219 protein-coding genes, 6 tRNA genes, 2 pseudogenes and 1 other annotated feature (2 of these 228 only partly in view) are annotated in these 225,913 nt (G+C 58.8%); of the genes and pseudogenes, 130 read left to right on the forward strand and 97 right to left on the reverse strand.

Annotation, left to right across the window (positions count from 1 at the left end; translation table 11 throughout):
• From fabG to gmk, 6 genes are all read left to right on the forward strand, one after another.
• Positions 1–232 carry the 3' portion of a 3-oxoacyl-[acyl-carrier-protein] reductase gene (gene fabG / locus CRO62_RS23095; protein ID WP_097102127.1) on the forward strand. 506 nt of this gene lie to the left of the window's left edge, so only the last 232 of its 738 coding nucleotides appear in the window; the start codon falls outside the window, past its left edge; it ends in the stop codon at positions 230–232.
• 350 nt (positions 233–582) lie between these two features.
• Entirely contained in the window at positions 583–819 is a 237-nt protein-coding gene (locus CRO62_RS23100) for an acyl carrier protein (protein ID WP_003502080.1), read from the forward strand.
• A gap of 246 nt (positions 820–1,065) precedes the next feature.
• Positions 1,066–2,328 (forward strand): beta-ketoacyl-ACP synthase II, encoded by a 1,263-nt coding sequence (gene fabF / locus CRO62_RS23105; protein WP_065661575.1) that lies wholly within the window; start codon positions 1,066–1,068, stop codon positions 2,326–2,328.
• A gap of 366 nt (positions 2,329–2,694) precedes the next feature.
• Positions 2,695–3,915 carry an endolytic transglycosylase MltG gene (gene mltG / locus CRO62_RS23115; protein WP_003512383.1) on the forward strand — a complete coding sequence of 407 codons (1,221 nt, stop codon included), beginning with the start codon at positions 2,695–2,697 and terminating at the stop codon, positions 3,913–3,915.
• 68 nt (positions 3,916–3,983) lie between these two features.
• Positions 3,984–4,871, forward strand: coding sequence for a YicC/YloC family endoribonuclease (locus tag CRO62_RS23120; protein ID WP_097102129.1), 888 nt, complete (start codon positions 3,984–3,986; stop codon positions 4,869–4,871).
• 4 nt (positions 4,872–4,875) lie between these two features.
• The gene (gene gmk / locus CRO62_RS23125) at positions 4,876–5,538 is read left to right on the forward strand and encodes a guanylate kinase (RefSeq protein ID WP_003512388.1); all 663 of its coding nucleotides are present in this window, start codon (positions 4,876–4,878) and stop codon (positions 5,536–5,538) included.
• 27 nt (positions 5,539–5,565) lie between these two features.
• On the opposite strand, the pseudogene CRO62_RS23130 reads toward gmk, so the two are convergent.
• The 7 genes and pseudogenes from CRO62_RS23130 to CRO62_RS23160 form a co-directional block, all read right to left on the reverse strand.
• Positions 5,566–6,179 (reverse strand): annotated as a pseudogene (locus tag CRO62_RS23130) (alpha/beta hydrolase).
• A 56-nt stretch (positions 6,180–6,235) separates the two neighbouring features.
• The gene (gene rsmA, locus CRO62_RS23135; protein WP_013635841.1) at positions 6,236–7,066 is read right to left on the reverse strand and encodes a 16S rRNA (adenine(1518)-N(6)/adenine(1519)-N(6))-dimethyltransferase RsmA; all 831 of its coding nucleotides are present in this window, start codon (positions 7,064–7,066) and stop codon (positions 6,236–6,238) included.
• Positions 7,066–8,088 (reverse strand): 4-hydroxythreonine-4-phosphate dehydrogenase PdxA, encoded by a 1,023-nt coding sequence (gene pdxA, locus CRO62_RS23140; protein ID WP_097102131.1) that lies wholly within the window; start codon positions 8,086–8,088, stop codon positions 7,066–7,068. The genes rsmA and pdxA overlap by 1 nt, the downstream gene beginning before the upstream one ends.
• Positions 8,089–8,107: 19 nt before the next feature.
• A complete protein-coding gene (locus tag CRO62_RS23145; RefSeq protein WP_097102133.1) occupies positions 8,108–9,055 on the reverse strand; it encodes a SurA N-terminal domain-containing protein in 948 nt (315 codons plus the stop codon).
• A gap of 297 nt (positions 9,056–9,352) precedes the next feature.
• Positions 9,353–11,734, reverse strand: a complete 2,382-nt coding sequence (locus CRO62_RS23150) for an LPS-assembly protein LptD (protein WP_097102136.1) — start codon at positions 11,732–11,734, stop codon at positions 9,353–9,355.
• Entirely contained in the window at positions 11,734–12,822 is a 1,089-nt protein-coding gene (gene lptG / locus CRO62_RS23155; protein ID WP_097102138.1) for an LPS export ABC transporter permease LptG, read from the reverse strand. The genes CRO62_RS23150 and lptG overlap by 1 nt, the downstream gene beginning before the upstream one ends.
• Positions 12,819–13,988 (reverse strand): LptF/LptG family permease, encoded by a 1,170-nt coding sequence (locus CRO62_RS23160; RefSeq protein WP_097102140.1) that lies wholly within the window; start codon positions 13,986–13,988, stop codon positions 12,819–12,821. The genes lptG and CRO62_RS23160 overlap by 4 nt, the downstream gene beginning before the upstream one ends.
• Positions 13,989–14,301: 313 nt before the next feature.
• On the opposite strand from CRO62_RS23160, the gene CRO62_RS23165 reads away from it, so the two are divergent.
• The 3 genes from CRO62_RS23165 to CRO62_RS23175 all read left to right on the forward strand — a co-directional run bounded on the left by CRO62_RS23165 (position 14,302) and on the right by CRO62_RS23175 (position 17,456).
• On the forward strand, positions 14,302–15,795 hold the full coding sequence (locus CRO62_RS23165) for a leucyl aminopeptidase (RefSeq protein ID WP_097102142.1): 1,494 nt from the start codon (positions 14,302–14,304) through the stop codon (positions 15,793–15,795).
• A 25-nt stretch (positions 15,796–15,820) separates the two neighbouring features.
• A complete protein-coding gene (locus CRO62_RS23170; protein ID WP_097102144.1) occupies positions 15,821–16,270 on the forward strand; it encodes a DNA polymerase III subunit chi in 450 nt (149 codons plus the stop codon).
• A 157-nt stretch (positions 16,271–16,427) separates the two neighbouring features.
• Positions 16,428–17,456 carry a sensor domain-containing diguanylate cyclase gene (locus CRO62_RS23175; RefSeq protein ID WP_097103253.1) on the forward strand — a complete coding sequence of 343 codons (1,029 nt, stop codon included), beginning with the start codon at positions 16,428–16,430 and terminating at the stop codon, positions 17,454–17,456.
• A 42-nt stretch (positions 17,457–17,498) separates the two neighbouring features.
• Here the strand turns inward: CRO62_RS23175 and CRO62_RS23180 are convergent, their stop codons facing one another.
• Positions 17,499–18,425: a Gfo/Idh/MocA family protein gene (locus tag CRO62_RS23180; protein ID WP_097102146.1), complete on the reverse strand. Its 927-nt coding sequence runs from the start codon at positions 18,423–18,425 to the stop codon at positions 17,499–17,501.
• A gap of 749 nt (positions 18,426–19,174) precedes the next feature.
• Between CRO62_RS23180 and CRO62_RS23185 the strand changes: the two genes are divergently transcribed.
• Entirely contained in the window at positions 19,175–21,112 is a 1,938-nt protein-coding gene (locus CRO62_RS23185; RefSeq protein ID WP_097103255.1) for a GGDEF domain-containing phosphodiesterase, read from the forward strand.
• Positions 21,113–21,136: 24 nt separating this feature from the next.
• On the opposite strand, the gene abc-f is transcribed toward CRO62_RS23185, so the two are convergent.
• Positions 21,137–23,020 carry a ribosomal protection-like ABC-F family protein gene (gene abc-f / locus CRO62_RS23190; protein WP_097102148.1) on the reverse strand — a complete coding sequence of 628 codons (1,884 nt, stop codon included), beginning with the start codon at positions 23,018–23,020 and terminating at the stop codon, positions 21,137–21,139.
• A gap of 70 nt (positions 23,021–23,090) precedes the next feature.
• On the reverse strand, positions 23,091–24,137 hold the full coding sequence (locus CRO62_RS23195) for a GGDEF domain-containing protein (RefSeq protein ID WP_179784606.1): 1,047 nt from the start codon (positions 24,135–24,137) through the stop codon (positions 23,091–23,093).
• 256 nt (positions 24,138–24,393) lie between these two features.
• Between CRO62_RS23195 and CRO62_RS23200 the strand changes: the two genes are divergently transcribed.
• Positions 24,394–25,089 carry a glutathione S-transferase family protein gene (locus CRO62_RS23200; RefSeq protein ID WP_097102150.1) on the forward strand — a complete coding sequence of 232 codons (696 nt, stop codon included), beginning with the start codon at positions 24,394–24,396 and terminating at the stop codon, positions 25,087–25,089.
• A 103-nt stretch (positions 25,090–25,192) separates the two neighbouring features.
• The gene (gene ndk / locus CRO62_RS23205; protein ID WP_003502118.1) at positions 25,193–25,615 is read left to right on the forward strand and encodes a nucleoside-diphosphate kinase; all 423 of its coding nucleotides are present in this window, start codon (positions 25,193–25,195) and stop codon (positions 25,613–25,615) included.
• Positions 25,616–25,794: 179 nt separating this feature from the next.
• Here the strand turns inward: ndk and CRO62_RS23210 are convergent, their stop codons facing one another.
• A complete protein-coding gene (locus CRO62_RS23210; RefSeq protein WP_097102153.1) occupies positions 25,795–26,307 on the reverse strand; it encodes a hypothetical protein in 513 nt (170 codons plus the stop codon).
• Entirely contained in the window at positions 26,304–26,855 is a 552-nt protein-coding gene (locus CRO62_RS23215; RefSeq protein WP_097102155.1) for a CGNR zinc finger domain-containing protein, read from the reverse strand. Before CRO62_RS23215 ends, CRO62_RS23210 begins: the two co-directional genes overlap by 4 nt.
• A gap of 59 nt (positions 26,856–26,914) precedes the next feature.
• On the opposite strand from CRO62_RS23215, the gene CRO62_RS23220 reads away from it, so the two are divergent.
• Positions 26,915–27,811 (forward strand): branched-chain amino acid ABC transporter permease, encoded by an 897-nt coding sequence (locus CRO62_RS23220; protein WP_097102157.1) that lies wholly within the window; start codon positions 26,915–26,917, stop codon positions 27,809–27,811.
• 60 nt (positions 27,812–27,871) lie between these two features.
• Here CRO62_RS23220 and CRO62_RS23225 read toward each other — a convergent pair whose 3' ends face one another.
• From CRO62_RS23225 to CRO62_RS23245, 5 genes are all read right to left on the reverse strand, one after another.
• Positions 27,872–28,327, reverse strand: a complete 456-nt coding sequence (locus CRO62_RS23225; RefSeq protein WP_097102159.1) for a molybdenum cofactor biosynthesis protein MoaE — start codon at positions 28,325–28,327, stop codon at positions 27,872–27,874.
• A 4-nt stretch (positions 28,328–28,331) separates the two neighbouring features.
• A complete protein-coding gene (gene moaD, locus CRO62_RS23230; protein ID WP_019565410.1) occupies positions 28,332–28,586 on the reverse strand; it encodes a molybdopterin converting factor subunit 1 in 255 nt (84 codons plus the stop codon).
• Positions 28,586–29,173, reverse strand: coding sequence for a CDP-diacylglycerol--glycerol-3-phosphate 3-phosphatidyltransferase (gene pgsA, locus CRO62_RS23235; protein WP_003512433.1), 588 nt, complete (start codon positions 29,171–29,173; stop codon positions 28,586–28,588). Before pgsA ends, moaD begins: the two co-directional genes overlap by 1 nt.
• A 102-nt stretch (positions 29,174–29,275) precedes the next feature.
• Complete coding sequence (gene uvrC / locus CRO62_RS23240) at positions 29,276–31,327, reverse strand: excinuclease ABC subunit UvrC (RefSeq protein ID WP_179784607.1); 2,052 nt, start codon at positions 31,325–31,327, stop codon at positions 29,276–29,278.
• A complete protein-coding gene (locus CRO62_RS23245; protein ID WP_003512437.1) occupies positions 31,324–32,112 on the reverse strand; it encodes an SDR family oxidoreductase in 789 nt (262 codons plus the stop codon). Before CRO62_RS23245 ends, uvrC begins: the two co-directional genes overlap by 4 nt.
• 347 nt (positions 32,113–32,459) lie before the next feature.
• Between CRO62_RS23245 and CRO62_RS23250 the strand changes: the two genes are divergently transcribed.
• On the forward strand, positions 32,460–33,116 hold the full coding sequence (locus tag CRO62_RS23250) for an outer membrane protein (protein WP_003512439.1): 657 nt from the start codon (positions 32,460–32,462) through the stop codon (positions 33,114–33,116).
• Between the two features lie 117 nt (positions 33,117–33,233).
• Here CRO62_RS23250 and CRO62_RS23255 read toward each other — a convergent pair whose 3' ends face one another.
• Together CRO62_RS23255 and CRO62_RS23260 are read right to left on the reverse strand one after the other, a co-directional pair.
• Positions 33,234–33,830 (reverse strand): glutathione S-transferase, encoded by a 597-nt coding sequence (locus tag CRO62_RS23255; RefSeq protein WP_097102161.1) that lies wholly within the window; start codon positions 33,828–33,830, stop codon positions 33,234–33,236.
• Between the two features lie 33 nt (positions 33,831–33,863).
• Positions 33,864–34,637, reverse strand: coding sequence for a ribonuclease T2 family protein (locus CRO62_RS23260; protein ID WP_097102164.1), 774 nt, complete (start codon positions 34,635–34,637; stop codon positions 33,864–33,866).
• Positions 34,638–34,836: 199 nt separating this feature from the next.
• On the opposite strand from CRO62_RS23260, the gene CRO62_RS23265 reads away from it, so the two are divergent.
• Positions 34,837–35,772, forward strand: a complete 936-nt coding sequence (locus CRO62_RS23265; protein WP_019565412.1) for a lysylphosphatidylglycerol synthase domain-containing protein — start codon at positions 34,837–34,839, stop codon at positions 35,770–35,772.
• Between the two features lie 9 nt (positions 35,773–35,781).
• Here the strand turns inward: CRO62_RS23265 and CRO62_RS23270 are convergent, their stop codons facing one another.
• Positions 35,782–36,645, reverse strand: coding sequence for a 23S rRNA (adenine(2030)-N(6))-methyltransferase RlmJ (locus CRO62_RS23270; protein WP_003512446.1), 864 nt, complete (start codon positions 36,643–36,645; stop codon positions 35,782–35,784).
• Positions 36,646–36,674: 29 nt separating this feature from the next.
• On the opposite strand from CRO62_RS23270, the gene CRO62_RS23275 reads away from it, so the two are divergent.
• Both CRO62_RS23275 and CRO62_RS23280 read left to right on the forward strand, forming a co-directional pair.
• On the forward strand, positions 36,675–38,894 hold the full coding sequence (locus tag CRO62_RS23275) for a molybdopterin-dependent oxidoreductase (RefSeq protein ID WP_179784608.1): 2,220 nt from the start codon (positions 36,675–36,677) through the stop codon (positions 38,892–38,894).
• Between the two features lie 66 nt (positions 38,895–38,960).
• Positions 38,961–39,587, forward strand: coding sequence for an NUDIX domain-containing protein (locus tag CRO62_RS23280; protein ID WP_097102166.1), 627 nt, complete (start codon positions 38,961–38,963; stop codon positions 39,585–39,587).
• A gap of 55 nt (positions 39,588–39,642) precedes the next feature.
• Here CRO62_RS23280 and CRO62_RS27715 read toward each other — a convergent pair whose 3' ends face one another.
• The 4 genes from CRO62_RS27715 to purM form a co-directional block, all read right to left on the reverse strand.
• On the reverse strand, positions 39,643–39,780 hold the full coding sequence (locus CRO62_RS27715; RefSeq protein WP_323455514.1) for a hypothetical protein: 138 nt from the start codon (positions 39,778–39,780) through the stop codon (positions 39,643–39,645).
• 392 nt (positions 39,781–40,172) lie between these two features.
• The gene (locus CRO62_RS23295; protein WP_097102168.1) at positions 40,173–41,108 is read right to left on the reverse strand and encodes an omptin family outer membrane protease; all 936 of its coding nucleotides are present in this window, start codon (positions 41,106–41,108) and stop codon (positions 40,173–40,175) included.
• 132 nt (positions 41,109–41,240) lie between these two features.
• Positions 41,241–41,915, reverse strand: coding sequence for a phosphoribosylglycinamide formyltransferase (purN, locus tag CRO62_RS23300; protein ID WP_097102170.1), 675 nt, complete (start codon positions 41,913–41,915; stop codon positions 41,241–41,243).
• The gene (gene purM, locus CRO62_RS23305) at positions 41,912–42,985 is read right to left on the reverse strand and encodes a phosphoribosylformylglycinamidine cyclo-ligase (protein WP_097102172.1); all 1,074 of its coding nucleotides are present in this window, start codon (positions 42,983–42,985) and stop codon (positions 41,912–41,914) included. Before purM ends, purN begins: the two co-directional genes overlap by 4 nt.
• A gap of 296 nt (positions 42,986–43,281) precedes the next feature.
• On the opposite strand from purM, the gene CRO62_RS23310 reads away from it, so the two are divergent.
• The 4 genes from CRO62_RS23310 to ppx all read left to right on the forward strand — a co-directional run bounded on the left by CRO62_RS23310 (position 43,282) and on the right by ppx (position 48,969).
• Complete coding sequence (locus CRO62_RS23310; protein WP_080798846.1) at positions 43,282–44,421, forward strand: AI-2E family transporter; 1,140 nt, start codon at positions 43,282–43,284, stop codon at positions 44,419–44,421.
• A gap of 2 nt (positions 44,422–44,423) precedes the next feature.
• Positions 44,424–45,152: a DnaA regulatory inactivator HdaA gene (hdaA, locus tag CRO62_RS23315; RefSeq protein WP_013635869.1), complete on the forward strand. Its 729-nt coding sequence runs from the start codon at positions 44,424–44,426 to the stop codon at positions 45,150–45,152.
• 98 nt (positions 45,153–45,250) lie between these two features.
• Entirely contained in the window at positions 45,251–47,449 is a 2,199-nt protein-coding gene (locus tag CRO62_RS23320) for an RNA degradosome polyphosphate kinase (protein WP_097103263.1), read from the forward strand.
• Positions 47,446–48,969 (forward strand): exopolyphosphatase, encoded by a 1,524-nt coding sequence (ppx, locus tag CRO62_RS23325; protein ID WP_097102174.1) that lies wholly within the window; start codon positions 47,446–47,448, stop codon positions 48,967–48,969. The genes CRO62_RS23320 and ppx overlap by 4 nt, the downstream gene beginning before the upstream one ends.
• A gap of 47 nt (positions 48,970–49,016) precedes the next feature.
• Here the strand turns inward: ppx and CRO62_RS23330 are convergent, their stop codons facing one another.
• From CRO62_RS23330 to CRO62_RS23365, 8 genes are all read right to left on the reverse strand, one after another.
• Positions 49,017–49,649: a DapH/DapD/GlmU-related protein gene (locus CRO62_RS23330; RefSeq protein ID WP_097102176.1), complete on the reverse strand. Its 633-nt coding sequence runs from the start codon at positions 49,647–49,649 to the stop codon at positions 49,017–49,019.
• A gap of 187 nt (positions 49,650–49,836) precedes the next feature.
• Positions 49,837–50,151, reverse strand: coding sequence for a hypothetical protein (locus CRO62_RS23335; RefSeq protein ID WP_097102178.1), 315 nt, complete (start codon positions 50,149–50,151; stop codon positions 49,837–49,839).
• A 176-nt stretch (positions 50,152–50,327) separates the two neighbouring features.
• Positions 50,328–50,675 carry a hypothetical protein gene (locus CRO62_RS23340; RefSeq protein WP_097102180.1) on the reverse strand — a complete coding sequence of 116 codons (348 nt, stop codon included), beginning with the start codon at positions 50,673–50,675 and terminating at the stop codon, positions 50,328–50,330.
• 159 nt (positions 50,676–50,834) lie between these two features.
• The gene (locus CRO62_RS23345; RefSeq protein ID WP_097102182.1) at positions 50,835–52,190 is read right to left on the reverse strand and encodes an esterase-like activity of phytase family protein; all 1,356 of its coding nucleotides are present in this window, start codon (positions 52,188–52,190) and stop codon (positions 50,835–50,837) included.
• A 150-nt stretch (positions 52,191–52,340) separates the two neighbouring features.
• A complete protein-coding gene (locus CRO62_RS23350) occupies positions 52,341–53,369 on the reverse strand; it encodes an adenylate/guanylate cyclase domain-containing protein (protein ID WP_003512469.1) in 1,029 nt (342 codons plus the stop codon).
• A 185-nt stretch (positions 53,370–53,554) separates the two neighbouring features.
• On the reverse strand, positions 53,555–54,169 hold the full coding sequence (locus CRO62_RS23355) for a hypothetical protein (RefSeq protein WP_179784610.1): 615 nt from the start codon (positions 54,167–54,169) through the stop codon (positions 53,555–53,557).
• A gap of 137 nt (positions 54,170–54,306) precedes the next feature.
• Complete coding sequence (gene rnd / locus CRO62_RS23360; RefSeq protein WP_097102184.1) at positions 54,307–55,467, reverse strand: ribonuclease D; 1,161 nt, start codon at positions 55,465–55,467, stop codon at positions 54,307–54,309.
• 82 nt (positions 55,468–55,549) lie between these two features.
• The gene (locus tag CRO62_RS23365) at positions 55,550–56,821 is read right to left on the reverse strand and encodes an MFS transporter (RefSeq protein WP_097102188.1); all 1,272 of its coding nucleotides are present in this window, start codon (positions 56,819–56,821) and stop codon (positions 55,550–55,552) included.
• Positions 56,822–57,001: 180 nt separating this feature from the next.
• Between CRO62_RS23365 and aspS the strand changes: the two genes are divergently transcribed.
• From aspS to CRO62_RS23380, 3 genes are all read left to right on the forward strand, one after another.
• The gene (gene aspS / locus CRO62_RS23370; protein ID WP_003512477.1) at positions 57,002–58,789 is read left to right on the forward strand and encodes an aspartate--tRNA ligase; all 1,788 of its coding nucleotides are present in this window, start codon (positions 57,002–57,004) and stop codon (positions 58,787–58,789) included.
• A gap of 256 nt (positions 58,790–59,045) precedes the next feature.
• Entirely contained in the window at positions 59,046–60,500 is a 1,455-nt protein-coding gene (gene creD, locus CRO62_RS23375) for a cell envelope integrity protein CreD (protein ID WP_097102190.1), read from the forward strand.
• 77 nt (positions 60,501–60,577) lie between these two features.
• Positions 60,578–60,633, forward strand: a sequence feature (sul1 is cis-regulatory element that is thought to sense ions involved in sulfur or methionine metabolism; They are found in Alphaproteobacteria).
• A 74-nt stretch (positions 60,634–60,707) separates the two neighbouring features.
• Positions 60,708–62,189, forward strand: a complete 1,482-nt coding sequence (locus CRO62_RS23380) for a SulP family inorganic anion transporter (protein WP_097102192.1) — start codon at positions 60,708–60,710, stop codon at positions 62,187–62,189.
• A 44-nt stretch (positions 62,190–62,233) separates the two neighbouring features.
• On the opposite strand, the gene CRO62_RS23385 is transcribed toward CRO62_RS23380, so the two are convergent.
• Complete coding sequence (locus CRO62_RS23385) at positions 62,234–63,424, reverse strand: hypothetical protein (RefSeq protein ID WP_097102194.1); 1,191 nt, start codon at positions 63,422–63,424, stop codon at positions 62,234–62,236.
• A gap of 230 nt (positions 63,425–63,654) precedes the next feature.
• Here CRO62_RS23385 and parC point away from each other — a divergent pair, with 230 nt between their 5' ends.
• Positions 63,655–65,907, forward strand: coding sequence for a DNA topoisomerase IV subunit A (gene parC, locus CRO62_RS23390; protein ID WP_013635880.1), 2,253 nt, complete (start codon positions 63,655–63,657; stop codon positions 65,905–65,907).
• Between the two features lie 64 nt (positions 65,908–65,971).
• Here parC and CRO62_RS23395 read toward each other — a convergent pair whose 3' ends face one another.
• The 5 genes from CRO62_RS23395 to hemB all read right to left on the reverse strand — a co-directional run bounded on the left by CRO62_RS23395 (position 65,972) and on the right by hemB (position 69,201).
• Entirely contained in the window at positions 65,972–66,361 is a 390-nt protein-coding gene (locus tag CRO62_RS23395) for a type II toxin-antitoxin system death-on-curing family toxin (RefSeq protein ID WP_097102196.1), read from the reverse strand.
• A complete protein-coding gene (locus tag CRO62_RS23400) occupies positions 66,358–66,579 on the reverse strand; it encodes an AbrB/MazE/SpoVT family DNA-binding domain-containing protein (protein WP_059752528.1) in 222 nt (73 codons plus the stop codon). The genes CRO62_RS23395 and CRO62_RS23400 overlap by 4 nt, the downstream gene beginning before the upstream one ends.
• Positions 66,580–66,678: 99 nt before the next feature.
• Positions 66,679–67,437 (reverse strand): arginyltransferase, encoded by a 759-nt coding sequence (locus tag CRO62_RS23405; RefSeq protein ID WP_097102198.1) that lies wholly within the window; start codon positions 67,435–67,437, stop codon positions 66,679–66,681.
• 176 nt (positions 67,438–67,613) lie between these two features.
• A complete protein-coding gene (locus tag CRO62_RS23410) occupies positions 67,614–68,072 on the reverse strand; it encodes an RDD family protein (RefSeq protein WP_097102200.1) in 459 nt (152 codons plus the stop codon).
• 115 nt (positions 68,073–68,187) lie between these two features.
• Positions 68,188–69,201 (reverse strand): porphobilinogen synthase, encoded by a 1,014-nt coding sequence (hemB, locus tag CRO62_RS23415; protein ID WP_003512495.1) that lies wholly within the window; start codon positions 69,199–69,201, stop codon positions 68,188–68,190.
• Between the two features lie 181 nt (positions 69,202–69,382).
• Between hemB and CRO62_RS23420 the strand changes: the two genes are divergently transcribed.
• The 12 genes from CRO62_RS23420 (at position 69,383) to CRO62_RS23475 (ending at position 81,603) form a co-directional block, all read left to right on the forward strand.
• Positions 69,383–69,820 (forward strand): DUF6163 family protein, encoded by a 438-nt coding sequence (locus CRO62_RS23420; RefSeq protein WP_179784611.1) that lies wholly within the window; start codon positions 69,383–69,385, stop codon positions 69,818–69,820.
• Positions 69,821–70,054: 234 nt separating this feature from the next.
• A complete protein-coding gene (gene ldtR, locus CRO62_RS23425) occupies positions 70,055–70,564 on the forward strand; it encodes a transcriptional regulator LdtR (RefSeq protein ID WP_025593036.1) in 510 nt (169 codons plus the stop codon).
• A 376-nt stretch (positions 70,565–70,940) separates the two neighbouring features.
• Positions 70,941–72,272: a L,D-transpeptidase family protein gene (locus CRO62_RS23430; RefSeq protein ID WP_003512501.1), complete on the forward strand. Its 1,332-nt coding sequence runs from the start codon at positions 70,941–70,943 to the stop codon at positions 72,270–72,272.
• Positions 72,273–72,482: 210 nt separating this feature from the next.
• Positions 72,483–73,772, forward strand: coding sequence for a serine hydroxymethyltransferase (gene glyA / locus CRO62_RS23435; RefSeq protein ID WP_097102204.1), 1,290 nt, complete (start codon positions 72,483–72,485; stop codon positions 73,770–73,772).
• Positions 73,773–73,784: 12 nt separating this feature from the next.
• Positions 73,785–74,264 (forward strand): transcriptional regulator NrdR, encoded by a 480-nt coding sequence (gene nrdR / locus CRO62_RS23440; RefSeq protein ID WP_003512508.1) that lies wholly within the window; start codon positions 73,785–73,787, stop codon positions 74,262–74,264.
• 2 nt (positions 74,265–74,266) lie between these two features.
• Positions 74,267–75,403 carry a bifunctional diaminohydroxyphosphoribosylaminopyrimidine deaminase/5-amino-6-(5-phosphoribosylamino)uracil reductase RibD gene (gene ribD / locus CRO62_RS23445; RefSeq protein WP_097102206.1) on the forward strand — a complete coding sequence of 379 codons (1,137 nt, stop codon included), beginning with the start codon at positions 74,267–74,269 and terminating at the stop codon, positions 75,401–75,403.
• The gene (locus CRO62_RS23450) at positions 75,403–76,014 is read left to right on the forward strand and encodes a riboflavin synthase (RefSeq protein ID WP_003512512.1); all 612 of its coding nucleotides are present in this window, start codon (positions 75,403–75,405) and stop codon (positions 76,012–76,014) included. The genes ribD and CRO62_RS23450 overlap by 1 nt, the downstream gene beginning before the upstream one ends.
• A 240-nt stretch (positions 76,015–76,254) precedes the next feature.
• Positions 76,255–76,887: a LysE family translocator gene (locus CRO62_RS23455; protein WP_065658050.1), complete on the forward strand. Its 633-nt coding sequence runs from the start codon at positions 76,255–76,257 to the stop codon at positions 76,885–76,887.
• A 164-nt stretch (positions 76,888–77,051) separates the two neighbouring features.
• Positions 77,052–77,498: a 6,7-dimethyl-8-ribityllumazine synthase gene (gene ribH, locus CRO62_RS23460; protein ID WP_013635886.1), complete on the forward strand. Its 447-nt coding sequence runs from the start codon at positions 77,052–77,054 to the stop codon at positions 77,496–77,498.
• 4 nt (positions 77,499–77,502) lie between these two features.
• Positions 77,503–78,000: a transcription antitermination factor NusB gene (gene nusB / locus CRO62_RS23465; protein WP_013635887.1), complete on the forward strand. Its 498-nt coding sequence runs from the start codon at positions 77,503–77,505 to the stop codon at positions 77,998–78,000.
• Positions 78,001–78,021: 21 nt separating this feature from the next.
• On the forward strand, positions 78,022–79,245 hold the full coding sequence (locus tag CRO62_RS23470; RefSeq protein ID WP_097102208.1) for an MFS transporter: 1,224 nt from the start codon (positions 78,022–78,024) through the stop codon (positions 79,243–79,245).
• Between the two features lie 219 nt (positions 79,246–79,464).
• A complete protein-coding gene (locus CRO62_RS23475; RefSeq protein ID WP_097102210.1) occupies positions 79,465–81,603 on the forward strand; it encodes a sodium-translocating pyrophosphatase in 2,139 nt (712 codons plus the stop codon).
• A 75-nt stretch (positions 81,604–81,678) separates the two neighbouring features.
• Here CRO62_RS23475 and CRO62_RS23480 read toward each other — a convergent pair whose 3' ends face one another.
• Complete coding sequence (locus CRO62_RS23480) at positions 81,679–82,209, reverse strand: outer membrane protein assembly factor BamE (RefSeq protein ID WP_097102212.1); 531 nt, start codon at positions 82,207–82,209, stop codon at positions 81,679–81,681.
• A gap of 271 nt (positions 82,210–82,480) precedes the next feature.
• Here CRO62_RS23480 and CRO62_RS23485 point away from each other — a divergent pair, with 271 nt between their 5' ends.
• The 16 genes from CRO62_RS23485 (at position 82,481) to CRO62_RS23560 (ending at position 98,353) form a co-directional block, all read left to right on the forward strand.
• Positions 82,481–83,020, forward strand: coding sequence for a ubiquinol-cytochrome C chaperone family protein (locus CRO62_RS23485; protein ID WP_097102214.1), 540 nt, complete (start codon positions 82,481–82,483; stop codon positions 83,018–83,020).
• 8 nt (positions 83,021–83,028) lie between these two features.
• Positions 83,029–83,592 carry a YceD family protein gene (locus CRO62_RS23490; RefSeq protein WP_097102216.1) on the forward strand — a complete coding sequence of 188 codons (564 nt, stop codon included), beginning with the start codon at positions 83,029–83,031 and terminating at the stop codon, positions 83,590–83,592.
• Between the two features lie 99 nt (positions 83,593–83,691).
• Entirely contained in the window at positions 83,692–84,753 is a 1,062-nt protein-coding gene (gene plsX, locus CRO62_RS23495) for a phosphate acyltransferase PlsX (RefSeq protein ID WP_003512528.1), read from the forward strand.
• Between the two features lie 4 nt (positions 84,754–84,757).
• A complete protein-coding gene (locus CRO62_RS23500; protein ID WP_003512529.1) occupies positions 84,758–85,729 on the forward strand; it encodes a beta-ketoacyl-ACP synthase III in 972 nt (323 codons plus the stop codon).
• Positions 85,730–85,972: 243 nt separating this feature from the next.
• The gene (locus CRO62_RS23505) at positions 85,973–86,311 is read left to right on the forward strand and encodes an integration host factor subunit alpha (protein WP_003512530.1); all 339 of its coding nucleotides are present in this window, start codon (positions 85,973–85,975) and stop codon (positions 86,309–86,311) included.
• A gap of 275 nt (positions 86,312–86,586) precedes the next feature.
• Positions 86,587–87,120, forward strand: a complete 534-nt coding sequence (locus CRO62_RS23510; RefSeq protein WP_097102218.1) for a MerR family transcriptional regulator — start codon at positions 86,587–86,589, stop codon at positions 87,118–87,120.
• Positions 87,121–87,236: 116 nt separating this feature from the next.
• Positions 87,237–87,965, forward strand: coding sequence for a nuclease (locus CRO62_RS23515; RefSeq protein WP_097102220.1), 729 nt, complete (start codon positions 87,237–87,239; stop codon positions 87,963–87,965).
• Between the two features lie 139 nt (positions 87,966–88,104).
• A tRNA-Leu gene (locus CRO62_RS23520) sits at positions 88,105–88,190 on the forward strand.
• 247 nt (positions 88,191–88,437) lie between these two features.
• Positions 88,438–90,942 carry a heavy metal translocating P-type ATPase gene (locus CRO62_RS23525; protein WP_179784661.1) on the forward strand — a complete coding sequence of 835 codons (2,505 nt, stop codon included), beginning with the start codon at positions 88,438–88,440 and terminating at the stop codon, positions 90,940–90,942.
• A gap of 13 nt (positions 90,943–90,955) precedes the next feature.
• Entirely contained in the window at positions 90,956–91,978 is a 1,023-nt protein-coding gene (locus tag CRO62_RS23530; RefSeq protein ID WP_097102224.1) for a 2Fe-2S iron-sulfur cluster-binding protein, read from the forward strand.
• Positions 91,979–91,989: 11 nt separating this feature from the next.
• Positions 91,990–92,478 carry a Cu(I)-responsive transcriptional regulator gene (gene cueR, locus CRO62_RS23535; protein ID WP_013635893.1) on the forward strand — a complete coding sequence of 163 codons (489 nt, stop codon included), beginning with the start codon at positions 91,990–91,992 and terminating at the stop codon, positions 92,476–92,478.
• A 72-nt stretch (positions 92,479–92,550) separates the two neighbouring features.
• Positions 92,551–93,495: an ABC transporter permease gene (locus CRO62_RS23540; protein ID WP_003512536.1), complete on the forward strand. Its 945-nt coding sequence runs from the start codon at positions 92,551–92,553 to the stop codon at positions 93,493–93,495.
• Entirely contained in the window at positions 93,485–94,390 is a 906-nt protein-coding gene (locus CRO62_RS23545; RefSeq protein WP_046205511.1) for an ABC transporter permease, read from the forward strand. The genes CRO62_RS23540 and CRO62_RS23545 overlap by 11 nt, the downstream gene beginning before the upstream one ends.
• Before the next feature lie 141 nt (positions 94,391–94,531).
• A complete protein-coding gene (locus tag CRO62_RS23550) occupies positions 94,532–95,596 on the forward strand; it encodes an ABC transporter ATP-binding protein (RefSeq protein ID WP_097102226.1) in 1,065 nt (354 codons plus the stop codon).
• Between the two features lie 12 nt (positions 95,597–95,608).
• The gene (locus CRO62_RS23555) at positions 95,609–96,619 is read left to right on the forward strand and encodes an ABC transporter ATP-binding protein (RefSeq protein ID WP_097102228.1); all 1,011 of its coding nucleotides are present in this window, start codon (positions 95,609–95,611) and stop codon (positions 96,617–96,619) included.
• Positions 96,620–96,859: 240 nt separating this feature from the next.
• Positions 96,860–98,353: an ABC transporter substrate-binding protein gene (locus CRO62_RS23560; protein WP_097102230.1), complete on the forward strand. Its 1,494-nt coding sequence runs from the start codon at positions 96,860–96,862 to the stop codon at positions 98,351–98,353.
• Between the two features lie 280 nt (positions 98,354–98,633).
• Here the strand turns inward: CRO62_RS23560 and CRO62_RS23565 are convergent, their stop codons facing one another.
• Together CRO62_RS23565 and CRO62_RS23570 are read right to left on the reverse strand one after the other, a co-directional pair.
• Entirely contained in the window at positions 98,634–98,888 is a 255-nt protein-coding gene (locus CRO62_RS23565) for a heavy-metal-associated domain-containing protein (RefSeq protein WP_003496638.1), read from the reverse strand.
• Positions 98,889–98,995: 107 nt separating this feature from the next.
• Complete coding sequence (locus CRO62_RS23570; protein ID WP_174001658.1) at positions 98,996–100,453, reverse strand: TrkH family potassium uptake protein; 1,458 nt, start codon at positions 100,451–100,453, stop codon at positions 98,996–98,998.
• 79 nt (positions 100,454–100,532) lie between these two features.
• Between CRO62_RS23570 and ilvA the strand changes: the two genes are divergently transcribed.
• The 3 genes from ilvA (at position 100,533) to CRO62_RS23585 (ending at position 103,575) form a co-directional block, all read left to right on the forward strand.
• Positions 100,533–101,807 (forward strand): threonine ammonia-lyase, encoded by a 1,275-nt coding sequence (gene ilvA, locus CRO62_RS23575; protein ID WP_029658759.1) that lies wholly within the window; start codon positions 100,533–100,535, stop codon positions 101,805–101,807.
• A gap of 76 nt (positions 101,808–101,883) precedes the next feature.
• Positions 101,884–102,192, forward strand: a complete 309-nt coding sequence (locus CRO62_RS23580; RefSeq protein ID WP_097102232.1) for an HlyU family transcriptional regulator — start codon at positions 101,884–101,886, stop codon at positions 102,190–102,192.
• 117 nt (positions 102,193–102,309) lie between these two features.
• Positions 102,310–103,575, forward strand: a complete 1,266-nt coding sequence (locus CRO62_RS23585; RefSeq protein ID WP_097102234.1) for a sensor domain-containing diguanylate cyclase — start codon at positions 102,310–102,312, stop codon at positions 103,573–103,575.
• 42 nt (positions 103,576–103,617) lie between these two features.
• Here CRO62_RS23585 and CRO62_RS23590 read toward each other — a convergent pair.
• Positions 103,618–104,236 (reverse strand): annotated as a pseudogene (locus tag CRO62_RS23590) (FMN-dependent NADH-azoreductase).
• A gap of 149 nt (positions 104,237–104,385) precedes the next feature.
• On the opposite strand from CRO62_RS23590, the gene CRO62_RS23595 reads away from it, so the two are divergent.
• Both CRO62_RS23595 and CRO62_RS23600 read left to right on the forward strand, forming a co-directional pair.
• Positions 104,386–105,354: a LysR family transcriptional regulator gene (locus CRO62_RS23595; protein ID WP_013635904.1), complete on the forward strand. Its 969-nt coding sequence runs from the start codon at positions 104,386–104,388 to the stop codon at positions 105,352–105,354.
• 200 nt (positions 105,355–105,554) lie between these two features.
• Positions 105,555–106,106, forward strand: a complete 552-nt coding sequence (locus CRO62_RS23600) for a DUF2087 domain-containing protein (protein ID WP_097102237.1) — start codon at positions 105,555–105,557, stop codon at positions 106,104–106,106.
• Positions 106,107–106,151: 45 nt separating this feature from the next.
• Here the strand turns inward: CRO62_RS23600 and CRO62_RS23605 are convergent, their stop codons facing one another.
• The 3 genes from CRO62_RS23605 to CRO62_RS23615 form a co-directional block, all read right to left on the reverse strand.
• Positions 106,152–108,140 carry a bifunctional 2',3'-cyclic-nucleotide 2'-phosphodiesterase/3'-nucleotidase gene (locus CRO62_RS23605; RefSeq protein WP_097102239.1) on the reverse strand — a complete coding sequence of 663 codons (1,989 nt, stop codon included), beginning with the start codon at positions 108,138–108,140 and terminating at the stop codon, positions 106,152–106,154.
• Between the two features lie 214 nt (positions 108,141–108,354).
• Complete coding sequence (locus CRO62_RS23610) at positions 108,355–108,690, reverse strand: PilZ domain-containing protein (RefSeq protein ID WP_097102241.1); 336 nt, start codon at positions 108,688–108,690, stop codon at positions 108,355–108,357.
• Positions 108,691–108,788: 98 nt separating this feature from the next.
• On the reverse strand, positions 108,789–109,256 hold the full coding sequence (locus CRO62_RS23615) for a DUF1203 domain-containing protein (protein WP_097102243.1): 468 nt from the start codon (positions 109,254–109,256) through the stop codon (positions 108,789–108,791).
• Between the two features lie 162 nt (positions 109,257–109,418).
• Between CRO62_RS23615 and CRO62_RS23620 the strand changes: the two genes are divergently transcribed.
• Together CRO62_RS23620 and CRO62_RS23625 are read left to right on the forward strand one after the other, a co-directional pair.
• Complete coding sequence (locus CRO62_RS23620) at positions 109,419–110,303, forward strand: DUF4344 domain-containing metallopeptidase (RefSeq protein WP_097102245.1); 885 nt, start codon at positions 109,419–109,421, stop codon at positions 110,301–110,303.
• A 54-nt stretch (positions 110,304–110,357) separates the two neighbouring features.
• A complete protein-coding gene (locus CRO62_RS23625) occupies positions 110,358–111,002 on the forward strand; it encodes a dihydrofolate reductase family protein (protein WP_097102248.1) in 645 nt (214 codons plus the stop codon).
• Between the two features lie 244 nt (positions 111,003–111,246).
• On the opposite strand, the gene sseA is transcribed toward CRO62_RS23625, so the two are convergent.
• The 4 genes from sseA to CRO62_RS23650 all read right to left on the reverse strand — a co-directional run bounded on the left by sseA (position 111,247) and on the right by CRO62_RS23650 (position 116,034).
• A complete protein-coding gene (gene sseA / locus CRO62_RS23635) occupies positions 111,247–112,668 on the reverse strand; it encodes a 3-mercaptopyruvate sulfurtransferase (protein WP_097102253.1) in 1,422 nt (473 codons plus the stop codon).
• Between the two features lie 16 nt (positions 112,669–112,684).
• Positions 112,685–113,422, reverse strand: a complete 738-nt coding sequence (locus tag CRO62_RS23640; RefSeq protein WP_097102255.1) for an alanyl-tRNA editing protein — start codon at positions 113,420–113,422, stop codon at positions 112,685–112,687.
• A 12-nt stretch (positions 113,423–113,434) separates the two neighbouring features.
• The gene (locus tag CRO62_RS23645; protein ID WP_003512558.1) at positions 113,435–114,472 is read right to left on the reverse strand and encodes a cysteine synthase A; all 1,038 of its coding nucleotides are present in this window, start codon (positions 114,470–114,472) and stop codon (positions 113,435–113,437) included.
• A 122-nt stretch (positions 114,473–114,594) separates the two neighbouring features.
• The gene (locus CRO62_RS23650) at positions 114,595–116,034 is read right to left on the reverse strand and encodes a cryptochrome/photolyase family protein (protein WP_097102257.1); all 1,440 of its coding nucleotides are present in this window, start codon (positions 116,032–116,034) and stop codon (positions 114,595–114,597) included.
• Between the two features lie 189 nt (positions 116,035–116,223).
• Between CRO62_RS23650 and CRO62_RS23655 the strand changes: the two genes are divergently transcribed.
• The 3 genes from CRO62_RS23655 to CRO62_RS23665 all read left to right on the forward strand — a co-directional run bounded on the left by CRO62_RS23655 (position 116,224) and on the right by CRO62_RS23665 (position 117,757).
• Complete coding sequence (locus CRO62_RS23655; protein WP_174002329.1) at positions 116,224–116,511, forward strand: DUF982 domain-containing protein; 288 nt, start codon at positions 116,224–116,226, stop codon at positions 116,509–116,511.
• 131 nt (positions 116,512–116,642) lie between these two features.
• Positions 116,643–117,200, forward strand: coding sequence for a methylated-DNA--[protein]-cysteine S-methyltransferase (locus CRO62_RS23660; RefSeq protein ID WP_097103268.1), 558 nt, complete (start codon positions 116,643–116,645; stop codon positions 117,198–117,200).
• A 113-nt stretch (positions 117,201–117,313) separates the two neighbouring features.
• A complete protein-coding gene (locus CRO62_RS23665; RefSeq protein WP_025593218.1) occupies positions 117,314–117,757 on the forward strand; it encodes a TIGR02594 family protein in 444 nt (147 codons plus the stop codon).
• Between the two features lie 68 nt (positions 117,758–117,825).
• Here the strand turns inward: CRO62_RS23665 and CRO62_RS23670 are convergent, their stop codons facing one another.
• Positions 117,826–118,065 carry a hypothetical protein gene (locus tag CRO62_RS23670; RefSeq protein WP_097102260.1) on the reverse strand — a complete coding sequence of 80 codons (240 nt, stop codon included), beginning with the start codon at positions 118,063–118,065 and terminating at the stop codon, positions 117,826–117,828.
• 169 nt (positions 118,066–118,234) lie between these two features.
• On the opposite strand from CRO62_RS23670, the gene CRO62_RS23675 reads away from it, so the two are divergent.
• Positions 118,235–118,627 (forward strand): DUF2934 domain-containing protein, encoded by a 393-nt coding sequence (locus CRO62_RS23675; RefSeq protein ID WP_097102262.1) that lies wholly within the window; start codon positions 118,235–118,237, stop codon positions 118,625–118,627.
• 91 nt (positions 118,628–118,718) lie between these two features.
• Here the strand turns inward: CRO62_RS23675 and CRO62_RS23680 are convergent.
• Positions 118,719–118,793, reverse strand: a tRNA-Asn gene (locus tag CRO62_RS23680).
• Between the two features lie 176 nt (positions 118,794–118,969).
• Between CRO62_RS23680 and CRO62_RS23685 the strand changes: the two genes are divergently transcribed.
• Positions 118,970–119,248 carry a hypothetical protein gene (locus CRO62_RS23685; protein ID WP_013635921.1) on the forward strand — a complete coding sequence of 93 codons (279 nt, stop codon included), beginning with the start codon at positions 118,970–118,972 and terminating at the stop codon, positions 119,246–119,248.
• Between the two features lie 3 nt (positions 119,249–119,251).
• Here the strand turns inward: CRO62_RS23685 and CRO62_RS23690 are convergent, their stop codons facing one another.
• Positions 119,252–119,896, reverse strand: a complete 645-nt coding sequence (locus tag CRO62_RS23690; protein WP_003512591.1) for an exopolysaccharide biosynthesis protein — start codon at positions 119,894–119,896, stop codon at positions 119,252–119,254.
• A gap of 515 nt (positions 119,897–120,411) precedes the next feature.
• On the opposite strand from CRO62_RS23690, the gene CRO62_RS23695 reads away from it, so the two are divergent.
• From CRO62_RS23695 to CRO62_RS23725, 7 genes are all read left to right on the forward strand, one after another.
• Positions 120,412–120,999, forward strand: coding sequence for a YqaA family protein (locus CRO62_RS23695; protein ID WP_097102264.1), 588 nt, complete (start codon positions 120,412–120,414; stop codon positions 120,997–120,999).
• 138 nt (positions 121,000–121,137) lie between these two features.
• The gene (locus CRO62_RS23700) at positions 121,138–121,692 is read left to right on the forward strand and encodes a dual specificity protein phosphatase family protein (protein ID WP_179784612.1); all 555 of its coding nucleotides are present in this window, start codon (positions 121,138–121,140) and stop codon (positions 121,690–121,692) included.
• A gap of 303 nt (positions 121,693–121,995) precedes the next feature.
• A complete protein-coding gene (locus CRO62_RS23705; RefSeq protein ID WP_097102268.1) occupies positions 121,996–123,090 on the forward strand; it encodes an ABC transporter substrate-binding protein in 1,095 nt (364 codons plus the stop codon).
• 120 nt (positions 123,091–123,210) lie between these two features.
• Positions 123,211–124,263 (forward strand): FecCD family ABC transporter permease, encoded by a 1,053-nt coding sequence (locus tag CRO62_RS23710; protein WP_097103271.1) that lies wholly within the window; start codon positions 123,211–123,213, stop codon positions 124,261–124,263.
• Complete coding sequence (locus CRO62_RS23715) at positions 124,260–125,081, forward strand: ABC transporter ATP-binding protein (RefSeq protein ID WP_097102270.1); 822 nt, start codon at positions 124,260–124,262, stop codon at positions 125,079–125,081. The genes CRO62_RS23710 and CRO62_RS23715 overlap by 4 nt, the downstream gene beginning before the upstream one ends.
• Positions 125,078–125,533 (forward strand): pseudoazurin, encoded by a 456-nt coding sequence (locus CRO62_RS23720; protein ID WP_097102272.1) that lies wholly within the window; start codon positions 125,078–125,080, stop codon positions 125,531–125,533. Before CRO62_RS23715 ends, CRO62_RS23720 begins: the two co-directional genes overlap by 4 nt.
• A gap of 116 nt (positions 125,534–125,649) precedes the next feature.
• Positions 125,650–126,147, forward strand: coding sequence for a ferritin (locus CRO62_RS23725; RefSeq protein WP_003512602.1), 498 nt, complete (start codon positions 125,650–125,652; stop codon positions 126,145–126,147).
• Positions 126,148–126,206: 59 nt separating this feature from the next.
• Here the strand turns inward: CRO62_RS23725 and CRO62_RS23730 are convergent, their stop codons facing one another.
• The 3 genes from CRO62_RS23730 to CRO62_RS23740 form a co-directional block, all read right to left on the reverse strand.
• On the reverse strand, positions 126,207–126,410 hold the full coding sequence (locus CRO62_RS23730) for a hypothetical protein (RefSeq protein WP_013635930.1): 204 nt from the start codon (positions 126,408–126,410) through the stop codon (positions 126,207–126,209).
• Between the two features lie 170 nt (positions 126,411–126,580).
• Positions 126,581–126,841 carry a hypothetical protein gene (locus CRO62_RS23735; RefSeq protein WP_003512603.1) on the reverse strand — a complete coding sequence of 87 codons (261 nt, stop codon included), beginning with the start codon at positions 126,839–126,841 and terminating at the stop codon, positions 126,581–126,583.
• 138 nt (positions 126,842–126,979) lie between these two features.
• Positions 126,980–127,056, reverse strand: a tRNA-Pro gene (locus tag CRO62_RS23740).
• Between the two features lie 219 nt (positions 127,057–127,275).
• Here CRO62_RS23740 and CRO62_RS23745 point away from each other — a divergent pair.
• Positions 127,276–127,812: a DUF1269 domain-containing protein gene (locus CRO62_RS23745; protein ID WP_097102276.1), complete on the forward strand. Its 537-nt coding sequence runs from the start codon at positions 127,276–127,278 to the stop codon at positions 127,810–127,812.
• Positions 127,813–127,908: 96 nt separating this feature from the next.
• On the opposite strand, the gene CRO62_RS23750 is transcribed toward CRO62_RS23745, so the two are convergent.
• The 6 genes from CRO62_RS23750 to uppC form a co-directional block, all read right to left on the reverse strand.
• The gene (locus CRO62_RS23750; protein WP_097102278.1) at positions 127,909–128,589 is read right to left on the reverse strand and encodes a hypothetical protein; all 681 of its coding nucleotides are present in this window, start codon (positions 128,587–128,589) and stop codon (positions 127,909–127,911) included.
• A 229-nt stretch (positions 128,590–128,818) separates the two neighbouring features.
• Positions 128,819–128,968, reverse strand: a complete 150-nt coding sequence (locus tag CRO62_RS23755) for a hypothetical protein (protein ID WP_003512607.1) — start codon at positions 128,966–128,968, stop codon at positions 128,819–128,821.
• Positions 128,969–129,046: 78 nt separating this feature from the next.
• Positions 129,047–130,288 (reverse strand): polysaccharide biosynthesis O-antigen ligase family protein UppF, encoded by a 1,242-nt coding sequence (gene uppF / locus CRO62_RS23760; RefSeq protein WP_097102280.1) that lies wholly within the window; start codon positions 130,286–130,288, stop codon positions 129,047–129,049.
• Positions 130,285–131,838, reverse strand: a complete 1,554-nt coding sequence (gene uppE / locus CRO62_RS23765) for a polysaccharide biosynthesis glycosyltransferase UppE (protein WP_097102282.1) — start codon at positions 131,836–131,838, stop codon at positions 130,285–130,287. The genes uppF and uppE overlap by 4 nt, the downstream gene beginning before the upstream one ends.
• 221 nt (positions 131,839–132,059) lie before the next feature.
• Positions 132,060–133,202 (reverse strand): polysaccharide biosynthesis type 4 glycosyltransferase UppD, encoded by a 1,143-nt coding sequence (uppD, locus tag CRO62_RS23770; protein ID WP_097102284.1) that lies wholly within the window; start codon positions 133,200–133,202, stop codon positions 132,060–132,062.
• Positions 133,203–133,219: 17 nt separating this feature from the next.
• Positions 133,220–133,792, reverse strand: coding sequence for a polysaccharide export protein UppC (uppC, locus tag CRO62_RS23775; protein ID WP_003512614.1), 573 nt, complete (start codon positions 133,790–133,792; stop codon positions 133,220–133,222).
• 210 nt (positions 133,793–134,002) lie between these two features.
• Here uppC and uppB point away from each other — a divergent pair, with 210 nt between their 5' ends.
• Positions 134,003–136,267 carry a polysaccharide biosynthesis protein UppB gene (uppB, locus tag CRO62_RS23780; RefSeq protein ID WP_097102286.1) on the forward strand — a complete coding sequence of 755 codons (2,265 nt, stop codon included), beginning with the start codon at positions 134,003–134,005 and terminating at the stop codon, positions 136,265–136,267.
• Positions 136,268–136,288: 21 nt separating this feature from the next.
• On the opposite strand, the gene uppA is transcribed toward uppB, so the two are convergent.
• The gene (gene uppA / locus CRO62_RS23785) at positions 136,289–137,521 is read right to left on the reverse strand and encodes a polysaccharide biosynthesis GNAT family N-acetyltransferase UppA (RefSeq protein ID WP_097102288.1); all 1,233 of its coding nucleotides are present in this window, start codon (positions 137,519–137,521) and stop codon (positions 136,289–136,291) included.
• Positions 137,522–137,619: 98 nt separating this feature from the next.
• Positions 137,620–137,832, reverse strand: coding sequence for a DUF2842 domain-containing protein (locus CRO62_RS23790; RefSeq protein ID WP_045018742.1), 213 nt, complete (start codon positions 137,830–137,832; stop codon positions 137,620–137,622).
• Between the two features lie 227 nt (positions 137,833–138,059).
• Here CRO62_RS23790 and CRO62_RS23795 point away from each other — a divergent pair, with 227 nt between their 5' ends.
• Entirely contained in the window at positions 138,060–139,178 is a 1,119-nt protein-coding gene (locus tag CRO62_RS23795; protein ID WP_097102290.1) for a COX15/CtaA family protein, read from the forward strand.
• Positions 139,179–139,184: 6 nt separating this feature from the next.
• On the opposite strand, the gene CRO62_RS23800 is transcribed toward CRO62_RS23795, so the two are convergent.
• The 6 genes from CRO62_RS23800 to CRO62_RS23825 form a co-directional block, all read right to left on the reverse strand.
• On the reverse strand, positions 139,185–140,030 hold the full coding sequence (locus CRO62_RS23800) for an aminoglycoside phosphotransferase family protein (protein WP_097102292.1): 846 nt from the start codon (positions 140,028–140,030) through the stop codon (positions 139,185–139,187).
• Between the two features lie 10 nt (positions 140,031–140,040).
• The gene (gene argC / locus CRO62_RS23805; protein WP_019565461.1) at positions 140,041–140,973 is read right to left on the reverse strand and encodes an N-acetyl-gamma-glutamyl-phosphate reductase; all 933 of its coding nucleotides are present in this window, start codon (positions 140,971–140,973) and stop codon (positions 140,041–140,043) included.
• 71 nt (positions 140,974–141,044) lie between these two features.
• A complete protein-coding gene (speB, locus tag CRO62_RS23810; RefSeq protein WP_097102294.1) occupies positions 141,045–141,998 on the reverse strand; it encodes an agmatinase in 954 nt (317 codons plus the stop codon).
• 130 nt (positions 141,999–142,128) lie between these two features.
• Complete coding sequence (gene rpsI / locus CRO62_RS23815; RefSeq protein WP_003512631.1) at positions 142,129–142,596, reverse strand: 30S ribosomal protein S9; 468 nt, start codon at positions 142,594–142,596, stop codon at positions 142,129–142,131.
• A 2-nt stretch (positions 142,597–142,598) separates the two neighbouring features.
• Positions 142,599–143,063 carry a 50S ribosomal protein L13 gene (rplM, locus tag CRO62_RS23820; RefSeq protein ID WP_038490710.1) on the reverse strand — a complete coding sequence of 155 codons (465 nt, stop codon included), beginning with the start codon at positions 143,061–143,063 and terminating at the stop codon, positions 142,599–142,601.
• Between the two features lie 251 nt (positions 143,064–143,314).
• Positions 143,315–144,151 carry an EamA family transporter gene (locus CRO62_RS23825; RefSeq protein ID WP_097102296.1) on the reverse strand — a complete coding sequence of 279 codons (837 nt, stop codon included), beginning with the start codon at positions 144,149–144,151 and terminating at the stop codon, positions 143,315–143,317.
• An 884-nt stretch (positions 144,152–145,035) separates the two neighbouring features.
• Between CRO62_RS23825 and CRO62_RS23830 the strand changes: the two genes are divergently transcribed.
• The 3 genes from CRO62_RS23830 to CRO62_RS23840 all read left to right on the forward strand — a co-directional run bounded on the left by CRO62_RS23830 (position 145,036) and on the right by CRO62_RS23840 (position 147,211).
• A complete protein-coding gene (locus tag CRO62_RS23830; RefSeq protein WP_097102298.1) occupies positions 145,036–145,470 on the forward strand; it encodes a CoA-binding protein in 435 nt (144 codons plus the stop codon).
• Between the two features lie 73 nt (positions 145,471–145,543).
• On the forward strand, positions 145,544–146,827 hold the full coding sequence (locus tag CRO62_RS23835; protein ID WP_097102300.1) for an O-acetylhomoserine aminocarboxypropyltransferase: 1,284 nt from the start codon (positions 145,544–145,546) through the stop codon (positions 146,825–146,827).
• Positions 146,828–146,842: 15 nt separating this feature from the next.
• Positions 146,843–147,211: a cupin domain-containing protein gene (locus CRO62_RS23840; RefSeq protein ID WP_038490713.1), complete on the forward strand. Its 369-nt coding sequence runs from the start codon at positions 146,843–146,845 to the stop codon at positions 147,209–147,211.
• 58 nt (positions 147,212–147,269) lie between these two features.
• On the opposite strand, the gene CRO62_RS23845 is transcribed toward CRO62_RS23840, so the two are convergent.
• Together CRO62_RS23845 and CRO62_RS23850 are read right to left on the reverse strand one after the other, a co-directional pair.
• Entirely contained in the window at positions 147,270–148,523 is a 1,254-nt protein-coding gene (locus tag CRO62_RS23845; RefSeq protein WP_179784613.1) for a cytochrome P450, read from the reverse strand.
• An 85-nt stretch (positions 148,524–148,608) separates the two neighbouring features.
• Positions 148,609–149,856 (reverse strand): sensor domain-containing diguanylate cyclase, encoded by a 1,248-nt coding sequence (locus tag CRO62_RS23850; protein WP_097102302.1) that lies wholly within the window; start codon positions 149,854–149,856, stop codon positions 148,609–148,611.
• 457 nt (positions 149,857–150,313) lie between these two features.
• On the opposite strand from CRO62_RS23850, the gene clpP reads away from it, so the two are divergent.
• The 5 genes from clpP (at position 150,314) to CRO62_RS23880 (ending at position 158,467) form a co-directional block, all read left to right on the forward strand.
• Positions 150,314–150,946: an ATP-dependent Clp endopeptidase proteolytic subunit ClpP gene (gene clpP / locus CRO62_RS23855; RefSeq protein WP_003496491.1), complete on the forward strand. Its 633-nt coding sequence runs from the start codon at positions 150,314–150,316 to the stop codon at positions 150,944–150,946.
• 291 nt (positions 150,947–151,237) lie between these two features.
• Positions 151,238–152,515: an ATP-dependent Clp protease ATP-binding subunit ClpX gene (gene clpX, locus CRO62_RS23860; RefSeq protein ID WP_003512644.1), complete on the forward strand. Its 1,278-nt coding sequence runs from the start codon at positions 151,238–151,240 to the stop codon at positions 152,513–152,515.
• A gap of 412 nt (positions 152,516–152,927) precedes the next feature.
• The gene (lon, locus tag CRO62_RS23870; RefSeq protein ID WP_003512645.1) at positions 152,928–155,345 is read left to right on the forward strand and encodes an endopeptidase La; all 2,418 of its coding nucleotides are present in this window, start codon (positions 152,928–152,930) and stop codon (positions 155,343–155,345) included.
• Between the two features lie 288 nt (positions 155,346–155,633).
• Positions 155,634–155,909, forward strand: coding sequence for a DNA-binding protein HupB (hupB, locus tag CRO62_RS23875; RefSeq protein WP_003496481.1), 276 nt, complete (start codon positions 155,634–155,636; stop codon positions 155,907–155,909).
• A 359-nt stretch (positions 155,910–156,268) separates the two neighbouring features.
• Complete coding sequence (locus CRO62_RS23880; protein ID WP_097102304.1) at positions 156,269–158,467, forward strand: esterase-like activity of phytase family protein; 2,199 nt, start codon at positions 156,269–156,271, stop codon at positions 158,465–158,467.
• 205 nt (positions 158,468–158,672) lie between these two features.
• On the opposite strand, the gene CRO62_RS27270 is transcribed toward CRO62_RS23880, so the two are convergent.
• Entirely contained in the window at positions 158,673–158,813 is a 141-nt protein-coding gene (locus CRO62_RS27270; RefSeq protein WP_003512649.1) for a hypothetical protein, read from the reverse strand.
• A gap of 311 nt (positions 158,814–159,124) precedes the next feature.
• Positions 159,125–159,200, reverse strand: a tRNA-Val gene (locus tag CRO62_RS23885).
• A 109-nt stretch (positions 159,201–159,309) separates the two neighbouring features.
• Here CRO62_RS23885 and CRO62_RS23890 point away from each other — a divergent pair.
• From CRO62_RS23890 to dnaE, 26 genes are all read left to right on the forward strand, one after another.
• Positions 159,310–159,558 carry a hypothetical protein gene (locus CRO62_RS23890; RefSeq protein WP_143539407.1) on the forward strand — a complete coding sequence of 83 codons (249 nt, stop codon included), beginning with the start codon at positions 159,310–159,312 and terminating at the stop codon, positions 159,556–159,558.
• 89 nt (positions 159,559–159,647) lie between these two features.
• A tRNA-Asp gene (locus tag CRO62_RS23895) sits at positions 159,648–159,724 on the forward strand.
• 41 nt (positions 159,725–159,765) lie between these two features.
• Positions 159,766–159,842 (forward strand) — tRNA-Asp (locus tag CRO62_RS23900).
• Between the two features lie 435 nt (positions 159,843–160,277).
• The gene (locus CRO62_RS23905) at positions 160,278–160,643 is read left to right on the forward strand and encodes an NADH-quinone oxidoreductase subunit A (RefSeq protein WP_003512653.1); all 366 of its coding nucleotides are present in this window, start codon (positions 160,278–160,280) and stop codon (positions 160,641–160,643) included.
• The gene (locus CRO62_RS23910) at positions 160,634–161,218 is read left to right on the forward strand and encodes a NuoB/complex I 20 kDa subunit family protein (RefSeq protein WP_097102308.1); all 585 of its coding nucleotides are present in this window, start codon (positions 160,634–160,636) and stop codon (positions 161,216–161,218) included. Before CRO62_RS23905 ends, CRO62_RS23910 begins: the two co-directional genes overlap by 10 nt.
• Positions 161,219–161,239: 21 nt before the next feature.
• Positions 161,240–161,842 carry an NADH-quinone oxidoreductase subunit C gene (locus CRO62_RS23915; RefSeq protein WP_003512657.1) on the forward strand — a complete coding sequence of 201 codons (603 nt, stop codon included), beginning with the start codon at positions 161,240–161,242 and terminating at the stop codon, positions 161,840–161,842.
• Positions 161,839–162,267 (forward strand): GFA family protein, encoded by a 429-nt coding sequence (locus CRO62_RS23920; RefSeq protein ID WP_097102310.1) that lies wholly within the window; start codon positions 161,839–161,841, stop codon positions 162,265–162,267. The genes CRO62_RS23915 and CRO62_RS23920 overlap by 4 nt, the downstream gene beginning before the upstream one ends.
• A 1-nt stretch (position 162,268) precedes the next feature.
• Positions 162,269–163,459: an NADH-quinone oxidoreductase subunit D gene (locus CRO62_RS23925; RefSeq protein WP_003512668.1), complete on the forward strand. Its 1,191-nt coding sequence runs from the start codon at positions 162,269–162,271 to the stop codon at positions 163,457–163,459.
• Complete coding sequence (locus CRO62_RS23930; RefSeq protein WP_097102312.1) at positions 163,459–163,719, forward strand: hypothetical protein; 261 nt, start codon at positions 163,459–163,461, stop codon at positions 163,717–163,719. The genes CRO62_RS23925 and CRO62_RS23930 overlap by 1 nt, the downstream gene beginning before the upstream one ends.
• A gap of 16 nt (positions 163,720–163,735) precedes the next feature.
• Positions 163,736–164,845 carry an NADH-quinone oxidoreductase subunit E gene (locus CRO62_RS23935; protein WP_097102314.1) on the forward strand — a complete coding sequence of 370 codons (1,110 nt, stop codon included), beginning with the start codon at positions 163,736–163,738 and terminating at the stop codon, positions 164,843–164,845.
• A 10-nt stretch (positions 164,846–164,855) separates the two neighbouring features.
• Positions 164,856–166,160 carry an NADH-quinone oxidoreductase subunit NuoF gene (nuoF, locus tag CRO62_RS23940; protein WP_003512673.1) on the forward strand — a complete coding sequence of 435 codons (1,305 nt, stop codon included), beginning with the start codon at positions 164,856–164,858 and terminating at the stop codon, positions 166,158–166,160.
• Between the two features lie 156 nt (positions 166,161–166,316).
• The gene (gene nuoG, locus CRO62_RS23945) at positions 166,317–168,398 is read left to right on the forward strand and encodes an NADH-quinone oxidoreductase subunit NuoG (RefSeq protein ID WP_097102316.1); all 2,082 of its coding nucleotides are present in this window, start codon (positions 166,317–166,319) and stop codon (positions 168,396–168,398) included.
• A 12-nt stretch (positions 168,399–168,410) separates the two neighbouring features.
• Positions 168,411–169,457 carry an NADH-quinone oxidoreductase subunit NuoH gene (nuoH, locus tag CRO62_RS23950; protein ID WP_097102318.1) on the forward strand — a complete coding sequence of 349 codons (1,047 nt, stop codon included), beginning with the start codon at positions 168,411–168,413 and terminating at the stop codon, positions 169,455–169,457.
• Between the two features lie 36 nt (positions 169,458–169,493).
• A complete protein-coding gene (gene nuoI, locus CRO62_RS23955; RefSeq protein ID WP_003512679.1) occupies positions 169,494–169,985 on the forward strand; it encodes an NADH-quinone oxidoreductase subunit NuoI in 492 nt (163 codons plus the stop codon).
• A 141-nt stretch (positions 169,986–170,126) separates the two neighbouring features.
• Entirely contained in the window at positions 170,127–170,741 is a 615-nt protein-coding gene (locus CRO62_RS23960; protein ID WP_003512680.1) for an NADH-quinone oxidoreductase subunit J, read from the forward strand.
• A 29-nt stretch (positions 170,742–170,770) separates the two neighbouring features.
• Entirely contained in the window at positions 170,771–171,079 is a 309-nt protein-coding gene (gene nuoK / locus CRO62_RS23965; RefSeq protein ID WP_003496445.1) for an NADH-quinone oxidoreductase subunit NuoK, read from the forward strand.
• 7 nt (positions 171,080–171,086) lie between these two features.
• On the forward strand, positions 171,087–173,084 hold the full coding sequence (gene nuoL / locus CRO62_RS23970; RefSeq protein ID WP_097102320.1) for an NADH-quinone oxidoreductase subunit L: 1,998 nt from the start codon (positions 171,087–171,089) through the stop codon (positions 173,082–173,084).
• Positions 173,084–174,595, forward strand: a complete 1,512-nt coding sequence (locus CRO62_RS23975) for an NADH-quinone oxidoreductase subunit M (protein WP_013635953.1) — start codon at positions 173,084–173,086, stop codon at positions 174,593–174,595. The genes nuoL and CRO62_RS23975 overlap by 1 nt, the downstream gene beginning before the upstream one ends.
• An 18-nt stretch (positions 174,596–174,613) precedes the next feature.
• Positions 174,614–176,056: an NADH-quinone oxidoreductase subunit NuoN gene (nuoN, locus tag CRO62_RS23980; RefSeq protein ID WP_097103275.1), complete on the forward strand. Its 1,443-nt coding sequence runs from the start codon at positions 174,614–174,616 to the stop codon at positions 176,054–176,056.
• Positions 176,057–176,082: 26 nt separating this feature from the next.
• Positions 176,083–176,823: a biotin--[acetyl-CoA-carboxylase] ligase gene (locus CRO62_RS23985; RefSeq protein WP_013635955.1), complete on the forward strand. Its 741-nt coding sequence runs from the start codon at positions 176,083–176,085 to the stop codon at positions 176,821–176,823.
• Positions 176,824–177,030: 207 nt separating this feature from the next.
• Positions 177,031–178,698: a ribonuclease J gene (locus CRO62_RS23990; protein WP_097102322.1), complete on the forward strand. Its 1,668-nt coding sequence runs from the start codon at positions 177,031–177,033 to the stop codon at positions 178,696–178,698.
• 148 nt (positions 178,699–178,846) lie between these two features.
• A complete protein-coding gene (locus tag CRO62_RS23995) occupies positions 178,847–179,152 on the forward strand; it encodes a DUF1467 family protein (protein WP_162692009.1) in 306 nt (101 codons plus the stop codon).
• A 686-nt stretch (positions 179,153–179,838) separates the two neighbouring features.
• Complete coding sequence (gene proS, locus CRO62_RS24000; RefSeq protein WP_019565481.1) at positions 179,839–181,161, forward strand: proline--tRNA ligase; 1,323 nt, start codon at positions 179,839–179,841, stop codon at positions 181,159–181,161.
• A 122-nt stretch (positions 181,162–181,283) separates the two neighbouring features.
• Entirely contained in the window at positions 181,284–182,591 is a 1,308-nt protein-coding gene (locus tag CRO62_RS24005) for a lipoprotein-releasing ABC transporter permease subunit (protein ID WP_003512696.1), read from the forward strand.
• A 15-nt stretch (positions 182,592–182,606) separates the two neighbouring features.
• Positions 182,607–183,290, forward strand: a complete 684-nt coding sequence (locus CRO62_RS24010; protein WP_013635957.1) for an ABC transporter ATP-binding protein — start codon at positions 182,607–182,609, stop codon at positions 183,288–183,290.
• Between the two features lie 469 nt (positions 183,291–183,759).
• Complete coding sequence (gene dnaE, locus CRO62_RS24020; protein ID WP_097102325.1) at positions 183,760–187,260, forward strand: DNA polymerase III subunit alpha; 3,501 nt, start codon at positions 183,760–183,762, stop codon at positions 187,258–187,260.
• A 12-nt stretch (positions 187,261–187,272) separates the two neighbouring features.
• Here the strand turns inward: dnaE and CRO62_RS24025 are convergent, their stop codons facing one another.
• The 3 genes from CRO62_RS24025 to CRO62_RS24035 form a co-directional block, all read right to left on the reverse strand.
• The gene (locus tag CRO62_RS24025) at positions 187,273–188,511 is read right to left on the reverse strand and encodes a L,D-transpeptidase family protein (protein WP_097102327.1); all 1,239 of its coding nucleotides are present in this window, start codon (positions 188,509–188,511) and stop codon (positions 187,273–187,275) included.
• Positions 188,512–188,675: 164 nt separating this feature from the next.
• Complete coding sequence (locus tag CRO62_RS24030) at positions 188,676–189,959, reverse strand: DNA polymerase IV (protein ID WP_097102329.1); 1,284 nt, start codon at positions 189,957–189,959, stop codon at positions 188,676–188,678.
• 69 nt (positions 189,960–190,028) lie between these two features.
• Positions 190,029–190,337, reverse strand: a complete 309-nt coding sequence (locus CRO62_RS24035; protein ID WP_097102331.1) for a DUF3572 domain-containing protein — start codon at positions 190,335–190,337, stop codon at positions 190,029–190,031.
• 131 nt (positions 190,338–190,468) lie between these two features.
• Between CRO62_RS24035 and CRO62_RS24040 the strand changes: the two genes are divergently transcribed.
• Together CRO62_RS24040 and CRO62_RS24045 are read left to right on the forward strand one after the other, a co-directional pair.
• The gene (locus CRO62_RS24040; protein ID WP_003496409.1) at positions 190,469–190,840 is read left to right on the forward strand and encodes a response regulator; all 372 of its coding nucleotides are present in this window, start codon (positions 190,469–190,471) and stop codon (positions 190,838–190,840) included.
• An 18-nt stretch (positions 190,841–190,858) separates the two neighbouring features.
• Positions 190,859–192,229 carry a PleD family two-component system response regulator gene (locus CRO62_RS24045; protein WP_097102333.1) on the forward strand — a complete coding sequence of 457 codons (1,371 nt, stop codon included), beginning with the start codon at positions 190,859–190,861 and terminating at the stop codon, positions 192,227–192,229.
• Between the two features lie 895 nt (positions 192,230–193,124).
• On the opposite strand, the gene rpmG is transcribed toward CRO62_RS24045, so the two are convergent.
• From rpmG to topA, 6 genes are all read right to left on the reverse strand, one after another.
• Complete coding sequence (gene rpmG / locus CRO62_RS24050) at positions 193,125–193,292, reverse strand: 50S ribosomal protein L33 (protein WP_003496403.1); 168 nt, start codon at positions 193,290–193,292, stop codon at positions 193,125–193,127.
• A gap of 89 nt (positions 193,293–193,381) precedes the next feature.
• A complete protein-coding gene (locus CRO62_RS24055) occupies positions 193,382–194,545 on the reverse strand; it encodes an MFS transporter (RefSeq protein WP_019565488.1) in 1,164 nt (387 codons plus the stop codon).
• Positions 194,546–194,562: 17 nt separating this feature from the next.
• Positions 194,563–195,231: an NUDIX domain-containing protein gene (locus tag CRO62_RS24060; protein WP_097103280.1), complete on the reverse strand. Its 669-nt coding sequence runs from the start codon at positions 195,229–195,231 to the stop codon at positions 194,563–194,565.
• Positions 195,232–195,251: 20 nt separating this feature from the next.
• The gene (locus CRO62_RS24065; RefSeq protein WP_003512717.1) at positions 195,252–195,695 is read right to left on the reverse strand and encodes a DUF983 domain-containing protein; all 444 of its coding nucleotides are present in this window, start codon (positions 195,693–195,695) and stop codon (positions 195,252–195,254) included.
• A 46-nt stretch (positions 195,696–195,741) separates the two neighbouring features.
• Complete coding sequence (gene rnr, locus CRO62_RS24070; RefSeq protein WP_097102336.1) at positions 195,742–198,096, reverse strand: ribonuclease R; 2,355 nt, start codon at positions 198,094–198,096, stop codon at positions 195,742–195,744.
• Positions 198,093–200,777 carry a type I DNA topoisomerase gene (gene topA / locus CRO62_RS24075; protein WP_097102338.1) on the reverse strand — a complete coding sequence of 895 codons (2,685 nt, stop codon included), beginning with the start codon at positions 200,775–200,777 and terminating at the stop codon, positions 198,093–198,095. Before topA ends, rnr begins: the two co-directional genes overlap by 4 nt.
• A gap of 258 nt (positions 200,778–201,035) precedes the next feature.
• On the opposite strand from topA, the gene CRO62_RS24080 reads away from it, so the two are divergent.
• Positions 201,036–201,266, forward strand: a complete 231-nt coding sequence (locus CRO62_RS24080) for a hypothetical protein (RefSeq protein WP_097102339.1) — start codon at positions 201,036–201,038, stop codon at positions 201,264–201,266.
• Here CRO62_RS24080 and dprA read toward each other — a convergent pair.
• The 4 genes from dprA to CRO62_RS24100 are packed head-to-tail and all read right to left on the reverse strand — an operon-like array spanning position 201,222 to position 205,279.
• Positions 201,222–202,361, reverse strand: coding sequence for a DNA-processing protein DprA (gene dprA, locus CRO62_RS24085; protein WP_097102341.1), 1,140 nt, complete (start codon positions 202,359–202,361; stop codon positions 201,222–201,224). The two genes, CRO62_RS24080 and dprA, sit on opposite strands and share 45 nt — an antisense overlap.
• Before the next feature lie 21 nt (positions 202,362–202,382).
• Entirely contained in the window at positions 202,383–203,000 is a 618-nt protein-coding gene (plsY, locus tag CRO62_RS24090) for a glycerol-3-phosphate 1-O-acyltransferase PlsY (RefSeq protein ID WP_174001697.1), read from the reverse strand.
• Positions 203,001–203,048: 48 nt separating this feature from the next.
• The gene (locus tag CRO62_RS24095) at positions 203,049–204,341 is read right to left on the reverse strand and encodes a dihydroorotase (protein WP_097102343.1); all 1,293 of its coding nucleotides are present in this window, start codon (positions 204,339–204,341) and stop codon (positions 203,049–203,051) included.
• Positions 204,338–205,279 carry an aspartate carbamoyltransferase catalytic subunit gene (locus CRO62_RS24100; RefSeq protein ID WP_003512724.1) on the reverse strand — a complete coding sequence of 314 codons (942 nt, stop codon included), beginning with the start codon at positions 205,277–205,279 and terminating at the stop codon, positions 204,338–204,340. The genes CRO62_RS24095 and CRO62_RS24100 overlap by 4 nt, the downstream gene beginning before the upstream one ends.
• A gap of 129 nt (positions 205,280–205,408) precedes the next feature.
• Between CRO62_RS24100 and CRO62_RS24105 the strand changes: the two genes are divergently transcribed.
• The 5 genes from CRO62_RS24105 to CRO62_RS24120 all read left to right on the forward strand — a co-directional run bounded on the left by CRO62_RS24105 (position 205,409) and on the right by CRO62_RS24120 (position 209,325).
• Complete coding sequence (locus tag CRO62_RS24105) at positions 205,409–207,061, forward strand: acyl-CoA dehydrogenase family protein (RefSeq protein ID WP_097102345.1); 1,653 nt, start codon at positions 205,409–205,411, stop codon at positions 207,059–207,061.
• Between the two features lie 139 nt (positions 207,062–207,200).
• Positions 207,201–207,812 (forward strand): GNAT family N-acetyltransferase, encoded by a 612-nt coding sequence (locus tag CRO62_RS24110; RefSeq protein WP_003512727.1) that lies wholly within the window; start codon positions 207,201–207,203, stop codon positions 207,810–207,812.
• Between the two features lie 135 nt (positions 207,813–207,947).
• Positions 207,948–208,592, forward strand: coding sequence for a TetR/AcrR family transcriptional regulator (locus CRO62_RS24115; protein ID WP_003512728.1), 645 nt, complete (start codon positions 207,948–207,950; stop codon positions 208,590–208,592).
• Between the two features lie 257 nt (positions 208,593–208,849).
• A complete protein-coding gene (locus CRO62_RS27275) occupies positions 208,850–209,011 on the forward strand; it encodes a hypothetical protein (protein WP_013635969.1) in 162 nt (53 codons plus the stop codon).
• Entirely contained in the window at positions 209,008–209,325 is a 318-nt protein-coding gene (locus CRO62_RS24120; protein WP_097102346.1) for a DUF6105 family protein, read from the forward strand. Before CRO62_RS27275 ends, CRO62_RS24120 begins: the two co-directional genes overlap by 4 nt.
• Here the strand turns inward: CRO62_RS24120 and ruvX are convergent.
• Positions 209,277–209,756: a Holliday junction resolvase RuvX gene (ruvX, locus tag CRO62_RS24125; RefSeq protein WP_003512731.1), complete on the reverse strand. Its 480-nt coding sequence runs from the start codon at positions 209,754–209,756 to the stop codon at positions 209,277–209,279. The genes CRO62_RS24120 and ruvX overlap by 49 nt on opposite strands.
• Before the next feature lie 15 nt (positions 209,757–209,771).
• On the reverse strand, positions 209,772–210,074 hold the full coding sequence (locus CRO62_RS27280) for an alkylphosphonate utilization protein (RefSeq protein ID WP_025593281.1): 303 nt from the start codon (positions 210,072–210,074) through the stop codon (positions 209,772–209,774).
• Between the two features lie 84 nt (positions 210,075–210,158).
• Between CRO62_RS27280 and CRO62_RS27285 the strand changes: the two genes are divergently transcribed.
• The 3 genes from CRO62_RS27285 to gatA all read left to right on the forward strand — a co-directional run bounded on the left by CRO62_RS27285 (position 210,159) and on the right by gatA (position 212,814).
• On the forward strand, positions 210,159–210,863 hold the full coding sequence (locus CRO62_RS27285; protein WP_003512733.1) for a metal-dependent hydrolase: 705 nt from the start codon (positions 210,159–210,161) through the stop codon (positions 210,861–210,863).
• 125 nt (positions 210,864–210,988) lie between these two features.
• Positions 210,989–211,276 carry an Asp-tRNA(Asn)/Glu-tRNA(Gln) amidotransferase subunit GatC gene (gene gatC, locus CRO62_RS24135; protein WP_003512734.1) on the forward strand — a complete coding sequence of 96 codons (288 nt, stop codon included), beginning with the start codon at positions 210,989–210,991 and terminating at the stop codon, positions 211,274–211,276.
• A 56-nt stretch (positions 211,277–211,332) separates the two neighbouring features.
• Positions 211,333–212,814 (forward strand): Asp-tRNA(Asn)/Glu-tRNA(Gln) amidotransferase subunit GatA, encoded by a 1,482-nt coding sequence (gene gatA, locus CRO62_RS24140; protein ID WP_003512742.1) that lies wholly within the window; start codon positions 211,333–211,335, stop codon positions 212,812–212,814.
• A 58-nt stretch (positions 212,815–212,872) separates the two neighbouring features.
• Here gatA and CRO62_RS24145 read toward each other — a convergent pair whose 3' ends face one another.
• Positions 212,873–213,130, reverse strand: coding sequence for a YjhX family toxin (locus CRO62_RS24145; protein ID WP_097102350.1), 258 nt, complete (start codon positions 213,128–213,130; stop codon positions 212,873–212,875).
• Between the two features lie 299 nt (positions 213,131–213,429).
• Between CRO62_RS24145 and CRO62_RS24150 the strand changes: the two genes are divergently transcribed.
• Complete coding sequence (locus CRO62_RS24150) at positions 213,430–213,939, forward strand: GNAT family N-acetyltransferase (RefSeq protein ID WP_097102352.1); 510 nt, start codon at positions 213,430–213,432, stop codon at positions 213,937–213,939.
• Here CRO62_RS24150 and CRO62_RS24155 read toward each other — a convergent pair.
• Positions 213,921–214,253 carry a DUF1294 domain-containing protein gene (locus CRO62_RS24155; RefSeq protein ID WP_179784614.1) on the reverse strand — a complete coding sequence of 111 codons (333 nt, stop codon included), beginning with the start codon at positions 214,251–214,253 and terminating at the stop codon, positions 213,921–213,923. The genes CRO62_RS24150 and CRO62_RS24155 overlap by 19 nt on opposite strands.
• A gap of 151 nt (positions 214,254–214,404) precedes the next feature.
• Between CRO62_RS24155 and gatB the strand changes: the two genes are divergently transcribed.
• From gatB to CRO62_RS24180, 5 genes are all read left to right on the forward strand, one after another.
• The gene (gene gatB, locus CRO62_RS24160; protein ID WP_097102356.1) at positions 214,405–215,910 is read left to right on the forward strand and encodes an Asp-tRNA(Asn)/Glu-tRNA(Gln) amidotransferase subunit GatB; all 1,506 of its coding nucleotides are present in this window, start codon (positions 214,405–214,407) and stop codon (positions 215,908–215,910) included.
• Positions 215,911–216,127: 217 nt separating this feature from the next.
• Positions 216,128–216,625: a GNAT family N-acetyltransferase gene (locus CRO62_RS24165; protein ID WP_097102358.1), complete on the forward strand. Its 498-nt coding sequence runs from the start codon at positions 216,128–216,130 to the stop codon at positions 216,623–216,625.
• Entirely contained in the window at positions 216,622–217,095 is a 474-nt protein-coding gene (locus CRO62_RS24170; RefSeq protein WP_097102359.1) for a GNAT family N-acetyltransferase, read from the forward strand. The genes CRO62_RS24165 and CRO62_RS24170 overlap by 4 nt, the downstream gene beginning before the upstream one ends.
• Before the next feature lie 109 nt (positions 217,096–217,204).
• Positions 217,205–217,603 (forward strand): NADH:ubiquinone oxidoreductase subunit NDUFA12, encoded by a 399-nt coding sequence (locus CRO62_RS24175; RefSeq protein WP_013635978.1) that lies wholly within the window; start codon positions 217,205–217,207, stop codon positions 217,601–217,603.
• Positions 217,604–217,748: 145 nt separating this feature from the next.
• Entirely contained in the window at positions 217,749–218,186 is a 438-nt protein-coding gene (locus CRO62_RS24180) for a DUF2155 domain-containing protein (protein WP_013635979.1), read from the forward strand.
• Between the two features lie 16 nt (positions 218,187–218,202).
• Here CRO62_RS24180 and aat read toward each other — a convergent pair whose 3' ends face one another.
• The 5 genes from aat to CRO62_RS24205 form a co-directional block, all read right to left on the reverse strand.
• On the reverse strand, positions 218,203–218,817 hold the full coding sequence (aat, locus tag CRO62_RS24185) for a leucyl/phenylalanyl-tRNA--protein transferase (protein WP_003512757.1): 615 nt from the start codon (positions 218,815–218,817) through the stop codon (positions 218,203–218,205).
• 5 nt (positions 218,818–218,822) lie between these two features.
• Entirely contained in the window at positions 218,823–220,169 is a 1,347-nt protein-coding gene (accC, locus tag CRO62_RS24190; protein WP_013635980.1) for an acetyl-CoA carboxylase biotin carboxylase subunit, read from the reverse strand.
• A 12-nt stretch (positions 220,170–220,181) separates the two neighbouring features.
• Entirely contained in the window at positions 220,182–220,661 is a 480-nt protein-coding gene (gene accB / locus CRO62_RS24195; protein WP_097102362.1) for an acetyl-CoA carboxylase biotin carboxyl carrier protein, read from the reverse strand.
• Positions 220,662–220,686: 25 nt separating this feature from the next.
• Complete coding sequence (aroQ, locus tag CRO62_RS24200; protein ID WP_097102364.1) at positions 220,687–221,124, reverse strand: type II 3-dehydroquinate dehydratase; 438 nt, start codon at positions 221,122–221,124, stop codon at positions 220,687–220,689.
• Positions 221,125–221,248: 124 nt separating this feature from the next.
• A complete protein-coding gene (locus CRO62_RS24205) occupies positions 221,249–222,016 on the reverse strand; it encodes a DsbA family protein (protein ID WP_003512760.1) in 768 nt (255 codons plus the stop codon).
• Between the two features lie 171 nt (positions 222,017–222,187).
• Here CRO62_RS24205 and CRO62_RS24210 point away from each other — a divergent pair, with 171 nt between their 5' ends.
• Positions 222,188–223,345 carry a pyridoxal phosphate-dependent aminotransferase gene (locus tag CRO62_RS24210; RefSeq protein ID WP_025593298.1) on the forward strand — a complete coding sequence of 386 codons (1,158 nt, stop codon included), beginning with the start codon at positions 222,188–222,190 and terminating at the stop codon, positions 223,343–223,345.
• A gap of 31 nt (positions 223,346–223,376) precedes the next feature.
• On the opposite strand, the gene CRO62_RS24215 is transcribed toward CRO62_RS24210, so the two are convergent.
• Positions 223,377–224,060, reverse strand: coding sequence for an ArsR/SmtB family transcription factor (locus CRO62_RS24215; RefSeq protein WP_097102366.1), 684 nt, complete (start codon positions 224,058–224,060; stop codon positions 223,377–223,379).
• 74 nt (positions 224,061–224,134) lie between these two features.
• Between CRO62_RS24215 and CRO62_RS24220 the strand changes: the two genes are divergently transcribed.
• The 3 genes from CRO62_RS24220 (at position 224,135) to CRO62_RS24230 (ending at position 225,675) form a co-directional block, all read left to right on the forward strand.
• Positions 224,135–224,461 carry an NIPSNAP family protein gene (locus CRO62_RS24220; RefSeq protein WP_097102368.1) on the forward strand — a complete coding sequence of 109 codons (327 nt, stop codon included), beginning with the start codon at positions 224,135–224,137 and terminating at the stop codon, positions 224,459–224,461.
• Positions 224,458–224,823 carry an antibiotic biosynthesis monooxygenase family protein gene (locus tag CRO62_RS24225; RefSeq protein ID WP_097102370.1) on the forward strand — a complete coding sequence of 122 codons (366 nt, stop codon included), beginning with the start codon at positions 224,458–224,460 and terminating at the stop codon, positions 224,821–224,823. The genes CRO62_RS24220 and CRO62_RS24225 overlap by 4 nt, the downstream gene beginning before the upstream one ends.
• A 147-nt stretch (positions 224,824–224,970) precedes the next feature.
• A complete protein-coding gene (locus CRO62_RS24230; RefSeq protein ID WP_097102372.1) occupies positions 224,971–225,675 on the forward strand; it encodes an SDR family oxidoreductase in 705 nt (234 codons plus the stop codon).
• Positions 225,676–225,880: 205 nt separating this feature from the next.
• Here CRO62_RS24230 and CRO62_RS24235 read toward each other — a convergent pair whose 3' ends face one another.
• On the reverse strand, positions 225,881–225,913 hold the 3' portion of the coding sequence (locus CRO62_RS24235) for an Rne/Rng family ribonuclease (protein WP_097102374.1). It continues 2,925 nt past the right edge of the window; only the last 33 of its 2,958 coding nucleotides appear in the window; the start codon falls outside the window, past its right edge — the gene reads right to left on this strand; its stop codon occupies positions 225,881–225,883.

The raw sequence follows: 225,913 nt of genomic DNA on the forward strand, positions 1-225,913 counted from the left end.
AATCGCCACCCGAAACGTCACCGTCAACTGCGTGGCACCTGGCTTCATCGAAAGCGCGATGACCGGCAAGCTGAACGACAAGCAGAAAGACGCCATCATGGGTGCCATTCCCATGAAGCGCATGGGAACGGGCGCCGAAGTCGCTTCGGCCGTACTTTATCTGGCTTCCAATGAAGCTGCCTACATGACCGGCCAGACCTTGCACGTCAATGGCGGCATGGCGATGATCTGACGCCACCTGAAAGGCGTCTTGAAACGATTGCGGCGCTGTTTCTGCACCTTGTTTGGTGTCGGGCGCTGCAAGACCCCCCATGCCGGTTTCCGGCGAAATTGCCTGTCATACGTTGTGCTTAGCGCGTTTTCAGGCTTTTCGACCGGTTGAAACCGTGTTAATCGGGCCAAGACTGTGAACAGTCGTCCCGGAGAGACAGGAAGCCGTTGCGATTTTGCGCGACGATGTCTAGCTTGGACCGGGTTGAACGGGTTTGCCAGCAGTGCCGGATTTGAACGGCGCATGAGGGCTTCTAACAGGGCAGGGTGCCGTAAGGCATTCCCTTCAAAATAAAGGTCGAGGAAACCGACATGAGCGATATCGCAGAACGCGTAAAGAAAATTGTAATTGATCATCTGGGCGTCGACGCCGACAAAGTTGTTGAAGGCGCAAGCTTCATTGACGATCTGGGCGCTGATTCGCTCGATACCGTTGAACTGGTCATGGCTTTCGAAGAAGAATTCGGCGTCGAGATCCCCGACGACGCAGCTGACTCGATCCTGACTGTTGGCGACGCTGTCAAGTTCATCGAGAAGGCCCAGGCCTGATCGACCTGTATTGGGGAGGTGTAACAACCTCCCGTCTTGGCCCGGCTTGTCCGGGCCAATATTTTATCGTGAAACAGAACGCGCCCGAAAGACGTGCGTCCTGACGAATGCATAGGTTTCCGAACCGGCTCTGGCCTGCGGAAGATTATGCGGACATTCAAAATGGTGCAGCGCCTGTTCCCGCCATTCCATGGTGTGTGGCGTTGCAAAAAGACCGATGATTTGGATAAGGGCGGAGCGTTGGCGATGAGGCGTGTCGTTATCACCGGTACCGGCATGGTATCTCCTCTTGGATGCGGAACGGAAATCACCTGGGAACGGCTGCTTGCCGGCCAGAACGGTGCCCGTCTCGTGACTGAGTTCGAAGTCGAAGACTTGCCCGCAAAGATTGCCTGTCGCATTCCCGTCGGCGATGGCTCCAACGGCACATTCAATGCCGATGACTGGATGGAACTCAAAGAGCAGCGCAAGATCGATCCGTTCATCCTTTACGGTGTGGCCGCCGCCGACATGGCGCTTGCGGACGCCGGCTGGCATCCCGAAACGGACGAGGACCAGATCGCCACGGGCGTTCTGATCGGCTCCGGCATTGGCGGTCTGGAAGGTATTGTCGAGGCGGGCTATACGCTGCGCGACAAGGGCCCCCGCCGCATTTCTCCATTTTTCATTCCCGGCCGTCTGATCAACCTGGTTTCCGGCCACGTTTCCATCCGTCACAAGCTGCGCGGTCCGAACCACGCCGTAGTGACGGCTTGCTCGACCGGTGCGCATGCCATCGGCGATGCTGCCCGGATGATCGCGTTCGGCGATGCCGAGGTCATGGTCGCAGGTGGTGCCGAATCGCCGGTCTGCCGCATCGCGCTTGCCGGCTTTGCCGCCTGCAAGGCGCTTTCCACCCAGCATAACGACGATCCGCAGAAGGCATCCCGTCCCTATGATCGCGACCGTGACGGTTTCGTCATGGGCGAAGGTGCCGGCATCGTCGTTCTGGAGGAGCTGGAACATGCCAAGGCGCGCGGCGCAAAGATTTATGCCGAAGTCGTCGGTTACGGCCTTTCCGGTGACGCTTACCACATCACCGCACCGTCTGAAGATGGCGATGGCGCGTACCGCTGCATGGCGATGGCGTTGAAGCGCGCCGGCCTGACGCCTGACGATATCGACTACATCAACGCCCACGGCACCTCCACCATGGCCGATACGATCGAGCTTGGCGCGGTCGAGCGGCTGGTTGGTGACGCGGCGTCGAAGATTTCCATGTCTTCCACAAAGTCGGCCACCGGCCATCTTCTCGGAGCAGCTGGCGCTATCGAGGCGATTTTCGCCACGCTTGCGATCCGTGACAACATCGTTCCGCCGACGCTGAACCTCGACAATCCCGACGTGGAGACGAAGATCGATCTGGTGCCGCACAAGGCGCGCAAGAGGCAGGTCAACGTCGCCTTGTCGAACTCCTTCGGGTTTGGCGGCACCAACGCCTCCCTCGTACTGCGTCGCTACGAAGCATAAATCACGACGAAAACCCGGCGCCGCAAACCGCCTAAAGCGGGTGCGGCTCCCTCCCGCCGGGTGCCTGAGAGCGCTCTTCTTTGAAGAACGCATTGCGGCTTGCGAAAGCCATTTCGATTTTCGCGCCGATATTGTAGTCGTTTACGGAAGACGGTTTGCCGGTTTCGGAATGATTTCCTGCTGCGGGTGAATTTCCTGCCGCAGATGGCTTTCCTTGACCGGCTTTGCCGGAAACGACGATTCGTGAAGGAGGACAATGAGGTCTTCACGATGTCTCTATGTGGTGCAGGAAGGCATTCCGAACCTGTTTTTGCCGCATTACCTGCGCAAAAAGCGCTGACAACGCCGAACTGAAAAGGACCGACGGTGAGCGACACGAACCAGAACAGCCAGGGACCATACGGACGAGACGGCGCGGGTGAGGGCAATCGCGGCCCGATCATCCCGAAATCCCCGACCGAAGCGCTTCGGCCGGAAAAGGTGCCGGCTCCACCGAAGCGCTCCCGCAAGGCCCATGGCCAGCTGGTGATCTTCCTGAATTTTCTGATGACGCTTGCGGTTGCCGTCTGTGTGCTTGCTGTCGCGGCCTTCTATTACATGATCAATGCGTTCCAGGAGCCCGGTCCGCTTCAGACGAACACACATTTCACGGTGCGCAACGGCGCAGGCCTCATCGAGATCGCCAATAATCTCGAGCGCAATGACGTCGTATCCAATGCCCGTGTTTTCCGCCTGATGACGGGCAGCTACCTGCAAAAGGACCAGACGCTGAAGGCGGGCGAATACGAAATCAAGGCCGGCGCATCGATGAAGGATATCATGATGCTCTTGGAGTCCGGCAAATCGATCCTTTATTCCGTGTCGTTGCCGGAAGGTCTGACCGTCAAGCAGATGTTCGCGCGGCTTGCCGCCGACGAGGTGCTGGATGGCGAATTGCCCGCCACCCTGCCGCCGGAAGGCAGCCTTCGTCCCGATACCTATCGCTTTACCCGTGGTACGAAGCGTGAGGAAATCATCAACCAGATGAGTGCAGCGCAGGAGAAGCTGATCGACATGATCTGGGAACGCCGCGACCCCGACCTGCCGATCAAGACGGTCGAGGAATTCGTGACGCTCGCCTCGATCGTGGAGAAGGAAACCGGCAAGGACGACGAGCGCGCCCATGTCGCTTCGGTGTTCTACAACCGCCTGAAGAAGGGCATGCGCCTGCAATCCGACCCGACGATCATCTACGGTCTCTTTGGCGGCGACGGCAAACCGTCTGACCGTCCGATCTACCAGTCGGACCTGCAAAAGCAGACGCCGTTCAACACCTATGTCATCAAGGGCCTGCCACCGTCTCCCATCGCCAATCCGGGCCGGGCCGCACTCGAGGCGGTTGCCAACCCGTGGCGCACCGATGACATCTACTTTGTTGCCGATGGCACCGGCGGCCATGTGTTTGCGAAGACGCTGGACGAACATAACGCCAATGTGCGCCGCTGGCGCAAGATCGAGGCCGAAAAAGCGGCTTCCGGCGCCAATCCCGATGTTGTCGTGGATGGTCAGCCCGGCGGCACCGAGGCGGAAAAACCGGCCAATAACTGATAGTTCTGACCGGGCCTTGTCATTGCAAGGCCCGGTTTTTTGCACGGCTTGATGGGGGCTTTCTGAATATGACATTGCAATCGATGACCGGGTTCGCGCGCAGCGAAGGAACCTCCGGCCGTTACCGCTGGGCGTGGGAATTGCGCTCGGTGAACGGCAAGGGGCTCGACGTGCGCCTGCGCCTGCCAAACGGTCTGGAAGCGCTGGAAACGGGCCTGCGGGAAATCGCGGCACAGCATCTTTCCCGCGGCAATGTTCAGGCGGGATTGACGCTGGCGATTGCGGAAAACCGGCTGGAGGCGGTGATCAACCGCGATGCTCTTGCCGCAGTTCTCGCTCTCAAGAAAGAACTGGGCGACGTCGTCGACGACAAGCCGCTGAGCTTCGATACGCTGCTGTCGCTGCGCGGGCTGGTCGATTTTCGCGAGGCGGAAGATGACGCCGAGGCGCAGGCCGCGCGCAACGCCGACGTGCTTGCGGGCTTTGCCGCTGCCGTCGAGAAGCTGAAGGACATGCGCGAGCGGGAGGGGGCTTCCCTGTTTGCCATCCTGTCCGGGCAGATCGACAGGATCGAGCAACTCGTGAACCTCATCGAAAACGATCCTTCCCGCCAGCCGGAACAGATCGCGGCAAGGCTTGCCCAGCAGATTGCCCTGATTGGCGATGGCATGCACGGGCTCGATCGCGACCGTCTGCACGCCGAGGCCGCACTGATCGCTACCAAGGCGGATCTGCGCGAAGAGGTCGACCGGCTACACGCACATGTCCAGGCATCGCGCGAACTTTTGGCTCATGGCGGCCCAGTTGGCCGCAAGCTCGATTTTCTTGCACAGGAATTTAACCGCGAGTCGAATACAATCTGTTCCAAATCGAACGCCAGTGCGGTAACCGCAGCAGGCATAGAGCTGAAAGTGGTTATCGACCAGTTCCGCGAGCAGGTCCAAAATCTGGAGTAGACCCATGGTTCCGGTGAACAATTCCCCTGTTACGATTGCCCGCAGAGGGCTGATGCTGGTGATTTCATCGCCATCGGGCGCTGGTAAATCCACGATTGCGCGCAACCTGCTCGACAAGGACAAGAACATCAGCCTGTCCGTCAGCGTGACGACGCGCCCGCGCCGCCAGAGCGAGATTGAAGGCATCCACTACCACTTCATCTCCAAGCGCGACTTCGAGCGCCTGCGTGACAGCGATGAGCTTCTGGAATGGGCAGAGGTTCACGGCAATTTCTACGGCACGCCGCGCGAGCCGGTGGAAGTGGCGATGGCGGCCGGACGCGACATGCTGTTCGACATCGACTGGCAGGGCGCCGAGCAGCTTCAGGACAAGATGAAGGCCGACGTCGTGTCGATCTTCATCCTGCCGCCAACCATGACCGAGCTGCAATCGCGCCTGCACCGCCGCGCCGAAGACACCGAAGCGGTGATCCAGACCCGGCTTCTCAATTCCCGCGCCGAGATCGAGCACTGGCGCGATTACGACTACGTCATCCTCAACGACGACCTGCAGGCGGCCTTCGAGGCCGTAGAAGCGATAGTCAAGGCTGAACGTGTGCGCCGCGACCGCCGCCATGGCATGTTCGATTTCGTGCGCGGACTGCTTGCGGAAGAACCGCAGCTCTGATTTGGCGGTTAAAGCGGCGTGTTATCTCTAACGCTGAAGTAGCCATTGCCGGGACAGCCGCTCGTCTGCCGCGTCTGCTGCCCAGCCATGGCCTGTGTCGAGTGTCTCCAGTACCACATCCGCGCCCGCAGTCGAAAATTGATCGGCCAAATGGGGCGCATCATCGCGATGCCGCCGCTCATCATGTGCACCTGCCAGCAGGAGCGCAGGATATCCGGTGAGCTTCGGAAAATGCTCGTTATTGCGGGGGATAGTGGCCGAAGCAGAATGGCACCCCTCGACAGATGACGATTCTGGCAGATCGTTTCAGCTGCGATGATCGCACCGTTTGAATATCCCACGAGAAAGGGTCTTTGCCCCGTCTGCTGAAATACGAATTCGATAAACCGGCAAAGCCCGCCGGCTTGATGTTTCAGGTCGTCAATATCGAGTTGTCTGTCGGGCTTTCTGCGAAAAAACGCAAAGCCATTTTCCCATGGCACAACGCCTCTCGGAGCATAGAGAATGCCGTTGGGAAAAACGGCACGGCCAAACGAAGCGAGATCTTCCTCCGTTCTTCCCGAACCGTGTAGCAACACGACCGCGCAATCAGGCGATCCGACGGGAATGTGGAGCTTGTAGTGAAAACCGGCACTCTCCACGCGCTTGTCCCCTAATTCTGTCACCCGGGTTAGAAGTGCCGAAACGTCGCCTTCAATTACAGGCAGTTCGCCAGCGTCACAAATTCCTCGACCGACAGCGTTTCCGCTCGCCGTGTCGCGTCAATGCCTGCCTTTTCCAGCAGAACTTCACCGCCAAGGCTTTTCACGCTCTGGCGCAGCATCTTGCGGCGTTGGCCGAAGGCGGCTTCCGTTACCTTTTCGAGCTTTGCGACATCGCAGGGCAGCGGCTTTTCCTTTGGCAGCAGATGCACGACCGTCGAGGTAACCTTAGGCGGTGGGCTGAAGGCCTGCGGCGGGACGTCGAAGGCCATTTCCGAAACCGTGCGCCAGCCGGCGAGAACGCCAAGGCGGCCGTAATGGTTGTCGCCTTCTTCCGCCACGATGCGCTGGCCGACTTCCTTCTGGAACATCAGGGTCATGGAGAGCCAGAAAGGCGGCCATTCTTTCGGCAGCAGCCAGTTGACCAGCAATTGCGTGCCGACATTGTAAGGCAGGTTGGCAATGATCCGCACCGGTTCGCCGGCGGGAACCAAAGCCTCGAAATCGGTCTTCAGCGCATCGCCCTCGATGACCTCAAGACGTCCGGGATAATGCGCTTCGATCTCCGCAAGTGCCGGCAGGCAGCGGCTGTCCCGCTCGATGGCGATAACCTTTTTGGCACCGAGCGATAGAATGGCCCGGGTGAGGCCGCCAGGCCCGGGGCCAACCTCGATGACCGTCACGCCGTCAAGCGGCCCAGCGGTTCGGGCGATCTTCTGGGTGAGATTGAGATCGAACAGGAAGTTCTGCCCGAGCGACTTCTTAGCGTCTAGCCCATGGCGCTGAATGACATCGCGTAGCGGCGGCAATCCGTCAATGGCGGCCATTATGCGCCGACCCGGCTGCGAAGAGAAATCTCCGCCGCCATCTTCAGCGCTGCGACAAGGCTCGTTTCGCTGGCAATGCCCTGGCCGGCGATGCCGAAGGCGGTGCCGTGGTCGGGCGAGGTGCGGATGAAGGGCAGGCCGAGCGTGACATTGACGGAATCGTCAAAGCCAAGCGCCTTGGCCGGGATAAGGGCCTGATCGTGATACATGCAGACGGCGACATCATAGCGCCTGCGAGCGGCATCGTGGAACATCGTATCGGCTGGCAGGGGGCCGAAAGCGTCGATCCCGTCTTTCCGCAACCGTATGGTCGCAGGGTGAACCACATCGCGGTCCTCCGTGCCCAATGCCCCATCTTCACCCGCGTGCGGATTGAGACCGGCGACCGCCAGTCGTGGTGCCTCGATGCCGAACTTCTGCCGCAGATCGGCATCGATAATGCGGCAAGTGGTGACGATGAGGTCTTCCGTCAGCGCCGAAGGCACGTCTTTTACGGGGATATGGATTGTTACCGGCACGACGCGGACCTTGGGTCCGGCAATCATCATCACCGGCATCACCTGTTTGCCGGTCAGGCGCAAAGCCAGATCGGCGAGAAATTCCGTGTGACCGGGAAAACCGAAGCCTGCTTCGTAAAGCACGGATTTCGCAATCGGATTGGTGACGACGGCGGAAGCCTTGCCCTCGACCGTCAAGGCAACGGCGAGCTCGATCGCCTTGATCGTCGCATGAGCGGCGCCGACATGCGGCTGGCCGGCCTGAACCTCGAAACCGACGGGAAGAAAAAGAACGGGAAAAGCACGGTCGAACACGCCGACGGCATCCGGCGCTTCGCAGGTCTCGATATTGACCGGTATACCAAGCAGCGCCGCACGGCTCGCCACCACATCGGGATCGCCGATGAAGATGAAGGGCGCTACGCCGTTCTCCCGGCGCTTGGCCCAGGCGGCAATGGCGATATCAGGGCCGATACCGGCTGGATCTCCCTGTGTCAGGGCAAGCGGCAGGGATGCATGTGTCACGGAAAGGCCGGCTCTCGTATCAGGTGTTGACGATCTGCGCCTTCTTGCGCAGCTCATCCATATATTTCTTCTCGTTCGGGTTTTCGCCACCCTTGGCCTTCATCAGGTCTTCGGACTTGAACACCATTTCCGCTGCGTAATCGTCGGAAACCTGACGCTGCTTGCAGATTGCCAGATATTCGACACCCTTTTCGGTCACGCGTGTTCCTGTGGTGCCGCCTTCCTTGGTCTTTTCCACCAGAGGCTTCCACTCTTCCGGCAGTTCGGGCGCCAGAATCCGTCCGAGATCCTTGATCGCCACGTCCCGCATGGTGGCCGCGAAAGTCATGGCCTGGTCGCAGCCGGGATAACGCTTGCGCGAGGCTTCAGCCTCAGCCTTGCGCTTGCCGGTGATGGCATTGCGCTTCGATTCCGGAACGACAAAGATCACCTGTTGCAGGAAATATTCCGTTGTTACCGGCTTGTCGCCGCGTTCCCTAAGGCGGGTGACGAGGTCCTGGTTAGACATCTTGCCACGCGCACCATAACGGGCGTTCACAAGGCGCGGCCAGCTCATCTGCACGGCGATGAAGGATTTGAAATGGTCAGCACCGACACCGGCCTTGGCGAGGATCTGCGTCAGCTGTTGCGGGTTCATCTTGTTGTTGGCAGCAAAGCGCGCAAAAGCCGCATCGACCTCTTGGGTGCTGACGGACATTTTCACGCGACCGATTTCTTCGCGCTTCAGCGCCTCATCAACCAGCTGCTCGCGCGCCTTTTCGGCGAGATTGCCGGATTGACGCTGCAACTTCAGAAAGGCGACACGCTTGGCAATATCGTCATTGGTGATGGGCGTCTTGTTGACGACGATCTTGACCGTGCTGTCGGCGAAGGCCTGGCTGGCAAAGGGCGCAACGGCCATGGGAACGGCGAATATCGCAAAGGCGAAAGCAGCGCCACGCAAAGCCGTCTTTCCGAAATTCATCATATCCTTCTCCCTTTCGTCGGGCGGGGTTCTGTTTCCCCGTCCCGCCAATCTGTTCTGTCTGCCAATGGGGAATATTCCTTACCCCGGCTTTTCAGATCTGCACCTGTGCATCCGCACCGCGAATTTGCCACGTATATATCATCGCGATCTGCAAGACGGCAATGTGTCGGTTTGTTGAAAGAAACCCGATGGTCCTATACCGGACAGACCCTGGCGCGTTGTTGCGGCAAAACCGTGACTTTTACTGGCTGGATGGCAAAAAGGCAGGCCACGATGCTGTATGGCCTGCCTTTAAACTCAGTAATTGTTCGGTTTCCAGCCGATATCCATATCGGCCCAGTCCTCGTTTGCGGAGCCAATGCTGACATCGCCGAGCGTGCGGAACGCCAGACGGGCATTGATCGACCAGTCATTGGCGGCCTGCCGGCTGGACGTGATATTGCCCTCGTCGGAGTAGCTGACCGTCAAGATCGTGCATTCATCCTGATAGGCAATGCCAATACGGCGCTCGGCGGCAAATTTTCCGTTCAGATCGTAGTTGATCGAGCCGAACAGCGACCAGTTGTCGTCCATGCGCAGCGTACCGGAGGCCTGAACGATATCGCGGTCTTCATTGTAGCCGTACTGCGGCTGCGCCTTGACCTGCGTATAGCTGAGCTTGCCGGTGAGGCGGCGGTCCGAATAGCTGACGCCTGTCTCGGAACGGTTGATCTCGAGATTGTCCTTGTCGAAGCGCAGGCTCGACGACAGCGATAGGCCGATCGGCGCATCGAAGGCTGCCATGGCGACGTAGTCAGACCGGTCAGATTCGAGACCGGAATTGGCACCAACATTGAGCAGATCGTAAGAGGCGAAGGAATTGTCGCCCGCCAGATGGAAAGACTGGCCGGCAATGGCGCGAATGCCGTAGCCATTGTCAAACGTGCCGTTGTAGCGGAGGCCGATGTTTGCGCGCGTGCCGCCTTCGATCCGGTCGAAACCGGAGAACTTGTCACGTTCGAACAGGTTGGTCGCGTCGAACACGAAAGCCTGGGCATCTTCATTGGGGAAGCGACCGGCATATTGTTCGTTCGGACGCACGAAAATCTGCGCAATCGGCTCGATCACGTGGTTGCTGTTAAGCGCCGTGAACAGCCAGGGGTAACGCACTTCCAGACCGCCGGTGACCATGCCGCGCAATGCCGCATCGTCCTGCATCATGCCCTGATAGGCATAGGACGTGCCACCCGATGTAAAGCTTGCCGCCGACATATCCGTCCACAGCGCATCGCCACGGGCGGCAAGGATCGGCGTGATCTGCAGGCCGCTATCCATCGTGAAGGTGCGCTTCCATTCGGCTTCGGTGGAAAGACGCGTATAGTTGCCTTCAAGCCCGTTGAACCGCGAATAGCCTCCAAGCGCGTAGGCATCCTGTTTCTGGCGGGTGATGCTGGTCAGGTTGGTGGTCAGCGAAAGTTCGCCGCCATAGATCGGATCCGGTACGAAATAACGGTAGTCGACAACCGGATGAACGATGGCCTGCTTGCGTTCGTTGGACTCGTTGTTGTCCGTATCCTGAACGTTGAAATAATAGCCGCGGGCATCGAAGCTGTTCCGCTCGCCTGTGCCAGCCAAATAGATCTGATTGGTCTGGACGTCGTTCTTGTAACCCTTCAGCCCATAGGTGCGCGAAAAGTTGTTGTCGGTCTGCACCATGGCATCCCAACCGAATGCCCAGCGCGGATTGATGGAGAAGTTACCCTTGCTGGCAATCATGCCGCGATTGTCGTTGAGGGCGTCACTGGTTCCGGCAGTAAATGTATCGGACTTCAGCTGGCTGATGCCGGCGACGGTCACGGTGTGCATGCCGGTTTCGAAACGCTGGCGCAGTTCCGCCTGCAGAAGCAGACCCTGCGTCGTGTAATAGGTCGGGGTAACGGTCACATCCGAGGTGTCGGACAGAACCTGAAAATAGGGCACGCCGATGCCGAAACCGAGGTTGTCGGTAATGCTCATTTGCGGGAACAGGAAACCCGACTTCCGCTTCACCGTATTGTCCGGAACCGTCAGGAACGGCACATAGGCGATCGAATGGCCGAAAAGCTGCAAACGGGCTTTTTCCAGCCGGATCGTATGGGTCTTGCCGTCCTGAATGACGCGTTCAGCCTTGACCTGCCACAGCGGCGCCTTTTCGGGCCGTTCGGCGCAGGGCAAACAGGCGGTATAGACGCCGTTATTGAGGACCATGCGGTCGCCTTCGAGCCGTTCGGCGCTTTCACCCGCGATGCGGGTATTGTCCGGGGTCTCGACGCGCAGCGCATTGACGAAGCCCTGACCGAAATCGTCAGTGACATCCATCTCGTCGGCATAGATCTTGTTGCCGCCGGGCTCGATCAGCTCGATGTTGCCGTGCGCAATCACGCGGCCCGTCTGCTGATTATATTCCACTTGCTGGGCCACCATACGGTAGCCCGAATAATGCATGCGAACCACACCCTTCGCGATGACCCGCTGGGAATCGCGATTATAGGTCAGTTCATTTGCCGTAAGCAGGAGTTTCGAATCGTCTTGGCTTCCGGGCGCAAGCAAACCACCCTGGCCGAAAGCGACCGGGCTGGATGCCAAATATGCGCACACAGCGGCACCTGTCAGAAGGGCCGTCCAAAGCCGCCTGATATTCCCGCGGTCATATACCGCCACTAGCCGTCCTCCTGATGAAGCAGAATGGTTGCCCCCAAAGCCAACGCCACGATGACTGGAACCCAGACCGCGACGGTGGGAGGGACAACGCCACCACTCCCGAATGCCCTTACGAGCACGGTTACTACATAAAGCACGAAGCCGGAAACGATTCCACCCAGAATCACGGAGCGCGACTGGGCGAAGCGGCTGAACTTTAATGAAACTGTCGCGGCGATCAAGGTCATCGCAACCAGAAGCAGGGGCGTCGATAGCAGGAAATGATACTGCGTCTCAAGCGCTTTTGACGACAGTCCAAAAGACTTTGCAACTTCGATCTTGTGAGAAAGATCAAATAAAGCAACGGTTTCCGTCTGTGTCATGCGTTCCTGAACGAATTCCCGTCTCAGATTGGTACTGATCCGCGTGCTCTCTTGCCGAACTGGCACATGTCCCGCGCGGGTTTCCGCGACGCCGTTAAGAAGCCAGTAACCATCTTCCAACTTTGCCGACTTGGCGTCCTGCCGGGAGACAATGTTTCCGTCCTTGTCGAGGTGGATCAGAACCACATCGAGAAGCATGGTTCCGTTGTCTTCGAAGCTCTTGGCGCCGATGATCGTATCCTGGCCGCCACTCGACTGGCGCATCCAGGGAATGATGTCCTGCTGGCGACCGCCGCTGCCTTCGTTACGCCAGCCCGCCTCCATCGACAGCGAGCGGTTCTGGCCCCATGCAGCGATTGGGTTGAGGACGAGGACGGACAGGATTCCAAGAAAGACCGCGCCAAGAACGAAAGGAAGAATGAATTGCCAGGCGGAGACCCCCGCCGCACGCGTGACGACGAGCTCGTAACGCCGGTTGAGCGAGATCAGCGTCGTCATGCCGACGAAGAGTGCGATGAAAGGAATAGTCTGCTGCAGGATCAGCGGCAGGCGAAGCGCGGTGAGGCCAAGTGCGCCCGGAACCGAATAGCCCGGCACGCTGGACATGCGCCGCGCCGTTTCGCTGAAATCGGCAAGATAGATGATTGCCGATACGCCGAGCAGGAACCAGATGGCCGTGATCAGATACCGTTTGAGGAAGTACCGGGCGAGGGTGCTGAAAATCATGCGTTGCCGCTCCCCGAGCTTCGCGCCAGCCGGCTGGAGAAAAGACGGCGCAGACGGCTGGCCGTATCCGCGACGATCTTCGGCATTTTCGGCTTGCGACCCGTGATGAGAATAAAGGCGGCGGCGGCGCCGCTGAGACCCGGCACGGCATAGACCAGCGGAATGAAAGCCGCGCTCTGCTTGACCTGGTTGGTGACGTAAAAACCGAGCCAGCGCAGCATGAAGGCCGTTACCAGCGCAGCGACCATCGGATGCATGCGCGCTTCACGATGCGAGCGCGCATCGGCGGCGATGACCAGCGATATCAGTGCGAAGGCGAAGGCGAACATCCAGTCCGACAGGCGCTTGTGCAGCTCACTGCGGAAGCTTTCGGGAGACCGCTTGTAACTCGCGTTGTTCTCGTCTGGCGAGAGAAGGAAACCGAGGCTCGCATCGCCCGGAGAAAGCGACGGTTCGGAAGTCTGCTTTTCCGACATGGTCGAAAGGTCGAAGGCATAGGACAGGAACTTGACGATGGAGACCTTGCCATCAGGTGTCTTCTGCTGGACTTCGCCGTCGCGCATCGTCAGCGACGTGCCGCTTTCATCGATCATGCCTTCCTTGGCGTAATAGATAAGATCGAAATTCGGATCGCGGCGGTCGGCGACGAACAGGCCCTTGAGGATACGGCCTTGACGCTGGGCGATCTGCACATAGAGGCCGTCCTGAACAGCGCGGAAGGTCTTTTCCTCGATCACCGACGAGAGGAGGTCGGCATAGGCAGCCGCCACCATCTGCCTGGCCGAATTTCGGGCAGGCGGCTCGATGAAGTTGGTGATGGTGAAGGAAAGCGCACTTAGAACGGCAGCCAGAATGATAACCGGGCGAAACATCACAGAGCGCGACGATCCTGCCGCATCGATGATGGCAAGCTCGGAATCGTTGTTCATCGCCGTGAATGTCTGGGTGATGCCGATGACGAGGGCGAAAGGCAACACGACGGGGATCAGCGTCGGCAGGATCATCGTCGCCAGCGCCATGAAGGAACCCATCGACTGGCCGGTATCGGTGACGAGGTTGATTCTCTGGAGAACCTGGATGGTCCAGATGATGGCCAGCACCGGCAGCAGCGCGACCAGAAACATCTGCGTTGTCCGTCGCAGGATATAGTTCTCGAGAAGCTTCATACTGCCCTTGTCGACATTGTTTTTCTGCGCGATCGCTCGCCGGATTTCCGCCTATCTAATCGCATCGTTTGCAATTGGCTATTCCGGCACGCTCACAAATATGTTTTGCACGATGATTTTTCCACCGCCTGTGTCTTTTTGTGGAACAAGCTGTCGGTTTCATGACGCGATCGGCCATTCCACAAAAATGCCTTTCCTTTAGCGAATGTCGGCCTTTAAAGAATGTGAGCCTTTAAAAATGCAGGGTTGCGCCGGGGGCCGAAAAGGCCATGATCGGGCGCACACGCAAGTTATCCACGAAGAGCAGGAAAACATGTCCGCCAAATTCGATATTTCTTTCGCCAATTCCGCCTCGCTTGAAAATACCCTTGCCGTTGTGCTGCAAGCCTCGGGTGAGGCGCAGGCAGCTGCCGGCGCATCGGAGGCCGATCCGGGCGGCGTGCTTGAACGGGCGGCAAAGATCTCGGGCTTTTCCGCAAAGTCCATGACGACACTCGACGTGATTGCGCCGCAGGGCTCGAATGCCGACCGGCTTCTCGTCATTGGCCTCGGCAAGCCGGCGAAACTTGTCGCCCATGACTGGCTGCGTGCCGGCGGCACTGCTGCCGCCAATTTCAGGAAGGCGGACAAGGTCGCCATTTATCTCGATGCCCCGGGCGTCGATGTCGGTGCGCAGGCGGCTGCGGATTTTGCGCTTGGCCTGCTGCTGCGCGCCTATAGCTTCGATGCCTATAAGACCAAGAAGAAATCCGATGATGAGAAGTCGCCGAAGAAAGTAGAAATCGTCATCGTGACGGCAGTCCATCAGGAGGCGGAAAAGGCCTTTGCCGTGTCGGAGGCCGTCGCGGGCGGCGTTGTCCTGGCGCGTGACCTCGTCAACCTGCCGCCGAATGTTCTCGGTCCTGTCGAGTTCGCTGAAAAGGCGGAAGAGTTGAAGAAGCTCGGTGTCGAGGTCGAAATTCTCGGCGAGAAGGAGCTGAAGAAGCTTGGCATGAACGCGCTTCTCGGTGTGGCGCAGGGTTCGGCGCGTCCGCCCCGGCTTGCGGTCATGCAGTGGAACGGCGGCTCCAAGAAGGACGAGCCTATCGCCTTCGTCGGCAAGGGCGTCGTGTTCGATACCGGCGGTATCTCGCTGAAGCCCGGCCTTAACATGGAAGACATGAAGGGCGACATGGGTGGCGCTGCCGCCGTGACTGGCCTCATGCACACGCTTGCGGCCCGCAAGGCGAAAGCCAATGTGATCGGCGTCATCGGTCTGGTGGAGAACATGCCCGATGGTAACGCCCAGCGTCCCGGCGATATCGTCACCTCCATGTCCGGCCAGACCATCGAGATCATCAATACCGACGCCGAAGGCCGGCTGGTTCTGGCTGATGCACTCTGGTACACCAAGGAGCGTTTCAGCCCGAAATTCATGATCAACCTCGCCACCTTGACGGGAGCGATCACGGTTGCACTCGGCAATCTTCAGGCTGGCCTTTTCTCGAATGACGACGAGTTGGCTGCACGTCTTTCGCAGGCGGGTGATGTTACGGCGGAAAAGCTGTGGCGCATGCCGCTCGGCAAGGATTACGACAAGATTATTGATTCCAAATTCGCCGACATGAAGAACAGCTCCGGCCGTCTGGCGGGCTCTGTCACCGCCGCTCAGTTCCTCAAGCGTTTCGTGGGCGAAACACCCTGGGCGCATCTCGATATCGCCGGCACCGCCATGGGTTCGCCTATGACCGAGATCAACCAGTCCTGGGGATCTGGCTACGGTGTGCGGCTGCTGAACGAACTCGTTCGCGCCCACTACGAAGATTGATGCGACCGGAGCTGCAAGTCCGCAGATGACTGAAATCCTGTTCTACCATCTGACGGAATCGAAGCTGGAGGATGCATTGCCGCCCTTGCTCGAAAAATCGCTGGAACGCGGCTGGAAGGTCGCGATCCAGACGGTGGACGAGGAGCGCCGCGATTTCCTCGACACGCATCTGTGGACCTTTCGTGACGACAGTTTTCTGCCGCACGCAACGGATACCTCTGCCGTGCCGCAAAACCAGCCGATTCTTTTGACGGCGTCGGATGCGAACGGTAACGAGGCGAGTGTCCGCTTTCTGGTCGACGGTGCCGCCCCGCCGGCGGTGGAGGGCTATGAGCGGATAGTGTTCATTTTCGACGGATACGATGCCTACCAGCTGGAAATGGCGCGGAATCACTGGAAAAGGCTGAAGACCGAAGGTCATGCGCTGACCTATTGGCAGCAATCGCCGGAAGGCCGCTGGCAGAAGAAGGCCTGATCACAGTTCCCCACACAAAAAGACTGGCAAAAATTCGCATGTGGCGCCGCCTGTCGGTTTTCGCATTATGAGCCGAATCGGACATAGCTGTCTGATCCGGCCGACAGGTGACGGAACGTGGCGGCTGCCACAGACGAAACAGCAGAAGGACATCATCATGGGACAGGCGATTTCACGGCCCGACGGGGAAATAGAGCGTCTGGTCGCGGTGCGGTCAATCATGTCCGTCAAGAATGCCGAGATGCCGGAACTGGAAGTGCTGTCTCGATTGGGGCAGGGCGTCTTTGACGTCCCGCGTGCGGCCGTCCATATCGTCGATGAGGACTGGCTCCATATTGCCGAACAGGCGGGAATGCAACTTTCGGAATGCCCGCGCGATCTGTCGATCTGCAACCGAGTAATTGCCAGGCAGGATGTCGTGGTCATTTCCGATCTGACCCAGCATCCGGATTTCCGCTTCATGTCCTATGTGAAAGGCGGTCCCGGATTGCGTTCCTATGCCGGCGCGCCGATCGAGCTGGAACCGGGGCTTGTGGTCGGCGCCTTTTGCCTTGTCGATACGGTGCCGAGAAAATTCTCTCACAGCGAAATTGACAATCTGAAGCACTTCGCGCTGCTGGCGGCCGCACTCCTGCGTCTACAGAAGGCCAACTTCACAATGAGTCTGGCGGAGCGTGAATTGCGGGATGCGGTGATGACTGATCCGTTGACCGGCTTTTACAATCGCAAGGCACTGGAGGCGATTGTCGATAGCCAGCTTGGCGCGGCCCTGCGTGAGAACGAGGCCTTCGGCGTGCTCTATCTCGATCTGGACGGTTTCAAGGCGATCAATGACACGTTCGGTCACCCGGCCGGTGACCGGGTGTTGACCGCTGCCGCCGACCGCATTCGCAATTCGATCCGCAGCGAAGATACGGTGGTGCGCATGGGGGGCGACGAATTCGCCATTTTCATACCCCGTCCCAGCAGGTCTGAGGTGATGAACGGACTGGCAGACCGGCTTCTGGCGGCCTTCCGTGAACCCTTTGATGTTGACGGGCAGGCGGTCGGTGCGCGTCTCAGCATTGGCGGCGCCATCGCCCCTCAGGCCGGTGCTGACCGCGCCACGCTTTTACGCAGCGTAGACGAGGCACTGTATCAGGCAAAAAAGTCAGGGCGCGACCGTTTCGTCAGCCGCGCCCTTTGATGCACCTGTCTTCCGGAAGGCTTCCAAAAGCCTTTCGGCTCCTCAGTCGTAGAAGGAATCCACGAATTTGTGGCGGCCAAGCAGGAATGCATCGGCCACATGGGTCAACGGCGCAAGATCGACATCAGAGCGTCCGGCCTTGATGATTTCCGCAAAACGCTCGTAGAGCGCCGGATATTCCCGCTCGGGTTCCGACACTGCCTGCTCGCCATTGATGGAGAGCTTCGCGCCGCCTTCCGAAAGCACCATCTGCCCGGCCGCCGTTTCGGCAACGATATCCCAGCTCTGCTTGCCGGTCTGGCGCCAGTCGAACTCGGCGCGCACGGGCATTTTCGTAACGTCGGAAAAATGCAGCTCGGCAGCGATGGGCGCGTCGCGGTTTTCCGGGAACTCAAGAGTTGCCTTGGTCAGGAACAGCGCGCGGGGCAGGATGTGGGTGATGATCGACAGCGCGTTGATGCCGGGATCGAACACACCGAGACCGCCCGCCTGCCAGATCCATGCCTGGTTGGGGTGCCAGTGGCGCACATCCTCTTTCCAGATGACATGCACGCTGTCTATTTTTGTCGAGGCGAGAAACGCCTTTGCAGCTTCAACGCCCGGCGCATAACGCGAGTGCCAGCTTGCAAATAGCGAAAGACCCTTCGAATCCGCAAGGCGAGCGAGATCCTGAACTTCCGAAAGCGTTGCGCCCGGCGGCTTTTCGAGGAAAACGTGCTTGCCGGCATTCAGCGCCGCATAAGCAGCCTCGTAACGGTACTGCGGCGGCATGCAGAGCGATACGGCCTCGATATCCTCGACGGCCTCGAGCATGGTCTCGATGGTGCCGTAAGAAGCGACGCCATCCACGGTACCGTGGCGGCTGGCCGTGCAGATCAATTCAAAATCCGGATTGCCTGCGATGGCGGGAAGGTGCTGGTCGCGAACGATTTTGCCGACGCCGACGATGGCAAGCTTGGTGGCTGACATGAAGTGGAACCCATTTGTATGATGCGTGGGATAAAGTGTGACTTTACGAGTTTTTTAACAGAAACGTTCAAAGGAGCAAGGCGATCGTCCTTGCAGGTCTCGTCTTTTTTCCGTGCCTAACGGTATGGCAAAAATCGGTATGCATATTTTATGTTGCCTAATATTTGAAATGTGAAAATATTATTCCAAATTTAAAAGTATTGATTTTTATAACTTAATGCTTTTAAAATTCGAACTTGAAGTTACGTTCCGAAATATTAATGTATATTTTACATGTAAATCAATTTAAATTTCAGTATTAAAAGTAGGATAATTCAAATTGAAAATACATCTTTATATGGATTTTGTCAGGATTTCAACGAAGGCAATTGTAAACTAAATACATACAGCGTAATTCTTGCATCGTTATCTACGCTCCGTTCTTTAATGTCGACGTAAAATTCGTGCAATAGAATATCTCGATGGTTTTTCGTCCGGTTGTTGGTTGGCGCTTCGCTTCGTTGCTTGATTTTCCTGCTCGGCATTGTCCGACGCCGGCGGTGAGGAGGTACCCGAACTCGTGACTTATCAGTCACTCGCTGCTGGCACCTGTCCGGTGATTTCGCCCGGGGGCAGCCCGCGATGGAGCGACAGGTCGTGTGGAGCGATTGGCTATATGTACTGATTTTCCTGTGTAAACGCGGGATTTGTGAAGGTCAAACGCCGGAACCACGGCGACAGAATAAGTAATGACCGGGGGACATGCAGAGATGATGGAATTGATCGCCGCCCAAGCGGCCGCGTCAGCCGCCGAGTTGCCGTTCCTGCTGCTCCAGGCTGCGGCCCTTGTCGGCATGGTGTCAGTGCTGATCCTTCTGCAGCGAAACATCGCTCTCGATGACGCTCGTTATAAAATCTACTACGGCATCATCTTCGGAGTTACCGGTTTTTTGCTGACGCTGCTGGTATCCGAGTTCATCAAGCTGCCTTCCAAGCCCTATATCCGCTCTGACCTGCTGTTCCTGGCTGGCGTGTTGGGGTCCTGGCAAGGCGGTTTGATCAGTCTGACGCTCGTCTCCGCCGGGCGGCTTTTGTTCGGTGGTCCGGCACTCTTTGGGGCTGCATTTCTGGATATGAGCATCATCTCGGCTTTCGGGATGCTGATGTATGGCTGGATGCGCAATCGCAGTCTTACTGAACTCGGCGCCCGCGAGGTCTTCGGCGTATTTGCGGTCAGGATTTTCGCGGCGTTGTTCGCTGTTTGCGTGACCTACAGTCTCAGCATGATAAATCAGGAGGTTTTTCTCAGTAACGTCGGACGTCGCATCTTCGGCTCGTTGGTCGGGCTGCCGATGATCGCCTGTCTGTTTTTGTTGCTGCGCAGCGAGGCGCGGGCGCGTGAGGAGGCAAGAAAACGCGATGCTGCGGCGCGGACGGATTCGTTGACGGGCCTGCCCAACAGGCGCGCCCTCAAAGACCATATCGAAGCCGTAATGCGGCAGGAGCCGGCCGTTCCGCACGCTCTCCTTCTCATAGAAATCGTCAATATCGCCGATGTCGCCGCCTGCCAGGGCGAGGATTGGGGCGATCTTTTCTGGCCGAGGCTGGCACAGGAAATCTGCAACACCGACAACGGCCTCCTGTCGAGCTCAAATGCACCGCGCAGCTTCATGTTCGGCGATACCACCCTTGCAGTCGTCATTGCGGGGATTTCGCTCGAGAAGTCGGAAAGCACAAGGCTGATGATGCGCCTCCATGACGGGCTAAGTACATTTTCACGGTCTGCAGACGCCGAGCCGGTGCCGCATCTAAAAATCGGTGCTGCTAATCTGGATAAGCTTTCCCGGCAGAACGTGGCTTCCTTCCTCCGGCAGCTTAGTCTTGCGCTGCGAGGAAGCGAAAATCCGGTGCAGATATTCCCCTTCTCCTTTGCCGACAAGGCCACGCGGGACGAGGGGGTGCGCCAGATGCTGGTCAACTGGATCAGATCCGGCAAGCCGCCGATATTTTATCAGCCGAAATTCGAAATGCACAATCGCCGCATGATTGGCGCGGAGGCTCTTTTACGGGCGGTGGATGCGCGCGGACAGCCGCTTTCGCCCTATTATGTGCTGGAGATTGCCGAGCGTCACCGGCTGCTGGTGGAGTTTGAATGGTCGACGATCGAAGCCGTCGTCCGCGATCTCATCGACCTGCGGGGCCTCGATCCGGACTTTCATCTGGCGGTGAACATTTCCGCATCGTCTTTTGCCACTGCGGGCTTCGGAGAGCGGGTTGTGGCCTTTTTGAACGAGATGGGGGTACCGGCGCACCGTCTGTCGATCGAAGTGACGGAGATGAGCAGGATACCGGCCATCGACATCGTGCAGCAGAATTTCGACAGGCTGAGCGAAGCGGGCGTGCGGCTGGCGCTCGATGATTTTGGCACCGGTTATGCGGCACTCACCCTGCTTGCGCGGTTCCCCTTCGAGGAGGTCAAGATCGATCACTGGATGACGTCCCGGCTTGAACAGTCGCGGTTCAGGGAGGCCATCGCGCTCGCCTTCGAAAGCGCCGAACGTTACGGCGCCACGCTGGTGACGGAAGGTATAGAAACGGAAGAGCAAAGCAGGCTGCTCATGCAGATGGGAATCCGTTTCGGTCAGGGCTATCTTTATTCGCCCGCCGTGCCGCTCGAGCGGTTGCAGCCTCGCAGGGAATGCGCTTAGATTTTCGCACCAGCATTTGACGCATCACTGCGCCATCGCATCCTCATATTCGCTTGAAAGCATCAGCCACTGCTCCTCGGCTTCCGAAAGCTTGCTCGCGGCCTCGCCACGCTCTTTGACTTTCTGCGCGGCCTTGGCAGGTGCCTTTTCGTACAAGGCCGGGTCCGCCAGTTCCTTGTCGAGCGCCTGAATCATTTTCTCAAGCTTCGCCGTCAAAGATTCGATTTCGTTGATCTTTTTCTTCAGCGGCGCAAGCTGGGCGCGTTTTTCGGCGTTGGCCTTGCGCTGGTCGGCTTTCGATGTCTGGTCGGCGGCCGCTTCTGTCTTCTCTTCCTTCTTTTTTCCGGAAGAGACGACGAGGTCGCGATATTCCTCCATGTCACCTTCGAAGGTCTTCACAGTGCCGTCGGCCACCAGCCACAGGCGGTCGACTGTTGCCTCGATGAGGTGCCGGTCGTGCGAGATGAGGATGACGGCGCCGTTATAATCGTTCAGCGCCTCGATCAGCGCCCGGCGACTGTCGATGTCGAGATGGTTGGTCGGTTCGTCGAGGATGAGCAGATTTGGCGCATGGAAGGCCGCAAGCCCCATCAGCAGCCGGGCCTTTTCACCGCCGGACAGGTCTTTCGCCGCCGTCGCCATCTTCTCCGTCGCAAGGCCCATCTGCGCCACCCGTGCCCGCACCTGCGCTTCAGACGCCAGCGGCATCAGCTTGCGCACATGTTCGACCGGTGTCTGGTCCGGCACGAGATCGTCCAGCTGATGCTGCGCAAAGAAACCGATCTTCAGGCCGGGGGCGATGCGAAGATCGCCCGCCTGCGGCGCAAGCCTGCCGGAGATGAATTTCGCAAACGTTGACTTGCCGTTGCCGTTGGAACCGAGCAGCGCGATGCGGTCGTCATTGTCGATGCGGAGATTGAGCTGCTTCAGGATGGATTTGCCCGGCTCGTAACCCACGGCACCGCCATTGATGGCGACGATGGGTGAGGCGGGTTGCTTTTCCGGCTCAGGGAACGTGATCGGCTGGACGTGATCCTCGATCACGGCGGCGACGGTGCCCATGCGCTCCAGCGCCTTGATGCGGCTCTGCGCCTGGCGCGCCTTGGTGGCCTTGGCGCGAAAACGGTCGATGAAGCTTTGCAGATGTTTGCGCGCGGCGTCGTTTTTCACCTTCGCCTTCATCTGCAATTCGTCTGCTTCGGCTTTCTGGCGCTCGAACTGGTCGTAACCGCCGCGATAGAAGGTCAGTTTCTTCTGGTCCAGATGCACGATGGAATTGACGGCATTGTTCAGGAGATCGCGGTCGTGGCTGATGATGATGACGGTATGCGGATAACGCCGGATATAGTCTTCCAGCCAGAGCGTGCCTTCAAGGTCGAGATAGTTGGTCGGCTCGTCGAGCAGCAAGAGGTCGGGTTCGGCAAACAGCACGGATGCCAGCGCCACGCGCATGCGCCAGCCGCCGGAGAAGGAGGAGGCGGGGCGAAGCTGCGCCTCGTGATCGAAGCCAAGACCGGCAAGAATGCTGGACGCGCGGGCTTCGGCCGAATGCGCGTCGATATCGACCAACCGCACCTGGATTTCGGCGATCCGGTGCGGGTCTGTTGCGGTTTCCGCCTCGGCCAGCAGCGCGCTGCGCTCCTTGTCGGCGGAAAGCACGATGGAAATCAGCGATTCTTCCGTTCCCGGCGCTTCCTGCGCAACCTGGCCGATGCGCGCCAGTTTCGGGATCGTTACCGAACCGCTTTCCGCTGAAAAGTCACCGGTGATGACCCGGAAAAGAGTGGATTTGCCGGCGCCGTTGCGGCCAACGAGGCCCACCTTCACGCCAGCCGGAAGCGTCACGCTGGCGTGGTCGAGAAGCAGGCGCCCGGCGATGCGGGCGGAGAGATCGGTAATCGTAATCATGGCGCCGTTTTGGCCGAACTGCGTGGCCAAGGCAAGAGCGCGCGCGCCACACCAGATCAGATATGCAGCTTCAACAGCCGAGCTGTGCCAGATAGCTGCTGCGGCTGTGTTGAGCCACGTCCCGGGAGTAGCCTATGACGCAATTGCGCGTGCCGCAGCGTGCGGATAGCAGGGCGAGCTCGGCATGGCTGAAAAATTCGGCTGATGTCGTGGTGCAGTCCACTGCCGCAACGCCGATCGAGACGGTCAGATGCTCGCCTTCGCCCTCACTGGTGACGAAACGCAGCGCCTCGACGTTCTGCCGCAACCGCTCTGCAATTGCTTCAGCTGTATTTTGCGAGACGCCGGCAAACAGAAAAGCGAACTCGTTTCCGCCGATGCGGGCAACGAAATCGTCCTTCTTGATCGTCTTGCGGAAAAGCGCTGCCAGCCGGCGCAGCGCCTTGTTGCCGGCGGTGGGGCCGTATTTGCCGTTGATTTCGCGGAAATGGTCGATGTTGAGCAGCACAAGCGATGTGGCGGATGCTCCTTGATCGCCCGAAAACAGGTCGCCGAGCTTCTCGAGGAAAGCCGCCCGGTTGGGAAGCGCCGTCAAGGCATCACGCAGGGAGTTCGCCTGAAGATCGGTCCGGCTTTTCTCAACCTCGCGGATTTTCATCAGCCCCATGGAAACGAAATGCCGGAGGCTCGTTTGTTCCTCGTGAATATCGCCGATCAATTGCGCAAGACGCTCCGTTGCAGGCAGCTTGGAGTGATCTTGCCCGGAAAGACTTGCAATGAATGTTTCGGTGCGTTGCAGGCCGGCTTCCAGCCGCGCGGAAATCTGCTTCAGCGTTTCAAAAGCCGTCGCTGCCATCTGCTCGGCCTCGATCTTCGAAAAACCCGGCAGATTGTGTCTCTGGCCGACAATATCGATTTCATGCTGTTGCGGCGCGTTGCCAAGGGCGAGAATATCGCGTCCCATCGCCGGGTTGTGCCCAGACAATATTTCGTAAATCAGTTCGTAGTTTCGCGGCAGCGGCGCAATATTCATCTTGTCGATGAACTGAGCGATTTTCGTAAAGACGAGACCGTTCCTTGCCTGTTCGCGTTTTTTATCGCCCGCTGTTGACGTCACTGACAGCCCCAATACCAATAGATTATGAATGCACCGGCGATAACCGATTGTTGAACACGATTAGTCTTACAAGCAACGGTTTAAAATAGGCTAAACCTGGTGAGGTTTTCATCGCCGCGAGACCCAAATTCCGGTGGAAGGGACGGTTACGCGCCGGAAGCGTTTTTTGATCAGTAGTATGACAAATCCTTATTTGATTTCACGCGGCGGTCGTTTTTATATCGCATCATCGATGTAGCAGAAGAGGGTGCAGCCTATGACGACCTCCAGAACCTTATATTCACTTTGCGGAAGCGATAGCTCAAGGCCATTTTCTCCCCATTGCTGGAAAACCGTGCTTTCGCTGGCGCATAAGGGGCTGGATTTCGAAGAGCGCCCCCTGCCATTCACGGTAATTCCTACCGTGGAGGATGGTTTTTCGAAGACCGTGCCGATCCTTCGTGACGGCGATCAGCTGGTGAGCGACAGTTTCGAGATCGCCCTTTATCTGGATGAGGCCTATCCGGAGCGGCCGTCGCTGTTTAACGGGGAAGGCGGCAAGGCCATGGCGCGTTTCGTTGAAAGCTGGTCGCAGACGGTACTGCACCCGGCCATCGTCCGTATCGCTGTTCTCGATATTCACGACATGCTGGACGAACCGGACCGGAATTATTTCCGCGACAGCAGGACAAAGGCGCTCGGCCGCCCGCTTGAGGATGTGGTGGCGAACCGCGAGGCCGAAATTGCCGCCTTTCCGGCATTGCTGACGCCGATCCGCCGCATGCTGGGCTTCCAGCCTTTCATCGGCGGCTCATCGCCGCTGTTTGCGGATTACATCGTTTTCGGTGCGCTGCAATGGGCAAGGATCACCACCGGAGCGGATCTGTTTGTGGAAAACGACCCCGTCCGTGACTGGTTCGAAGGATGCCTCGACCTCCACGACGCCAGAGGCCGCAGTGTGACAGCGGCGTGAAATGTCTGCAGCCATCGTCGCAATGTGGTTGATCCCCCTTGTTTTCGGGCCTTTGGGCGGGTAAAGACCGCCCACTTTCTCTATAGGAAAAGGAAACGGACACATGGCGATTGAACGCACATTTTCGATGATCAAGCCGGACGCAACCAAGCGTAACCTGACTGGCGCGATCACCAAGGTATTTGAAGACAACGGTCTGCGCATCGTCGCCTCCAAGCGCGTCTGGATGAGCAAGCGCGAAGCCGAAGGCTTCTACGCCGTTCACAAAGAGCGTCCCTTCTTCGGCGAACTCGTTGAAGGCATGACCTCCGGCCCGACCATCGTTCAGGTTCTGGAAGGCGAAAACGCTATCCTCAAGAACCGCGAAATCATGGGCGCAACCAACCCGGCCCAGGCTGCTGAAGGCACCATCCGCAAGAGCTTCGCGCTTTCCATCGGCGAAAACTCTGTTCACGGTTCGGACGCTCCGGAAACCGCCGCACAGGAAATCGCCTACTGGTTTGCCGAAACCGAAATCGTCGGCTGATTCAAAATATCAACGGCTTGAATCGCCCTCTCAGGCGATGGCATGAAGCCGCTGAAAAGACTCGATGAAACGGAGCCGAAAGGCTCCGTTTTTTTTGTTTTGTTGCCGATAAAAGTTTACACCGAAGCCATCCACACGGACCTCAGTCCTGTGACGAGCACAGATATGAGGGGAGGTCTTCACGACGCCGGACACCCCTCGACAGGCCGCATATCCGTCGTGCCGTCCGCTTTGAACACGTCCGGGTTGGGCGTGTAGAGCGGGCCGACGGTCAGCGGTTTGGCGGGAAGGAGCGATTGGTCGGTGTCGGAGCGGATGGTGGTCTCTATCGTCTGCAGTACATCGCCTTCCGGCCCTTTGATGCGGATCGTGACCTTGTAGGGGCGGTCCTGCTTGACGCATTCGACCGGCGGGCTTTGAACGGCGATCTTTTCATCTGCCGCGAAAATCTTCTCCCTGGTCGTCAGCTCGGCGCCGCCGCGGGGATTTTCGAAGGTCGCCTCCAGCGTGCTGCCGTCGCGGATGGGGGCGATGCGCTGCAAGGTCACGAGATAGGTGGCAATCGCCACACGGTAGTTGAAGACGAACATGCGGCCGGAAACCTTCGCGACATCGCGCGGCTCGTCCCGCTGGCAACCGGAAAGACCGAGCAACGCCACGACTGCCAGCATTGGAATGGCAATTGTTTTCATGTCCGCCCCTCTTTCTTCCGGTGATAGTACCGGCTGGCTTTCTGCCGGTTGCCGCACACCGTCATGTCGCACCAGATGCGGCTTCTGTTCTTGCTGCGGTCGATGAAAAGCCAACCGCAATTGCCGCAAATCTTCAGCCGCTCCTGCGTCTCTGCCGAAAGCAGTGACAGAGCGGAATGGGCGGTCGCATTGGCAAGGCTCTCTCGCAGGGGAAACGACCGTAGTGCCGTGCCACATGCGAAGAGAAGCCCGGCAAGCCGCCCGTCGTCATCGCCGCCGCTCGTCATCGACGAGCGGAAATAATCGTCGATTGCCTCGCGAAGATCGAGAAATACCTGCCTCATGTCCGCTTCGGGTGCGATGAGGGCGGGAAACCTGTCGCGCTCCGCTCCGAGCCGGGTCGACGCCTCGGCAAAGGTGGCGATCTGCTCAGGCGTGGCGAAACGGTCGACTGATTTTGCCGCGTCGGCGCGCAGGATGACGCTGTTGGCGACATCAAGGGCCAACGCGCCGCCTGCGAAACGATGTTCTGTCCAGAGAAATGTCATGGCGACATTATAACTATCAAAATGGATTTTAACAGTTATAATGCGGTGGGGAGAACGGATTGGCTTATTTCCTGCAACAATTGCTGAATGCCGTGCCGGTCGCCTCGCTTTACGCGGTTCTGGCCTTCGGCTACGCCATCGCCTTCTCGGTCACGAAACGGGCCGATGTCACCTATGGCGCGATTTTCGCTTTCGCCGGTCAGACCTGCCTGCTGTTTGCAGATTTCGGCTGGAACCGGCTGTGGCTGATCTTGCCTGCAACACTCGCGCTTGGGGCAGGGGCCGGTCTTTTCGGCGGTCTGTGGGCGGCGGCTTTCATCGGCAGGGCGGTGATGCGGCCCCTGGCGAAAGCCTCCCCCAATGCGGTGACGGTCGCCTCCATTGGCGTGCTGATTGCGCTCACCGAAAGTGCCAGACTTGCCGCCGGCACGCGGCAATTATGGCTGCCGCCGCTTTTGTCGGAACCGGTGCGATTCTGGGCCGATGGAAGCTTCGCCGTCACCCTGACGTCGATGCAGATGCTGAACACGGCTGTCTTCTGCCTGCTCGTTCTCGCGGGCACTTCCTACCTCCAGCGTTCCGGCTTTGGCAGACGCTGGAAGGCGGTGTCGGACGATGCTTTCGCCGCGTCACTGTGCGGGGTAAATGCAGGCAGGGTGTTCCTGCTGTCTTACTGTGCAGCGGGTCTGCTTGCCGCCATCGCCGGCGTCCTCGCCACGTTTTATTACGGCACCATGGATTTCGGTGCCGGTCTGGTGTTCGGCCTGAAGGTCGTGCTGATTTCGGCAGCGGGCGGTTATGCAAGCCCGCTCGTCTGCGCGCTCGGGGCGGCTGCCGTCGGGTTCGCGGAAACGCTATGGGTCGGTTACGGCCCGGTTATCTGGCGGGATGCGGCGGTTCTGGCGCTTCTGGTGGGCTGGCTGATCGTCATGCGAAGCAGGGTGGAAGCGCCCTAGAGCATTTCCAGGAGGGGTGGCGTCCGGTTTTCGTCCGGAAGTGCGGGAAAACACAAAGCGTTACCGCCATTTGTCCTTGGCCGTGTCGTCGGTCGTCTTTGCGGCAACCCAGTTGCCCGTCGTGCCATCCTTGCCATGTTCCTTTTTCCAGAACGGGGCGGACGTCTTGAGGAAGTCCATCACGAAATTTGCGCCGTCGAAGGCGGCCTGCCGGTGCCGGGAAGCGGCAATGACGAGGACGATATTCTCGCCGGCGGCGATCTTGCCATGGCGATGAATGGCGGTGAGGCCGAGGAGGTCGAAGCGTTCGATGGCGAGCTGCGCGATGCGGGTCATTTCCGCTTCGGCCATGCCGGGATAATGCTCGAGTTCCAGCGCCGCGAGCGTGCCGCCATCATCGCGACAAAGCCCGGTGAATGCCACCACCGCGCCGATGCTCTTGTCGCCTTCCGTCAGCCTGCGGGTTTCTTCCGCAGCGTCGAAATCCTGTGCCTGCACGCGGACCGTGGGCTGCATCCGGTTATCCCCCCGTCATGGGCGGGAAGATGCCGATTTCGCGCGCACCGGCAATGCTCTCGTCATGTTCGACATGTTCCTGATTGACCGCAACGCGGATCACATCCGGAAATTCGAAGGCGGCTTCGTAGTTTTCACCAAGGGTTGAGAGATAGGCGATCAGCTCGCCGGCCGTGGTAACGGAGGAGGGGATATCCAGCTCCTCCTCAGCCGTGCCGATCTTTTCGCGAACCCAGGCGAAATAAACGATCCGCGCCATCATTCTTCGTCCACGATGTGCTTGAGGCCAGCCTTGAAGTAGTCGTAGCCGGTGTACATGGTCAGCGCTGCGGCAAGCCAGAGAAGCGTAATTCCCATCTCGGTCGTGTAGGGCAGAACCTTGTCGCCTGCGGGACCGGCGAGAAGAAAGGCGATGGCCACCATCTGGATGGTGGTCTTCCACTTGGCGATGCGGGTGACGGGAACGCTGACCTTCAGCGCCGCCAGATATTCGCGCAGGCCCGAGACCAGAATTTCGCGGCAGAGAATGGTAATGGCGGCCCACAGCGACCAGCCGGCAATGGTGCCGTCGGCTGCCATCAAGAGCAGCACCGAGGCGACCAGCAGCTTGTCGGCGATCGGATCAAGCATGCGGCCGATATTGGAGGTCTGATTCCAGATACGCGCCAGATAACCATCCAGAAAATCGGTCAGCGAGGCGACGATGAACAGCCAGAGTGCCGTCCAGCGCGCAAAATCCGAGCTTTCCAGCTTTCCTTCGATGTAAAAACACAAAACGATGACGGGAACCGCCAGAATGCGGGCATAGGTGAGAAGGTTGGGAATGCTGTATGCGCGCGAAGCCATGGGAAACCTGTCAGTCTGGATAAGCTGCCTTGATGCCGCCCCTGACGCATAGGGTCAACACGTTATTATGTTTTTTTAGCAGTTCGTTGCGACAGTGCGCCTTCAATCGCCACTGCTCTCATGGAAGTGATTGTAGATTTGCCGCGCTACGGCTTCTGAAATGCCGGTGACATTCATCAGATCGTTGAGGCCTGCGCGTGAAACCGCCTTGGCCGTACCGAAATGCTGCAGCAGCGAGCGCTTGCGTCCTGGGCCGATCCCCGAAATTTCATCCAGCGGATTGCGCACCATTTCCTTCTTGCGCCGCGCCCGGTGAGAGCCGATGGCAAAACGGTGGGCCTCGTCGCGCATGCGCTGGATGAAGTAAAGCACGGGATCGCGCGGCGGCAGGGAAAAATCGCTGCGGCCATCCGCAAAGAAGCGCTCGCGGCCCGCCTCGCGGTCCACACCCTTGGCGACGCCGATGGCAATCACGCTGTCGCGAATGTCGAGCTCATCGAGGATGGCACGCACCGCCGTCATCTGTCCCTGACCACCATCGATCAGGATAACGTCCGGCCAGGCGGGGAAGGGCATGTCCGCGGCTTCCTCGGGTGCGGGCGTCAGCGTCTGCGCGCGGTCGGGCTTGCCCTCTTCCTTCAACAGGCGCGAGAAGCGGCGGGTCATGACCTCACGCATCATGCCGAAGTCGTCACCGGGAGTGATGTCGGTCGATTTGATGTTGAACTTGCGATACTGGTTTTTCACGAAGCCTTCCGGCCCCGCCACCACCATGCCGCCCACGGCATTGGTGCCCATGATGTGCGAGTTGTCGTAGATCTCGATCCGGCGCGGCACGTAGGGAAGGTTGAAGGTTTCCGCGAACCCCTTCAGCAGCCGCGCCTGAGACGAGGTTTCCGCCAGCTTGCGGCCATGCGCCTCGCGGGCATTGGCAAGAACATGGTCGGTGATGTCCTTCTTCTCGCCGCGCTGCGGCACGCTGATCGTGACCTTGTGTCCGGCTTTTTCACCGAGAGCAGCGGCCAGCAATTCCTGTTCCTCTACGGTTTCGGAAAGCAGGATCTGCTTCGGCACCGGTTTGTCGTCGTAAAATTGCGCCAGGAACGCATTGAGGATTTCCGAGCCGGGCAGGGACGGGTCCGCCTTTGGAAAATAAGCGCGGTTGCCCCAGTTCTGGCCGGTGCGGAAAAAGAACACCTGGATGCAGGATATGCCGCCCTCGTGATGGATGGCGAAAACATCCGCCTCCTCGATGCCGGCCGGGTTGATGCCCTGATGGCTCTGGACGTGCGAGAGCGCCGTCAGCCGGTCGCGATAGACGGCGGCGCGCTCGAAGTCGAGATCCTCGGCCGCCTCGTTCATCTGCCGTGCAATCGCGGTCTTGACGCTCTGGCTCTTGCCGGACAGGAAATCCTTGGCTTCCTTGACGAGTTCTGCATACCCCTCATCGCTCACCTCATGTGTGCAGGGGCCGGAACAGCGCTTGATCTGGTAAAGAAGACAGGGCCGCGTGCGGGTTTCAAAAACGCTGTCGGTGCAGGTGCGGATCAAGAACGCGCGTTGCAGTGAATTGATCGTGCGTCCGACGGCTCCGGCAGAGGCGAAGGGTCCGAAATAGTCACCCTTGCGCGCCCGCGCACCCCGGTGCTTGAAAATCGCCGGTGCACGATTGTCGGCGGTGATCAGGATATAGGGAAATGACTTATCGTCGCGCAAAAGCACATTAAAGCGCGGCCGCAAGCGTTTGATGAGGTTAGCTTCCAGGAGAAGCGCCTCGGTTTCCGTGCGGGTGGTGACGAATTCCATATGGGCGGTCAGCCGCACCATTTGCGCAATGCGGTTGGAATGCACGCGACCCTGGGCATAGTTGCCGACGCGCTTCTTCAGCGAGCGCGCCTTGCCGACGTAGAGAACGTCGTTCGCCTCGTTGAACATGCGGTAAACACCCGGCGAGTTCGGCAGGTGTTTGACGAATTCGCCGATCAGATCCATGCCCTTCAGGCCGGATTCGTTTTTCCAGCCGGCATTCCAGTCCATGCCGGCAACGTCGCGCGGTGCCTCGGCCGCGTCTGTCGCGGCAAGGTTTGCATCGTCGTCTTCGTCATCGGTTTCATCGAAGAGAATACCGCCGTCAGGCAGCTTCTTTCCGTTCATTCAGGTATCTCCGCCACATCAGGGGTTTCCCAGCCAAGATGCTGGCCGCCATCGAGCGCGATCATTTGTCCGGTGATCGACGGCGTATCAAAAAGAAAGCGAATCGTCCGCCCGAACTCGTCGGGTTCCGGACCGCGCTTTAATATAAGGCCGTCGATCTGCGCCTGAAAGTCCTCCGGCGCCTGTCTTTCGCTTTTGAAGGAGGGACCCGGCCCGATGGCGTTGACGCGCACCCGCGGCGCAAAACTCTGCGCCATCGTCCGTGTGGCTGTCCAAAGGGCCGATTTCGAAAGCGTATAGGAGTAAAAACGCGGCGTAAGCGCAAGTACACGCTGATCGATGATGTTGACGATCAGTCCGGATTTATCCTGGGGCAATTGCTGAACGAAGGCGGCCGCGATGAGGGAAGGCGCCCGCACATGCACGGAAAAATGCGCGTCGAAGATCGCCGGATCGGGCGTTTCTGCCGAATCGTCCAGAAAAATGGATGCATTGTTGACGACGACGCCTATGGGGCCGAGCGCCGAAGATGCCTGTTCGACAAGCGCCATTGTTGGCGATGATTGTGTCAGATCCGCCTGAACGGCAACGGCCTTGCCGCCTTTTTGCCTTATTTCGTTAGCGAATTCCTCGGCTTGACCCATAGAGGCATTGGCGTGGACGGCAATCGCAAAGCCATGCGAGGCCAAATCCGTGGCGATCGCCCGCCCGAGCCGCCGGGCGGCACCCGTTATCAAGACTGTCTTCGGTATATTTTCTTTCACAGCGGACCTGCATTTGCTCATACACGCCCTATTTGCTGGATATAATCGCAAATCGCAAGCTGTCCGTGGGCCGTAAAAGAATTGTGTGGATTTTTATTGGTAATGTAATTTAAATTTAATTTGAATATAACTAAGTTTAAATTCGATATATTGGAAATTAAGTTTCCGGTAGGGTTAATAAAACCCTTGTGGCAATTAGGCAACGTCTAATTCTAGTCACGTGTCTGCCCCAAACAATTCACATTTTGGCTCTTTGATCTCCGCATTCTCCCATCAAATTCAATTTTCAGAGGGGCGATTAACCCGACGAATTTACCGCGTCTAAAAACAATGTTTTGAGTACGGCGCGGTCCTGAAAGGAGAATAACATGCGTATTTTCGTAGCAACCATTATGGCTTCGACCATTGCAGCCGCCGGTTTCTCGGCTGCTCACGCCGCTGACGCCGTAAACGACGTGCCGCAGGCACCGGTAGCCTACGACCAGCCCGCTCCGGTCAAGAACTGGACCGGCGCTTACCTCGGTGGTACCGCCAACTACGATTGGGGCCGTTTCAGCTCCAGCAACGACGGCCGTGACGCCAAGGGCGCCGGCGGCGGTATCTACGGCGGTTACAACATGCAGAACGGCCAGATCGTTTACGGTGCCGAAGCAGACGTTAACCTCGGCCGCGAGCGCGGTTCCGCTGGTACGGTTGGTGGCAACGCCGTCGAAGGCAAGCAGGGTGTCAACGGCTCGCTGCGTGCCCGCGTCGGTTACGACATGAACCCGTTCCTGCTCTACGGTACGGCTGGTCTCGCAGCCTCCGACAACAAGGTACGTGACGCGACCTCCAAGGACAGCGCAACCGCCCTCGGCTACACCGTTGGTGCCGGCGTTGAAGCCATGGTTACGGACAACATCACTGCCCGTCTGGAATATCGCTACAGCGACTACCAGAAGAAGGACTACAGCCTGGACTCCGGCGCGTTCTCGCGCGGCTTCGACGACCACTCCGTCAAGGCCGGTATCGGCGTCAAGTTCTGATCCTTCAAGGATCGGTAAAAGAAAAGCCGGGGTTTACGCCCCGGCTTTTTTTGTTTTTGCCATCAGTGACCACATCCATGCCCGGCGATCAGGCCAGGCATGGCGCTCACATTGGCGTCAGGCGGCGGCCTTCATGTCCTTATAGGCTTCGAAACGCTTGCCGAATGTCTCCGGCCATTGCGCCAGCGCCTCGTGTCCTTCGGCCCATTCGCCTGCAAAACGCAGATCGAGATAACCGATCAGTGCCGCAAGGGCGAAATGTCCGCCATGCAGCTTCTTGCCGGTTTTCGGCAGATTGGCGTTGAGATGATCCAGACCCTTCACCGCCTTTTTCCACTGCTTGTCGATCCATGGCTGGTGAACCCTGTCTTCCGGACGGGAACGGCGCTCGTAAACGATGGCCAGCAGGCAATCCATGATACCGTCGCAGAGCGCTTCCAGAATTTCCGCTTCGGTGCGCTTGCCGTTCTTTTTCGGGTAGAGCTTGCCGCCCGAAAGGCGGTCTAGATAGTGCATGATCGCGACGCTGTCATAGACCGAGCCGCCATCGTCCAGAAGCAGGACCGGAATTTTGCCGAGCGGATTGTTGTCAACCAGCGTCGCGGGCTCGGCATTGGTGTCGACGGCGACGTTGGTAATGTCGATGCCGAGATGGCGGGCGGCCATGCGCACCTTGGCGGAGTAGGGAGAAGTGACGGAATAAAGCAGTTCCATAGTAGGGTCCTGACATATGTTGATGTGTGGGTATTAGCGAATGGGGACGATTTCGGTAGCGCTGACGCGGCAGCCCTTGCGGTCAAGCTCAGGGCAATCGCGGAATGTCATGTCCTTGTTGAGGCAGATACGGACTTCCTCAAGGCGTTTTCCGTCGCAGCTGATCGAGATGCCGCGTTTCGACATGCCGGGGTTGGCGTCGGTGAAGGCGGTTTCGATGGCGTCGGCGGAAAGGGTGGCGCCTTTAGCGCCGGAGGCAATCGTCTCCGGCAGCTTGACCGCCTCGAAGGCGGTTCGTGTTGCCGAAAAATAATCCTTCTGCGAAAGGCCGGAGCAGGCGCCGTGCTTGCGCCACTGGTGGCCGATCAGGCCCATGGAGGGCATGATGTCGAACATCGTGCGGCCGATTGCGTCGGGCACACGGTCCGGCTCGCTGCTCGTGCAGAATTCGGGGTATCCGGTTTCGTTTTGCGGCCAAAGCCCGTGTACGACGAAACCGTACCGCCTGTTGCTGCCGCATTGCTGGCGATTGCCGGAACCTTCGGAGCTGGCGCAGAACGCCGGCGACCAGGAGAGCGAAAGCACATAAAAATCGAAGCCTGTTCCGGCGGGCCCAGGGTTTTTGCCCGTGTCTCGCCGGGCAATTCCCGGCTGGAATGTTTCGGGCCTGGAGTTGCCGGCGGGCTGCGTTTGGGATTGGGTCTGCCGGTTGGTTGCAGAACCGGTCGGGGCCGGATTTTCCCGCGAAAACCAAAGGGCCGCAAGCGACAGAAGACCGAGGGCGATGAAACCGGCATAACGCTTCATTTCGTGCACGTTCTCCGGAAAATGGACGACCTCATATCGCCCGCAGACGACAAAGCGGTCTTACATAAATTTGTGAACGAGGCAAACGGGCAAAAAGGTTGAAAGCTTCGCCGCATAACGAATAGAGTCGAACGAATCTTCTGCGGAGTGCGGAAATCGGGTTGGGGTGAAGCTGGGGGAAATAGGCGGGCATGACCGCATGACATTGAAGAAATACATCTGGCCCGTCATTGGTCTGGCAACGATCGGTTTTTCGGCCTGGCTGCTCTATCACGAGCTGCGCGGTCTTTCACTCGATGATCTATGGGAAAGCCTCACGGCCATTCGCGCGCGGGACTGGGTGTGCTCCGGCCTGTCGACGCTTGTCGCCTATGCCGCCCTTGCCGGTTACGACCGCATCGCTCTCCAGCATCTCGGCCGCAAGGTAAACTGGTTCTTCATCACGCTCACCTCCTTCACCACCTACGCGCTTTCCCACAATGTCGGGGCATCCGTGTTTTCCGGTGCCGTCGTCCGATACCGGGCCTATACGTCCAAAGGGTTGAGCGCTGCCGAAGTCGGCATTCTTGTCGGCCTTTGTTCCTTCACCTTCATCATCGGAACGATCATGCTCATCGGTCTGGTGCTGGTCTACGAACCGGACATTACCGAGCGCTTTACCGGCATCCTGCCCGTGGAAGCATCAACGACAACCGGCGTCCTGCTGCTCGCCATCGTCGCACTTTATGTGCTCGGCAGCCTTTTGAAGCTGCGGCCGCTGAAAATCGGTTCGTTTTTTCTGCCATATCCCGTGCCGAAACTGGTGGCGCAACAGCTTGTCATCGGTCCGATCGAACTGATCGGAGCCGCAGGCATCATCTATTTCGCGCTGCCGGAAGCCGGAAATCCCGGTTTCATGATCATTCTCGGGATTTTCCTGATTTCCTTTTCAGCGGCGCTCATCTCGCACGCGCCGGGCGGGCTTGGCGTGCTGGAGCTGGTCTTCGTCACCGGCCTGCCGGATATGAACCCGGCCGACGTGATTGCGGCGCTGCTGGTGTTCCGGCTGTTCTACCTCATCATCCCGTTCATCATGGCGCTGTTCGTGATCCTGTTCTTCGAACGATCGCAGCTTGCACAGGCGCGGAAGGGGTGAGGTAAACCCTCAATCCTCTTCCGGCTTTTCCTCGCCGCGCAGCCAGAAGGCGCGGTGCGAGGCGTATCTATCCTGCGCCATCACCGTCTTCAGGAATGGCAATAGCGTGTGCAGCTCGTCCTTCAGCGTGTAGGGCGGGTTGACGACGATGAGGCCTGAGCCGCTCAAGCCTTCCAGGCGGTCACTTTTCACGGAAAGTTCCGCGCACAGCATCTTCGGAATATCGAAGGATTGCAGCCGCTCGTGGAAATCCTTGATCGGTGCGCCTTTTTTGAGCGGATACCAAAGGCAATAGGTGCCGGTGGAGAAACGCCGATATGCCTTGTTCAACCCGTCCGCCAGCCGCTGATATTCATTTTCAAGCTCGAAAGGCGGATCGACGAGGATGAGGCCGCGTTTTTCCTTCGGCGGCAGATGCGCGCCAAGCGACAGCCAGCCATCGAGCTCCGTCACCCGAACCTGATAATCCCCCTCAAACAGACGCGCCAGCGCGCGTGCGTCGTCCGGGTGCAGTTCCATGGCCGAAAGCCGGTCCTGCGGGCGGAACAGCATGCGCGCGAGTTTCGGCGAGCCGGGGTAGAATTGCATGCCGCCTTCGGGGTTAAGCTCTCTCACGGTGGAAAGATAGGGTTCCAGCAATTCGGCGACAGGGGCCGGCAGATCGGCGTCCATCAGCTTGCCGATGCCGGTCTGCCATTCGCCAGTCTTCTGCGCCTCTTCCGACGACAGGTCGTAAAGGCCGATGCCGGCATGAGTATCCAGCACCCGAAACGCCTTGTCCTTGTTCTGCAGGTAACGGACGAGACGGGCGAGAACGGCGTGTTTGAGAACATCCGCGAAATTGCCGGCGTGGTAGATGTGGCGATAGTTCATGGAATGTGTCTCGCTTGCCGATGGGGATGATGAATATTCTTGATGGACGTCACTTCGGCCTTTTTGCCGCGTCGCTGATGCAATATAGAAAAGACATGAACCTTGCGACCCCGATTTCCGCTAAAAACGCTACCCCGAAAGCCGAAAGTGCCACGCGCATCGGCCACACGGTCTGTCCGCATGACTGTCCGAGCGCCTGCGCGCTGGAAGTGGACATCAACGCCGATGGCCGCATCGGCCGCGTGCGCGGCGCCAATGCCAATACATACACTGCCGGCGTCATCTGCGCCAAGGTGGCGCGTTACTCCGAGCGTATCTATCATCCCGGCCGTCTTTTGACCCCGAAGCGCCGCAAGGGCGCGAAGGGTGCCGGCGACTGGCAGGAGATATCCTGGGAGGCGGCACTTGACGAGGTTGCCGACGCCTTCGTCAAAGCCGAGGCAAAGCACGGCACCGAGGCCATCTGGCCCTATTTCTATGCTGGAACCATGGGACAGGTTCAGCGCGATTCCATCGAGCGCCTGCGTCACGCCAAGAAATATTCCGGCTTTTTCGGATCGATCTGCACCAACATGGCCTGGACGGGTTATGTGATGGGTACAGGCGCGCTTCGCGGACCCGATCCGCGCGAAATCGGCAAGGCCGATGTCGTCGTCATCTGGGGCACGAATGCTGTCGCCACGCAGGTCAACGTCATGACCCATGCGGTAAAAGCCCGCAAGGAACGTGGCGCGAAGATCGTCGTCGTCGATATCTATGACAATCCGACCATGAAACAGGCCGATATGCGCATCGTCCTGCGTCCCGGCACCGATGCGGCGCTCGCCTGCGCCATCATGCACATTGCCTTCCGCGATGGTTATGCCGACCGCGATTACATGGCGCGCTTCGCTGACGATCCGGCAGGACTTGAAGAGCATCTGAAGTCGAAGACGCCGCAATGGGCGTCCGAAATCACCGGTATTTCCGTGGAAGAAATCGAGGATTTCGCAAGGCTCGTGGGCACGACGAAAAAGACCTTCTTCCGGCTCGGTTACGGTTTCGCCCGCCAGCGCAACGGCGCGGTCGCCATGCACGCGGCTCTTTCTATCGCGACCGTTCTTGGCTCCTGGCAATATGAAGGCGGCGGCGCCTTCCACAATAACGGCGATATCTTCCGGCTCAACAAGGCGGAACTGATGGGCACAGCCTATGCCGACCCCGACGTGCGCCAGCTCGACCAGTCACAGATCGGCCGTGTGCTGACGGGAGATGCGGAAGCGCTGCGACACGGTGGCCCGGTGACGGCGCTGCTTATCCAGAACACCAACCCCGTCAATGTAGCACCCGAGCAGCGGCTGGTGAAACAGGGTTTCCTGCGCGACGATCTTTTTGTTGCCGTGCATGAGCAATTCATAACGGAGACGGCCGAGTTGGCCGATATCGTGCTGCCGGCCACCATGTTCCTTGAACATGACGATATCTATCGCGCCGGTGGCCAGAACCACATTCTGCTCGGCCCCAAGCTGGTGGAGCCGCCGGAAACCGTGCGCACCAATCTCTTCGTCATAGAAGAACTGGCGAAACGTCTTGGTATCGACCATATGCCGGGCTTCGGTCTTTCAGCCCGCGACCACGTCGATCATATGCTGAAAGTCAGCGGCTGGGGCGATTTCGATACGTTGTCGGAAGAAAAATGGATCGATGCGCAGCCTTCTTTCGAGGTGGCGCATTATCTCGAGGGCTTTGGTTATGGCGACGGAAAATTCCGTTTCAGCCCCGAATGGGCGACGGGGCCATCTCCGAACAAGCCGCCGAAAAATATCGGCGTGATGGGGCCGGTTGCGCAATTTCCCAAGTTCCCGGATCAGGTAGATGTCATCGAAACCGCTGACGGAGAGCATCCTTTCCGACTGGCGACATCGCCAGCGCGCAACTTCCTCAACTCCACCTTCGCGGAAACGAAAACCTCCGTGCAGAAGGAAGGCCGTCCGGAAGTGATGATCTGTTCCGAGGACGCCACCCGTAACGGTATAGCCGATGGCGACATCGTGCGTATCGGCAATGGCCGCGGCGAAGTGCGCCTCCATGCGAAAATCGTGGAGGGTGCGAGGCCCGGCGTTCTGGTTGCCGAAGGGTTGTGGCCCAACAAGGCGCATCTGGACGGCGAGGGTATCAATGTTCTGACCGGCGCCGATGCCGTCGCCCCCTATGGCGGCGCGGCTTTCCACGACAACAAGGTGTGGCTCCGCCGCGACGACGAAGCCTGAAAGGCTTGATATTGCACCGCAACAGGGCCAGGCTGAACACTTCCGCGACAGGCAAAGGAATATCCGGTGACACAGACGCAAGCGAAAAACGTTCCGGCCGACACTGATTCCGGCAGGGTCCGGCTGGTGGAAAAGGAAACGGTGTGGAAGGGCTTCGTGCATATGCAGAAGCTCGTTTTCGACCAGCGCATGCCGGATGGCAAGACAATCCGCATCGTGCGGGAAGTCCACGATCACGGCAGCGCCGCCGCCATCCTTCTATACGATGCCAAGCGCGACAGCGTGGTGATGGTGCGCCAGTTCCGCCCTGCCGTCTTCGTGAACGGCGATCCAAGCTTCATGATCGAAGTGCCAGCGGGGCTCCTCGATGACGACAATGCGGCCGACGCCATTCGCCGCGAGGCGATGGAAGAATCTGGCTACGCGGTGGAAAAGGTCGAATACCTGTTCGACATGTATGCCAGCCCGGGAACGCTCACCGAAAAAGTCAGCCTCTTCGTCGCCCGAATCGATCTTGACATGCAGGCCGGCAGTGGCGGCGGTCTGGAAACGGAAGGCGAGGATCTGGAGGTTCTGACCTACGGCCTCGACGAAGCCTTCGCGATGATCGCGTCCGGCGAAATCACCGATTCCAAGACGATCATTTTGCTGCAATGGGCGATGTTGAATCGCGCGGCTCTGCGCAAACCTTAAGCGAACGCGACGTTTTCCTGCTTTGCCGCAACCGCAAGCTTCCCGTGATGTGTTGCTAGAGGCACATTGTCGAAATCGCAAGCGAGAGGTAGGCGGCGTCATCGGCGGAAAGCGCGTGTTTTTGTGCCAGGCGGATGATCGAGACGTGAGCGGCGCTTGATGAGAGCGTCAGCGGCAAGCAGGCAAAACGCATGCGAATTGCAAAGATGTCATCTGAAGAAATACGCTTTCGGCGTTCGGCCGAAAGCAATATGTTGCGCAGCTCGTGCGAGAGAAGTCCGGTACGAAAGCGTCGTGCGTTTCCAGCCGCGAAAGCGCTTCATCGGCGATTGTGCCGTCCTCGTCAGGCAGTAAACAAGCCGCGACTACCGAGGCGTCCACGACAAAGGCCATTACTTGCGGCCTTCTTCTTTCCACGCCTTGATCTCATCCGGAGTTGTCTTTTTTTGTTGCGACCGTTCTGTCCGCATCGCAGAGATGAGCTGTTGACGAGATTGAGGATCGCTCGCTTTTACGAGGCATGCCACAGCTTCGTTCCGCGTGCGATAATAACATCTTCTCCCGCCTCAACCGGACGCCGTCAAATCAGAACCTGCCCTTTACGCCGGCCCCAACGAAAAGCGACTGCATATCGCCGCCCGCCGCATCTTTATAAAATAGGCCGGTAGTTCCGCCAGTCGGTGTGAGGGTTTTGTCACCGCGACCGAAGCTCGTATATTCGTATGCGCCATCCAGGTAGAGGGAGGCATTCTCAGTCAGGGCATAGGCGATACCCGCTTTTGCGCCGAACATGCCCCCAATATCGAATTTGTCGGTGAAGCGGATCGAACGCATCCAGTGATCGTCCGTGGCTTTCGCATAGATCATTGCGCCACCTTCGAGGCCGGCATTCAGCGACCAGTTCCCGAATTTGCGCCCACCGGTCACATTGCCGTAAAATACGGGGATTTGCTGCCGGTAGGTGATGGCTTTTTCGCTATTGTTGAACTCACCGACATTATTGCGAAATCCTCGCCAACTGTAGATGTAGTCACCGCCATAGGCGGACCACTGCACGTCGGTATAGCGAAAGCCGATACCGGCACTGAGGTGCTGCAGCCGGTCTTCCAGCAGTGTTCTGTTAAGTTCGATGCTTCCGGTCAGGTAGTGGTCGAGGCGGGTGTCGCCGTGCTGTGAGCGGTCGCTCCATCCAGTTTTCGACGTATCCCTGTAATAGGGAGGCAGCCAATCGTAGTCGGTCATGTAGCCATCGCCAGCAAAGCCGATCCGACCTTCCGTTTTTACGCGCCAGTCGGGTGACAGCTCAAGTCCGAGCGATCCGCGTAACGCCATGGCATTTGTTGTTTTCCAGTCGAGTTGACTGTTTTTGTGGCTTCCGTTGTAAAAGGTCTCGGTGGCCTTGATGTTTAGAACACCGGCATCGAGCGAAGCGGTGATGCCGCTTTGCTCGGCGGCGAGCGGCAGGCTCGTACTCACCAGTAAAACGGCCGAAAGCGGCAGGGAAAACCTCGAAAATAGCATAATCGCTCCTGAATGACCGGAGGGCCCGAAATACGTGGCCGTTGAGGGCATTAGAGATGATTATGGTAAACGTTCGGTTTATTTTAGAGGAAATACCACTTTGAGTATCTTTGTACTTTAGTGAAATCTTTATCAGTAAGCAGAAATCAGGCTGGGATACTCGGATTTACTTGCGTCGCTGCTGGAGACGGCTTTGCCGCCTTCCATCCGCACCTTGCCTTCTGCAAGCTGCTTGAGGGCCAGCGGATAGAGCTGATGCTCGACGGTGAGTATCCGCGCCGCCAGCGTTTCGGCCGTGTCATTGGAAAGAACCGGCACCGCGCCTTGAGCGATAGTCGGGCCTTCGTCCATGCCTTCGGTTACAAAATGTACGGTGCAGCCGGAAATCTTCATGCCGCTGTCGATGGCGCGCTGGTGGGTGTGCAGGCCGGGAAAGAGCGGCAGAAGGGAAGGGTGGATATTGATGATGCGGCCTTCATAGGGGGCGATGAAATCCCCGGAGATCAACCGCATGTAGCCGGCAAGACAGATGATATCCGGCGCAATCTCGCCAAGTGCCGCCAGAATGGCGCCCTCGTGCTCGGCTTTGCTGGCATAGGTCTTGCGCTCGAAAACGAGCGTGGGAATACCGAACGCCTGCGCCTTTTCCAGCCCGCCTGCCGACGCCTTGTCTGAAATTACACAGGCGATCTCGGCCGGAAAATCCGTCTCCTGACAGGCCTTGGCAAGCGACACCATGTTGGAGCCGCTGCCGGAAATGAAAACGACGACACGTGCGCGGCCAGATCGAGAGGCGGCGCTCATCATAGGCTGAGGGCGCCCTTGTAGATCGTGCCGTGCGCACCCTCTTCGCGGGCGACCATGCGGCCGAGCGGGAACACGGTCTCGCCTTCCGCCGTCAGGGCGTCGGTGACCTTGGCGGCATTTTCAGCCGAAACGACCACGATCATGCCAACGCCGCAGTTGAACGTGCGCAGCATTTCTTTGGCTTCGACGCCACCAGTTTTTGCAAGCCACGAGAACACAGCCGGAACCTCGATCGCGTCGAGATCGATCTCGGCGGCGAGATGCTTGGGCAGAACGCGCGGAATATTCTCCGGGAAGCCGCCGCCGGTAATATGCGCCAGCGCCTTCAGCGCGCCGGTCTCGCGGATTGCCTTCAAAAGCGGCTTTACATAGATGCGCGTCGGCGTCAGCAGCGCTTCGCCAAGCTTCTTGCCATCTGCGAAGGGGGCAGGGGCGTCCCAGTCAAGGCCGGAGACCGAAACGATCTTGCGCACCAGCGAAAACCCGTTGGAATGAACGCCGGAGGACGAAAGCCCGAGAATGACGTCGCCTTCGGAAATATCGCCGGCGGGCAGAAGCTGGCCACGTTCGGCAGCACCCACGGCAAAGCCCGCGAGATCGTAGTCGCCATCGGAATACATGCCGGGCATTTCAGCGGTTTCACCACCGATCAGCGCACAGCCGGATTCGCGACAGCCGGCAGCGATGCCGGAAACGATGGCAGCGCCCTGATCTGGGTCGAGCTTGCCGGTCGCGAAATAGTCGAGGAAGAACAGCGGTTCTGCGCCCTGCACGACGAGATCGTTGACGCACATGGCAACGAGATCGATGCCGACGGTGTCATGGAAATTCGCGTCGATGGCGATCTTCAACTTGGTGCCGACGCCGTCATTGGCGGCCACCAGAACCGGATCGTTAAAGCCTGCGGCCTTCAGATCGAACAGGCCGCCGAAGCCGCCGATTTCGCCATCCGCGCCGGGACGCCGCGTCGAGCGCACCGCCGGTTTGATCTTTTCGACCATCAGGTTGCCGGCGTCGATATCCACACCTGCGTCACTATAGGTAAGACCGTTCTTGCCCGACTGGCTCATCGCTCTCGTCTCCGCTGGTTCCTTTGGCGTCGCCATTCGCACGGGACGGGGCCTGATGCAAGGGTTTGAGTGGCAAAAGCTCCGGTTTTTAACGGCTTTGCGACGGTTTGACGTTTTGTGTGCCTCGGGCCTCTCGACGGCGATATGCGCAGCGCAGACTTGAAAACCCGTCGTCGTTGCACAGACCTGGTAACCGCCGTGTCTATCGCTGCCCGACCACCGGCCTTGACCATGTGCATATGCGCATCCTATCTCCATCATGGGCAATGACGGCACGGCGACAAGAGGATGAACGGATGCAACCCCATGTGAGCGGTACGAGCCTGCGCCGGCAGGTTTTTTTCTGGATAGGCGTGCTTGCCGTCTTTATCTTTTTCCTGATGGTCTTCAGCTCCATCCTCCTGCCTTTCGTGGCGGGCATGGCACTTGCCTATTTTCTCGATCCGGTTGCCGACTGGCTGGAGCGCCGAGGCCTCAGCCGGTTAATGGCCACCGTCGTTATCCTCGTCTCCTTCGTGCTGATTTTCGCGCTGTCGCTCATCATCATCATTCCGCTGATTGCCGCCCAGGCATCCGAATTCATCACGCGCATCCCGCAATATATCTCGTCCCTGCAGCAGTTGATCGCCGGTGCGGACGCCAATCTGCTGCCTGACTGGGTGAGCAACCAGATCAATGCGGTGAAGGAGAATTTTTCCAAGCTGCTGACCGAAGGCGCGGGCTTCATCGGCACCCTGCTGACGCAGATCTGGAATTCCGGCAAATCGCTGGTCGATGTCATGTCGCTGCTGGTCGTTACACCCGTCGTCGCCTTCTACCTGCTGCTCGACTGGGACCGGATGATCGACAAGGTCGATAGCTGGATACCGCGCGACTACGTGCATACGGTCCGCCAGATCGCCCGCGACATGGACAGGACAATTGCCGGATTCGTGCGCGGGCAGGGGTCGCTCTGCCTGATCCTCGGCGTTTATTACGCTGTCGGCCTGTCGCTGGTGGGTCTGAATTTCGGCCTGCTGATCGGCCTTTTCTCCGGCCTTATCAGCTTCATTCCATATATTGGTTCGATGGTTGGCCTCATCCTTGCCGTCGGCGTTGCCATCGTGCAGTTCTGGCCTGATTATATCTATGTGTTTCTGACACTTGCCGTGTTCTTCTCCGGCCAGTTCATCGAAGGCAACATCCTGCAGCCGAAGCTCGTCGGCAGCAGCGTCGGCCTGCATCCGGTATGGCTGATGTTCGCATTGTTCGCCTTCGGTGCGCTTTTCGGTTTCGTCGGCCTTCTGGTCGCCGTGCCGGCGGCGGCAGCCGTTGGCGTGCTTGTCCGCTTTGCATTGTCGCGATATCTTGAAAGCGATCTTTACCATGGGCACGCCGCCAACCTTCCCTGGGAAGAACAGGAAACGTCCTCCGGCAAGGTTGACTCTCAGGGCTAACGATGACTGACCAAATCAAAAACGACAACGCCCGGTCGAAGGCCGAGCAGCTGCCGCTCGCATTCTCACACCAGTCCGCTTCCGGAAGGGACGATCTTCTCGTGTCCGACTCGCTCAAGGCTGCCGTCAGCCTTGTGGATGAATGGCCGAACTGGCCTTCGCCCGTGGTGGTGCTGGCCGGGCCTCCGGGTTCGGGAAAATCGCATCTCGCCAATATCTGGAAAAATATCAGCAGCGCGCAGGATATCCACCCGCAAGCAGGTGTTGGCGCTGCGCGCCTTGCCGAAACCGGACCGGTTCTGTTCGAGGATGCCGATCGCCGCGGTTTTGACGACACCGAACTTTTCCATGTCATCAACAGCGTGCGCCAGCACGGCACCACGCTTTTGATGACCAGCCGGCAATGGCCGGCCGCATGGCCGGTGACATTGCCGGACCTGCGCTCACGCCTGAAAGCCGTGACGGTGGTGGAGACAGGCGAGCCCGACGAGGGTCTTCTGGCACAGGTGCTGGTGAAACTCTTCGCCGACCGGCAGCTTTATATGGATGACAAACTCATAGGCTACATCGTCAACAGAATGGAGCGTTCACTCGATACGGCGCAGACGATTGTGGACCGTATCGACAGGCTGGCGCTCTCGCGTGGAACGAGGATAACCCGTCCCTTGGCGGCGGAAGTCCTCAACGCGATGGGCGAAGGGACAAGGGGTAGCGGGCTGGAGGTCGATTGACTGTCACAGTTCCGTCGTCAAACTGTTATACGGGCAAGAGGGACGATCGCGGGATGCAGCAGGATCACGGGACGGAAAGTCAGGGGATGGTACAGGACATGGACGCAATTGTGCAGGACGACTTCAACAAGGTTCAGCCGGTGACCGAGGGCGAGAACCTCTGGGACAGCCCCGCGCGCTTCATCAACCGCGAATTCTCCTGGCTCCAGTTCAATCGCCGTGTTCTGGAAGAAACGCTGAACACTGATCATCCGCTGTTGGAGCGGCTGCGTTTTCTGTCCATCTCCGCCGCCAACCTCGATGAATTTTTCATGGTCCGCGTCGCCGGCCTCGAAGGCCAGGTGCGCCAGAAGATTACGGTCAAGACACCTGACGGCAAGACACCAGCCGAGCAGCTGGAAGACATTCTGAAGGAAATCGACAACCTGCAGATGGAGCAGCAGGCTTCGCTTGCCGTTCTGCAGCAATATCTCGCCAAGGAAGAAATCTTCATCGTGCGGCCTGCCGCACTTTCCGAAGCGGATCGTACCTGGCTGGGCACCGAGTTCGAGGAACGTATTTTCCCGGTGCTGACGCCGCTGTCCATCGACCCTGCGCACCCGTTCCCCTTTATCCCGAACCTCGGTTTCTCGATGGGCCTGCAGCTCGACAGCGTCAACGGCCGCGAGCCGATGACGGCGCTGTTGCGTCTCCCGACCGCGCTCGACCGCTTCGTTCGTTTGCCGGATGAGAAAAACGCCATCCGCTACATCACGCTTGAAGATGTGGTCGGCCTGTTCATTCACCGTCTTTATCCGGGCTATACCGTCCGGGGATTCGGCACGTTCCGCATCATCCGCGACAGCGATATCGAGGTGGAGGAAGAGGCGGAAGATCTGGTCCGCTTCTTCGAAAGCGCGCTGAAGCGCCGCCGCCGCGGTTCGGTTATCCGCATCGAGACCGACAGCGAAATGCCGCAGTCGCTCCGCCAGTTCGTGGTGCACGAGCTCGGCGTGCCTGATAATCGCGTTGCCGTTCTGCCCGGCTTGCTCGCGCTCAACACCATCTCGGAAATCGTGCGCGCACCGCGCGACGACTTGAAGTTCGAGCCTTACAACGCCCGTTTCCCCGAGCGCGTGCGTGAACATGCCGGCGATTGCCTTGCCGCCATCCGCGAAAAGGACATGGTGGTTCACCACCCCTATGAAAGCTTCGACGTGGTTGTGCAGTTCCTGTTGCAGGCTGCGCGCGACCCCGAAGTGCTCGCCATCAAGCAGACGCTTTACCGCACCTCCAACGACAGCCCGATCGTTCGCGCGCTGATCGACGCGGCGGAAGCCGGCAAATCCGTTACCGCGCTGGTCGAATTGAAGGCGCGTTTCGACGAAGAGGCGAACATCCGCTGGGCGCGCGATCTGGAGCGGGCCGGCGTGCAGGTGGTGTTCGGCTTCATCGAACTCAAGACGCATGCCAAGATGTCGATGGTGGTGCGCCGCGAGGACGGCAAGCTCAGAACCTATTGCCACCTCGGCACCGGCAACTACCACCCGATCACGGCCAAGATCTATACCGACCTGTCCTTCTTCACCTGCAACCCGAAGATCGCCCACGACATGGCGAATATCTTCAACTTCATCACGGGTTACGGCGAACCGGAAGAGGGCATGAAGCTCGCTATTTCGCCCTATACGCTGCGTGCGCGTATCGTGAAGCACATAAATGAAGAAATCGAGCACGCCAAGCGCGGTGCGCCGGCGGCGATCTGGATGAAGATGAACTCGCTGGTCGATCCCGAGATTATCGATACGCTTTACCGCGCCAGTGCGGCTGGCGTGGAGATCGATCTTGTCGTGCGCGGCATTTGCTGCCTTCGCCCACAGGTTGCGGGTCTGTCGGACAATATCCGCGTCAAGTCGATTGTCGGCCGCTTCCTCGAGCACAGCCGAATCTTCTGCTTCGGCAATGGTTTCGGCCTGCCGTCCGACAAGGCTCTGGTCTATATCGGCTCCGCCGACATGATGCCGCGCAACCTTGATCGCCGCGTTGAAACGCTGGTGCCGCTCACCAACCCCACCGTGCACGAGCAGGTTCTTTCACAGATTATGCTGGGCAATCTCATTGACAACCAGCAGAGCTACGAGATACTTGCGGACGGAACGTCGAGGCGCATCGAGGTGCGTAGAGGCGAAGAACCGTTCAACGCGCAGCACTATTTCATGACCAATCCCAGCCTTTCCGGACGTGGTGAAGCCCTGAAATCAAGTGCGCCCAAATTGATTGCCGGGTTGATTTCTTCCCGCAAGAAACAGGCTGAATGACTCGATCAGAAGCACAGGGGCGGCTGACCGGCCTTGCCCCCGTTTCCGTCATAGATATTGGTTCGAACTCCGTTCGTCTCGTCGTATATGAAGGTCTTTCCCGCGCGCCCGCCGTGCTGTTCAACGAAAAGGTCCTTTGCGGTCTCGGCAAGGGACTGGCCCTCACGGGCCGGATGCATGAGGAAGGCGTTAGCCGGGCTTTGATGGCACTGCGTCGCTTCCATGCGCTTTCCGAACAGGCGCAGGCGCAGCAGCTCTACGTGCTGGCGACAGCGGCAGCGCGTGAAGCGGAAAACGGCCCGGATTTCATCCGTGAAGCCGAAGCCATACTTGGTTGCGAGATCGAGGTACTGTCCGGGGAAAAGGAAGCGCTTTATTCCGCCTACGGCGTGATCAGCGGTTTCCACGACCCGGATGGCATTGCAGGCGACCTGGGCGGCGGTTCGCTGGAACTCATCGACATCAAGGGCAAGAACTGCGGCGAGGGCATCACCCTGCCGCTCGGCGGCCTTCGGTTGTCGGAGCAATCGGATGGCTCGCTGGAGAAGGCGACGACCATTGCCCGCAAGCACGTCAAATCCTTCGCAAAGCTGCTGGCGGCCGGCGAGGGGCGTACCTTTTATGCCGTGGGCGGCACGTGGCGAAACATCGCCAAGCTGCACATGGAGATCACGGGTTATCCGCTGCACATGATGCAGGGATATGAATTGCCGCTGGCGGAAATGTTGAATTTTCTGGAAGAAGTCATCGTCTCCAGGGACAGCAAGGACCCGGCCTGGCAGGCGGTCTCCAAGAACCGCCGTTCGCTTCTGCCGTTCGGCGCCATCGCCATGCGCGAAGTTCTAAAGGCAATGAAGCCGGCAACGATCGCCTTTTCGGCGCAGGGCGTGCGCGAAGGTTATCTTTATTCGCTGCTGACGGAAGCGGAGCGGGATACCGACCCGCTGCTGGTCACGGCCGACGAGCTTGCCATTCTGCGTGCCCGTTCGCCCGAACATGCGCGAGAACTGGCCGACTGGAGCGGCCGCACCTTTCCGGTGTTCGGCATCGAGGAGACGGAAGAGGAAAGCCGTTACCGGCAGGCGGCCTGCCTTCTGGCCGATATCAGCTGGCGCGCACATCCGGACTATCGCGGCCTGCAGGCGCTCAACATCATCGCCCACTCCTCCTTCGTGGCGATCACCCATCCGGGCCGCGCCTATATCGCGCTTGCCAATTATTACCGCTTCGAAGGGCTGAACGACAACGGCACCACACAGCCGCTCGCCGCCATGGCGGGTGACCGCCTGCTGGAACTCGGCAAGTTGCTCGGCGGCCTGCTGCGCGTCGTTTACCTCTTCTCAGCCTCCATGCCCGGCGTCGTCGATCACCTGAAATTCCGCAAATCCGCCAATCCGGATCTGGATCTGGAATTCGTCGTACCACACGCCTATTGCGATTTTGCCGGCGAGCGTCTGGACGGACGCCTGCAGCAACTGGCGAAACTAACGGGCAAGCGGTTGGCGTTTGTGTTCGAGTAACGGGCAGGCGCCGGCCATTTGGTACCACAGACAGTTGTGGGACTATACTAGGACCAGCGCTGACAAAAGGCTTCGATATCGCTTGATTGAAAGTCGGCTAGCCGCGCCATGATCGTCTCGAAGGGCCAGTCCCACCAGGCGATCTTGGCAAGCTTCCCCGCCACGGTTTGCGAAAACCGCTCGCGAATGATCTTCGCGGGAACACCGCCGACGATGGTGTAGGGCGGCACGTCCTTGGTGACGACCGCGCCTGCTGCGAGCACGGCGCCGTCTCCAATCTTCACGCCCGGCAGCACGATGACCCCGTGACCGATCCAGACATCGTGACCGATGATGGCGCGATCCTCCTTGCGGCGATCGAAAAAAGCGCCGTCGCGTACCGCATCTGTAGCGTAATATTCCGGGCAGTAGCTGAAACGGTGCATGGACGGTCGGTCCATTGGATGGTTCGGTGCGCCAACCCTGATGTCCGCGGCAATAGCGCAGAATTTCCCGATTGTCGCATCACCGACAATACAACGGGGTCCGAGGTAGGAGTAATTCCCGAGTTCGACGTTGTGCAGAGAGGTATCGGCCAAAATTTCGCAGCAGCTACCTATGTTCGAGTCCCTTATGCTTGCCGTCGAATGGATAACTGTCTCTGCAAGCTTGGGGCGATTGAGTTGTGCGGTTGAGTGCATGCCTGTCTCCGGATTTCGGCCTGCGTAACCGGGGACTATGAAGGGCATGTGACGTGAAATTGCGAAGGCAAGCTAATTAGGCCAGATATCCTTTTGAAATGCAGATCGTGCGCGCGCTTTGCGTGGAACGAAATCTGTCTTCACACAGCGCCGTCAGTCGCCGGAACCATCCGCAGTCGCAGCTTTTTTACTTCCAGTAATGGTCGGATATGTTTTGAGCGTTCTGGATGATGTGACGCGCGACTTCGGGGTCTCCGCCCTCGAATGTTTCCAGGTCGGCTCCGCATTGCAGCAGGAAAAGCTGCTGGTGTGCGACAGCGGCAAAATAGTCATGAGGCGGTGGCTGTATTTCAGAGCCGATTGACTGGAGTTCGTCGGCAGCCTGTTTGCTTGCACGCTCAAGCGCTGCGAAAATAGTGGACACCATCGCCGATTCTGTCCGTTGCAATATATCCTGAACCTGCCGTTCGGCGGGCGTCAGGACCGGGCAGCTCTCACTCATCGCACAACTCTCCTCTCGGCACGCCTTGTTTACCTGCGGTACTATGCCATGGATTGTGTCTGCTTTGGGAGGAGAAGCTGAAGTTGTGGATTTGAAACCGCAAACGAAAAACACGACAGACCGAAACCGGTTTGTCGCCGAGACAAACCGGTCGCCTCGCCACAAGCCGTTATTATTCAGCAGTGCCCCAGCGCCTTCCTGATACAGGCGCTGAGATAGGCATATTGCAGGGGCGTGGCCCTTGCCATCGCCTCCGTGCGGGTGGCGGGCCTGTCCTCGTAACCGACCGGAATATCGAACTGGGTGAAGGTGAAATCCCAGCGGGTGCCGTTGACGATATTGTAGAAATGGTCGGCGCCGCTAACGACGGTTTGGGCGAGGTCGCCACCGAAAATATCTTGCACCACAAGTGCTGTAACGCCGCCTTGCCCCCTGGCTGGGTTTTCCCTTGACCACAGGCTGCTGGTTTCGAGCGACCAGCTTTTCCTCAGGGCGTAATACAGTCGTTCGGCATTGTCCTGCATGACGGGTCTTTCCTGTTTCGGAACCGGGTTCCGGGTCAGGTTGGGTCGGTACAGGAACGGAGCGCCGCGCTTCCTTTTGCAGGCCGCAGGGACGCTCCGTTCAGTTGAGATTGCGCCAATGCGCTGATGGTACCGGAACGAATTCCGGCACCGTTTTCCTTACTTCGCGTCGAGCAGTTCCTTGACTTCCAGCAGGACGAACTCGTTGTCGTCGGCCTTGTCCAGCGCACGGCCAGCCGAGAAGGGCAGGTTGTTGTCGTTGCCGACGATGATATGGGTGGCGTCGACACGGTCGACATTCTCGATGGTCACGAACGGCATGTCGTAGAAACCGTTGCCCCCGCCCTGACGCTTCCTGTTATCAGGATCGGAGATCTTCAGAAGATCGATATAGCCGATCTTGCGCGCCGCCTTGCCGGCATTGGCGTCGTTGAATTCGATCTTGTAGATGCGCTTGACCTTGGAAGGCACGGCAAAGCAGTTTACGTCCGGCTTTTTCGGGTCGGCGCAGGCCTTGTTGGCGGTGCCGGCGCCATTGTCACGCTCGATGACCAGCGCGGTGCTCTCGTCCAGCATGTTGAAATCGCCGATGGCTTCGCCACCTTGCGCCAGCGGGTAGAGCCAGGTGCGGCCTGTCCATTCCTTCTTGGCGGTATCGAGCTCGATGATGCGAAGGGCGGTTGAGCCGTCTTCGGTCTTTTCGACCTGACCTTCGGCGTTGTAGAGCGGGCCTTCGAGAAGGCCGTAAAGCTTCGAGCCGTCCTTGGACAGTGCCATGCCTTCATAACCACCTGATCGTTTCAGGTTGAAAGCGGGCATTTTCTGCGTCGGGTTGCCGGGCAGTGCCAGGGTCGGATGATCCGGGGACTTCACCTCGATATCGCCGGCCTTGGTGGCGATGACGTCGGTCAGCTTGCCGTCGCGGGTGAATTTCAGGATATAGGGACCGAACTCCTCGCCCACCCAGAAGCCGTCGGCAACGGGCTGAATGGATTCCACGTCGAAGTCGGCGCCCGTCAGGTAACGTTTGGTCGAACCTTCCATTACGATGGGGAAGGGAGCTTTCTTGTCCGGGTCGGAAAGAAACACGGTCTCCAGCGCGTTGACCTTGCCGGCATCCCAGTCGAATTTGATGTGGTGGAGCATCAGCATGGCGTCGCTGGAGTTGAGCTTCGAGCCGAAACCATTGTCGGAAAGGCTCCAGAAGCTGCCGTCCGCCATGGCCTTGATGCCGGAAAAGCCCTGCATGGCCTGGCCGTTAAACGGCATGGAGAGGCCGGTCGGGCGAACGCCATCCTTGCCGGGCACGGTACCGAGACCCTCAGCGCGCTTGCGGTCGGCCGTCGTGAACTTGGCGGATGTCTTGAGGTATTCCGGCGCATCGGCAGGTGCTGCGATGATGGTGTTGGCGGGCAGAATGGCGTGCGAGACCAGCTTTGCCGGAAACTCCTGCTCTGCATGGGATGCGGTGGCGAGCGCAAGAACGGCGAAAGGTGCGAAAAGAATATGCTTCATGGTGGAGACCCCTCAATACCTGTAGAAGACAGGATTGAGGCGATAGGGGTGCTGCATGACAGGCAGGTGATTGCAGTTTGAAGCTTTGATGAATTTTGATGGCGGGCAGCGTTGGAAACGAGGCTACCCGTTTGTTTTCAGGGTTTTTTTTCAGGCGGCTGGTGCCTGATATTGGCTGAGCGTACACACGCCGAGCGTCTGCCCGCGTCCCTTGACTGCATGTTCGCCGAGATATTCGCTGCGCACACCTTTGGGTAGCACCAGCTGATGGGCGAGATCGGCGGAAATCAGCACGGGATGGCCGAGCATCTTGCTCAGTGATTCGAGTCGCGAAGTGGTGTTCACCGTGTCGCCGAAATAGGTGATCTTGTGGTGATCGACGCCGATTTCGGCGGTGATGACCGGTCCGCCATGAATCGCAAAGCGAAGGCGCGGCACTTCGCCGAAACGGGCGAGCCACATGTCGCGCTTGTCCTCGATGGTCGCCTGGATATCGAAAACACAGCGCACGCAGGCTGCCCGCCTTATCGCCATGTGATAGGGCCAGGTGATGATGGCCGCGTCGCCGATGTAGTCGTCAATGACGCCGCCATGTCTTCTGACGGGGGCTGCGTAGCTCGCGAAGATTTCGCCCAGAAACTCCTGCGCCTTCAGGTCGCCATGGGTTTCGGCAAACGAAGTGGAGCCGACGAGGTCGATGAAGATGAAGACGCGGTCTTCGCTGACTGGACGGCGATAGCGCCCGAGAATGAGATCGATGAAGATGTCACGGCCCAGCAGTTCGCGCACGCGCATGATGAAAACAATGATGCCGCAGACGATGAGGGTGAAGATCAGTGTCTGCACCTCGGCATGCACCGCCCGTTTCCAGGTGCCGGGAAATATGCCGCTAACCCACAGAATGGTACCGCCAAGCCCGAAGCCACAGAAGACGAGGACGGCGTAGATGATGAGGCCGACGGCAATATAGGCCGGTGTCGGCAATGCGCTGACCTGCCGCGACAGACCGGGCAGCACGTAACCACGCTCGAAGGCGAGGATGGGCGCGCAGGCGAACAGCGCATAGGTGGCGCCAATGAGCGCGCCGCCGCCATATTCCAGAAACGCGTAGGCCACGCCGCTGCCGGCCACGGCAACGAAGAGCACCACGTAATCCAGAATGGGCAGCAATTTTCTCATGTCGGTTCTTGATCTCGGGGAAGGGAAGCGTCGTGCACCCGTCAGGCGAAGCTTCTGTTCAGGTCATATGCGACATTAATGTGGAAAATGCGCTGCAAAAAGTGACCATTCGGTAAGGTCACATGAAGGATTGGAAAGGCTGTTGCCCCGTTGCCGCAAAACGGCTGTGCACCCGGCTCCACGACTTAATAGGATGTTCTGTAATAGACCGTTTCAAGCGGGGATTGCGGACGGTCGTCCGGCGAGCGGTTCGACCATGTGACGGGGAAAGCGGCAAAACGCAGCCGGTTGCCGTTTATCCATGCCCGGTCGAACAGGGTTTCTCCCTTGCCGGCAAAGGTGATCGCCGCGCAGGTCCGGCCATCGACATCGAAGGGAATATTCTCTTTCCAGCCAGTCAACCCGCAGCCGGTACCCTTCGGGTCGCCATTATAATGCTCGACAACCGCGGGGTCGTTGGGTGTCATGGCGATCGAGGTGACGGTATGGGCAAAGAGCAGGCTGTCGTCGTCCTTCAGGCCACCATCCAGCGTGCCTTCGTAACGCACCTGCACCGTGGGCTGCTGGCAGCTGCTGCGGGCGTAAATCTGTGAGACGGCATGCATGCGGCTACCGCGTATGGTGATGCGCGTGACGATGCCGTGACGGTCGTTCTTGCCGATCTCAAGGCAATCGGTCGTCCATTCGCCCTGAAGATCGACCTTGCCGTCATCGGCGCGCGCTGACGTGGGTGAAAGAGTAGGGAGAATACCTGCGGCCGCGATAGATGCGGCCAACAGCAGAGCATGGGCAGGTTTCATGAAAAGACCCTCAAAGCGAGACCATCTGCAAAGAGATGGACCGCGATGCGGGCGAAATTTGGGTTGGCGCATGTCCGGTAAAAGCAGAAGCGCTTTCGCGTCCGGACAACGCGCAAAACTGCGCGAGGCGAGGGCGATCAGGCCTCGCTCACCGCCACCTCAACCGCCTCGACCTTCTTGCCGGCGAAACGCAATGCCACTTCGCCATTGATGAGCTTCAGCGCCACGTCGCCGAACAGTTCTCGCCGCCAGCCGGTCAGCGCTGCCACGGTGGCAGCCTCGCCCTCGGAAGCGATCTTGTCCAGATCTTCGCTGTTGGCGATGACCTTTGCTGCGACGCCATGCTTGTCCGCCGTCAGCTTCAGGAGAACTTTCAACAGCTCCACGGCAGCGCCGGAGCCTTCCGGTGCGTGGCTGTGACGCGGCGCCTTCGGCATTTCCTCTTTCGGAAGTGCCAGCGCCGCATTCACGGTCTCGACGATGGCCGTGCCGGAGGAGGAGCGCTCCCAGCCCTTCGGGATGGTGCGAAGCCGCGACAGCGCCTCGGTGTCCTTCGGCTGCTGCTGTGCGATTTCGAAGATCGCATCGTCCTTCAGCACGCGTGAGCGCGGCACGTTGCGCGACCGCGCCTCACGTTCACGCCATGCGGCGACAAATTTGAGGATGGCGAGTTCCGTCGGCTTGCGCAGGCGCGATTTCAACCGCAGCCAGGCATCGTCGGGATGCATGTCATAGGTTTCGCGCGATTCCAGAATGTCCATCTCTTCGGTCAGCCAAAGCGAGCGGCCTTCACGCTCCAGCTGCGCCTTGAGCGCCAGATAGATATCGCGCAGATGGGTGACGTCGGCCAGCGCATAATCCAGCTGCTTTTCCGTCAGCGGGCGGCGGCTCCAGTCCGTGAAACGTGAGGATTTGTCGATCTGCACATTCTTGATCCTCTGGACCAGCTGGTCGTAAGAGATCGAATCGCCGAAACCGCACACCATGGCCGCGACCTGCGTATCGAAGATCGGGTGCGGAATAAGCCCGCCAAGATGATAGATGATTTCGATATCCTGACGCGCCGCATGGAAAACCTTCACGACATCGGGATTGGCCATGAGTTCGAACAGCGGCGTAAGGTCGAGACCCTTGGCGAGCGGGTCGACCAGTACCTCAAGGGTAGGGCTCGCCATCTGTACGAGACAAAGCTCGGGCCAGAAGGTCGTCTCACGCAGAAACTCGGTGTCGATGGTAATGAATTCCGATTTCGCCAGTTCCGTGCAGGCTTCGGCGAGGGCGGCAGTCGTTTCAATCATTGCAAATGGCCACTCGTGAAAATTATCCGTCTTACTTTCCCTTTGCCGGGCGCATGTCAATACAAAGCCCGCTTTTGAAGGCTCAAGGATCGTTTTTCTCAGGTTGTTTTGGCGTCGGCCCGTCGTTTTTGGGTGGTGAAGGGGCGGCCAGCTTCTGAAAATAGGCCGAGGTACGCAAAAGCGGGCGGAACCGCCAGTTCCGCTCCTCAACGGGTACTCCCTCGCGCACCCGCAGCCGGTATATGGTGTAGGCGATGAAAACGATCTGGATCGCGGCCGTATAGCTGAACAGCGCTTTGGGACCGAACTGGTCGATCAGGACGGAGGCGAGCAGCGGCCCGACGGTTGCACCCACCGACCAGAAGAACAGCAGCCCGGCAGACACCATCGCATGTTCGCCCTCTTTCGCATGGTCGTTGCCATGGGCGGAACTCAGTGAATAGAGCGGCAGTGCAAAGGCGCCGAACACGAAGACGCCGATGATGTTGCTCCATTCGTCCGAGCCGGCGAACAGGGCGAGAAACAGACCGACAATCACGGAGCACGCCGTGGTGGCGAGAATGATGATGCGGCGGTCGTAACGGTCGGAATAGACGCCGAGCGGATATTGCAGGACCACGCCGCCGATGATGCCGGCACTCATGAAGGTGGCGATGGCGGTGACGGAAAGGCCGATCTGTTCGGCATAGATTGGCCCGATATTGCGAAACGCCGCCATGCTGAGGCCGACAGCGACGCAGCCGACGACGGCAAGCGGTGAGATGCGCCACACCGCGAAAAGATTGAACGGGATCTGTTTGGGCGGCGCGGGGTTGGATTTGTCTGCAATCGAGATCGGCACCAGCGACAGCGTGAGCGCCATGGCGATCAGCGAAAACACCACAGGCCCGTCAATGCCGGCGACGGGAATGATATATTGGGCGAGCGTTACGGAACCGAGATCGACGAAACGATAGATGGACAGCGTGCGCGCACGGTTGGAATTCGTCACCTGCGCATTGATCCAGCTTTCGATCGCGGCGAAAAGACAGGCGACCGCAATACCGATGACGAAGCGCATCAACATCCAGAACAAGGGATGAAGGACAAGCGGCATGGCGATCGAGGCGGCCGATGCGACCGCCGCCATGGTGGCGAAGGTGCGGATATGGCCAATCTTGCGCAGAAGGCGCGTCACCGAAATGCAGCCGAGCGCGAATCCGATGCTGTAAGCGGCGCTGATGAGGCCGATGGTGCTGGCCGAAAACCCTTCGGACAGGCCCCGCAGCGCGATATAGGTTCCCTGCAGACCGTTGCCGCCAATCAGAATGCCGGCGGTGACGAGAAGCGGGATAAGAGGTCTGATCTGGCTCATTGCGGGCCGACTCGGTTTGGCGGGCTGAATAAGCACTATCTAAAGCGAAGGTGCGCGAAAGGACAGGCTGAACGCGACATTGTTGTGCTCTGCCTTGACAAATCGGGCTGGTCATGCGCTTTTCCGGCAAATTTCGACAGTGCCGCCCATCTGGCCCACGACACGCTCCAGGATATTAAAATGCATCGTTACCGCAGCCACACCTGTGCCGCTCTCCGCAAGTCCGACGTCGGCGAAACCGTTCGCCTTTCCGGTTGGGTTCATCGCGTGCGAGATCATGGCGGCGTTCTCTTCATCGACCTTCGCGACCACTACGGCATCACCCAGGTCGTGGCCGATCCCGATAGCCCGGCCTTCAAGGTTGCCGAGACGGTGCGCGGTGAATGGGTGATCCGCATCGACGGTCTCGTCAAGGCGCGTTCCGAAGACACCATCAACAAGGGCATGGCCACCGGCGAGATCGAGCTTTATGCGCAGGAGATCGAGGTTCTGGGCGTTGCCAAGGAACTGCCGCTGCCGGTCTTCGGTGAGCCTGAATATCCCGAAGATGTACGCCTGAAGTATCGCTTCCTCGACCTGCGCCGCGAAACCCTGCACAAGAACATCGTCAAGCGCACGCAGATCATCTCCTCCATGCGCAAGGGTATGGGCGATCTGGGCTTTGCCGAATATACGACGCCGATCCTCACCGCATCCTCGCCGGAAGGCGCGCGCGACTTCCTCGTTCCCTCGCGCATCCACGAAGGCCAGTTCTTCGCGCTGCCGCAGGCCCCGCAGCAGTACAAGCAGCTTCTGATGGTGGCCGGTTTCGACCGCTACTTCCAGATCGCTCCATGCTTCCGCGATGAAGACCCGCGTGCAGACCGTCTGCCGGGCGAATTCTACCAGCTCGACGTCGAAATGAGCTTCGTGACCCAGGAAGATGTCTGGACCACGATGGAGCCGATGATGACGGCCGTTTTCGAACAGTTTGCCGAAGGCAAGCCGGTGACGAAAGAATGGCCGCGCATTCCCTATGACGAATCGATCCGTAAATACGGCTCCGACAAGCCGGACCTGCGCAACCCGATTGTCATGGAAGCCGTGACCGAACATTTCGATGGCTCGGGCTTCAAGGTTTTCGCCAACATGATCGCCTCCAACCCCAAGGTGCAGGTCTGGGCTATCCCGGCCAAGACCGGTGGTTCGCGTGCATTCTGCGATCGCATGAACGCCTGGGCGCAGAGCCAGGGCCAGCCGGGCCTCGGCTACATCTTCTGGAAGGAAGAAGAAGGCAAGGTTGCCGGCTCCGGTCCGCTTGCCAAGAACATCGGCGAGGAACGCACCGAGGCGCTGCGCCAGCAGCTTGGCCTTGAGGCGGGCGACGCCTGCTTCTTCGTCGCGGGCGATCCCGCCAAGTTCTACAAGTTTGCCGGCGAGGCGCGCACCCGTGCCGCCGACGAGCTGAACCTGATCGATCGCGACCGTTTCGAAATGTGCTGGATCGTCGATTTCCCCTTCTTCGAATACAACGACGAAGAAAAGAAGATCGACTTCGCCCACAACCCATTCTCCATGCCGCAGGGTGGCATGGAAGCGCTGGAAGGGCAGGATCCGCTCTCCATCAAGGCCTTCCAGTATGACGCGGTCTGCAACGGCTTCGAAATCGCCTCCGGCTCGATTCGTAACCAGTCGCCTGAGCTGATGGTCAAGGCTTTCGAAAAGGTCGGCCTGTCGCAGAGCGACGTGGAAGAGCGCTTCGGCGGTCTCTACCGCGCCTTCCAGTACGGTGCGCCTCCGCATGGCGGTTGCGCCTTCGGTATCGACCGTGTGGTCATGCTTCTGGTCGGTGCGAAGAACTTGCGCGAAATCACGCTGTTCCCGATGAACCAGCAGGCGCAGGACCTGCTGATGAACGCGCCGTCGCCGGCAACGCCGACGCAGCTTCGCGAACTGGCGTTGCGCGTGGTTCCGTCCAAGAAGGACTGATCTCGATCCCAACGGGTTTTAGAGAAAGGGCCGGCGGCAACGCCGGCCCTTTGTGTTTCCTGCAACGGACGCGGCAAAACCACAATTTTACCGCGCATTGAACCGAATTCCGAACGTAATCAGCCGAAATCCGGTTCCAGTATAGTTCTGGCGTTCACTTGGGGACGCAAGATTATTCGGGGTTTTAAACTTGAAACAGCGTCTGGCCGAACTTTGCTTTCGGTGTCGGCGCGATCATATTTAGAAGGATTTCAGGATGACACATGAAGCGGAAAAAGACCCGGTCCCAGGGGGAGGGTACGCGCCTCCAGCCCAGCTACGCGGCAGTTTCTCCACCAGCCTGCGTTCGCCGGGCGCCAAATTCCTGATGATCGGCTTCATCTCCATGGTTCTGCTGGTGCCGCTCATGCTCGTCTGGGGGCTGACGGAAGAGCGCGCCTCGCGGGCGGAAGACGTTTCCGGGCGGATCGCCAGCGGCTGGGGTGGTGATCAGGTGGTGAACGGTCCCTATCTTGCCGTCCCTTTCGATGTGGAACGCCGCCGAGAGATCAATGGCCAAAGCGTGGTCGACCGCGTAACCGAATGGGCGCTGGTCATGCCGGAAATGCTTGATGTCACGGCCGATCTGAAGACCGAGGAGAAGCGGCTGTCGATCTACAGCCTGCCGGTCTATAATGGCGACCTTGTCCTCAAAGGCCGGTTCGGTGCCGGTATCCTTCAGGATCTCGCCCGCTTCTCCGGCACGCCCCGCCTCGACAGCGCCATTCTCGTTCTCAGCATACAGGATATGACCGGCATTCGCTCGAGCGCCGGTGTCAGGATCGATGGCGGTTCCGTATTGCCGTTCGATCCCGGCATGCGTGATATCTCTGTCATAGCGCCCCGCACGGGTGCGCAGGACATGTCCATCAGGTCCGATGCCGGCGTGCACAGATCGATCGAAAGAGGCCTTGTCGAGAAAGGCTTCGATTTCGATATAGCCTTCTCCCTGAATGGTTCCGGCAGCTTTGCCGTCGCGCCCGCCGGCCAGACCACCAGTTTGGCGGCCAAGGCCAACTGGCCGCATCCCGGCTTTGAAGGCCTGTTCCTGCCGGAGGAAAAGACCGTCACAGCCTCGGATTTCACGGCCAACTGGACAATCCCCTATCTCGCAAGGGGCATAGACCGCGTGGTCGAGAGTTCGCGCCTGCCGCTGACCGACAGCCTGATGAGGATCAACCTCGTCGAGCCCGTGAAATTCTACCAGATCATCGCCCGGACACTCAAATATTCGATAGGCTTCATCTCTCTGGTGTTCCTGGCCGTCTTCATCGTCGAACTGAGGGGCGGCAGCAGCGTGCACTGGATCCAGTACGTGCTGACGGGGCTGGCGCTGATCGTTTTCTACGTGCTGCTGCTCGCACTTGCGGAACATACGGGCTTCACCATCGCCTATGCTGCGGCGTCGCTTCTGACAGCGCTCCTGATCTCCTCCTATCTCGGAAGCGCAACCCGTAGCCGCAAGAACGGGGTAGTCCTGTTCACGGTTCTGACGGTGGCCTATGGCGTCATGTATCTCGTTCTGAATGAAGATGAATATGCGCTGCTGGCCGGCGCGATGATTTCCTTCATTGCCATTGCCGCAACCATGTTCGCAACACGCAGGGTCGACTGGTCGGGAACCGGCGCGTCCCATAACGACACGAATATTGCTCGGCACGAAGCCTCTTGAGGCGTCATCGCCGGCATCGAAAAGCGGGCAGGCAACTTGCTGCCCGCTTTTTTGCCGTCTATAGGTGGACCACTCACCACGGACCCGGTGAAATTCCGGGTGGCTCTTCTGGCCGCCGATCCGCCAGACAACGCAAAGCACCGACATTCTTTTTCAATCTACCGGACATGTTTCCGGCCGGTGCGTCATATTTTGCGAAAAAATCAAATGAACAGATTTCAGACTTACAGACGTGAGTGGTTTTCCAATATTCGCGGCGATGTGCTTTCCGGCATCGTCGTCGCACTCGCGCTCATTCCCGAAGCGATCGGCTTTTCCGTCATCGCCGGCGTCGATCCGAAGGTGGGGTTGTTCGCCTCTTTCGCCATTGCCTGCGTCTGCGCCTTCACCGGTGGCCGTCCGGGCATGATTTCCGCGGCAACCGCCGCCACAGCCGTCCTGATGGTGACGCTGGTGAAGGAACACGGCCTGCAATATCTCTTCGCGGCGACCATCCTCATGGGCGTGCTGCAGATCGCTGCGGGCTTTGCAAGGCTCGGACGGGTGATGCGCTTCGTCTCGCGCTCGGTCATGACCGGCTTCGTCAATGCGCTGGCGATCCTGATCTTCATGGCGCAATTGCCCGAGCTGGTAGGCGTGCCTGTCGCAACCTACGTCATGATCGCGGCTGGTCTTGCGATCATCTATCTCTTTCCTCTGGTCACGAAAATCATCCCGTCGCCGCTGGTCGCCATCGTCGTTTTGACCTGCGTGGCGGTGTTTTTCGGCATGGATATCCGCACCGTCGGCAATCTCGGCGAGCTGCCCTCGACGCTGCCGGTCTTCGCCCTGCCGCAGGTGCCGCTGACTTTCGAAACGCTGCAGATCATCTTTCCCTATTCCGCAGCGCTGGCTGCCGTCGGTCTCCTGGAATCCCTGCTGACGGCACAGATCGTCGACGACATGACAGATACCGGCAGCAACAAGAGCCGGGAATGCATCGGGCAAGGGACAGGCAACATCGCCTCCGCGCTGATCGGTGGGATGGGCGGCTGCGCCATGATCGGCCAGTCGGTCATCAACGTCAGATCAGGCGGCAGGGGCAGGCTCTCCACCTTTGTGGCGGGCGCCTTCCTGCTGTTCCTCATTCTGGTGCTGGACGATCTTGTCCGAATCATTCCAATGGCCGCTCTTGTGGCTGTCATGATCATGGTTTCGATCGGCACCTTCTCGTGGCGTTCGATTCTCGATCTTGGCCGCAATCCACCGTCTTCCAGCATCGTCATGCTGGTAACGGTCGGGACCGTGCTGGCGACCCATGATCTCGCAAAAGGCGTGCTCGCAGGTGTGCTTCTCTCCGGCGTGTTTTTCGCGGGGAAGGTTTCAAAACTCTTCCACGTTCGTCCAGAGCTTGCAGCCGATGGTCGGCACCGCATCTACCGCGTCGATGGGCAGATTTTCTTCGCCTCGACGGAAAGCTTCATTGCCGCCTTCGATTTTGCCGAAGACGTGGAAACGGTCACCATCGACGTCACACAGGCGCATCTGTGGGATATTTCGGCTGTCGGTGCGCTGGACAAGGTGGTGCTGAAATTCCGCAAGACCGGCAAGACGGTCGAGGTGATCGGCGTCAACGAAGCGAGCGCTCATATGATCGACCGTTTCGCCCTGCACGACAAGCAGGATGGAGCGACAGCCCCACTCCACTGACCAGAAGTAAAAAGCCCCGGCGTAACCGGGGCTTTTTTGTTGTGCTATTCGTTTGCCGTCACCGTGACGCCGAGCATTGTCGGCAGGGTGTTCGGCGCGCCCATGGCGGCGCCCATGATCATCGGGAAGGGAACCGGCTTTTCCGGTTCGGCCGAGATGGAGAAGCTCTTCGGATTGTCGACGTATGCGTTGATCGCAGCCGACACCATGTTCTGCAATTCCGGAACGTTGAGCGAAGCCATCATGATGGGCGCCATGCCCTTGATGGTCTGGGAAAGCTGCTCGCTGGTCATGCCCTGCTGGCTTGCAGCGTAGTCGATGGCCCGCTTGGTGATGCTGGCATCTTCGAAGCTGATTTCGGCATTAACGAAGGAAAGCTGCTGCATCAGGCCGAGCATGGCAAGGCCCGCTGCCTGTTCCGCCTGTTCCTTGTTCGGATTTGCAGCCTGCGCCTTCACCGTCTCCTGCATCGATTTGATGAAGGCGAGTGTGTAGCCCGAGAAACCGAACGACATGTTGAGACGGCCGACCTTGTCGAGGTCGATGGCATATTCCTCGACGTCTACGGTGCCGGACGCGACTTCCCAGCTTCCGCTCATGGTCATGTTGCCGGAAAGGGCCTGCAGATTGAGCTTTTCAATCGCGTCCTTCGTGGCCGGATCGTTGACTTCGCTGAGATCGGCCTTGAAGCCGGATGCATCGAGATCGAAGCCGATCGAGGCCTTGTCGTCGCTGACGGACATCGTTGCGCTGCTTTCCTCGAGCGAGAAAGCCTGCTTGCCGTCGATGGAAACGGAAATCGGACCGCTATGCGCCTCGTCGTAGAACATCAGCGCATCAATCGTGCCCGTCGTCGCATCGGCAGGGATGGTGAGACCTGACATGTAGATGTCGTTGGCCTTGATCTCCACGTTTTCCTGCTTGTAATCGACATTGTCGAAACGCGCGTTCTTGATCTTGTAGCCGCCGTTGTTTTCCTCGACGCCTTCAAGGGTGACGTTGCCGACCGGAATTTTTTTGGCCGGATCGGCAGCCGCATTGAAGGTCACGCCGTTCAGCGTCACCGTGTCGCCGTTGACGGCGACGGACCCGGCGGCGATTTCACCGCCCTGCGCGGCGTAGGCGGCGTTGATCTTTTTCAGAACGTCGCCGCCATCCAGTGCGAATGCCGGTGCGGAAAGCGCGAGAAGCGCGGCACTTGCGAAAAGAATCTGCCGGGTGGATTTCAGTCTCATAGTGTTTCTTCCCTCAATGTGCGGATGTGCACCGTGTTCTAAATGTGAATGGTGACATTTATATTCGCGATTATTCAAAGGTCTACAGGATTTAGATCGATTCGTATGACGGCGGCATTGCGGCATTCGTAACGCAGTTAATAAAAATCCTCACAAAAGGCGTCGTTTCGTCCACAGCCGAGACCCCCGAATTCCTTGCCGGGAATCGGCATTTCCGCTAGTCAAGCACCATGGGAAAAAATCTTGTACCTCCGTCAGGCGGAGACGATAACATTCATCCGGTCGATTTGAAGGCGGCGCTTGAAGAGCGCTACCTCGCTTACGCCTTGTCCACGATCATGCATCGTGCGCTGCCGGATGTGCGCGATGGCCTGAAGCCGGTTCACCGCCGCATCATCCACGCCATGAGCGAAATGGGCATCCGCCCCAACTCGGCTTTCAAGAAATGCGCCCGTATCGTCGGTGACGTTATCGGTAAGTTCCATCCGCATGGCGACCAGTCGGTCTACGATGCGCTGGTCCGTCTCGCGCAGGATTTCTCGCAGCGTTATCCGATCGTGGACGGACAGGGCAATTTCGGCAATATCGATGGCGACGGCGCCGCCGCCTATCGTTATACCGAAGCACGCATGACCGATGTGGCAGCGCTGCTGCTCGAAGGCATAGGCGAGGACGCGGTTGATTTCCGCGCTACCTATAATGAGGAAGACGAGGAGCCGGTGGTCCTCCCGGGCGCCTTCCCCAATCTGCTTGCCAACGGTGCCTCCGGCATTGCCGTCGGTATGGCGACGTCCATCCCGCCGCACAACGCCCATGAACTGTGCGACGCAGCTCTGCATCTCATCAAGCATCCGGATGCGACGGTTGAAAAGCTGGTGGAATTCATTCCCGGCCCCGACCTGCCGACCGGCGGCGTGATCATCGAAAGCCGTGAGAATATTCTCGAAGCCTATAAGACCGGGCGCGGTGGTTTCCGCGTGCGCGCCAAATGGGAAACGGAAGACCTCGGACGTGGCGGCTATCAGATCGTCATCACCGAAATTCCGTTCCAGGTGCAGAAATCGCGGCTGATCGAAAAGATCGCCGAGCTGCTGCTCGCCCGCAAACTGCCGCTGCTTGAGGATGTCCGCGACGAATCGGCCGAAGACGTGCGTATCGTGCTGGTTCCGAAAAACCGCACCGTCGACGCGACGCTGCTGATGGAATCGCTGTTCCGTCTGTCCGACCTTGAAAGCCGCCTGCCGCTCAACATGAACGTATTGTCGCTTGGCAGGGTGCCGAAGGTCATGGCGCTGAACGAGGTGCTGAGCGAATGGCTGGCACACCGCAAGGACGTGCTGGTCCGCCGTTCCCGCCATCGTCTCGCGGCCATCGATCGCAGGCTCGAGATTCTGGGCGGCCTGCTGGTCGCCTATCTCAATCTCGATGAGGTGATCCGTATCATCCGCGAGGAGGACGAGCCGAAACAGGTGATGATGGCCAAGTGGTCGCTCACCGACAATCAGGCCGAAGCCATCCTCAACATGCGTCTGCGCAATCTGCGCAAGCTCGAGGAATTCGAAATCCGCAAGGAGTTCGACGAACTCAGCAGCGAGAAGGCTGAAATCGAGGGGCTGCTCGCCTCCGATGAAAAGCAGTGGCAGACCGTCGCGTGGGAAATCGGCGAAGTCAAAAAGAAATATGCCAAGGCAACCGAGATCGGCCGTCGCCGCACGCAGTTTGCGGATGCGCCGGATGCCGACATCGAGGCCATCCAGCAGGCGATGATCGAAAAGGAGCCGGTCACCATCGTCATCTCGCAGAAGGGGTGGATCAGGGCGCTGAAGGGGCATATGTCCGATACGTCGGCTCTGACCTTCAAGGAGGGCGATGGCCCGAAGCTCGCCTTCCCGGCGCAGACGACCGACAAGTTGCTGCTGCTGACCACCGGCGGCAAGGCCTACACGCTCGGCGCCGACAAGCTGCCCGGCGGGCGTGGCCATGGCGAGCCGATCCGCATCATGGTCGATATGGAGAACGATCAGGACATCCTGACGGCCTTCGTCCATGATCCGTCGCGCAAGCTTCTGCTCGTCTCGACTGGCGGCAACGGCTTCATCGTGGCCGAAAGCGAAATGGTCGCAAATACCCGCAAGGGCAAGCAGATCATGAATGTCGCCATGCCTGACGAAGCCAAGCTCGCCGTACCTGTTACGGGCGACCATGTCGCCGTCGTTGGCGAAAACCGCAAGCTTCTGGCCTTCCCGCTGTCGCAGGTGCCGGAAATGTCACGCGGCAAGGGCGTGCGCCTGCAACGCTACAAGGACGGCGGCGTCGTTGATGTGAAATGTTTCGCGCTCGCAGACGGCTTGAGCTGGTCCGACACGGCCGGGCGCCTCTTCACCAAGGTCGGTGAGGAATTGCGCGAATGGCTGGCAGACCGCGCCACCGTTGGCCGCACCGTACCGAAGGGCTTTCCGCGTAGCGGGAAATTTGGCGGGTAAAACCGTCCGACGCTCATAGGCATCCAAGACGCGCCGCATATCGAAAGATGTGCGGCGTTTTCGCTTACTGGAGCGGGATGGTGTGATCGTTGAGAAAACGGTATGCGCCTTCCTCATCAATCTCACCTGCAGCAACATCAAGAACAAAAGCCACGATGTCTGCTTGCTCGGCAATGACTTCAAGTCCGTTGATAAAAAGGAAGGTGTAGGCTGCAAGAAAAGCCGTGCGTTTGTTGCCATCGCAAAACGGATGGTTGCGCGCTACACCGTAAAGATAAGCGGCGGCGAGTTTCAGTGGCTCCTCTTCTCCAAAGGCAGCTTTATGCAATGGACGTGCCAAAGCTGCCTCAAGCGCATTTTCATCCTTGAGGCCCGGCAAGCCACCGTGTTCGGCGAGTTGCTCCTGATGTATAAATTCGACGGCGGCACGGGAGAGCCACTTGATACTGCTCACTTGGCGAGTTCTCTCAGCGCTGTATGGTATTTTTTCATACCACGCCGGGCGGCTTCAAGCTGTTCCCTCAGTTCCGCATGTTCGGGGACGAGTTCGATATTGCCAGCGGTTTCTCGGAGTTCCAGCGCGTCGCCAGCCTTGAGACCCATGCGATCCAGAACTTCCTTCGGAATGATGATACCTTCGGAATTACCGATTTTGCGGATCGTAATGTTCATGATGACAGCTCCTGTTATAACTGGCGTTATAACAGGACTGGAATTCGTACACAATGTACGATTTCCGGAGAGTGTCAGTACGACGTTTCCAAACGCGGGTTACTTTTCTTCCGGTGTATAAACCTCCCACCCACGCGGTGTCAGATGCTCCTGCGGGTGGTAGCGGGTCTTGTAGCCCATCTTTTCAGAACCATCGACCCAGTATCCAAGATAGACATGCGGCAGGCCGAGCGCGCGCGTGCGGGTGATGTGATCCATGATCATGAAAGTGCCGAGCGAGCGCTTTTCTAGATCGGGGTTGAAGAAGGAATAGACCATCGACAGCCCGTCGCTCATCACATCGCTCAGCGCTACGGCGAGAAGTTCACCTCGTTTGCTGGAATCGATGCCGGAGCCGGGCTCTCGCACACGGTATTCGATGATGCGGGTGTTCACATGCGTGTCTTCGATCATGATCGCATAGTCTAGCGCCGACATGTCGGACATGCCGCCCGACTGGTGCCGATGGTCGAGATAGCGGCGAAACAGTGAGAACTGTTCGGTGGATGGCTCAGCGGCGTGAACGGTGGCGACGACATCCTTGTTGATGGAGAGAACGCGCCGCATCGATTTCGTCGGCTGGAACTGTTCGGTAAGGATGCGCACCGAAACGCAAGCGCGACAGGTTTCGCACGCCGGGCGATAGGCGATGTTCTGTGAACGCCTGAAGCCGCCCTGGGTGAGAAGGTCATTCATTTCCGACGCACGCGGGCCGACCAGATGCGTGAAAACCTTCCGCTCCATCTGGTTCGGCAAATAGGGGCAGGTGGCCGGTGCCGTAAGATAGAATTGGGGAGAGGGCGTCGCCTGCGTGTTCATCGAACCGTGATCGCCTCCTGTGTCCGTTATCAAAGCACGCCGCGATTTCACGGGGTGCGGCGACGCTTCAAGCGACATGCATAGTGTCACAGAATGGCAAAATGACGGAAAACGTCAACTGCACCATGCGGTATTTGCCTGATATGGAAGCCACGTTTTCGTGGCTTTCCCCTATATCAGTAGGTTCTGACCATGACGGTGCCGAGCAGGAAGTCGTGAACGAGGCGAGAGCGCTCCGTAAACAGGCCTGCAAGCAGGATAAGCGGCGTCAAAACCGAGTTGATGACCCAGAAAAGCGCAATATGCACGGTGGCCAGAAGGAAATCGATTCGCCGGCCGTCCATGCGCGCCATCGCGATTCCCATCGCCCGCATGCCGGGTGAGGCCTGCGACGGGCCGCTGAGCGTCACGCCGAAATAAAGGACCGCGACGATGACGAACAAGGCCGGATAGAGGAAGAAACCGAGACCCAGCGTAATCACGCCGAGAAAGAAGACGATCACGGCGGCTGGAATGCACAAGAGAAGAACGATCGCGTAATCGATCAGGAAAGCGAAGATGCGTCGGCTCAGGACGCCGCTATAGGCGCGCCAGTCGTCCGGTGCGACATAGGTAGGGTTCTGGTCGAGGTTCATCGGTCGTTTTCTCCTGAGAAGACATGACAGCTCGAAACGCGCTTTTCGTCAGGCAGCATTCCGTGTCAGCAAACAATATGGGAAGAAAACGACCGAATACAATAAGCGTCGGCTGTCAGCCCTTCGCGAGTTTGCGTGCGGCTTCCACAGCGAAATAGCTCAGAATGCCATCGCAGCCCGCACGCTTGAAGCAGAGAAGCGTTTCCATCATCACGCGCTCGCCATCGATCCAGCCATGCATGGCCGCTGCCTTGATCTGGGTATATTCACCGGACACCTGATAGGCGAATGTCGGCAGCCCGAAATTCTCTTTCAGCCGCCAACAGATGTCGAGATAGGGCAGGCCGGGTTTGACCATCAGCATGTCAGCACCTTCTTCCACGTCGAGCGCTGCGTCGCGGATTGCCTCCATGCCGTTGGCGGGGCTGATGTAATAGCTGTTCTTGTCCCCCTTCAGCAGTCCGGCCGTCGAAATGGCCTCGCGATACGGGCCGTAATAGCCGGAGGAGAATTTTGTGGCATAGGCCATGATGCCGACGTTCTGGTGCCCGGCCGCATCCAGGCCGCGGCGGATGGCGCCAATGCGGCCATCCATCATCTCGGACGGAGAAATAATGTCCGAACCGGCATCGGCCTGAAGGATTGCAGCACGAACGACCTGATCAACGGTCTCGTCATTGACGATTTCGTCACCGCGCAGAATGCCGTCATGCCCATGGCTGGTGAAGGGATCGAGCGCAACATCGGTGATCATGCCGATATTCGGAACCGCTTTTTTGACCGCGATGGTCGCCTGATTGATGAGGTTGTTGGCCTCGAGCGCATTCGAGCCGGTCTCGTCGCGCAAGTCCATCTCGATATTCGGGAAGGTCGCAATCGCCGGAATGCCGAGATCGGCGGCTTCCTTCGCCGCTTCGACCAGCTTGTCGACGCTCATGCGGTTTACGCCGGGCATCGCCGGTATGGGATCGAGGATATTGCTGCCCGGCACGATGAAGACCGGCCAGATGAGATCATCGACGGTCAGACGGCTTTCCTGAACCAGACGGCGAGTCCAGTCGGCCTTGCGATTGCGGCGCATGCGGCGATGGCCGGTGATCGCGTCGACCAGATGCGTTTTGTCCTGCATGTAAGAATGTCCTTCGTATCCCACCCAAGTCAGGAAAGCTGCATAACACGAAGCAAGCGCCGTGCGAATGCGACAATGTTTCCCCCTGGACTTCCCCGGCGGGCGAGGGTGCTTTGACAAGGCAAGCCGTCGAATTCAATATGGGCTGGTCGCCCGCCCGTCGAAACCGTATCTTCCGGCCATGGAACCTGATTCTCAACCTCTGCCGAAACGTCCGCTGACGGAAATCCTCTTTCTGGTCTTCATGAGGCTGGTCGCGATTTCCTGTTTCTGGTTCGGCCTGCAATATTGGGCGATGCTGACGGGATATTCTCTCGGCGGGCATGGGCGGTTCGATATGCTTAACCTGCCATGGCGGGTGGCGGGTAGTGCGCTTGCGGTGATTTTCCCGGTCGCGGCGCTCGGTCTCTGGCTCGGCGCCTCCTGGGGGGCGGTCATGTGGGTCTTGGGTGCCGGCACCCAGATCGCCATGTATAAGGTGTGGCCATATATCTTCGGCGCCAACACGCTTGTACCCGTCATGCACGGTCTCGTGGCAACCATTTATATACTATTCTTGGTCGCTTTTTGGCTCGATCAGCGCCAGAATGAAGAGCGCGCAAGAATTGATTTACCATAAGAATAAAGCAATTCAGCCTGGTTTTTGGTCGAATTTTATTGCTAAGCCATTGATTTATAATGAATGGCGATAAGCCAGTCCCGCTTCGCCACAAGTTTGACCCACTTGGGAAAATGCAGGTAAGCATTTGTTAATCGTAGCTTTTAAGTAGAATTTTATGCGCATTGATTAGGTTCTCACTCAAGGCGGGAGACAAACAAACACACCGCCAAACAAAACAGTGAGGCAGTCATGATCAATAGCAAAGCAAAGCCGCAGGCCGTTGTTGCCGACGCACATGAAGATACCATCCGTTCGCTCTACATGGAGTCGCTGCACCTGGTGGAACGTCTCCACCGCCGCCTCCTCGATGTCATCAAGGACGAGTTCGATCGTCAGGGTCGCGATGACGTCAACGCCGTTCAGGCGCTCCTGCTGTTCAACATCGGCAATTCCGAACTGACGGCCGGCGAGCTTCGTTCGCGTGGTTACTACCTCGGATCGAACGTCTCCTACAACGTCAAGAAGCTGGTAGACCTCGGTCTCATCAACCACCAGCGCTCGCGTGTCGACCGCCGCTCGGTCCGCATCAGCCTGACTGAAAAGGGCCAGGAAATCGCCGAAACGGTTGCTCACCTCTACGAGCGCCACGTCGGCTCGATCGAAAAGGTCGGCGGCATCGGCACTGGCGAGTTCTCCGAAATGAACAAGCTGCTGCAACGCCTCGATCGCTTCTGGAACGACTCGATCGCTTATCGTCTCTAATTTCCGCGACGGTTTCACTGTTAGAGCCGGGGGCATCGGTTTGCCTCCGGCTTGCGGATTCGCGTTGGAGGCGCCGTTCACCTGTGCGTGTCAAGCCCGGTCTCTCAGGTGCGTTTTCGCCCTGTTTTGCAGGCATACACAGCTTCGTGAGAAAAGGCCCGTGACACGAATTGGCCATATTGATATGGGACCCGCAAAGGTGAAGGAGCCGGCGGTTTCTCCTGCTGTCGTGGCAAGTCCCGACTGTTCTGCCAGACAATAGCGCCCAGACGATGGGTGTTGAGCATTACCGGCCGGCAGACACGTTGTACGTGTTTGTTAATCATATTGATTTAGGCATTGTTGAGAATGCCGAAGAGAGTGGCTGGTAGGTAGAATGACAAAAAAATCCGTTTCCGAATCCGTATCGCGCCGTGCGCTTCTGCGCTCGGCTGTTTCCGTTGGTGTTGCCGCGCTTGCCGCGCCGGCCCTGGCGCAGAATGCGCTCAACGATCTCATGGGCTCATCGCGCCGCGGCAACTGGGATGACCAGTTTGACGCGAATTCGTCGCGTTCCGCCGTTGGCGTCGTTTCCAACAACCCGGTTCTCGGACGGGAAGCGCCTGTCTACATGCAGCAGGCGATCATGCAATATCAGCAGATCGTGCAGAATGGCGGCTGGCCGGACGTGCCCGTCACCCAGCAGCGTCTCCAGATCGGCGTTTCCGATCCGTCCGTTCAGGCGCTTCGCCAGCGACTGATGGTCTCCGGCGACCTGCCGCGCGAAGCTGGCATTTCCAGCGCCTTCGATTCCTACGTCGATGGTGCGTTGAAGCGCTTCCAGGCCCGCCATGGCCTTCCCGCCGATGGTGTCAGCGGCGAATATACGACCAAGGCGCTCAATGTTTCGGCCCAGATCCGTCTGGCGCAGTTGCAGACCAACCTCGTGCGCATCCAATCCATGTCCGGCGATCTCGGTCAGCGTCACCTGATGGTGAACATTCCGGCCGCTGCCATCGAAGCGGTTGAGAATGAGCGCGTCGTCCTGCGCAACACTGCCGTCGTCGGTCGCGCAAGCCGCCCGACGCACGTCATCAATTCCAAGATTTACGAAGTCATCCTCAACCCTTACTGGACAGCGCCGCGCTCGATCGTCGAAAAGGACATCGTGCCGCTGATGCAGAAGGACCCGACCTATCTGGAGCGGAACAACATCCGCCTCATCGACGGCAAGGGACAGGAAGTTTCGCCGACAGCGGTCGACTGGTTTGCGCCAAAGGCACCGAACCTGATGTTCCGCCAGGACCCCGGCAAGATCAACGCCATGTCCTCGACGAAGATCAACTTCCACAATCCCAATAACGAATATATGCACGACACGCCGCAGCAGGGTCTGTTCAACAAGCTGATGCGGTTCGAATCGTCCGGCTGCGTGCGCGTACAGAACGTGCGCGACCTCACGAGCTGGCTGCTGCGCGACACGCCCGGCTGGTCGCGTCAGGAAATGGAACGCGTCATCGCCACCCGCGTCAACACACCGATCAAGCTGGCGCAGGAAGTGCCTGTCTATTTCGTCTACATCACCGCATGGTCGGCGAAGGACGGCGTGGTGCAGTTCCGCGACGACATCTATGAAAAGGACGGCAACGCCGAACTGGCGCTCAACACCACCACCGGCATCGAACAGCCGGCTGGACCCGTCGACGACGACCTGTTGCCGCGCAACTGATCCGGTACTGCCGTCAGGTTTTTATATTTAAGTGAAAGGCCGCACCCTGTCGGGTGCGGCTTTTTTCATTTTCGCTGCTGGTTTTGAAAAAACAGCTGCCGTTTTTTGTCGCAACGTCGCAGTTTGACGGGCAAATCTCGCTGCCCGTATTGCTCTTGGTCGGGCAGGGCGCTAAGACGCCATCGCATTACTGTTTCAGGAGCCTTCACCATGTCGAACACAGATGCTTTCTTCTCCCGTCCGCTTGCCGAAGTCGATCCGGATATTTTCGGCGCGATCGAGAAGGAACTGGGTCGCCAGCGCCACGAGATCGAACTGATCGCCTCGGAAAACATCGTTTCCCGCGCTGTGCTTGAAGCGCAGGGTTCGATCATGACCAACAAATATGCGGAAGGTTATCCGGGCAAGCGTTATTACGGCGGCTGCCAGTTCGTAGACATTGCTGAAGAGCTTGCCATCGAGCGCGCCAAGAAGCTGTTCGGCGTCAACTTCGCCAACGTACAGCCGAATTCCGGTTCGCAGATGAACCAGGCCGTGTTCCTCGCGCTGCTCCAGCCGGGCGACACCTTCATGGGTCTCGACCTGAACTCCGGAGGCCATCTGACGCACGGTTCGCCGGTCAACATGTCCGGCAAGTGGTTCAACGTCGTGTCTTACGGCGTGCGCGAAGGCGACAACCTGCTCGACATGGACGAGGTGGAGCGCAAGGCCAAGGAAACCCGGCCGAAGCTTATCCTTGCCGGCGGCACCGCCTATTCCCGTATCTGGGACTGGAAGCGCTTCCGCGAGATCGCCGATGAAGTCGGCGCCTATCTGATGGTCGATATGGCCCACATCGCGGGTCTCGTTGCCGGTGGCCAGCATCCGTCGCCGTTCCCGCATTGCCACGTTGCCACCACGACGACGCATAAGTCGCTGCGCGGCCCGCGTGGCGGCATGATCCTCACCAATGACGAGGATCTGGCCAAGAAGTTCAACTCCGCCGTTTTCCCCGGCCTGCAGGGCGGTCCGCTGATGCACGTCATCGCCGCAAAGGCAGTTGCCTTCGGTGAAGCTTTGCAGCCGGAATTCAAGGATTACGCCGCGCAGGTCGTCAAGAACGCCAAGGCGCTTGCCGAAACGCTGATCGAAGGCGGTCTTGATGTCGTCTCCGGCGGCACAGACAACCACCTGATGCTGGTTGACCTTCGCAAAAAGAACGCCACCGGCAAGCGTGCGGAAGCAGCCCTCGGCCGCGCCTACGTCACCTGCAACAAGAACGGCATTCCTTTCGATCCGGAAAAGCCCTTCGTCACCTCGGGTGTGCGTCTCGGCACACCGGCCGGCACGACGCGCGGTTTCAAGGAAGGGGAATTCCGCGAAATCGGCAAGCTGATCGTCGAGGTTCTCGATGGTCTTAAGGTCGCCAATTCGGATGAGGGCAACGCTGCCGTTGAAGCTGCGGTGCGCGAAAAGGTCGTCGGCCTGACTGACCGTTTCCCGATGTATCCGTACATGTAAGGACGTAAAAAGATGCGCTGCCCATTTTGCGGTTCCGAAGACACACAGGTCAAGGACTCGCGTCCGGCGGAGGATAACACCTCCATCCGCCGGCGGCGCATCTGCCCCGATTGCGGCGGCCGCTTCACGACCTATGAGCGCGTGCAACTGCGCGAGCTGATGGTCATCAAGAAAAGCGGCCGCAAGCTGCCCTTCGACCGGGAAAAGCTGGTGCGATCCTTCGAGATCGCGCTACGCAAACGCCCGGTTGACCGGGACCGGATCGAGCGGGCCGTCTCCGGCATTGCTCGCCGTCTGGAAAGTTCCGGCGAGACGGAAATCCCCTCGGAAGAAATCGGCCTCCAGGTACTTGAAGCGCTGAAGAGCCTCGATGACGTGGCCTTCGTACGCTACGCCTCGGTCTATCGCGATTTCAGTCATGCCGAGGATTTCGAGAACGTGATTGCCGAAATCAACGCCAAGATCGCCCGAGATACAGACGCCGGAGCATAGACGTGACGAGCCGCGCCGATGACGAAAAATTCATGGCCCGGGCAATCGAGGTTTCCCTGCGCCATCAGGGTCAAACCCAGACCAATCCCTCCGTCGGTTGCGTTCTCGTCAAGGACGGAAAAATCATCGCCGAAGCGGTGACCGCAATTGGCGGCCGCCCCCATGCCGAACGCCAGGCGCTGGAAATCGCCGGCGAAGCGGCGCGCGGCGCAACAGCCTATGTCACCCTCGAACCCTGCTCGCACTGGGGCAAGACGCCGCCCTGCGCCAATGCGCTGGTTGAATACGGCGTGGCCCGTGTCGTTGTAGCGGTTGACGACCCGGACGAGCGTGTTTCCGGTCGCGGTTACTCCATCTTGCGGGAGGCGGGCATTGTCGTGGAAACCGGCCTGCTGCGCGAAGAAGGCAAGAGAGCGCTTGCGGGTTACCTCACACGCCAGGTGAAAAAACGCCCGCATGTGATTCTGAAGCTTGCCATTTCCGCGGATGGCATGATCGGCAGACAAGGCGCGGGGCAGGTGGCGATCACCGGTCCGGAGGCCAGGCACGCCGTGCATGAACTGAGAGCGCGCTGCGATTGCATCCTCGTGGGTATCCGTACCGCGATAGCGGACGATCCGGAACTGACCGTTCGAATTGCAGGTCTCGAAGATCGTTCTCCGGTCCGAATCGTACTTGATCGCAAGTTTGAACTACCGTTGACGTCTAAGCTGGTGGAGAGTGCACGCGAAGTGCCGGTAATCGTCGCGGCGTTATCCCCCTCTGCCCTGCCGGGTATCTTGCCCTCAAGGGGGGAGATGCCCCGCAGGTCAGAGGGGGTTAGCCCCGACCACCGCCGCCAACAACTGACCGACGCAGGCGTCGAAATCCTTGAAGCACCAACCCTCGAGAACCTCCTTCACATTCTCGCTGAACGCGGCATGTCGGAACTTCTGGTCGAAGGCGGCGCTTTTGCCGCAAAATCGTTCCTTGAAGCTGATCTGGTGGACCGTATCATGCTGTTTGAAAGCCCGGTCGTGGTTGGTGAAGGCGGGATTGAAACGCCGCTCAGCCGTGCCGATATTCCGGGCGATTATGTTTTGGTCAGCGAAACCGCCTACGGGCCGGATCGCTGCTTCGATTATGAAAGGCCGCTTTGATGTTTACCGGAATTGTCACCGATGTTGGAACCGTGTCCGAGCTGGAAGCTCTGGCGGAAGGCATTCGTCTGCGGGTGGCGACCAATTACGATCCCAAGACCATTGATATGGGCGCATCGATCTCCCATGGCGGCGTCTGCCTGACGGTGACCAAACTGCCGGAAGACGGCAGCAACGAGCGCTGGTACGAGGTCGAGGCCTGGGAAGAGGCATTGCGCCTGACGACGATTGCGGGCTGGCAGAAGGGCACGCATGTCAATCTGGAGCGCGCCCTGAAGATTGGCGACGAGCTTGGCGGTCACATCGTTTCCGGCCATGTCGATGGCAAGGCGGAGATTCTGTCGGTCGAGCCGGAAGGCGAGGCGGTCCGTATCCGCCTGCGCGCGCCCGACCATCTGGCGAAATTTGTGGCGCCCAAGGGTTCCATTGCACTCGATGGCACTTCTCTGACTGTCAATGCGGTCGACGGAACGGATTTCGACGTGCTCCTGATCCGCCATACGCTCACAGTCACCACATGGGGTGAGCGCCAACCGGGTGATTTCGTCAATTTCGAAGTCGACACCATGGCGCGATATGCCGCAAGGCTTGCGGAGTTCCCCTCGGCGTAACAACGTTCGGCATTTATCGTGCTGAAATACACTCCCGGCCTTGAGCCGGTATCCAACCAGCCCAAATCCTTGGGCTGAAAGCACTTTCTTCGCCGCGCAGATGCCCGTGACTGGATCCTGTGTCAGCTTACAGTCCTCCGCCATCGCGACAAATCAGTTGTTGTCCCGCACTCCGCTTTCGATTGACGGGCAAACACTGTAAAGACGTCCTTAGGCCCAAACGGGTAGGGGGATTACGACATGCCGTCTTTCGAACTGCTGACAGCCTTTTTCATCACTACCGCCCTGTTTGCCTATATTCCCGGCCCGGCCATGCTTTATGCGGCGGCGCAGACCATGGCGCGCGGCCGGTTTGCCGGGCTGATGGCGGTGCTTGGCATCCATGTCGGCTGCTATTTCCATATCGTTGCCTCTGCGGCGGGGCTTTCGGTGCTGTTCCAGGCGGTGCCGTGGCTTTATCTGGCCGTGAAGCTGTGTGGCGCGCTGTATCTCATCTGGCTCGGTTTCTCGATGCTGCGCAGCAAGCTTGAAGGTGAGGCCGTCAATCTGACCATCGAACCGAAATCGGCAAGGCGCGCCTTCATCGACAGCATTATCGTCGACGTGCTCAATCCGAAGACGGCGCTGTTCTTTCTGGCGTTTCTGCCGCAATTCGTTGATCCGGCGGCGGCCTTTCCGATCTGGCTGCAATTGCTGATCCTCGGTATCGCCGTTAATTTCATTTTTTCCTCCGCCGATCTCGTTGGCGTGCTTCTGGCGGGCGCGATGGTTGGGAGGCTTAAGCGTTCCAGCAGGGTGCAGGTGCTTGCCCGTCGCACTGCGGGAACGGTGCTGATGGGGCTTGGCGTGCATCTGGCTTTCCAGAAAACCTGATTTCCGTAAGCCGCGCCGGATAAGGCGAAAACCTGCACAATTGTCTTGCAAACGGGGCCTCTTGCGCGGGTGACACATGAAATTACTTGCCAAAAACGGCCAGCCGTGGTTTGACCGCCGCAAAAGCCGGTATGATCCGGCCCGAACCTTTTCAGGAAAATCCCATGTCCAAACCCCATCTTCTTATCGTGGAAGCACGCTTTTACGACGATATGGCAGACGCTCTTCTCGAAGGCGCGAAGTTCGCGCTGGATGAGGCTGGCGCAACCTATGACATCATCACCGTTCCCGGCGCGCTCGAAATTCCCGCTGCCATTGCCATGGCGCTGGATGGCGGCGACAACGAAGGCACGGAATATGATGGTTTCGTAGCGCTCGGCATGGTCATTCGTGGCGAGACCTACCACTTCGACATCGTTTCCAACGAATCCTCCCGCGCCCTGATGGATCTCGCCGTCAGCGAATCGCTGGCCATCGGCAACGGCATCCTCACCGTCGAAAACGACGATCAGGCATGGGCACGTGTTCGCCGTTCTGACAAGGACAAGGGCGGTTTTGCGGCCCGCGCGGCGCTGACGATGATCGAGCTCAAGAAAAAACTGGGTGGCTGAACGCATGTCGGATGTTGAAAATGGCGGCGAACCGCGCCAGCCTTCGGTAAAGCCCGCCAACCAGCGTGGCGCTGCGCGCCTCGCGGCCGTGCAGGCACTTTATCAGATGGATGTCGGCGGCACCGGCGTGATGGAAGTCGTGGCGGAATACGAGGCACATCGTCTCGGTCAGGAAGTCGATGGCGATACTTATCTGAAGGCTGATCCTTCCTGGTTCCGTTCCATCGTGTCCGGCGTCGTCCGCGATCAGACGAAGATCGACCCACTGGTGCGCTCCGCACTTCTGGAAGACTGGCCGCTGTCGCGTCTCGATGCCACCGTTCGCGCTATCCTGCGTGCCGGCGCTTTCGAGATTCTGGAGCGCAAGGACGTGCCGGTTGCCGTCATCGTCACGGAATATGTCGAAATCGCCCGTGCTTTCTTCGAGCATGACGAGCCGAAGCTGGTGAACGCGGTTCTGGACCGCATTGCCAAGCAGGTGCGCGGTGAGGCAAAACGCTAAAATACGTTAGGTGAGGAAGATATGAGCGCCGTTTCCGTCCCCGGACTTGAAGTTCAACTGGACGAGGCGAAGCGCAACGTCTTCCTCCTGACCGCCGCACAGGCGATCATGGGCTCGGCAGCACCTATGAGCTTCTCGGTCGGCGCGCTTGCCGGTTACCAGTTGCTCGGGGCTGACAAGTCGCTGGCAACGGCGCCGCTTACCGGTTTCAACATCGGCGTGGCGCTGGGCGCCATCTGCGTTGCCGCAGCATCGCGTTTTCTTGGCCGCAAGGCGGGCTTCATGGTCGGCGCGCTGATGTGCTCCATCGGCGGCGGCATTGCTGCCGTAGCACTCTTCCGCTCCGACTTCTGGCTGTTTGCGATCGGCCTGCTGCTGATCGGCATTTCCGGCGGCTTCACGCAGAAAATCCGCTTTGCTGCTGCCGACGCATCCCCCTCTTTCTACAAGCCGAAAGCCATTTCCTGGATATTGGCGGGTGGCATCGTCTCGGCGATCATCGGGCCGCAGCTTGCCATTTTCGGCAAGGATGTCTTCGCACCGGTCACCTTCGCCGGTGCTTTCATCGCGCTGGTGCCGCTCGGCATCATCGCGATTGCCATTCTGGCATTCCTGAAATTGCCGGACCCGAAGGCCGCCTCTATCCACGCGCAGGCGGCGCGGCCTTTGTCGGAAATCGTGCGCACGCACCGGTTTGTCACCGGCATGGTCTGCGGCATCGGTTCCTATGCGTTGATGACCTTCATGATGACCGGCGCGCCGCTCGCCATGGTGGTCGGCTGCGGGTTTCCCACCGAACTTGCGACGCTCGGCATCCAGTGGCACGTTCTTGCCATGTTCGGCCCGAGTTTCTTCACCGGTATGTTGATTGCGCGATTCGGCGCGGAAAAAATCGTTGCAGCCGGTCTCGTCGTGCTGATGGCCTGCGCCATCATCGCCCATATGGGCATCGAATTGTGGAATTTCTGGGCGGCGCTCATTCTCCTCGGTCTCGGCTGGAATTTCGGCTTCATCGGCGCCACCGCCATCATCACCTCGAGCTACCGCCCGCATGAGGCAGACAAGGTACAGGGCTTTCACGATATCGTGCTGTTCGGCACAGTAGCGCTGTCGTCCTTCTCTTCCGGCAAGGTGTTTACGGCCTGGGGCTGGTCGGTCATGAACCTCGTCATCTGGCCGGTTGCGGGCCTATGCCTCGTGCTGGTGGCGTCGCTGTTGCTGACCCTGCGCAGAAACGCCGCATAAGATCGCCTTCGATCTCTACCCCTTTCATGTTTCAGGCAAATTTGTGGGCTTGACGCCACGCCTTTCGCCAACGCAATCTTGCCGCGCAGGTCATTTTTCCTTGGGAGGGGAATAATGGCCACGACAGGACAGGCCGCGCATTTGATCGCCCCTGTCCTTGCACATGGTTCGCCACGCCGGGGAGGGAGTGAGACCCGGCCTTTTGGGAGGTAAGTGCGCATGACCGTAATACCCATAGTGATTTTATGTGGGATCCTGTCCGTGGTTTACGCGGCATGGACGACCAGGAGCGTTCTCGCTGCCGATCAGGGCAACGAGCGTATGCGTGAAATAGCAGGTTTTATCCGTGAAGGTGCGCAGGCTTATCTCACCCGTCAATATCTCACCATCGCCATCGTCGGATTGATCGTCGCCGTTCTCGCCTGGTATCTGCTGTCGGCTCTCGCGGCCATCGGGTTCATCATCGGCGCCGTGCTTTCGGGTGCTGCCGGTTTCATCGGCATGCATGTCTCCGTCCGGGCCAATCTGCGCACCGCGCAGGCCGCATCCCACAGCCTTGCCGCCGGTCTCGACATCGCGTTCAAGTCGGGCGCCATCACCGGCATGCTGGTGGCGGGTCTCGCGCTGCTTGGCGTATCCATCTATTATTACGTCCTAACCTCGGTGCTGGGCCATGCGGCCGGTTCGCGTGAGGTGATCGATGCGCTGGTGTCGCTCGGTTTCGGCGCTTCGCTGATCTCCATCTTCGCCCGTCTCGGCGGTGGCATCTTCACCAAGGGTGCAGATGTCGGCGGCGATCTCGTCGGCAAGGTCGAAGCAGGCATTCCAGAGGATGATCCCCGCAACCCGGCAACCATCGCCGACAATGTCGGCGACAATGTCGGCGATTGCGCCGGCATGGCGGCCGATCTTTTCGAGACCTATGCCGTCTCGGTGGTGGCAACCATGGTGCTTGCGGCGATTTTCTTTGCCGGAACGCCGATACTGGAAAGCGCGATGGTCTATCCGCTGGCCATTTGCGGCGCCTGCATCCTGACCTCGATTGCCGGCACCTTCTTCGTCAAGCTCGGCACCAACAACTCCATCATGGGCGCTCTCTATAAGGGGCTGATTGCCACCGGCGTCTTCTCGATTGCGGGTCTTGCCGTGGCAACTTACGCGACCGTGGGCTGGGGTACCATCGGCACGGTGGCCGGAATGGAGATTACCGGCACAAACCTCTTCCTGTGCGGGCTGGTCGGCCTTGTGGTAACGGCGCTGATCGTCGTCATCACCGAATATTATACCGGCACCAACAAACGGCCGGTCAATTCCATCGCACAGGCTTCGGTCACGGGCCACGGCACCAACGTCATCCAGGGTCTTGCAGTCTCGCTGGAATCGACGGCGCTGCCGGCGCTCGTCATCGTCGGCGGCATCATCGGCACCTACCAGCTCGGTGGCCTGTTCGGCACCGGCATCGCAGTCACCGCCATGCTTGGTCTGGCGGGCATGATCGTGGCGCTCGACGCCTTCGGTCCGGTGACGGACAATGCCGGCGGCATTGCCGAAATGGCCGGTCTCGACCCGGATGTGCGTAAGGCGACCGACGCGCTGGATGCCGTCGGCAACACCACCAAGGCCGTGACCAAGGGTTACGCCATTGGCTCTGCCGGTCTCGGCGCGCTCGTGCTGTTTGCCGCCTATTCCAACGACCTGTCCCATTTCGCTGCCAATGGCGATACCTATCCTTACTTCAAGGATATCGGCGAAATATCCTTCAGCCTTGCCAATCCTTACGTCGTTGCCGGTCTGCTGTTCGGCGGCCTCATTCCGTATCTCTTTGGCGGCATCGCCATGACGGCGGTGGGCAAGGCGGCAAGCTCGATCGTCGAGGAAGTTCGCCGCCAGTTCCGCGAAAAGCCTGGCATCATGGCAGGAACAGAAAAACCCGACTACGGCAGGGCGGTCGATCTTTTGACCAAGGCGGCGATCAAGGAAATGATCATTCCGTCGCTGCTGCCGGTTCTGGCGCCGCTCGTCGTTTATTTCGGCGTGCTGCTTATCTCAGGTTCCAAGGCCTCGGCCTTTGCAGCACTCGGTGCATCGCTGCTTGGCGTCATCATCAACGGCCTGTTCGTGGCGATTTCCATGACCTCCGGTGGTGGCGCGTGGGATAACGCCAAGAAAAGCTTCGAGGATGGCTTCATCGACAAGGACGGCGTGCGCCACGTCAAGGGTTCGGACGCCCACAAGGCGTCGGTTACGGGCGATACAGTGGGCGATCCCTACAAGGATACTGCCGGCCCCGCCGTCAACCCGGCCATCAAGATCACCAACATCGTGGCGCTGCTGCTATTGGCGGTTCTCGCCCAATAAGGACTTGCATCATCGACAAAGAAAAAGGCCCGGGGAGCGATCTCCGGGCCTTTGAATTTCCGTTCCGTCTTCCGATCAGGGGGTGTTGCCGCCCTGGCCGAGAATGCTCTTGGCGATGTTGGCGCCCGAGGTGCCACCGGACAGCAGCTGCTGCAGGAAGGTGAGATCCTTGCCGCCTGTCGGGGTGGTACGCGAAATCGTGTCGAAGACCTTGCCGTCCTGCAGCGCGTAATTGGCCTTACGCTCGATTACGCCGTCCTTGTTGAAATAGATCGCGAGAATGTTCTGTTCGACCAACGTCGGCTTCATGAAAGCGGCGCGGCGCACGCGCTTCTGCGAGATGTAATAGAAAACCTCGTTGCCGAAGGTCGCCGTGGTGGAGGGCGTGCCCATCGTCAGCAGAACCTGCTCGCGGCTGGAACCTTCCGGGATCAGCTGAAGCGACTGCTCGTCCATGACGTAGCCGTTGTGGAACACATCGGTGGTGCTGGTGCAGGCGGAAAGCAGGGTGGACACGACGACGATTGCGATGGCGGTCTTGCCCAGAATTTTGCCGTGACTTGCGGATTTCTGCTTGCTCAACTGCTTTTCCCCGACTGCGATCATGAATGGCACCTTCCGGCATTGCGTGGTGCACAGTGTCTGTGCACATGATTGTGTCAATCCGGGGACGGAAAATCCCGATCACCCCCCAAATTCAACGCTTTCACGGCCTTTGGAAACTCCTCCGGTCTCTTAGACTGTTTCAGCCGAAAGACGAACGTGACCGCGACAGCATTGCAATTCGTGGATGCTTCGGTAAACCAGCTTTGGCGATCATGCAACAAGTGCGATAGGCGGGTGAGCGAATTCACCAGCCCCGTTCGGAAAAAAAACGATGATATTCGGGCTGTTCAGACAGAAAAACAACAACCGCGCCATAGTAGACCGGCAATATGCGATCCTGACGGCTGCGGCCCGCACGCCCGCTTTTTATCTTGATCTCGGCGTTCCAGACACCGTGATGGGCCGCTTCGAGATGCTGTCGATCATCATGATTCTCTATTTCCGCCGCACCAAATCCTCCGGTGTGAGCGGGCAGGAAATCGCGCAGGAGATTGTCGACGCCTTTTTTCAGGATATCGACCATTCCATCCGTGAGCTCGGCATTGGCGACCAGGGCGTGCCGAAGCGGATGAAGAAATTTGCCGGCATGTTCTACGGGCGGCTCGAATCCTATGCGGCGGCGCTGGATGCATCCGACCCCGTTGCCCTTGCCGCAGCGCTCCGGCGCAATATATACCCCCAGACAGACGAGAAGGCACCGGAACTGGACGGGCTTGCGGGCTGGATGATGGATGCGTCTTCCACCCTTTCCGCAGGCTCCGAAGAAACGATAGCAACCGGAAGCCTGAAGCTGCCTTTGCCTGGACTATGAGGTTTACGATGAACGCGCGACACGCCGCAAATGACGATCTGCCTTTTTCCTACCCCGTAAAGGTAGGCCATATTTCCGCCAATCCGGTGAGGATTGGTCTTGAAGCCAATGCCGAGGAACTGAAGGCGCTGGCGAAATTCTGGGATGTGGTTTCCGTCGAATATCTGAAGGCGGAACTGCAGGTTACCCGCTGGAAGAGGGATGGCGTGAAGATCAAGGGCGAGGTGCATGCGGCCGTGACCCAGTCCTGCGTTGTCACGCTGGAGCCGGTCTCCAGCAAGATCGACGAGAGCATCGAGCATATTTTCGTGCCGGAAGGATCGAAGCTGGCGCGGATGGTCACCAATGAGGAAGGGGAGATCGTACTCGACCCCAATGGCCCTGACATTCCCGACCAGTTCACCGGCGACAGCATCGATGTTGGCGCGACGGTTGCGGAGTTCGCGGCCCTTGCGATCGATCCTTATCCGCGCAAATCGGATATCGAATTTACCGATACGACCGAAAATGAGCCTGAAGAAGAAAAGCGTCCGTCGCCTTTCGCCGTGTTGAAAGACTGGAAAAAAGACTGAATGCGCCGCCGGGCTGAAATAATTTTATTGTAACACAGGCCGGAACAGGTATTTTCGCGCAAAATCCGCTTGAGTGGCGGCAAAAAGGATAAGGGACGAGTGATCAGAATAGCGATTGACGTCATGGGTGGCGATTTCGGCCCTGATGTTGCCATACCCGGTGCCGCCAAGGCGCTTGAACGGCACAACGATGTGACTTTTCTGCTCTACGGGCAGAAAAGCAAGTGCGACCCCATTCTGGCACAATATCCCGCACTTCGGGAAAAGTCGGTCTTTCACGATTGTGAAATCTCGGTCGCCATGGACGAAAAGCCAAGTCAGGCGCTTCGTCGTGGCCGCTATGTCTCCAGCATGTGGCGCGCCATCGAGGCCGTGAAGCTCGGTGAAGCGGACGTCGTCGTATCCGCCGGCAATACCGGCGCGCTGATGGCCATGGCCAAATTCTGTTTGCGCACCATGGCGCGGGTGGAACGCCCGGCCATCGCCGGCATATGGCCGACGCTGAAAGGCGAAAGCATCGTGCTCGATGTTGGCGCCACGATTGGCGCCGATTCCCAGCAATTGCTCGATTTTGCCCTGATGGGCGGCGCCATGGCGCGTGCGCTTTTCGATATCGACCGTCCGACCGTCGGCCTGCTGAATGTCGGCGTCGAGGAGGTGAAGGGTCAGGAAGAGGTCCGTGAAGCCGGACGGCTGATCCGCGAGGCCGATCTAGGCACCATCGATTACCGCGGTTTCGTCGAGGGCGACGATATTGGCAAGGGCACGGTGGATGTGGTGGTGACCGAAGGTTTCACCGGCAACATTGCGCTCAAAGCCGCCGAAGGCACGGCGCGCCAGATCACCACGCTTCTGCGTGAGGCGATTTCCCGCAGCTTCTTTGCCAAGATCGGTTATATTCTCGCGAAAAGCGCTTTCGATGTGCTGCGAGAAAAAATGGACCCGCGCAAGGTCAATGGCGGCGTGTTTCTCGGCCTGAACGGCATTGTCATCAAAAGCCATGGTGGCACGGATGCCATCGGTTTTGCCTCCGCGGTCGATGTCGGCTACGACATGGTCCATAACGGTCTTACGGCAAAAATTGAAAACGATCTGAAGATTTACCACGCAAGACGGCTTCCGCCCCCGGCGCCCGAAGCTCTCGTGGCTGACGAGGAATAAGGGAATGATCCGCTCTATCGTACGTGGTTTCGGGGCAGCGCTTCCGAAGCGTGTCATGACCAACAGTGAAATCGAAGGGGTCGTAGAGACCTCCGACGAATGGATCGTGCAGCGCACGGGCATTCGCCAGCGCTACATAGCGGGAGAAGGCGAGACCACCGCTTCGCTCGGCGAGGCTGCGGCGCGCGCGGCGCTCGACAATGCCGGCCTGACGCCCGATGATATCGACCTCATCATTCTGGCAACCTCGACACCGGACAATACCTTTCCGGCAACGGCGGTAAACATCCAGAACCGTCTCGGCATGACCCACGGTTTCGCCTTCGACATGCAGGCCGTCTGCTCCGGCTTCGTTTATGCCGTGGCCACCGCCGATCTTTACATCCGCGGCGGCATGGCCAAGCGCGTGCTGGTGATCGGCGCCGAAACATTCTCGCGCATTCTTGACTGGAAGGATCGCACCACCTGCGTTCTGTTCGGTGATGGTGCAGGCGCGCTCGTAATCGAGGCCGGCGAAGGCGAGGGCACTTCCAGCGATCGTGGCATCCTCACCTCGCAGCTGCGCTCCGACGGTTCGCACAAGGACAAGCTTTACGTCGATGGCGGACCTTCCACGACCGGCACGGTTGGCCATCTGCGCATGGAAGGCCGGGAAGTGTTCAAGCACGCTGTCGGCATGATCACCGACGTCATCGAACAGGCTTTCGAGGCGACAGGCACGACGGCTGATGATCTCGACTGGCTCGTTCCTCATCAGGCCAACAAGCGGATCATTGACGGATCGGCGAAAAAGCTCAACATCGATCCGGAAAAAGTCGTCATCACCGTCGATAAGCACGGCAATACGTCGGCTGCATCCATTCCGCTGGCGCTTGCCGTTGCGGCCAGTGATGGGCGCATCAAGAAAGGCGATCTGGTCATGCTGGAAGCCATGGGCGGCGGTTTCACCTGGGGCGCAGTGCTGCTGCGCTGGTAACGGCAAATTTTACTGTTTATCGGGGCGCTGGCACAAAATCGGTTGTGATTTTTGCGGCAGTACCCCGTTCAAACGCCCTGAAGCGACCCCCGCTTGCGGCAAAACCGCGTCGGTCGCTCTAAGCCATTGCACTGATTGCCGAAAGCCTCAAATGAATCTGGAACAATCCCTTGACCGGTCGCCACAAGGGAAATAATCTCGGCGGCTCCTAGAGAAAAATTCAGACACGGTTTGTGGGGAAAAATGGCCGGGAAGACAGTGACACGCGCAGATCTTGCAGAATCTGTGTTTCGTAAAGTCGGGCTGTCCCGCACCGAATCCGCCGAACTGGTCGAAACGATCATCGACGAGATTTGTAATGCGATCACGCGCGGCGAGGTCGTCAAGCTCTCGTCCTTCGCGACATTCCAGATCAGGGAAAAGAACGAGCGTATCGGCCGCAACCCGAAAACAGGTGAGGAAGTTCCGATTTCGCCACGCCGCGTCATGACCTTCAAGGCATCAAACGTGCTGAAACAGCGAATCCTGAAGGCGCATACGGCTCGCAAGACCAAGCAAAAGGGTCAGAAAGCCGGGGCGTAAGCCGGCTGCGACAGGGGTTTTTTGCCGCATGGCAAGCCTTTATCCCCATTCTTCTTGTGAACATGCTTGAATTTCGACGTGCAAGCCGTTGAAATCTGGTCGACTCGCATCATAATCAATTTTAGATAAATGGTATCTTGCCGCCACGGGCATCGGTGCGAGGATCGGGTTCGATTTTTCGCAAGACATGATGCACGGTATCGGCTGGTGAAAAGCGTTCTTGTTCAGTGTCCGGCTGGGTGCATGGCGCTCAAGTTCCGGATGGGAGTGGAAGTTTGGACAAAAGCCCCGACGCGTTTCGGACGATCAGTGAAGTGGCGGATGAGCTGAACCTGCCGCAGCACGTGCTGCGTTTCTGGGAAACGCGCTTTCCGCAGATCAAGCCGATGAAACGGGGTGGGGGCCGCCGTTATTACCGCCCTGATGATATCGATCTTCTCAAGGGCATTCGTCATCTCCTTTATGACCACGGCTACACCATCAAAGGTGTGCAGAAACTTCTGAAAGCCAACGGAAACCGTTTCGTGGCGGCAATCGCGTCGGGCGATCTTGCGACCATGGAAGCCATCATGGCAGCGAGCGGCGAAAAGGAAGTTGCCGAACCGCGCGTGCTGGATCCGGACGGGGACGAGGTCGTCGGCCGCCCGAAAGCCAAACCGAGCGGCCGCTTTTTCGGCTTCGGCGGCGGTAACAGCGATACCGAGATATCGGTCGGCAAATCCGGCATCGGCAAGGATGACCAAGCGCTGTTGCAGGAGGCGCTGTTCGATCTTCTCGAATGCAAGCGGCTGCTTGATCAGGTTCGCTGATCGCTTATCCACAACTCTGTTCGTGCATTTCCAGGAAAAACGAAGGCGCTCTGGAATGCCAACCTTTCAGAAACTCTCTTGACCGATAATGCGGCTCCGTAAAAAGGAGTCTGATCGTGAGCAATCGAAAACCGACAACGCGACGCCGTACGGCGAAGAAATCGGCCGGCGGCAGCGTTTGGCCCTGGGTGCTGATGCTGGGCGTCGTGGCTGGCGGCATTCAGGCTTACGAACATCGCGACAGTCTTATGCCGCAGCGGCATGTCGCGAAGGCAACATCCACGACGACAAATTCCCCCAAGATCGCCGTTGCCGCCAAACGCGAGACGGCCGCACCGGAGAAGGTGGCGGCCATCCGCCCCGCATCGCCGGTTGCACCGATCAATGGTCCGGTGCCGCCACGCTCGATTGCCATGCCGCCTGCGGCACAGCAAAGCCAGGTTGCCGCTATCCTGCCGGAAACACGCCCATCTGTTGAAAAAGTCTCGCTGGGAGAAAAAAGCGGCGCCTTTGCCTTTTGCGGTCGCTCAGGTCTCACCAATTGCGTGGCCGATGGCAATACCTTCTGGATGAAGGGCGTGAAAATGCAGCTCGCCGGCATAGAGGTCCCACAGATCGACCGGGCGCGATGCATGGAAGAGCGTCAGCGCGGTTTCATTGCCAAGGTGCGGTTGCGGGATATGCTGAATGCCGGCGCATTCGATGTGGCGTCGTCGGCAACAGCTGGCGGGCAAGCCATGGAACGCAAACGGATTTCACGTTCGGGCGTATCCTTTGCCGATCAACTCGTGCGGGAAGGCCTGGCTCATCCGGTCTCGGCAAAAAATCAGTCCTGGTGTGGCTAAGGCCCGGTTGACCGGAACGGTGCGGCCTGTGTAGATGTGGCGCTGTCGGTGCTTGGGGTCAGGGTCACGTTCGATCCTGCGCCTGGAATGACAAGGCAATTTTGTAGCGCCGGGGCCTGTTGGCACACGGCGCGACAATGCGGACGTGGCGAAATCGGTAGACGCAGCAGACTTAAAATCTGCCGACCATTGGTCTTGCGGGTTCAAGTCCCGCCGTCCGCACCATTTCCATCTCCAATTAAAAGATTTCTCTGCCGTTTTCCTGCGACATGCGGGCATTCAGGATGGATTCTGCACCGGGATAGTCGATATCCGGGCAATCGATTGCATCATGACGCATGAGTCAGCCTAAAAAATGGGCTTGTTCACGCTCGCGGCATTTCTCCGTGAAAATCATCCAAAAGAGCCTATTGACCTTGCCACGATGGGAAGCCCTATCTTTTTTTTGTAAAGAGAAAAAGAGGTCATGCGCATGTCACAAATCCAGATACAGGCGAACCATTCGATAGCCATCGAGGGAATGACATGCGCCTCCTGCGTCGGTCGTGTCGAGAAGGCTATTGCCAAGGTGCCGGGGGTCGTCAAGGCTTCGGTCAATCTTGCAACGGAGCGTGCCGATATTGCTTTTTCGGGAGCGCCCAACGTTTCGGCCGTTGTCGATGCCGTGCGAAATGCAGGCTATAGCGTCGACGAAAAAACCATCGAACTCGATATCGAGGGCATGACTTGCGCGTCCTGCGTCGGCCGCGTCGAAAAGGCGCTGAAGGCCGTTTCCGGTGTCTCCGACGCGAGTGTCAATCTCGCAACGGAGCGCGCCACCGTCCGCGTCGCCGGCAATGCCGTCTCTGCCGCCAGGCTGGCCGAAGCAATAAGCCAAGCCGGTTACAAGGCAAACGAGATCGTCGCCGACAAGGCCAAGGGTGACGAGCCAGACCGGCGCGAAGCTGAATTGCGCGGTTTAAAAATCAGCCTGGCCACCGCTGTTGCCCTGACGCTGCCGGTCTTCATTCTGGAGATGGGCTCGCATCTGGTGCCCGCCATCCATGATTTCGTGATGGAAACCGTCGGCATGCGGGAAAGCTGGTATCTGCAATTCGCGCTGACCACGCTTGTCCTCTTCGGGCCGGGCCTGCGGTTCTTCAAAAAAGGCATCCCCGCACTTCTGCGGCTGGCGCCGGATATGAATTCGCTGGTGGTGCTGGGCACTGCCGCCGCCTGGGGGTTCTCGGTCGTCGCCACTTTCGGGCCCGAGATCCTGCCGAGAGGCACGGCCAATGTCTATTATGAAGCCGCAGCGGTGATCGTCACGCTTATCCTGCTCGGCCGTTTCCTCGAAGCGCGCGCCAAGGGCCGCACCAGCGAGGCGATAAAGCGGCTCGTCGGCCTGCAGGCCAAGTCGGCCCGCGTGATGCGCAATGGTGAAACCATCGATGTGCCGCTGCAGGATGTTGCGACCGGCGATGTCATCGTCGTCCGTCCCGGCGAGAAAGTGCCAGTCGATGGTCTGGTGCTTGATGGTTCTTCCTATGTCGACGAATCGATGATTACAGGCGAACCGGTGCCGGTGACCAAGACGGCTGGGTCCGAAGTCGTGGGCGGTACGGTCAACAGAAACGGCTCCTTCACGTTCCGCGCCACGAAGGTCGGTGCCGACACGCTGATCGCGCAGATCATCCGCATGGTCGAGGAAGCGCAGGCCGACAAGCTGCCGATACAGGCGCTGGTGGACAAGGTGACCAACTGGTTCGTACCTGCAGTCATGCTCGCTGCAATCGCCACCTTCATCGTCTGGTTCATTCTCGGGCCGGACCCCGCCTTGACCTTTGCGCTGGTTAACGCCGTCGCTGTCCTCATCATCGCTTGCCCCTGCGCCATGGGCCTTGCCACCCCGACCTCGATCATGGTCGGAACCGGACGCGCCGCCGAAATGGGCGTGCTGTTCCGGCGCGGCGATGCTCTCCAGACTTTGCGTGATGCCGATGTCATCGCCGTCGACAAGACCGGCACGCTGACGCTCGGCAAACCGACACTGGTGCATTTCACCACGACCGAAGGCTTCGATCGGGATGAGGTGTTGCGCCTTGTCGCCTCGCTTGAGAGCCGTTCCGAACATCCTATAGCCGAAGCGATCGTCGAGGCGGCAAAACATGGTGGCCTGACGCTTGCCGATGCGGCCGGCTTTGAGGCGACCCCCGGTTTCGGCGTTGCGGCAACGGTTGACGGCCGCAAGGTCGAGGCGGGCGCCGACCGCTTCATGGTGAAGCTCGGTTACGACATTGCGAAGTTCGCCGACGATGCCGACCGGCTGGGCAGGGAAGGGCAGTCGCCGCTTTATGCCGCTGTCGATGGCCGGCTGGCCGCAATCATCGCGGTTGCCGATCCGATCAAGCCGACGACGCCGGAGGCGATCGCAGCGCTGCATGCTCTTGGTCTCAAGGTCACGATGATAACAGGCGATAACCGCCGCACGGCCGAAGCCATTGCCCGCCGTCTTGGTATCGACGAAGTGGTGGCGGAAGTACTACCTGACGGCAAGGTCGAGGCTGTGAAAAGACTTGCGGCCGGCGGCCGGCGGGTGGCCTTCGTCGGTGATGGGATCAACGATGCGCCGGCTCTTGCGGCAGCCGATGTCGGTCTCGCAATCGGCACGGGTACGGATGTCGCCATAGAAAGCGCCGATGTGGTGTTGATGTCTGGCGATTTGCGCGGTGTCGCGAATGCCATTGCGCTGTCCAAGGCGACGATCCGCAACATCCGCCAGAACCTGTTCTGGGCCTTTGCCTATAATGCCGCGCTCGTTCCCGTGGCGGCCGGAATATTGTATCCTGCCAACGGTGTTCTGCTGTCGCCTGTCCTTGCTGCCGGAGCCATGGCGCTTTCCAGCGTGTTTGTCTTGACCAACGCGCTGCGTCTAAAAAGCTTCCGCCCGCCGCTGCTGGACAGATCGTCCGGCATGCAACTCGCAGCGGCAGAATAGGGGGGCGGATGTGATGACGCCTGGAAACACAGTCTATTTGCCACGTATCGGACGCAGCATTGTGGCAGCGCAGGGCGAGACCGTCCTTCAGGCCGCCCTTGCCGCCGGAATTTCCTATCCGCACGGCTGTCGCATGGGCCGGTGCGGGGCGTGCAAATCGCACCTTGTCTCAGGCGAGATCGACCTTCTCAAGCATACGCCCTTTTCATTGACCGAAGAGGAAAAGGCGGAAGGACTGACACTCGCCTGCCGCGCCGTGCCGTTGAGCGACGTGACAATCGGCTGGCTCGACGGCGAGGATGAGTTTGCCGATATTCCGACCGGCCGCTTTGATGGCGTCATCGCGGAAGCGGTGGATGCGACGCATGATATCAAGCTCATCCGCATCAGGCTCGACGATCGCGAACTATTCACCTTCAAGGCCGGCCAATATGTGCGCCTGCTTTATCCGGACTGTTCGCCGCGTGACTATTCCATTGCCAGCCGCATCGATGAGGACTTGATCGAATTCCATATCCGGCATGTCCCCGGCGGCGTCACGAGTGGCCATATTTTCGCGAACGCCAAGGCGGGTGACCCTGTCGCGCTGGTCGGTCCCTTCGGGTCTTCGTATCTGCGGGAAAAGCATTGCGGACCGATCCTCGGCATTGCCGGCGGTTCGGGACTGGCGCCGGTGAAGGCGGTGGTAGAGGCAGCTCTTGCCACTGATCAGACCACGGGCCGGGAACGCCCGATCCATGTCTATTTCGGCGCCCGCGCCGAGCGTGACCTCTATATGGTCGACCGTTTCGAAGAACTTGCCACCAGCCACGGCAATCTGAGTTTCGTTCCGGTTCTCTCGAATGAAGACCATGCGCAGATGCGGCGCGGTTATGTCGGTTCCGCCGTGGCGGACGACTTCGACGATCTCGATGGCTGGAAAGCCTATCTGGCCGGACCGCCGGCGATGATCGAGGCAACGGTGCCGCAGCTCCTGGCAAGGGGCATCCGCACCGCCGACATTCATGCAGACGTGTTCTTCACCCCGGAAAGATAGGAGCAGGATCGATGAACATTGGTACAGCCGCCACCGCATCCGGTGTTTCCGCAAAGATGATCCGCCATTACGAGACGATCGGGCTGATCAAATCGGCAAACCGCACGGAATCCGGTTATCGGGTCTATACGACCAACGATCTGGAGACGCTGCGTTTCATCCGCCGCGGCCGCGACCTCGGTTTCTCGATCGAAAAGATCAGGCAGCTCATGACCCTGTGGCGCGATCCCGGCGGTGCATCCTGCGATGTCAAGCGCATCGTCATGGAACATGTCGTAGACCTCGAGGCCAAGATGCATGCGCTTCGGGAGATGGCCGACACGCTGCGAAATATCGCGACCTATTGCCCTGACAATGGTGAACCGGATTGCCCGATCATTCAGGATCTTGCCCAATCTGAAGACCCTGATTTTACGCCGGTGGCGATCCTGCCCAAGCGTTCCGGCATGCTGAAGGGCACGTCCGGTGTGGTGACGGATTTGCCGCGCCTCATGAAATAAACCGCATTTCCCCGGCGGGGACCGATCATCAATTGCAGTGCAATGGCCATTTGCGGCGAAGGAGAACAGGCAATGTGGATACAGATAATACAACGCTTCCTTATTCTCTGCCTTATGCTGATGATCGTCTCCGTCATCGCGTTTCTTTTGCCCTACATGGCCGGTGGTGATCCTGCCCGCACCATTCTTTTTTCGCGCATGCGCGATACGGCGCTCGATCCGCATGCGGTCGAGGCCCTTCGGTTAAGCCTCGGGCTCGACCGGCCGCTTTACGTCCAATATTTCGCATGGCTGTCGGGCGCGCTGCGCGGTGATCTGGGCTTTTCCTTCACCAGCAGCCAGCCGGTGGCGGGTGAGCTTTTGCGCTCTCTCGGCGTGTCCGTGACATTGGCACTGACGGCGCTGGCGATTGCGGTCGCCGTTGCCCTGCCGCTCGGTACATTGGCGGCGATGCGTCCGGGTGGCCGGCTGGACAATTTCGCAACGCTGATGATCCAGACCTTCGTTGCCACGCCGGAATACTGGTTTGCGCCGATGTCGGCACTCGTCTTTGCGCTTTATCTCGGCTGGTTGCCGTCCGCGGGCTGGGATAGCTGGCGCTCGCTGGTGCTTCCCGCATTGACGTTGACGCTGCGCCCACTGGCCTATTTCACGCAGGTGACGCGCGCCGCCATGGCTGAGGTTCTGCGCGCGCCTTACATCACGGCGGCCCGCAGCCGCGGTCTCGGCATGCATGGCACGGTCATGCGCCACGGAATTCGCAACGGTTCGCTTCCGATCGTCACCTTCTTTGCCCTGTGGCTTGCGGGTCTGCTTGGCGGATCGGTGGTCGTGGAGGTGATATTCGCCATCCCCGGAATGGGCCGGCTTCTTTACGACGCCGTGGTCAATCGGGACATCCCCATGCTGCAGGGCGGTTTCATCTGCATCGTCGCCCTTTCCATCCTGATCAATACCCTGGCCGATGGCCTCTATGTCCTGATCAATCCAGCAATGCGAGGTCAACATGACCATTAGTCACTTCCCGAGCGCGCCGGTAGCCGCCATGCCGATGACCTTGCCCAAGCGCCCGTCGACACTTTTCCGGTTCACGGATTTCATCCGCCGGCGGCACTGGACGTTCTACGCGGGTTCGGCGATTTTTCTCGTCATCATCGTGCTGCTCGTCATTGCGCCGTGGATTTCACCCTATAATCCCGCGCAGCAAAGCCTTCGCCTGCGGTTGAATGCGCCAAGCGCCGCCTACTGGCTGGGCACTGACCATCTCGGGCGTGATGTCTTGAGCCGGCTGCTTATCGGCGGACGCTTCACGGTCACGATTGCTGCCATCACCGTCATTCTGTCGGTCGCCATCGGAACATTCATCGGCATCATCAGCGGTCGCAGCCGCGGCGTTCTTGATGAAGTCCTGATGCGGGTGGTGGATCTGCTCATCGCCATCCCTGACGTGGTGATCGCCATTTTCCTCGTCGCCATCTTCGGCCCGGGATATGGAACATTGATCGCGTCGCTGACGATCGTCGGCTGGACACCTTTTGCGCGACTGGCACGCGGGCTGACGCTTTCGATCAATTCCCGAGAATATATGCGCGCCGCCGAGGTGCTTGGATGCACACGCCGCTTCATCATCTTCCGGCATGTCATTCCCAACACGATCTGGCCCATCGCAGCCGTCGCCTTCCTGCGCTTCGGCCACAAGCTGATCACGGTGGGCGGACTGTCGTTTCTCGGCCTTGGCGTGCAGCCGCCGGCCGCAGACTGGGCGCTGATGCTGGCCGATGCGCAGGCCTATGCGGAACGTATGCCCATTCTCGTGATCGCACCGGGTCTGGCGATTTTCCTGTCGGCCTTGAGCGTGACATGGATCGGCCACGGCCTGAACATGGATACCAGGAAACCGAACGGCCATTGACGCCTGCGGTTAGAGCAATGACCGGCGCCCGCGCCGATCAAACATACACAGGGCACGATAGCCCCAAGGAGAGTATTATCGTCTGAAGCCGCTTGAAAATACGCCCATGCCTCCGATGCAATAATAATAAGGGGAACTCTTATGAATATCGAAGGACACACGCATGCCAATACGGCCATCGCCCCGGAGCGGACACCGCTTCTGGAAATCGAGGATCTGCACGTTTCGGTGCCGTCTGCAAATGGCCGCAAGTTTGTTATCTCCGGTCTAACGCTTTCCGTCGATGCCGGAGAGGTCGTTGCACTGGTCGGCGAATCCGGATCCGGCAAGAGCATGACGGCTCTGTCGCTGATGCGGCTGTTGCCGCACGGCGCGGAAATCAACTCCGGCCGCATTTCCTTTGCCGGCCGCGACATTCTCGCTCTCTCGCCCTCCGAGCTTGATGCGTTGCGCGGCGCCGATATCGGAATGCTTTTTCAGCAACCGCAGGCAATGCTCGATCCGACCAGCCGGGTGAGGACGCAGGTCGCCGAGCCACTGTGGGTCCACCGCAAGATGAGCCGGCATGCGGCACTGGGCCGGGTTGTCGGCATGCTGTCGGATGTTGGAATTCCCGATCCGTCGGCGCGGGCGCAATGCTTCGCACATGAACTCTCCGGCGGCATGGCGCAGCGCGTCATGATTGCCGCGGCACTCTCCGGCAATCCGCAGCTGCTGATCGCCGATGAACCGACGACGGCACTCGATGTCACCGTCCAGGCACAAATATTGCGCCTGCTCGACGATGAGCGCCGGAAGCGGCGGCTCGCCACGCTGCTCATCACCCATGACCTCTCGGTCGTTGCCGCTTTCGCGGACCGGATTGCGGTGATGTATGCCGGTCGCATTGTCGAGGAGGGGCCGACGCAGGCAATCCTCAAGGCGCCGCAACATCCCTATACCAAGGCACTCATCAGTTGCTCGCTTCTGACGACCGACAGCGAGGGGCAGCTGCTGACGATCCCCGGCTCCAGCTCGCAGGCCCATGACATGTCCTGCGGTTGCCGTTTCCATCCCCGCTGCGCGCTTGCCCAGTCGGCAGGCATGGGCGGTCGTTGCATGGCAACGGAGCCGGATCTGAATGTCTTGCCGGAAGGTCGCAAGGCGCGGTGCTGGGCGGTCGACGACGACCATGCCGGCAGCCATGCCAGTCACACAGTCTGCTGAAGGAGGGTTGCGATGCTATCGACAGTGAAAACACCGAGCCGGCCTCAGACGGATGGCAAGATCAAGCCCTATGTGGTCGCAAACAACCTGTGCAAATATTATCCGATATCGGGTTTCGGCAACCGCGTGGTCAAATCCGTGGACGATGTTTCCCTCACGATCGGCGAGGGCGAGGTTCTTGGTCTCGTGGGCGAATCCGGCTGCGGCAAAAGCACTGTCGCCGGGCTGATAACGCGGTTGACCAACGCGACGAAAGGCGAGGTCAGCATCGGAGACCACGATATTCTGCACATGCAGGGCGAGACGCTGCGGCGCATGCGCCGTGTCGTGCAACTGGTGTTCCAGGATCCCTATTCCGCGCTCGACCCGCGCATGCGCATAGGGCAAAGCATGGAAGCGCCGCTTGCCCAGCACGGCATCGGCACGCGCGAAGAACGCATCGCGCGCGTGTTCAAGATGCTGGAGGAGGTCGGCCTCGATGCCTCCTATTATGACCGTTATCCGAGCCAGTGTTCCGGCGGGCAGTTGCAACGCGTGGTCATAGGCCGCGCGCTTCTTCTCAATCCAAGCTTTCTTGTGTGCGACGAACCGACATCGGCGCTCGATGCCTCCATGCGCACGCAGATCCTGAACCTCCTGATGGACATGAAGCGCCGTCACGGTTTGACGGTGCTGATGATTTCCCATGACCTGCGCGTGGTGCGTTACCTCTGCGATCGCATCGCGGTGATGTATCTCGGGCGGATCGTTGAAATCGCCGACCGGGAGGAGCTTTTCCGGGCGCCGAAGCATCCGTATACGAAGGCTCTTATTGCCTCGTCGATGCTTGATGAAACCGGACTATATGCACCGGAAATGCTTCTGGATGGTGACTTGCCAAGCCCGCTCAATCCTCCAAGCGGCTGCAAATTTCACACCCGCTGCAAGCATGCGACGCAGATATGCGGTGAAAAGGAGCCGGTTCTGGAAGACGTCGCCGGGGAGCATTTCGCTCGCTGCCATCACTGGCGGGAATGGGGTTGAGGAGCAGCGCAGTTACAGTCTTCTGGTTCTGTAAAAACAGATGAATTGTGCGTTTGTGAATTAATATCGGAATTAAATTCCGAGTATAAAAACATAAAATGAATGATATTCGAGCGGATGTTCGTGGGACGTCCGAAGAATATTCTTGTGTCTTGCGAGATTTATTTTTATGACGATCTTAAATCTTGTGAGACGACTGGCTTTTGAGCATTGTCATCAAAAATAAAAGGGGAATATTCAATGATGAAGCACGTACTTTTGGCGACAAGCGCCATTATGGTTTCGTTTTCAGTTCAAACGGCCAAGGCCGATACGATTACCTATGACGACAATTTCGGTGTCAAGACCGGCTGGCAAATGGCGTCGGACGACGCCTATCTCGGCTCACGCGCGGGTTGTTTCGAAAGCTTCGTGCGCGTCGGCTACGACATGAAACTCGAGGCCAGTCTTGCCGAAAGCTGGAAGCAGACGGACCCAAAGGTCTGGGAATTCAAGCTGCGCAAGGGCGTGAAGTTCCAGAATGGCGAGCCGCTCAATGCCGCAACCGCAGTCAATGCGCTGACCAATCTTCTGAAGGCGCCGGTTCCGGCCCGCGCCTTCTCGCCGAAATTGATCGCTTCAGTCGAAGCGAGCGGTGACGACAGCGTGAAGATCACCACCATCGAACCATCGGTGATGCTGCCGGCGCAAATGGCGAGCCCTGCCACGTCAATCCTTGCCCCCGCCGCCTATAAGGACGGGAAGGTCGATCCGGTCGGGACCTGCACCGGACCTTTCAAGATCACGGAGGTCGACCCCAGCCAGTATATGCTTCTTTCCGCCAACCACGATTATTGGGGCGGCATGCCGAAGCTTTCCGGAGGCCGCGTCAACTTCGTTCCCGATGCCGACACCCGTGCCACTCAGGTCCGAACCGGCGAAGCGCAGATTTCGCGCCTCGTGCCACCATGGACGGTCAAGACCATCGAATCCACCAACGGCGTCAAGGTCGCGCCAATTCCTTCGCCGCGCATTACGGAACTCTTGCTGAACAACGCGAAGGCGCCTTTCAATAATGTGAAAGTGCGCCAGGCGATCCAGGCGGCCATCGACACCACCGGTATCGCCGACAGCATTTATGAAGGCGCGGTAAAGGGTGCTACCCTGCCGTTCGCAGCGGGAGAGCCATGGGCCACGAAGGAAGTCGAGCCCGCCTATAATGTCGAGAAAGCCAAGGCTCTGCTGAAAGAGGCAGGCGTAGCGCCTGGCAGTCTGAAGATCGCGCTCCTCGCCTATACGGCAAAAACGGAACTGAAGGATGTCGCGGCCATTATCCAGGCCCAGTTGCAGGAAATCGGCATCAAGGTTGATGTTCGCGTCGCCGATTACAGTGCAATCGAGCCAGATCTGCTGTCCGGTAATTTCGACATGGCGCTCCTGTCCCGCGGTTATGCCACAGATGTTGCCGAACCGGCCGGCTTCCTCAATGCCGACTATACCTGCGGCGGCAGCTACAATATCTCGCATTATTGCAACGAGGACACCGACAAGCTGATCAAATCGGCCTATGCGACGGCCGAACCTGCCAAGCGGTATGCAATTTACGGCGAGGCGGCAAAGAAGCTGTATGAGGAGGCCGTCACCGTCTTCCTGATCCATGAGACCGTATTCGACGCCTATTCGGAGAAGCTCGCAAACTACAAGCCCCATCCCGTCAACTACTTCGTCATGACCAAGGATCTGGCAACGAAGTAAGGCATGCAACATTGCCGATGAAGCCCAGCCCGGCTCGCAAGAGCCGGGTTTTTCGTGGGCACAGAGACGGTTGATGCCGGCGTTTGATGAATATGGTTTGAAATCCGGAAAACCTCCGCTGTCATCCCTGGGAAGGGAGAGGGCATATGCAGCCTGGGGGAGGTAAGAAGGTGCGGACGTTGGTATCGTCCAGCGGCTGTCACGCAAGCTCGGCGTGAAGCGGGGGCAGGCAAGTCTATCCGGCGGCAGGGATGAAAGCCGCCGCCGGCATCTCGTCAAATCAGGCGCGCGCTTCCGGCGTATAGCCCGCAGCGGTGATGATTTCAGCAATACGTGCCGCGTCGGAGACGCCGCCAACCACAACCGTGCGGCTTGCCGGATCAGCATGAACGGCGGCACCGGGAACGGTCTTTTCGATTGCGCCCTTGATCACACCGGCGCAGTGACCGCAGGTCATGTCTTCAACGTGGAAAGAAAGGTCGGCATCAACAGGTGCGGCAGCGGTTTCGGGGTGATGCTGGTGGGCGGTGCACATAGGCGGTTCTCCTTGGGTTGGAACTCGTAACAGCAGGAGCCTGGACTATTCCAACGTGGGAAGGTCAAGCGCTTTATTCAGGCAGCCAAAATAAGCGCGCCGGCATTTTAGTTGCGCCAGAAAATCGGCATCAGCAGCACGAGAACGGTGAGGATTTCCAGACGTCCAAGCAGCATCAGGACAGACAGGAGATAGAGCGCCGGATCGCTGATCGTGGAGAAATTGCCGACAGGCCCGATGATCGGGCCGATGCCGGGGCCGACATTGGCAAGTGCGGTCGCAACGCCCGAGGTCGCAGTCAGGAAATCGTAACCCATCAGGCTCATGGCAAGGCTGCCGGCGATCCAGAGTGCGATGAAACAGCTGACGAAAAGGAAGATCGTCCGGATCGTGTCGGGATCGACCACCTGCTGGCCGTAACGGACCGAATAAACCGCGTTCGGATAGATCAGCTTTTTGAGGCCCGCCCGAACGACATTGAACATGATCAGGAAACGATAGGCCTTGATACCGCCCGCCGTCGAGCCGGAACAGCCGCCCATGAAGGTTGCGAAAAAGGCCACGACGACAACGAACGGACCCCACAGCGTGTAGTCGTCGCTCGCAAAGCCACCGGTCGAGAGGATCGATGTCATGTTGAAGAAGGAATGGCTGAGCGCAGTATCCAGCGGCACGCCGTTTCTAAGGTGGTGATAAACGCCGACTGCGATGGAAATCGCGCAGAGATAGCCAAGGAAGACGGCTATCTGCGGGTCGCGCAGCGTCTCCAGCCTGCGGCGCACCGCAAGAAGGATCATCACCGAGAAGGGCAGGCTGCCGAAGATCAGGAAGACGGTGGCAATCCAAAGCAGCGCCGTGTTGTTGAAATAGGCAAACGAGGCGTCGTGGGTGGAAAAACCGCCGGTCGCAACCGTCGACATGGCATGGTTGAGGGCATCGAAATGCGACATGCCGGCAAAATCGAAAGCCACCGTGCAGGCGATGGTCATGATGATGTAGATCGCCACGAAAGCGCGGGTGAAGCTTGCCAGCCGCGCGAAGGGCCGGTCATTGCCGGTGTCGGATGATTCCATGCGAAAGAAGGTCATGCCGCCGACGCGCAAGAGCGGCAGAATGAAGAGGCCAAGCGCGACAATACCGATGCCGCCGAGCCAACAGAGCAACGACCGCCACAGAAGAATGCCCTGTGGCGCGTTATCGAGGCCGGATATGGCGGTCGATCCCGTCGTCGTGATGGCCGAGACCGATTCGAAAAGGGCCTGACCGGGCGTCAGGTCAAGCTCGGACAGATAGAGCGGAACCGCTCCGACAATGGAAAATACAAGCCACAGCACGTTGACGAGCAGGAAGCCGAAACGTTTGTTGAAGGACGCGATCGGTGCGCGCGTGGCCAGCGCGCAGGCAAGTGCAAAGCCGCCGCACATGAAGCCCGAAAGCGCAAACACCATCCAGTCGTCATTGCCGTAATAAAGGTCCGTCAGCGCGGGCAGGAACATGGCCGTCGCGAGATAGAGCCCGAAGATGGACGCCACATATATGACCGAGCGCAGAAGATTGCTGTTCAAGAAATGAAACCCAGGGTTCGTGGCAGCGTGAAATGAGTCTTTGTCTCTGACGCCTTCCTATGGCATAGCGGGTGCCATTATGAATTTCAATGGATTGACAATCGTGGACAAGCAGCTTGTGGAGGCAGCGCGGCGGGAAGTGCGGGAGATATTCCCGGAAACGCCGTTGCAGTTGAATGAACATCTCAGCCGTCGGTATGGCGCGTCGATTTGGCTGAAGCGTGAGGATCTGTCTCCGGTTCGTTCCTACAAGATTAGAGGCGCATTCAACTTTCTCCGCAAGGCGGTGGCGAAGGCTGGCAAGGACAAGGTTTTCGTCTGCGCTTCGGCCGGCAACCATGCGCAGGGCTTTGCTTTCGCCTGCCGCCATTTCGGCGTTCACGGTGTTGTTTTCATGCCGGTGACCACACCGCAGCAGAAGATCGACAAGACCCGCATCTTCGGTGGTGAATTCATCAGCATCCGTCTGGTGGGCGATATTTTCGACCAATGTTACGCCGCCGCGCGCAAATACGTCGAGGACAATGACGCCTACATGGTGCCGCCCTTCGACCATCAGGATATCATCGAAGGCCAGGCGACGGTTGCTGCCGAAATCATGGACCAGCTTCCCGAAGGCACCAAGCCGGATATGGTTGTCATGCCGGTTGGCGGCGGCGGGCTGTCGGCAGGCCTCACGGGCTTTCTGGCGGGCACCGTTGAAAAGGGCAACTTCGTGTTCTGCGAGCCGGAAGGCGCGCCGAGCCTGAAAAGGAGCCTCGAGCGCGGCGAAGCGGTAACGCTCCCCAAGGTCGACAATTTCGTCGACGGCGCCGCCGTTGCCCGCATCGGCGATCTGAACTTCCAGGCGCTGAAGGATTTTCCGGCCGAGCAGGTTTTGCTCATCCCCGAAAACGCCATCTGCGTGACCATCATCGAGATGCTGAACCTCGAAGGCGTGGTGCTGGAGCCAGCGGGTGCGCTGTCCATTGCCGCGCTGGAGAAGCTCGGCCGCGAGAAACTGGAAGGCAAGACGGTTATCGTCGTCGTCTCCGGCGGCAATTTCGATTTCGAGCGCCTGCCTGACGTCAAGGAACGCGCCATGCGTTACACCGGCGTGAAGAAATACTTCATTCTGCGCCTGCCGCAGCGCCCCGGCGCGCTGCGCGATTTCCTCAATCTGCTTGGCCCGGACGACGATATCGCCCGTTTCGAGTATCTGAAGAAATCGGCCCGCAATTTCGGTTCGATCCTTATCGGCATCGAAACCAACGCGCAGGAAAACTTTGCAGGGCTTCTGGAACGTTTCGAGGCTGCGGGCCTCGGTTATGAGGATATTACCGAAAACGAGATCCTGTCGAACCTGATCATCTGATCGGGGTGAGAGCGACGGGGAAGGGCGGAGCATATCCGCCTTTCGAAATGCGAGACAGATTAAGGGAGTGAAAGCCATGGTATCGTTTTTTTCCAAAATCCTTTCGGCCTTCGGCTCCGGCCAGTCCGCGGATGCGCCGCAGAAGGCAGCGCAGTCGGAACCGCATGTGCATGGAGACTATCTGATCTATGCGACGCCGCTGAAGGAAGGCGGCCAGTTCCGTTTGGCGGGCCGCATCGAGAAAAAGGACGGCGAGGAAACGCTTGTGCATGAATTCGTGCGCGCCGATGTCTTCACCAGCATGGACGATGCGGTTGAGTTCACCATCCGCAAGGCAAAGCTGATCATCGACCAGAACGGTGCATCGCTTTTCCCAGGAAAATGATGGCGGTTTCTTCTGCTGGACATTAAGATTCCGTTGGTTGCTTCGGCCTATCGTCTTCAGAGGGCATGAAGTCGCGCCGATTAACCGGCGCGATGTGGATCGATAGGGCGTATGCCGATGCAATGGGCAAATCTGGCCCTCTTCGTGGCGGAAGCCATCGTCTATTTTTCGGTAATGACGGCATTCCTTCATTACCGGCATATTCTCGGCATCGGTGTTTTTCTCACCGCGCTGGGCGTCATGCATTTCCTGGAAACCTACCTGGCGGCGGTCTTTTATGTCGAGCTGCCATTTGGCGTGGTATCACCCGGCTCCTCGATCCTTTTTGCCGGCAAACTGATGATGATCCTCATGCTCTATATGCGAGAGGATGCGGCAGTCGTCCGCCAGCCGATCTACGGCCTGTTTCTCGGCAATATACTCACCGTCATCATGGCGCAGATCATCCGCTTCCATCCGACGGTGGCAATTGTCCCCGGACAGTCGGTAAATACCGGATTTCTGGATGAGATGGGCGTGCTGATGGTCTGGGGAACCAGCCTGCTTTATATCGACGCCATCGCCATCATTCTGTTTTACGAAAAGCTGGGACGTTATTTGCAGCGCCATATTGTCCTGCGCTTTGCAATCTGTGGCGTGGTGATTTTGAGCCTGGATCAGGCAGGCTTTTACGTGGCATTGCGATATATGCTGAACGCGCCGGTCGATGTCTTTTACGATGGCTGGAAAGCGAAGATGGTGGCCGTGGCCATCTATGCTCTGCTCTTTGCCATTTATCTGAAGCTGACGGCGGCGAAGGGCCGCTTCCTGACGCGCCGCAGCGTTGCCGATGTCTTCAACGACCTCACCTTCAGGGAACGCTACGAGGAGCTTTTGTCCCGATCCGGCCGCGACATGCTGACCGGTGTGTCTGACCGCGCCCGCATGGAGCTCGATGCGCCGTCCGTCGTCGTGGAATGTCTGGAAAAGAAACGTCCCGTCAGCGTGCTGATCGTCGATATCGATCACTTCAAGACCGTCAACGACACCTTCGGGCATTTGCAGGGCGATGAGATATTGCGGGAATTCGCCGCCGTTCTGAAACGCATCGTGCAACCGCACGGCCATCTCTACCGGTTCGGCGGCGAGGAGTTCGTGGCCCTGTTGCCGACGATGGCCCATGAGGGGGCACTTGCCTTTTCAGCAGGTCTGCGGACGGCGATCTTGAAGGATCTGCAACGGCCGGACGGTTCGCCGCTGACTGTCAGCATCGGCGTCGCCACGGCTTTCGAGGACGGGCAGCTTTTCCGCGCGCTGCTGTCGGAAGCCGATGCGCGGCTCTATGCGGCAAAAAATAACGGCCGTGATCAGGTGCACGGCCGTTACGGAATGTGGGTCGGCTGATACCGGCAATCGTGCCGGCATCACCATGTGTCAAATGGCGCCTCAGGCGGCCTGCGCCAGTTCGGCAACCTTTGCTTCGGCTGCCGCAACGGCCTTTTCAACGGCTTCCGGGCCAAATGCCAGACCTTCGACATAGATCACTTCAACATCCGTCATGCCCATGAAGCCAAGAACGGTCTTGAGGTAGGGAACGGCGTGGTTCATCGATACAGCCGGGCCTTCGGAATAAACGCCGGCGGCGGCCAGCACGATGTAGACCTTCTTGCCGGTGGCAAGGCCAACCGGGCCGGTTTCGGTGTACTTGAAGGTCTGGCCAGCGCGGGCGACGTTGTCGATCCACGACTTCAGGCCGGAATAGATGTTGAAGTTGATGAGGCCCGGTGCCGATGACGACAGTGTCGGCGGCCATAAGCTCTGCAACCAGCTTGTCGGAATAGTCGGCTGCAACCGCTTCTTCAGCTGTGCGCTGGTCGGGAGCCTTGCGGATCGCAGCGGTCTTGACGGTGTCGAGATGCGGAATGGGGTCGGCAGCAAGATCGCGGTGGACAAGGGTGTTGGAAGCCGACTTGGCCTTCAGCTTGTTTGCGAGTTCGCCGGAAAACTTGTTGGAAACCGATTCGTCGCCACGCGGGCTGGAGGTGATGAGCAGAATGTTGGACATGGTCTTTCCTTGCATAAGCGATGAATTGACGGACGCCTTGGGAGGGCGGGAGAGCACGATGCCCTTCCTTTGCCCCCTATATGACCAATTGATGCCATCAAGAAAACTGTGATAATGTGGAAGCGACCTATCGATGAAATGGATGGAACATGGACGCGAACCCGACGCTCGACCAATTGCAGGTGTTTTTGACGGTTGCCGAAACCGGAAGTTTCTCTGCCGCGTCACGGGCGCTCAATCGCGCCCAGTCTGTTGTCAGCTACACCATCGCCAATCTCGAGGCGCAGCTTGAAGTCAGCCTGTTCGAGCGCAATGGCGTACGCCAGCCTCGATTGACCGACGAGGGTCGCGCCATGCTGGAAGATGCAAGGCGCATCGTCGCCGGTCTGCAGGAAATGCGTGCGCGCGCCAAGGGTTTGAAGCAGGGGCTGGAGGCCGAGCTCTCCGTTGCCATCAGCACCATGGTGCCAGCGGAGGCCGTGGTTGCGGTGCTTCGCGATTTTCGCAAGGAATTCCCCACCGTCACCCTCAGCCTCAATGTGGGTGAGTTGGGCATGGTTATGGATATGGTGCTCTCCCGCAAGGCTGGCATTGGCATCGGCGGGGCGTTGCTGCGCCAGGATGACGAACTCGTCGTCGAAAAGGTCGGCCATTCCTTCATGCTGCCGGTCGTCGCCGCCGATCATCCGCTGGCACAGATCGAGAGGCCGCTGGTTCTGGGCGATGTCCGCGAGGAGGTCCAGCTCGTTGTCACCGATGCGTCGGGGCTGACCAAGGGGCGCGATTTCAACGTGCTGTCCTACAAGACATGGCGGGTCAGCGACATCGCCACGAAATACCAGCTCATCAAGGGCGGTCTCGGCTGGGGCGGTCTGCCCGCATCGATCGTGCGCAACGACCTGACCAATGGCAGCCTGAAGGCACTTGATCTCGAAGCCTATGAGCAGGGCGAATATCCGATCTTTGCGCTGCGCCGGGTGGATTCACCCGCCGGTCCCGCTGGCCAGTGGCTTGCCACGGCCTTTCAGCAGCGTCTGTCGGCATGCCCGAACCAGAAGGATTTCAACAGGATAATTGCCGGAGGCAAACAGCGGACTATTTCTGTCGCCGCCGAGTGACATGGGTTGGCTGAGTGACCAATTGACGAAGGTGAATGGCCTGCCTTATACAGGAAACACGGTCAGCAGTTCACCGAGGCATCGCCGTCCCGCAAGGGAAGCTAAACCTGCATTTTGAAAGATTGACAGCACTTATCCCGTGCCTAGTCGGAAGCCGGCGATCAGCGACACCTCTTCGGAATGGCACTTGAGGGTAAGTCATGCCACGTTCGATCCTTTCCATTGATATCGCCGACCTCTCCACCTTTGCCAAATCGCTACGCGAACAAATCGGCAGGCTGGACCGCCAGCCAAGCCATGTGGAGATGCTCAATCTCCTGAGCCGGGCTGCCGGGTTTCGCAACTTTCAGCATCTGCGTGCCGCGCGTACGCCACCCGTGGAAAGTGGCTCGCCGCCTCCGCAGACACGACCGGAGACAATGCCTGCCAATGAGGGCAGGGTGCTGAAGACCGCGCGGACTTTCGATGCTGCCGGTAGATTGGTGCAATGGCCGGCCCGCCGCGCCCAGCAGGAACTGTGCCTCTGGTATCTGTGGGCAAGAATACCAGCCGGTCGCAGTTTCTCAGAACGCGAATTCAGCAGCTTTCTCGATGGTCTGCACCGGTTTGGAGATGCCGCGATGCTGCGGCGTGACATGGTGGGTCTCCGGCTCATCCGCCGTAACCGCGACGGCAGCGACTATCAACGCATCGAGCAGAAGCCACCGCCGGAACTGCCACTGCTGTTGCGTATCGTGAGTGGCCGCAATTGAGTAAATGCCCTCCCGGCCGATGAAACGCCGGGAGGGCTGCAAGCTCTAGAGAACGAGGCGGAACTTTGCGAAACCTTCGGCGCCGTCGCCGGCATCCTCGATTTTTGCGCCCTTGATGTCAGCCGCGTAATTACGACCCTTCGGGCCAGTCTCGAAGATGGCGGTCGTATTGGCAACCGGGGCGAAGGACCAGTTGGCATCCGCCGACGGGTTGATGGTGCCCTGATCGATGATATAGCGCACGATCACGTCGCGGTTGGTATCGGGCGCCACGAAGATCACCTTGTCGCCGGCGATATCGGGGAATTTTCCGCCGCCGCTTGCCCGGTAATTGTTGGTCGCCACCACGAATTTCTGCTCGGGATCGATCGGCTTGCCGTCGAATTGCAGGTTGACGATGCGGTTGCTGTCGGGATTGACGGCCTTGCCGTCCTTGTCGAACTTCGCCGGTTTGGAAACGTCGATCTGGTAGGTGACACCGTCGATGACGTCGAAATTATAGGACGGGAAATCCGCGTTTAGGAGCGGCGCATCCTTTGCGCCGGCCTCGACGGTGTTGAACATGCCCGCGGACATTTCCAGCCAGTTCTTCACCTGCGCACCGTTGATCAGTACCGCCTGCACCGTGTTGGGGTATAGGTAGAGATCGGCGACGTTCTTGATGGCGATGTCACCGGCAGGGACATCGGTATAATAATCCGCACCACCGCGACCGCCAGACTTGAAGGGCGCTGCTGCCGAAAGCACGGGCAGATCCTTATATTGCCCTTCCTTCAGCATGTCCTTGATGTACCACGTCTGGGCATTGGAGACGATCTGCACGGACGGGTCGTCGGCCACCAGCGCGAAGTAGGAATAGAGTGGCGCCGACGTCTTGCCGACCGGGCGGCGAACATAGGCGAGCGCCGCTTCGTGATCTGCCTTGGCGGCGGCTATGACCTCCGGCTTGTCCGTGACATCTGCAACGACCTTGCGATTATCGTCGCGGTGGTAGATCGGCCGGGCCTCGGAGGTGAAATCGACGATCTTCCAGCTCTTGCCGTCCTTTTCGAGCAGAAGGTCGATGAGGCCCATATGCGAGCCCCAGAAACCCGCCATCACGGCCGGCTTGCCCATCAGCGTACCCTTGACCGCATCCGCACCCTCGATGCCGTCCCATGTCTTCGGACCGGGGAAGACCAGGTGCTGGTGGCCCGTGAAGATGGCGTCAATGCCTTCCACGCCCGCCAGATAAAGCGAGGCGTTTTCCATGCGATCGGTCTGGCCCTTGCCATCGATGCCGGAATGGGAAAGGGCGATGACGATATCGGCACCTTCTTCCTTCATGACCGGAACCCAGGCTTTAGCCGCCTCGACGATATCGCGCGTCTGGGCCTTGCCCTCGAGGTTCTTGGAATCCCACATCATGATCTGCGGCGGCACGAAACCGATGATACCGACCTTGACCGGGCTGGTTACGCCTGCACCATCGCGGATCTGTTTCTCGAGGATGACGTAAGGCTTGAAGAACAGCTCATCCTGCTTGGGATCGGAAGCCAGCTGACCCTTGGTGAGGTTGGCGCAGACATAAGGGAAACCGGCGCCCGCCAGCGTATTGGACATATAGTCGAGGCCGTAATTGAATTCGTGGTTGCCAAGCGTGCCACAATCATAGCCGAGGACATTCATGGCGTTGATAACGGGATGCTTGTCGCCGGCCTTCATGCCGCGCTCATAGGCGATGTAATCGCCGAGCGGATTGCCCTGCAGGAAGTCGCCATTGTCCACCAGCATTGAGTTTCCGGCCTCGGCACGGATGGCGCCGATGATCGAAGCGGTGCGCGCCAGACCCATCGTGTCGTTCGGTTTGTCGGCGTAATAATCATAGGGAAAGACGTGAACGTGGATGTCAGTCGTTTCCATGATGCGCAGATGCGCCTGGTTGGCTGCGGCGCGCGCGGCGAAGGGATGCAACAGCACCAGAGCCGAAGAGGCGGCGATGCCACCCAGAAGCGAACGGCGAGTGATGGGGTGGAGAGCGAGAAGCGACGACATGGGAACTCCTTCGTATGAAGCTTGCTCTGTCAGGAAAACGACAAGGTAGAAGCAATCCCCGAGGAGTCCATCATCAAAATGACAAGCCCGTGACGGACGGGCCAGTTTTCAACCGTTTGATAAATTTTTTGTCACAAGGTGGTCGCGCGCGCATGGCGCGCTTCGGGAATGCGCTATGTCCGGTCTGCGCATTCCCCTTGTTGGAAACGTCTGCTTAGCGGGCGAGAGTCGGTTTTACTTCTTCGTGGAAGAAGCGGAAATAAGACGACAGCTGTGCCAGCGTGTTGGTGGAAAGCTTGAGTTGCAGGCCGAGCCGGTTCATGTGCTGCCATTGCACGACACCCTCGATGAGACCCAGATCTTCACTCTGCACCTTCACCCGGCTTCCCTTGGCGGCAGCGAAAGGCCCGTCCAGTTCTAGCGCCATGCCGGTGGCGGACAGGTCCACCACGCGGCCTCGGGTCGACTGGCTGAAATAGTGCACGGTCGCGTAAATCCGGGTCTTGCTACGGGTCGCAGTGCGGGTCGCCATATTGAGGTTGTTTGTCATTTCGCTACTCAAATCAATTGTTTCCGATGCTTGCATCATGACGCAGAAAGTTTGAGAGCCGTTTAGCCGTTTGCTTAAAATTGCAAGTAATAGCGCGATTATGCTGTGTCGATACGGCACTGGTAGCAATTGTTGCGGGCGGAGCGCACATGCACATAAGCGATGTCTGCGCGCTCCAGAAGATGCGCTGCGCGTGAAAGGATTTCGTCCGTCGCCGTCACCGCGCCGGTGCCGTAGACGATGCGGTCGTCAGTGCCATAGCCGCGAACGATATAATCGGGGCTGTTAAGCATCGTGGGAAGGGCATCCGTCTGCGGATAGTGCTCACAGGCTTCAGCGTGAAGAAAGACTGGCCCCGTTTCCGCATAGGGCTGGAGCGAAGGGAAGGGCCGGTAGGCGAGGATCAGCATCCCTTCGCCTTCATTAATCTGGGAAAGGCAATGGCGGCACGGCATGCCGCCTGGAGAAACGGCCTTTTCCGGCGGGTTGCCATAGGCGTCGGCGGCTCCCGCCCGGAAAGCCTCAGCTTCCTTAGCCGGCATTGCTGTAAAGACGAGATCGGTCATGGCGAGGTCCTTCTGTTGGGATCGGCGTTGCTTCTTTGCAGCTATGATCCCGAAACAGACCTCTATCCACCCGATTCTTGACGGGTGATGCAACCAGCCCATTGCGTGACTCGTTAGCATCGGGAATCAGTGGCGCTCCTCGATCCCGGAAGGTCTGATTTTATGTTCCGTCGTTTTCTGGCCGCCGTTCCGCTGGCTTTCGTTTCTTTGACGGTTCCGATCGACACGCAGGCGCAGGTCGCCTCCGGTCTCGGTGGCCTTTCCGACGATCAGCTCCAGCAGGCGGTCAATTTCGTCATCGGCAATGCGATCTTCTCGCTTTATCACGAGGGTGCACGCATGCTGATCTCGGATTTCGGTGCGCCGGAGACCGGCAGCGCGCAAGCACCTGCGGATCAGCTGGCGGGCACGCTCATCCTTCAGGCTAACGAGGAATGGCTTGATACCGCACTCGTCAATGCTACCGACAGCTGGTATCTGGCGCGCGAGACGGAGGCTTTGCCCCAGCACGAAGCACCGGTGTTTTCGGCGCTTGTTCCCGACAAGAGCCGCGATCGCAACATGGCCTGCCTGATGGTCGGCCGCGACAAGGACGGCTATGGCGATCTTGCCACCATGATGGGGCTCGCCAATGACGAATTTGCCAAATGTGGCGCCGCCTATCCGCGTATCGCATCGGCGTGGGAAGATTTTCTGACGCCCCACCGCGCGCAGACGCCATCCAGATTTACCGTGAGCTACGTGCCGCCGCGCGATCCGGAGCTGGAACCTTACGCCATCATGGTCAAGGAATCGAAGGTTCTCGATCTTATCAGCCGCAGTTTCGGCGCTTACGGCTTGAAAGGCGAGGTCAAGTTGACGGCGAAGTCCTGCGGGCGTCCCGATGTCTACTGGTCGGCCGAAAAACGCGAGATCACCTATTGCTACGAACTGGGTAAATTCCAGGCGGAGCTGATTGCCGATCATCTCCTCAACAGCGTTACCGAAGACAAAGGTTCCGCCGGCGGGCATACCCCGACGGCCGTTACTCTGGAAAGAGAAATCTGAGGCCAGTTACCGGATGCGCGGCAACCTGTCCTCTTGAAACGGGAGGATATTGCCATGCCGAAGGTTGTCGTTCGAAATTTCGCCATTTCGATTGACGGATACGGTGCGGGGCCGGATCAAAGTCTCCAGAACCCGCTGGGTGTGAATGGCGAAACGCTGCATCAATGGGCGTTCAAGACCCGCACCTTTCATCGCATGTTCGGCAAGCAAGGCGGCTCGACCGGCACGGACGAGCAGTTTTCCGAGAAAAGTTTCGAAAATATTGGCGCCTGGATCTTGGGCCGCAACATGTTCGGCCCTATCCGCGGTGCCTGGCCGGATGAACACTGGAAGGGCTGGTGGGGGGAAGAGCCGCCTTATCACGTGCCGGTTTTCGTACTGACGCACCATGCGCGCGCCTCCTTTGCCATGAAGGGCGGCACCGTGTTTCATTTCGTCAACACGGGCATCAAGGCCGCACTCGACATGGCGTTGGAGGCGGCAAACGGCAGGGACGTCAGGATCGGCGGCGGCGTTTCGACCATTCGGCAATATATGGCCGAAAGCATGATCGACGAACTGCATCTGGCGCTGGCCCCGGTCTTTCTCGGCAAGGGCGAAAATCTCTTCGAGGGGCTGGATTTGCCTGCGCTTGGTTATCGCTGCACCGCAACGGTGGCAGGCGAGGGGGCTACCCACTTGACGATCGACAAGGCGTGAATGTTGCGCAGTTAAACGTATCCCCACCAACATTGCGCAGCGGTTTTCTGCGCTGGCAGTTTCCCCCAAGCCCTCCTTCCTGTGCTCGTCACAGGAATCAATCCGACGCGCGTCTGCGAGGCAAGAGAACCCTTCCAGCCCAGGGACTTGGGCTGGCTAGATTCCTGTGACGAGCATAGGAACAAGGGAGAAGGGACAACACGCGACTGAAGAATGGCGTGCGTCGCTCCCAATCGCCGGTAACTCAGTTGCGCAGCGAGATTTCCAGAAGCTCCGTATCGGACAGCGGCTCCACCCAGGCCTCATAGGTACCAACAGGCGAAAATCCCATCATCTGGTAGAGTTGCAGCGCGCGCGGATGGTCAAGCGTGTTGGTGGTCACCGTCACGCGCTTCGGATTGTCCTGCCAGGCGGCGTAGAGCGCCTGCAACAGGAACCACTTGCCGACGCCAGCACCGATCGCCTCTTCGAGAAGCCCGAAATAGGAAAGCTCTGTTACCTCGTCGCTTGCCTTGTTCAGCTCGAAGAAACCGGCGGGTGCACCGTTCATGTAAAGGACGGTGACGCTGTTCTTCGGGTCCTTGAGGACAGCGGACAGTTCCGCATCGCTCATGCGCATGCGTTTCTGCCAGTGCCAACGTTTTCCCACCCGCCAGTACATGTAGCGGTAGAAGTGCAGGGGAATATCGGTGACCCGCATCAGTGCCGTCTGGATGTTGACGGGGATAGCAAGGCTGACCTTCGGCGGCGCCGTCATTTCCAGCTGCGTGACATGCGCCTTCAACGGCCCATGTGACACCACGGGAAGAGGTTCGGCAGGGCCGGTGACAACAGGCGTGTCTTCCAGTCCCCCCCATTCCGACCAGGAACCGTCATAGAGCGAATTATCCTGATGGCCGAGCGATTCCAGCGCCAGCGTAATGACGGCGGCGGTAACGCCGGAACCGCAGCTCGTCACCACAGGCTTGCCAAGATCGATACCGGCATCCGCCACCATCTTGCGGATGGCGGTGAGGTCCTTGAAGTGGCCGTTCTCGGAAAATGCGGTGGCGGGCAGGCTGCGAGCGCCAGGAATATGGCCCGAACGCATGCCGGCACGCGGCTCGGCCTCGTCGCCGGTGAAACGTCCCGCGCCGCGGGCATCGGCAATCTGCTTTTCGCCACTGTCAACGATGCCGCGCATGGTTGAAAGCGAGGTCACGCGCTTTTCGTTGAAATCGGGTGTGAAAGTGGCGGGTTCGATTTCCGGCGTGCCGGTTTCTAGCGGCCGGCCTTCGCGCTTCCAGCCGTCAAGACCGCCATCCAGCACATAGGCCTTGCGCACGCCCATCACCCGCAGCATCCACCACACGCGCGGTGCGGAAAAGAAACCGGGGCCGTCATAGACCACGATCGTATCGGTGTCGCTGAGGCCAAGCTCGCCCGCCTGTTCCGCAAAGAACTCCGGCGAGGGCAGGGAATGCGGCAATCCGGTTGCATGATCGGCAATCTTGTCCTGATCGAAGAACACGGCACCGGGCAGGTGACCCGCCGCAAATTCTTCCGCACCGTTGCGTTTATGCGCCGGCAGATACCACGAGGCATCAACGAGACGAAACCCGGCCGTGCCGAGCTGCTTTTCTACCCAGTCCGCCGAAACGACGAAACGGCTCTTATCCGTGCTCACGATGTCTCTCCTGATTTCAGGCAGCAGCTTCAGGCGTGCCGAAACGAATGCGGAACCGCCTGTTCTCCTTGCCCTTCTTTTCTATCTTGGCAATGTGAATATCGCCCACTTCCTGCGTTTCGGAAACATGGGTGCCGCCGCAGGGCTGGCTGTCGATGGTAGAGTTTTCGCCGATGCATACAAGGCTGACCCGGCCAAGACCGATTGGCGGGCGCACATTCTTGGATTTGACGATGCCCGGATTGGCCTGAAGTTCTTCGTCGGTAATCCACTGCAGGAAAACGGGATGGTTGGCTTTCACCAGTTCCATCAGCTTTGCCGTGACTTCATCCTTGTCGATGGTTTCCGACATGTCGAAATCGACGCGCGATTCGTCTTCGCCGACGGCAGCACCGGTGATCGGCCACTGGCAGACGACGGATAGCAGATGGCAGGCCGTGTGCATGCGCATCAGCTTGTAACGGCGCGGCCAGTCTACGTGCAGGGTCAGTTTTTCACCGACCTCGGGGGAAGGCTGACCTTCCAGCGGCACATGGATGATAACGCTCTTGTCGGAGCCATTTTTGGTAATGCCGAGTTCGATGCGCGAACCATCGGCCCGCTCGAGAAAGCCGCTGTCGCCCGGCTGGCCGCCGGACGTGGCGTAAAAGCAGGTCTGGTCGAGCTCGATGCCGCCATCCTCATGCACCGCCGTGACGATCGCTTCTGCGGTGGAAAGATAAAAATCGTCACGGAACAGTGCATTCACAGGCATTTCGGCATGTCCTCAAACGGTTTCGTACGGAACCGCAATCTCGCTTTTCGTCGCCAGCCACTGCGGAACCGGAAGCCCCTTGGAGCGCAGGAAATCCGGATTGAACAGCTTCGACTGATAACGATTACCGTAGTCGCAAAGTATCGTCACGATTGTATGCCCCGGACCAAGCTCGCGGGCAAGGCGGATTGCGCCGGCAATGTTGATGCCGGAGGAGCCACCGAGGCAAAGACCCTCTTTCGTGACCAGATCGAACAGCACCGGCAGGGCTTCCGCATCCGAAATACGATAGGAGAAATCCGGCGCGAAGCCTTCCAGATTGGCGGTGATGCGCCCCTGTCCGATGCCCTCGGTGATAGAGGAGCCTTCCGACTTCAGGACGCCATGCTTGTAAAATTCGTAGAGGGCGGCCCCCTCAGGATCGGCAAGGCCGATCTTGATGTCGGGATTGAAATCGCGCAGGCCATCGGCCACGCCCGCAAGCGTTCCGCCGGAACCGACGGAGCAAATGAAACCATCGACCTTGCCGTCCGTCTGGTCCCAGATCTCAGGGGCCGTCGTCTCGATATGGGCCTGGCGGTTGGCGATATTGTCGAACTGGTTGGCCCATATCGCGCCGTTTTCATCCGTCGCGGCCAGCTGTTTTGCCAGACGGCCGGAAACCTTCACGTAATTGTTCGGGTTGGAATAGGGTGCCGCCGGAACCTCGACCAGCTTTGCGCCGAGAAGCTTCAGCGCATCCTTCTTTTCCTGGCTCTGCGTCTCGGGAATGACGATGACAGTCTTGTAGCCGAGCGCATTGGCCACCAGCGACAGGCCGATGCCGGTATTGCCTGCCGTGCCTTCCACGATGGTGCCACCCGGCCGCAATTGTCCGCGCCGTTCCGCATCGCGGATGATGTAAAGCGCGGCGCGATCCTTCACCGATTGGCCGGGATTGAGAAACTCCGCCTTGCCGAGGATTTCACACCCCGTCGCTTCAGAGGCAGCTTTCAGACGGATAAGCGGCGTATTGCCGATAGCACTGAGCGCAGAGGGATGAATGGTCATGATTGAGCCTTCTTGTCTGAGCGGAAATTAGGTGCCGTTATGTCCCGTTACAACCGCCTTAAGGCAAGAAATTATCTTCCCGCCTTAGGCTTCGCCACGCAAAATTTTGCCGATACCCAATTTTATGCGTTGTTCTTCACTGCGGCATAGGCCGCAAGTGCTCTTTCCCGTGCCTTCCCATGGTCGACGATCGGCAGCGGATAGGTCTTGCCGAGCTCGATACCCGCCTTTTTAAGCACCTCTTTCGGTGCTTCAAACGGCTTGTGGATGTATTTTCGCTCGAGCTTTTCAAGCTCCGGCACAAAGCGGCGCACGTAGTCTCCCTCGGCATCGAATTTCTCCCCCTGCAATATGGGGTTGAAAATGCGGAAGAACGGCGAGGCGTCCGCGCCCGAACCCGCCACCCACTGCCAGTTGGCGGCGTTGGAGGCCGGATCGGCATCAACAAGCGTATCGCGGAACCACTTCTCGCCTTTGCGCCAGTCGATGAGTAAATGTTTGATGAGGAAGGATGCTACGATCATGCGCACCCGGTTGTGCATGGTGCCATGTTTCCACAATTGCCGCATGCCGGCATCCACGATCGGATAACCCGTCATGCCACGCGTCCATGCGTTGAAGGATGTGTCATCGTCCCGCCAGCCGAAGGCGTCGAAACTGTCGTTCCAGTTTTTCTCGTCCAGCTCGGAAAAGTGGAACAGCAGATGGTAGCAGAATTCCCGCCAGACGAGTTCCTTGCGGAAACGGCTGATATCGTTGGACGCGATATGGCGTGAGAGCCCCTTCGTCGCATGCCACACGGCGGCGGGCGATATTTCGCCGAGCGCCAGATGCGGCGCAAGAAACGAGGTAGCGTCCTTCGCCGGAAAATCGCGGCCTTCCTCATAACCCTTCAACGCACCATCGATGAAATCATCGAGTTTTTCCCGCGCGGCATTTTCACCTGATGTCCATATCTCGCTGAAATCCCTGGCCCAGTCCGGTTTGACCGGCAGAAGCTTCCAGTCCTCGAGTTTCTCCGATTTTGGCCATGTCTCAGGTGCCTTCAGGCTCTGCGGTGCATCCGCCGGCGCATGTGGCTCCTCGCCGCCCTCCAGCGCCCGCCAGAAGGGCGTGTAGACCCGGTAAGGACCGCCGGATTTGGTCTGCACCCGGGATGGTTCATGCAGCAGGTGTCCGGCAAAGCTGCGAACTGTCAGTCCGTCGTTGCCAAGCGCCTCTTTTAGTGCCTTGTCCGTTGCCATGCCGGTCGGCTCATAGCGACGGTTCCAGAGGACTGCATCCGCGCCGGTTTCGGCTATCAGCCGGCGCAGCGTCTCCTCTGCGTTGCCGCTTCTGAGCAGCAGACGGCTGCCGCATTTTTCCAGCGCCGCGGAAAGAGAGGCAAGCGAATGGTGAAGCCACCATTCCTGCGCGCCGCCCAGCGGGCCGCAGGACGCCTCACGGATATAGAGCGGTATGACGGGGCCGCCATGCTCCACCGCTGCGAGAAGAGCGAGGTTGTCCGCAAGGCGCAAGTCCTTGCGGAACCAGACGATAACAGGAGAGGATTTTATTGGCATGAAGGGATCCGGTTCACTTCCGCTTGAACGAGTGTTGAAACGCTTTGTTCCTCAAATCGCGTAGGATGGAAAGCTGGAGGCACATGGTTTTTCGAGGGCTATTTTTTCGACCTTGAAACCGAAAGTGAAGGGAACCAACTGGAGGAGCCGGCGTTTGTCGCTGGTTAATAGAGCATGGAAGTACAATCAATGTTGCTGAAAGACGTTAAGTGGGAAAAGCCTGTTACCATATCCTTGGAAAACGGTGCTCCCCGGATTTTCAACGGCGTTTACGAGGCCTTCGATTTTCTCCAGCACGAATGGCCACAACGCGGTGACAAGGCGCATGAGCAGGCCCTGCGTCTGTGCCGCGCCTCGCTGATGGGGGACGTGGCGGGAGAGATTGCGCGCGCCGCCTTTGTTACCGCAAGCCGGCAGGCGCAATGCCTTGTGGAGGCCGGAAACAAGGTGGAAGATCAGGGTAAACTCGCATCCTGACAGCGTTCCTGGATTGAGATGTGAAAGGCCACCCGTAAAGCCGGGTGGCCTTGTTTTATCCGCCGCCAGAAACGGGTTGTGTCGAACGCAGGATATGGCATCGTGCGCGTTAAAAGCGGATGAATACGGCAATGACCAACCACTACGGCTATATTGTTTTCCCGACAGCTCTCGGCCATTGCGGCCTCGCATGGGCAGAGTGCGGTATCGCCCGTCTGCAATTGCCCAGCGCAGATGCCGGTGAAACCGAGAAACTTATCCAGAAACGCCTGTCGTCATCTTCCATTGCGGTACCCGACACACGGGCCCGTGAGGTGATTGCGATGGTTACCCGCTATTTCGATGGTGAAGAGATTGATTTTACGCCCGTGGAACTCGATCTTGCCGGGCAGGAACGGTTCTTTCTCGATGTCTATGAGGTGGCAAGGCATATCGGCTGGGGCCGCACGACGACCTATGGCGGCATCGTAAAAACGCTGGGCCTCTCCATGGAAAAGGCCCGCGATGTCGGGCAGGCCATGGCGAAAAATCCCGTGCCGCTGATCATTCCCTGCCATCGTGTTCTGGCGGCTGGCGGCCGGCTGGGTGGCTTTTCCGCGCCGGGCGGAACGAACACCAAATTGCGCATGCTGGATCTCGAAAATACCGACCGCAGCCGTGCTGACGATGCACAGGGCAGCCTGTTTTAAAGCAATGACAGATCAGTCCGCATGAATAGCCGTCTGATTTCTGCCCTTTTCTCGTCAAATTGTCGCTAAATTGTCACAATACACGGACGCCCTCTAACATAAGGGCGAGACGTTTGAGAGTATCCGCGTTAATTCTATCCGCTGCCTTGGCTTTTACAGTCGTGGCACCCGCTTCGGCTGGCATGCTGAACCAGGCTGAAAAATACACCGGGCTGCATGAATCCAAAAACAACAAGAGCCTGAAAAATATTCTTGGGGCAAATCCCCGCAGCACCCCGTGGTGTGGCCTGTTCCTGCATGCCGTTGCGAGCAAGGCCGGGCGCGCATCTCCCAAATCTTACGGATTTGCAAAATCCTGGACGTCATTCGGTTATGCCGTTCCCGTAGCCGCCGCCAAACCGGGCGATGTTGTCGTCATTCGCAACGGTCGCGGTTATCACGCCGGAATATTGAAGAGCATGAGCGGCAAGACAGCGCAAATTCTCGGCGGCAATCAGTCCGGTCGGGTGCAGGTATCGAACTTCAACCGCAAGGCCATCGTTTCCGTGCGTCGCTGAAGACCGGACCAACTTAGTACGATCCTTATAAAGGCGGGCTGTGGCCCGCCTTATGCGTTTTAAGGCCCCTATGGCTGTTCCCTTGTGCCGGGCGCCGCATCGCGCTGGTCATCGTCCTCAAGGTCTGTGGCGACGATGAAGGCATCCTCGTGTTGCCGAGCCGCCTGCCGGCGTGCGCGCAGGCTTATGGATTCATCGGGGTAAATCTCACTTTCTTTCGATCTGAGTTCGCTGTCGGTTTCAAAACGCGGCAGATCCTCGTCTTTGATATCGAGATGTTCGTTTTTCTTCTGTTTCGGATCGCTCATGGAAGGTCCTCCTGCGGGTTCCTGCCGGGCAAACGATCCTGCAGTGAGTAGGGTTCCCTTTTTTCAGGGAAATGCGCATGCGCAATCTCCGGACGCGGAACAATTTCCGGCCATTTCTGTTTTTCATTTGGCACAGCCAAAGCCGATGCGACGCAAAGAGGAGGACGTTATGAACCATGATCGCGAAGCAGCAATCCGCGAAAAAGCCCGCGCAATATGGGAGAGGGAAGGCAGACCGGAGGGACATCACGAACGCCACTGGTTGGAGGCGGAACGGGAGGTCTCGGCAAGCAAAGAAACCGGAAAGACCAACGGCAAAAATGGCGCGAAGAAACCCGCTGCCGCCAAGTCCTTGGTCCAGAAGAAGGTGACTGCGGATAAGGCGTTGGCAAAAAATGCCAAATCACCAGCGGTGAAATCTCTTCAGAAAGAGCAAAAAGCTGAGGCCACACGAAAAGACGACGACCTGACCGAAAGCCTTGAGGAAAGTTTCCCGGCAAGCGACCCGCCGGCACTCACCAACGCGTCTACTGCGACGAAGCGTGTGGCGAAGAAGACCTGAGGTCAATAGCGCCCAGCTACGCGCATATGCCAAGATCGATATAGAGCGAATGCTGCGGCATCTCGCTCATCATGCCATGTTTTGGAAAAAATGGCTCCCCGGGCCGGATTCGAACCGGCGACCTGTCGATTAACAGTCGAATGCTCTACCGCTGAGCTACCAGGGAACGTGCGCTGCTTGGCGCGGTGTGAGCGGGGTAATACAAATGCTTTTCCGATTTGCCAAGCGCTTTTTTCAAAAAAAACGCATTCATCTTGTTTTATCTCGCCGGAGTCCCGATTTTCCGGGCTTATCGACGGTGAAAAAATTATCCACAGGCCAGATGTTAAAGGGCAGTATGGAATGAAATTTGGAATGGACCACAGAACGGGTCGTCTCAATCTCGGAAAATGGAGCGTTGCCATGCCGCGTTCGCGCGTCGGCAGGATCGCCACCGGCTCGGCGCTGGTGGTGGGCGGAACGCTCGGGTTTTTGCCCATCCTCGGTTTCTGGATGGTCCCGCTTGGTCTTATCGTGCTTTCCCACGATTTGCCGGCGGTTCGCCGCAGGCGGCGGCGGCTGGCAGTGTGGTGGGCATCGCGACGCAATGGTCGCAACACCCGCAATAGAGGTGGACAATAAGCCTCAGCCGCCCATCGAGCTGCTGAGGCCCTGTCCGGCCCAGAAGGCGGCATAGGCGAGTGCTGCAAAATAAATCGCCGTCAGGATGAGAAACAGATACCCGCCAAGAACGGTCACGCCGTCTCTCTGGATCATGCCCGCCGAAAAAAGCAGGATGGCGACGCCCGGCAGGGTGTTGGAGAAGGGAATGAAGCCGAGCGGCATCATCAGCAACACGCCAGCGGTCATCAGCGCAAGTCCGTTTACTCTATTGGCGACGATGCCCGCCGTCAGCGCCGGAAGGCGCGGGCGGATGAAGCGATCGAGCCTGGAGACAATGGCGACGCCTTTCTGCAATGCCGGCACCAGCTTTGCCGTTTCCATCTGCCGGTCGAGAATCCTGGCCGGCAGCCATGGCAGACGGTTGAGGGTTATGGCCAGACTGACGAGAATGATCGCTGCGCCAAACACGGTGCTGACGCCGGGAATGGAGACTGGAATGAGGAAGGGCAGGGAGGCTATGGCACAGATGAGCAACAGGCCCTGTTCGCCGATTGCCTCCATCAGCTCGCGCAATGTGATCGTCTGACCTTGCAGTTTCCCAATCAGCTTTTCGAGCGTGGTGCTGAGCTTTTCAGACGTATCAGTGAATGCGAATTCGTTCGACATCAGGCTTCCCGGAAGTTGCTTTAACTCCGGGTTTGATAACATTTATCCGGCCGAATGCCTACCGCCGATGGAAAATCAGCGTCTTTTCGGACCGGTGCTGCTGCCCGCCTTTGTCAGTGGGAAACCCAGCTGCTGTAGGCGCCTGCGAGAAGAACAATCAGCAGGATGACCAGTATGACCGGATTGATCGACGTAATGAAGCTTACATAGTCCATGATAACTTCCTCCTCTTTCCGCCACACCTTATTCTACCGCAAAAAGGCCGGTTTATCTACCTGAGGATGAAATTTCGCATCGCAGCAACCATTCGCCGCTGCGGTCTGGAATTGTTTGTTTTTCTCCTTTGCCGCAATGCAAAAATAAATCTTCCAACATTTGCCATTCTCTTGCGTTGTCTCTAATCCTGATTTGGCGGCGGTCGATAGTCAGACCGTCCGCCGCTGACGAACCGCCACTGAGATGCCTTGGCTCCCGCCTTGCCTTCGGTCTAAAACGATCTTCCCCGAGGACATGAAATGCTGAAAAACATCTATGCCTGGACGATGGCGCTTGCCGCGCGCAAAAGCGCCGTGTGGTGGCTGGCGATCGTGGCCTTCGTCGAAAGCTCCGTCTTCGTTGTGCCGGCGGATGTGCTTTTCCTGCCCATGGTGCTGGCAAAGCCAAAAAGGGCGATGTTTTATGCGCTCGTCGCAACGGTCGCTTCCGTTCTCGGTGGCATCGCCGGCTGGTTCCTCGGTCACTACGCTTTCGAGAGCATCGCGCGGCCAATTCTGGAATTTTACGGCAAGCTGGACAGCTTCGAGCAGCTCAAGAATTCGGTGAATTACGAGACCATCATTCTCCTGCTGGTAACATCGGGCTTTGCGCATCTGCCGCCGATCAAGGTCGTCACCATCCTCTCTGGTGCGGCCAATATCAGCCTCGGCCTGTTCATTCTCTCGGCTGTCGTCACGCGCGGCGCGCGCTTTTTCATCCTCGCCGGGTTGCTGCAAAGATACGGTGAACCGGTGCGCCACTTCATCGAAAAACGCCTTGGTGTTATTGCCGCCGCAGTGGCCGCAGCGCTCATCGCCATCTATGCGGTCTACGTTTTCGTGCGCTGACGAAACGCAGTTTTTCTACTCTTACAATACTGTCGCATAACTTTCAGCCTACTGTCAGAATCCAGCTGTATCGGTTGTCTCGTCCAATGAGAGAACCGATTTATTATGCGAAGATTATGGAAGTGCTCCTTGGGGGGCATGGGTATTGCTGTGCTTGCCGCAGGCGGTTATCTCCTCGCCATCCAGCTTCTCGGCAACTTTCACGAGGTGGTGGCAGGGCAGCTTTACCGCTCCAACCAGCCAAGCAGTGAGCAGCTGGTCCGCTATGCCAGGGACCACGGCATCAAGACGGTCATCAATCTGCGCGGAGAGAATGAATCCGAGGGCTGGTACAAGGATGAGATCAAAACCTCGCGCGAGCTGGGGTTGACCCATATCAATTTTGGCATGTCAGCCCGCCACGAACTCGACATGAACAAGGTGAACCAGTTGGTCGCGATCATGCGTGATGCGCCGAAGCCCATCCTCATCCATTGCAAGTCCGGTGCGGACAGGACAGGCCTTGCGACCGCGCTTTATCTCGGCCGCGTCGCGTATCTCGGTGAAAAGGCGGCTGAGAGCCAGCTTTCCGTCCGCTACGGCCATATCGGCATCCCCTATCTGTCTGAGACCTATGCCATGGATCAGACCTGGGAAAATGTCGAACACATGTCGATCGCCGACGACTTCACAATTGCTTCAAACGAGTTTTGAAAACGGTCGGGCATAGCGTCCGCAGAATTGCAGATCGAAGCGGCATGTTGAGTTCCGTTGTGATCGCGCAACGGTCCGGACGGGCGCAAACGCGTGGTTTCCTAACTGTTGAGTTCTCAACGACGCAGCCTGTCTTTCATCAGGCGACCCGATTTCTCCCTCTCACGGTTCGTCGGAAATTACATTTTTTGTCTATATATTAGTAACTTATGCGATCCAACAATTAAGTTGACTCCTTTAATCATCTTTTATAGAGCGACGTTGTTTCAACTTCTGGATCGCATCATGACCCCAAAATCATTTATGAGCGGCCTTGCCGCATCGCTCTTGTCTATTCTCTTTACCGCCCCTCATGTAATGGCTGAACAAAAGACCATCACAGATGTCATCGGACGCGAGGTGAAGGTTGACCTTCCAGCAAAGCGTGTTGTTCTCGGTTTCTACTTCGAGGACTACATGGCGGTCGGCGGCGAGAAAGCCTATGATTCCGTCGTCGGCATTTCTCGCGAAGCCTGGGAAGGCTGGGTACCCGCCAACTGGAAAATGCATCTCGCGCATCGCGCCTCACTTGCCGACATTGCCGATGTCGGTGAAGTGGAAGCGCAGACTTTCTCGGTCGAAAAAGTGTTGAGCCTCAATCCCGATCTGGTGATTCTGGCGGACTGGCAATACAAAGCCCTTGGTCTCGATGCCGATCGTCTGGAAGAAGAGGGCATCCCCGTCGTCGTCGTCGACTACAACGCCCAGACGGTCGAGCGGCATGTCGCCTCGACCCGGCTTTTCGGTGACCTGACCGGCCAGGAGAAGCGTGGCAAGGAAATTGCCGACTTCTATGCCGGTTCGCTGAAAGAGGTCGCTGACCGGGTCGCCAGGTCCGGAAAGCCGAAACCGAAGGTCTATGTCGAGTTCGGCAACAAGGGCCCGGCCGAATATTCTTTCACCTACGGCAAGAACATGTGGGGCGCCATGTCCACGGCGGCTGGCGGCGACAACATTGCCGCTCCCTTCGTCGAATGGTGGGGACCGATCAATCCAGAACAGGTTCTGGCGTCCAAGCCTGACGCCATCTTCATTTCCGGTCGCGAAAACAACAAGAACCCGGCAGCGCTGCCAATGGGACAGGCGGTGAAGGCGGCAGACGCAGGCGAGAAACTCAAGGCATTTGAGGCCCGTCAGGGCTGGAGCGAATTGCCCGCCATCAAGAACGGCCAGCTGTTCGGCGTCTATCAGGGTGCGTCGCGCACGCTCTCCGATTTCGCCATGGTTCAGTACATCGCAAAGCAGCTATATCCCGAGCAGTTCAAGGATGTCGATCCGATCGCCAACTATCTCGGCTATTACAAGAAGTACCTTCCGGTAACGCCTCAAGGCACTTTCGCCATCGCCGTCAAGGATTGATATCGCGCTTGCCTGCGGCGGCGCAGAACCATGCTTTCTTCGCCGCCACAGTGGCGAAATCTCGCGAACGCCGCCGTTGCGGCGTCCGCTTTTCAAGACAGTCCTTTCAGGCAGGTTTTCATGACAATTGCTGCCCGCAACGCCGAGGCCATCGGTGCGCACCGGCTGCGCGAGCGCCGTCGCTGGCGTGTCGTCTCTATCTTCTTCGTATTGATGGCGGTGAGCCTTGTTCTCGATATCGCCACTGGTCCTTCGCTGCTGTCGCCCGCCGAAGTGGTGAAGTCGCTGACCGGCCTTGGCGAACGGGCCGCCATGACCGATTCCATCGTGCGCGGCCTTCGCCTGCCCATGGCGCTGATGGCGCTTGCCGTCGGTGCGGCACTCGGGGCAGGTGGCGCGCAAATGCAGACCCTGCTCAATAATCCCATGGCGAGCCCCTATACGCTCGGTATGGCCGCAGCCGCCGGTTTCGGTGCGGCGCTGGTACTGGCGCTTGGCGGTCTCGGGCTGGATGCCATGATTGCCGTTCCGCTGGGCGCGTTTGTCTTTTCCATGCTCGCAGCACTTTTTCTCTTCATGCTGGCCTCCATGCGGCAGATGACGACCGAAACCATCATTCTCGGCGGCATTGCGCTTCTCTTCCTGTTTCAGTCGCTGCTGTCGCTCATCCAGTTCCTGTCCTCGCCGGAGCTGTCCCAGCAGATCCTTTTCTGGCTGTTCGGCAGCCTGACCAAGGCAACATGGCCGACGCTTGGCCTGACCGCTGCCGTGACCGCCCTCTGCTGCGCCCTGTTGATGGCGGATTGCTGGAAGCTGACCGCGCTCAGAATGGGGGAGATGCGGGCGGCAAGCCTCGGCATCAATGTCCGCTGGCTGCGCATGAAGGTTCTCGTCATCGTCGCCATCATGACCGCGACGGCCACCAGCTTCGTCGGCGTCATCGGTTTCATCGGGCTGGTCGCGCCGCATATCGCCCGCATGACGGTGGGCGAGGATCAGCGCTTCTTCCTGCCCATGTCGGTGCTGAGCGGCGCGCTGATGCTGTCGGCTGCCTCGATCCTCTCCAAATCGATCGTTCCCGGTGCGCTGTTCCCGGTTGGCATCGTCACGGCCATTGTCGGCGTACCGTTTCTGATGTGGCTGATTTTCGCTCCGAAGAGGCGCGGCCGATGATGGTTCTCGATTCGATTTCCGCCGAGCGCGGCGGACAGACTGTAGTGAAAGGCCTGTCGGCACGTCTGGAGGCGGGGCATATTCATGCCGTCATCGGCCCCAACGGAACGGGCAAGACGACCCTTCTGAGAGCGATCTTCGGCGATCTGCCACTTGCTGCCGGTTCGATCAGCCTCGGCGACCGCCGCCTTCGGGCCGGGGAGAGGGCGGGGCGGTATATAAGGCAGTGGCGCGACGGCTTTGCCTACATGCCGCAAGACACCACGGCCGATATTGCGCTCAGCGTACTGGAGGTGGTGGCACTCGGCCGGTTCGGGCGTCTGTCGCTGCATATTGACGACGAGACGCTCGACCTGGCCATGACACGCCTGCATCAGGCGGGCATAGCGCATCTGGCGGGCAGGGAGATTGCCTCGCTCAGCGGCGGGCAGCGGCAGATGGCGCTTTTCGCGCAGGTTCTGATGCGCGAGCCGCAGGCGATGCTGCTGGACGAGCCGGTCAGCGCGCTGGACCTCAAACATCAGGTGGCGCTTCTCGATCTGGTGCGGCAGGAAACCCGCGCCAATGGCTGGGTAACGCTCGTCGTGCTGCATGATCTCAACCTCGCCTGCCAATATGCCGACAACCTGCTGGTGATTTCCGGTGGCGCATTGAAGGCGACCGGCGCGCCGGGAGATATCGTCACGCCGAAACTCATTTCCGAGACCTACGGGGTGACGGTGGAAGTTTTGCGGGACAGGCGCGGCAATCCCGTCATCCAGCCGGCTGGCGACCCGCTGCCCGAACATTTCAAAACCCTTGAAGGAATAATTGCATGAAACGATTTTTGATGACGTTTGCCGCGGCTTTGGCCGTAACCTTTTCTGTCGCGCCGTCCTTTGCTGCCGAACACAAGGTGCTGATGCTCAATTACGGCACGGACGGCAGCATGGTGTTCGAGCCTTCCTTTGTGAAGGCAGAGCCCGGCGACACCATTACCTTCGTGCCGCAAAATTCCAGCCATTACGTGCAGTCCTATGCCGTTCCGGAAGGCGTAACGCCCTGGAAAGGCAAGCTCGATGAGGCCTTCACCGTCACCGTCGAGAAGGAAGGCGTCTATCTCTATTATTGCCCGCCGCATCTGATGATGGCGATGATCGGCGTGATCCAGGTCGGCAAGCCCGTCAATCTGGAAGCGGTCAGGCAAAAGGCGGAGAAGCTGCGCCCCAAACTGGTCATGAAGGGCGAAAGGCTGGACGCGGCTCTGGCACAGGTAACGCCGGCGCAATGACGCTGTCTACATGCTCGACCAGATGGGACGCTCGATCCCTCGAATCTCGCTCGCCGGGTGTGTGAAGCAGCCCGCACGAAAAAATTGGCTGCAATCACCATAACAAGGATAAACCAATGGCAAATAAACTAGTCGAAACGACATTGAACGATCTGCTCAACGGCGAATTGCGCGCCCACCACGCCTATCTTCAGGCGGCCGCCTGGGCGGCTGAGCGCAATCTCGATGGTTGCTACAAGTTTCTGCTTGGCCATGCTGCCGAAGAGCTGGAGCATATGCACCGCATCTTCAGCTTTCTGAACGATCTCGGAGCTCCAGTTATTTTCACCGAGCTGCCTGCCCCACAGGTCACCGCAAACGATATCAAGGGGTTGTTTGCAATTGTCGCGCAACACGAATCGCGTGTCACCGCCGCCATCAACGCGGCGGTTGATCTCGCGCGGTCTGAAAAAGACCATGCGACCACATCCTTTCTGCAATGGTTCGTGAACGAACAGCATGAAGAGGACAGCCTGTGCCGCACGATAATGGGCAAGATCGAGCTGATCGGTGACGGTCCCAATGCGCTTTATCTGATTGACCGCGAAATCGGCGAACTGGCTGAAAAGGCCTGAAGGCTGCGCAGCATTCATTGATATTCCACAAGCTGCATCAAACGCAGCTTGTGGCTGGTTCAGTCACTTCCCAAATCCGGCGTCCATCCACGCGTATAGCCTTTTCCCATGATGGCAACCGCAAGGGAAAGCTGTTCCTGCAAATGTTCGATTTCGCCCAGCAGCGTTTCAACAGCCGCCTTCGCATCGCCATCATGACACTGGATGACATATCCAGCTATGTCGTCAGGCCGTACAGGGGTGATTTTTTCCGCATCGGGCATATCGGTTGACCTCTCGTTTGTTCACTAAATGTTCTAATTTTAGCGGAGAGTCAACAAGGCAAATGCGTGCCGTCTCTGGACGGTCACAGGCTTTGCAATAAGGGTATATTTCAGGAATTATCGTTGAATGCACTCGCGCCCGCCACGGCCTCGCACCGCAGTGTCAAGCGTCAATGAACGGATGGATCTTCGCCGTCCAGGAAGCTGCGAATTCCATCTTTCTCACAGGTGGCCAGGAATTCTTCCCAGGCGTCCTTGTCTGTCGTAAAAGGTTCTTCCCAGGTGGTGACATCATCGTGCTCGCTGATAACCTCGAGCGTCCAATCCTGTTGGGTGCCAGCCGGCCGGTAGATATCAACCAGAACCGTGATACCGTCGTCTTCAAATTCGCCTGAGAATTCCGAGTGTTCAATTTTTGTTTTTTTGACCATCACAGCACACCTCGTTCTCAGGCTTGGATAAACGCACACCCACACCGCATCTTGTCAATTCGCGCATGGCGCCGGCGAGAATGTGGCTGAAAAAATTATAGCCAGCTCTGGGGGAACTGGCTATCTATCTGTTTTTAATGGTCGGAGCGGCGGGATTCGAACCCACGACCCCTTGACCCCCAGTCAAGTGCGCTACCGGGCTGCGCTACGCTCCGAACCTGAAAGCCGTTTATATATAAGCCTGTTAGGGCGCAAGCGGAAAATAGCCTTTTCTTGAAAAAAGGAACAAAGGCTGTGGACGGTGGGCAGGGGACTTTCTTCCCGACGATGTTGCCCGTCAAACGCGTGACACATCATCCTTCCATCATGGCGGGAACCTGCCGTGTTCTTTGGCGTTCCAATCTAAGCGAAACTGAAATTCAGGGAGATGAAACATGTCCGAACTCGTCGTTGTCGGTTTTGACGGAACGGAAGAGGCCGACCGGGTCCTTCTGAAACTTGCTGGAATGAAAAAGGAATATCTGGTCGATCTGGAAGATGCCGTCGTCGTCGTTCGCGATGAAAACGGCAAGGTGCACCTGAAACAGAGCGTCAATCTGACGGCGATCGGTGCAAGCTCCGGTTTTCTCTCCGGTGGTCTCTGGGGCGGCCTCGTTGGCCTGCTGTTCCTCAATCCGCTCGCGGGATTTGCGATCGGCGGCGCGATCGGTGCGGGAACGGGTGCGCTTGCGGGGTCGCTGACGGATTACGGCATCGACGACGATTTCATCAAATCTCTGGGTGAAACCATCCCGAATAGCTCTTCGGCGTTGTTCGTGCTGATCCGCAAGGTGCAGCCGGAAAAGGTGATGGCGGAACTGGAAGGTCTTCGTGGGCGGGTCATCAAAACCTCGCTTTCGCCTGAGCAGGAAGCGCAACTGCAAAAGGCGCTTTCCGGCGGAACGAAACAAGCCGCAGCACCTGCCGTCTGAACGCGGCAGGGAGAAGATGCTGCGGCATGATTTATGTCGCAGCAGATCGATAAAAGGGCGGCGGCGCTCCCTTCGACCCTTGCCGGAAACGTTGGCTTAAACCGTCAGCGTTCCGGTTTTCGCCTGCGGCCAGGTCAGATAATAATAGCGACTGCCGACATTGCCAAAAAATGCGTTGTCGCCGGAAATACTGTCGACATAGGCGCCACCGGTGGTCTTGGCATAAGCGGAACCGTCGCGCTTGAGGTGGTCCTTCAGAAAATCGCTCCAGCCGGTCGTGGTGATCTCGGTTGCCGGTTTTGAGGTGGTTGTCTTGTCGGCCTCCACGTCCCAGGCTTTTATCTTTGCGCCTTCGGTCGGATCGGAGACGGTCAGCGTTCCAGCGGCCAGCGCTTCCAGCATTGCCTTGGCTTGCGTAGCCTTGCTCGGGTCCTTGGAGAGTTCTTCCAGCGTCGCCTTCAGGCTTGTCATGAAACTGGCCCGTGTAATGTCGCCGGAGGGCGCCTGCGTGCTTGTGTCGTCGGTCTCCGCGGCAGTGCCGGAAACTTGCGCATATTGCGCCAGAAGCTGTGTCAGCCGCGTATTGGTGGAGGAGGGCGAGGTGTCGATCCCGTAGGAGTCGAGGATCGCAGTTCGTGGCGAGGAGGTCGAAGCGGAATTGTCCTCCTGCTCCTTGATGGCCTTGAGTGCGAGTTTGGTGGCATTGATGCGTGTGGACAGGTCGACGGAGGAGACCATTGCGCTCACTGTTTCCATGATCAGGCCGATACACGTCATGCATACCGAACCGGCTCGGCGAAGATTCTCGATCCCGCCTTTCGTCTCCTCTCATAAGAAGACCGGGTGCATCCCCAGCCGTCTCAAGCTTGGGATGCACCCGGTCTAATAGCCGAACTTTGCGCGACGCTTGCGGACATATGGTGCGTCTCTAATGAACGGAAGCGTTGGACGCGCTCAATGCCTTGGTTTCAGTCATGAAACCGCTACGCAGTTTTACTGGAAGTGCTCAGTTTTCCTGCACGGAAACACCGTTCGGGCCGATATTCATCTCGATCCCCTTCGGTTTGCTTTCCTCGTGCCAGACATAGGCTCCAAGGCCGACAAGAACCACCAGGAGTGCGCCAATGATAAAATAGAGATTGTTGGTCTGCGTCATAGGATGTCTCCCCGTTTGACAATCATGATCGCGGGCTAAACGCATGAAATAATGTAAGGTTCCGTAAGGGTAAGGACTTTAAGCGGCACTTCTGCTTCGGCGCAGGTTTTCGCGCTTTTCCAGAGCCATGCATCCCCACAATATGCCGAGCAGCAGGAAGAAATGCCGCCAGTGATCGGTGTCGATGACGTTGCCGATCATCACATGCCCGACAAAGGTTACCCAGGAAATGATGAGAAACGGCTGCCACGGCCGCTGGCGCAGCAGTAGTTTGAAGCAGGCGGCAATGGTCCAGCAGATCAGCGCGAGATAGATGACGAAGCCGAACCAGCCATGCGTGGTCAGGCTTTTCAGCCAGATATTATGTTCTGCGGCGGGGAAGATGTCATCGAACACCATGGGGCCGATGCCGAGCGGATGTTCCATCGCCATCAGGAAACCGAGATAGTGGCGGGCAAAACGCCCGAGATGGCCGCCATCATAGGATTGCACCGCCGAGGCGCGGCTAGAGAACAGGTCTGCCACCTGCTTGAATTGCAGCGCGATGATGACGGCTGCGACCATCAATGCCACGGCGACGAGAAACAGAACGAGGATTTTCAGCCGGAATGCCGCCGTGCGCTCTTTCAGCAGCATGACGAAAACCAGAAGCACGGCCGAAAACAGGAAAAGGCCCCATGCGGCGCGTGAAAACGACAGGAACACGGCAAGAGACAGAATAAGCAGGCCAAGGATCCGCCATGGCGCATGCATCGCCTTGCCGGAGAGCAGGCCGTAAATCAGGTACAGCGACGGCGTCACCAGGAAGGGGCCGAAAACGTTCGGGTCCTGAAAGGCGCCCTTGGCGCGATCGTAAAGGGTAAAGACCTCGAAACCGGGAATGGCGTGAAAATATCCGATGATGCCGAGCAGGGAGGTAATCAACGCTGCGGCGAGCCAGGCCCGGAAAATCAGCAGCAGCCGCTGGTGCTTGTCCTCGATGATGGCAGCATAAAAAACCGAGGTCAGCGCCAGAAAGGTCGATACGGCGAGATAGAGCGGTCCCTCGTCAAGATTGGCCATGGTGGTGAGCGAAAGATAACCGCCGACATTGAAGGCAAGCAGCATGCACAGAAGCAGGACGACGGTGCGCGAGAGGCGCAAGCCCAGCAGGAACCAGATGGCCACTTGCCCCACCATCATCAGCTCGTAGGGCGCCGGTTCGGAAATCACGAAGCCGGAAAGAAAGACGCCGAAGGCAATGAAGAACGCGCCGACCAGCCGCATGGCGGCAAGCGGTGCGTCAAAATCCGGCGCGTGCTGGTAACCGGTGTGGGTCAATAGGCATTTTCCGATTTGAGCAGCCGGATCGGCGTCAGGAACAGGATCTTGAGATCGAGAAGCAGCGACCAGTTCTCGATATAATAGAGATCGTATTCGGTGCGGAACTTGATCTTGTCGCCGTGGTCGATCTCACCACGCCAGCCATTGATCTGCGCCCAGCCGGTAACACCGGGCTTGACCTTGTGTCGGGCGAAATAATGCTCCACCACCTCGGTATATTTCAGGTCGCCCGTCTGGGCGTGCACGGCGTGCGGACGCGGCCCGACCAAAGAAAGATCACCGTAAAGAACGTTGAAAAGCTGTGGCAGCTCGTCCATCGAGGATTTTCGCAGGAACCGCCCGACCGGCGTGACGCGCGGATCGTTTTTCGTGACGGCCTTTTTCGCCGTGGGGTCGCTGAGTTCCGTATACATGGAACGGAACTTCCAGACATTGATCGTTTCATTGTTGAAGCCATGACGCTTCTGCTTGAAGAACACCGGGCCTTTGGATGTCGTCTTGACGGCAATCGCCGCGCCCAGCATCACCGGCCACAACAGAACGATGCCGATAATGCTGAAGACGATGTCGAACACCCGTTTCCCCACCGAATCCCAGTCGCGTATCGGCTTGTCGAACACGTCGAGCATCGGCACCGCGCCGACATGGGAATAGGCGCGGGGGCGGAAACGCAATTTGTTGGCATGGGCCGCGATACGGATATCGACGGGCAGCACCCAAAGCTTGCGCAGGAGCTGGAGGATACGCGCCTCGGCACTGAGCGGCAGGGCGATGATCAGCATGTCGAGCTTCGTCAGGCGGGCGAATTCCACCAGTTCCGCGAAGGTGCCGAGCTTGGGGTAGCCGGCAACGACATCGGGCGAACGCTCGCTTTTCCGGTCGTCGAAAATACCGCAGATGCGGATATCATTGTCCGATTGCTGTTCGAGCGAGCGGATGAGGTCCTTTGCGGCATCGCCGCCACCGACGATCACGGCGCGACGCTCCATCACGCCGTTGCGGCCCCAGTGGCGAATGGCGAAGCCGAGGATCAGCCGTCCGGTGAAAATGGCGATTGCGCCCGTGGCGTACCAGATGGCAAAAGTCTGCCAGGAATGCAGCGCTTCTGGCAAAAACAGGAGAAGGATGCTGGCGACGGTGACGAAGGACAGGCAGACGGCGCCCTGAATGCGGGCAAACATTTTCAGCGGCGCGCGCAGCGTCGGCAACTGGTAACAGTCGCCGGCCTGCAAAAGAAACACGCAAACCGCCGCGCCCAGCACCCCAATGCCGAAAACCGCAAGAAAGGTTTCAAGCCCCTGCCGGGCAGCGATGCCGTTGACGATGGCCGCGATGATCGCAAGCATCGAAAATTCGAGAAGACGCAATTGGCCGATGACCATGTTTGGCGAATGGTTGCCGGCGCGAAGCTGGTTGGCGATCTGCCGGGCAAGCGGATTGAGAACGACGCTTTCCGATGCGGAAGGCTCACCCGCATCGCGCTCGGAGATTTGCTGGCGCAACGTTGCCAGATCGAATTCAAGTCTTCCCTTGTCAGCCTTGGTCATTGCTTTGGTCCGCACCCTCCAGCCCATCGGCCCGAAAATCGGAATCGATTTTCGAAGGGAACGATGCGCAACTTCAAAGTGGTAGAGCACAGTTTTCGCATCCGCGAGGATATGTGCGCTCTACGAGCAGGAAACTAGCCGAAACATGCTAAGAAACGTTTATGATGAGTTTCTACAGGACGGCGGAATATACAATTAAAAATCGTGTTTTTGAAATGTTTCTAGAGCGAAAGCAGGTGACGATAGAGCTTCATCATGTCGTCGGCCATGACAGGCGTTGAAAATTTCGCCTTGAAGCTGTCGGGGCGGGGCATCACCCGTTTTCCCCAGTCCGGGTTCTCTGCATCCTTGACCATTATCTTTGCCAGCGCATCGGCGTCTCCAGCCGGAACGAGCGCCTCGCTGTCTTCTCCCAGAACCTCAGCTATGCCTCCAACATGCGAGGCGATGACGGTTTTCCCCGCAGCAAGCGCTTCCAGCACGATATAAGGCATCGCCTCGGCGCGTGAGGGAACGACAACAGTCGACGCCAGCGCGAATGCCTGTCTGGCGGGCATGGCGGCATGCATGGATATCCGCTGCGAAAGTCCGGCCTTGGCGATCATATCAGCATATTTGTCCCTGTCCGGCCCATCGCCGACGATGACGCCGGACATGGGCTGGCCGATGCTGCGTTCCATCTTGGCAAATGCCTTGATGAAGATGTCGGGCCCCTTCAGGTCACGCAGCATGCCGATATAGAGAAAGCGCGCGGCCCCTTCGCGGACGGGCACGGTTTCAAACTCGCTTTCCTGCACGCCGTTATAGATCATCGCCGTGCGGGTGCGTGGTTTGCCGACTTTGGTTTCGTAGGTTTCCTGTTCAAAATTGCAAACGAAACATAGTGCGTCGGTGAAATGCTCCTGAAACCGCTCGATACGCAGGAACAACTGCCCTTTAAGGCTTTTGCGATCGTAATGCAGGCTGCCGCCGTGCGGCGAATAGAGGCGGGCTACGCGATACTTGTTCACCCGCAACAGTGAGCCGATCAGCCGGGCCAGAGCGCCACCCTTGGCGCTGTGCCCATGCAAAATATCCGGCCGCAAACTTTTGATATGGTTGTAGGACTTAACGAGCGCCCATAGGTCGCCGGGGCTGATCGACCGCTTGATCGGCAGGCGGGTCAACCCTAGCTCCAGCATCGGGGCGATCTGCGCGAAAAGCCGTTCCTCATGCGCGCCGCCGGTCGAACTGTCACAGACTATGCCGACCTTGTGGCCCTGCTTGACGTGTTCTTCGATCAGGTCACGCACATGGCGGAACACGCCACCGACGGGAGAGCGGAAACAGTGAATGATGCGCAGGGGAGGACCGTCATCCGCCATGTCAGCCGCTCCGTTTTTCAGAAGAAGCGTTCACGCACATAGACCGTATCGCCCGCAAGAATTGGTGCGGTGATCCCGATCCGGCCGGTCATCACCTCGGTATTGATCTTGCGGGTGATATCGACATCAGCCTGATTGGCGCGTGGCGTGAAGCCGCCGGCGATGGCGATGGCGTTCTGCGCCGTCATGCCCGGCACGTAGGAATATTGGCCGGGACGGCCGACTTCGCCCATGATGAAGACGGGGCGATAACGATCGATCTCGATCGTCACATCGGGATCGCGCAGATAACCCTGACGCAACTTGGCGGCAATGGCGGCTTCGAGCTGCGGCAGCGTCTTGCCTCGGGCGGGAACCTGACCGACGAGCGGGAAGGCGACATAACCGGCCTGATCGACCGTATAGGTATTTGTCAGCCCGGTCTGTTCGAACACGTTGATGCGCAGCCTGTCACCGCTATCGACATGATAGGGCTGCAGGGCGCCCTCGTGAAACGCCTTGGGCGCAGGTTGATATGCCGCGCAACCGGAAAGGGCCGTTAGAACGGCAAGCGTCAGTGCGGTGACATGTCGTGATCCGGCGAGCGGCATCTCATCTGGCTCCGAGTCGAACTATGAGCATTCTTATCGTTCTGTTAGGGTTAATGGGCGGTAAACAGCCAGTCGCAAGGATGGTAATATCGGCTTTATTTCGTCGGCTTCGTCACAATTAACTGTTGTGTTACCGGAAAGACTTAAACTTCGCGAAAATTGGCCCTCTATATTTGAGCGCCCGAGGTGTGTCTCGGTTACGGAGCCCGTATGAACGGCGATCGCATTGATGACAGGGATGTGGATATCGATCTCGCGCGGCTCGTCGCTGCCATATGGCAGCGCAAGGGCAGGATAGCGGCGATCACGCTACTTGCCGGGGGCGCCGCCTTCGTTGTCGCAAGCATGATGTCGCCCGCGTACAAGGGCGAGGCGCGCGTCCTCATCGAATCGCGCGCGGCCTCCTTCGGTGCATCGCAGCAGTCGAATGCGCCCGCCGAACCTGTGCTCGATGAATTGACCATCTCCAGCCAGGTGCAGATCCTGCAATCGGTCGACCTCATCAAGCAGGTCGCGAAAGATATGAAGCTTTATGAGCGGCAGGAGCTTGACCCGGCGGCGCGTCCTTCTCTCGTCTCGAAGCTGCTGGTTGCTGTCGGCGTCAAGAAAGATCCGCAGCAGGTGCCGCCAGAGGAACGGATTCTGAAGGCGTTCCAGGAGAGGTTGCAGGTCTACCAGGTCGAAAGCTCGCGCGTCATCACGGTCGAGTTCTCGTCCGAAGACCCGATGCTTGCGGCAGCAGTCCCCAACGCGATGATGAAGGCCTATATCGCGCTGCAGAGCGGCGCGAAACTGGACACAAGCACGGAGGCGGCACGCTGGCTCGAGCCGGAAATCGCCAATCTGCGTGAGAAGGTTCGCGATGCGGACAGGAAGGTCGCGGATTACCGCGCCTCGTCCGATATTCTGTCGGCAGGGCAGGGCGAAACGCTCGCCACCCGGCAACTCAGCGATATCTCGACCGAACTTGGCCGTATCCGCGGGGAGCGGGCAAATGCGGAGGCGCGGGCAGAAGGCGTGCGCAACGCGCTTTCGAGCGGCCGGCCACTCGATACTTTTCCGGATGTCGTCGCCTCGCCGATGATCCAGAGACTGAAGGAAAGCGAGGCTGCCATGCGCAGCCAGATTTCCGATCTGTCTTCCTCGCTGCTGGAAGGCCATCCGCGTATCAAGGCGCTGCGCAGCCAAATTGACGGCATACAGCGGCAGATTCAGGAAGAGACCCGCAAGGTGCTCGCAAGTCTCGAAAACGAGGCCAATGTGTCCCGCCTGCGGGAGCGGCAACTGGTTCAGCAATTGAATGTGCTGAAAACGGAAAGTGTACGCGCCGGTGAGCAGCAGGTTGGCCTCAACGACCTGGAGCGCGAGGCCTCGGCCCAGCGCCAGCTTCTTGAAACCTATCTGGCCCGTTACCGCGAGGCGACGTCGCGCGCCGGTTCAGCCGAATCCACGCCCGCCGATGCCCGCGTGATTTCAACGGCAGTGGAGCCGCGCGAACCCTATTTCCCGAAGACCGGCGCCATCACCATCGTCGTCACGCTGGCGGCCTTCCTTCTCTCCTGCATCGTCGTCATGCTCGTGGAACTGTTCACCGGGCGGGCGTTGAAGCCGGTTGGCAAGACCCATGTCCCGCCGCTGTCCGATCCGCCACCGCCCGCGAGAGCGCGTGCTGACACGGATGAGACACCGGATACGCCGGAACAACCGCTTCCCGCACGTCAGGAGGAAGCGCCGCCTGCGGTTCGTTCCATGCCTGCCGCTGCCCGCCACTCCATTGTCGAACAGGAAGCGCAGATACCGGTCGCGGCCGTTGCTGCCAAACCGGTCCTGCCGGCTGCAGACGCCGTGGCTGCGAAAGTGGACGCTGCGGAAGAAGAGATCGACAACTCCGACAATTTCTCGATCGACGCCATCGCGGCCTTCCTCGCCACTCGTCTTGCCAAATCTGTAGCAGCGGTCGTATCTCCAGCTGGTGATAGTGGTTCGACCACCACCGTCATGCTGGCGCGCGCCCTGTCCGAAATGGGCCGTTCGGTCGTTCTCGTCGATATGACGGCATCGGCCTGTCCGACGCGCCTGATGGCGCCTGAGACCGGACTGCCGGGCGTCATGGACCTTCTGGCGGGTGCCGCCGCCTTTGGCGAAACCATTCACGGCGACCGGCTTTCCGACGCCCATATCGTGCCGCGCGGCAATGCGCAGCCGCGTGAGGCCATGCGCGCCATCGACCGGCTGACCATGATCCTCAGCGCGCTTTCCGACGCCTATGACACGGTTCTCGTGGAGTGCGGCGCGGTGCAGATATCGAGCCTTGAGAAAATGCTGCGCAATCTGCCGGCGGAAATCGTCGTGTCCGTTCCCGGTAATGATAGCGAATTGCTGGAAAAGACCCTCGGCGAACTGGTTGCTCACGGCTACGAGCAGGCATTGCCGATGACCGGCATGCGCAAACCGGACCGTCTTAGCGCCGCCTGACATGCCGCGGCCGATAACCGGTCAGTCGGCAGCGGGCGCTGCGTCCATGCTCGGCCGACCGGCGCGGAAACGCTGAATGAACGCATAGAGTGCCGGATTGGATTTGATCAGGCTCTTTGTCCGGGCAATGGCAACATAGGCAGAGGCCGCCGCGCGGCCCTTCAACGTCACCGGCAGGAAAATATCATGCTGTACGGTGAAAAGCGGACACCAGCTGCGCTTGTAGGGCTGGTCACCGACGCCGAAATCGAAGATCGCCGCATTTTCACTGCAAGCCCGTTCGATCATCAGCCAGAACAGCAGCTCACCGGGGCTGATTTCCGCAAAGGTCTCGTCGATAGAACCGAACTGGCAGATGATGTGATCCTGCTTGCGCGAAAGGCCGGATATGGCAGCGATGAAGCCTTCATTTTGACCATGCAGTCGAATGGCGTGCAGTTCCAGAAGACTGTCTGTGCCGCTCTCCGGAAAATTTGCGAGGTCATAGAAAAAGTCTTTTACCGATTGATCGCGAAAAACATCCGGAATGCCCTGCGATGCGAACCGGGCTGCCTTCTGCCGGAAAAACGTCTGCAATAATTCGCACTTTTCCCGTGGCGAACGGGCGGTCACATGGCTGTAACCACCCATTTCCTCGGCTCTCCGGCTCTGGATGCGGAATTTCTTCCGGCGCCTCTTGGCGTTGATCTGCCGAAGCGTGGTCTCAAAATTTGCAAGTAATGGAATCTGGAAGGCCGGGTTCTGGTTTTCGACGGACGCCAGATGCGAGAGCGGGTTGGTCCTGCCGCGCCAGATCAGCGGTATGTTCTGCAAGGCCAGAATATCCGCCTGGCCACGCAGCAGCTTTCGCGCTTCGCGGGCAATGGCTGCCGCCGTTTTGTGGCTGGTTGCTTCGGCGAAGGACCGGTCGAAAAGCCCGGTATTGATATTGTTGAAACGGCCGCCGGGAAAACGTGCCTTTCGGATGCCGCCTTCCAGAACGATTTCGAGCGGCAGCAGGAACACGGTCTTTCCGCTTTGCCTGCCGCGAATGATAAGGAGGGGTCTGTCCTGCGTTTGCGCCCAGATGGAGCACCAGCCGTAACCCTGATGCAGCGAATTGAGCGGGTCGCTCTCCAGCTGTTCCCAGTCGGCGCGGATGGTCGAGGCATCGTCGACGAGATCGATAGCCAGGCGATCGGCGCCCCGCCGCTCGTTTTGCACGGCGGCTGGTCCTTCACCCTCGCTGACTATGACCGGCGCTTCAGCCGCCATCCACGCTCTCCGGTTGTTTCGGTGAGACTATATCGTTGAGCGGCAAACAAGAGGTTTATAAAATTGCGACCTCTGGATGTCCCGTAGAAGGCAGGTGCCTATCCCTGTTTTTTGGAGCCGGCCATCCATTTGATGACCAGCATGGCGGGCAGTATCCACAAAAGCCCACTCAGCACGAAGTAGGCAAGATGCACCCACCATGGAGATTGCGCCAGCGTCGCCGACGCGATGGCCGTCGCCGCCACGGCGTAGATGACGACGAGGCAGATGATGACGATGGTGCCGATGAGCGATCTGAGGCGAGGGTGCATGAAATCTTCCATAACCGGGCATGTATCCCAAAAGTGTCATCGGTTTTGGGGAAAAGACATGCGTAAAACAAAAAATCTAGATCGTCTTGGTGATTCGAAGCAGAGACAGGACGATCTGATGTCTGGCGCAACTATACCGCCGCGACGGGATGCCGCAAACCCTGAGGCCTTGTTTTGTGGTGCCGGTTGGGGCTAATCAACATGACTGTATGATGGAGACCTCTAAGATGCGTTCGAGCGGCATGACGATGGCAAATGGTTCTGCGGAAATGGTGGTGGAGGCTGCCCTGCAGAAACAGGAGACGGATCGCCGCCTGCTGCGCATCTGGCTGCGCGTCGTCCTTTTCACGCTGTTCTGTCTCGTGCTTGTCGGCGGCGCCACGCGGCTGACCGAGTCTGGCCTGTCAATTACCGAATGGAAGCCGATCCACGGCGCCATTCCGCCGCTTTCCGTTGCGGAATGGGAAGAGGAATTCCAGCTCTACAAGCGTATTCCCCAATATCAGGAAATCAACCGGGGCATGTCGCTCGATGAGTTCAAGACGATCTTCTGGTGGGAGTGGGCGCATCGACTGCTTGCCCGCGCCATCGGTCTCATCTTCGCCCTGCCGCTCGCCTTCTTCTGGCTGACCGGCCGCATCGAAAGGCGCTTGCGCCTGCCGCTCATCGGCCTTCTGGGGCTTGGCGGCTTTCAGGGTTTCGTCGGCTGGTGGATGGTGTCCTCCGGCCTCGTCAACCGTACGGATGTCTCGCAATATCGCCTGGCAACGCATCTGACGATCGCGTGCCTCATCTTTGCGGGCTGCATGTGGATATTGCGCGGCCTGTCGCACCATTCGCCCGATGCTGCCAATGAAACGACCGGCCGCCGTTTTGCAGCACTGCTGACCTTCCTCTGTCTGTTCCAGATTTATCTCGGCGCGCTGGTGGCGGGGCTGAATGCCGGCCTGTCCTACAACACGTGGCCGCTGATGGACGGCTCCCTGGTGCCCGGCGATCTTTTCCTGCAACAGCCTTGGTGGATCAACCTGTTCGAAAACCCGAAGACGGTGCAGTTCGTCCACCGCCTCGGCGCCTATACGCTGTTTGCCGCCACGCTGTGGCATATGGTGTCCTTGGCTCGCGCCGTGCCCGGCACGCCGCATGCCCGCCGCGCCGTACTGTTCTTCGTGTTGATCTCCATTCAGGCGGCGCTCGGCATCACCACGCTTCTGATGCATGTGGATATTCATGTGGCGCTCGCCCATCAGGGCATGGCGCTGCTCGTGCTTGGTTTTGCAGTCGCCCATTGGCGAGGCTTCCTCGGCGAATACCCGGCACCTCTCGCGGTTGAGATCAGGGACTGAAAACCCTTAAAATTGCTTCAGGACAGACTTGATGGTTGTCGCGACGGCCAGTTCGTCGTCGCGTTCGCGCGTGTTGCCATCTTCCTCGTGCCATGCCGCCGAAAGGCAGCCGTAGGCGAAGGCATATTGCAGAAGCACCCGCTCGTCCCGTTTGAGCGCTTTCGCAAAAATTGACGCCATGGAGGCGATGCGTGCCTCGCTGCGTGTCAGATCGAAGCGGTCGAGCGGATTGGAGAACATGTTGGCGACGTCGAGTGCTGCATCGCCGATCAGGCCTGCCGGGTCGATGATGATCCAGCCACGCGCACTGCGCATGATGTTTTCGTGATGCAGATCGCCGTGCAGCGGTCGAATATTGCTTTGGTGCCCGATAAGCTTGTCGGCAAGCGAAGCGGCTTCGATATAGGGGCTGTCGGTGCCTTCGCTGCGATCGTGCTCGGCTTTACGGAACAGACTTTCGAAATATTGCGGCAGCGTCAGCAGGCTTGCTGGTGGCGTCTGCGTTGAAGGCTGGTGATAGTGAAGGAGAACATCGGCGGCGATTGCTGTCGTGGCATCATCGTCGCTGTCGCGGAACAGCACGTCGCGCAGCGTCTCATTGCCGGCATGTTCCATGAGCAATATGTCGTCGGAGCGATCGAGCAGCTTCACGCAGCCGACACCCGCCCGCCATTCGATGAAATCCGCCCCGCGAAGGCTGTCTTTCAGAACCTTTTGTTTAAGTACCTTGGCGATGGCAAGGGAACCATTGCCAAGTCTGACTTCGTAAACCACCCCGGCCGGCGTATCGGCAATCTGTTTTGCGGCCTCGATATTCCACGAGGCCGGAAAAAAGGGGATAGCTCGGCTCACGCAGAAAGCCTCATGCCGAGAGCATCAGCTCCATGTTCTGGACAGCCGCACCCGATGCGCCCTTGCCGAGATTGTCGAGCAGCGCGACGAGATTGATGTGTTCGCCGCCCGGCGTGCCGAAGACGAACAGCTTCATCGTGTCCTTGCCCGCCAGTTCCTCGGCATCGATGCGGGACAGCCCCTTGCTTTCGGCAAGCGGAACGACGCTGACGATGTCCTGTCCGGCATAATGGGCAGTGAGCGCGGCATGCACGGTCTCGATGGTCGCGCCGTCCTTGAGGTCGGCGGCAAACAGCGGAACCTGCACGATCATGCCCTGCGGGAAGCGCCCGACGGAGGGCGCAAACAGCGGCGCGCGGTCCAGCTGGCCGTGAATGGTCATTTCCGGCACGTGCTTGTGCGCAAGCGTCAGGCCATAGAGAAAATTATTGGCGCTGATCGCGTCGTCCCGGCTCTGATCTTCCATCTGCGCGATCATCTGCTTGCCGCCGCCGGTATATCCGGACACGGCGTTGACGCTGACGGGATAACCATCGGGCAGAATGCCGGCGGCGCGCAACGGACGCAGAAGGCCGATCGCGCCGGTCGGGTAGCAGCCCGGATTGGCAACGAAGCGGGCGGAACGAACCTTTTCGCCCTGTTCCTTGTCCATTTCGGCAAAACCGTAAGCCCAGTCCTTATGGATACGATACGCTGTCGATGTGTCGATGATGCGGACATTGTTGTTGCCTGCCACCATGGTGACAGCTTCCCTGGAAGCATCATCCGGCAGGCAGAGAATCGAAATGTCGGCGTTGTTGAGCATGTCCTCGCGGATAGCGGCGTTGCGGCGCTCGGCTTCGGGAATGGACAGCAACTCGATATCGCGGCGACCAGCAAGGCGCGTGCGGATCTGCAGACCCGTTGTGCCGTGTTCGCCATCGATGAAGATCTTCGCTGTCATGTCCTTATCCTGACTTTTCAGAGGGTTGCGAGGGTAATCGGATTCAGTTTGCTAAGCGCCCCGACGTCGGTTCAGCCGGCCTTCGCCAGCCGTTCGGCGCGCAGGCCAAGCATATACATTGCAACGGTCGCTCCGGCAATGGCGGTGATATCAGCATGGTCGTAAGCGGGCGCGACCTCCACCACATCGGAGCCGCGAATATCGAGCTGGCCGAGCCCGCGAAGAACGGACAATATCTTGGCGCTGGTGGGCCCACCGGCCACAGGCGTACCGGTTCCGGGCGCGAAGGCTGGATCGAGGCAATCGATATCGAAGGTCAGATAGGTGGGCATGCCTGCCGTGTGCTTGATGATCAGCGAGGCAATGTCGCTCGCCCGCATCTCCTCCACCTCGTATCCGTGGAGAATGCGGATGCCGAAATCCTCAGGCGCATGAGTGCGGATGCCGATCTGGATGGAGCGGTCTGGATCGATCAGGCCGTCGCGCACGGCGCGGGCCACGAAGGAACCATGGTCAATGCGTTTGCCGTCGTCGAACCAGGTATCCTGATGCGCATCGAAATGCACCAGTGCCAGCGGGCCGTGCTTTGCCACATGCGCCTTCAGCAGCGGCCAGGTGATGAAATGGTCACCGCCGAGCGTCAGCAGATAATCCGTCTTGGAGATGATCTTGCGCGCTTCCTTTTCGATCGTATCAGGCGTTTTCCAGTGATTGCCGTAGTCGAGCAGGCAGTCGCCATAATCGATGGTCGGCATATGGGCGAAAAGATCGCGGGCGAAAGGATATTGCGGATCGTTGTCGAAAATCGCGGAGGCACGGCGGATCGCCTGCGGCCCGAAGCGTGCACCCGGCCGGTTGGATGTCGCCGCATCGAAGGGGACACCCCAGACGGCCGTCGATACGCCCTTGAGGGTCTTGGTATATTTGCGTCGCATGAAGGAGAGGACGCCCGCATGGGTCGGGTCGGTCGCAGCTGATGTCAGCGTGGCGGCGGTGAAGGCATGGTCGATGGTTTTTGATGGCATTGATCACCCCATTGCGGTTCGCGCTGAGGGTGCTGTCTTCTCGCCGAAAAAACAAGGAGGATGGCAATGAAAAAAGGCGGAGCCGAAGCTCCGCCTTTCGAAGTTTTGAACGAACGGTTCCGAGAAGCGATTAGCGCTTGGAGAACTGGAACGAACGGCGGGCCTTGGCCTTACCGTACTTCTTACGCTCGACAACGCGGCTGTCGCGGGTCAGGAAGCCACCCTTCTTCAGAACGGCGCGCAGGCCCGGTTCGAAGTAGGTGAGGGCCTTGGACAGACCGTGACGAACGGCACCGGCCTGACCGGACAGACCACCACCGGCAACGGTAGCGATGATGTCGAACTGGCCCGTGCGTGCAACGGCAACGATCGGCTGCTGAAGGATCATCTGCAGAACCGGACGTGCGAAATACGTGGTGAAATCGCGGCCGTTGATGATGATCTTGCCAGAACCCGGCTTTACCCATACGCGGGCAACGGCGTTCTTGCGCTTGCCGGTCGCGTAGGAGCGGCCGAGAGTGTCAACCTTGCGGACGTGCACGGGAGCAGAAGCTTCCGATGCAGGGGCGAGGTCTTTCAGAGAGGAAAGATCGGCCATTATCAGGCGCTCCTTACGTTCTTCTTGTTGAGCACGGCTACGTCGAGAACGACGGGCTGCTGTGCTTCGTGCGGGTGGTTCGAGCCAGCGTAAACGCGCAGGTTCTTCATCTGACGACGGCCGAGCGGGCCGCGCGGGATCATGCGCTCGACGGCCTTTTCAACGACGCGCTCCGGGAAGCGACCTTCGATGATCTGGCGAGCCGTACGCTCCTTGATGCCACCCGGGTGACCGGTGTGCCAGTAGTACTTCTTGTCGGAGTACTTGTTGCCGGTGAAGGCAATCTTTTCCGCGTTGATGACGATGACGTTGTCGCCATCATCGACGTGGGGGGTGTAGGTGGCCTTATGCTTGCCGCGCAGGCGGGTTGCAATGATGGTGGCGAGGCGACCAACAACGAGGCCTTCGGCGTCGATGATGACCCACTTCTTCTCCACCTCAGCAGGCTTCTGAACGAAAGTAGACATGGATTTCACTTTCTAACGTGGACCCGTCATCCTCTTTTAAAGTAAGAGCATACGGGCGTTTCTTGTTGCTTGGTTTGGTCACCCGAAGGCGACCGCAAATGACCATATTCCCTTTGGAATCCGATCTGGCGCGCTTATACGGTGTGCTGGATGAAGCGTCAATATGACGGATTTTGCTGACTGTAAAAATAAATCAATAAAAACAATTAGTTATTTGTGTGGTATTATTTTACCCCATAGATTTGCCTGTTTCATCCCAGTCGCATGACCAGAACACCCGCTGCGATGATGCCGCCAGCGAGATAACGCCAGATGCTGGCGCGTTCTTTGAGGATGACGACGGAGATCACCAGCGCAAACAGAATTGAGGTTTCGCGCAGCGCCGCGACGACGGCGACGGGGGCCTTGGTCATGGCGTAGAGCGCCAGCCCGTAGGAGAGGATGGAGCCGCCGCCGCCGATCAGGCCGCGCCACCAGTTTCGCCGCACATGCTGCGTAACCGCGCTTACCCCGCGCTGGTAAAAGGCGAAACCGAAGAGGAGTACGGGCGGCAGAAGCGACATCCACAGCGTATAGGAAATCGCATTGCCGGAAAGCCTTGCGCCGACACCATCAACGAAGGTGTAGGATGCAATCACGAAGGCGTTGATGAGCGCGACAATGATCGCCTTTCCGCCGCCGCGCCGCGCCTCGAAGGCAAGCGTCAGGATGCCGCCGGAAATGATGGCAATCCCGGCAAGCGCAAGCGGGCTTAAAATCTCGCTGAGGAAAAGGCTGCTCGTCGCTGCGACGATCAGCGGCGCCACGCCACGCATGACGGGATAGACGAGGCCGATATCGCCGATCGTATAGGCGGCGGCGACTAGGCGGAAATAGGCAAATTGCAGAACGGCCGAGGCGATGAGAAAGGGAATGGCCACCGGCGCAGGAAACGGCAGGAAGGGCAGGAAGGGTAAAGAACAAGCTGCGGCGCCCGCCGCGATCAGCGAGGCGTCCAGCGACTTGTCGGATCCGGATTTTACCAGCGCATTCCATCCGGCATGCAATATCGCGCCCAGAAGCACCAGAATTAGAATGTCAAATGTCACGATAGAGACTCGCTCATGGGCTATTCTAGGCAACCTACAGCATCGGCTTGAAAACCGGAATCCATTTTCCGTGGTGGCTGTGGGAGACGCAAATCCTCCTGTCGTAAGCGGTTGCTTCTTTGCGGATTATGACGCGTGTCAAGTTTCGGGTTTGTGCGTGTTGCGGGATGGAGTGGGCAACTGTGCGAGAGGCGATATTCGGCCGTGCTCACTATTTCATCAGCAGGACAGACGCGCCGATGCCGGATGCACAGCTTATGGTTTTGCTGTGGAACGTGTTTTTTGCAAAAATGCGACCGATTGCGGCGATTATTCCTGCTCGAAATTGCCCATATCCAGAAGATGAAACTGTATAAATCAAGCGAGCACATGCAGGCTCAAAATGAAAAGAAGTTTCAATTCATTACTGAATGGCCGGCTACAACGTTACAGTTTTACCCATAACTTGATTTACAGAATAACTTTCTGAAAATTAGATACGCCTAATGCATCGGTGAACGGAATGAAAACAAACAGGAGACGAAGGGCGCATAAGATGCACGCAAATGTTGTTTCAGCAAACGTTCATCGAAATGTATGCTTTTGAAAAACTGGATAAAAATACTCAGCACAACGCCGCTTAAGGTATTTTTGTGAAATCATTTTGCGCGAACCTGGGTGTACTTTCGTGACACCACGAGCCCGCCTTGTTCAATATTTTCATTCGGGTAGGGGTTCAAGAGAACGATGAGGGTTCCTAGATTTAGGAAAGCGGCCGCAAAAAAGCGGTGCGAAAAGCTCGTCCGCGGATTTATGCGGGAGAGGCAATTCTCGCTGGGCCATTGAGCGTCGAGCCGGCGCATGAGGTCCTTGAACCGCGCGATATGGTATAGGGAAAAGTTGACATGCAGCATGATACCTACGAACCGGATTACCTCAGAAAAATTCTGACGGATGTCACGACCATCGCCCTGCTTGGCGCCTCTCCCAATCCGGATCGGCCGAGCCACGGCGTCATGCGCTTTCTGCTGTCCAAGGGTTACCGCGTGTTTCCGGTCAATCCCGGTCAGGCGGGCAAGGAGATCTTGGGGCAGAAGGTTTATGCGCGGCTTGCCGACATTCCCGAACCCGTTGATATGGTCGATGTGTTCCGGGCGCCGGAATATTTGTCGGCAATTGTCGAAGAGGCGATATTGCTGCCGCAGCGGCCATCGGTGATCTGGGGCCAGCTTTCGGTCAGAGACGACAATGCGGCGGCCAAGGCCGAGGCCTACGGCATGAACGTGGTGATGGACCGTTGCCCCGCAATTGAGTATCCGCGTCTCAATATTGTGCGATAGTTGGTACGGATTGGACTTATCATTTGGCGGCAAGGCATTATGATCCCTCCAAAATATCATTGGAGGAAACATCATGCCGAGCAGCAATCCCGGGTTCTCAACGTTGGCCGTGCACGCGGGCGCACAGCCCGATCCGACCACCGGTGCGCGCGCGACGCCGATCTACCAGACAACGGCCTATGCCTTCCGTGACTCCGATCACGCCGCCGCGTTGTTCGGATTAAAAGAGTTCGGCAATATCTACACGCGCATCATGAACCCCACCCAGGCGGTTCTGGAGGAGCGTGTCGCAGCGCTTGAAGGCGGCACGGCGGCACTTGCCGTCGCATCCGGTCACGCCGCGCAATTGCTGGTCTTCCACACATTACTGCAACACGGCGACAATTTCGTCGCGGCACGCCAGCTTTATGGCGGCTCCATCAACCAGTTCGGCCACGCCTTCAAGGGTTTCGACTGGCAGGTGCGCTGGGCCGATGCGGCTGATCCGGCAAGTTTCGAACGGCAGATCGACCACCGCACACGCGCCATCTTCATCGAAAGCCTCGCCAACCCGGGCGGCACATTCGTGGATATCGCCGCGATTGCCGATGTCGCCCATCGTCACGGCCTGCCGCTCATCGTCGACAACACCATGGCAAGCCCCTATCTGTTGCGGCCGCTGGAACATGGCGCGGATATCGTATTGCATTCGTTGACGAAATTCCTCGGCGGCCATGGTAATTCCATGGGTGGCATCATCGTCGATGGCGGCACTTTCGACTGGTCGGCCACGGATAAATATCCGTCGCTGTCGCAGCCCCGCCCGGAATATTCCGGCGTCGTGCTGCACCAGACCTTCGGCAATTTCGCCTTCGCGATTGCCTGCCGCGTTCTTGGCTTACGCGATCTCGGCCCTGCGATCTCACCCTTCAATGCCTTCCTCATCCTCACAGGCATAGAGACCCTGCCGCTGCGCGTTCAGCGCCACTCCGACAATGCGCTGGCCGTCGCCAAATGGCTGAAGGCGCACCCTAAGGTCGGCTGGGTGCATTATGCCGGGCTTGAGGATAGCGACAACTACGCAATCCAGCAGCATTATTCGCCAAAGGGCGCGGGTTCCGTCTTCACCTTCGGCATCAAGGGCGGTTATGCAGCCGGCAAGGCGCTGGTGGAAGGTCTGCAACTCTTCTCCCATCTCGCCAATATCGGCGATACCCGCTCTCTCGTCATCCACCCGGCTTCCACGACACATGCGCAGCTGACGCCGGAACAGCAGACGGCGGCGGGTGCCGGACCGGATGTCGTGCGACTCTCGATCGGCATCGAGGATGTCAAGGACATCATCGCCGATCTCGAACAATCGCTTGCGAAGCTCTGAGAGACCGGGGTCGTCATGACGAATTTTCTCGCATTCGAAGATACACGGACTGCTACGGCCGGTGATGTCGAGGCGGAGGTGGAGCACAGTGCACCCGCGCCGGAAAGGCTGATTTCCGGCGACCCCAAATTCACCACGTGGAATCTGGAGGAAGCGCCCGGTGGCATCTATGCCGGCATCTGGCAGTCGACGCCCGGCAAATGGCGGGTGGTCTATGACGAATGGGAATATTTCAACATTCTCGAGGGTCACTCGATCCTGACCGAGGATGGCGGATCCCCGCGCGACCTGAAACCGGGCGACAGGCTGGTGCTGCGGCCGGGCTTCAAGGGAACCTGGGAGGTCGTCGAAACGACCCGCAAGGATTATGTCATCCGGTTGTAGGGACCGGATGACTTTTATAGGTCCATCGCCGGGATAAAGGTTGTTCCCGGCGTGGCTGTCACCAGCTGAGATCGAGCCGTTCGAGGCCATGGAAGTGATAGACGTCCTTGACCCTCGGCGGCTCGGCAATCTTCAGGCCCGGCAGTCGCTTGAAAAGCAGCGGCAAGGCTAGGTTCAGCTCCAGCCTCGCCAGCGGCGCGCCAATGCAGAAATGGATGCCGGCGCCGAAGGAGACGTTGGCGCCTTCGTTCCGGTCCGGCCTGAATGCCAGGGGATCGGAAAACTTGGCCGGATCGAGATTGGCCGCCGCTAGAATGAGGCTGACCTTGTCGCCGCGTTTGAATTCCACGCCATCGATCTCGACCGGCTCCAGAACCCAGCGCTGGAAAATATGGACGGGCGCGCAGATACGCAGTGTTTCTTCCACCGTGCGTTCCGTTGCCGTCTCGTCGTGGAAAAGTATGTCAGGCGAAATGCCGCTTTCCAGAATGATGCGCACGGAATTGCCGATCTGGTGCACCGTCGCCTCGTGCCCGGCGTTCAACAGAACGATGGTGGTCGAGATCAGCTCGTCGTCGGTCAGATACTGACCCTTGTGCTCCGTATGGATCATGTGGCTCAGCAGATCGTCTTTCGGCTCCGCCCGGCGCTCCGCGATCACACTGCGCACATAGTCTGAAAACTCATGTGCGGCCTTGTCGGCCAGAAGCTCGTCCTCGGGCGTGCGCTTGAACATGTACATGCCGACATAGGCATGTGACCATTTCAGAAGCTGCGGCCCCATTTCCTCGGGAATGCCGATCATGCGCGCGATCATCGTGACGGGGATTATATCGGCATAGGAAGAGAGCAGTTCCGTCTCGCCGTTTCGTTCGAAGGCGTCGATCAGCCGGTTGGCGAGTTCCTCTATTTCCGGCTTCATCTTGTCGACATGCCGCGAAACGAAGGCGCGGTTGATAAGGGTGCGCAGCCGCGTGTGTTCCGGCGGCTCCAGTTCCAGAAGCGAATGCTGCTCGGCGGCGTCGAAATGCTTCACATGCTCGAGCGGCTCTGCCAGACCGATCTCCTCGCGGCTCGCGACATGCAGGATCTGCCGTCCAAACCGGCGGTCGCGCAGGAGGGCGCTGACATGGTCGTATTCGGTGAAAAACCACTGCTTCTGCTCTTCCCAATAGAAAGTGGGACATTGGGCATGCAGGGCAGCATAGACCGGGTTCGGATCGTTGTAGAAAGCCGGATTGCGTGCATCGAGTGAAACACGACGCGTGGCGGGATCGATTTTGAGAAAGGGAAATGTCGCTGTCATGTCCATGGTTTATTCCGCGCGCCGCACTTTGGGAAGGGCGTGAAAATGCCGTTCCATGTGTTTATCCGCATGTCACTGAGTGGTTACTTTGTCACCGGTTGGCGATGGCCGCTATCCGGTTCAGCGCCGCAACCTGCCGGTTGGCATTGTTGTCCATCGGGTTTTCGTTCCGGTCCGGAGAGGGGACGACGACATTGGCTGAATTGACGTGGATCACGGTCCGGTTGCGGCCGGCCTTCTTGGCCGCGTAAAGCGCACGGTCGGCCTCCGTCATCATCACGCTCAGGTCCGCGTCCTTGATCATGGCTTCGGATATGCCGACGCTGGTCGTGACCTCGATGTTTTCGCCACGTGCGCTGATCTTCGAAAGGCGCAGATTGCTGCGGATGGCTTCCGCAAGCGTCACGGTGCTGGAGGGGCTTTCCACTTCGGCGACGAGCGCGAATTCTTCGCCGCCCATCCTGACGAACAGGCCGCGCTCACCGATGACCCGCTGCGCCATATTGCAAAAATGCACGAGCACCGCGTCGCCCGACTGATGGCCGTATTTGTCGTTGATCTTCTTGAAATGGTCGATGTCGAACAGCACCAGCGCCACATAGCGGCTGGAGGCGGGTGACCTTTTTTTGATGTGTTCGAACTCTTCCATAAGACCGCGCCGGTTGAGGACGCCGGTCAGATGGTCGGTCATGGCCAGCCGGTGCAGGCGGATTTCGGTGTCTTCCATGATGATCTTGGCGCTGAGCATGACGATGACGGTGAAACCGAGAATGCCTGAAAAGGCGAGCGCCGCCGTCAGCGGAATGGCGTTGGGGGAGGCGACATTGATGGGAATGACGATGGATGCCACCAGAGCCCCGCAAAACGACTGCAGGATGAAGATGGCCGCCAGCACCTTGCGGCTGAGCGACGCGCGTGCCTTGCTGGCCAGAAGTACGCCGGCCAGCATGAAATAACCGGTGGCCGCACAGGCGTGATAGAGCAGGATGCGCGAGACCATGCTTTCACGCACGGGGGTAATGAACATGCCTGCCACCCATAAAAGTGCCGGAATGGCGATCCAGCCGGCGGGCTTGCGCTGTTCGAAAGACAGGAGACCGGCAAGCCAGAAGCTGAAAGCCGAAAGGGCAAGAGCGTTACCGACCTCGATTGACAGGAAGTTGGGAATATCGCCGCGCAGCGCCACCATCACCGTGCCGACGCTGGTGGCGGCGAAACCGGCGGCGAAATAGATATTGTGCCGGCGGGCAGGGCGGTGCAGCCACAGGGTTCCCAACAGGAGAGCGAGCGTGAGCGTTTCCGACGCCCAAAGCAGCATGCCCGTCTTTGCATCCAGCATTGCAAAATCCTATCTGCGCTATCATGCCGTAAAAGCGGGTTCGCGGCACGATGTGCGCAATGCCCGCCGAATTGGTGGAGATGCCATTTCGCCTCAAAAGAGGCTCCCGCCCCCTGACGGGAAACCGGAAATTCGCGGACGTAGTATCAGCCGCAAATACCTAACGAGTTCTTGCCAGTGAGAAGTTATATCTGGGCAACACACCGGTTTTTGCGTTTGCGGTTTGCTCCTGTTAAAAAAATAATGCGGGCGACGGAGAATGGTCCGGCTGGCATCGGCTTGTCCATAGCCGTTACCCCGCGGGTGGAAAACGCCCGCAAACGCTGTTGAGCCGTTAAGGATATGCGGCTTCGTGTCTTGAAGTACCGGGCAGGGACACTCTATGTAGGGAGAACGAAGGTTAGAAGTGATTCCGGAGCGGTTTTCCGCGAAGGGCAGAGTTTGACAAAGGACGGACATGAAAAATCCAGTTGATACCGCCATGGCTCTGGTGCCGATGGTCGTAGAGCAGACCAATCGCGGCGAACGCTCCTATGACATATTTTCCCGTCTTCTCAAGGAACGCATCATTTTCCTCACCGGACCGGTGGAAGACCAGATGGCCTCGCTCGTCTGCGCGCAGCTGCTTTTCCTCGAGGCTGAAAACCCGAAGAAGGAAATCGCGCTCTACATCAATTCGCCGGGTGGCGTCGTGACCGCCGGCATGGCCATCTACGATACGATGCAGTTCATCCGCCCTGCCGTTTCGACGCTTTGCGTCGGCCAGGCCGCATCCATGGGCTCGCTGCTTCTGGCCGCTGGCGAAAAGGGAATGCGTTTCGCAACTCCGAACGCCCGCATCATGGTGCATCAGCCCTCCGGCGGCTTCCAGGGTCAGGCTTCGGATATCGAGCGTCACGCCCGCGACATCATCAAAATGAAGCGTCGCCTTAATGAAGTCTACGTGAAGCACACCGGCCGTACGCTGGAAGAGGTTGAAAAAACCCTTGATCGCGACCACTTCATGGATGCCGACGAGGCCAAGGATTGGGGTGTGATCGACAAGATCCTCACCTCGCGCCAGGAAATGGAAGGCGCCGCCGCGAATTAAGGCGCGACGCTTTTTGACGGTTGTTTAACCCCGCAAAGTAATTTCGGGGCTTTCAACCGCAACAGAAAGCGATATTAGTATATATAAAGGCTGTGTTGAATTTTTATGACGTGGCCTTTGGTTTGATGGGGAATTCGTTGCAGCCGGTTGTCAGCTCATGTATCTGATACCGGTTAGTACCCCGGGAAACGAGGCGGATACGGCGATGCACCCAAGGGCGGCCGTATCGGCGGGCGGTAAGTTGACCGCGATCCGTTTGGCGGACCTGCGGCGTGCTGGAAGGAAAGTGATATGAGCAAAGTCAGCGGCAGCAACGGCGGCGACTCTAAGAATACACTCTATTGTTCATTCTGCGGCAAGAGCCAGCACGAAGTCCGGAAACTCATTGCCGGACCGACGGTATTCATCTGCGATGAATGCGTCGAATTGTGCATGGACATCATCCGCGAGGAGAACAAGACGTCGATGGTGAAGTCGCGCGAGGGTGTTCCCACCCCGCAGGACATCATCAAGATCCTCGACGAATACGTCATCGGCCAGAAGCAGGCGAAAAAGATCCTGTCGGTGGCCGTTCACAACCATTACAAGCGCCTCGCGCACGCCTCCAAGAATGGCGATGTCGAGCTTGCGAAGTCGAACATCATGCTCGTCGGTCCGACGGGTTGCGGCAAGACCTATCTTGCCCAGACGCTCGCCCGCATCATCGACGTTCCTTTCACAATGGCGGACGCAACGACGCTGACCGAAGCCGGTTATGTCGGCGAGGACGTGGAAAACATCATCCTGAAGCTGTTGCAGGCTGCGGATTACAATGTCGAGCGCGCCCAGCGCGGCATCGTCTATATCGACGAAGTCGACAAGATTTCCCGCAAGTCGGACAACCCGTCCATCACGCGTGACGTGTCGGGCGAGGGCGTTCAGCAGGCGCTTCTGAAGATCATGGAAGGCACGGTCGCTTCCGTTCCGCCGCAGGGCGGCCGCAAGCATCCGCAGCAGGAATTCCTGCAGGTGGATACGACCAACATTCTCTTCATCTGCGGCGGCGCGTTTGCCGGCCTGGACAAGATCATCTCGGCCAGAGGCGAAAAGACCTCGATCGGCTTCGGTGCGACCGTCAAGGCGGAAGATGATCGCCGCGTTGGCGAGGTGCTGCGCGAACTGGAGCCGGAAGATCTGGTGAAATTCGGTCTCATTCCGGAATTCATCGGCCGTCTGCCGGTTCTGGCGACGCTGGAGGACCTTGATGAGGATGCGCTGATCCAGATCCTGTCTGAGCCGAAGAACGCGCTGGTCAAGCAGTACCAGCGTCTGTTCGAGATGGAAGATGTGGAACTGACCTTCCACGAGGACGCGTTGCGCGAGATTGCCCGCCGGGCGATTACCCGCAAGACGGGTGCCCGCGGTCTGCGCTCGATCATGGAAAAGATCCTTCTGGATACCATGTTCGAACTGCCGACGCTGGAAGGCGTGCGCGAAGTGGTGATCTCCAACGATGTCGTCAGCGGCATCGCTCGCCCGCTCTACATCTATGCGGATCGTCAGGAAGAAAAGGCCAATGTTTCGGCTTGATTGACCGATCCGACGCTTTGATGAATTCAAAAGGCCCGCACTCGTGCGGGCCTTTTCTGTTGTGGCAGGTGCGAAACTTGCCGCTAACTTGGAGTAACCCGATTTTGCGTTTGGAGCGGATTGCGCTTTGCTGATAAAGTCTTAAAACTGATTTGCAGCGCGATATGACGGAAATGTGAATTACCGTCGGCGACCCGGTTCCTGATCCTGTGGGATAACCGGAAATGTCGGGAGTAATAGCCGGCGCTGTATTTGTTTGAATTTTACGGCCGTGCCGTTGCGCGGGGTCGTCTCTTCCGGTGACTTGAAATCGGCGTTTCGAAACTCCACTTTCAGTCTCGAGAAATGAATATGCCGGACGCCCCAAGACGTCAGGCAAAGTGTCCTGAAAGGGACCATGAAAGGAAATGATATGACGAACATCACGTCTGCGGCATCCGGCGGTATCTATCCGGTACTTCCCCTGCGCGACATTGTCGTTTTCCCGCATATGATCGTTCCCCTGTTCGTCGGGCGGGAAAAATCCATTCGCGCTCTCGAAGAGGTCATGGGCTCGGACAAGCAGATCATGCTTGTTACCCAGATCAACGCCAGCGATGACGATCCGTCCCCGGAAGCCATCCACAAGGTCGGCACGGTTGCCAACGTTCTCCAGCTGCTGAAGCTGCCCGACGGCACCGTGAAGGTGCTTGTGGAAGGCAAGGGCCGCGCCCAGATCGAGGCCTATACTGACCGCGAGGATTTCTACGAAGCGTCTGCGACGCCGCTGCAGGAGCCTGCGGAAGACCCGGTTGAGATCGAGGCGCTGTCGCGTTCCGTCGTTTCGGAATTCGAAAGCTATGTGAAGCTCAACAAGAAGATTTCGCCCGAGGTTGTCGGCGCTGCCGGCCAGATCGACGATTATTCGAAGCTGGCCGATACGGTTGCTTCGCACCTGTCGATCAAGATCACCGAAAAGCAGGAAATGCTGGAAACCGTCAGCGTGAAGCAGCGGCTTGAAAAAGCGCTCGGCTTCATGGAAGGCGAAATTTCCGTACTTCAGGTCGAGAAGCGTATCCGCTCGCGCGTCAAGCGCCAGATGGAGAAGACGCAGCGCGAATATTATCTGAACGAACAGATGAAGGCGATCCAGAAGGAGCTCGGCGACGGCGAGGACGGCCGTGACGAGATGGCCGAACTGGAAGAGCGCATTGCCAAGACCAAGCTTTCCAAGGAGGCCAAGGACAAGGCCGAGGCGGAAATGAAGAAGCTTCGCCAGATGAGCCCGATGTCTGCGGAAGCGACTGTCGTGCGCAACTATCTGGACTGGCTGCTCAGCCTGCCCTGGGGCAAGAAGTCGAAGGTCAAGGTTGATCTCAACAGCGCCGAGGCGGTCCTCGATCAGGATCATTTCGGTCTGGACAAGGTCAAGGAACGCATCGTTGAATATCTGGCCGTGCAGGCGCGCGCTTCGAAGATCCGTGGCCCGATCCTGTGCCTCGTCGGTCCTCCCGGCGTCGGCAAGACCTCGCTTGCCAAGTCGATCGCCAAGGCGACCGGCCGCGAATATGTGCGTATGGCGCTGGGTGGTGTGCGTGACGAGGCGGAAATCCGCGGTCACCGCCGTACCTATATCGGCTCCATGCCGGGCAAGATCGTTCAGTCGATGAAGAAGGCCAAGAAGTCCAATCCGCTCTTCCTGCTCGATGAGATCGACAAGATGGGCATGGACTTCCGCGGCGACCCGTCGTCGGCTTTGCTGGAGGTGCTCGATCCGGAACAGAACTCCACCTTCATGGACCACTACCTCGAAGTGGAATACGACCTGTCCGACGTGATGTTCGTGACCACGGCCAACACGCTGAACATTCCAGGTCCCCTGATGGACCGTATGGAAGTGATCCGCATCGCCGGTTACACGGAGGACGAAAAGCGTGAAATCGCCAAGCGTCACCTGCTGCCGAAGGCGATCAAGGAACATGCCCTGCGTCCGGAAGAGTTCTCGGTCAGCGATGACGCTCTGATGATCGTGATCCAGCAGTACACCCGCGAGGCGGGCGTGCGCAGCTTCGAGCGCGAGTTGATGAAGCTTGCGCGAAAGGCCGTGACTGAGATCATCAAGGGCAAGGTCAAGTCCGTGGAAGTCACCGCAGCCAATGTCCCGGATTATCTGGGCGTTCCGCGGTTCCGCCACGGCGAGGCCGAGCGTGAGGATCAGGTTGGTGTTGTCACCGGTCTGGCATGGACGGAAGTCGGCGGTGAGTTGCTCACCATCGAAGGCGTGATGATGCCGGGCAAGGGCCGCATGACGGTCACCGGCAACCTCAAGGAAGTGATGAAGGAATCCATTTCGGCAGCGGCATCCTATGTCCGCTCGCGCGCCGTGGACTTCGGCATCGAACCGCCGCGTTTCGACAAGAGCGACATCCACGTTCACGTTCCGGAAGGGGCTACCCCGAAGGACGGACCGTCTGCCGGTGTTGCCATGGCAACCGCCATCGTCTCCATCATGACCGGTATCCCGGTCTCCAAGGATGTGGCGATGACGGGCGAGATCACGCTTCGTGGTCGCGTGCTGCCGATCGGCGGCCTGAAGGAAAAGCTGCTTGCGGCGCTTCGCGGTGGCATCAAGAAGGTGCTCATCCCGGAAGAAAACGCCAAGGACCTGGCGGATATTCCTGATAATGTGAAGAACGAGATGGAGATCATCCCGGTTTCGCGCATGGGTGAGGTCATCAAGCACGCGCTGCTTCGCATGCCCGAGCCAATCGAGTGGGACGGCAGCATCGAAACGCCTGTTATCGCAACTGTCGACGGTGTCGACGAGGGCGGACAGACGATCGCACATTGATTGCCACGTCGTTGTGAAAGCCAGAATCGGTTTTCGCGACACCTGTGCATAGATTCAATGTGTTAGATGCCGAAAGGCGCGATGCTTCTTTGATGCTCGCAGAACTGGTGCGAAATTGGCACGTTTAAGGGAAAGGCCGGCAGAAATGTCGGCCTTTTTTGTGAAAAACCCCGCAGACCCCTTGTTTTTCAGGCGATTCCAGCGCTTTTGAGTTGCTGCGCGCGGATACAGACGTATTCTGCGCCGGCTTAATTTGAGTCGTTTCAAACCATTGAAAGGGGTGGAAACATGAACAAGAACGAGCTCGTCTCTGCTGTTGCCGAAAAGGCTGGTCTCACGAAGGCAGATGCTGCTTCCGCTGTTGATGCCGTATTCGAAACCGTACAGAACGAACTGAAGAGCGGTGGCGACATCCGTCTCGCTGGCTTCGGCAGCTTCTCCGTAAGCCGTCGTGAAGCCTCCAAGGGTCGTAACCCTTCCACGGGTGCTGAAGTCGATATCCCGGCTCGCAACGTACCGAAGTTTTCCGCAGGCAAGGGCCTGAAGGACGCCGTCAACTCGTAAGGTTTCCGAAAGGCCGTGACGTCCGGCGGCGGGCGGGCGGCTTTTCAGGTTCACGAGGAAACATGTTTTGACGCCCTGACGCCATCATGCCGGCACGAAAACCGGACGGCTTTTCGAAATGCTTTTTCGGATAGCCCATTTTTTCGAACCGGCAAGATGTACTTGAAAGTAGGAGAGCGCGCCTGTGTAGCCTCCATCCGGTCACACAGCGCTCCGATACGCGGAATGTGCGCACGAACAGGAAAGCCCGGCCTTCATGGTCGGGCTTTTTGATTCCTCCGGCAGGAAATGTCATGCCGCTGTCATGTCTCTGACGCAGAAGCCATAGGGTGTTTTTTTGGATCCAAGGGGGATTTATAATGGCGTTCCGACTTTCTCAGATGGCTTTGACTGCTGCTCTGCTCACGTCCGCGGCCTTTCCGGCTGCTGCCGAGCCGGTTTTCAACCGCATCGCATCTTTCCCGGTCGTAAAGAACCTGCCGGCGGACAAGGACGCGAAGGCCGTCACTTCAGCTGAAATCGTAACCGCCAGCGAAGACGGTAAGACGCTGATCTATTCGGACAGCCCGCTTGGCGGCATTGGTTTCGTTGACATCACCGACGCGAAGGCACCCAAGGCTGGCGGCGCGTTGCTGCTGGAGGGCGAACCGACCTCGGTTGCCGTTGCTGGCGCCAAGGTTCTGGCCGGTGTCAACACGTCCGAAAACCGCGCCAAGCCGTCCGGCAAGCTGGTGACGGTCGATATCGCCACCAAGAAGATTGAAGCGAGCTGCGATCTCGGCGGCCAGCCAGATTCTGTCGCAATTTCCCCAGACAAGACCTTCGCCGCCATCGCGATCGAAAACGAACGCGATGAAGAGGTGAACGAAGGCGCTCTGCCACAGATGCCCGCCGGTTATCTGGTGACGGTCGGTCTGAAGAACGGTGTTGCTGACTGCGCGACGCTGAAGAAGATCGACGTGACCGGCCTTGCCGAAATCTCCCCGGAAGATCCGGAGCCGGAATTCGTCTCGATCAATGCCAATGGCGAGATCGCGCTCACGCTGCAGGAAAACAACCACATCGTCATCATCGACGGCAAGACCGGTACGGTAAAGACGCATTTCTCCGCCGGCACGGTTGATCTGGAAGGCGTCGACACGAAGACGGACGGCCAGATCAAGTTCACCGACAAGCAGGAAGGCCGCAAGCGTGAGCCAGATGCCGTGAAGTGGCTGGACAATGACCGCATCGTCATCGCCAATGAGGGTGACTGGCAGGGCGGCGCGCGCGGCTTCACCATTTTCGACAAGACCGGCAAGCTTCTTTATGAAGCCGGTGCCACCCTTGAGCACGCTGCCGCCAGCATCGGCCACTATCCGGAAAAGCGCTCCAAGGCCAAGGGCATCGAGCCGGAAGGTCTGGAAGCGGCAACCTTCGATGGCCAGAAGTACTTCTTCGTTCTTGCCGAGCGCGCGTCTCTCGCTGCGGTCTACAAGGATACGGGCGGCACGCCGGAACTGGTCCAGCTTCTGCCCTCGGGCATTTCGCCGGAAGGCGCCGTCGCCATTCCGTCGCGCAATCTTCTCGTCACTGCCAACGAAGCCGATCTCGTCGAAGATGGCGGCGCTCGCTCGCATGTCATGATCTATGAACGAGCAGAAGGCCAGATTGCCTACCCGCAGCTCGCTTCCGCCACCGTTGACGGCGCACCGATCGGCTGGGGCGCTCTCTCCGGTCTGGTGGGCGATGCTGAAAAGCCTGGCATCCTCTATGCCGTATCCGACTCGGTCTACAGCAACCAGCCGTCGATCTACACCATCGATGCAACGAAGAAGCCCGCCACCATCACCAGCGTCCTGCGCATCAAGCGCGACGGTATCGCAGCCCAGAAACTCGACATCGAAGGCATTACGCTTGACGGTAAGGGCGGCTTCTGGCTGGCCTCGGAAGGCGACAGTGCCAAGCTCGTGCCCCACGCGCTCTACAACGTCAGCGCCAAGGGCGAGATCAAGGCCGAGATCGCTTTGCCGAAGGAACTGCTGGCTGGCGAAACCCGCTTCGGTTTCGAAGGCGTGACCATGATCGGCAAGGGCGACGACGCGACGCTGTGGATGGCCGTACAGCGCGAATGGGGCACGGACGAGAAGGGTTTCGTCAAGCTCGTCTCCTACAATCCGAAGTCCAAGGAATGGGGCGCCGTGCGTTACCCGCTCGACAAGACCGAGGCAGGCTGGGTCGGCCTTTCTGAAATCACCGCACAGGGCGACTATGTCTATATCGTCGAGCGCGACAATCAGGTCGGTGACAGGGCCAAGATCAAGAAGCTCTACCGCGTCGCGATCGCTGACCTGAAGCCGGGCAAGATCGGTGGCGAACTGCCGCTGGTGGCCAAGCAGGAAGCACATGATTTCCTGCCGGACCTCAAGGCTCAGACGAATGGCTATACCGTTGACAAGCTGGAAGGCTTCACCTTCGACAAGGCAGGAACGGCCTATGCCGTCACTGACAATGACGGCGTCGACGGATCTTCCGGCGAAACGCTGTTCTTTACCGTTGATCTGAAGGCGATCAACTGATCGCTCCAAAGAATCGCAAATGAGAAAAGCCGGGCATAGCCCGGCTTTTTTGTGCGGCGGAAGAAACCCCGATCTGGAGAATGCCGATTCCCACGATGAGTCGCATACCAGCCGTTAAAACCGGCATGGTCGCGTCGCTATCGCATGATCGAGGGTGTTATCCGGAGGACTTCCATGAATGTGCAGTGGACCAGATCGCTAGAGATCACCGCCCCATGGAATTCTTGCTTTTGGGAGTGCTGTCTTTTTCTGAGTCCTGCTGGACCCAGCGGAAAAAAATATAAACAGGCAGCGCAATAAGCGCGAGTGTTACAAACGCGTCGACCGACATGGTTTCATCCATCATTTATACCGTTCATCATGAAACGGCTCGGAAACAATGCATGAAATCTCTTTAAAAAGTCTGAATCTGCTTATTTTTCGGTATGTTGCGGGGTGGCACACCTATTGGAGCCGGCCTGTATGAATGTGGAACAGAAGTGCCGATCTGGCATAGGCTCAAGCCGGAAAAGCCGCTCCACCAGCCCAAGGCCGCGATCGTCTACAGAATCGGGGGCAGGGGCCCTGATTCCCAATGCCGGAAGTTTACGGCGAAACGCACCGACATCCGAAACAGTTTCGGCTTGGTAATGCGAACAATTTGAAGAAGCTGGAAAATGGTGGGCGATGAGAGACTCGAACTCCCGACATCCTCGGTGTAAACGAGGCGCTCTACCAACTGAGCTAATCGCCCTTCGCGTCTTGCAGATCGTGTCTGCCGCGTCGGTGGCCGTGATGTATTCGGATCGGAAAAAAACCGCAAGGGCTTTTGTGAAGTTTTTTTGTTTTTTTTCCGGACAGCTTTGCCCATTGCCAGAGGTGATCGGCAAAAAGCCGGGAACTGCGGGCTTTTCGATAAAAACAACGCCCGGCCGTTACCTTTGGCGGTATGCTGGAATCGCGTTACGGACGCCCCGGCTGTGGACAAGTTTTTTGTTTTTGTTGGGAAAAGCCCGGAAAACAGGGCATTCGCTGCAATGCCGGCCAAAGGCCTTTCAGTTTTTTCCGATCAAAATGAAGAAGCTTATTCTTTTGTCGTGAAACCTGCTTGACACCCCCGCACGAACGCCGTAGTTAGCCGCTCAACGAACAGCCGAGGCTGGTTCGTACGGCGAGACTAAGGTCTTGTCGGTCAGGATAAGCGGGTGTAGCTCAGTTGGTTAGAGTGCCGGCCTGTCACGCCGGAGGTCGCGGGTTCGAGCCCCGTCACTCGCGCCATCCTGTTCCTCGGGAAAAACGCAGACGAATGTCTGTGGAGCGCGGGTGTAGCTCAGTCGGTTAGAGTGCCGGCCTGTCACGCCGGAGGTCGCGGGTTCGAGCCCCGTCACTCGCGCCATTTCTCTCACCGAAATGACACTCCCGAACGAAGCAAGCAGGCATCGTCCTGCCATCTCGGCAATGGCTATTTCAGCGTCTGTTTCCGGCATTTGCGAGCGCGGTTTTTCCTGCTGTTTTTAGTCAAGTTTCGATATCGAGAGATCGTCACTTCGCTGCCATTTTGACGTAAAATTCGTGTGACTTTTTTGCGGTTGCGTCGTTCAATCGATTATTATTGTATTTGAGGGGCTTAGCCCGGAATTGTGGCCCAAATTTGCGTCAATTCCGGCAATATTGTTGCCAATCAATGCGGCAGGTGTCTTGAAATGGTGCCTAAACTCTTGCAGAGAGAGCGCGGCTGCGCTAACCACTTTGGCGTTGCAACATATTTGTGCGCCTTTAGACTTTCAGTCGCAAAGGCAGGTCCGGCACCCGGCCGGACAGGGAAGAGACCATGACTGAACTCCTCAGTTCCTATATTCCGATCGCAATCTTTATCGGTATCGCTCTTGTCATTGGCCTGGCGCTTCTCATCGCGCCTTTCGCTGTCGCTTATAAGGCGCCGGACCCGGAAAAGCTCTCCGCTTTCGAGTGCGGTTTCAATGCCTTCGACGACGCCCGCATGAAGTTCGATATCCGGTTTTATCTGGTGTCCATTCTCTTCATCATCTTCGACCTTGAAGTCGCCTTCCTGTTTCCCTGGGCTGTGTCCTTCGGTGATATGGGCTGGTTCGGTTTCTGGTCTATGATGGTGTTCCTCGCCGTTCTCACCATCGGCTTTATCTATGAGTGGAAGAAGGGAGCGCTGGAATGGGCATGAGCCAGAACAACAGCACGCTCGTTGCGCCGCAGCCGAAGGGGATCGTTGATCCCGCCACCGGCAAGCCTGTCGGCAGTAACGATGCCTACTTCACGGAAATCAACGACGAGCTGGCCGACAAGGGCTTTCTCGTCACCTCGACCGACGAGCTGATCACCTGGGCGCGTACCGGCTCCCTGATGTGGATGCAGTTCGGTCTTGCCTGCTGCGCCGTCGAGGGTCTGATGCAGGCTTCCGGCCCGCGTTACGACATGGAGCGCTTCGGTGTCGCCCCGCGCGCCTCGCCGCGCCAGTCGGACGTGATGATCGTCGCGGGAACGCTGACCAACAAGATGGCGCCGGCACTGCGCAAGGTCTATGACCAGATGCCTGAGCCGCGTTACGTCATCTCCATGGGCTCCTGCGCCAATGGCGGCGGCTATTACCATTATTCCTACGCCGTCGTGCGCGGCTGCGACCGAGTAGTGCCGGTGGATATCTACGTTCCGGGCTGTCCCCCCACGGCGGAGGCGCTGCTTTACGGCGTGCTTCTGCTGCAGAAGAAGATCCGGCGTACCGGTACGATCGAGCGCTAAGGGCAAAGGACGGATTAAGGAATGAGCGAAGCTCTAAACGATCTTGCTGCTTACGTTAAGGAAGCGCGTGGTTCCCTCGTGGTTTCGGCCGATATCGCCTATGGCGAGCTGACGCTGAACACGACGACGGAAAGCGTTATCGCGCTTTTGACGTTCCTGCGTGACGATGTGCAGTGCGGTTTCGTCAACATCATCGATATTTGCGGCGTCGACTGGCCGCAGCGCGAGAAGCGTTTCGACGTCGTCTATCACCTCTTGTCGCCACGCCAGAATCTGCGCGTGCGCATCAAGCTGCAGGTGGCGGAAGACGAGGGCGTTCCCTCGGCAACCTCCGTTTACATGGGTGCCGACTGGTTCGAACGCGAAGCCTGGGATATGTACGGCATTCCTTTCGAGGGCCATGCGGACCTTCGCCGAATCCTCACCGATTACGGTTTCGAAGGTCATCCGCTGCGCAAGGATTTTCCGGTTACCGGCTTTGTGGAAGTACGCTACGATGACGTTCTGAAGCGCGTTCTCTATGAACCGGTCGAACTGAAGCAGGAATTCCGCAATTTCGATTTCCTCTCTCCCTGGGAGGGGACTGACTATGTTCTCCCGGGTGATGAAAAGGCCAAGCAATGAGCGAAGCCCCCGCGACAGAGCACGGACAATGTCTTTGCGGCGCCGTTGGCTTCAATGCCAGCATCGGCGCCCGCGAATTCGGCGTTTGCCATTGCTCGATGTGCCGCCGCTGGTCCGGCGGTACGTTTCTGGCTGTCGAATGCGCTGACGTCGCCATCGAGAACGAGGAACATTTCGGTGTTTATACCTCGTCGGAATGGGGCGAGCGCTGCTTCTGTAAGAATTGCGGCAGCACGCTGATGTGGCGCTCCAGAGATGGCAAGCATTTTGCCGTCTCGTTGCAGGCTTTCGACAACCCTTCCAGTTTCCATTTTGCGTCGCAGATTTTCACGGATGAGAAGCCTTCGAGCTATTCCTTCGCGCAAACAACGCAGAACATGACCGGCCCCGAATTCATCGCCATGATCACCTCGGCGGAGCACTAGAATGACTGAGCATAACGTCCGCAATTTCACGATCAACTTCGGTCCGGAACACCCTTCCGCGCACGGCGTGCTGCGTCTGGTTCTGGAACTGGACGGCGAAATCGTCGAGCGCGTCGATCCGCATATCGGTCTTCTGCATCGCGGTACTGAAAAGCTGATCGAGACCAAAACCTACCTTCAGGCCGTGCCTTATTTCGACCGTCTCGACTACGTCGCGCCGATGAACCAGGAACACGCTTTCGCGCTCGCCGTCGAAAAGCTTCTCGGCCTCGAAATCCCTATGCGCGGCCAATTGATCCGCGTGCTTTATTCGGAAATCGGCCGTATCCTGTCGCACATCATGAACGTGACGACTCAGGCCATGGACGTCGGCGCAATGACGCCGCCGGTCTGGGGCTTCGAGGAACGTGAAAAGCTGATGGTGTTCTATGAGCGCGCCTGTGGCGCCCGCATGCACTCGGCCTATGTCCGTCCGGGCGGCGTGCATCAGGATCTGCCGCCGGAGCTGGTGGAAGACATCGGCAAATGGTGCGATCCCTTCATTACCGTTCTCGACAATATCGAAGGCCTGTTGACCGACAACCGCATCTACAAGCAGCGTAACGTCGATATCGGCGTCGTCTCGCTTGAAGACGCCTTTGCCTGGGGTTTCACGGGCGTCATGGTGCGCGGTTCGGGTGCTGCCTGGGATTTGCGTCGCGCGCAGCCCTACGAGTGCTATTCCGATCTGGAGTTCGATATCCCCGTCGGCAAGAACGGTGACTGCTATGACCGTTACCTGATCCGCATGCAGGAAATGCGCGAATCGGTGAAGATCATGAAGCAGTGCGTCGATCTTCTCTCCGGCAAGCACCGCATCGGCCCGGTCTCCTCGCTGGATGGCAAGGTGGTTCCGCCCAAGCGCGGTGAGATGAAGCGTTCGATGGAAGCTCTTATCCATCACTTCAAGCTCTATACCGAAGGCTATCACGTTCCGGCCGGCGAAGTTTACGCCGCCGTCGAAGCGCCGAAGGGCGAGTTCGGCGTCTACGTGGTCGCCGATGGTTCGAACAAGCCCTACCGCTGCAAGATCCGCGCGCCGGGTTATGCACATTTGCAGGCGATGGATTTCCTGTGCAAGGGCCATCAGCTTGCCGACGTTACAGCCGTGCTCGGCTCCCTCGACATCGTGTTCGGGGAGGTCGACCGCTGATGCGTCTGCCGCTGGCCATCTTGGCTGTTCTTGCTGCGATGTCGACCTCCGTTCTCGCCCAGACGGCGACGGACGAGGGGAGCGTTTCGCTGTCAGGCAGCGGTGGTTCCACCATCAAGCAGCTTCTGTCATCGGGATACGAGATCAAGGCCTCGGTTCCCAATGGCAGCAAGTTCATCGTGTTCATGCAGAAAGACAAGGCGGCTTATGCCTGCGAATTCGTCACGGTGGCGAGATCGCGTTGTGAGACGTTAAACTGAAAAGGCGTGAGGAAGTATGTCCGTTCGTCGACTAGCCGAAGATCAGTTCCAGCCCGTGGCGTTTGCCTTTAATGCGGATAACACCGCATGGGCGGAAAAGACGATCCAGAAATATCCGGAGGGACGCCAGCAATCGGCGGTTATCCCGCTGCTCATGCGTGCGCAGGAGCAGGACGGCTGGGTTACCCGCGCCGCCATCGAAAAAATCGCCGACATGCTGGATATGGCCTATATCCGCGTCATGGAAGTGGCGACCTTCTACACCCAGTTCCAGCTGAAGCCCGTCGGCACACGCGCCCATGTTCAGGTTTGCGGCACCACGCCCTGCATGCTGCGCGGTTCGGAAGCGCTGATGGATGTCTGCCGCAAGAAGATCCACCACGATCCGCTGCACACCAACGAGAGCGGCACGCTGTCCTGGGAAGAAGTGGAATGTCAGGGCGCCTGCGTCAATGCGCCGATGGTCATCATCTTCAAGGATGCCTATGAGGATCTGACGCCCGAGCGCCTAGAAGAGATCATCGACACGTTCGAGGCAGGCAAGGGCGACACGGTCAAGACAGGTCCCCAGATCGACCGTCACCAGTCGGTGCCCGTTGGCGGCCTGACGACGCTGACGGAAGAGATCAAGCCAGATCGCTCCAATCTCGACAAGCCTGCCGAAGCTCCGGCGGAAGCAGCACCCGTTCTGCCTTCGAATACTGCAAAGCCGAAGACGGACGCGCCGGAAACCGATCCGAAGCTGAAGACGCCTGCGAACGAGCCCAAGGCTGCTGCGGAAAACGCAAAGGCAGGGGAACAGCAATCGGCAGGCAAGGAAGCGACAGCGTCCAGACCGTCGCTTGAGTCGGCCGACCGTCCGGCAGGCATTGAAAAGCCCGCTGCGCCCGATGACCTGAAACTCATTTCAGGCGTTGGCCCGAAGATCGAAGGCACGCTTAACGAGCTCGGTATCTTCACCTATGCGCAGATTGCCGGCTGGAAGAAGGCCGAGTGCGACTGGGTGGACGGTTATCTGAATTTCAAGGGCCGCATCGAACGCGATGAGTGGATCAAGCAGGCCGAGGCGCTCGCCAAGGGTGGCGAAGCCGAGTATATCAGGGTCTTCGGCAAGAAGCCGCGGTAAAGGGTGAAGCATGTTAAAAGATCAGGATCGCATCTTTACCAATCTCTACGGCCTCAAGGACAAGTCCCTGAAGGGCGTGAGGGCGCGCGGCCACTGGGATGGCACCAAGCAGATCATCGAAAAGGGTCGTGACTGGATCATCAATGAGATGAAGGCTTCCGGCCTTCGCGGTCGCGGCGGAGCAGGCTTCCCGACGGGTCTCAAGTGGTCCTTCATGCCCAAGGAAAGCGACGGCCGTCCGCATTATCTCGTGGTCAACGCCGACGAATCCGAGCCCGGCACCTGCAAGGACCGCGAAATCCTTCGCAACGATCCGCATACGCTGATCGAAGGCTGCGTGATCGCCGGTTTCGCCATGGGTGCACACACCGCCTATATCTACGTGCGCGGCGAATATATGCGCGAGCGTGAGGCGCTTCAGGCGGCCATCGACGAATGTTACGATGCCGGCCTGCTCGGCAAGAACAACAAGAACGGCTGGGATTTCGACATCTACGTCCATCACGGCGCAGGGGCCTATATCTGCGGCGAAGAGACGGCACTGCTCGAAAGCCTCGAGGGCAAGAAGGGCCAGCCGCGCCTGAAGCCGCCGTTCCCGGCCAATATGGGTCTTTACGGTTGCCCGACGACCGTCAACAACGTCGAATCCATCGCCGTCGCTCCAACCATTCTGCGCCGAGGTGCGGCATGGTTCTCGTCTATCGGCCGTCCGAACAATGTCGGCACCAAGCTGTTCATGGTCTCCGGCCATGTCGAGCGTCCATGCACCTTCGAAGATGCGCTGGGCCTGTCCTTCCGTGAGCTGATCGAACACCATTGCGGTGGCATTCGCGGCGGCTGGGACAATCTGCTTGGCGTCATCCCCGGCGGCGCATCCTGCCCCATCGTGCGCGGTGAGGACATGAAGGACGCCATCATGGACTTCGACGGCATGCGCGAAGTGAAGTCGTCCTTCGGCACCGGCGGCATGATCGTCATGGACAAGTCCACCGACGTCATCAAGGCGATCGCCCGCATCGCGGCGTTCTTCAAGCATGAAAGCTGCGGCCAGTGCACGCCGTGCCGTGAAGGCACCGGCTGGATGTGGCGCGTGCTGGAACGCATGGTGAAGGGCAACGCGCAGAAGCGCGAAATCGACATGCTGTTCGAAGTGACGAAGCAGATCGAAGGCCACACCATCTGTGCGCTCGGCGACGCCGCCGCATGGCCGGTACAGGCGCTGATCCGCAATTTCCGTCCGGAAATCGAAAAGCGCATCGACCAATATACCTACAGGGCCATGGATGATGGCGCTGTTCTGGAAGCTGCCGAATAAGCTTTTCGCAGTTTGCATGCGGCGCGGGGATGATCCCGGCGCCGGAAAACCATGAAGCGCCTGGCCGACGAGATGAAGTGTCGGGCGCGATTAAGGATTTGTTGCGGACCGTGTGAGAGACACGGGACGAACAGGCAACAGGACGTAAGTAGAACCATGGCAAAGCTCAAGGTTGACGGTAAAGAGATCGAGGTTCCGGATCATTTCACGCTGTTGCAGGCGTGCGAGGAGGCTGGTGCTGAAGTTCCGCGCTTTTGTTTTCATGAGCGCTTGTCGGTCGCGGGTAACTGCCGCATGTGTCTCATCGAGGTGAAGGGCGGACCGCCCAAGCCCGCCGCATCCTGCGCCATGGGCGTGCGCGACGTTCGCGGCGGCCCGAATGGCGAATTGCCCGAGGTTTTCACCAACACGCCGATGGTCAAGAAGGCCCGCGAAGGCGTGATGGAGTTCCTTCTCATCAACCACCCGCTCGATTGCCCGATCTGCGACCAGGGCGGCGAATGTGACCTGCAGGACCAGGCCATGGCCTTCGGTATTGCCGGTTCGCGCTACGCGGAAAACAAGCGTGCGGTTGAAGACAAATATATCGGCCCGCTCGTCAAGACGGTGATGAACCGCTGCATCCACTGCACGCGCTGCGTCCGTTTCACCACGGAAGTTGCCGGCATCGCCGAACTCGGCCTCATCGGCCGCGGCGAGGACGCTGAAATCACCACCTATCTCGAGCAGGCGATGACCTCCGAGCTTCAGGGCAACGTCGTCGATCTTTGCCCGGTCGGTGCGCTCACCTCCAAGCCTTTCGCTTTCACTGCACGTCCGTGGGAACTGAACAAGACCGAAACCATCGACGTGATGGACGCTCTCGGTTCGGCAATCCGCGTCGATACCCGTGGCCGCGAAGTCATGCGCGTCATGCCGCGTGTCAACGAGGCAATCAACGAAGAGTGGATCTCCGACAAGAGCCGCTTCATCTGGGATGGCCTGAAGACGCAGCGTCTCGACCGCCCTTACGTGCGCAAGGATGGCCGTCTGCAGCCCGCAAGCTGGGGCGAGGCCTTCGGCGCTATCAAGCAGGCGGTTGCCGCAACCAGCGGCAGCAAGATCGGCGCGATCGCCGGTGACCTTGCTTCCGTCGAGGAAATGTTCGCGCTGAAGTCGCTTCTGGCGTCGCTCGGCTCGGCCAATGTCGATTGCCGTCAGGATGGCGCAGCGCTTGATCCGTCTTTGGGTCGCGCCAGCTACCTGTTCAATTCCACAATCGAAGGCATCGAGCACGCTGATGCGCTGCTGATCGTCGGCGCCAACCCGCGTTACGAAGCGGCCGTGCTCAATGCACGTATCCGCAAGCGCTGGCGTCGCGGTGGTTTCCCGATCGGCGTGATCGGCGAAGCCGGTGAGCTGCGCTACAACTACGAATATCTCGGCTCCGGCGCGGAAACGCTTTCGGATCTCGCCAATGGCTCTCACAGCTTCGTTGAGAAGCTGAAGTCCGCCAAGAACCCGCTGATCATCATCGGCCAGGGCGCTCTGGCGCGCGCCGATGGCGCAGCTGTCCTTGCTGCCGCTGCGAAGCTTGCCGTTTCGGTTGGCGCAATCAGCGAAGAGTGGAACGGCTTCTCGGTGCTTCACACTGCCGCCGCCCGCGTCGGTGGTCTCGACATCGGCTTCGTGCCGGGCGAGGGCGGTGTTGCTGCTGCCGAAATGGTAACGTCCATGGACGTTCTCTTCCTGCTCGGCGCCGATGAAATCGACCTATCGAACAAGGGCGCCAAGTTCACCGTCTATATCGGCAGCCACGGCGATCATGGCGCGATGAACGCCGACGTCATCCTTCCGGGTGCGGCCTATACCGAAAAATCCGGTATCTGGGTCAACACCGAAGGCCGCGTTCAGGTGGGCAACCGCGCCGGTTTCGCACCGGGCGAGGCCCGTGAAGACTGGGCGATCCTGCGTGCTCTTTCCGACGTGCTCGGCAAGAAGCTGCCGTTCGATTCGCTGTCGGCGCTGCGCGGCCAGCTTTATGTCGCGCATCCGCATCTGGCGGAAACCGATGAGATCGTTGCCGGCAACGGCGCGGATGTCGAGGCACTTGCCGCTCGCGCGGGCAACCTCAACAAGTCGGCGTTTGCCTCGCCGGTAAAAGACTTTTATTTGACGAACCCGATTGCGCGCGCATCCGCCGTCATGGCCGAGTGTTCCGCATTGGCCCGCAACAATTTCCAGGCTGCGGCAGAGTAAGGGTAGGGGATTATGGAATCGTTTTTCTGGAGCTACGTCTGGCCCGCGCTGATCATGGTCGGCCAGTCCCTGCTGCTTCTCGTTTGCCTTCTGGTTGCCATCGCCTTCCTTCTGCTTGCCGACCGCAAGGTCTGGGCAGCCGTGCAGTTGCGCCGTGGTCCCAACGTCGTCGGCCCCTTTGGTCTGTTCCAGTCCTTCGCCGACCTTTTGAAATTCATCCTGAAGGAACCCGTCATTCCGGCGGGTGCCAACAAGGCGGTCTTCCTTCTGGCGCCGCTGGTTGCCGTGACGCTGGCGCTCGCCACCTACGCGGTCATCCCCTTCGCCGATGGCTGGGTCGTTGCCAATATCAATGTCGGCATTCTCTACATTTTCGCGATTTCCTCGCTTGAAGTGTACGGCATCATCATGGGCGGCTGGGCTTCGAACTCGAAGTACCCTTTCCTCGGCGCGCTTCGTTCCGCGGCGCAGATGGTGTCCTACGAAGTGTCGATCGGCCTCGTCATCGTCACCGTGCTTCTGTGCGTCGGCTCGCTCAACCTCACGGATATCGTTCTGGCGCAGCGTACCGGCCTCGGCACGATGGTCGGTCTGCCGGCTTCGTTCCTCGACTGGCACTGGCTGTCGCTGTTCCCGATGTTCATCGTGTTCTTCATCTCGGGCCTTGCCGAAACCAACCGTCCGCCCTTCGACCTTCCGGAAGCGGAGTCGGAACTGGTTGCCGGTCACATGGTCGAATATGGCTCGACGCCTTACATGATGTTCATGCTCGGCGAATATGCTGCGATCGTCCTGATCTGCTGCCTGACGACGATCCTGTTCCTCGGTGGCTGGCTGCCTATCGTGGATGTGTGGTTCCTGAACTGGATTCCGGGCATTGTCTGGTTCGCGCTCAAGGGCTGCATGGTTTTCTTCATGATCGCTCTGGTGAAGGCCTTCGTTCCGCGTTACCGCTATGACCAGCTCATGCGCCTTGGCTGGAAGGTGTTCCTGCCGCTGTCGCTCGCCATGGTCGTTATTGTTGCATTCGTATTGAAGCTGACGGGGTGGGCCGGTTGATGTCCGTACTCCTCGCTCAGAAATCTGGAGTTTGAGATGGCAAGCCTTTCCCAAGCCGTCAATTCACTGTTCCTCAAGGAGTTCGTCGGTGCGATCTTCCTGACGATGCGCCACTTCTTCAAGCAGAAGGCCACGGTGAATTATCCTTTTGAAAAGGGCCCGGTGTCTCCGCGCTTCCGCGGCGAGCATGCGCTGCGCCGTTATCCGAACGGTGAAGAGCGCTGCATCGCCTGCAAGCTGTGTGAGGCGATCTGTCCCGCTCAGGCGATCACCATCGAAGCCGGTCCGCGCCGCAATGACGGCACCCGCCGCACGGTGCGTTACGACATCGACATGGTGAAGTGCATCTATTGCGGTTTCTGCCAGGAAGCCTGCCCGGTGGATGCCATCGTCGAAGGCCCGAACTTCGAATTCGCGACGGAAACCCGCGAGGAGCTTTATTTCGACAAGCAGAGGCTTCTCGACAATGGCGACCGCTGGGAGCGTGAAATCGCGCGCAACCTCGCACTGGATGCGCCTTACCGTTAAGGCGCAACCGTCTTTCCGGGGGAGACCCCGGGAAGCGAAGAAAGAGTAAAAGAGCCTGCACGGTTATCGCCGGCGGGGACGAAACGGGTAGAGCGCGCGGTTGCGCGGTCTTTGCCCGGATGAGGACAAGAAGGCACCAACATGGGTCTGCACGCTGTATTCTTTTATATATTCGCTTTCGTCGCCGTGGCGTCTGCGTTCATGGTCATCGCATCGAAGAACCCTGTTCATTCGGTGCTGTTTCTGATTTTGACCTTCTTCAACGCAGCCGCGCTGTTCCTGCTGACGGGGGCCGAATTCCTCGCCATGATCCTGCTCGTCGTTTATGTCGGTGCGGTGGCGGTACTCTTCCTCTTCGTCGTCATGATGCTGGATGTAGATTTTGCGGAGCTGCGCTCCGGCGTGCTGCAATATGCGCCGATCGGTGCGCTGATCGGTATCATCCTCGCGGCTGAACTGATCGTCGTGGTCGGCGGCAGCGTGCTCAACCCGCAGGCGGCCAAATCGATTACCATGCCGATCCCGTCACCGGCCGTGCGCACCAATACGGCCGCGCTGGGCGACGTGCTCTATACCAATTACGTCTACTTCTTCCAGCTTGCCGGTCTCGTGCTGCTGGTGGCCATGATCGGCGCCATCGTGCTGACGCTGCGTCACCGCACCGACATCAAGCGGCAGAACATATCCACGCAGGTCGGCCGTGACCCGAAGACCGCCGTCACCACGGTCAAGGTCAAACCGGGCCAGGGCATCTGAAGGCGCGAACGGATCCAAGGAAACAGAATATGGAAATCGGTCTTTCCCACTACCTGACGGTCAGCGCGATCCTCTTCACGATCGGCATCTTCGGTATCTTCCTCAACCGGAAGAACGTCATCGTCATCCTCATGTCGATCGAGCTCATCCTGTTGGCGGTCAACATCAACATGGTGGCGTTCTCGGCTTTCCTGAACGACATCGTCGGCCAGGTCTTCGCACTGTTCATTCTGACCGTCGCAGCCGCAGAAGCGGCCATCGGTCTTGCAATACTCGTTGTCTTCTACCGCAACCGCGGATCGATCGCTGTCGAAGACGTCAATATGATGAAGGGCTGATAAGGCTATGATCTACAAGGCTATCGTCTTTCTTCCTCTGATCGGCTTCCTGATTGCCGGCCTGTTTGGCCGGTCGATCGGCGCCAAGGCTTCGGAATATGTCACCACCGGTCTGATGATCGTGGTCGCCGTCCTGTCGTGGATCGTTTTCTTCTCCGTCGCGCTTGCCCATGGCGAGCCGGGCGAGGTGATCAAGGTCACCGTGCTGCGCTGGATCCAGTCCGGCGGCATCGACGTCGAATGGGCGTTCCGCATCGATACGCTGACGGCCGTCATGTTCGTCGTCGTCAACACCGTCTCGACGCTGGTGCACCTCTATTCGATCGGATACATGCACCACGATCCGCATCGTCCGCGCTTCTTTGCCTATCTTTCGCTGTTCACCTTCGCCATGCTGATGCTGGTGACCTCCGACAACCTGCTGCAGATGTTCTTCGGCTGGGAAGGCGTTGGTCTGGCGTCGTACCTGCTGATCGGTTTCTGGTTCAAGAAGCCTTCGGCGTCTGCTGCTGCCATGAAGGCGTTCATCGTCAACCGTGTTGGCGACTTCGGCTTCATTCTCGGCATATCAGGCGTCTTCGTGCTGTTCGGCTCGATCAATTTCGAGACCATCTTCGCTGCCGCCAGCACCTATCTGCCGGCTGAAGGTGCAGCTTCCACCGAAACCGTTATCAACCTGTTCGGCATGCAGCTGGACAAGGCCAATGCGATGACGGGCGTCTGCCTGCTGCTTTTCATGGGCGCCATGGGTAAGTCGGCGCAGTTCCTGCTGCACACCTGGCTGCCGGACGCGATGGAAGGCCCGACCCCTGTGTCAGCCCTCATTCACGCCGCAACCATGGTCACCGCCGGTGTCTTCCTCGTTGCCCGCATGTCGCCGCTGTTCGAATTGTCGCATGATGCGCTCACCGTCGTGACGCTGGTCGGCGCCATCACCGCCTTCTTCGCAGCGACCGTTGGTCTCGTGCAGAACGATATCAAGCGCGTGATTGCGTATTCGACCTGCTCGCAGCTCGGTTACATGTTCGTGGCACTCGGCGTCGGCGCTTATGGCGCGGCCGTGTTCCACCTCTTCACGCATGCCTTCTTCAAGGCACTGCTGTTCTTGTGCGCCGGTTCGGTCATCCATGCCGTCGATGGCGAGCAGGACATGCGTTACATGGGCGGCCTGCGCAAACATATCCCCATCACCTTCTGGACGATGACCGTCGGCACGCTGGCGCTGACCGGTGTGGGCATTCCGGGCACGATGATCGGCTTTGCCGGCTTCTTCTCGAAGGACGTGATCATCGAATCCGCTTATGCGTCCCATTCGGTGCTGTCGGGTTTTGCCTTCACGCTGCTGGTCATCGCCGCGCTGTTCACCAGCTTCTATTCCTGGCGTCTGGCGTTCATGACCTTCTTCGGCAAGCCGCGCGCTTCGGCTGACGTGATGCACCATGTGCATGAATCGCCGATGGTCATGCTGATCCCGCTCTTCATCCTCACCGTCGGCGCGATCTTCGCCGGTGTTGTCTTCGAAGGTTATTTCTTCGGTCATGAATATGCCGAGTTCTGGAAGGGTGCTCTCCTCACGCTTCCGGAAAATGAAATCCTTGACGAGTTCCACCATGTTCCGCTGTGGGTCAAGTGGAGCCCGTTCTTCGCCATGGCGCTTGGTTTCGTCACCGCATGGTACATGTATATCAAGTCGCCGGAGACGCCGAAGCGTCTGGCAGCGACCCATCGCGGCCTCTACCAGTTCCTCTTGAACAAGTGGTACTTCGACGAGCTTTACGACTTCCTCTTCGTGCGTTCCGCAAAGGCGCTTGGCCGCTTCCTGTGGAAGAAGGGCGACGTGGCCGTCATCGACCATTATGGACCGAACGGCATTGCAGCGCGTGTGGTTGACGTGACCAACCGCATGGTCCGCCTGCAATCCGGTTACCTTTATCACTATGCCTTTGCGATGCTGATCGGCATCGCGGCGCTTGTCACCTGGATGATGCTCGGGAGTGCGTTTTGATGACCGATTGGCCAATTCTTTCAACGGTCACCTTTCTGCCGCTCGTCGGCGTGGTGCTCTTGCTGCTGACCAATGAGAACGGCCCTTACGGTCGCCGCAACATTCTCAACGTCTCGCTGCTGACGACCGTTTTCACCTTCCTGGTATCGCTGTTCGTCTGGATCGGCTTCGATAATTCGAACCCCGGTTTCCAGATGGTGGAAAAACACGCATGGTTCGGCAACATCGCCGCCTATCATCTGGGCGTCGACGGCATCTCCATGCTGTTCGTCATCCTCACCACCTTCCTCATGCCTTTCTGCGTGCTGGCAAGCTGGCAGTCGGTTGAAAAGCGCATCAAGGAATACATGATCGCCTTCCTGCTTCTGGAAGTCGTCATGATCGGCGTCTTCGTGGCGCTGGATACGGTTCTTTTCTACGTCTTCTTCGAAGCAACGCTGATCCCGATGTTCATCATCATCGGCGTCTGGGGCGGCAAGGATCGCGTATACGCTTCCTACAAGTTCTTCCTCTACACGCTGCTCGGCTCGGTTCTGACCATGCTCGCCATCATGGCGATGTACTGGCAGTCCGGCACGACAGACATGACCGAACTTCTGAAATACGGCTTCCCGGCCGGCATGCAGACGTGGCTATGGCTTGCCTGTTTCGCGGCCTTCTCGGTCAAGATGCCGATGTGGCCGGTGCATACCTGGCTGCCGGATGCCCACGTGCAGGCGCCGACCGCAGGTTCCGTCATTCTGGCAGGCGTCATGCTGAAGCTTGGCGGTTACGGTTTCATCCGTTTCTCGCTGTCGATGTTCCCCTTGGCATCGGACTATTTCGCACCCTTCGTCTTCACGCTGTCGGTTCTCGCCATCATCTACACCTCGCTGGTGGCGATGATGCAGGACGACATCAAGAAGCTGATCGCCTATTCCTCCGTCGCCCACATGGGTTACGTGACCATGGGCATCTTCGCCGCCAATGTGCAGGGCGTGCAGGGCGCAATCTTCCAGATGCTGTCGCACGGCATCGTGTCGGGCGCGCTCTTCCTCTGCGTCGGCGTCGTTTACGATCGGCTGCATACCCGTGAGATCTCGGCCTATGGCGGTCTCGTGAACAACATGCCGAAATATGCCGTCGCCTTCATGATCTTCACCATGGCCAATGTCGGTCTGCCCGGCACCTCCGGCTTCGTCGGTGAGTTCCTGACGCTGATCGGCGTATTCCGCGCCAACACGCTGGTCGCGCTGTTTGCGGCAACCGGCGTCATCCTCTCGGCCGCTTACGCGCTGTGGCTCTACCGCCGCGTGATTTTCGGTGCGCTTGAGAAGGAAAGCCTGAAATCGATGCTCGATCTGTCGACCCGCGAAAAGGTCATCCTTTATCCGCTGGTTGCGCTGACGATCTTCTTCGGCGTCTATCCGGCTCCGGTTTTCGATGCGACAGCCGCTTCGGTCGATCTTCTGGTAAACAACTATACGGCTGCATTGCAGGCGGCGCAAAATGTTGCGCTTTCTATGAATTGACGACAGGACCCGTTGGACATGACCGCTGAAATTCTTTTTGCCAGTCTGCACATCGCGACGCCCGAGCTGATCCTTGCGGTCGGCGCGCTGGCGCTGCTCATGATTGGCGTCTTCTCGGGCGACAAGTCGACAACGACGGTCACTGGCCTCTCCGTGGCCCTGCTGCTCGTCGTCGGTCTCTGGATCGTCTTTGCGCCCGCTTCGGGTGTGGCTTTCGGCGGCGTTTACGTCGCCGATGCCTTCGGCAACTTCATGAAGGTGCTGGCGCTGATCGGCTCGATCACCGCCATGATACTTTCTGTCGGCCAGAGCCGTTTCGAGCCGGTCGGCCGGTTCGAATATCCGGTGCTTCTGGTTCTGGCGACGCTCGGCATCCTGCTGATGATTTCGGCCAACAACCTGATCTCGCTCTATATGGCGCTGGAGCTGCAGTCGCTTGCGCTCTACGTCGTCTGTGCCATCAACCGGGAAAGCCTGCGCTCCACCGAAGCGGGCCTGAAATATTTCGTTCTCGGTGCACTCTCCTCGGGCATGCTGCTTTACGGCATGTCGCTGGTTTACGGCTTTACCGGCAATACCGGCTTTACCGAAATCGCCCAGGTTCTGACGGCAGAGACCCGTTCGCTCGGCCTCGTCTTCGGTCTGGTTTTTGTTCTCGCCGGTCTGGCATTCAAGATTTCCGCCGTGCCGTTCCACATGTGGACGCCCGATGTTTATGAAGGCGCGCCGACCCCGGTCACGGCCTTCCTGTCTGCCGCTCCCAAGATCGGCGCCATGGCGATCTTCGTTCGCATCGTCGTGGACGCTTTCCAGCCGGTCTTTGCCGACTGGCAGCAGATCGTCGTCTTCATCTCCATCGCTTCCATGCTGCTAGGCTCGTTCGCGGCAATCGGCCAGAAGAACATCAAACGCCTGATGGCCTATTCTTCCATCGGTCACATGGGTTACGCGCTGGTCGGTCTTGCGGCGGGCACCGAGGCCGGTATCTCGGGCGTCATTCTCTACATGACCATCTACATGGTCATGACGCTCGGCACCTTCGCCTGCATTCTCTCCATGCGTCGCAAGGAAATCGGCAATGTCGAAAATGTCGAGGATCTGGCCGGGCTTTCCTCGACCAACCCCTTCATGGCAGTTGTTCTGACGATCCTGATGTTCTCGCTTGCCGGCATTCCGCCGCTCGCCGGCTTCTTCGGCAAGTACTACGTCTTCCTTGCTGCCATCGAAGCCAAGCTCTATCCGCTTGCCATCATCGGTGTGATCGGCTCGGTTGTCGGTGCGTATTATTATATCCGCGTCGTCAAGGTCATGTGGTTCGATGAGGCCAAGGGCAGCTTCGAGCGTCCGGCTGGCGAACTGAAAATCGTTTATGCGCTCTCTGGACTGTTCGTCGTCGCTTTCATCGTGTTCGGTGGTGCGCTCGGCAATGCAGTCACGGTTGCGGCAAAGACGTTCTTTTGAGCAATACGCACAAGCATACGGGCCGGATGTCCATCGATGACTTCCGGCACGAGGCGATGGCGGAAACGCCATCGACCAACATAGAATGTTTCGCTCGGGCAAGGGCAGGCGATGGCGGCAATCTGTGGATCACCGCCATACGCCAGACTGGCGGGCGCGGTCGCCGCGGCCGGCCTTGGGTGTCTGAACCCGGCAATCTCTACGCTTCGCTTCTTCTCATCGATCCGGCGCCGATGGACCGCATCGGTTCATTGCCGCTTGCCTTTGCGCTTGCCGTCTACCGCGCCATTCGCGCTGTGCTGCCGACGGGTGGCGATCCGCTAGAGATAAAATGGCCGAACGACGTGCTGATCGGGCGCCGGAAGACCTGCGGCATTCTGATGGAAGCCGAACTTCTGCCGGATGGGCGCCGCGCCATCGTCATCGGCATTGGTATCAATATCGCCCACAAGCCTGAAAACCCGCTTTATCCCGTTACCATGCTGTCCGAACACGGGGCGTCGTGCTCCCCCGACGAGCTGTTCGCGCATCTCTTCCGCGAGACAGCCGATGTGCTGCAAAGCTGGGATGAGGGCAGGGGCGTTTCCGGTGTCATGGCCGGATGGCGGGCGGCTGCCTGCGGTATCGGCGAACATATCACCGTCAATTTTCCGGATCGCTCGATCGGCGGGCGTTTCGTTGGAATTGATGATAATGGTTATCTGCTGCTGGATGAGGATGAGGGCACAAGGCGCTCCATCGCCGCCGGCGACGTGTTTTTTGGATGAGGTGGACGGCGTGTCTTCAAAGACCCGCGCCGAACCTCTCCCCACAGGTTGGAGCTTTCCTGCTGCTCATGAAAAGCAGGGTGACAGACCGGCTCCGCATCGGCCCGGTCGATCAGATGATTTTTCAGGTCCGATGCTGTTAAACGGGCGGCTGGGCGCGGCATATTGCCGTCGCCAGCGCGCTCTCGTGAATGGATAAGAAGAACAATGACTAAACAGGACGAACTGGTATTTCTGCCGCTTGGCGGCGTCGGCGAAATCGGCATGAATCTGGCGCTGTACGGATACGGTCCGGAAAGCAAGCGCCAATGGATCATGGTGGATTGCGGCGTTACCTTTGCCGGTCTCGATCTGCCTGGTGTCGATCTGGTTCTGCCCGATATCAGCTATATCGCCGAGCAGAAGAAGAACCTCAAAGGCATCATCATCACCCACGCCCATGAGGATCACTACGGCGCGCTGAACGATCTGTGGCCCGGCCTCAACGTGCCCGTTTATGCCTCGGGTTTCACCGCCGGCATGCTGGAGGCAAAGCGCGCCTATGAGGGCAGCCGTGCCGAAATTCCAATTACCCCGTTCAAGGCGGGTGATCGCATCAATGTCGGCCCGTTCGAAATCGAGGCCGTCGGCGTCAACCATTCGATCCCCGAGCCGATGTCGTTGGTCATCCGCACGCCGCTTGGCAATGTCATCCACACGGGCGACTGGAAAATCGACGAGGCGCCGTCTCTCGGACCGTTGACGGATGAGGCCCGTTTCCGCGCCATCGGCGAAGAGGGCGTGCTGGCGTTGATGTGCGACAGCACCAACTCGCTGCGCGACGGCGTATCGCCTTCGGAGCACGAAGTGTCTGAGGGGCTGCGGCAGATCATCGAAAATGCCGAGGGTCGCGTGGCCATCACCACCTTCTCCTCCAATGTCGGCCGTATCCGCTCCATCGCGCAGGCTGCGGAAGCTGCCGGACGCGAAGTGCTGCTGCTCGGCTCGTCGCTGAAGCGGGTCGTCAACGTTTCGCAGGATCTCGGCATCATGGAAGGCATCAAGCCGTTCCTGGCTGAAGACGAATACGGTTATATTCCGCGCAACAAGGTGGTCGTCATTCTCACCGGTTCGCAGGGCGAGCCGCGGGCAGCCCTTGCCAAGCTTTCGCGCGATGAGATGCGCAATGTGGCGCTGGCTGCCGGTGATACGGTGGTATTTTCCTCGCGCGCCATTCCGGGCAACGAGAAGGCGATCATCGACATCAAGAACGGCCTGATAGAGCAGGGCATCCATATCGTTACCGACAATGAGGCTTTGGTGCATGTCTCCGGCCATCCCCGCCGTAACGAACTTCTGAGGATGTACGAATGGACCAAGCCGCAAATCCTGGTGCCGGTGCATGGCGAGGCGGCGCATCTGGTGGCGCAGAAGGAACTGGCCGAACAGGCCGGCATTTCGCAGGTGCCGAAGGTTCGTAACGGCAACATTCTGCGTCTGGCGCCTGGTCCTGCGGAAGTCATCAACGACGCACCGCACGGCCGCGTCTTCAAGGACGGCAACCTCATCGGTGACCTCGACGAGATGGGGATCAGCAACCGCCGCAAGCTTTCCTTCGCCGGCCATGTCTCCGTCAATGTGCTGCTGGACAGCCGCTACGACTTCCTCGGAGATCCCGATGTCGTGCCTTTCGGCCTGCCGGAATTCGATGATGAGGGCGAGGACATGGAAGATACGCTCTATGACGCCGTACTCGGCGCCGTGGAAAGCATCCCCCGCGCCCGCCGCAAGGACCTTGCGCTGCTGCGCGAGTCAGTGCGCCGCGCCGTACGCGCCGCTGCCAACCAGGCATGGGGCAAGAAGCCGATTGTGACGGTTTTCGTCACCAAGGTCTGAACCGGAAAATCCCGGGTTTTCAAACCGTCACGCCCCGTCATGTCCGGACCATCTCGGACATGACGCAATCGCCGTCCGCGATCGTTCCTTCTCCTCTCTTGCAGCTTTTTACGCATGTTGCAGGGAAGTGATTCCGGTTCGCGGATGAATGCGTTACAAGGGGCGCATCACGCAGGAGGACGTCATGCCGCTTCTTTCGGTCTTCGCCATTTATTTCATCGTCTGGTGGACGGTGCTTTTCGTTGTGCTGCCGATTGGCCTTCGCACCCAAGAGGAAGAGGGCGATGTGGCGATTGGCACGGTTGCAAGCGCCCCGTCAAGGTTCAGGGGCGGGCGCATCGTGTTGTGGACAACGCTGATATCGGCTTTGATCTGCGGGCTCTGGTACGGCGGAACCTGGTGGTTCGGCGTCAGCATGGACGACCTTCCGAGAATTATCCCGGTTTTCGACTGAAGCACTTCACCCACGCCCTAGGATTAAGCGCGCCGCAGAATTTTGCAGCGTGGCGGGCTTCGTGATGCGATTTAAGGCAACATAAGCTGTGCTGCCGTTTTATGAACGGTCGCCACAAGATGCGTCAGTGCTGTCATATGGATGTCATATCAGTCGTGCACACACCATGAGGGTGTCTGGCGGGCAATTCGCTGTCACAATTTTACCGGAATAACCATTCGGGGCTGTGAACTTTGCCGGAATCAAAAAAAAACAAGGCATTTCAGCCTTGTTTTTCAGGTTTCGCGTGATCTGTAACCGTTACCGGGGCAGCGACAAGCGCGCCTAAGATCGAATCCTCCCAAGACTGACCGCGAAAACGGCAAGAATTTAGACTTCCTGCCTCTTTTGTGAGCTAAAGTTAGCCCAATCACCCATGCTTGTCATCTCATTTTTTGCATATTTGTTACAGTCGGCAAAAAATTCCCTGTGGTGCAATTTGTCGCACCAGATCAAGAATAATATTCCGGCCAAAGCGTTTTGACGCAAATTAGCTATCGCGAAAATGCCACGAAATCGCCTAGACAGGTCTTTGCATGGCGGGTTTTCTTCTTGGTCAGAAACAGCTATGTACGGCGCCAATATCCCTCTATTCGGGGCGATTCCCGCGCCTTTGCGTGTTGTTGCCCATACCAATGGAAGTCGTCATGCGTCTCAGCCGTTATTTCATGCCCATCCTGAAGGAAAACCCCAAGGAAGCGGAGATTGTCTCCCATCGCCTCATGCTGCGTGCGGGCATGATCCGGCAGCAATCGGCTGGCATCTATTCCTGGCTGCCGCTCGGCAAGCGCGTTCTGGACAAGGTCAACAGGATCATCCGCGAGGAGCAGGATCGCTCCGGCGCGATCGAGCTTCTGATGCCGACGCTGCAGACCGCTGAGCTGTGGCAGGAGAGCGGCCGTTATGACGATTACGGCAAGGAAATGCTGCGCATCAAGGACCGTCAGGACCGCCAGATGCTGTATGGCCCCACTAACGAGGAGATGATCACTGACATCTTCCGGTCCTATGTGAAGTCCTACAAGAACCTGCCGCTGAACCTCTACCATATTCAGCTGAAGTTCCGCGACGAGGTGCGCCCCCGTTTCGGCACCATGCGCTCGCGCGAGTTTCTGATGAAGGATGCCTATTCCTTCGATCTGACCAAGGAAGACGCGATCCACTCCTATAACAAGATGTTCGTCGCTTACCTGCGCACCTTCGAAAGGCTTGGCCTGCGCGCCATTCCCATGCGTGCCGATACCGGCCCGATCGGCGGCAATCACAGCCACGAATTCATCATTCTGGCCGATACCGGCGAATCAGAAGTCTTCTGCCACAAGAGCTTCCTCGACCGCGCCATCCCCGCCGACGATACCAACTTCGACGACGTCGCAGCCCTTCAGGGCGTTTTCGACGAATGGACGGCCGACTATGCCGCCACCTCGGAAATGCACGACGAAGCTGCTTATGACGCCATTCCCGATGGCGAGCGCCTTTCCGCGCGCGGCATCGAAGTCGGCCACATCTTCTATTTCGGCACCAAATATTCCGAGCCGATGGGCGCCAAGGTGCAGGGTGCTGATGGCAAGGAACACCCCGTTCACATGGGGTCCTATGGCATTGGCCCGACACGCCTTGTTCCCGCCATCATTGAAGCATCGCATGACGAGAACGGAATCATCTGGCCGGCTTCGGTCGCTCCTTTCGATGTCGTGATTATCAACATGAAGGCAGGTGACGCAGCCTGTGATGCGGCGTGCGAAAAGCTGTATTACTCGCTCTCCAATGCCGGCAAGGATGTTCTTTATGACGATACGGACGACCGCGCGGGCCAGAAGTTCGCGACTGCTGACCTGATCGGCGTGCCGATGCAGATCATCGTCGGCCCGCGTTCGGCAGCGAACGGTGAAGTCGAGGTGAAGGATCGCAAGACCGGCGACCGTGAAACCGTCACAATCGAAGCGGCAATGAACAGGGTGCTTGGCTAAGCGCGAAATAGTGAAAGTGACGAGCGGTTTTCGCCTGAAATCCGCTCCAGCTTTATGAGATCAAGATCAGGGGTCGGTTTTTCGTGAAAACCGGCCTTTCAAGTTCAGATCAGGGAGACGACATGGCAAAAGCCGAGGCTGACAAGGGTGCGGCTCCTTCCGCCCGGGAAAGGACCGCCCGGCCGTTTTCCGCTTTCGAGCGCATGGTCGCCTGGCGCTATCTGCGGTCGCGGCGCAAGGAAGCGTTCATTTCCGTCATCGCCGGCTTTTCCTTCGTCGGCATCATGCTGGGCGTCGCGACGCTCATCATCGTCATGGCTGTCATGAACGGTTTTCGCACGGAGCTGATTTCGCGCATTCTCGGCATCAACGGCCATATGATCGTCCAGCCGATCGACCAGCCCTTCAATAATTATGATGAGCTGGCGAAGAAGTTCTCCGCCATTCCGGGCGTGACGATGGCCCTGCCGCTGGTAGAGGGGCAGACATTGGCCTCCGGTCGCGGTGGCGCCGGCTCCGGTGCGCTCGTGCGCGGCGTTCGACAGGACGATATCGACAAGATCAAGGAAGTCGCCACCAACGTCAAGACCGGCGATCTCGTCGGCTTCATGGCGGGCGACGGGGTTCTGGTTGGCTCAAGGCTTGCCGCACAGCTTGGCGTGACGGCGGGTGACGATATCACCCTCATTTCGCCTGAAGGCGATGTGACGCCGATGGGTGTCAACCCGCGCGTCAAATCCTACAAGATTTCGGGCGTCTTCGAGATCGGCATGTCGGAATATGATGCGTCGATGATCTATATGCCGCTGTCCGAAGCCCAGCTTTATTTCAATGCCGAAGGCCTGGTGCAATCCATCGAGCTTTACGTCAGTCGCCCCGACAATGTCGACGGCATCCGCCCGCTGGTGGAGCAGGCAGCTGAACGGCAGATCTATATCACCGACTGGAGACAGCGGAACCAGACCTTCTTTTCCGCCCTGCAGGTGGAAAGAAACGTGATGTTCATGATCCTGACGCTAATCGTTCTGGTGGCGGCGCTCAACATCATTTCCGGCCTCATCATGCTGGTGAAGGACAAGGGCAGCGATATCGCCATTCTGCGCACCATGGGCGCCAGTTCCGGCGCCGTCATGCGTATCTTCTTCATGACGGGAGCTGCCATCGGTACCGTCGGCACATTCGCCGGTGTGGCACTCGGCGTCATCGTCTGCCTCAATGTGGAATCCATCCGGCAGTTCTTCTCATGGGTGTCGGGCACGGTGCTGTTTGATCCGCAGCTCTATTTCCTCAGCCAGCTTCCGGCCGAAATGGATATCAGCGAGACCATTACCGTCGTCATCATGGCGCTGACGCTTTCTTTCCTGGCAACCATCTTTCCGGCATGGCGGGCTTCCAAGCTCGATCCGGTGCAGGCCCTGCGTTACGAATAAGGACCGCTTCACAATATGGCAAAAAAATCAGTGCTGCGGCTTACCGGCGTCGAGAGGACCTATGGTCAGGGCGAGACGTCGCTCTCCATTCTGCGCAAGGCCGATTTCGAGTTGAAGAGTGGTGAGATGGTGGCGCTTGTTGCCCCCTCGGGCACCGGCAAATCCACGCTGCTGCATCTCGCCGGGCTTCTCGAACATCCGGATGCCGGCGAGGTCTTCATCAATGACGCGCCATGCAATGGTCTGCCGGATGAAAAGCGCACGGCGATACGCCGCAGCGACATCGGTTTCGTCTACCAGTTCCATCATCTGCTGCCGGAGTTTACGGCGGTGGAGAATGTGATGATGCCACAGCTCATCGCCGGTTTGACCCAGGGCGAGGCCCGCAAGCGTGCGAGCGCGCTGCTCGATTACATGCGCGTCGGCCATCGCGGCGAACATCGCCCGGCTGAACTTTCCGGCGGTGAACAGCAACGTGTGGCGATTGCCCGCGCCGTTGCCAACGCACCGCTCCTGCTTCTCGCCGACGAGCCGACCGGCAATCTCGATCCCGAGACCGCGCATTATGTGTTCGATGCGCTGGAGGCGCTGGTGCGCCAGTCCGGCCTTGCCGCACTGATCGCCACCCATAATCATGAGCTTGCCAACCGCATGGACCGCCGGGTGACGCTTGCAGACGGCAAGATCGTCGACTTCTGATCGTGATGCGGTGAGGCGATCATACCGCCTTTGCGATCTGTTCTGCGGCTGAGTCTGTCTCCCGCCAGGCCACTCGTTCTTCCCACAATTGAATTTTCACGAACCCGGAGGTGTTTTTGCCTCCGGGTTTTTTTGCTTTGGAGTCAGTGGCTTGCCATTCACGAAGGTGGAACCGCAGCCGATTCTGTCGCGTTAGCAAGGGGAATATCAGTAAAAGCCTGTTGACAATCGAACAAAATGAGAACAAAGTTAGAACATAACGAGTAAGGAGAGACCAATGACTGATTTCATCCGTGACGTTGCCGCTTTCGCCTCCATCGCTGTGTTTGTCGCCAGCTTTTCGGTGATCCTCACTGCCCTGTGAAGGGCACACCGGCGCAGAAGCCTGTATAGACGCCGAAAGGCGGTGGACTTTGAATGCCGAAAATCGGAAAATCGCCCCCTCGATTCAGAATGACAGGATGACGATATGGGCGAGACGGTTGCGCGTGGAGAGACCTCTGGCGAAACGCTGAAAACACCCGGTTTCGTCCATCTGCGGGTTCACTCCGCTTACTCCCTGCTTGAGGGGGCTTTACCCCTCAAGAAAATTATGTCCAAGGCCGTTGCAGACGGCCAGCCGGCAATAGCAATTACCGACACGAACAATCTTTTCGTCGCGCTGGAGTTTTCCGAAAAGGCGCGTGATGAGGGCTTACAGCCGATTATCGGCTGTCAGGTGTCGATCGACATGCAGGATGCGGTGGATGATCGCCGCAACCACAACAGCCACCTTGCCAAGCTTCCAGCCATCGTGCTGCTCGCGGCTGATGCCGGAGGGTACGAGCGGTTGGTGGACCTTATCAGCCGCGCTTATCTGGAAGGTGAAAGCGGTGGCCAGTCCGTGCATATTACCCGCGCATGGCTGGAGGAAGCCTCCAATGCCGGGCTGATCGTGCTGACGGGTGCCTCCGGTGGTCCGGTGGATATGGCTCTGAAGGAAGGGCATATGGCGCAGGCGAGAGAACGCCTGCTGGCGCTGAAATCACTCTTCGGTGACAAGCTTTATATCGAATTGCAGCGTCAGTCCGGTTTCGACCGCGTCCATGAGCGGCGTATGATCGGGCTTGCCTATGAACATGATATTCCGCTGGTCGCCACCAACGAGGCCTTCTTCCCTTCGAGGGCCGATTATGAGGCGCATGATGCATTGATGGCGGTGGCGCATAACGCCATCGTTTCCGATGACAGCCGGTTCCGCCTGACCCCCGACCATTATATGAAAAGCCGTGAGGAGATGACGGAGCTGTTTGCCGACCTTCCGGAAGCACTGGAAAACACCGTCGAAATTGCAATGCGTTGCTCGTATGTGCTGAAGAAGCGTGGGCCGATCCTGCCGCGCTTCACCGGTGCCAGCGACGATCCCGAAGCGGCGCAGCGGGCAGAGGCCGAAGAGCTTCGCCGTCAGGCCGTCGAAGGTCTCGATCATCGCCTTGCGGCCCTCGGCATGGCGCCTGGCTACACAGAGCAGGAATATCGCGACAGGCTGGATTTCGAGCTTGGCGTAATCGAACGCATGGGTTTTCCCGGTTACTTCCTGATCGTTGCCGACTTCATCAAATGGGCCAAGCAGCAGGATATTCCGGTCGGCCCCGGCCGCGGTTCGGGTGCAGGCTCGCTCGTGGCCTATGCGCTGACCATCACCGATGTCGATCCTCTGCGCTTCTCGCTGCTGTTCGAACGCTTCCTCAATCCCGAACGCGTGTCGATGCCCGACTTCGATATCGACTTCTGCCAGGACCGCCGCGAAGAGGTGATCCGCTACGTGCAGCGCAAATATGGCCGCGAGCAGGTGGCGCAGATCATTACCTTCGGTTCGTTGCAGGCGCGCGCGGCATTGCGCGACGTCGGCCGTGTGCTGGAAATGCCCTATGGGCAGGTGGACAAGATCTGCAAGCTGGTCCCCAACAACCCGGCCAATCCGACGCCACTGTCGAAAGCGATCGAGGAAGAGCCGCGCCTGCAGGAAGAGGCGGACAAGGAACCCGTCGTTGCCCGGCTGCTTGATATTGCCCAGAAGATCGAGGGGCTTTACCGTCACGCCTCCACCCATGCTGCCGGTATCGTCATCGGTGACCGGCCGTTGTCGAAGCTGGTGCCGATGTATCGCGATCCGCGCTCCGACATGCCGGTTACCCAGTTCAACATGAAGTGGGTGGAAAGCGCCGGCCTCGTCAAATTCGACTTTCTCGGTCTGAAGACGCTGACGGTGCTGAAGGTCGCCGTCGATTTCGTTGCCAAACGCGGCATCAAGGTCGATCTCGCCGCAATTCCGCTGGACGACGCCAAAACCTACGAGATGTTGTCACGCGGCGAAACCATCGGCGTGTTCCAGGTGGAAAGTGCCGGCATGCGCAAGGCGCTGATCGGCATGCGCCCGGACTGCATCGAGGACATCATTGCGCTGGTGGCGCTTTATCGTCCGGGTCCGATGGAGAACATTCCGGTCTACAATGCCCGCAAGCATGGCGAGGAGGAGCTGGAGTCGATCCATCCCACCATCGACCACCTCCTGAAGGAGACGCAGGGCGTTATCGTCTATCAGGAACAGGTGATGCAGATCGCCCAGGTTCTGTCAGGTTACTCGCTTGGCGAAGCCGATCTTCTGCGCCGCGCCATGGGCAAGAAGATCAAGGAGGAAATGGACCAGCAGCGCGAGCGCTTCGTCGACGGCGCGATCAGAAACAGCGTGTCGAAGCCGCAGGCCAACACCATCTTCGACCTTCTGGCCAAATTCGCCAATTACGGCTTCAACAAGAGCCACGCCGCCGCTTACGCCATCGTGTCCTATCAGACCGCCTATATGAAGGCGCATTATCCGGTGGAGTTCCTCGCGGCTTCCATGACGCTGGATATGGCCAACACGGAAAAACTCAACGATTTCCGCCAGGATGCCAGCCGTCTCGGTATAGAGGTCGTGGCACCTTCGGTGCAGACTTCCTTCCGCCAGTTCGAGACGGGTGAGAACCGCATCTATTATTCGCTGGCTGCCATCAAGGGCGTGGGTGAGGGCGCGGTGGAACACATCGTTACAGTGCGCGACGGCAAGCCATTTGCGAGCCTGGAGGATTTCTGCCTGCGCATCGATCCGAAGCAGATCAACCGGCGTGTGCTCGAAAGCCTCATCAATGCTGGCGGTTTCGATTGTTTTGGCCGCGACCGCGCCGAGATGATCGGCGGGCTGGACCGCATCATCGGTTATTCGCAACGCGCTCAGGAAAGCCGCGTTACCGGCCAGTCGGACATGTTCGGCTCCGGCGGTGCAAGCGGTCCGGAAAAGCTCATCCTGCCTGCCTTCCAGCCCTGGCTCGCCTCGGAAAAACTGCTGCGCGAATATCAGGTGCTCGGTTTTTACCTGACCGCGCATCCGCTCGATACCTACCGCCCTGTATTGGAAAAGTTGCGGGTGCAGAATTTCGCCGATTTTTCCGCCGCAGTGAAACAGGGTGCGACCGCCGGGCGTCTGGCCGGCACTGTCACCGGCAAGCAGGAGCGCAAGACCCGGACCGGCAACAAGATGGGTATCGTCACCTTCTCCGATGCCTCCGGCCAATATGAGGCGGTGTTGTTTTCCGAAGGGCTTGCCCAGTTCCGCGATCTGCTCGAGGTGGGCAAATCCCTTGTTATCACCGTGCAGGCGGAAGAGCGCCCGGAAGGCATCGGTCTTCGCATCCAGACGGCGCAATCGCTCGAGGAGAAATCCGTGCAGATGCAGAAGGCGTTGCGGGTTTATGTGCGCGATTCAGGCCCGCTGAAAACCGTTGCCCGCCACCTCAATACCAAAGGTGACGGATCGGTTTATTTCATCGTCATCAAGGACGAGGGGAGCCGCGAGATCGAGGTGGAGCTGACGGAGAAATACCGTATTTCCCCTGAGATCGCCGCCGCACTTCGCTCCGCCCCCGGTGTTGTTGATGTGGAGCTGGTGTGAGGCCTCAAGCCCTCAAACCGGCCCTTCCTTTGTCACGGTAATGAAGTCCGTCCCCATCCCTGTCTCCATCTGGTGACTGAGGTCGGAAACGGTAATCGAGCTGCCGGTTGAAAGCTCTTTGTCGATTCGGGAGCGAATTTCAGCCGGTATTTCGAGGCGGCCTAGTGCGGCGCTTAGCTGGTCAAAGCCACCGGGCGCTTCGGTAACGGTGATGCCGAGCCGCTTGCGGGCTGCTGCCGGCAGATGGTTTTCCAGTGTTACGCCATTCCATTCGGCAGTTCCGGCTGCGCGGTTGACGGCAACGGCTTCGAAGAAATGCGTTCCGAGTGCCACCTCGGGATCCTTGATGTCGATCGCAGCCTCGAACAGCGGCTTGAAATCCTGTCGCACCATGATCTGGCCATTCGGTGGATGATCTTCGCCGGCAGACGCGTAAACCGCAGCGACGAAATCGTCGGTCAGAAGCGGCCCGGTGGTTTTCAGCCCCTTCCAGCGCTTGAAACCGTTGACGGCGCTGATCGTCATTTCTCCGGTATAACCGTCGGGTGCCCCGGCATCGAAACCAAGGCGGGTCAGCACGGCCTGAATATCCATCACCTTTTCGCGCTCGCCGCGCCGGGTGATGAGGATGCGCAAGGGCGAGGGCTCCTTGCCTTTGGCCATCGGTTTGATGGCTTGCGTTTTTTCATTCACGGCCACCTCAACGGTACCCAATGCGGCGTCGAAGGTCGCGGGGCGCAGCTCGACGTCGGATAAAAGCAGCTTGCCGTCATCGGCATCGTCCCGCGGCTCAAACAGGGTGGGATGTTGTACGGAGCGCAGAGAAACCGGCCGGTCGGTGATGATGACATGCACGCCGTAGCGGGTCTCGCCGAACAGCGACTGCGCGAATTTCGAAGGCAGGCGCACGCAGCCATGCGAGGCCGGATAATTCGGCACCTTGCCTTCGTGCAACGCGATGCCCGACCATGTCAGTCGCTGCATGAAAGGCATGGGCGCCGCCGAGTAGATGTTCGATTCGTGGTATTTGCGCTTTTCCAGAATCGAAAAAATGCCGCTCGGCGTCTCATGCCCGGCCTTGCCGGTTGAGACCTTGGATGTAGCAACGATCTCGCCGTTCTCGTAAAGCGCCAGGGATTGATCGCTTTTCGAAACGACGATCTGCAGGGACTTGTTGTCGGCGGCAAGCGCCGGAAAGGCAAGAATGCTGGCCGACAGCATGCCGGTCAGAAGACGGAAGCGAAGGGACATGACGCAATACACCACATGCACAAAACTTCGTTTACTCAACCACGCGAAGTTTAATGAAGTTTAAGGATACGGCGTCTGCCACATCACTAATTTGTGTAATATCTAAAATAGGGGCGGGGTGTTGCAGACGCAGGGTTTCACGGCGTATGCAAGTGGCATGGCCGCTATTTGCGTGTGCCGAAAGTGTAGCCGGTCTCGACGCTGCCCTTGCCGAACTTGTCGCGCAGCTTGTCCATTGCCGCTTCCGCCGCCGCCCGCCGTTCCGCCTGCCTGTCGACGAGATCGGGAGGATCGGCAAGGTCCGCATCGCGCAGATCACTGACGCCTATGCCGATCAGGCGAAACTTGGTGCCGTCGGTTTCTTTCGCAAGCAGCGAAAGGCCGGTGCGGAATATGCGGTCGGCAAGCTGGGTAGGGTCATCAAGCTTGCGGTTGCGGGTGCGGAGTTTGAAATCGGCCGTCTTCATTTTCAGCACCACCGTCTGGCCGGAAATACCGCTCTTCTTCAGGCGCCATGCAACTTTTTCGGAAAGCGACCGCAGGATCGGTACGAGGTCCTCGTGGCGGGAAATATCGTTGAAGAAGGTGGTCTCGGAAGACACGCTTTTCACCGGGTCGTTATTGTGCACGTGCCGTTCATCGATGCCGCGCGAAAGCCGGAACAGCCGTTGTCCCATCACGCCATAGCGGCGCATCAGGTCGCCTTCCGCCATCTCCTGCAACTGCGCGATCATGCGGATGCCGTCCGCCTCCAGCGTCGCCGCAAACGCCTTTCCAACGCCCCATATCGTCGTGACGGGCCGTGCTGCCAGAAAGGAAAGCGCTTCCGCTTCGCCGATCACCGAAAAGCCGCGTGGTTTTTTAAGGTCGGACGCGACCTTGGCCAGAAATTTGCAGTAGGACAGCCCGGCCGAGACGGTAACGCCCACTTCTTTTTCCACCCGTTTCACGAATTTCGCCAGAACCCGGGCGGGCGGATCGTGATGCAGCCTTTCCGTTCCGGAAAGATCGAGAAACGCCTCGTCTATGGAAAGCGGCTGCACGAGCGGTGTCAAATCCTGCATCATGGTTCGGATCTGACGGCCGACGCGGCTGTATTTTTCCATGTCGGGCTTGATGACCACGGCGTCCGGGCAGGCTTCCAGCGCCTTGAACATCGGCATGGCGGAGCGCACGCCCTGAATGCGGGCAATGTAGCAGGCAGTGGAAACCACGCCGCGTTTTCCGCCGCCGATGATCAACGGCTTGTCGGCAAGCTCGGGATTGTCCCGTTTTTCAACGGAGGCGTAAAAGGCGTCGCAATCGATATGGGCGATGCTGAGGTCGTAGAGTTCGTCATGGTAGACGAGGCGGGGACTGCCGCAGGCGCGACAACGCCTCAGGTCCGCTGGCTGGCCGGCCAGACAGTCGCGGCAAAAACCGGGATCATAAAAATGCGACGTGGACATGGGCCGAAAACAAAACCAGAACGTGGCTGACCATACTCCGGCCATGACGGCGGCTCAAGGGGTGGCCTGTCAATACTCACCCGAATCCAGCCCCGGGCCGGAAAAATGGTGCCAGGCGGCGGCAACCGTTTCGGGGGATGTGTCGGTCGCCGCGCAGAAGGCCATGAGGTCTGGTTCGTGGCTCATCAGAAAATCGGTGAGCCCCGCCAGAAAGCCGGGATCGTTGGCGGCATGGCGCAGCATATTGGCCTGCAATCCGCTCAGCGCCAGAAAACGCCCGAGCATTTCCGGCTCGTTTGCCAGCCAGCCAAGTATGGCGGCCGCCGTTTCTTGCGGATCTTTTCCGGCATTGTCTTTGTTTTTTGTATCTCTCAGCATTTCTCTACCGAAGTTACCTATTTTGAAACCAAATCGTTCTAGCCTTGCGCAACAAATGGACGATGGAATCGGTTCTCTGGCACCCTATATGTCTGGGAGAAGGTTTCAAAGCGAAACGGGGACTGCCCACCATGCCCAAGCAGGTCATGATAGTCGAAGACAACGAGCTGAACATGAAGCTCTTTCGTGACCTGATCGAGGCGTCTGGCTATACGACGATCCAGACGCGCAACGGCATGGAAGCGTTGGATCTTGCCCGCAAGCACCGCCCGGACCTCATTCTCATGGATATTCAGCTGCCGGAGGTTTCCGGGCTGGAGGTGACGAAATGGCTGAAGGAGGATGACGAGCTGCACGTCATTCCGGTCATCGCGGTCACGGCCTTCGCCATGAAGGGGGATGAGGAGCGCATTCGTCAGGGCGGATGCGAGGCCTATGTGTCCAAGCCGATCTCCGTTCCGAAATTCATCGAAATCATCAAGACCTATCTAGGCGATGCGTAAGGCGGTTGGGGAACTGTTATGACGGCGAGAGTTCTGGTTGTTGACGACATACCCGCAAACGTAAAGCTTCTCGAAGCCCGGCTTGTCGCGGAATATTTCGACGTCGTAACCGCCGAGGATGGTTTCAAGGCGCTTGATATCTGCGACCGGGAACAGGTCGATATCATCCTGCTCGACATCATGATGCCTGGCATGGACGGTTTCGAGGTCTGCGAAAGACTGAAGGCCAATCCGAAAACGGCGCATATTCCTGTTGTCATGGTCACCGCACTCGATCAGCCATCGGACCGCGTGCGCGGCCTGAAAGCCGGCGCCGATGATTTTCTGACCAAGCCCGTTAACGACCTTCAATTGATCGCCCGTGTCAAAAGCCTCGTGCGCCTCAAGGCCGTCAGTGACGAATTGCGGCTGCGGGCCGAGACCGCGCGCGAGATTGGCATCGAGGAGATGCTGCGCAGCGATGGCCTCATGCAGACGCCTGGCCGCGTTCTGGTGGCGGATGGCCGCGCAAGCTCGCAGGAACGCATCGTCAGGGCGCTGAAGCCGGTTGCCGAGGTCGATGCCGTCACGGAGCCTCAGGCGGCTCTGCTGAAGGCGGCGAGCAACCCCTTCGAGCTTGTCATCGTCAATTCCAATTTCGAGGATTATGATCCGCTGAGACTGTGTTCACAGCTTCGTTCGCTGGAGCGTACCCGGTTCCTGCCGTTGCTTCTGGTGGCGGAGCAGGGGGCGGACGACATGGTGGCGCGGGCGCTCGATCTTGGCGTGAACGATTATATTCTCCGCCCGATAGATCCCAACGAACTTGTCGCCCGGTCTCTGACGCAGATCCGGCGCAAGCGCTATAACGAGCATCTGCGGCTCAATCTCCAGCACACGATGGAGCTTGCAATCGTCGATGGGCTGACCGGTCTCAACAATCGCCGTTATCTCGACAATCATCTGAAAATACTTTTCGACCGCGCCGCCGTCCGTGGCCGCCCTATTTCCATTTGCATGACCGATATCGACCGCTTCAAGTTGGTCAACGATACCTATGGCCACGATGTCGGCGATGAGGTTCTGCGCGAGTTCGCAGCCCGCATCCGCAGCACGGTGCGCGGTGCCGATCTTGCCTGCCGTTATGGCGGGGAGGAATTCGTGGTTGTGATGCCCGACACGCCTATGGAGCTTGCCACAAGCGTTGCCGAACGCCTGCGGGCAATCATTGAGGACAAGCCGTTTCACGTTCGTTCCATCGACCGCGAGTTGAGTATCACGGCTTCGCTTGGCATCGCCACCAGCAGTGGAGCATTCGGCGCGCCGGACGAGCTTCTGAGACATGCAGACAAGGCGCTCTACGAGGCGAAACACACAGGACGCAACCGCGTCGTGGCGGCCGCCGCCTGAAGGTGCAGGCCGGCCTATGAGGCGGACAATTCGTGCCGCCTTTTGAGACTTTCGACATTTACCGTTATCGATAGCCGCCCAAAGACCTGACGGCAAACCGTGGCAAGCGCCAAGTCCCTGACCTTGCCAGTATTTTATCTTCTTGCAATGAAGGGATGAAGTTAAACAGGGTTAATAGAGTTCAAGTTGAAAAATACGTTGAATTCAATCGCTCACGGAACTATAGTGTGCCAGCGTTGTATATTTAACCATGTTTTCCAGGTGATGTATCTCTGGCTTAAGAATTTGTTGATTTTTATTTTACTTCTGCGCACACTCCCAATCGAGAATAACAGTTCTTCCGGCGGTTTTTCCGTCTAGTGATGAAGAAACCATGGCGGTTTACACCGCTGATGTTTCGGTCGTCAGGGGCTGGTATTGCGTAGTTTGAATGCCCCATGATGCTCAGGTCCGCCGCATCTCCTGGATCGTGGGGTCGGTCGGCTGACGATGTCCGAATCGGTTCCTCGTGCCGTGATCACATCGTTGGCCGACCGCCTTATCTCCCAAAATATTCTGTGCTTGTGCTGCCGCTTATAGCGCAGCACATCCGGCTGCGCGCGCAGGCCGCGCTTTCACAGCGGTTGGCGCATTTGGCCGATGAGACGCTGGTTAGGAGAGGCGCTGACTAGGCGAGACCGTGGTTTGGTGACGGTGATAAAGAGTTTTCCCGCCGTGCCGATAGCGCCGCCTAAGTTCCAAACTCAAGAGCCGCAACGAGGAGGTCGCGATTCGGTGGCCTGTGTCGGGCCTTGCGAGGGCGCTGGCGCAAAGAATGCCGTTGGCGGCAATCCTTTCCGTACAAACAAAAAACGCGCCCGTTGGGCGCGCTTTTGCCGGAGAACCCGATCAAGAATTACTTAATCTTGGTTTCCTTGAATTCAACGTGCTTGCGTACAACCGGGTCATACTTCGTCTTCGTCATCTTGTCCGTGAACGTACGGCTGTTCTTGGTGGTGACGTAGAAGGTACCGGTGTCGGCTGTCGACAGCAGCTTGATCTTGATTGTTGTAGCTTTCGCCATGGTCGTCCTGCCTTTAAACAAAAGAGAAGCCGCAGGCGCTTCTCACCTCGGCTAAATCTGGCGCGAAACTACGTATCGCGCCTGAAAAGTCAAGTCTGTTTTGCCCTGAAAACAAAACGGAAGGCATAAAGCACCACGTAAAGCCCGAAAAACACGGCAAGCGCCCAGGCGAAACCATCGGTACCCGCAACATCCATGGAAATGCCGACGGCCTGTGGTCCGGCTATGGTGCCCATGGCATAGCAGAAGATGAAGGCGGCGTTGGCGGCCACCAGATCGGCCCCTTTGAGACGCGATCCCAGATGGGTAAGGCCGACGGTATACATGCCGGATACGAGGCCGCCCCAGAACAGCAACAGGGCCGCGACGAGAATCCATCTATCAACCAGCAAGGGCAGCGCCAGCGTGCCGCAAACGCCCGCAAAGGCCATCAGCGCCAGCATTGTGCGCCGGTCCTTCATTCGGTCCGAAAGCAGGCCGATCGGTATCTGGAAGACCATGTTGCCGATGCCCATCACGGTCAGCAGAAGTGCCGCCTGCGATTCGTTGAAGCCTTCGCGGGTCGCATAGATGGGAAAGAGCGACAGACCGCCCGCTTGCACGGCGCCGAACACGAAGGCCGCCGCAGAAGCCATCGGCACCAGCCATATATAACGGGCGAAATGGTGGTTCGGCCTTTCGCTCAGCTCCGGGCTTTCGCCACGCGCGAGGAAGATCGGGATCGCGGCAAGCAGGATGATTGCCGCCCCGACCAGAAATGGCAGGATGCCATCGCTGCCGACCACGGAAAACAACAACGGGCCAACCGCAAAGCCAACCGCAAGTCCGGTGGCGTAGATGCCGAGAACCATGCCGCGTTTTTTCGGCGGCGCGGTCATGTTGATCCAGTATTCGGAGAGGATGAACAGCGTGGTGGTTGCGCCATGGAAGACGATTCGCAGCGGAAACCACATCCAGAAGGCATCGGCGAAATAGAAACAGAGCGCACTCAGAGCCGACACGACAACGGCAAATAGCATCGTTCGCGCCACGCCGAAATCATGGGCGATCTTGGTGGTCACCGGCGCTGCCATCATCGCCGCAACGCCGGCCATTGCCGAATTTACCCCGATCATGGTGGAGGAGATGCCGCGCTTCTCAAGGATGATCGACAGGAGCGGCAGGCCAAGGCCGATGGCGACACCGACCGCGCTGATGGCGGAGATGGCGGCGATCAGTGAGGGCCAGTGAATGGCGTCCGCTTCGCATTTCATTTGTGACATGACGGCCTTTATACAAAGTCTCGAATGAATCGGCCGTGGCGCGTGACATAGAGCCGCGCGGGGCTTTCAAAGGGCAGTGACGGATCACCTATCATGAGTTTTGTGACATCTTCGAGAACCGTGCGTGTGATTTTCGGCATGTTCAGACTGGAAAGCGCTGTCATGTCAAGCCATTGCACATTGTGCAGCTCATCTGAATCTCTGATTAGCCGGGTATCCAGCCGCAACTCGTCGGCGTAACAGCAAAAGAATCGCGTGTCGTAGCGCCTGATATTGCCGGGCGGGGTGATCGCGCGCGCCACATATCGAAAACGCGAAAGGTCCGGACCGTCAGCGTCCATGCCCATATCGACGCCGGTTTCCTCCAGGAGCTCGCGCGCGGCGGCAAGCGCCAGCGCCCGTGCCCCGGCAGCGCTCAGGCGGCGCGCAGCAGACGTGGTGAGGCTGCGCAGCACGGCGGGGTGCAGATCGCCGGAGAAGGGCAGGGCGTGGTCGCGCGGATCGCGTTTGCCACCGGGAAACACGTAAGCGCCTGGCATGAATATGTGGGCATTAGTGCGCCGGCCCATCAGCACGCGAATAGCAGGGCCGGAACGATCAAACAGGATGATCGAGGCGGCATCGCGCGGCCGCAGGGGGCCGCTCGCCGCCTGGGTGCTCGAGGGAAGCTCGGACACGCGCAAATTCCCGCCCGCCGTCAGTGGGAGGAGCCGTCTATCTGCACTTTTGGCTGTTTTCCGTCGAAGCCGTGCATTCTAAGCGCCCATTGCAGGCCGATGACGCCACCCTTGATCGGTTGCAGCGTCAGAAGCGCGGCCAGAATGGTGATAGGCACCCAGATGGCGAAGTGCACCCACATGGGAACGGAAAGCACGAGATCGGTCATCATGAAGCCGCCAACGGCGATATGGCCGATGATGACGATGGAAATATAGGGCGGCAGGTCGTCGGAGCGGTGATGATGCATTTCCTCGCCGCAGGCCGCGCAATTGTCCACCGGCTTCAGGAAGGCCCGAAACAGGCGACCGCTGCCACAGGCCGGGCAGCGATTGGCCATACCCCGCATGATCGAGCGGCCAAGCGGACGCTCCGCGCTTCCATCTCCGAAGGTAACCGTTTCCGAGCCCTGATTTGCACTCATCCTGAAGTCCTTCTCCCGTTTGTCTTAACCGCTTGACGCGGTCTTTTTACCGACGTCCTCTCGGCGGCCTTGTTCCCGGCTTGGCGGAAGGACGTGATGTCCGCCGGCCTGCCTTGTGGAACGACCGCGAGCCGACCGGCATCTTGCGCCCCGGGCTCAGCATTTCAAACCGCAGCGCACCAGCCAACGGTACCGCTTCTGCAAGCCGCACCTGAACCGTATCGCCAAGCTGATAACCGAGCCCCGTCTTTTCCCCCGTCAGAGCCTGATGGGCTTCGTCGTAGAGGAAATAGTCGGTTCCAAGTGTAGATATAGGAACAAACCCGTCGGCGCCAAACTGCGGCAGCGCGACAAATAGTCCCGCCTTCGTGACACCCGCGACGCGGCCGTCGAACTCTTCACCGACGCGTTCGGAAAGATGGTGCGCGATCAGCCGGTTGATGGTGTCGCGCTCGGCGGCCATGGCACGGCGCTCGAAGGTCGAGATTTCGGCGGCGATATCGTCCAGCGTCGCCTCTTCCTGCGGGGTGATGCCGCCTTCGCCGAGGCCTAGCGATCCGACCAGCGCGCGATGCACGATCAGATCGGCATAACGGCGGATCGGTGAGGTGAAATGCGCGTACTTCATCAGGTTCAGGCCGAAATGGCCGATATTTTCCGGACTGTAGATCGCCTGGCTCTGGCTGCGCAGCACCATCTCGTTGACCATGATCTGGTGCGGCGTGTCGAGTGCGCGCGCCAGAATGCCGTTGAAGGAATTGGCGCGCATCGCGACACCCTTGGCCATGGAAATGCCGATGGTGCCGAGGAATTCGCGCAGCACTTCCTGCTTGGTGAGTGTGGGGGCGTCATGCACGCGGTAGACCAGCCGCTGCTTTTTCTTTTCCAGCGTCTCGGCGGCGGCGACGTTCGCCTGGATCATCATTTCCTCGATCAGCTTGTGCGCGTCGAGGCGTTCGGGAATGACGACCTTGTCCACCGTGCCGTCGGGCCTGAGCTGGATCTTGCGCTCCGGCATGTCGAGTTCCAGCGGTTGGCGGCGGTCGCGGCCGCGCTTCATCACGGCATAGGCGTGCCACAGCGGCTTCAGGATCGGCTCCAGCAGCGTGCCGGTCTTGTCGTCCGGGCGGCCGTCGATTGCGGCCTGCGCCTGCTGGTAGGAGAGCTTGGCGGCACTCTTCATCATGATGCGATGGAAAGTGTGGCTCGCCTTGCGGCCTTCCTTCGAGAAAGTCATCCGCACAGCAAGGGCAGGGCGGTCGACGCCTTCCTTCAGCGAGCAGAGGTCGTTGGAGATGCGTTCCGGCAGCATCGGCACGACACGATCAGGGAAATAGACGGAGTTACCGCGCTTCAGCGCCTCGCGGTCGAGCGGTGCGCCTGATCGCACATACCATGACACGTCGGCGATGGCGACGGTGACGATCACTCCATCAGGATTGTCGGGCGAGGGGTCGAGTTCGGCATAGACCGCGTCGTCATGGTCCTTGGCGTCGGCCGGATCGATCGTGATCAGCGGCAGGTCGCGCCAGTCTTCGCGGTGCGACATGGTCGCGGGCTTTGCGGCATCCGCCTCGGCCAGAACATTCGGCGGGAAGATGTGCGGAATACCGTGGGCATGGATCGCGATCATCGAGATCGCCTTTTCCGAGGCGACTGAGCCGACGACCGAAAGAACCTTTGCGCGTGTCAGGCCGTAGCGACCGCTGTTGCGCGAGGTTTCCACCTCGATCAGGTCGCCGTCCTTGGCATCGCCGACACCCTCGGGGTCGATGACCATTTCCTCACCGCGCCGGTCGATCGGCATCAGGCGTCCGCCGCCGCCTTCCGTTTCCTTGAACACGCCAAGCAGCGCGTTCTGACGACGGTCGATCAGCTTGACGACGCGGGCCGTGTAGGCCGGGCCGACGCTGTCCTTGGAGGGGAAGATTTTTGCCAGAATGCGATCGCCGAGACCGGCGGCCGGGGCTTTCTTACTGCGATCCTGCGAGGACTGGCGGATGAGTACGGCGGGAGCCGCGCCCTGATCTTCAGGCCATTCGGCAGGCCGGCCGATCAATTCGCCGTCCTTGTCGCGGGTGGTGATGTCGAGAACCGTCACCGGCGGCAGGCCACCCGGTCGCGTCAGCGTCTTGCGGCTCTTCTGCACCATGCCGTCGCTTTCAAGCTCCTTCAGCAGTGCCTTGAGCACAACGCGGTCGTCGCCCTTCAGCCCGAAAGCTTTGGCGATTTCGCGCTTGGAGGCCTGCTGCGGATGCTCGGCGATGAATTTCAGCAGCACTTCGCGGGAAGGCACCTTGCCATGGATGATGCCTTCACCTTCATTTGCCCGCTTGCCGCGCCCGGTACGTCCGAAGCCGTCGCTGGCGGAACCCTGTCTCTGACGCGGCGCCTTGCTCACGATTCTGCCTTCTTGGGTTTGGCTGCGGCTTTCGGCTTGGCAGCCGTCTTGCTTTTCGTTGCGGCCTTGGCTTTTGTCGCCTTCGGCTTTGCGGCTGTGTCGCCATCGGCCTTCTTGGCAGCAGGTTTCTTGGCCTTGGCGGGCTTGCCGCCGGTTCCGGTCTTGGCGATGCGCTCGGCAATCAGCACCAGCGATTCGTCCAGCGTCACGGAGGTCGGATCCTGCCCCTTTGGAATGGTGGCGTTGACCTTGCCCCAGTTGACGTAAGCGCCGTAACGCCCGTCGCGGACGGTGATCGGGCCGCCATCGGGGTGATCACCCAGTTCCTTCAGCGCCGCAGGCGTGCCGTTGCGGCCGCGCCCCGGTCCCTTGCTCTGCTTCTCTGCAATGACGGTAACGGCACGGTTGAGGCCGATCGAGAACACGTCTTCGATGCTTTCGAGGTTGGCATAGGAACCGTCATGCAACAGGAAGGGTCCGTAGCGGCCAAGCCCGGCGGAAATCATCTTGCCGGTTTCGGGATGCTTGCCGATATCGCGCGGCAGGTTGATGAGCGCCAGCGCCTTTTCGTGGTCGATGTCCTCAGGCTTCCAGCCCTTTGGCAGCGAGGAGCGCTTGGCTTCCTTGCCATCGCCGCGCTGGATGTACGGGCCGAAACGGCCAGACCGAAGCGTCAACTCCTCGCCGGTCATCGGATCGGCACCCAGCGCTTTCGGCTCGTTGGACACGGAAGCTTCGGCTTCCGAGCCATCGGACGTGAGCTGGCGGGTAAAGTTGCACTCCGGATAATTGGAGCAACCGACGAAAGCGCCATATTTGCCGAGCTTCAGCGAAAGATTGCCGGTGCCGCAAACCTGACAGATGCGCGGATCGGAACCGTCCTCACGCTTGGGGAAGACCAGCGGGGCCAGAACTTCATTGAGCGCATCCAGCACGTTGGTGACGCGCAATTCCTTGGTATCTTCGATCTGCGCGAAGAAATCCTTCCAGAAATCGCGCAGCACCTGCTTCCAGTCCAGTTCGCCTGCGGAAATGCGGTCGAGCTTTTCTTCCAGATCGGCGGTGAAGTCGTATTCGACATATTTGGCAAAGAAGCTTTCGAGGAAAGCCGTCACCAGCCGTCCGCGCGAATGGGGAATGAGCTTGCGCTTGTCGATGATGATATATTCGCGGTCGCTTAGCGTCTTCAGTGTCGCCGCATAGGTGGAAGGACGGCCGATGCCGAGTTCTTCCATCTTCTTGATGAGCGAGGCTTCAGAATAACGCGGCGGCGGCTCGGTGAAGTGCTGGCTGGCGTTGATCTTCTGCTTGGCGAGGTTCTCGCGGGCATTGATCTGCGGCAGGCGGCCTTCATCGTCACCGTCGTCGCTTTGCTCGCCATCTTCTTTCTGGTCGGTATAGGCGGCAATGAAGCCGTCGAAGCGGATGACGGAACCGACGGCACGAAGCCCGGCCTTTTCACCGTCCTTGTCCGCCAGAATTTCCACGGTGGTGCGCTCGATTTCAGCCGACGCCATCTGGCTGGCGATGCCGCGCTTCCAGACCAGGTCGTATAGACGCAGCTGGTCTGGATCGAGGTAACGCTTAACCTGCTCCGGTGTGCGGTTGAAATCGGTCGGACGGATAGCTTCGTGCGCTTCCTGCGCGTTCTTTGCCTTGGTCGAGTAGAAGCGCGCCTTTTCCGGCACATAGCGGTCGCCGAACTGCTCGCCGATGGCGCGGCGTGCGGCATCGATCGCCTCCGGCGCCATCTGCACGCCGTCGGTACGCATATAGGTGATCAAACCAACGGTTTCGCCGCCGATGTCGATACCTTCATAAAGCTTCTGGGCCACCTGCATGGTGCGCGAGGCGGAAAAGCCCATGCGCGAGGAGGCAGCCTGCTGCAGCGTCGAGGTGGTGAAGGGCGGCCCGGGATTGCGCTTGACGGGTTTCGCCTCGACCGTATCGACAATATAGGTCGCGCCCTCCAGGAGCGCCTTCAGGCGATTGGCGTCATCTCCGGTCTTGATCGAACGGCCTTGCAGCTTCTTGCCATCGGCGGAAACCAGCTTCGCCTCGAACTCGTCACCGCGCGGTGTCTTCAACAGCGCGCTGATGTTCCAGTATTCCTCGGAGACAAAACGCTCGATCTCGGCTTCGCGGTCGCAGACGAGACGCAGCGAAACGGACTGCACGCGGCCGGCGGAACGGGCGCCCGGCAGCTTGCGCCACAAAACCGGCGACAGGTTGAAACCGACGAGATAATCCAGCGCACGGCGGGCAAGATAGGCATCGACCAGCGGCACGTCGATGTCGCGCGGGTTCGCCATCGCGTCCAGTACCGCCTTTTTGGTGATGGCGTTGAAGACAACGCGCTTCACCGGCTTGTCGCCGAGAACGCGCTTCTTCTTCAAGAGATCAAGCACATGCCAGGAAATCGCTTCACCCTCGCGATCCGGGTCGGTTGCGAGAAACAGGCCGTCGGAGGATTTCACCGCGTCGGCAATGTCCTTCATGCGCTTGGCGGATGCGCTATCGACCTCCCAGGACATTTCGAAGTCCTGGTCGGGCAGCACAGATCCGTCCTTGGCAGGAAGGTCCCGGACGTGGCCAAAGGATGCAAGAACCTTGTAGCCCGGACCAAGATACTTGTTGATCGTCTTGGCTTTGGCAGGAGATTCTACGACGACGACATTCATATTGTTTTTCTCTGGAACTGGTCCGTTAACATAGCCGGATCACGGCATAATCCCGCAATTCGCCTTCTTTATAATTCGACATGGACAGGTAATGCGCGCGGGTCAAGAGGCAAGCCCGATTTTATCGCTCCAAGGCGATTGCAACCTATGGATAATCTATCGTTGTATTGCAATCTTTGGTAAATTGGTTATAGTGACCAACATGATTTGAATTGACGTAATGCTCTTTGTTTCAGGTTGAATTTCCAGGATAGATATATGGTCCCGAACGCAACAAACAATAATGCCGATAGTGAAGGGACCAGAGAGAACTTGGCTTACATTCGCCAGATGCTCGCGGAACTGAGGCTCGTCGCCAATCGCGAGGGCGCCGACATGCTGTGCTATCTGATTGAAATGGCCTATGTGGAAGTCGGCGATATCCAGAGCGGGCGGCGCAAGCTTTCAATCCGCGAGGAGCGAAACCCGCCCCCCGGCGTGCCGGTTTAACCGCCCGGCAATATCGAGTTCCAGCAGCACCATGTGAACCGTGGCTGCGGAAAAACCCGTGTGGCGAATGATATCGTCCGTTTCGACGGGCGAGTGCCCGAGAGCGGCGGCAACGATGCTGCGCTCGTCATCTCCAGGCGGTGACATCTCCTCATCGGATCGTGGTTCCTCGACCTTGCGGTCATAGGGCAATTGCGGTTCCATCAGCGGTCGTAGCGCATCGAGAATATCGGCCGCCCCCGTGGTCAGCATCGCGCCTTCCTTGATCAGCCGGTTGGTGCCTTCGCAGCGCGCGTCGAGTGGGGAGCCTGGCACGGCGAAAACCAGCCGGCCCGCTTCGCCGGCAAGCCGCGCCGTGATCAGCGAACCGGAGCGTTCCGCCGCTTCCACTATGACGACGCCGAGCGAGACGCCTGATATCAGCCGGTTGCGGCGGGGGAAATCCCGCGCGCGTGGCTCCCAGCCGAAGGGCATTTCGCTGATCGTCGCGCCGCCCTGTTCGTAGATGTCCTGCAAGAGCTCGAAATTTTCCTGCGGGTAGGGACGATCGAGACCGCCCGCCAGCATGGCCACCGTGCCGGTTGCGAGGCTCGCCCGGTGTGCTGCCGCATCGATGCCGCGCGCCAGCCCGGAAGCGATCGTATAGCCCGCACGACCGCAATCGCGCGCCAGCATCGCGGCGAATTTCGCGCCGTTGATGGAGGCGTTACGTGATCCGACAATGCCGACGCAAGGTCTTGTTGCGGTGCATGCCGATCCCTTCATGGCGATCAGTGGCGGTGCGCCGTCGAGCTGTCGCAGGGCAGGCGGATAGTCCGGCTCACCGATGCCGACGAAACGAGCGCCGAATGTGTCTGCGACTTCGATTTCGGCTTCCGCTTCCGCCTGTGTGGCAATGCGCGGGCTGCGCGATGAACCGCCGCGCCTTGAAAGCTCGGGCAGGGCAGAGAGCGCTTTTTCAGCGCTGCCAAAATGATTGATGAGTTCGCGGAAGGTGACGGGGCCGATATTGTCGCTGCGGATCAACCGAAGCCATGCGACCCGCTGCCGCGCGGAAAGCTCGATGCCCTGCCGTGTCGTTTCCTCATGCGGCATGACGTATCCCTAAAGCGGGCCTTAGCCCTTTTGCCCGATCCTGCTTTCCGTGCCGGCCAGAAGCCGTGCGATGTTTTCCCGGTGTTTCCACCAGGAAATCACGCTAAGCAACGTTACCAGCAGTGCCGTCTTTTCAGGCCCGACTATCCAGAGGGCGACCGGGATCACAAGCATGGCAACCAGCGCCGACAGCGAGGAATACCGGGTGATGAACGCTGTTGCGAGCCAGATCAGCGCAAAAGCCAGCATCATCAGGGGTGCAGCGCCGAGAAGCACGCCGATATAGACGGCAACGCCCTTGCCGCCTTTAAAGCCGAGCCACACCGGAAACAGATGGCCGAGAAAGGCAAAGAAACCGGCAACCAGCGACGCCTCGTAACCCCAGAGCGCATTGGCGACGAGCACTGCGGTGGTGCCCTTCAGCGCATCGAGCAGCAATGTCGCTGCGGCGAGCTTCTTGTTGCCCGTGCGCAGCACATTGGTGGCGCCAATATTGCCGGAACCAATCTTGCGCACATCGCCCAGCCCCGCCATGCGGGTAAGAAGCAGGCCGAAGGGTATCGAGCCGAATAGATAGCCAATCAGCGCCGCAAGGGCGAGAAGGGCAGGCGCCGTCTGCCAGTCAGTCAAAGCACTCATTCAACGTTCCCTCTCGTCGCGCGCCTGCGTGATCCCATGTCCGTGATCTTATGCCAAGGAATGAACCGCTTTGCCAGCCACATAAGTGGCGACAGCGCGGCCGCTGAAACGGGCATCCTCGAACGGCGTATTCTTGGATTTCGACACCAGTTGATCTCTCGCAACCAGCCAAGGCTCATCGAGGTCGATCAGCGTGATATCGGCTTTCGCGCCGGCTTTAAGCGTTCCTGCATCCAGTCCGAAGATTTTCGCCGGGCGGGTGGAAAGCGCATCGATCAGCCGCATCAGCGGAACCTCGCCGCTGTGGTGAAGGCGAAGCGCCGCCGCCAGCATGGTTTCCAGCCCCACCGCACCGCTTGCCGCATCTGAGAATGGCAGGCGCTTGGTGTCCACATCCTGCGGGTCGTGCGAGGAAACGATGATGTCGATCGTGCCGTCCTTCAGCGCCTCGACCATGGCCTTGCGGTCGTCTTCGGCTCGCAAGGGAGGTGAGAGCTTGAAGAAGGTACGGTATTCCCCGATATCGTTCTCGTTCAGCGTCAGATGGTTGATCGAGATGCCGCAGGTCGCCTTGACGCCCCGCTGCCGGGCAAGACGGATCGCTTCTGCCGATTCCGGCACGGAAATCTTGGCGGCGTGGTAGATCGCCTGCGTCAGACCGGCAATGCGCAGGTCGCGCTCCAGCGGAATGATTTCGGCTTCCTTGGGGATTCCGGACAGACCGAGCCAGCTTGCGAAAAGCCCCTCGTTCATGTCGCCGCCGCCGATATATTTGTCGCGGGTCTCAAGTGCAATCACCGTACCCAGTTCGCGCGCATAGGTCATGGCGCGGCGCAGCACCAGCGTGTCGGAAAGCGCCCTGCGGCCATTGGTGAAGGCAACCGCACCGGCTTCCTTCAGCATGCCGATCTCGGTCATTTCCTCGCCGTTGAGGCCCTTGGTCAGGGCTGCGGCGGGATGCACATTGACGAGCGCCTTGTCGCGTGCCGCCTTTTTTACGTATTCGACCAGCGCAATGTCGTCGATAACAGGGTCGGTGTCCGGCATGACGATGATGCTGGTGACGCCGCCGGCCGCTGCCGCGCGCGATGCGGATTCGATGGTTTCACGGTGTTCGCCGCCCGGCTCACCGACAAAGACGCGGGCATCCACCAGACCGGGAACGGCCAGCAGTCCCTTGCAGTCGCGAACCGTCGCACCCTCGGGCACACCCTGGTTGTGTGCCTGCCCGCCGGAAGCGAGGATCGTGCCATCGGCACCGATGACGATGCTGCCCACCTCGTCCAGATTGCGGGAGGGATCAACGATGCGAAGGTTTTTGAGAACGGTCACGGCACTCATACGCGCTCACCCTGATTTTGCGAGACAAGCAGGGTTTCCATGACGGCCATGCGCACGGCAACCCCCATTTCCACCTGGCTTTCGATGACGCTCTGCGGACCATCAGCCACTTCGGAGGAGATTTCCACGCCACGGTTCATCGGGCCGGGATGCATGACCAGCGCGTCTTCTTTCGCTGCCTTCAACTTTTCGGCATCGAGACCGTAATAGTGGAAATATTCGCGCACCGAAGGCACGAAGGAGCCGGACATGCGCTCGCGCTGCAGGCGCAGCATCATCACAACATCGGCGTTCTTCAGGCCTTCCTTCATGTCATGGAAGACCTCGACGCTCATGTCGCGGATACCGGAGGGAAGAAGCGTCGCGGGAGCCACGACGCGCACGCGCGCGCCCATCTGGTTGAGCAGGATGATGTTGGAGCGGGCAACGCGCGAATGCAGCACGTCGCCGCAGATCGCCACCGTTATTCCCGAAAGATCACCCTTGGCGCGGCGAATGGTCAGCGCGTCGAGAAGGGCCTGCGTCGGGTGTTCATGCTGGCCGTCGCCGGCATTGACCACGGAGCAGGCAACCTTCTGCGCGAGAAGGGCTGCGGCACCGGCCGAGGAGTGACGCACGATCAGCACATCGGGGCGCATGGCGTTCAGCGTCATCGCCGTGTCGATCAGCGTTTCGCCCTTCTTCACCGAGGAATTGCTGACCGACATGTTCATCACATCGGCGCCAAGCCGTTTTCCGGCAAGTTCGAAGGAGGATTGTGTCCGGGTCGAAGCTTCGAAGAACAGGTTGATCTGCGTGAGGCCCCGAAGCGTCGAGGTTTTTTTCTCGCGCTGACGGCTGATTTTCACCGCTTCGTCGGCCTTGTCGAGAAGCAGGGTTATATCCTGATGGGAAAGCCCCTTGATGCCGAGGAGATGGCGGTGGGGAAAATAGACCATGGAAATTGTCCTCCGGGTCGCAATAGTCAACGGGTCTATAAAGACAGGTGGCTTTGCGGGCAAGCATGCGATAAGCCGGGTTTTGGCATATACACGCAATAAAGCACGAATCCCGATAGAAGGATGCGAATGACAGGCATGAACCGGACAGAAGAATCGCTCGCCGAACTAAACCAGCCTAGCCTATGGTCCGGTATCAATGCCTATCGTTCCGATCCGCTGATCGTCGACCTCACATCCGGCCTGTCACGCAATCTGAGGGACGAGTTCGACCAGCTCGGCCGTTACGTCACCTCGCACGAGGCGCAGGAACTGGCGCGCATGGCCAATCAGGGCGTGCCGCAGCTGCACACGCATGGCCCGCGCGGGGAACGTCTCGATCAGGTTGAGTTCCATCCCGCATGGCACGCGCTGATGCGCCGTTCCATGTCATCGGGTCTTCATTCCAGCGTCTGGGAAAATGCAGCCGAAACGCGCGGCAATGAACACAAGGCGCGCGCCACCAAATTTTATCTGACCTCGCAGCTCGAGGCCGGGCATCTCTGCCCGTTGACCATGACCAGCGCCTCCGTTGCCGCCATCATGACCTCGTCGCGTGTGCAGAAGGAATGGGTGCCGAAGATACTGTCGCGGAAATATGATTCCTCGCAGAAACCGGCCTTGCAGAAAACCGCCGTCACCGTCGGCATGGGCATGACGGAAAAGCAGGGCGGCACGGATGTGCGCGCCAACCGCACCACGGCGGAGCGGGTGGGCGAGGGCATCTATCGCCTGTCCGGCCACAAATGGTTCCTGTCCGCGCCGATGAGCGACGGTTTCGTCATGCTGGCGCAGATGGGCGACGGCATGGGCTGTTTCCTGGTGCCGCGTTATCTGGAAGACGGTTCCGCCAACGGCCTGCATTTCCAGCGCCTGAAGGACAAGCTCGGCAACCGCTCCAACGCCTCCGCCGAAGTCGAGTTCACCGATGCTTTCGGTTATCTTCTGGGTGAACCCGGCAGCGGTGTGCGCACTATTCTCGACATGGTGACGCTGACGCGGCTCGATTGCGCTTTGGCATCCGCCGGCATGATGCGCGCTTCGCTCGCCGAAGCCGTGCATTTCGCACGCGGCCGTTCCGTCTTCGGCAAGACGCTGGTCAGCCAGCCGATAATGACGCGCGTTCTCGCCGATATGGCGCTGGATGTCGCAGCCGCGACGGCACTCTCCTTCCGGCTGGCATCGGCATTCGATGCCGCCCGCAACAATGCCGCCGAGGCGGCCTATGCGCGGGTGATGACGCCGATTGTGAAATACTGGTGCTGCAAGATCGCCCCGGCGTTGATCTACGAGGCGATGGAGTGCCTTGGCGGCAACGGCTATGTGGAAGAACGGCCGATTGCCCGCCACTACCGCGAAGCGCCGGTCAATGCCATCTGGGAAGGCTCAGGCAACGTCATGGCGCTGGATGTGCTGCGTGTTCTTCAGCGCGGCAAGGATCTGTTCGATCTCGTTTTCCAGACGCTGGAGCGCGATCTCGGACCCGCCGGCAAAAAGACCACGGATGTGCTGCGCGCCGCAATCGCGCTCGCCGAACGCGATGAGGGGGCTGCACGCCTGCTGGTGGAGCAATTCGCACTTGCTGCCGCTGCCGCCGAGCTTTGCCGGCTCGGTGCCGGCAAGATCGCAGACGCCTTCCTCGAAACCCGTCTGGCGGGCGGTTGGCGACATACTTACGGCATGCTCGATTCTCGCTTTGATCCGAATTATATAATCGATTTATTGTATCCGCCCGCGTCCTGACCGATAAAGGGTGGAAGGCTGTTGCTGCAGTCCCTGTGGGAGGGGTATCGGATTTGAGAAAAGGCGTTGGCGTGGGGCGTATTTCTGTCTTTCAGTCGTTGGGCGCGTGCGCGCGCATGGAGATGGAGGACGATAGCAGATGCTGACCTTCCGCTCCGCCCGTCCTGAAGATGAAGAGGCGCTCTACGCCATCAGTCTTGCCACCGGCGATGCCGGGCAGGACGCAACACCGCTTTATCGCGATGGCCGCATGGTGGGGCATATCTATTCCGTGCCCTATCTGCATCTGTGGCCCGATGCCGTTTTTGTGGCGGAAGACGAAGAGGGTGTCTGCGGTTACATCGCCGGCGCGCTCGATACCGCCTTGCATGATGAGCGGCTGGAGCGTGAGTGGTGGCCGCATCTGCGCGCCCTTTATCCCGACCCCGTTGGCGATCAGCAAACATGGGACGCCGATCAGCGCCGTGCACATTTCATCCACCACCCGCGCCACACGCCAACCTGGCTGACCGATCCGTTTCCGGCCCATATCCACCTGAACCTTCTGCCACGCACGCAGGGCAAGGGCGGCGGCACGCGGCTTTTGTCGCGCTGGCTGGATATGGCGAGACAAAACAACGTCTACGGCATCCACCTCGGCGCCAGCGAGCGCAACCAGGCGGGTATTCGCTTTTGGGAAACCCGCGGCTTCAAACGTCTCGAAACCCACGACACACCAGGCACCGTGTGGTTTGGAATGGCGCTGGAGTGATTATTTGCGGGGTACGGGTCCTCGATCTTCACTCATCCACAGGAACCTTCTCCCCAGCCGCTGCGCTGCATTGTCCTCGTCTTCATGCTTTGTTAACCCGTTGGGTCAGGCCTTTTAAAAGACGGGTAGGGAAGCATGCTGGCGACCGCAGAGGTGATTTCAGCCGACAAGCCGGAAAAGCGCATCAAGGATCGCGCTGCGACCGAAAAGGCGATTTTTGAGGCGGCCCGGTCGCTTCTGGCCGAAGAGGGCTTTCAGGGTTTTGGCATCAATGCCGTTGCCCGCCGCGCCGGATGCGACAAGCAGCTGATCTACCGTTATTTCGGCGGTCTGGAAGGGTTGATCGAGGCGATCGGCGAGGATCTCGGATCCTGGGTGAAGGACCGTATTCCTGAAGATACCGGCGGCATGTTCCTGTTGACCTATGGCGATCTCATGGAAAAGCTGGCGCTTTATTTCATGGATGCGCTGCGCAGCGATCCTCTCGTCTGCAAGATCATTGCCTGGGAAGTGTCGGATGGCTCGCCGCAGGTCAGGCAGCTTGCCGAAGCCCGTGCCAAATCGCTCGGCAAATGGCTGGAGCGCATGCGCGGATCGCTGGCAGCACCCAAGGGCGTAGATACCGCAGCCGTCAATGCCGTGTTGTTCGCCGCCATCCAGCATCTCGTCATTTCCGCCGCAACCAGCGGCCAGTTTGCTGGCGTGCCGCTGAAATCGGACAAGGACTGGGACAAGATTGCAACCGCCGTCAAAAGACTGGTGCGCGGCGTTTACGGCTGAGCGCGGCGTAACGAGTCGGGCGAGACTGTCGCCTTAACAAAATCGGCCGTTATTTGACGAAAAATCAACCATGTTTTCAGCGGGCCGGCAACCTTGCGGCATCGCATACCGTTGGCTTCGTGAGGGTGTTTTCCACAGCCGGACCCGCCACCGTTAACCATACCGACAGCTTTCATTTGCTTAGCCATGGTTACCGGTCCAGTGTGCATTAACAAAATGTTAACCATGCGCAATGACTGCGTATAAGGGAGCCGCAAGTGAGCCGCTGGACAGCTTTGGGCGTCATGATGACGTTTTTTGCTATGCTGCCGTTGGATATTGACGCGCCAGCGTTTAACCTTTGCCTGATGGCTCTGGTGCGCTGGGCGGTGCTTGCTGGCATTCCCGATACGATTTTCACGCGGGAGCAGACTGCATGAAGTGGTTTTTGATCCTCTGGGCCGGTCCCGTTGCAGTGCTCGGCAGCTGGTACTGGCTATCCTATTATGACTTGAGCTTCGGCTTCTTCATGCTGACGCGTCAGACGCATGATCTGGTATTCCAGATTTACGGCGATATCCTCGGCCTGCCGCCGGAGAGCCTGCCGCCGCTGGTCGCGCGCGCCATAGCGGTCGACAGTCTGATCGTTTTTGCGATCCTTGCTTTCCGCAAGCGAAAACAGATTGCCAATTGGTGGCAGGGACGTCAGCCCGTTGCGCGGGCGAGTGCCGAAAGCCTGTCCAGCGCGCCCTGAAGAATGAAGCTTGCGGCTGCCGAATCGATGCGTTCGGCCCGTTTGGCGCGAGAGACATCCATTTCCAGAAGCACACGTTCGGCGGCGACTGTTGAAAGCCGTTCATCCCAGAAAATGAAGGGCAGGGCGGTTTTTTCCCCCATGGTACGAACGAAGGCGCGTGTTGCCTGTGCGCGTGGTCCGGCCGATCCATCCATGTTTATGGGCAGGCCGATGATGAAGGCGGATACCTTTTCCTTTTCGGCAAAGGCCAGCAGCACTTCGGCATCCCGAGTGAATTTGACCCGTTTGATGACGGGGCGCGGCGTGGCGAAGCGTCGCGAAAGGTCCGACATGGCAAGCCCGATGGTTTTCGTCCCAAGGTCGAGGCCTGCAATCGCCTGTGCCGGCTGAAGCGTTTCCGCGAGCTCCTCGATGGTGAGTATCGCCATGTCGTGCGCTGTCCTTTATCTTTTGCGGACGAATTCGGTGCGCAGCACCAGACCCTTGACCGTCTCGTGCCTGCAATCGATTTCTTCCGGGTTTCCGGTCAGGCGGATCGATTTGATGACGGTGCCCTGCTTGATGACCGTATTGGTGCCTTTGACCTTCAGATCCTTGATCAGCGTTACCTGGTCGCCATCCGCAAGCACATTGCCTGCCGCATCGCGCACTTCGTTCGCGCGCGAAGCTTCTGCGGCCAGCTCGGACGCAGGCCGCCACTCGCCGGTCGCCTCGTCATATACGTAATCGTCATTATCCGCGGCCATTGTCGCCTCTCTGAAATATCGGTAGTGCGGTTGTTCAAGCCGTCCTATGTCATAATATACGGGCAATACAAAGGAGAACTTCCCATGAAAATCACCTGGCTCGGCCATTCCGCCTTCCGCCTTGAAAACGGCAGCGCGAAGATCCTTATCGATCCGTTTTTCACCGGCAATCCCGGTTTTGCCGGACAGGATGCGAAAAGCGCGGCTGAAGGCATCACCCATATTCTCCTGACCCACGGCCATGGCGATCATGTGGGGGATACCGTCCAGCTTGCTCGCGAAACGGGCGCGACGGTGCTTGCCAATGCCGATCTCGCCGCCTGGCTTTCCACCAAGGGCGTGGCGAAGGTCGATATGGGCAATACCGGCGGCACGGTACATTTCGACGGTTTTTCCGTAACCTTCACCAATGCGCTGCATTCGTCCGCCCAGATCACCGAGGATGGCGTTTCCCATTCACTCGGCAACGCCAATGGCCTGATGCTGCATTTCGAAGACGGTCCGGCCGTCTATCATATGGGCGATACGGATATTTTCTCCGACATGAAGCTCATCAACGAATTGCATCAGCCGGATATCGGTCTCGTGCCAATCGGCGACCGCTTCACCATGGGTGGTGCGGTGGCTGCACTTGCCTGCCAGCGCTTTTTCAAATTCGCCAACGTCATTCCCTGCCACTACGGTTCCTTCCCGATCGTTGACCAGACGCCGGAGAAGTTCGTGGCCGGCATGGAAGGCTCGGATGCGCGCGTCCACACGCCGAAGCCGGGCGAAATACTGTCCTTCTGACATTTTGCTGACGCGTGTCGCTACCGCAAAACCGCTACACAGTTTTACGCGACATGCTTTCTACCGTTGCGAATGGCGGACATGGTGATTATAGCGGTTAGGAAAATTCTGACCGGAGTAGAACCATGTCCGTCGATCTCGCCACCGTAAAGCGCGTTGCGCGCCTTGCCCGTATCGCTGTTACTGAAGACGAAGCACAAAATATGCTTGGCCAGCTGAACGGCATACTCGGTTTCGTGGAGCAGCTTTCGGAAGTGAATGTCGACGGCGTCGAGCCGATGACCTCCGTTACCCCCGTGGATATGAAAAAGCGTGCCGACGTCGTGACCGACGGCAACAAGGCGGAAGACATCGTCGCCAATGCGCCTGCGACCGACCGGGACTTCTTCATGGTTCCGAAAGTGGTCGAGTAAGCCGACCGCCGTTTGCCGCCCGATTTTTCCGAGATTTTCGAAAGCCGTTGCCGACCATGACCGACCTGACGAGCCTGACCATTGCCGAAGCCCGCGAAAAGCTGAAGGCGAAAGAGTTTTCCGCCCTCGAGCTGACCGACGCCTATATTGCCGCCATCGACGCCGCCAACGGCGCGCTGAACGCCTATGTTGCCTTGACACCTGAAAAGGCGCGCGACATGGCGAAAGCCTCCGATGGCCGCATCGCCGCAGGCGCGGCGGGCGAGCTGGAAGGCGTTCCGCTCGGCGTGAAGGACCTTTTCGCCACCCGTGACGTGCACACGCAGGCGTGTTCGCATGTTCTCGATGGCTTCAAGCCGAAATACGAATCGACCGTCACCCAGAACCTCTGGGACCAGGGCGCCGTCATGCTCGGCAAGCTCAACATGGACGAGTTCGCCATGGGCTCGTCCAACGAAAGCTCCTGGTACGGTCCGGCCATCAACCCCTGGCGCGCCAACGGCTCCGAGCAGAAGCTGGTGCCCGGTGGTTCCTCCGGCGGTTCGGCCGCAGCCGTTGCCGCGCATCTGTGCGCCGGCGCCACGGCAACCGACACCGGCGGCTCCATCCGCCAGCCGGCGGCCTTTACCGGCACCGTCGGCATCAAGCCTACTTATGGCCGTTGCTCGCGTTACGGCATCGTTGCTTATGCCTCCTCGCTCGATCAGGCCGGCCCCATCGCCCGTGACGTGCGCGACGCCGCTATCCTGTTGAAGACGATGGCGAGCGTTGACGCAAAGGATACGACCTCCGTCGACCTGCCGGTGCCGGATTACGAAAAGGCCATCGGCCAGTCGCTCAAGGGCCTGAAGATCGGTATCCCCAGGGAATATCGCGTCGATGGCATGCCGGAAGAGATCGAAAAGCTCTGGGCAAAGGGCGTCGAATGGCTGCGCGATGCCGGTGCCGAAGTGGTCGATATCTCGCTGCCGCACACCAAATACGCGCTTCCGGCCTATTACATTGTCGCGCCCGCGGAAGCTTCGTCCAACCTCGCTCGCTATGACGGTGTACGTTACGGCCTGCGCGTGGACGGCAAGGACATTGCCGACATGTACGAAAAGAGCCGTGCCGCCGGTTTCGGCAAGGAAGTGCAGCGCCGCATCATGGTCGGCACCTACGTGCTGTCAGCCGGTTATTACGACGCCTATTACCTGAAGGCGCAAAAGGTCCGCACGCTGATCAAGCGCGATTTCGAAAACGTCTTCCATGAGGGCGTCGACGCCATTCTGGCGCCGATTACCCCGTCTTCCGCCTTCGCTGTCGGTGATGAGGAACTCGCTTCCGATCCTGTGAAGATGTACCTCCAGGACGTCTTCACCATCACGGTCAACATGGCCGGTCTTCCCGGCCTTTCGGTGCCTGCCGGCCTGGACGGCAAGGGCCTGCCGCTCGGCCTGCAGCTCATCGGCAAGCCTTTCGAAGAGGAGACGCTCTTCAAGACGGCACATGCCATCGAGCAGGCTGCCGGCAAGTTCACGCCCGCCAAGTGGTGGTAAGCGGCTGAACAAAAGCTTTATAATTGTCACGGGCGGCATCAGTGCCGCCCGTTTGTTTTTATCGATTGTCCAGCTCACCCCGTACGAGTTCCAAGCCACGCGTCGTGATGCGGTAAGGCTTGCCGCCTGACGAGGCGATAGCCCGCTTCCGTTTCAGTTTGCGGAAGGTGAGGAGATTGAGGCCGCTGAAAATCCAGCCGTCGCGCGTATAGAGCGCGAGTTTTTCGATTTTGTGATGGTCGTCTCGAACGAGTTCTATGCTGCCGCCCTGGGCGAGCAGGTGAAGAATGCGCTGTTCGGCGCGGGAAATGTCCATTGTCGGAAATCCGGTCGGCGTCTTCTAGACGCATGAAAACAAGTCCGGGTGCCGTTAAGGCATCCAGGTCGGTTTCATCATGGCCCGGCGCGCAAGAAACTTGCGGGCAGGGCCGTTACCGGGACTCCGATTGAGCGAACATAAAAGCTCCTTGTTTGCTCTTTTTGGTTAGCGGGGGAGACCTGCGCGGTCAAGTCCCACGGGCATCACCCGACCGGGCGGGCAGGGAGGTGTGGAAACCCGCACTGGCCGAATCGCATCGCCGGTGCTTTACTTCGTTGGGCCATGGAGGGCGCGGCTTGATCGTCATTCGCAATGCGCAGGAGCAGGAAGCGGAGGTTCTGGCGGCCATCGGCCTCAGGGCATGGCGGCAGGCCACAACGGCGCTCGGCATCACCACGACGCTTTACGATAACGCAGCCAGTGCCTTTTCCAATTTCACCCGCTCGTCCTGGCTTGCCATCCGCGTGGCCGAGTTCGGCGGCGCGGTTGCCGGATGGGCGGCACGGGAACATTTCAACGAGGCGATTTCCGATTTCTGGATCGATCCGGATTTTCAGCGCAGGGGTATAGGCAGCCTCCTGCTTGCGGATATCGAACGGCAGATATTGCAACGTGATTTCGAAACCATCCGGCTTGAAACCCATGCGCAGAACGAACCGGCGGTCGCCTTTTTCCGTCATCACGGTTACAGCGTCAACTGGCTCTCCGTCTCCTATGCGCCGAAGCTTGATCGCGACGTGCAATCCGTCGGCCTGCAAAAGCAGCTGGTCGAGGTCGAGAGCGGTCTTTATGGGCCGGGATTCTGAGAGAGCGTCTGCAGGCCGGTTACAAGCCGTATCGGCCAGTCCGGCATGATGGCGAGGGACGCGACAAGGCCCACCTGTAAAATTACGATGGATATCAGGATGCTGCGGAAGGGTTCCTTGCGGGTTTTGTGGCGCAGCAGGCGTTGAGCCGAGACTGTGCCCATGCTGCCGCCAATGAAAGCAAGCAATAACAGAGTACTTTCCCGAATGCGCCAGCCACCGTTTCTTGCCGCCTCCTTGTCCCACCAATAGACAAGAAAGACGAAAAGATTGAAGGCGATATAGGTCATGAAGCAGAGAGCGATCATGGTCATGACGTGAATTGAAACTGAGAAGCGTAAAAAACGCCTATCCGGTTCCGGCGAAAATCCGGTGCCTGGCGCGACAGGGTGCAAGATGTCTTGCGCCCGCGCTCCATTTGTTCTACCCACCAAGGCCAAAGAACCCGTATATCGTGAGCTTCATATGACCCTTGTAGACGTGCGCACCCCCGACCCGAAACGCTTCATTCCCGGCGCCACCGGCGATTGGGAAATCGTGATCGGCCTGGAGGTGCATGCGCAGGTTCTCTCCAATTCCAAGCTGTTTTCCGGCGCTTCGACCACTTTCGGCAATGCGCCGAACTCCAACGTGTCGCTGGTGGACGCCGCCATGCCCGGCATGCTTCCCGTCATCAACGAGGAATGCGTCAAGCAGGCGGTGCGCACCGGTCTCGGCCTGAAGGCCAAGATCAACAACCGTTCGATCTTCGACCGCAAGAACTACTTCTATCCTGATTTGCCGCAGGGCTACCAGATTTCGCAGTTCAAGGACCCGATCGTCGGCGAGGGCATCATCACGATTTCACTCGGTCCGGACCGTCAGGGCAATTTCGAGGATATCGAGATCGGCATCGAGCGCCTGCATCTGGAGCAGGACGCAGGCAAGTCCATGCACGACCAGCACCCGACCATGTCCTTCGTGGACCTGAACCGTTCGGGCGTGGCGCTGATGGAAATCGTCTCCAAGCCCGATATGCGCTCATCGGATGAGGCAAAGGCCTATCTCACCAAGCTGCGCTCCATCGTGCGTTATCTCGGCACCTGCGACGGCAACATGGACGAAGGCTCGATGCGCGCCGACGTCAACGTCTCCGTGCGCCGTCCCGGCGAAGGTTTCGGCACGCGCTGCGAGATCAAGAACGTCAACTCCATCCGCTTCGTCGGCCAGGCCATCGAATATGAGGCGCGCCGCCAGATCGCCATTCTCGAAGACGGCGGTGTCATCGATCAGGAAACCCGCCTGTTCGATCCCGGCAAGGGTGAGACGCGTTCCATGCGCTCCAAGGAAGACGCGCATGACTATCGCTATTTCCCTGATCCGGACCTGCTTCCGCTCGAATTCGACGATGCTTTCGTCGAGGCGCTGAAGGTCGATCTGCCGGAACTGCCTGATGACAAGAAGGCCCGTTTCGTGGCCGATCTCGGCCTGTCGGTCTACGACGCCTCGATCCTCGTTTCAGAAAAGGCGATCGCCGATTATTACGAGTCGGTTGCCGCTGGTCGTGATCCGAAGGCCGCCGCCAACTGGGTCATCAACGATCTTCTCGGTGCGCTGAACAAATCAGGCAAGGACATCGAGACGACGCCGGTTTCTCCCGAACAGCTGGGCGGCATTATCGATCTCATCAAGGCAGAGACCATTTCCGGCAAGATCGCCAAGGATGTGTTCGAAATCGTCTGGAACGAGGGCGGCAACCCGGCCGAAATCGTCGAGACGCGCGGCATGAAGCAGGTGACGGATACCGGCGCCATCGAAAAGGCTGTGGACGAGATCATCGCCGCCAACCCAGATCAGGTCGAGAAGGTGAAGGCGAAGCCGGCGCTTGCCGGTTGGTTCGTCGGCCAGGTCATGAAGGCGACGGGCGGCAAGGCCAACCCGCAGGCCGTGCAGGCGCTGGTGAAGGCCAAGCTCGGCATCGAGGAAGAATAGGAACTGCGGGTCGGAGTGGCCCTCAGAAAAGGTTCAGAAAGACTGTAGACCTCTCCTTCGTCATCCTCGGGCTTGTCCCGAGGATCTAACGACCCACAAGATTAAACGTGATTAGATCCTCGGGACAAGCCCGAGGATGACGTCGAGATTGGGGGATGACATCGCTTGCTGCCGGGATCAACGCCCGGCTTTTCCTATTGTGAGACGGAGCCCGATCATGTTTTTTATCCGCACGGCAGGTTTGCGAGATATCGAGCCGGTACGCACCTTGCTCGCCACGACATGGCACGCCACCTATGACGCGATCTACGGCGCAGACAAGGTGAACGAGCTGATAGCCGCGTGGCATTCGCCGCAGGCCATGAAGGACCGCGTTGAGAAAAAGGGCGGTGAGTTTCTGGTGGCTGATGATGGCAAGCGGATCGGCGGAATGGCTTATGGCTCCATGTCCACCAAGATGGCGAAAACCGCGTTACTGCACCAGCTTTACGTAGCACCCGATCTTCAGCGTCAGGGCGTCGGCCGCGATCTCTTCGCCGAGCTTGAAACCTGCTTTCCGGATGCGGAAATCATGCGTCTGGAAGTGGAGCCCAAAAATACTGTCGCAATCGCCTTTTATGAAGGCGTCGGTTTTACCGAGGTTGACCGAATCGAGCGTATGGCGGGTATCGATGGTTTTCCCGGTATCGTCATGGAAAAGAGCCTGAAACGATGAATGCGACAATAGACACGCTGATAATCCGCACGGCACGGCAAGAGGATGTTCCCGCACTCGCGGCCATCTATGCCGCTGACGAAATCGGAGGCCACGGCGATACGGCCGACGAATCGGCGCTGCCGGACTATCTCGCGGCCTTCCGCGATATCGGGGCGTCTCCCACAGAGACGCTTTACGTGGCGGAACTGGACGGCGAGATCGTCGGCACTTTCCAGACGGCCATCCTCACCAAGCTTATCGGGCGCGGCGCCAAATCCATGGTGATTGAAGCGGTGCAGACGCGGCCCGACATGCGCGGCCGTGGCATCGGTGCGGTCATGATCAACTATTGCCTTGATGAAGCGCGCGCCAAGGGCATGAAAGCCGTACAGCTCACCTCCAACGTAGCGAGGCTCGATGCCCATCGCTTTTACGAGCGGCTGGGTTTCGAGAAGCGGCATTTCGGTTTCAGGATGAAGCTGAAATAGCGCGGATATATCGGGAAATACTGGACAATCGCCGTGAGGGGCGGCATAAGCTTGTCTTGTGCCGTGCACGGAAAATCGCTGCGGCGCATTCAAGCCCGAGGAACGCATAATGAAGACTCTCCTGACGCAAATCTTCACCTGGTGGAACGGCCAGACGATCGGAACGCGGTTTCACACCTGGCGTTTCGGCAAGAAGGTCGGACAGGACGAGTTGGGCAACACCTATTACGAAGGTGGCACCACCTCCTGGGGTATGCCGCGCCGTTGGGTGATCTATAATGGTTATGCCGAAGCTTCGGCCATTCCGCCCGGCTGGCATGGCTGGATGCACTACCGCACCGACGTGCCGCCGAGCCAGGAAACCTACGTTCCGCGGGAATGGCAGAAGGCACATCAGGCCAACCTCACCGGCACATCCAAGGCCTATCGCCCACAGGGATCGCTGGCGGTCGCAGGCGAGCGTCCACGCGTAACCGGCGACTACGACGCCTGGACCCCCGGCAACTGAGCCGGGCAAAATGAGCATTGTGATGCGCGGTGTTGTGCAAAACGCCGCGCTTGGCACCCGACCTCACCGGTTTTTGCCACATTCCGCCCTTACGCGTTGATCCGGTCGTCGTCCCGACACAGGCAATTTTTTGGAGACATATCGTATGAGGATATTCACGCGGGATCGTTCTTTGCGTGCGCTGACAGTCTCGCTGTTTGCAGCGGTCTCTGCTGTCATCCTCGTATCGCCCGTCTCCGCCGCCCGTCTTGAAAACCGCGTGGCAGTGTTTTCCGGCATCGACAAGATCACCGGCCGCATTACGTCCTTCGATGTCTATATCGACGAAACGGTTCAGTTCGGCGCGCTCCAGGTGACTCCTAAGGTCTGTTACTCGCGCGACCAGACGGAAGCCCAGAAGATCGATGCTTTCATCGAGGTGGATGAAATCACTCTCGACCGCAAGATCAAGCGGATTTTCACCGGCTGGATGTTCGCCGACAGCCCCGGCCTCAATGCCGTCGAGCACCCGATCTACGACGTATGGCTGACGGGCTGCAAGCAGGACTCCGAAGTTCCCGCTCCCTCAACGGCAAGCAAATAACGTTACGTTATGATTTTTAGAATTGCAGGTCTGGCTGGTTGACGGCCTGATCGAGCATTTTCGCGTATTGCTGCTTCGGCACGTCGATCGCGCCGAATGTCTTCAGATGCTCGGTGGTGAATTGAGTGTCGAGCAGCACGAAACCGCTTGCTCTCAGCCGCTCCACCAGATGCACGAGGCAAATTTTCGAGGCGTTGGTGCGGCGGGAAAACATGCTTTCGCCGAAGAATGCGGCCCCAAGCGACACGCCGTAAAGCCCGCCGACAAGTTCCTTGCCATCCCACGCCTCGACACTATGGGCATGGCCGATCTGGTGCAGTTCGGTGTAGAGCTTGCGAATGGTGGCGTTGATCCAGGTGCTCGGCCTGTCAGGCGCTTCCGCCGCACATCCTGCCATCACCGCTTCGAAAGCGGTATTGAAGCGTATCTCGAACGGCTTCTTGCGCATCGCCTTGGCGAGGCTTTTGGAAATGTGGAAATCGTTGAGCGGAATGATGCCGCGTATTTCCGGCTCGACCCAGAAAAGCTCGGGATCGTCAGCCGAATCGGCCATCGGAAACAGGCCGGCGGAATAGGCGCGCAGCAATATATCGACGGTTATGCCGTTATTTTTGCTGCGCCGCCCAACCATATCTCTTAGTGAGACGCATCACCGGCCAGGTATTTTTCCAGCCAGTGAATGTCGTAATTGCCGCTGAGGATATCTTCGTTCTGAAGAAGATCCTGGAAAAGCGGGAGCGTGGTCTTGATGCCGTCGACGACGAACTCGTCCAGTGCCCGGCGCAGACGGCGGATGCATTCGTCACGGTCGCGACCGTGAACGATAAGCTTGCCGATCATGCTGTCGTAATAAGGCGGGATCTTGTAGCCCTGATAGGCACCCGAATCGACGCGCACGCCAAGGCCGCCCGGCGTATGGAAATAGGTCAACGTGCCGGGGGAGGGAACGAAGGTGCGCGGGTCCTCGGCATTGATACGGCATTCGATGGCATGGCCATGGAATTCGATATCCGCCTGCGTGACCGACAGGCCCTGTCCCGAAGCAACCCTGATCTGTTCCTGCACGAGGTCCATGCCGGTGATCGCTTCCGTGACTGGATGTTCCACCTGAAGACGCGTGTTCATTTCAATGAAATAGAACTCGCCGTTTTCGTAAAGGAACTCGATGGTGCCGGCACCGCGATATTTCAGCTTGCGCATGGCGCTTGCACAAATTTCGCCGATCTTCATGCGCTGTTCAACGGTGAGGGCCGGGGAGTTCGCCTCTTCCAGCACCTTCTGGTGACGGCGCTGCAGCGAGCAATCGCGTTCGCCAAGGTGAATGGCATTGCCTTCACCGTCGCCGAAAACCTGCACTTCGATATGACGCGGCTTGCCTAGGTATTTTTCCATATAAACGGCGTCGTTGCCGAAGGCAGCTGCCGCTTCGGAGCGGGCCGTCGAGACCGCCTCGTCGAGATCCGCTTCCGTCTTCGCCACCTTCATGCCGCGACCGCCGCCGCCTGCCGTCGCCTTGATCAGGACAGGGAAGCCGATCGTCCGGGCGATTTCGAGCGCATTCTCGGGCTTTACTTCGCCGTCGGAGCCGGGAACCACGGGAATACCGAGTTCCTGCGCCGTCTGCTTGGCGGTGATCTTATCGCCCATAAGGCGGATATGCTCTGCGGTCGGTCCGATGAAGGTAATGCCGTGCGCGTCGAGGATATCGGCGAACTTGGCGTTTTCCGACAGGAAGCCGTAACCGGGGTGAACGGCGTCCGCACCGGTGATTTCGCAGGCCGCAACGATCTGGTGGATGTTGAGGTAGCTGTCACGCGAAGGCGGCGGGCCGATGCACACACTTTCGTCGGCAAGGCGCACATGCATGGCGTCCGCGTCTGCGGTAGAATGCACGGCGACTGTCGGAATGCCAAGCTCCTTGGCAGCGCGCAGGACGCGCAGCGCAATCTCGCCGCGGTTAGCTATGAGGATCTTCGAAACCATGCTGAACCGCCTTTATTCGATGACCACGAGAGCTTCACCATACTCCACGGGCTGTGAGTCGTTGACGACGATTTCCACGACCTTGCCGGACTTCGGAGCCGGGATCTGGTTCATGGTCTTCATGGCTTCGACGATGAGGATGGTCTGGCCTTCCTTGACGGTCGCGCCCACTTCAACGAACGGACGTGCGCCCGGAGCAGGCGACAGGTAGACCGTGCCGACCATTGGCGAGGTAACGGTATTGGCCGGGTTGCGGGCAGGTGCTGCGGCGACCGCAGGTGCTGCCGGAGCGGCAACTGCCGCCGCTGCAGGGGCTGGTGCTGCGTAACCGGTGGGCGCTGCGGCATATACCGTGGTGGGCGGAGCGGCGCGGGAAACGCGGATGCGCAGGTCTTCCTGCTCGACTTCGATTTCCGAAAGGTCGGTATCGTTGAGGATATTCGCGAGTTCGCGGATCAGTTCCTTGTCGATACCCTGTTTCTTTTCAGACATGACAAACCCTATTCTTTGTTTCTTTTTATGCCGTGATGTTCTTCAGCGCGTGGAGCGCCATGATGTAGCCATATGGTCCGAAACCGCAGACCATGCCCTTCGCGGCGGGCGATACCATCGATTTGTGACGGAACTCTTCCCGCGCGTGGATGTTGGAAATATGCACTTCCACGACCGGCGTGGAAATCGCACGAATGGCGTCATGCAGCGCGATCGAGGTGTGGCTGTAGGCGCCGGGATTGATGACGACACCTGCCGCTCTCTCTCCCGCCTCATGCAACCAGTCCACCAGCACGCCTTCGTGGTTGGACTGGCGGAATTCCACAGCGAACCCGAGATCTGCACCAGCAGCACGACAATCATTCTCGATGTCTTTCAGCGTCTTGCCACCATAGATACCCGGTTCCCTTTTTCCCAGCATGTTGAGATTGGGGCCGTTGATGACGATGATGATGTTGCTCATTCGTGTTTCCATAAGAAAATCAGCGACACCTATAGACTGCGCAGCCTTCAAGGAAAAGCCCCCGAAAGCCGTAAACAGCCGGCAGGCCCGGCATCCACAGGGAATGCAGCGGCTTTTTGCGGAATCAGGAGCAGGTGGCTTTTCCGCAGCTGCGCATATTGGCAATTTTTTCCTTCAACGGGTCCGCACCAACAGCGCCGAAAACGGCCTCGTTGCCGACGATATAAGACGGTGTTCCTGTTATGCCGAGGCTGTTGGCGAGCTTGTAGGTTTCCTGCACCTGCGCGTCGTTGGGGTTTTCTGCCATCGACTTGCGGATATCGGCTTCCTTGAGACCAAGCGACGTCGCGACTTCCATGGCGCTGTCTTCATTCGCCCGTCCGCGGCCGCCCAGCAAGGCGCGCTGGAATTCGGGGTATTTGGCAGGCGCAAGCAGTTTGACGGCGTTGGAGACCCGATGTGCTGCGACCGATTCCGGCCCGAGGATCGGGAATTCCTTGAGCACGACGCGCACTTTCTTGTCCGTCTTCAGAATATTGTCCATGTCGCCCATGGCGCGTTTGCAATAACCGCAATTGTAATCGAAGAACTCGACCAGCGTGACGTCGCCGTCCGGATTGCCGAGCGCCAGATCGTATTTCGATTCGAAGATGGTTTTCTGGTTGTCGGCCACGGCTTCCGCCGCCTTGGCGTTGCGGGTCGCATATTGCTTTCGTTCAAGCGCGTCCTGAACCTCAAGCATGATCTCGGGGTTCTCGATCAGATATTGCTTGATGAACTCGCCCATTTCCTTCTTCTGCTTGTCATCGAGGGCATGGGCGGGCAGAGAAGCGAAAGCCATGGAAAGGGCCGTTACGCTGGCGAGAAGGGTTGAACGGAGAAGATGCGCCATATCGGTCCTCATACTGTGCGGCCAATGCCTCATGAATGTTATGATGCAATTACCTTACTTTAAGCCAAATGCCATACGCCAAAAATAGTTGTCCGCATTATGGTCGCACGATTGTGAAGAGTGTGATTCTGGGGCAAGTCTCTGAAATACGGTTCAGGAAAGAGCATGCCCTTGATAACGATGTCGAAGCGGAGCGCAGTCGAACCCTTTCACGCCATGGATATTCTGGCGGAGGCGAACCGGCGACGCCAGGCGGGACGCCCCGTCATTTCCATGGCGGTCGGCCAGCCTTCCCATCCCGCACCGAAAGCCTCTCTTGCGGCCGCGCAGGAGGCGCTGAAGCATGGGCGGATCGGCTATACCGATGCGCTGGGCCTGCGTGAATTGCGCGAAGCGATTGCCGGCCACTACCGGCTGCGCCACCAGGTTATCGTCGATCCGGCGCGCATTGCCGTTACCACCGGGTCTTCCGCCGCTTTCAACCTCGCCTTCCTCAGCCTTTTCGATGCCGGTGATCACGTCGCGATCGCAAGGCCCGGTTATCCCGCCTATCGCAATATCTTGAAAGCGCTTGGCCTCAATGTCGTGGAAGTGCCGGTAACGGCGGAAACCGGCTATACGCTGACGCCTGCCAGCCTCGAGCGGGCGGAAACCAGGGCGGGCTGCAAGTTGAAGGGCGTGCTCCTGGCAAGTCCGGCCAACCCTACCGGCACGGTCACCGGCCGCGAAGCGCTGAAACGGCTGGCAAACTATTGCGAAAGCCGGGATATCGCCTTCATTTCCGACGAGATCTACCACGGCCTGACTTTCGTCGGCGAGGAAACGAGTGCGCTCGAACTCACCGACAATGCCGTCGTCATCAATTCCTTCTCGAAATATTACTGCATGACCGGTTGGCGCATCGGCTGGATGGTCCTGCCGGAAAATCTCGTCCGTCCGGTCGAGTGTCTCGCTCAGAGCCTGTATATTTCACCGCCGGAACTATCCCAGCTGGCGGCAACCGCAGCCTTTTCGGCGGCGGAGGAACTGGACGTCTACCGGGAAAGCTACCGCACCAACCGCGATTTCCTGATGACGCGCCTTCCGGAAATCGGCCTGCCGCTGGCGTCTCCCATGGATGGCGCATTTTACGCCTATGTCGATACCAGCCGCTTTTCCAATGACAGCATGGATTTCGCCAAACGCATGCTGGCGGAAATCGATGTGGCGGCGACGCCGGGCATGGATTTCGATCCAGAGGAGGGCCACAGGGCGCTGCGCATTTCCTATGCGGGTTCGGTGTCGGATATTGCCGAGGCCGTTGGGCGCATTGCGGGCTGGCTGAAATAGGCCCTTGGGTTCTTCTCCCCCTTGGCGGGGATCAGGCGGGCGAGCAACCGAAGGTGCTGGCAAAGGCCTTTTCACCCTTTGTGGTGAAGGTCAGCACGCGCCCGTTTCCTTGCCGCACCCAGTCGCGCTGCTGCATGGCTTTCAGAAGCGATGCGCCGAGCCCGCCGCCGAGGTGGTGACGGCGTTCGCTCCAGTCCAGGCAATGCAGGCAAACCGGGCGCCTTGCCTTTTCCAGCGGCGAAAGATCAATGCCGAAGCTCGAGAAGAAATCCCGCCCGCTATCCGTAAGTGCGGGATCGTCACCTGACGTCACGAAACCTTTTGCGGTGATGGTGGAAAGCAGTGCCACGCCGCTTTCTCCCGCCAGATGATCGTAACAGATTCGCGCCTCGCGAAGCGCGGTGTCCTTTGGTCCGGTGCGTACGCGCACGGCCCCGGTGCGCTGCGCAAGTCCCATCAGCGCTTCCAGAACCTGCGCCACATCCGCGTCGGAAAGACGGAAGTAGCGATGCCGCCCCTGTTTTTCCGCTTTCAGCAATTGGGCGTCGGAGAGTTTTGACAGATGCCCGCTGGCGGTCTGCAGGGTCACGCCGGCGGCTTCGGCAAGTTCGCTTGCCGTCAGCGCACGTCCGTCCATCAGCGCCGTCAATATGTTGGCGCGGGCGGGGTCGCCGATCAGGGCGGCGACATTTGCGATCAAGGGTCCGTCTTTCATAGTTCGATGATAGCCGAAGCATTGATGTGAGGCAATGGCGTAAACAGGAGGGACACACCACGAGGAGACCGACGATGCTGACCTGTTTCATCCGTTACGAGATCGACCCCTTCAAGGTCGATGCTTTCGATCAATATGCCCGCAACTGGGGTGAGGCGATACCGCGCTGCGGCGCCGATCTGATCGGTTATTACGCGCCGAAAGAGGGATCGAGCACTATTGCCTACGGCGTCTATAATATCGAAAACCTTGCCGCGTACGAAGCCTACCGGGCGCGACTTGCCGCCGACCCGGCAGGGCGGGAAAATTATGAATTCGCCCGGCGCGAGCAATTCATCCGCCGTGAGGACAGGCTGTTCCTGAGGCTGGCATCTGCGCCGCACGGCGGAGGCGGACGATGATCGCCGTCATCTTCGAGGTCTGGCCGGCTGAGGGCCAAAAACAGCATTATCTCGATATTGCCGCCAGCCTTCGCGCCGAGCTCGAAACCATCGACGGCTTCCTGTCCGTCGAACGCTTTCAGAGCATCAGCAATCCCGACAAGATGCTTTCGCTGTCATTCTTCAGGGATGAGGAGGCGGTGAAGGCATGGCGCAACACCGCGCCGCATCGCGCAGCACAGTCGCTGGGGCGGTCAGGCGTCTTTTGCAATTACCGCCTGCGTATCGCCACCGTGATGCGGGACTATGGTTTGAAGGAGAGGGAGGAGGCCCCGACCGACAGCAGACAGGTCCATGCGGCGGATGATCAAGTGCGGCGTTGACGGGCCTTCAGATCAGTTTTTCTTCAAGCCGGTCCAAGGCTTTCTGGTTCGAACTCGCCGCCAAAACCCGCTATAGATGGAGCGGGTTATGGATGGAGAAGGGCTGCCACGCGGCGGTCCGCCCGATTGGACATGGAGAGAAGAACGATGTCGGCAGAAAAAGTGGCGATTGTGACGGCAGGCGGCAGCGGCATGGGGGCGGCCGTGGCGAAACGTCTAAGCGCTGATGGTTGCAAGCTCGCGGTCCTGTCGTCCTCCGGCAAGGGGGAGGCGCTGGCGAAGGAACTGGGCGGCATCGGCGTCACAGGCTCCAACCAGTCCAACGACGATCTCAATCGACTGGTGGAGCTGACGCTCGAAAAATTCGGCCGTATCGACGTTCTCGTGAACAGTGCAGGCCATGGCCCGCGCGCTTCCATCCTCGATATCACCGATGAGCAATGGCACACGGGTCTCGATGTCTACCTGATGAACGTCATCCGCCCGACACGGATTGTGGCTCCGTTCATGGTGAAACAGAAAGCCGGGTCGATCGTCAACATCTCGACTGCATGGGCTTTCGAGCCGAGCAGCATGTTCCCGACTTCTGCAGTGTTCCGCGCCGGCCTTGCCTCCTACACCAAGATTTTTTCCGATACCTATGCGGCCGACAATGTGCGCATGAACAATGTTCTGCCCGGTTGGATCGATAGCCTGCCAGCCACGGAAGAGCGCCGTCAGGGTGTGCCGATGCAGCGTTACGGAACGAGCGAGGAGATAGCCGCAACCGTTGCCTTCCTGGCCTCGGAAGGTGCGGGTTACATCACCGGCCAGAACATCCGCGTCGATGGTGGTCTGACACGGTCTGTTTGAAGACTGGCATATCGGGCTTCTGTCACCCCGGCCTTGGTCCTGGGCCAGCGCGGTCAAGTCCTTGATCGCGAGAGATTCTTTCACGGCGCAGACGCGCCGTGGCAGGATGCCGGATCGATTACAGCATGAGATAAACCTAACATCCGCCAACAAAGCAAAACGCCCGCAACATGGTTGCGGGCGTTTTTCGTTTCAGTGTCTTCTATCAAAAGAAGCCTTTGCGCTGCCACCAGCCGCC

It is taken from the genome of Rhizobium sp. AN6A, assembly GCF_900215635.1.
Taxonomy (GTDB): domain Bacteria; phylum Pseudomonadota; class Alphaproteobacteria; order Rhizobiales; family Rhizobiaceae; genus Agrobacterium; species Agrobacterium tumefaciens.

What these genes read in the sequence shown, in the direction of transcription:
- nrdR (WP_003512508.1), top strand. Translation starts at nt 73,785, where the DNA reads ATGCGCTGCCCATTTTGCGGTTCCGAAGACACACAGGTCAAGGACTCG.
- abc-f (WP_097102148.1), bottom strand. Translation starts at nt 23,020, where the DNA reads ATGATTACGATTACCGATCTCTCCGCCCGCATCGCCGGGCGCCTGCTT.
- CRO62_RS23600 (WP_097102237.1), top strand. Translation starts at nt 105,555, where the DNA reads ATGCCACGTTCGATCCTTTCCATTGATATCGCCGACCTCTCCACCTTT.
- CRO62_RS23345 (WP_097102182.1), bottom strand. Translation starts at nt 52,190, where the DNA reads ATGAAGCATATTCTTTTCGCACCTTTCGCCGTTCTTGCGCTCGCCACC.
- CRO62_RS23835 (WP_097102300.1), top strand. Translation starts at nt 145,544, where the DNA reads ATGCCGAGCAGCAATCCCGGGTTCTCAACGTTGGCCGTGCACGCGGGC.
- CRO62_RS24115 (WP_003512728.1), top strand. Translation starts at nt 207,948, where the DNA reads ATGCTGGCGACCGCAGAGGTGATTTCAGCCGACAAGCCGGAAAAGCGC.
- CRO62_RS27270 (WP_003512649.1), bottom strand. Translation starts at nt 158,813, where the DNA reads ATGATGGATGAAACCATGTCGGTCGACGCGTTTGTAACACTCGCGCTT.
- CRO62_RS24105 (WP_097102345.1), top strand. Translation starts at nt 205,409, where the DNA reads ATGACAGGCATGAACCGGACAGAAGAATCGCTCGCCGAACTAAACCAG.
- CRO62_RS24110 (WP_003512727.1), top strand. Translation starts at nt 207,201, where the DNA reads ATGCTGACCTTCCGCTCCGCCCGTCCTGAAGATGAAGAGGCGCTCTAC.
- CRO62_RS27715 (WP_323455514.1), bottom strand. Translation starts at nt 39,780, where the DNA reads ATGCGTTTTGCCTGCTTGCCGCTGACGCTCTCATCAAGCGCCGCTCAC.
- CRO62_RS23430 (WP_003512501.1), top strand. Translation starts at nt 70,941, where the DNA reads ATGACAAAAAAATCCGTTTCCGAATCCGTATCGCGCCGTGCGCTTCTG.
- CRO62_RS23605 (WP_097102239.1), bottom strand. Translation starts at nt 108,140, where the DNA reads ATGTCGTCGCTTCTCGCTCTCCACCCCATCACTCGCCGTTCGCTTCTG.
- purM (WP_097102172.1), bottom strand. Translation starts at nt 42,985, where the DNA reads ATGAGCCAGTCGGGCAAGAACGGTCTTACCTATAGTGACGCAGGTGTG.
- CRO62_RS23380 (WP_097102192.1), top strand. Translation starts at nt 60,708, where the DNA reads ATGAACAGATTTCAGACTTACAGACGTGAGTGGTTTTCCAATATTCGC.
- ndk (WP_003502118.1), top strand. Translation starts at nt 25,193, where the DNA reads ATGGCGATTGAACGCACATTTTCGATGATCAAGCCGGACGCAACCAAG.
- CRO62_RS23120 (WP_097102129.1), top strand. Translation starts at nt 3,984, where the DNA reads ATGACATTGCAATCGATGACCGGGTTCGCGCGCAGCGAAGGAACCTCC.
- CRO62_RS24175 (WP_013635978.1), top strand. Translation starts at nt 217,205, where the DNA reads ATGAAGACTCTCCTGACGCAAATCTTCACCTGGTGGAACGGCCAGACG.
- plsY (WP_174001697.1), bottom strand. Translation starts at nt 203,000, where the DNA reads ATGAGTGCTTTGACTGACTGGCAGACGGCGCCTGCCCTTCTCGCCCTT.
- CRO62_RS23755 (WP_003512607.1), bottom strand. Translation starts at nt 128,968, where the DNA reads ATGACGCAGACCAACAATCTCTATTTTATCATTGGCGCACTCCTGGTG.
- rpmG (WP_003496403.1), bottom strand. Translation starts at nt 193,292, where the DNA reads ATGGCGAAAGCTACAACAATCAAGATCAAGCTGCTGTCGACAGCCGAC.
- CRO62_RS23355 (WP_179784610.1), bottom strand. Translation starts at nt 54,169, where the DNA reads ATGAAACCTGCCCATGCTCTGCTGTTGGCCGCATCTATCGCGGCCGCA.
- CRO62_RS23745 (WP_097102276.1), top strand. Translation starts at nt 127,276, where the DNA reads ATGTCCGAACTCGTCGTTGTCGGTTTTGACGGAACGGAAGAGGCCGAC.
- CRO62_RS23210 (WP_097102153.1), bottom strand. Translation starts at nt 26,307, where the DNA reads ATGAAAACAATTGCCATTCCAATGCTGGCAGTCGTGGCGTTGCTCGGT.
- CRO62_RS24120 (WP_097102346.1), top strand. Translation starts at nt 209,008, where the DNA reads ATGAAGTGGTTTTTGATCCTCTGGGCCGGTCCCGTTGCAGTGCTCGGC.
- CRO62_RS23260 (WP_097102164.1), bottom strand. Translation starts at nt 34,637, where the DNA reads ATGAAGCGTTATGCCGGTTTCATCGCCCTCGGTCTTCTGTCGCTTGCG.
- moaD (WP_019565410.1), bottom strand. Translation starts at nt 28,586, where the DNA reads ATGGCGCGGATCGTTTATTTCGCCTGGGTTCGCGAAAAGATCGGCACG.
- nuoL (WP_097102320.1), top strand. Translation starts at nt 171,087, where the DNA reads ATGATCTACAAGGCTATCGTCTTTCTTCCTCTGATCGGCTTCCTGATT.
- CRO62_RS24010 (WP_013635957.1), top strand. Translation starts at nt 182,607, where the DNA reads ATGGCAAAAAAATCAGTGCTGCGGCTTACCGGCGTCGAGAGGACCTAT.
- gatC (WP_003512734.1), top strand. Translation starts at nt 210,989, where the DNA reads ATGTCCGTCGATCTCGCCACCGTAAAGCGCGTTGCGCGCCTTGCCCGT.
- CRO62_RS24230 (WP_097102372.1), top strand. Translation starts at nt 224,971, where the DNA reads ATGTCGGCAGAAAAAGTGGCGATTGTGACGGCAGGCGGCAGCGGCATG.
- CRO62_RS23845 (WP_179784613.1), bottom strand. Translation starts at nt 148,523, where the DNA reads ATGGACATGACAGCGACATTTCCCTTTCTCAAAATCGATCCCGCCACG.
- CRO62_RS23750 (WP_097102278.1), bottom strand. Translation starts at nt 128,589, where the DNA reads ATGACGTGTATCGGCCTGATCATGGAAACAGTGAGCGCAATGGTCTCC.
- CRO62_RS23975 (WP_013635953.1), top strand. Translation starts at nt 173,084, where the DNA reads ATGACCGATTGGCCAATTCTTTCAACGGTCACCTTTCTGCCGCTCGTC.
- CRO62_RS23730 (WP_013635930.1), bottom strand. Translation starts at nt 126,410, where the DNA reads ATGCCCGATGCGGAAAAAATCACCCCTGTACGGCCTGACGACATAGCT.
- CRO62_RS23610 (WP_097102241.1), bottom strand. Translation starts at nt 108,690, where the DNA reads ATGACAAACAACCTCAATATGGCGACCCGCACTGCGACCCGTAGCAAG.
- CRO62_RS23830 (WP_097102298.1), top strand. Translation starts at nt 145,036, where the DNA reads ATGCAGCATGATACCTACGAACCGGATTACCTCAGAAAAATTCTGACG.
- CRO62_RS23645 (WP_003512558.1), bottom strand. Translation starts at nt 114,472, where the DNA reads ATGACCATTCATCCCTCTGCGCTCAGTGCTATCGGCAATACGCCGCTT.
- CRO62_RS23335 (WP_097102178.1), bottom strand. Translation starts at nt 50,151, where the DNA reads ATGAGTGAGAGCTGCCCGGTCCTGACGCCCGCCGAACGGCAGGTTCAG.
- CRO62_RS23265 (WP_019565412.1), top strand. Translation starts at nt 34,837, where the DNA reads ATGACATTGAAGAAATACATCTGGCCCGTCATTGGTCTGGCAACGATC.
- speB (WP_097102294.1), bottom strand. Translation starts at nt 141,998, where the DNA reads ATGCCATCAAAAACCATCGACCATGCCTTCACCGCCGCCACGCTGACA.
- hupB (WP_003496481.1), top strand. Translation starts at nt 155,634, where the DNA reads ATGAACAAGAACGAGCTCGTCTCTGCTGTTGCCGAAAAGGCTGGTCTC.
- CRO62_RS23145 (WP_097102133.1), bottom strand. Translation starts at nt 9,055, where the DNA reads ATGATGAATTTCGGAAAGACGGCTTTGCGTGGCGCTGCTTTCGCCTTT.
- CRO62_RS23560 (WP_097102230.1), top strand. Translation starts at nt 96,860, where the DNA reads ATGATGAAGCACGTACTTTTGGCGACAAGCGCCATTATGGTTTCGTTT.
- CRO62_RS23450 (WP_003512512.1), top strand. Translation starts at nt 75,403, where the DNA reads ATGTTTACCGGAATTGTCACCGATGTTGGAACCGTGTCCGAGCTGGAA.
- CRO62_RS23175 (WP_097103253.1), top strand. Translation starts at nt 16,428, where the DNA reads ATGGGACAGGCGATTTCACGGCCCGACGGGGAAATAGAGCGTCTGGTC.
- aat (WP_003512757.1), bottom strand. Translation starts at nt 218,817, where the DNA reads ATGGTTGGGCGGCGCAGCAAAAATAACGGCATAACCGTCGATATATTG.
- uppE (WP_097102282.1), bottom strand. Translation starts at nt 131,838, where the DNA reads ATGACCAAGGCTGACAAGGGAAGACTTGAATTCGATCTGGCAACGTTG.
- CRO62_RS24205 (WP_003512760.1), bottom strand. Translation starts at nt 222,016, where the DNA reads ATGGCGCATCTTCTCCGTTCAACCCTTCTCGCCAGCGTAACGGCCCTT.
- CRO62_RS23795 (WP_097102290.1), top strand. Translation starts at nt 138,060, where the DNA reads ATGCGTTCGAGCGGCATGACGATGGCAAATGGTTCTGCGGAAATGGTG.
- CRO62_RS23225 (WP_097102159.1), bottom strand. Translation starts at nt 28,327, where the DNA reads ATGCAGCCCACGGTCCGCGTGCAGGCACAGGATTTCGACGCTGCGGAA.
- CRO62_RS23400 (WP_059752528.1), bottom strand. Translation starts at nt 66,579, where the DNA reads ATGAACATTACGATCCGCAAAATCGGTAATTCCGAAGGTATCATCATT.
- glyA (WP_097102204.1), top strand. Translation starts at nt 72,483, where the DNA reads ATGTCGAACACAGATGCTTTCTTCTCCCGTCCGCTTGCCGAAGTCGAT.
- CRO62_RS23350 (WP_003512469.1), bottom strand. Translation starts at nt 53,369, where the DNA reads ATGAGAAAATTGCTGCCCATTCTGGATTACGTGGTGCTCTTCGTTGCC.
- CRO62_RS23725 (WP_003512602.1), top strand. Translation starts at nt 125,650, where the DNA reads ATGGCAAATAAACTAGTCGAAACGACATTGAACGATCTGCTCAACGGC.
- argC (WP_019565461.1), bottom strand. Translation starts at nt 140,973, where the DNA reads ATGACAGCGAAGATCTTCATCGATGGCGAACACGGCACAACGGGTCTG.
- rsmA (WP_013635841.1), bottom strand. Translation starts at nt 7,066, where the DNA reads ATGGCCGCCATTGACGGATTGCCGCCGCTACGCGATGTCATTCAGCGC.
- aroQ (WP_097102364.1), bottom strand. Translation starts at nt 221,124, where the DNA reads ATGAGCAACATCATCATCGTCATCAACGGCCCCAATCTCAACATGCTG.
- CRO62_RS23690 (WP_003512591.1), bottom strand. Translation starts at nt 119,896, where the DNA reads ATGTCGAACGAATTCGCATTCACTGATACGTCTGAAAAGCTCAGCACC.
- CRO62_RS24170 (WP_097102359.1), top strand. Translation starts at nt 216,622, where the DNA reads ATGAATGCGACAATAGACACGCTGATAATCCGCACGGCACGGCAAGAG.
- topA (WP_097102338.1), bottom strand. Translation starts at nt 200,777, where the DNA reads ATGAATGTCGTCGTCGTAGAATCTCCTGCCAAAGCCAAGACGATCAAC.
- CRO62_RS23180 (WP_097102146.1), bottom strand. Translation starts at nt 18,425, where the DNA reads ATGTCAGCCACCAAGCTTGCCATCGTCGGCGTCGGCAAAATCGTTCGC.
- rpsI (WP_003512631.1), bottom strand. Translation starts at nt 142,596, where the DNA reads ATGGCCGATCTTTCCTCTCTGAAAGACCTCGCCCCTGCATCGGAAGCT.
- CRO62_RS23405 (WP_097102198.1), bottom strand. Translation starts at nt 67,437, where the DNA reads ATGAACACGCAGGCGACGCCCTCTCCCCAATTCTATCTTACGGCACCG.
- CRO62_RS23985 (WP_013635955.1), top strand. Translation starts at nt 176,083, where the DNA reads ATGTCCATCGATGACTTCCGGCACGAGGCGATGGCGGAAACGCCATCG.
- CRO62_RS23840 (WP_038490713.1), top strand. Translation starts at nt 146,843, where the DNA reads ATGACGAATTTTCTCGCATTCGAAGATACACGGACTGCTACGGCCGGT.
- CRO62_RS24065 (WP_003512717.1), bottom strand. Translation starts at nt 195,695, where the DNA reads ATGAGTGCAAATCAGGGCTCGGAAACGGTTACCTTCGGAGATGGAAGC.
- ppx (WP_097102174.1), top strand. Translation starts at nt 47,446, where the DNA reads ATGACTCGATCAGAAGCACAGGGGCGGCTGACCGGCCTTGCCCCCGTT.
- CRO62_RS24045 (WP_097102333.1), top strand. Translation starts at nt 190,859, where the DNA reads ATGACGGCGAGAGTTCTGGTTGTTGACGACATACCCGCAAACGTAAAG.
- CRO62_RS23215 (WP_097102155.1), bottom strand. Translation starts at nt 26,855, where the DNA reads ATGACATTTCTCTGGACAGAACATCGTTTCGCAGGCGGCGCGTTGGCC.
- CRO62_RS23340 (WP_097102180.1), bottom strand. Translation starts at nt 50,675, where the DNA reads ATGCAGGACAATGCCGAACGACTGTATTACGCCCTGAGGAAAAGCTGG.
- uppD (WP_097102284.1), bottom strand. Translation starts at nt 133,202, where the DNA reads ATGGCGGATGACGGTCCTCCCCTGCGCATCATTCACTGTTTCCGCTCT.
- ruvX (WP_003512731.1), bottom strand. Translation starts at nt 209,756, where the DNA reads ATGGCGATACTCACCATCGAGGAGCTCGCGGAAACGCTTCAGCCGGCA.
- CRO62_RS23705 (WP_097102268.1), top strand. Translation starts at nt 121,996, where the DNA reads ATGAGCGGCCTTGCCGCATCGCTCTTGTCTATTCTCTTTACCGCCCCT.
- nusB (WP_013635887.1), top strand. Translation starts at nt 77,503, where the DNA reads ATGTCGGATGTTGAAAATGGCGGCGAACCGCGCCAGCCTTCGGTAAAG.
- creD (WP_097102190.1), top strand. Translation starts at nt 59,046, where the DNA reads ATGACACATGAAGCGGAAAAAGACCCGGTCCCAGGGGGAGGGTACGCG.
- cueR (WP_013635893.1), top strand. Translation starts at nt 91,990, where the DNA reads ATGAACATTGGTACAGCCGCCACCGCATCCGGTGTTTCCGCAAAGATG.
- CRO62_RS27280 (WP_025593281.1), bottom strand. Translation starts at nt 210,074, where the DNA reads ATGGCCGCGGATAATGACGATTACGTATATGACGAGGCGACCGGCGAG.
- CRO62_RS24100 (WP_003512724.1), bottom strand. Translation starts at nt 205,279, where the DNA reads ATGGTCTATTTTCCCCACCGCCATCTCCTCGGCATCAAGGGGCTTTCC.
- CRO62_RS23320 (WP_097103263.1), top strand. Translation starts at nt 45,251, where the DNA reads ATGGACGCAATTGTGCAGGACGACTTCAACAAGGTTCAGCCGGTGACC.
- CRO62_RS23160 (WP_097102140.1), bottom strand. Translation starts at nt 13,988, where the DNA reads ATGAAGCTTCTCGAGAACTATATCCTGCGACGGACAACGCAGATGTTT.
- CRO62_RS23925 (WP_003512668.1), top strand. Translation starts at nt 162,269, where the DNA reads ATGACTGAGCATAACGTCCGCAATTTCACGATCAACTTCGGTCCGGAA.
- CRO62_RS23700 (WP_179784612.1), top strand. Translation starts at nt 121,138, where the DNA reads ATGGGTATTGCTGTGCTTGCCGCAGGCGGTTATCTCCTCGCCATCCAG.
- CRO62_RS23585 (WP_097102234.1), top strand. Translation starts at nt 102,310, where the DNA reads ATGCAATGGGCAAATCTGGCCCTCTTCGTGGCGGAAGCCATCGTCTAT.
- CRO62_RS23685 (WP_013635921.1), top strand. Translation starts at nt 118,970, where the DNA reads ATGAAATTTGGAATGGACCACAGAACGGGTCGTCTCAATCTCGGAAAA.
- CRO62_RS24145 (WP_097102350.1), bottom strand. Translation starts at nt 213,130, where the DNA reads ATGGACATTTCCCGCGCCGAACAGCGCATTCTTCACCTGCTCGCCCAG.
- CRO62_RS23580 (WP_097102232.1), top strand. Translation starts at nt 101,884, where the DNA reads ATGGTATCGTTTTTTTCCAAAATCCTTTCGGCCTTCGGCTCCGGCCAG.
- pgsA (WP_003512433.1), bottom strand. Translation starts at nt 29,173, where the DNA reads ATGGCTTCGCGCGCATACAGCATTCCCAACCTTCTCACCTATGCCCGC.
- CRO62_RS23650 (WP_097102257.1), bottom strand. Translation starts at nt 116,034, where the DNA reads ATGCCAATAAAATCCTCTCCTGTTATCGTCTGGTTCCGCAAGGACTTG.
- CRO62_RS23255 (WP_097102161.1), bottom strand. Translation starts at nt 33,830, where the DNA reads ATGGAACTGCTTTATTCCGTCACTTCTCCCTACTCCGCCAAGGTGCGC.
- CRO62_RS23710 (WP_097103271.1), top strand. Translation starts at nt 123,211, where the DNA reads ATGACAATTGCTGCCCGCAACGCCGAGGCCATCGGTGCGCACCGGCTG.
- CRO62_RS24225 (WP_097102370.1), top strand. Translation starts at nt 224,458, where the DNA reads ATGATCGCCGTCATCTTCGAGGTCTGGCCGGCTGAGGGCCAAAAACAG.
- lon (WP_003512645.1), top strand. Translation starts at nt 152,928, where the DNA reads ATGACGAACATCACGTCTGCGGCATCCGGCGGTATCTATCCGGTACTT.
- CRO62_RS23995 (WP_162692009.1), top strand. Translation starts at nt 178,847, where the DNA reads ATGCGTTACAAGGGGCGCATCACGCAGGAGGACGTCATGCCGCTTCTT.
- CRO62_RS24215 (WP_097102366.1), bottom strand. Translation starts at nt 224,060, where the DNA reads ATGAAAGACGGACCCTTGATCGCAAATGTCGCCGCCCTGATCGGCGAC.
- hdaA (WP_013635869.1), top strand. Translation starts at nt 44,424, where the DNA reads ATGACTGACCAAATCAAAAACGACAACGCCCGGTCGAAGGCCGAGCAG.
- nuoI (WP_003512679.1), top strand. Translation starts at nt 169,494, where the DNA reads ATGGCAAGCCTTTCCCAAGCCGTCAATTCACTGTTCCTCAAGGAGTTC.
- rnd (WP_097102184.1), bottom strand. Translation starts at nt 55,467, where the DNA reads ATGATTGAAACGACTGCCGCCCTCGCCGAAGCCTGCACGGAACTGGCG.
- CRO62_RS23165 (WP_097102142.1), top strand. Translation starts at nt 14,302, where the DNA reads ATGTCCGCCAAATTCGATATTTCTTTCGCCAATTCCGCCTCGCTTGAA.
- CRO62_RS23245 (WP_003512437.1), bottom strand. Translation starts at nt 32,112, where the DNA reads ATGAGCAAATGCAGGTCCGCTGTGAAAGAAAATATACCGAAGACAGTC.
- CRO62_RS23250 (WP_003512439.1), top strand. Translation starts at nt 32,460, where the DNA reads ATGCGTATTTTCGTAGCAACCATTATGGCTTCGACCATTGCAGCCGCC.
- CRO62_RS23525 (WP_179784661.1), top strand. Translation starts at nt 88,438, where the DNA reads ATGTCACAAATCCAGATACAGGCGAACCATTCGATAGCCATCGAGGGA.
- CRO62_RS23735 (WP_003512603.1), bottom strand. Translation starts at nt 126,841, where the DNA reads ATGGTCAAAAAAACAAAAATTGAACACTCGGAATTCTCAGGCGAATTT.
- clpP (WP_003496491.1), top strand. Translation starts at nt 150,314, where the DNA reads ATGAAAAATCCAGTTGATACCGCCATGGCTCTGGTGCCGATGGTCGTA.
- CRO62_RS23615 (WP_097102243.1), bottom strand. Translation starts at nt 109,256, where the DNA reads ATGACCGATCTCGTCTTTACAGCAATGCCGGCTAAGGAAGCTGAGGCT.
- nuoN (WP_097103275.1), top strand. Translation starts at nt 174,614, where the DNA reads ATGACCGCTGAAATTCTTTTTGCCAGTCTGCACATCGCGACGCCCGAG.
- aspS (WP_003512477.1), top strand. Translation starts at nt 57,002, where the DNA reads ATGCATCGTTACCGCAGCCACACCTGTGCCGCTCTCCGCAAGTCCGAC.
- CRO62_RS23850 (WP_097102302.1), bottom strand. Translation starts at nt 149,856, where the DNA reads ATGCTGGATGCAAAGACGGGCATGCTGCTTTGGGCGTCGGAAACGCTC.
- CRO62_RS24030 (WP_097102329.1), bottom strand. Translation starts at nt 189,959, where the DNA reads ATGTCCACGTCGCATTTTTATGATCCCGGTTTTTGCCGCGACTGTCTG.
- CRO62_RS23480 (WP_097102212.1), bottom strand. Translation starts at nt 82,209, where the DNA reads ATGATCGCAGTCGGGGAAAAGCAGTTGAGCAAGCAGAAATCCGCAAGT.
- CRO62_RS23555 (WP_097102228.1), top strand. Translation starts at nt 95,609, where the DNA reads ATGCTATCGACAGTGAAAACACCGAGCCGGCCTCAGACGGATGGCAAG.
- CRO62_RS23410 (WP_097102200.1), bottom strand. Translation starts at nt 68,072, where the DNA reads ATGAACCTCGACCAGAACCCTACCTATGTCGCACCGGACGACTGGCGC.
- CRO62_RS24025 (WP_097102327.1), bottom strand. Translation starts at nt 188,511, where the DNA reads ATGTCCCTTCGCTTCCGTCTTCTGACCGGCATGCTGTCGGCCAGCATT.
- CRO62_RS23490 (WP_097102216.1), top strand. Translation starts at nt 83,029, where the DNA reads ATGAACGCGCGACACGCCGCAAATGACGATCTGCCTTTTTCCTACCCC.
- purN (WP_097102170.1), bottom strand. Translation starts at nt 41,915, where the DNA reads ATGATGAGCGCCGCCTCTCGATCTGGCCGCGCACGTGTCGTCGTTTTC.
- CRO62_RS23695 (WP_097102264.1), top strand. Translation starts at nt 120,412, where the DNA reads ATGCTGAAAAACATCTATGCCTGGACGATGGCGCTTGCCGCGCGCAAA.
- CRO62_RS23270 (WP_003512446.1), bottom strand. Translation starts at nt 36,645, where the DNA reads ATGAACTATCGCCACATCTACCACGCCGGCAATTTCGCGGATGTTCTC.
- accC (WP_013635980.1), bottom strand. Translation starts at nt 220,169, where the DNA reads ATGGTTTCGAAGATCCTCATAGCTAACCGCGGCGAGATTGCGCTGCGC.
- rplM (WP_038490710.1), bottom strand. Translation starts at nt 143,063, where the DNA reads ATGTCTACTTTCGTTCAGAAGCCTGCTGAGGTGGAGAAGAAGTGGGTC.
- CRO62_RS23295 (WP_097102168.1), bottom strand. Translation starts at nt 41,108, where the DNA reads ATGCTATTTTCGAGGTTTTCCCTGCCGCTTTCGGCCGTTTTACTGGTG.
- gmk (WP_003512388.1), top strand. Translation starts at nt 4,876, where the DNA reads ATGGTTCCGGTGAACAATTCCCCTGTTACGATTGCCCGCAGAGGGCTG.
- CRO62_RS23545 (WP_046205511.1), top strand. Translation starts at nt 93,485, where the DNA reads ATGACCATTAGTCACTTCCCGAGCGCGCCGGTAGCCGCCATGCCGATG.
- CRO62_RS23920 (WP_097102310.1), top strand. Translation starts at nt 161,839, where the DNA reads ATGAGCGAAGCCCCCGCGACAGAGCACGGACAATGTCTTTGCGGCGCC.
- CRO62_RS24180 (WP_013635979.1), top strand. Translation starts at nt 217,749, where the DNA reads ATGAGGATATTCACGCGGGATCGTTCTTTGCGTGCGCTGACAGTCTCG.
- CRO62_RS23670 (WP_097102260.1), bottom strand. Translation starts at nt 118,065, where the DNA reads ATGAGCGATCCGAAACAGAAGAAAAACGAACATCTCGATATCAAAGAC.
- CRO62_RS23365 (WP_097102188.1), bottom strand. Translation starts at nt 56,821, where the DNA reads ATGAGCCAGATCAGACCTCTTATCCCGCTTCTCGTCACCGCCGGCATT.
- CRO62_RS23720 (WP_097102272.1), top strand. Translation starts at nt 125,078, where the DNA reads ATGAAACGATTTTTGATGACGTTTGCCGCGGCTTTGGCCGTAACCTTT.
- CRO62_RS23565 (WP_003496638.1), bottom strand. Translation starts at nt 98,888, where the DNA reads ATGTGCACCGCCCACCAGCATCACCCCGAAACCGCTGCCGCACCTGTT.
- CRO62_RS23275 (WP_179784608.1), top strand. Translation starts at nt 36,675, where the DNA reads ATGAATATTCTTGATGGACGTCACTTCGGCCTTTTTGCCGCGTCGCTG.
- CRO62_RS24095 (WP_097102343.1), bottom strand. Translation starts at nt 204,341, where the DNA reads ATGAGTGCCGTGACCGTTCTCAAAAACCTTCGCATCGTTGATCCCTCC.
- CRO62_RS24055 (WP_019565488.1), bottom strand. Translation starts at nt 194,545, where the DNA reads ATGAAATGCGAAGCGGACGCCATTCACTGGCCCTCACTGATCGCCGCC.
- nuoF (WP_003512673.1), top strand. Translation starts at nt 164,856, where the DNA reads ATGTTAAAAGATCAGGATCGCATCTTTACCAATCTCTACGGCCTCAAG.
- CRO62_RS23505 (WP_003512530.1), top strand. Translation starts at nt 85,973, where the DNA reads ATGGCCGGGAAGACAGTGACACGCGCAGATCTTGCAGAATCTGTGTTT.
- nuoH (WP_097102318.1), top strand. Translation starts at nt 168,411, where the DNA reads ATGGAATCGTTTTTCTGGAGCTACGTCTGGCCCGCGCTGATCATGGTC.
- CRO62_RS24040 (WP_003496409.1), top strand. Translation starts at nt 190,469, where the DNA reads ATGCCCAAGCAGGTCATGATAGTCGAAGACAACGAGCTGAACATGAAG.
- CRO62_RS24155 (WP_179784614.1), bottom strand. Translation starts at nt 214,253, where the DNA reads ATGACCATGATCGCTCTCTGCTTCATGACCTATATCGCCTTCAATCTT.
- CRO62_RS23185 (WP_097103255.1), top strand. Translation starts at nt 19,175, where the DNA reads ATGATGGAATTGATCGCCGCCCAAGCGGCCGCGTCAGCCGCCGAGTTG.
- uppC (WP_003512614.1), bottom strand. Translation starts at nt 133,792, where the DNA reads ATGCCGCTCGCCGGATCACGACATGTCACCGCACTGACGCTTGCCGTT.
- CRO62_RS23715 (WP_097102270.1), top strand. Translation starts at nt 124,260, where the DNA reads ATGATGGTTCTCGATTCGATTTCCGCCGAGCGCGGCGGACAGACTGTA.
- CRO62_RS23500 (WP_003512529.1), top strand. Translation starts at nt 84,758, where the DNA reads ATGATCCGCTCTATCGTACGTGGTTTCGGGGCAGCGCTTCCGAAGCGT.
- CRO62_RS23310 (WP_080798846.1), top strand. Translation starts at nt 43,282, where the DNA reads ATGCAACCCCATGTGAGCGGTACGAGCCTGCGCCGGCAGGTTTTTTTC.
- CRO62_RS23625 (WP_097102248.1), top strand. Translation starts at nt 110,358, where the DNA reads ATGCCGAAGGTTGTCGTTCGAAATTTCGCCATTTCGATTGACGGATAC.
- gatA (WP_003512742.1), top strand. Translation starts at nt 211,333, where the DNA reads ATGACCGACCTGACGAGCCTGACCATTGCCGAAGCCCGCGAAAAGCTG.
- parC (WP_013635880.1), top strand. Translation starts at nt 63,655, where the DNA reads ATGGGAAAAAATCTTGTACCTCCGTCAGGCGGAGACGATAACATTCAT.
- CRO62_RS23420 (WP_179784611.1), top strand. Translation starts at nt 69,383, where the DNA reads ATGGAACCTGATTCTCAACCTCTGCCGAAACGTCCGCTGACGGAAATC.
- CRO62_RS23485 (WP_097102214.1), top strand. Translation starts at nt 82,481, where the DNA reads ATGATATTCGGGCTGTTCAGACAGAAAAACAACAACCGCGCCATAGTA.
- CRO62_RS23660 (WP_097103268.1), top strand. Translation starts at nt 116,643, where the DNA reads ATGACCAACCACTACGGCTATATTGTTTTCCCGACAGCTCTCGGCCAT.
- CRO62_RS24005 (WP_003512696.1), top strand. Translation starts at nt 181,284, where the DNA reads ATGGCAAAAGCCGAGGCTGACAAGGGTGCGGCTCCTTCCGCCCGGGAA.
- CRO62_RS23675 (WP_097102262.1), top strand. Translation starts at nt 118,235, where the DNA reads ATGAACCATGATCGCGAAGCAGCAATCCGCGAAAAAGCCCGCGCAATA.
- CRO62_RS23330 (WP_097102176.1), bottom strand. Translation starts at nt 49,649, where the DNA reads ATGCACTCAACCGCACAACTCAATCGCCCCAAGCTTGCAGAGACAGTT.
- fabF (WP_065661575.1), top strand. Translation starts at nt 1,066, where the DNA reads ATGAGGCGTGTCGTTATCACCGGTACCGGCATGGTATCTCCTCTTGGA.
- CRO62_RS23990 (WP_097102322.1), top strand. Translation starts at nt 177,031, where the DNA reads ATGACTAAACAGGACGAACTGGTATTTCTGCCGCTTGGCGGCGTCGGC.
- CRO62_RS23530 (WP_097102224.1), top strand. Translation starts at nt 90,956, where the DNA reads ATGACGCCTGGAAACACAGTCTATTTGCCACGTATCGGACGCAGCATT.
- CRO62_RS23640 (WP_097102255.1), bottom strand. Translation starts at nt 113,422, where the DNA reads ATGCCTGTGAATGCACTGTTCCGTGACGATTTTTATCTTTCCACCGCA.
- CRO62_RS24080 (WP_097102339.1), top strand. Translation starts at nt 201,036, where the DNA reads ATGGTCCCGAACGCAACAAACAATAATGCCGATAGTGAAGGGACCAGA.
- CRO62_RS23200 (WP_097102150.1), top strand. Translation starts at nt 24,394, where the DNA reads ATGACGACCTCCAGAACCTTATATTCACTTTGCGGAAGCGATAGCTCA.
- CRO62_RS23470 (WP_097102208.1), top strand. Translation starts at nt 78,022, where the DNA reads ATGAGCGCCGTTTCCGTCCCCGGACTTGAAGTTCAACTGGACGAGGCG.
- CRO62_RS24220 (WP_097102368.1), top strand. Translation starts at nt 224,135, where the DNA reads ATGCTGACCTGTTTCATCCGTTACGAGATCGACCCCTTCAAGGTCGAT.
- CRO62_RS23385 (WP_097102194.1), bottom strand. Translation starts at nt 63,424, where the DNA reads ATGAGACTGAAATCCACCCGGCAGATTCTTTTCGCAAGTGCCGCGCTT.
- CRO62_RS23905 (WP_003512653.1), top strand. Translation starts at nt 160,278, where the DNA reads ATGACTGAACTCCTCAGTTCCTATATTCCGATCGCAATCTTTATCGGT.
- proS (WP_019565481.1), top strand. Translation starts at nt 179,839, where the DNA reads ATGCGTCTCAGCCGTTATTTCATGCCCATCCTGAAGGAAAACCCCAAG.
- CRO62_RS24165 (WP_097102358.1), top strand. Translation starts at nt 216,128, where the DNA reads ATGTTTTTTATCCGCACGGCAGGTTTGCGAGATATCGAGCCGGTACGC.
- CRO62_RS24035 (WP_097102331.1), bottom strand. Translation starts at nt 190,337, where the DNA reads ATGCTGAGAGATACAAAAAACAAAGACAATGCCGGAAAAGATCCGCAA.
- CRO62_RS23655 (WP_174002329.1), top strand. Translation starts at nt 116,224, where the DNA reads ATGTTGCTGAAAGACGTTAAGTGGGAAAAGCCTGTTACCATATCCTTG.
- dprA (WP_097102341.1), bottom strand. Translation starts at nt 202,361, where the DNA reads ATGCCGCATGAGGAAACGACACGGCAGGGCATCGAGCTTTCCGCGCGG.
- CRO62_RS23930 (WP_097102312.1), top strand. Translation starts at nt 163,459, where the DNA reads ATGCGTCTGCCGCTGGCCATCTTGGCTGTTCTTGCTGCGATGTCGACC.
- CRO62_RS23170 (WP_097102144.1), top strand. Translation starts at nt 15,821, where the DNA reads ATGACTGAAATCCTGTTCTACCATCTGACGGAATCGAAGCTGGAGGAT.
- CRO62_RS23790 (WP_045018742.1), bottom strand. Translation starts at nt 137,832, where the DNA reads ATGCACCCTCGCCTCAGATCGCTCATCGGCACCATCGTCATCATCTGC.
- CRO62_RS23915 (WP_003512657.1), top strand. Translation starts at nt 161,240, where the DNA reads ATGAGCGAAGCTCTAAACGATCTTGCTGCTTACGTTAAGGAAGCGCGT.
- CRO62_RS23100 (WP_003502080.1), top strand. Translation starts at nt 583, where the DNA reads ATGAGCGATATCGCAGAACGCGTAAAGAAAATTGTAATTGATCATCTG.
- accB (WP_097102362.1), bottom strand. Translation starts at nt 220,661, where the DNA reads ATGTCTGAAAAGAAACAGGGTATCGACAAGGAACTGATCCGCGAACTC.
- CRO62_RS23540 (WP_003512536.1), top strand. Translation starts at nt 92,551, where the DNA reads ATGTGGATACAGATAATACAACGCTTCCTTATTCTCTGCCTTATGCTG.
- CRO62_RS23910 (WP_097102308.1), top strand. Translation starts at nt 160,634, where the DNA reads ATGGGCATGAGCCAGAACAACAGCACGCTCGTTGCGCCGCAGCCGAAG.
- ribH (WP_013635886.1), top strand. Translation starts at nt 77,052, where the DNA reads ATGTCCAAACCCCATCTTCTTATCGTGGAAGCACGCTTTTACGACGAT.
- hemB (WP_003512495.1), bottom strand. Translation starts at nt 69,201, where the DNA reads ATGCAGGACAAAACGCATCTGGTCGACGCGATCACCGGCCATCGCCGC.
- nuoG (WP_097102316.1), top strand. Translation starts at nt 166,317, where the DNA reads ATGGCAAAGCTCAAGGTTGACGGTAAAGAGATCGAGGTTCCGGATCAT.
- clpX (WP_003512644.1), top strand. Translation starts at nt 151,238, where the DNA reads ATGAGCAAAGTCAGCGGCAGCAACGGCGGCGACTCTAAGAATACACTC.
- ilvA (WP_029658759.1), top strand. Translation starts at nt 100,533, where the DNA reads ATGAATTTCAATGGATTGACAATCGTGGACAAGCAGCTTGTGGAGGCA.
- CRO62_RS23550 (WP_097102226.1), top strand. Translation starts at nt 94,532, where the DNA reads ATGAATATCGAAGGACACACGCATGCCAATACGGCCATCGCCCCGGAG.
- CRO62_RS23455 (WP_065658050.1), top strand. Translation starts at nt 76,255, where the DNA reads ATGCCGTCTTTCGAACTGCTGACAGCCTTTTTCATCACTACCGCCCTG.
- CRO62_RS23935 (WP_097102314.1), top strand. Translation starts at nt 163,736, where the DNA reads ATGTCCGTTCGTCGACTAGCCGAAGATCAGTTCCAGCCCGTGGCGTTT.
- dnaE (WP_097102325.1), top strand. Translation starts at nt 183,760, where the DNA reads ATGGGCGAGACGGTTGCGCGTGGAGAGACCTCTGGCGAAACGCTGAAA.
- CRO62_RS23475 (WP_097102210.1), top strand. Translation starts at nt 79,465, where the DNA reads ATGACCGTAATACCCATAGTGATTTTATGTGGGATCCTGTCCGTGGTT.
- CRO62_RS23880 (WP_097102304.1), top strand. Translation starts at nt 156,269, where the DNA reads ATGGCGTTCCGACTTTCTCAGATGGCTTTGACTGCTGCTCTGCTCACG.
- gatB (WP_097102356.1), top strand. Translation starts at nt 214,405, where the DNA reads ATGACCCTTGTAGACGTGCGCACCCCCGACCCGAAACGCTTCATTCCC.
- lptG (WP_097102138.1), bottom strand. Translation starts at nt 12,822, where the DNA reads ATGATTTTCAGCACCCTCGCCCGGTACTTCCTCAAACGGTATCTGATC.
- CRO62_RS23620 (WP_097102245.1), top strand. Translation starts at nt 109,419, where the DNA reads ATGTTCCGTCGTTTTCTGGCCGCCGTTCCGCTGGCTTTCGTTTCTTTG.
- nuoK (WP_003496445.1), top strand. Translation starts at nt 170,771, where the DNA reads ATGGAAATCGGTCTTTCCCACTACCTGACGGTCAGCGCGATCCTCTTC.
- uvrC (WP_179784607.1), bottom strand. Translation starts at nt 31,327, where the DNA reads ATGAACGGAAAGAAGCTGCCTGACGGCGGTATTCTCTTCGATGAAACC.
- CRO62_RS23595 (WP_013635904.1), top strand. Translation starts at nt 104,386, where the DNA reads ATGGACGCGAACCCGACGCTCGACCAATTGCAGGTGTTTTTGACGGTT.
- uppA (WP_097102288.1), bottom strand. Translation starts at nt 137,521, where the DNA reads ATGGCGGCTGAAGCGCCGGTCATAGTCAGCGAGGGTGAAGGACCAGCC.
- uppB (WP_097102286.1), top strand. Translation starts at nt 134,003, where the DNA reads ATGAACGGCGATCGCATTGATGACAGGGATGTGGATATCGATCTCGCG.
- CRO62_RS27285 (WP_003512733.1), top strand. Translation starts at nt 210,159, where the DNA reads ATGAAAATCACCTGGCTCGGCCATTCCGCCTTCCGCCTTGAAAACGGC.
- CRO62_RS23960 (WP_003512680.1), top strand. Translation starts at nt 170,127, where the DNA reads ATGGGTCTGCACGCTGTATTCTTTTATATATTCGCTTTCGTCGCCGTG.